At 72.8% G+C, this 183,404-nt stretch carries 165 protein-coding genes, 1 tRNA gene, 1 other RNA gene and 3 pseudogenes (1 of these 170 only partly in view); 83 read left to right on the top strand and 87 right to left on the bottom strand.

All coding sequences use genetic code 11. The features are described 5' to 3' along the window. Positions 1-149 precede the first annotated feature (149 nt). The 22 genes from ileS to AB0H71_RS18440 form a co-directional block, all read right to left on the bottom strand. The gene (ileS, locus tag AB0H71_RS18545) at positions 150-3,281 is read right to left on the bottom strand and encodes an isoleucine--tRNA ligase (protein WP_357021906.1); all 3,132 of its coding nucleotides are present in this window, start codon (positions 3,279-3,281) and stop codon (positions 150-152) included. Between the two features lie 240 nt (positions 3,282-3,521). Then, on the bottom strand, positions 3,522-3,728 hold the full coding sequence (locus AB0H71_RS18540; protein WP_357021904.1) for a hypothetical protein: 207 nt from the start codon (positions 3,726-3,728) through the stop codon (positions 3,522-3,524). A 69-nt stretch (positions 3,729-3,797) separates the two neighbouring features. Further along, positions 3,798-4,634, bottom strand: coding sequence for a DivIVA domain-containing protein (locus AB0H71_RS18535; protein WP_357021901.1), 837 nt, complete (start codon positions 4,632-4,634; stop codon positions 3,798-3,800). A gap of 67 nt (positions 4,635-4,701) precedes the next feature. Continuing rightward, positions 4,702-5,004 carry a YggT family protein gene (locus AB0H71_RS18530; RefSeq protein ID WP_067655253.1) on the bottom strand — a complete coding sequence of 101 codons (303 nt, stop codon included), beginning with the start codon at positions 5,002-5,004 and terminating at the stop codon, positions 4,702-4,704. Between the two features lie 90 nt (positions 5,005-5,094). Further along, positions 5,095-5,892, bottom strand: a complete 798-nt coding sequence (locus tag AB0H71_RS18525; protein WP_357021897.1) for a cell division protein SepF — start codon at positions 5,890-5,892, stop codon at positions 5,095-5,097. 109 nt (positions 5,893-6,001) lie between these two features. Then, positions 6,002-6,739: a YggS family pyridoxal phosphate-dependent enzyme gene (locus tag AB0H71_RS18520; RefSeq protein ID WP_357021894.1), complete on the bottom strand. Its 738-nt coding sequence runs from the start codon at positions 6,737-6,739 to the stop codon at positions 6,002-6,004. A gap of 112 nt (positions 6,740-6,851) precedes the next feature. Next, positions 6,852-7,580, bottom strand: a complete 729-nt coding sequence (pgeF, locus tag AB0H71_RS18515) for a peptidoglycan editing factor PgeF (RefSeq protein ID WP_357021891.1) — start codon at positions 7,578-7,580, stop codon at positions 6,852-6,854. A 94-nt stretch (positions 7,581-7,674) separates the two neighbouring features. Further along, positions 7,675-8,895 carry a cell division protein FtsZ gene (gene ftsZ / locus AB0H71_RS18510; RefSeq protein ID WP_357021888.1) on the bottom strand — a complete coding sequence of 407 codons (1,221 nt, stop codon included), beginning with the start codon at positions 8,893-8,895 and terminating at the stop codon, positions 7,675-7,677. 352 nt (positions 8,896-9,247) lie between these two features. Next, positions 9,248-9,940 (bottom strand): FtsQ-type POTRA domain-containing protein, encoded by a 693-nt coding sequence (locus AB0H71_RS18505; RefSeq protein WP_357021886.1) that lies wholly within the window; start codon positions 9,938-9,940, stop codon positions 9,248-9,250. A gap of 5 nt (positions 9,941-9,945) precedes the next feature. Further along, a complete protein-coding gene (gene murC / locus AB0H71_RS18500; protein ID WP_357022009.1) occupies positions 9,946-11,385 on the bottom strand; it encodes a UDP-N-acetylmuramate--L-alanine ligase in 1,440 nt (479 codons plus the stop codon). A gap of 113 nt (positions 11,386-11,498) precedes the next feature. Then, a complete protein-coding gene (gene murG, locus AB0H71_RS18495) occupies positions 11,499-12,605 on the bottom strand; it encodes an undecaprenyldiphospho-muramoylpentapeptide beta-N-acetylglucosaminyltransferase (protein ID WP_357022006.1) in 1,107 nt (368 codons plus the stop codon). Positions 12,606-12,610: 5 nt separating this feature from the next. Then, complete coding sequence (gene ftsW / locus AB0H71_RS18490; protein WP_357021883.1) at positions 12,611-14,077, bottom strand: putative lipid II flippase FtsW; 1,467 nt, start codon at positions 14,075-14,077, stop codon at positions 12,611-12,613. After that, the gene (gene murD / locus AB0H71_RS18485; protein ID WP_357022004.1) at positions 14,074-15,492 is read right to left on the bottom strand and encodes a UDP-N-acetylmuramoyl-L-alanine--D-glutamate ligase; all 1,419 of its coding nucleotides are present in this window, start codon (positions 15,490-15,492) and stop codon (positions 14,074-14,076) included. Before murD ends, ftsW begins: the two co-directional genes overlap by 4 nt. A 47-nt stretch (positions 15,493-15,539) precedes the next feature. Continuing rightward, positions 15,540-16,616, bottom strand: coding sequence for a phospho-N-acetylmuramoyl-pentapeptide-transferase (gene mraY, locus AB0H71_RS18480; RefSeq protein ID WP_357021881.1), 1,077 nt, complete (start codon positions 16,614-16,616; stop codon positions 15,540-15,542). Next, a complete protein-coding gene (gene murF, locus AB0H71_RS18475) occupies positions 16,613-18,133 on the bottom strand; it encodes a UDP-N-acetylmuramoyl-tripeptide--D-alanyl-D-alanine ligase (protein WP_357021878.1) in 1,521 nt (506 codons plus the stop codon). Before murF ends, mraY begins: the two co-directional genes overlap by 4 nt. Continuing rightward, positions 18,130-19,860: a UDP-N-acetylmuramoyl-L-alanyl-D-glutamate--2,6-diaminopimelate ligase gene (locus AB0H71_RS18470; protein ID WP_357021875.1), complete on the bottom strand. Its 1,731-nt coding sequence runs from the start codon at positions 19,858-19,860 to the stop codon at positions 18,130-18,132. Before AB0H71_RS18470 ends, murF begins: the two co-directional genes overlap by 4 nt. Before the next feature lie 207 nt (positions 19,861-20,067). Further along, the gene (locus AB0H71_RS18465) at positions 20,068-21,828 is read right to left on the bottom strand and encodes a penicillin-binding protein 2 (RefSeq protein WP_357022001.1); all 1,761 of its coding nucleotides are present in this window, start codon (positions 21,826-21,828) and stop codon (positions 20,068-20,070) included. Positions 21,829-22,025: 197 nt separating this feature from the next. After that, positions 22,026-23,036 (bottom strand): hypothetical protein, encoded by a 1,011-nt coding sequence (locus tag AB0H71_RS18460; protein ID WP_357021873.1) that lies wholly within the window; start codon positions 23,034-23,036, stop codon positions 22,026-22,028. A 145-nt stretch (positions 23,037-23,181) separates the two neighbouring features. Beyond that, a complete protein-coding gene (rsmH, locus tag AB0H71_RS18455; protein ID WP_357021870.1) occupies positions 23,182-24,159 on the bottom strand; it encodes a 16S rRNA (cytosine(1402)-N(4))-methyltransferase RsmH in 978 nt (325 codons plus the stop codon). Between the two features lie 145 nt (positions 24,160-24,304). Then, the gene (gene mraZ / locus AB0H71_RS18450; RefSeq protein ID WP_067655215.1) at positions 24,305-24,736 is read right to left on the bottom strand and encodes a division/cell wall cluster transcriptional repressor MraZ; all 432 of its coding nucleotides are present in this window, start codon (positions 24,734-24,736) and stop codon (positions 24,305-24,307) included. 437 nt (positions 24,737-25,173) lie between these two features. Next, positions 25,174-25,596 (bottom strand): DUF3040 domain-containing protein, encoded by a 423-nt coding sequence (locus AB0H71_RS18445; RefSeq protein WP_357021867.1) that lies wholly within the window; start codon positions 25,594-25,596, stop codon positions 25,174-25,176. Positions 25,597-25,766: 170 nt separating this feature from the next. Beyond that, positions 25,767-26,264 (bottom strand): SAV_6107 family HEPN domain-containing protein, encoded by a 498-nt coding sequence (locus AB0H71_RS18440; protein WP_357021865.1) that lies wholly within the window; start codon positions 26,262-26,264, stop codon positions 25,767-25,769. 199 nt (positions 26,265-26,463) lie between these two features. Here AB0H71_RS18440 and AB0H71_RS18435 point away from each other — a divergent pair, with 199 nt between their 5' ends. The 6 genes from AB0H71_RS18435 (at position 26,464) to AB0H71_RS18410 (ending at position 32,092) form a co-directional block, all read left to right on the top strand. Further along, complete coding sequence (locus AB0H71_RS18435; protein ID WP_357021862.1) at positions 26,464-27,075, top strand: N-acetyltransferase; 612 nt, start codon at positions 26,464-26,466, stop codon at positions 27,073-27,075. Then, the gene (locus tag AB0H71_RS18430) at positions 27,072-28,625 is read left to right on the top strand and encodes an NAD(P)/FAD-dependent oxidoreductase (protein ID WP_357021860.1); all 1,554 of its coding nucleotides are present in this window, start codon (positions 27,072-27,074) and stop codon (positions 28,623-28,625) included. The genes AB0H71_RS18435 and AB0H71_RS18430 overlap by 4 nt, the downstream gene beginning before the upstream one ends. A gap of 200 nt (positions 28,626-28,825) precedes the next feature. Further along, positions 28,826-29,629, top strand: coding sequence for a carotenoid biosynthesis protein (locus tag AB0H71_RS18425; protein ID WP_357021998.1), 804 nt, complete (start codon positions 28,826-28,828; stop codon positions 29,627-29,629). A 128-nt stretch (positions 29,630-29,757) separates the two neighbouring features. After that, entirely contained in the window at positions 29,758-30,450 is a 693-nt protein-coding gene (locus AB0H71_RS18420) for a DUF3153 domain-containing protein (protein WP_357021857.1), read from the top strand. Between the two features lie 5 nt (positions 30,451-30,455). Further along, positions 30,456-31,721: a glycosyltransferase family 2 protein gene (locus AB0H71_RS18415; protein WP_357021854.1), complete on the top strand. Its 1,266-nt coding sequence runs from the start codon at positions 30,456-30,458 to the stop codon at positions 31,719-31,721. Next, positions 31,718-32,092, top strand: coding sequence for a DUF6188 family protein (locus tag AB0H71_RS18410; RefSeq protein WP_357021851.1), 375 nt, complete (start codon positions 31,718-31,720; stop codon positions 32,090-32,092). The genes AB0H71_RS18415 and AB0H71_RS18410 overlap by 4 nt, the downstream gene beginning before the upstream one ends. A gap of 3 nt (positions 32,093-32,095) precedes the next feature. On the opposite strand, the gene AB0H71_RS18405 is transcribed toward AB0H71_RS18410, so the two are convergent. After that, positions 32,096-32,737 carry a hypothetical protein gene (locus tag AB0H71_RS18405; RefSeq protein WP_357021848.1) on the bottom strand — a complete coding sequence of 214 codons (642 nt, stop codon included), beginning with the start codon at positions 32,735-32,737 and terminating at the stop codon, positions 32,096-32,098. A 267-nt stretch (positions 32,738-33,004) separates the two neighbouring features. Here AB0H71_RS18405 and AB0H71_RS18400 point away from each other — a divergent pair, with 267 nt between their 5' ends. The 11 genes and pseudogenes from AB0H71_RS18400 to AB0H71_RS18350 all read left to right on the top strand — a co-directional run bounded on the left by AB0H71_RS18400 (position 33,005) and on the right by AB0H71_RS18350 (position 45,598). Beyond that, positions 33,005-33,958: an amino acid ABC transporter permease gene (locus tag AB0H71_RS18400; protein WP_357021845.1), complete on the top strand. Its 954-nt coding sequence runs from the start codon at positions 33,005-33,007 to the stop codon at positions 33,956-33,958. Beyond that, positions 33,955-34,716: pseudogene (locus AB0H71_RS18395) on the top strand (amino acid ABC transporter ATP-binding protein); the annotation flags it as partial. The gene AB0H71_RS18400 and the pseudogene AB0H71_RS18395, both read left to right, overlap by 4 nt. A gap of 65 nt (positions 34,717-34,781) precedes the next feature. Next, positions 34,782-35,738, top strand: coding sequence for an ABC transporter substrate-binding protein (locus tag AB0H71_RS18390; RefSeq protein WP_357021842.1), 957 nt, complete (start codon positions 34,782-34,784; stop codon positions 35,736-35,738). 86 nt (positions 35,739-35,824) lie between these two features. Further along, the gene (locus tag AB0H71_RS18385) at positions 35,825-37,387 is read left to right on the top strand and encodes an ABC transporter substrate-binding protein (RefSeq protein WP_357021995.1); all 1,563 of its coding nucleotides are present in this window, start codon (positions 35,825-35,827) and stop codon (positions 37,385-37,387) included. 2 nt (positions 37,388-37,389) lie between these two features. Then, entirely contained in the window at positions 37,390-38,376 is a 987-nt protein-coding gene (locus tag AB0H71_RS18380; RefSeq protein ID WP_357021840.1) for an ABC transporter permease, read from the top strand. 196 nt (positions 38,377-38,572) lie between these two features. Continuing rightward, positions 38,573-39,382, top strand: coding sequence for an ABC transporter permease (locus AB0H71_RS18375; RefSeq protein ID WP_357021837.1), 810 nt, complete (start codon positions 38,573-38,575; stop codon positions 39,380-39,382). A gap of 82 nt (positions 39,383-39,464) precedes the next feature. Further along, positions 39,465-41,147: an ABC transporter ATP-binding protein gene (locus AB0H71_RS18370; RefSeq protein WP_357021834.1), complete on the top strand. Its 1,683-nt coding sequence runs from the start codon at positions 39,465-39,467 to the stop codon at positions 41,145-41,147. Next, on the top strand, positions 41,144-42,253 hold the full coding sequence (locus AB0H71_RS18365) for an LLM class flavin-dependent oxidoreductase (protein ID WP_357021832.1): 1,110 nt from the start codon (positions 41,144-41,146) through the stop codon (positions 42,251-42,253). Before AB0H71_RS18370 ends, AB0H71_RS18365 begins: the two co-directional genes overlap by 4 nt. Further along, positions 42,250-43,641: an NtaA/DmoA family FMN-dependent monooxygenase gene (locus tag AB0H71_RS18360; RefSeq protein ID WP_357021829.1), complete on the top strand. Its 1,392-nt coding sequence runs from the start codon at positions 42,250-42,252 to the stop codon at positions 43,639-43,641. The genes AB0H71_RS18365 and AB0H71_RS18360 overlap by 4 nt, the downstream gene beginning before the upstream one ends. Next, positions 43,638-44,453 (top strand): DUF1684 domain-containing protein, encoded by an 816-nt coding sequence (locus AB0H71_RS18355; protein ID WP_357021826.1) that lies wholly within the window; start codon positions 43,638-43,640, stop codon positions 44,451-44,453. Before AB0H71_RS18360 ends, AB0H71_RS18355 begins: the two co-directional genes overlap by 4 nt. Further along, a complete protein-coding gene (locus AB0H71_RS18350; protein ID WP_357021824.1) occupies positions 44,450-45,598 on the top strand; it encodes an LLM class flavin-dependent oxidoreductase in 1,149 nt (382 codons plus the stop codon). The genes AB0H71_RS18355 and AB0H71_RS18350 overlap by 4 nt, the downstream gene beginning before the upstream one ends. A gap of 25 nt (positions 45,599-45,623) precedes the next feature. Here the strand turns inward: AB0H71_RS18350 and AB0H71_RS18345 are convergent, their stop codons facing one another. Continuing rightward, positions 45,624-46,544 carry a methylenetetrahydrofolate reductase gene (locus AB0H71_RS18345; RefSeq protein WP_357021992.1) on the bottom strand — a complete coding sequence of 307 codons (921 nt, stop codon included), beginning with the start codon at positions 46,542-46,544 and terminating at the stop codon, positions 45,624-45,626. 216 nt (positions 46,545-46,760) lie between these two features. On the opposite strand from AB0H71_RS18345, the gene AB0H71_RS18340 reads away from it, so the two are divergent. The 5 genes from AB0H71_RS18340 (at position 46,761) to AB0H71_RS18320 (ending at position 52,431) form a co-directional block, all read left to right on the top strand. Then, positions 46,761-47,996 (top strand): polyprenyl synthetase family protein, encoded by a 1,236-nt coding sequence (locus AB0H71_RS18340; protein WP_357021821.1) that lies wholly within the window; start codon positions 46,761-46,763, stop codon positions 47,994-47,996. Then, the gene (locus AB0H71_RS18335; RefSeq protein ID WP_357021818.1) at positions 47,993-48,637 is read left to right on the top strand and encodes a hypothetical protein; all 645 of its coding nucleotides are present in this window, start codon (positions 47,993-47,995) and stop codon (positions 48,635-48,637) included. Before AB0H71_RS18340 ends, AB0H71_RS18335 begins: the two co-directional genes overlap by 4 nt. Further along, a complete protein-coding gene (gene crtI / locus AB0H71_RS18330; RefSeq protein ID WP_357021816.1) occupies positions 48,634-50,214 on the top strand; it encodes a phytoene desaturase family protein in 1,581 nt (526 codons plus the stop codon). Before AB0H71_RS18335 ends, crtI begins: the two co-directional genes overlap by 4 nt. 201 nt (positions 50,215-50,415) lie before the next feature. Continuing rightward, entirely contained in the window at positions 50,416-51,963 is a 1,548-nt protein-coding gene (locus AB0H71_RS18325) for an alpha-(1->6)-mannopyranosyltransferase A (protein WP_357021989.1), read from the top strand. A 135-nt stretch (positions 51,964-52,098) separates the two neighbouring features. Continuing rightward, positions 52,099-52,431 (top strand): hypothetical protein, encoded by a 333-nt coding sequence (locus AB0H71_RS18320; protein ID WP_357021813.1) that lies wholly within the window; start codon positions 52,099-52,101, stop codon positions 52,429-52,431. A 180-nt stretch (positions 52,432-52,611) separates the two neighbouring features. On the opposite strand, the gene AB0H71_RS18315 is transcribed toward AB0H71_RS18320, so the two are convergent. Both AB0H71_RS18315 and AB0H71_RS18310 read right to left on the bottom strand, forming a co-directional pair. Then, positions 52,612-52,791, bottom strand: coding sequence for a hypothetical protein (locus AB0H71_RS18315; protein WP_357021810.1), 180 nt, complete (start codon positions 52,789-52,791; stop codon positions 52,612-52,614). A gap of 64 nt (positions 52,792-52,855) precedes the next feature. Continuing rightward, positions 52,856-53,071, bottom strand: coding sequence for a hypothetical protein (locus AB0H71_RS18310; RefSeq protein WP_357021807.1), 216 nt, complete (start codon positions 53,069-53,071; stop codon positions 52,856-52,858). Positions 53,072-53,592: 521 nt separating this feature from the next. Between AB0H71_RS18310 and AB0H71_RS18305 the strand changes: the two genes are divergently transcribed. Continuing rightward, positions 53,593-54,666 carry a hypothetical protein gene (locus AB0H71_RS18305; RefSeq protein WP_357021805.1) on the top strand — a complete coding sequence of 358 codons (1,074 nt, stop codon included), beginning with the start codon at positions 53,593-53,595 and terminating at the stop codon, positions 54,664-54,666. A gap of 7 nt (positions 54,667-54,673) precedes the next feature. Here AB0H71_RS18305 and AB0H71_RS18300 read toward each other — a convergent pair whose 3' ends face one another. Continuing rightward, positions 54,674-55,042, bottom strand: coding sequence for an Rv2175c family DNA-binding protein (locus AB0H71_RS18300; RefSeq protein ID WP_357021802.1), 369 nt, complete (start codon positions 55,040-55,042; stop codon positions 54,674-54,676). Positions 55,043-55,201: 159 nt separating this feature from the next. On the opposite strand from AB0H71_RS18300, the gene pknB reads away from it, so the two are divergent. Beyond that, positions 55,202-57,121, top strand: a complete 1,920-nt coding sequence (gene pknB / locus AB0H71_RS18295; protein ID WP_357021800.1) for a Stk1 family PASTA domain-containing Ser/Thr kinase — start codon at positions 55,202-55,204, stop codon at positions 57,119-57,121. On the opposite strand, the gene AB0H71_RS18290 is transcribed toward pknB, so the two are convergent. Next, positions 57,122-58,507, bottom strand: coding sequence for a class II 3-deoxy-7-phosphoheptulonate synthase (locus AB0H71_RS18290; RefSeq protein WP_357021798.1), 1,386 nt, complete (start codon positions 58,505-58,507; stop codon positions 57,122-57,124). It lies immediately after the preceding gene. 82 nt (positions 58,508-58,589) lie between these two features. Here AB0H71_RS18290 and AB0H71_RS18285 point away from each other — a divergent pair, with 82 nt between their 5' ends. After that, positions 58,590-59,084, top strand: coding sequence for a polyadenylate-specific 3'-exoribonuclease AS (locus AB0H71_RS18285; protein WP_357021986.1), 495 nt, complete (start codon positions 58,590-58,592; stop codon positions 59,082-59,084). 67 nt (positions 59,085-59,151) lie between these two features. Here AB0H71_RS18285 and AB0H71_RS18280 read toward each other — a convergent pair whose 3' ends face one another. The 4 genes from AB0H71_RS18280 to AB0H71_RS18265 are packed head-to-tail and all read right to left on the bottom strand — an operon-like array spanning position 59,152 to position 63,524. Continuing rightward, on the bottom strand, positions 59,152-60,804 hold the full coding sequence (locus AB0H71_RS18280) for a cytochrome bc complex cytochrome b subunit (RefSeq protein WP_357021795.1): 1,653 nt from the start codon (positions 60,802-60,804) through the stop codon (positions 59,152-59,154). After that, positions 60,801-62,000, bottom strand: coding sequence for a ubiquinol-cytochrome c reductase iron-sulfur subunit (locus AB0H71_RS18275; RefSeq protein WP_357021792.1), 1,200 nt, complete (start codon positions 61,998-62,000; stop codon positions 60,801-60,803). Before AB0H71_RS18275 ends, AB0H71_RS18280 begins: the two co-directional genes overlap by 4 nt. Then, positions 61,997-62,860, bottom strand: a complete 864-nt coding sequence (locus tag AB0H71_RS18270) for a cytochrome c (RefSeq protein WP_357021790.1) — start codon at positions 62,858-62,860, stop codon at positions 61,997-61,999. Before AB0H71_RS18270 ends, AB0H71_RS18275 begins: the two co-directional genes overlap by 4 nt. A gap of 52 nt (positions 62,861-62,912) precedes the next feature. After that, positions 62,913-63,524, bottom strand: a complete 612-nt coding sequence (locus AB0H71_RS18265; RefSeq protein ID WP_357021787.1) for a heme-copper oxidase subunit III — start codon at positions 63,522-63,524, stop codon at positions 62,913-62,915. Positions 63,525-63,620: 96 nt separating this feature from the next. On the opposite strand from AB0H71_RS18265, the gene AB0H71_RS18260 reads away from it, so the two are divergent. Further along, on the top strand, positions 63,621-64,016 hold the full coding sequence (locus tag AB0H71_RS18260) for a hypothetical protein (protein WP_357021784.1): 396 nt from the start codon (positions 63,621-63,623) through the stop codon (positions 64,014-64,016). A gap of 121 nt (positions 64,017-64,137) precedes the next feature. Continuing rightward, entirely contained in the window at positions 64,138-65,238 is a 1,101-nt protein-coding gene (trpD, locus tag AB0H71_RS18255; protein ID WP_357021983.1) for an anthranilate phosphoribosyltransferase, read from the top strand. A gap of 57 nt (positions 65,239-65,295) precedes the next feature. Here the strand turns inward: trpD and AB0H71_RS18250 are convergent, their stop codons facing one another. After that, on the bottom strand, positions 65,296-65,571 hold the full coding sequence (locus AB0H71_RS18250) for an Lrp/AsnC ligand binding domain-containing protein (protein WP_067655137.1): 276 nt from the start codon (positions 65,569-65,571) through the stop codon (positions 65,296-65,298). 17 nt (positions 65,572-65,588) lie between these two features. Then, complete coding sequence (locus AB0H71_RS18245; RefSeq protein WP_357021781.1) at positions 65,589-67,400, bottom strand: DEDD exonuclease domain-containing protein; 1,812 nt, start codon at positions 67,398-67,400, stop codon at positions 65,589-65,591. Between the two features lie 527 nt (positions 67,401-67,927). Between AB0H71_RS18245 and AB0H71_RS18240 the strand changes: the two genes are divergently transcribed. The 15 genes from AB0H71_RS18240 (at position 67,928) to AB0H71_RS18170 (ending at position 83,269) form a co-directional block, all read left to right on the top strand. Continuing rightward, positions 67,928-68,479 (top strand): C40 family peptidase, encoded by a 552-nt coding sequence (locus AB0H71_RS18240; RefSeq protein ID WP_357021778.1) that lies wholly within the window; start codon positions 67,928-67,930, stop codon positions 68,477-68,479. Between the two features lie 159 nt (positions 68,480-68,638). After that, the gene (locus AB0H71_RS18235) at positions 68,639-69,694 is read left to right on the top strand and encodes an NlpC/P60 family protein (protein WP_357021775.1); all 1,056 of its coding nucleotides are present in this window, start codon (positions 68,639-68,641) and stop codon (positions 69,692-69,694) included. 29 nt (positions 69,695-69,723) lie between these two features. Next, positions 69,724-70,647 carry a hypothetical protein gene (locus AB0H71_RS18230; RefSeq protein ID WP_357021772.1) on the top strand — a complete coding sequence of 308 codons (924 nt, stop codon included), beginning with the start codon at positions 69,724-69,726 and terminating at the stop codon, positions 70,645-70,647. A gap of 10 nt (positions 70,648-70,657) precedes the next feature. Further along, entirely contained in the window at positions 70,658-71,785 is a 1,128-nt protein-coding gene (locus AB0H71_RS18225) for a glycosyltransferase family 4 protein (protein ID WP_357021769.1), read from the top strand. Between the two features lie 52 nt (positions 71,786-71,837). Continuing rightward, a complete protein-coding gene (locus tag AB0H71_RS18220; protein WP_357021766.1) occupies positions 71,838-72,233 on the top strand; it encodes a polyketide cyclase / dehydrase and lipid transport in 396 nt (131 codons plus the stop codon). A 46-nt stretch (positions 72,234-72,279) separates the two neighbouring features. Continuing rightward, positions 72,280-72,717: an SRPBCC family protein gene (locus AB0H71_RS18215; protein WP_357021763.1), complete on the top strand. Its 438-nt coding sequence runs from the start codon at positions 72,280-72,282 to the stop codon at positions 72,715-72,717. Further along, complete coding sequence (locus tag AB0H71_RS18210) at positions 72,714-73,964, top strand: ArsA family ATPase (RefSeq protein WP_357021980.1); 1,251 nt, start codon at positions 72,714-72,716, stop codon at positions 73,962-73,964. The genes AB0H71_RS18215 and AB0H71_RS18210 overlap by 4 nt, the downstream gene beginning before the upstream one ends. Continuing rightward, positions 73,961-74,491, top strand: coding sequence for a hypothetical protein (locus AB0H71_RS18205; protein ID WP_357021761.1), 531 nt, complete (start codon positions 73,961-73,963; stop codon positions 74,489-74,491). The genes AB0H71_RS18210 and AB0H71_RS18205 overlap by 4 nt, the downstream gene beginning before the upstream one ends. Beyond that, positions 74,488-75,468, top strand: a complete 981-nt coding sequence (locus AB0H71_RS18200) for an ROK family glucokinase (RefSeq protein WP_357021759.1) — start codon at positions 74,488-74,490, stop codon at positions 75,466-75,468. Before AB0H71_RS18205 ends, AB0H71_RS18200 begins: the two co-directional genes overlap by 4 nt. Positions 75,469-75,595: 127 nt before the next feature. Continuing rightward, positions 75,596-76,330 carry a lysophospholipid acyltransferase family protein gene (locus tag AB0H71_RS18195; RefSeq protein WP_357021757.1) on the top strand — a complete coding sequence of 245 codons (735 nt, stop codon included), beginning with the start codon at positions 75,596-75,598 and terminating at the stop codon, positions 76,328-76,330. A 69-nt stretch (positions 76,331-76,399) separates the two neighbouring features. Further along, positions 76,400-77,167, top strand: coding sequence for a sporulation protein (locus AB0H71_RS18190; protein WP_357021755.1), 768 nt, complete (start codon positions 76,400-76,402; stop codon positions 77,165-77,167). A 127-nt stretch (positions 77,168-77,294) separates the two neighbouring features. Further along, entirely contained in the window at positions 77,295-77,690 is a 396-nt protein-coding gene (locus AB0H71_RS18185) for a hypothetical protein (RefSeq protein ID WP_067655108.1), read from the top strand. Positions 77,691-77,915: 225 nt separating this feature from the next. Beyond that, on the top strand, positions 77,916-80,474 hold the full coding sequence (gene lanKC, locus AB0H71_RS18180) for a class III lanthionine synthetase LanKC (RefSeq protein WP_357021752.1): 2,559 nt from the start codon (positions 77,916-77,918) through the stop codon (positions 80,472-80,474). Positions 80,475-80,646: 172 nt separating this feature from the next. Further along, the gene (locus AB0H71_RS18175; RefSeq protein WP_357021750.1) at positions 80,647-81,948 is read left to right on the top strand and encodes an MFS transporter; all 1,302 of its coding nucleotides are present in this window, start codon (positions 80,647-80,649) and stop codon (positions 81,946-81,948) included. A gap of 40 nt (positions 81,949-81,988) precedes the next feature. Next, positions 81,989-83,269 (top strand): FAD-binding oxidoreductase, encoded by a 1,281-nt coding sequence (locus AB0H71_RS18170; RefSeq protein ID WP_357021747.1) that lies wholly within the window; start codon positions 81,989-81,991, stop codon positions 83,267-83,269. A gap of 60 nt (positions 83,270-83,329) precedes the next feature. Here AB0H71_RS18170 and AB0H71_RS18165 read toward each other — a convergent pair whose 3' ends face one another. After that, positions 83,330-83,746: a cytochrome c oxidase subunit 4 gene (locus tag AB0H71_RS18165; protein ID WP_357021745.1), complete on the bottom strand. Its 417-nt coding sequence runs from the start codon at positions 83,744-83,746 to the stop codon at positions 83,330-83,332. A 13-nt stretch (positions 83,747-83,759) separates the two neighbouring features. Then, on the bottom strand, positions 83,760-84,761 hold the full coding sequence (locus AB0H71_RS18160) for a cytochrome c oxidase subunit II (RefSeq protein ID WP_357021742.1): 1,002 nt from the start codon (positions 84,759-84,761) through the stop codon (positions 83,760-83,762). Positions 84,762-85,107: 346 nt separating this feature from the next. Here AB0H71_RS18160 and asnB point away from each other — a divergent pair, with 346 nt between their 5' ends. Continuing rightward, positions 85,108-87,048 (top strand): asparagine synthase (glutamine-hydrolyzing), encoded by a 1,941-nt coding sequence (asnB, locus tag AB0H71_RS18155; RefSeq protein WP_357021739.1) that lies wholly within the window; start codon positions 85,108-85,110, stop codon positions 87,046-87,048. Positions 87,049-87,428: 380 nt separating this feature from the next. On the opposite strand, the gene AB0H71_RS18150 is transcribed toward asnB, so the two are convergent. Both AB0H71_RS18150 and AB0H71_RS18145 read right to left on the bottom strand, forming a co-directional pair. Next, positions 87,429-88,400 carry a carbohydrate kinase family protein gene (locus AB0H71_RS18150; protein ID WP_357021736.1) on the bottom strand — a complete coding sequence of 324 codons (972 nt, stop codon included), beginning with the start codon at positions 88,398-88,400 and terminating at the stop codon, positions 87,429-87,431. A gap of 98 nt (positions 88,401-88,498) precedes the next feature. Next, positions 88,499-88,855, bottom strand: a complete 357-nt coding sequence (locus AB0H71_RS18145) for an iron-sulfur cluster assembly accessory protein (RefSeq protein WP_067655095.1) — start codon at positions 88,853-88,855, stop codon at positions 88,499-88,501. A gap of 175 nt (positions 88,856-89,030) precedes the next feature. On the opposite strand from AB0H71_RS18145, the gene AB0H71_RS18140 reads away from it, so the two are divergent. Next, positions 89,031-89,690 (top strand): DUF3043 domain-containing protein, encoded by a 660-nt coding sequence (locus AB0H71_RS18140; RefSeq protein ID WP_357021733.1) that lies wholly within the window; start codon positions 89,031-89,033, stop codon positions 89,688-89,690. A gap of 63 nt (positions 89,691-89,753) precedes the next feature. Here AB0H71_RS18140 and AB0H71_RS18135 read toward each other — a convergent pair whose 3' ends face one another. Beyond that, positions 89,754-89,915, bottom strand: coding sequence for a hypothetical protein (locus AB0H71_RS18135; RefSeq protein WP_233016702.1), 162 nt, complete (start codon positions 89,913-89,915; stop codon positions 89,754-89,756). An 86-nt stretch (positions 89,916-90,001) separates the two neighbouring features. Here AB0H71_RS18135 and AB0H71_RS18130 point away from each other — a divergent pair, with 86 nt between their 5' ends. The 5 genes from AB0H71_RS18130 to AB0H71_RS18110 all read left to right on the top strand — a co-directional run bounded on the left by AB0H71_RS18130 (position 90,002) and on the right by AB0H71_RS18110 (position 94,568). Then, positions 90,002-90,970, top strand: coding sequence for a helix-turn-helix domain-containing protein (locus tag AB0H71_RS18130; protein ID WP_357021731.1), 969 nt, complete (start codon positions 90,002-90,004; stop codon positions 90,968-90,970). 10 nt (positions 90,971-90,980) lie between these two features. After that, the gene (locus AB0H71_RS18125) at positions 90,981-91,622 is read left to right on the top strand and encodes a bifunctional adenosylcobinamide kinase/adenosylcobinamide-phosphate guanylyltransferase (protein WP_357021728.1); all 642 of its coding nucleotides are present in this window, start codon (positions 90,981-90,983) and stop codon (positions 91,620-91,622) included. A 75-nt stretch (positions 91,623-91,697) separates the two neighbouring features. Beyond that, positions 91,698-92,777 carry a nicotinate-nucleotide--dimethylbenzimidazole phosphoribosyltransferase gene (gene cobT, locus AB0H71_RS18120; protein WP_357021725.1) on the top strand — a complete coding sequence of 360 codons (1,080 nt, stop codon included), beginning with the start codon at positions 91,698-91,700 and terminating at the stop codon, positions 92,775-92,777. A 91-nt stretch (positions 92,778-92,868) separates the two neighbouring features. Beyond that, entirely contained in the window at positions 92,869-93,612 is a 744-nt protein-coding gene (locus tag AB0H71_RS18115; protein WP_357021977.1) for an adenosylcobinamide-GDP ribazoletransferase, read from the top strand. Between the two features lie 242 nt (positions 93,613-93,854). Beyond that, positions 93,855-94,568, top strand: a complete 714-nt coding sequence (locus AB0H71_RS18110; RefSeq protein ID WP_357021723.1) for an MBL fold metallo-hydrolase — start codon at positions 93,855-93,857, stop codon at positions 94,566-94,568. Positions 94,569-94,629: 61 nt separating this feature from the next. Here AB0H71_RS18110 and AB0H71_RS18105 read toward each other — a convergent pair whose 3' ends face one another. Both AB0H71_RS18105 and gcvT read right to left on the bottom strand, forming a co-directional pair. Continuing rightward, positions 94,630-95,727 (bottom strand): branched-chain amino acid aminotransferase, encoded by a 1,098-nt coding sequence (locus AB0H71_RS18105; RefSeq protein WP_357021720.1) that lies wholly within the window; start codon positions 95,725-95,727, stop codon positions 94,630-94,632. A gap of 27 nt (positions 95,728-95,754) precedes the next feature. Then, positions 95,755-96,855: a glycine cleavage system aminomethyltransferase GcvT gene (gene gcvT, locus AB0H71_RS18100; RefSeq protein ID WP_357021717.1), complete on the bottom strand. Its 1,101-nt coding sequence runs from the start codon at positions 96,853-96,855 to the stop codon at positions 95,755-95,757. Between the two features lie 68 nt (positions 96,856-96,923). Between gcvT and AB0H71_RS18095 the strand changes: the two genes are divergently transcribed. Then, entirely contained in the window at positions 96,924-98,447 is a 1,524-nt protein-coding gene (locus tag AB0H71_RS18095) for a leucyl aminopeptidase (RefSeq protein ID WP_357021714.1), read from the top strand. Between the two features lie 33 nt (positions 98,448-98,480). Here the strand turns inward: AB0H71_RS18095 and AB0H71_RS18090 are convergent, their stop codons facing one another. Continuing rightward, the gene (locus AB0H71_RS18090; RefSeq protein ID WP_357021974.1) at positions 98,481-98,843 is read right to left on the bottom strand and encodes an oxidoreductase; all 363 of its coding nucleotides are present in this window, start codon (positions 98,841-98,843) and stop codon (positions 98,481-98,483) included. Positions 98,844-99,099: 256 nt separating this feature from the next. On the opposite strand from AB0H71_RS18090, the gene sucB reads away from it, so the two are divergent. From sucB to lipA, 5 genes are read left to right on the top strand one after another with little or no spacing between them, the layout of a single operon-like run. After that, on the top strand, positions 99,100-100,878 hold the full coding sequence (sucB, locus tag AB0H71_RS18085) for a 2-oxoglutarate dehydrogenase, E2 component, dihydrolipoamide succinyltransferase (protein ID WP_357021711.1): 1,779 nt from the start codon (positions 99,100-99,102) through the stop codon (positions 100,876-100,878). Between the two features lie 19 nt (positions 100,879-100,897). Then, complete coding sequence (locus AB0H71_RS18080) at positions 100,898-101,806, top strand: TIGR01777 family oxidoreductase (RefSeq protein ID WP_357021708.1); 909 nt, start codon at positions 100,898-100,900, stop codon at positions 101,804-101,806. Next, entirely contained in the window at positions 101,803-102,327 is a 525-nt protein-coding gene (locus AB0H71_RS18075) for an N-acetyltransferase family protein (protein WP_357021706.1), read from the top strand. The genes AB0H71_RS18080 and AB0H71_RS18075 overlap by 4 nt, the downstream gene beginning before the upstream one ends. 10 nt (positions 102,328-102,337) lie before the next feature. After that, positions 102,338-103,054 carry a lipoyl(octanoyl) transferase LipB gene (lipB, locus tag AB0H71_RS18070; protein ID WP_357021703.1) on the top strand — a complete coding sequence of 239 codons (717 nt, stop codon included), beginning with the start codon at positions 102,338-102,340 and terminating at the stop codon, positions 103,052-103,054. A 10-nt stretch (positions 103,055-103,064) separates the two neighbouring features. Then, entirely contained in the window at positions 103,065-104,123 is a 1,059-nt protein-coding gene (lipA, locus tag AB0H71_RS18065; RefSeq protein WP_357021701.1) for a lipoyl synthase, read from the top strand. Between the two features lie 48 nt (positions 104,124-104,171). On the opposite strand, the gene AB0H71_RS18060 is transcribed toward lipA, so the two are convergent. From AB0H71_RS18060 to glnA (AB0H71_RS18050), 3 genes are all read right to left on the bottom strand, one after another. Further along, positions 104,172-104,678 carry an MmpS family transport accessory protein gene (locus AB0H71_RS18060; RefSeq protein WP_357021699.1) on the bottom strand — a complete coding sequence of 169 codons (507 nt, stop codon included), beginning with the start codon at positions 104,676-104,678 and terminating at the stop codon, positions 104,172-104,174. A 213-nt stretch (positions 104,679-104,891) separates the two neighbouring features. Continuing rightward, a complete protein-coding gene (locus tag AB0H71_RS18055; protein ID WP_357021696.1) occupies positions 104,892-105,104 on the bottom strand; it encodes a hypothetical protein in 213 nt (70 codons plus the stop codon). Between the two features lie 137 nt (positions 105,105-105,241). Then, the gene (gene glnA, locus AB0H71_RS18050) at positions 105,242-106,678 is read right to left on the bottom strand and encodes a type I glutamate--ammonia ligase (protein ID WP_357021693.1); all 1,437 of its coding nucleotides are present in this window, start codon (positions 106,676-106,678) and stop codon (positions 105,242-105,244) included. A 457-nt stretch (positions 106,679-107,135) separates the two neighbouring features. Here glnA (AB0H71_RS18050) and AB0H71_RS18045 point away from each other — a divergent pair, with 457 nt between their 5' ends. Next, entirely contained in the window at positions 107,136-107,588 is a 453-nt protein-coding gene (locus AB0H71_RS18045) for an RDD family protein (RefSeq protein ID WP_357021691.1), read from the top strand. Here the strand turns inward: AB0H71_RS18045 and AB0H71_RS18040 are convergent, their stop codons facing one another. After that, on the bottom strand, positions 107,589-108,326 hold the full coding sequence (locus AB0H71_RS18040; RefSeq protein ID WP_357021689.1) for a DUF4191 domain-containing protein: 738 nt from the start codon (positions 108,324-108,326) through the stop codon (positions 107,589-107,591). 46 nt (positions 108,327-108,372) lie between these two features. Beyond that, on the bottom strand, positions 108,373-108,843 hold the full coding sequence (locus tag AB0H71_RS18035; RefSeq protein WP_357021688.1) for a hypothetical protein: 471 nt from the start codon (positions 108,841-108,843) through the stop codon (positions 108,373-108,375). 164 nt (positions 108,844-109,007) lie between these two features. Between AB0H71_RS18035 and AB0H71_RS18030 the strand changes: the two genes are divergently transcribed. Genes AB0H71_RS18030 through AB0H71_RS18020 form a run of 3 tightly spaced genes read left to right on the top strand, consistent with a single transcriptional unit; the run spans position 109,008 to position 112,910 of the window. Then, entirely contained in the window at positions 109,008-110,663 is a 1,656-nt protein-coding gene (locus AB0H71_RS18030; RefSeq protein ID WP_357021685.1) for a CocE/NonD family hydrolase, read from the top strand. Continuing rightward, positions 110,660-112,006: a M20/M25/M40 family metallo-hydrolase gene (locus AB0H71_RS18025; protein WP_357021682.1), complete on the top strand. Its 1,347-nt coding sequence runs from the start codon at positions 110,660-110,662 to the stop codon at positions 112,004-112,006. Before AB0H71_RS18030 ends, AB0H71_RS18025 begins: the two co-directional genes overlap by 4 nt. Before the next feature lie 28 nt (positions 112,007-112,034). Next, positions 112,035-112,910, top strand: a complete 876-nt coding sequence (locus tag AB0H71_RS18020; RefSeq protein WP_357021679.1) for a lysophospholipase — start codon at positions 112,035-112,037, stop codon at positions 112,908-112,910. Here the strand turns inward: AB0H71_RS18020 and AB0H71_RS18015 are convergent. The 5 genes from AB0H71_RS18015 to AB0H71_RS17995 all read right to left on the bottom strand — a co-directional run bounded on the left by AB0H71_RS18015 (position 112,907) and on the right by AB0H71_RS17995 (position 121,744). Beyond that, a complete protein-coding gene (locus AB0H71_RS18015; RefSeq protein ID WP_357021676.1) occupies positions 112,907-114,346 on the bottom strand; it encodes a metallopeptidase in 1,440 nt (479 codons plus the stop codon). The genes AB0H71_RS18020 and AB0H71_RS18015 overlap by 4 nt on opposite strands. A 72-nt stretch (positions 114,347-114,418) precedes the next feature. Beyond that, on the bottom strand, positions 114,419-115,342 hold the full coding sequence (locus AB0H71_RS18010) for an endonuclease/exonuclease/phosphatase family protein (protein WP_357021673.1): 924 nt from the start codon (positions 115,340-115,342) through the stop codon (positions 114,419-114,421). Between the two features lie 299 nt (positions 115,343-115,641). Next, positions 115,642-118,653 carry a bifunctional [glutamine synthetase] adenylyltransferase/[glutamine synthetase]-adenylyl-L-tyrosine phosphorylase gene (locus tag AB0H71_RS18005; protein ID WP_357021671.1) on the bottom strand — a complete coding sequence of 1,004 codons (3,012 nt, stop codon included), beginning with the start codon at positions 118,651-118,653 and terminating at the stop codon, positions 115,642-115,644. A 19-nt stretch (positions 118,654-118,672) separates the two neighbouring features. Beyond that, entirely contained in the window at positions 118,673-120,013 is a 1,341-nt protein-coding gene (glnA, locus tag AB0H71_RS18000) for a type I glutamate--ammonia ligase (protein WP_357021668.1), read from the bottom strand. Between the two features lie 111 nt (positions 120,014-120,124). Then, positions 120,125-121,744, bottom strand: a complete 1,620-nt coding sequence (locus AB0H71_RS17995) for an alpha/beta hydrolase (protein WP_357021665.1) — start codon at positions 121,742-121,744, stop codon at positions 120,125-120,127. 231 nt (positions 121,745-121,975) lie between these two features. Between AB0H71_RS17995 and panB the strand changes: the two genes are divergently transcribed. The 4 genes from panB to AB0H71_RS17975 all read left to right on the top strand — a co-directional run bounded on the left by panB (position 121,976) and on the right by AB0H71_RS17975 (position 125,273). After that, positions 121,976-122,830, top strand: coding sequence for a 3-methyl-2-oxobutanoate hydroxymethyltransferase (gene panB, locus AB0H71_RS17990; RefSeq protein ID WP_357021663.1), 855 nt, complete (start codon positions 121,976-121,978; stop codon positions 122,828-122,830). Positions 122,831-122,899: 69 nt separating this feature from the next. Then, a complete protein-coding gene (locus AB0H71_RS17985) occupies positions 122,900-123,352 on the top strand; it encodes a hypothetical protein (protein ID WP_357021660.1) in 453 nt (150 codons plus the stop codon). Next, entirely contained in the window at positions 123,352-124,311 is a 960-nt protein-coding gene (gene pip, locus AB0H71_RS17980) for a prolyl aminopeptidase (RefSeq protein ID WP_357021657.1), read from the top strand. Before AB0H71_RS17985 ends, pip begins: the two co-directional genes overlap by 1 nt. Positions 124,312-124,313: 2 nt before the next feature. Continuing rightward, positions 124,314-125,273 (top strand): CHAD domain-containing protein, encoded by a 960-nt coding sequence (locus AB0H71_RS17975; RefSeq protein ID WP_357021654.1) that lies wholly within the window; start codon positions 124,314-124,316, stop codon positions 125,271-125,273. Between the two features lie 125 nt (positions 125,274-125,398). Here the strand turns inward: AB0H71_RS17975 and AB0H71_RS17970 are convergent, their stop codons facing one another. Together AB0H71_RS17970 and AB0H71_RS17965 are read right to left on the bottom strand one after the other, a co-directional pair. Next, positions 125,399-126,838, bottom strand: a complete 1,440-nt coding sequence (locus AB0H71_RS17970) for an RNB domain-containing ribonuclease (RefSeq protein WP_357021651.1) — start codon at positions 126,836-126,838, stop codon at positions 125,399-125,401. Positions 126,839-126,849: 11 nt separating this feature from the next. Beyond that, positions 126,850-127,182 (bottom strand): hypothetical protein, encoded by a 333-nt coding sequence (locus AB0H71_RS17965; RefSeq protein ID WP_357021649.1) that lies wholly within the window; start codon positions 127,180-127,182, stop codon positions 126,850-126,852. A gap of 256 nt (positions 127,183-127,438) precedes the next feature. Between AB0H71_RS17965 and AB0H71_RS17960 the strand changes: the two genes are divergently transcribed. Next, positions 127,439-127,813, top strand: coding sequence for a hypothetical protein (locus AB0H71_RS17960; protein WP_357021646.1), 375 nt, complete (start codon positions 127,439-127,441; stop codon positions 127,811-127,813). A gap of 41 nt (positions 127,814-127,854) precedes the next feature. Here the strand turns inward: AB0H71_RS17960 and rnpB are convergent. Next, positions 127,855-128,270: RNase P RNA component class A (gene rnpB, locus AB0H71_RS17955), an RNA gene on the bottom strand. A 36-nt stretch (positions 128,271-128,306) separates the two neighbouring features. Here rnpB and AB0H71_RS17950 point away from each other — a divergent pair. Further along, a complete protein-coding gene (locus AB0H71_RS17950; RefSeq protein ID WP_357021642.1) occupies positions 128,307-129,194 on the top strand; it encodes an alpha/beta fold hydrolase in 888 nt (295 codons plus the stop codon). 1 nt (position 129,195) lies between these two features. Here the strand turns inward: AB0H71_RS17950 and AB0H71_RS17945 are convergent, their stop codons facing one another. The 9 genes and pseudogenes from AB0H71_RS17945 to cobC form a co-directional block, all read right to left on the bottom strand. Further along, the gene (locus AB0H71_RS17945; RefSeq protein ID WP_357021639.1) at positions 129,196-129,453 is read right to left on the bottom strand and encodes a hypothetical protein; all 258 of its coding nucleotides are present in this window, start codon (positions 129,451-129,453) and stop codon (positions 129,196-129,198) included. Continuing rightward, a complete protein-coding gene (locus AB0H71_RS17940) occupies positions 129,450-130,412 on the bottom strand; it encodes a YihY/virulence factor BrkB family protein (RefSeq protein ID WP_357021636.1) in 963 nt (320 codons plus the stop codon). The genes AB0H71_RS17945 and AB0H71_RS17940 overlap by 4 nt, the downstream gene beginning before the upstream one ends. A 106-nt stretch (positions 130,413-130,518) precedes the next feature. Then, positions 130,519-137,673: an amino acid adenylation domain-containing protein gene (locus tag AB0H71_RS17935; protein ID WP_357021633.1), complete on the bottom strand. Its 7,155-nt coding sequence runs from the start codon at positions 137,671-137,673 to the stop codon at positions 130,519-130,521. 215 nt (positions 137,674-137,888) lie between these two features. Further along, a complete protein-coding gene (locus AB0H71_RS17930; protein ID WP_357021631.1) occupies positions 137,889-140,348 on the bottom strand; it encodes an FAD-dependent monooxygenase in 2,460 nt (819 codons plus the stop codon). A 286-nt stretch (positions 140,349-140,634) separates the two neighbouring features. After that, a complete protein-coding gene (locus AB0H71_RS17925) occupies positions 140,635-141,834 on the bottom strand; it encodes a bifunctional RNase H/acid phosphatase (protein WP_357021627.1) in 1,200 nt (399 codons plus the stop codon). Beyond that, the gene (locus tag AB0H71_RS17920) at positions 141,831-142,568 is read right to left on the bottom strand and encodes a C4-type zinc ribbon domain-containing protein (RefSeq protein ID WP_357021624.1); all 738 of its coding nucleotides are present in this window, start codon (positions 142,566-142,568) and stop codon (positions 141,831-141,833) included. Before AB0H71_RS17920 ends, AB0H71_RS17925 begins: the two co-directional genes overlap by 4 nt. 73 nt (positions 142,569-142,641) lie before the next feature. Continuing rightward, positions 142,642-143,283: a hypothetical protein gene (locus AB0H71_RS17915; RefSeq protein ID WP_357021621.1), complete on the bottom strand. Its 642-nt coding sequence runs from the start codon at positions 143,281-143,283 to the stop codon at positions 142,642-142,644. A gap of 90 nt (positions 143,284-143,373) precedes the next feature. Next, positions 143,374-144,495, bottom strand: coding sequence for a Nif3-like dinuclear metal center hexameric protein (locus tag AB0H71_RS17910; protein ID WP_357021619.1), 1,122 nt, complete (start codon positions 144,493-144,495; stop codon positions 143,374-143,376). 242 nt (positions 144,496-144,737) lie between these two features. Then, positions 144,738-145,763, bottom strand: a pseudogene (gene cobC / locus AB0H71_RS17905) (Rv2231c family pyridoxal phosphate-dependent protein CobC); the annotation flags it as partial. Positions 145,764-145,815: 52 nt separating this feature from the next. Here cobC and AB0H71_RS17900 point away from each other — a divergent pair. Both AB0H71_RS17900 and AB0H71_RS17895 read left to right on the top strand, forming a co-directional pair. Next, positions 145,816-146,292 (top strand): low molecular weight protein-tyrosine-phosphatase, encoded by a 477-nt coding sequence (locus AB0H71_RS17900; protein ID WP_357021617.1) that lies wholly within the window; start codon positions 145,816-145,818, stop codon positions 146,290-146,292. Continuing rightward, the gene (locus AB0H71_RS17895; protein ID WP_357021615.1) at positions 146,292-147,149 is read left to right on the top strand and encodes an SURF1 family cytochrome oxidase biogenesis protein; all 858 of its coding nucleotides are present in this window, start codon (positions 146,292-146,294) and stop codon (positions 147,147-147,149) included. Before AB0H71_RS17900 ends, AB0H71_RS17895 begins: the two co-directional genes overlap by 1 nt. Here AB0H71_RS17895 and AB0H71_RS17890 read toward each other — a convergent pair. After that, positions 147,128-148,048, bottom strand: coding sequence for a cobalamin biosynthesis protein (locus AB0H71_RS17890; RefSeq protein ID WP_357021612.1), 921 nt, complete (start codon positions 148,046-148,048; stop codon positions 147,128-147,130). The two genes, AB0H71_RS17895 and AB0H71_RS17890, sit on opposite strands and share 22 nt — an antisense overlap. A 78-nt stretch (positions 148,049-148,126) precedes the next feature. Between AB0H71_RS17890 and sigJ the strand changes: the two genes are divergently transcribed. Beyond that, on the top strand, positions 148,127-149,050 hold the full coding sequence (gene sigJ / locus AB0H71_RS17885) for an RNA polymerase sigma factor SigJ (protein WP_357021610.1): 924 nt from the start codon (positions 148,127-148,129) through the stop codon (positions 149,048-149,050). On the opposite strand, the gene ald is transcribed toward sigJ, so the two are convergent. Together ald and AB0H71_RS17875 are read right to left on the bottom strand one after the other, a co-directional pair. Beyond that, positions 149,051-150,160, bottom strand: a complete 1,110-nt coding sequence (gene ald / locus AB0H71_RS17880; protein ID WP_357021607.1) for an alanine dehydrogenase — start codon at positions 150,158-150,160, stop codon at positions 149,051-149,053. Positions 150,161-150,245: 85 nt separating this feature from the next. Next, positions 150,246-151,016 (bottom strand): MBL fold metallo-hydrolase, encoded by a 771-nt coding sequence (locus tag AB0H71_RS17875; RefSeq protein ID WP_357021604.1) that lies wholly within the window; start codon positions 151,014-151,016, stop codon positions 150,246-150,248. A gap of 71 nt (positions 151,017-151,087) precedes the next feature. Between AB0H71_RS17875 and AB0H71_RS17870 the strand changes: the two genes are divergently transcribed. The 4 genes from AB0H71_RS17870 (at position 151,088) to AB0H71_RS17855 (ending at position 153,545) form a co-directional block, all read left to right on the top strand. Beyond that, positions 151,088-152,032, top strand: coding sequence for a helix-turn-helix domain-containing protein (locus AB0H71_RS17870; protein ID WP_357021601.1), 945 nt, complete (start codon positions 151,088-151,090; stop codon positions 152,030-152,032). A gap of 9 nt (positions 152,033-152,041) precedes the next feature. Continuing rightward, complete coding sequence (locus tag AB0H71_RS17865; protein ID WP_357021598.1) at positions 152,042-152,557, top strand: gamma carbonic anhydrase family protein; 516 nt, start codon at positions 152,042-152,044, stop codon at positions 152,555-152,557. 166 nt (positions 152,558-152,723) lie between these two features. Beyond that, on the top strand, positions 152,724-152,861 hold the full coding sequence (locus AB0H71_RS17860; RefSeq protein WP_233016653.1) for a hypothetical protein: 138 nt from the start codon (positions 152,724-152,726) through the stop codon (positions 152,859-152,861). 60 nt (positions 152,862-152,921) lie between these two features. Next, positions 152,922-153,545, top strand: coding sequence for a TetR/AcrR family transcriptional regulator (locus AB0H71_RS17855; protein WP_357021594.1), 624 nt, complete (start codon positions 152,922-152,924; stop codon positions 153,543-153,545). A 1,281-nt stretch (positions 153,546-154,826) separates the two neighbouring features. Here AB0H71_RS17855 and AB0H71_RS17850 read toward each other — a convergent pair. Continuing rightward, positions 154,827-155,345: pseudogene (locus AB0H71_RS17850) on the bottom strand (N-6 DNA methylase); the annotation flags it as partial. 132 nt (positions 155,346-155,477) lie between these two features. Between AB0H71_RS17850 and AB0H71_RS17845 the strand changes: the two are divergent. Beyond that, positions 155,478-156,167, top strand: a complete 690-nt coding sequence (locus tag AB0H71_RS17845) for a nitroreductase (RefSeq protein WP_357021593.1) — start codon at positions 155,478-155,480, stop codon at positions 156,165-156,167. A gap of 3 nt (positions 156,168-156,170) precedes the next feature. Here AB0H71_RS17845 and AB0H71_RS17840 read toward each other — a convergent pair whose 3' ends face one another. The 7 genes from AB0H71_RS17840 to aceE all read right to left on the bottom strand — a co-directional run bounded on the left by AB0H71_RS17840 (position 156,171) and on the right by aceE (position 165,027). Continuing rightward, on the bottom strand, positions 156,171-156,599 hold the full coding sequence (locus tag AB0H71_RS17840) for a helix-turn-helix domain-containing protein (RefSeq protein ID WP_357021590.1): 429 nt from the start codon (positions 156,597-156,599) through the stop codon (positions 156,171-156,173). Between the two features lie 28 nt (positions 156,600-156,627). Next, positions 156,628-158,061 carry a carboxyl transferase domain-containing protein gene (locus tag AB0H71_RS17835; protein ID WP_357021587.1) on the bottom strand — a complete coding sequence of 478 codons (1,434 nt, stop codon included), beginning with the start codon at positions 158,059-158,061 and terminating at the stop codon, positions 156,628-156,630. A 137-nt stretch (positions 158,062-158,198) separates the two neighbouring features. Continuing rightward, positions 158,199-159,449, bottom strand: coding sequence for a KasA/KasB family beta-ketoacyl-ACP synthase (locus AB0H71_RS17830; RefSeq protein ID WP_357021585.1), 1,251 nt, complete (start codon positions 159,447-159,449; stop codon positions 158,199-158,201). Between the two features lie 10 nt (positions 159,450-159,459). Further along, positions 159,460-159,762, bottom strand: a complete 303-nt coding sequence (gene acpM, locus AB0H71_RS17825) for a meromycolate extension acyl carrier protein AcpM (protein WP_327147748.1) — start codon at positions 159,760-159,762, stop codon at positions 159,460-159,462. Positions 159,763-159,886: 124 nt separating this feature from the next. After that, positions 159,887-160,801 carry an ACP S-malonyltransferase gene (locus tag AB0H71_RS17820; RefSeq protein ID WP_357021581.1) on the bottom strand — a complete coding sequence of 305 codons (915 nt, stop codon included), beginning with the start codon at positions 160,799-160,801 and terminating at the stop codon, positions 159,887-159,889. A gap of 128 nt (positions 160,802-160,929) precedes the next feature. Then, positions 160,930-162,231 (bottom strand): helix-turn-helix domain-containing protein, encoded by a 1,302-nt coding sequence (locus AB0H71_RS17815; protein WP_357021972.1) that lies wholly within the window; start codon positions 162,229-162,231, stop codon positions 160,930-160,932. Positions 162,232-162,291: 60 nt separating this feature from the next. Then, complete coding sequence (aceE, locus tag AB0H71_RS17810; protein WP_357021969.1) at positions 162,292-165,027, bottom strand: pyruvate dehydrogenase (acetyl-transferring), homodimeric type; 2,736 nt, start codon at positions 165,025-165,027, stop codon at positions 162,292-162,294. 375 nt (positions 165,028-165,402) lie between these two features. On the opposite strand from aceE, the gene AB0H71_RS17805 reads away from it, so the two are divergent. From AB0H71_RS17805 to AB0H71_RS17780, 6 genes are all read left to right on the top strand, one after another. Then, on the top strand, positions 165,403-165,915 hold the full coding sequence (locus tag AB0H71_RS17805) for a hypothetical protein (protein ID WP_357021578.1): 513 nt from the start codon (positions 165,403-165,405) through the stop codon (positions 165,913-165,915). 118 nt (positions 165,916-166,033) lie between these two features. After that, entirely contained in the window at positions 166,034-166,456 is a 423-nt protein-coding gene (locus AB0H71_RS17800) for a DUF3052 domain-containing protein (protein ID WP_357021576.1), read from the top strand. Positions 166,457-166,526: 70 nt separating this feature from the next. Further along, entirely contained in the window at positions 166,527-166,991 is a 465-nt protein-coding gene (locus AB0H71_RS17795) for a peroxiredoxin (protein ID WP_357021573.1), read from the top strand. Between the two features lie 37 nt (positions 166,992-167,028). Further along, positions 167,029-167,100 (top strand) — tRNA-Val (locus AB0H71_RS17790). Positions 167,101-167,146: 46 nt separating this feature from the next. Further along, positions 167,147-167,455 (top strand): hypothetical protein, encoded by a 309-nt coding sequence (locus AB0H71_RS17785; RefSeq protein WP_357021570.1) that lies wholly within the window; start codon positions 167,147-167,149, stop codon positions 167,453-167,455. A gap of 4 nt (positions 167,456-167,459) precedes the next feature. After that, positions 167,460-167,975, top strand: coding sequence for a type II toxin-antitoxin system mRNA interferase toxin, RelE/StbE family (locus AB0H71_RS17780; RefSeq protein ID WP_357021569.1), 516 nt, complete (start codon positions 167,460-167,462; stop codon positions 167,973-167,975). A gap of 4 nt (positions 167,976-167,979) precedes the next feature. On the opposite strand, the gene AB0H71_RS17775 is transcribed toward AB0H71_RS17780, so the two are convergent. Further along, entirely contained in the window at positions 167,980-168,402 is a 423-nt protein-coding gene (locus AB0H71_RS17775; RefSeq protein WP_357021566.1) for a MarR family transcriptional regulator, read from the bottom strand. On the opposite strand from AB0H71_RS17775, the gene AB0H71_RS17770 reads away from it, so the two are divergent. Further along, positions 168,289-168,981 (top strand): YbhB/YbcL family Raf kinase inhibitor-like protein, encoded by a 693-nt coding sequence (locus AB0H71_RS17770; protein WP_357021563.1) that lies wholly within the window; start codon positions 168,289-168,291, stop codon positions 168,979-168,981. The genes AB0H71_RS17775 and AB0H71_RS17770 overlap by 114 nt on opposite strands. Before the next feature lie 9 nt (positions 168,982-168,990). Here the strand turns inward: AB0H71_RS17770 and AB0H71_RS17765 are convergent, their stop codons facing one another. The 5 genes from AB0H71_RS17765 to AB0H71_RS17745 all read right to left on the bottom strand — a co-directional run bounded on the left by AB0H71_RS17765 (position 168,991) and on the right by AB0H71_RS17745 (position 174,629). Beyond that, the gene (locus tag AB0H71_RS17765) at positions 168,991-170,649 is read right to left on the bottom strand and encodes an amidase (protein ID WP_357021560.1); all 1,659 of its coding nucleotides are present in this window, start codon (positions 170,647-170,649) and stop codon (positions 168,991-168,993) included. 160 nt (positions 170,650-170,809) lie between these two features. Beyond that, a complete protein-coding gene (locus tag AB0H71_RS17760) occupies positions 170,810-171,340 on the bottom strand; it encodes a DUF3145 domain-containing protein (protein WP_357021557.1) in 531 nt (176 codons plus the stop codon). A gap of 96 nt (positions 171,341-171,436) precedes the next feature. Continuing rightward, positions 171,437-172,270, bottom strand: coding sequence for a serine hydrolase domain-containing protein (locus tag AB0H71_RS17755; protein ID WP_357021555.1), 834 nt, complete (start codon positions 172,268-172,270; stop codon positions 171,437-171,439). A gap of 42 nt (positions 172,271-172,312) precedes the next feature. Continuing rightward, a complete protein-coding gene (locus AB0H71_RS17750; protein ID WP_357021552.1) occupies positions 172,313-173,443 on the bottom strand; it encodes an NDMA-dependent alcohol dehydrogenase in 1,131 nt (376 codons plus the stop codon). Positions 173,444-173,576: 133 nt separating this feature from the next. Beyond that, a complete protein-coding gene (locus AB0H71_RS17745; protein ID WP_357021549.1) occupies positions 173,577-174,629 on the bottom strand; it encodes a phosphotransferase family protein in 1,053 nt (350 codons plus the stop codon). A gap of 88 nt (positions 174,630-174,717) precedes the next feature. Between AB0H71_RS17745 and pabB the strand changes: the two genes are divergently transcribed. Next, on the top strand, positions 174,718-177,057 hold the full coding sequence (pabB, locus tag AB0H71_RS17740) for an aminodeoxychorismate synthase component I (protein WP_357021546.1): 2,340 nt from the start codon (positions 174,718-174,720) through the stop codon (positions 177,055-177,057). Between the two features lie 154 nt (positions 177,058-177,211). Here pabB and AB0H71_RS17735 read toward each other — a convergent pair whose 3' ends face one another. Beyond that, a complete protein-coding gene (locus tag AB0H71_RS17735) occupies positions 177,212-177,448 on the bottom strand; it encodes a cold-shock protein (protein WP_357021967.1) in 237 nt (78 codons plus the stop codon). A 151-nt stretch (positions 177,449-177,599) separates the two neighbouring features. Between AB0H71_RS17735 and AB0H71_RS17730 the strand changes: the two genes are divergently transcribed. Then, entirely contained in the window at positions 177,600-179,243 is a 1,644-nt protein-coding gene (locus AB0H71_RS17730) for a TerD family protein (RefSeq protein WP_357021543.1), read from the top strand. 5 nt (positions 179,244-179,248) lie between these two features. Here AB0H71_RS17730 and AB0H71_RS17725 read toward each other — a convergent pair whose 3' ends face one another. Then, positions 179,249-179,542 carry a hypothetical protein gene (locus AB0H71_RS17725; protein ID WP_067654870.1) on the bottom strand — a complete coding sequence of 98 codons (294 nt, stop codon included), beginning with the start codon at positions 179,540-179,542 and terminating at the stop codon, positions 179,249-179,251. Between the two features lie 275 nt (positions 179,543-179,817). On the opposite strand from AB0H71_RS17725, the gene AB0H71_RS17720 reads away from it, so the two are divergent. After that, complete coding sequence (locus AB0H71_RS17720) at positions 179,818-180,111, top strand: hypothetical protein (protein WP_174552840.1); 294 nt, start codon at positions 179,818-179,820, stop codon at positions 180,109-180,111. 10 nt (positions 180,112-180,121) lie between these two features. Here AB0H71_RS17720 and AB0H71_RS17715 read toward each other — a convergent pair whose 3' ends face one another. From AB0H71_RS17715 to narH, 4 genes are all read right to left on the bottom strand, one after another. Next, on the bottom strand, positions 180,122-181,336 hold the full coding sequence (locus tag AB0H71_RS17715) for a VWA domain-containing protein (RefSeq protein ID WP_357021540.1): 1,215 nt from the start codon (positions 181,334-181,336) through the stop codon (positions 180,122-180,124). A gap of 130 nt (positions 181,337-181,466) precedes the next feature. Next, positions 181,467-182,195: a respiratory nitrate reductase subunit gamma gene (gene narI / locus AB0H71_RS17710; protein ID WP_357021537.1), complete on the bottom strand. Its 729-nt coding sequence runs from the start codon at positions 182,193-182,195 to the stop codon at positions 181,467-181,469. Next, positions 182,192-182,836, bottom strand: a complete 645-nt coding sequence (narJ, locus tag AB0H71_RS17705) for a nitrate reductase molybdenum cofactor assembly chaperone (protein ID WP_357021535.1) — start codon at positions 182,834-182,836, stop codon at positions 182,192-182,194. Before narJ ends, narI begins: the two co-directional genes overlap by 4 nt. After that, on the bottom strand, positions 182,833-183,404 hold the 3' portion of the coding sequence (gene narH, locus AB0H71_RS17700) for a nitrate reductase subunit beta (protein WP_357021533.1). 1,021 nt of this gene lie beyond the right edge of the window; 572 of the gene's 1,593 nt are visible here — the last part of the coding sequence; the start codon falls outside the window, past its right edge — the gene reads right to left on this strand; its stop codon occupies positions 182,833-182,835. The genes narJ and narH overlap by 4 nt, the downstream gene beginning before the upstream one ends.

The raw sequence follows: 183,404 nt of genomic DNA, 5'->3' as shown, positions 1-183,404 counted from the left end.
CCCTTCAACACCACCTCACACCACACCCTCTCCCCCCCCCCGCCCCTCGGCCGCGGGGGGGGCGCGGGGGGGGGGGGGGGCCCCCGCCCCCCCCCCCCCCCACCCCCGCACGGGGGGGGGGGGCCCTCCCCCCCCCCGGACCCCCTTTCCTACGCCTTGGCGACCGCCACTCGGACCCCGCCACAGACGACCGGCGCGTCATCTCCCACGGGACCGAAGTCGAGCGACGTCGCCAGGATCTCGCCGCCGATCAGCGCGGCGTGACGCTCGGCCCACTCCTTCTGCTCGGCGGGCACGTCCAGCGTCACGCTGATCCGATCCGCCACCTCCAACCCGAGCGATTTCCGCGTCTCCTGCAGGTCGCGGATGAGATCCCGGGCCCACCCCTCGGCCTCGAGCTCCTCGGTCACGGCGTCGTCGAGCACGACGAGCCCGACATTCCCGGGCAGCGCCGCCGTCGACTCCGGCGAGGCCGCGACCAGCCGACGGCTGTACTCCTCGGGCAGCAGCGCGACATCGGCCGCGCGCACCACCCCGTCCGCGTCCTCGGCCCAGTCCCCCGCCTTGACCGCCTTGATCACCGCCTGCACCTGCTTGCCGAGCCGCGGCCCCGCCACCCGCGCGTTCACGGTCAGCTCGAAGCGGCCGTGCACGTCGACATCGGTGGTGAGCGTGACCTTCTTGACGTTGACCTCGTCGGCGATCACGTCGGTGTACGGCCGCAGCCGCTCGGCGTCGGCCGCCGCGATGGTCACCTCGGAGAGCGGCAGCCGCACCCGCAGCTTCTTCGCCTTGCGCAGGCTCAGCACGGTGGAGCAGACCGTCCGCACCTCGTCCATGGTGGCGACCAGCTCGGCGTCGTGCGGCAGCTCGTCCGCGGCGGGCCAGTCGGCGAGGTGCACCGAGCGGCCGCCGGTGAGGCCGCGCCAGATCACCTCGGTGATCAGCGGAAGCAGCGGCGCGGCCAGCCTGGTCACCACCTCCAGCACGGTGTGCAGGGTGTCGACGGCGTCGCGGTCCTCGCTCCAGAACCGGTTCCGGCTCCGGCGCACGTACCAGTTGGTGAGCGCGTCGGCGAAGGTGCGCAGCTCGTCGCAGGCGCCCGCGATGTCGTACTCCTCCAGCGCCACCGTGACCACGTCGCGGGTCGCCGCGAGCTTGGCCAGGATGTACCGGTCCAGCACGTGCGGCGAATCGGTGCGCCAGGTGCCCGGCTCGGTGGCGTAGAGCTGCAGGAAGGTCCAGGCGTTCCAGAGCGGCCGGAGCGCGTGCGAGACCCCCTCGCGGATGCCGCGCTCGGTGACGATGAGGTTGCCGCCGCGCAGGATCGGCGAGCTCATCAGGAACCAGCGCATGGCATCCGAGCCGTCCCGCTCGAACACCTCCTTGACGTCCGGGTAGTTGCCCTTGGACTTGCTCATCTTGAGCCCGTCGTCGCCGAGCACGATGCCGTGCGCCGCCACGGTCTTGAACGCGGGGCTGTCGAAGAGCGCGGTGGCCAGCACGTGCAGCGTGTAGAACCAGCCGCGGGTCTGCCCGTTGTACTCGACGATGAAGTCACCGGGGAAGTGGCCGTCGAACCACTCCTTGTTCTCGAACGGGTAGTGCACCTGGGCGTACGGCATGGAGCCGGACTCGAACCAGCAGTCGAGCACCTCCGGCACCCGGCGCATGGTCGACTTCCCGGTCGGGTCGTCCGGGTTGGGCCGGGTCAGCTCGTCGATCATGGGCCGGTGCAGGTCGGTGGGGCGCACGCCGAAGTCGCGCTCCAGCTCGTCCAGCGAGCCGTACACGTCGAGCCGGGGGTAGGCCGGGTCGTCCGAGCTCCAGACCGGGATCGGGCTGCCCCAGTAGCGGTTCCGGCTGATGTTCCAGTCCCGCGCGCCCTCCAGCCACTTGCCGAACTGGCCGTCCCTGATGTGCTCCGGCACCCAGGTGATCTGCTTGTTCAGCTCCACCATCCGGTCGCGGAACTTGGTGACCGCGACGAACCAGGAGGGCACCGCCATGTAGATGAGCGGCTGCCCGGAGCGCCAGCTGTGCGGGTAGGAGTGCTCGATCGTCTCGTGCCGCAGCAGCTTTCCGGCCGCCCTGAGGTCCTTGATGATCACCGGGTTGGCGTCGAAGACCATCAGCCCCTCGTACGGCGGCACCATCGAGGTGAACTTGCCGCCCTGGTCCAGCGGCTGCACCAGCTCGATGCCGTTGGCCACGCAGACGTCCATGTCCTCCTCGCCGAACGCGGGCGCGAGGTGCACGACGCCGGTGCCGGAATCGGTGGTCACGTAGTCGGCGGCGAGCACCCGGTGCGCGTTCGGGTGGCCGGCGAAGAAGTCGAAGGCCGGGGTGTAGGCCAGGTCGACCAGCGCGGCGCCGACGTGCTCGGAGAGCACCTCGGGCTCCTCGCCCAGCTCGCGCGAGTAGTGCGAAACCCGCTCGGCGGCCAGCACATAGCGCTTGCCGTCGGCGCCGCGCAGGTGCACGTAGGTGAGGTCGGGGTGCACCGCGACGGCCAGGTTGGAGGGCAGCGTCCACGGCGTCGTGGTCCAGATGAGCGCGGCGGCGCCGTCCAGCTCGCGCAGCGGGTGGTCGTCCGGCACCCGGAGCACCATGTCCACGGTGACCGCCGGATCCTGGCGCATCTTGTAGGCGTCGTCGAGCCGGGTCTCCTGGTTCGACAGCGGCGTCTGCTCGTACCAGCTGTACGGCAGCACCCGGAAGCCCTGGTAGATCAGCCCCCGGTCGTGCAGGGTCTTGAACGCCCACATGACCGACTCCATGAAGTCGAGATCGAGCGTCTTGTAGTCGTTGTCGAAGTCCACCCAGCGGGCCTGGCGGGTGACGTAGTCGCGCCATTCCCCGGTATAGCGCAGCACCGAGGACTTGCACGCCGCATTGAATTCGGCGAGCCCCATGGCGTCGATCTGTGATTTGTCCGTGATACCGAGCTGCTTTTCCGCTTCGATTTCCGCGGGCAGCCCGTGACAGTCCCATCCGAAGCGCCGGTCGACGCGGTTTCCGCGCATCGTCCGGAAACGCGGAACGAGGTCTTTGACGTATCCGGTGAGCAAATGGCCGTAATGCGGCAGCCCATTGGCAAACGGCGGGCCGTCGTAGAAGACGAACTCCGGTGCCGCGGAACGGTTTTCGATACTGGCCCGGAAGGTGTCGTCGGCCGCCCACGCGTCGAGCACGCGGCGCTCCAGCTCCGGGAACGCCGAGCCCGCGCCCGCGGCGAGGTCGACGCGCGGGTACGCGCTGCGGGAAGTGTCGTCCGCCATGGCGGTGTGCAGTCTCCTCCGTGCCGCCGCGCCCATCGGCGCGGTTCGCTGGCACGGGGACGACGCAGGCGCGGATGCGCCGAGGCCGCGGTACCACCCCGCTTGCCCGGCCACGGCCGGACCTCTTCGTTGCGAGCTGTGACGGGCTCACCCGTTCGGTTCTACTGAGCGCGCGCCGGGCGCGCCGTTCTTCCGAAGGCTCCCCGGTGATGGCCGGATCGATGCCTGACAGGTTTCAGTCTAGCGGCGGCGGTCAACTCTTTTCGGAGCGGGCGCCTGCTCGCCGTCGTCGGGCCGCCCGACCGCGAGCGCGCTCGCCAGCAACAGCACCGCACCCAGGACGCACACCACGATGCAGCCCCACGCCCAGAGCACCGAACCGGTGGTCAGGGCCGTGACGAGCAGAGCGAAGCCGATCGCGGCGAGCACCAGCGTCAGTACCAGCATGGTGACCCCCAGGGGACTCGACAGGACGCGCTACCGCTCGGCAACTGCCGAGCGGACCCTGCTCCAAGTCTACTTGCCACCCTTGGCGAAGGAGGCGGGCGCGAGGCTGTTCGCACCGGTATCAAAGCCGCCGTCGTCCACCGGGACCGCCGAGCCGCGGTTCTCCAGCTCCTCCAGCTGCGACTCCAGGTAGGACTTCAGCCGCACCCGGTACTCCCGCTCGAAGGTCTTGAGCTGCTCGATCCGGCTCTCCAGCACGCTGCGCTGCTGGGTGATGGTGGCCATGATCTCGGTGTGCTTGCGCTCGGCGTCGGCCTGCAGCGCGTCGGCCTTCTCCTTGGCCTGGCGGAGCTGGTTGTCCGAACGGGTCTGCGCGTCGGAGAGCATGGCGTCGGACTTCTGCCGCGCGTCCGCGATCATCGAGTCGGAGCGGTTGCGGGCGTCGGCGACGAGTCGCTCGGAATTCGCTCGCGCGTTGGAGAGCAGGTTCTCCGCCTCGCTCTTGGCATCGCTGGTGAGCCGGTCGGCCATCTCCTGGGCCAGGCTCAGCACCTTGGCGGCCTGCAGGTTCGCGTCCACGCCCGGGCCCTCCGCAGCCGGTACCGCGGGCATCGGCGGCTGCGGGGCGGGGGGCACCGGTTGTTTGATCGGTTCTGGCGGCGGCGCCTGCTGGACCGGGGGTTTCACGATGCCGGGGCCGGGGCCGCGGTTCTTCTTGGCGTCCGTCAGCTCGGCGTCCAGCTCGGCGACCCGCTGCCGCAGGTCGGCGTTCTCCTCGATCAGCCGCGACAGCTCCTGCTCCACCAGATCCAGGAACGCGTCGACCTCGTCCTCGTTGTAGCCGCGCTTCCCGATCGGCGGTTTGCTGAACGCGACGTTGTGCACATCGGCTGGGGTCAGCGGCATCGAAGGATCCCTTCACGCGTCTTTTGGAGATCTGGCAGATCTGACATCTCGTTCCCCGCCCATTCTGTCACACGGGAGCTACGGGCTGCCCGAGCCTGCCCACGATCGACATCAGGATGAACACGATGAATAGCAGGACCATAATCGACAGATCGAGCCGAATTCCTCCCAGTGACACCGGTGGTATCAAGCGCCTCAGGAGTTTCACCGGCGGATCCGTGATCGTGAAGATCACCTCGAGCACGACCACCACGAACCCGGTCGGGCGCCAGTCACGGGCGAAGCTGCGGATGAACTCCACGATCACCCGGCTGATCAGCAGCAACCAGAAGATGAACAGGACGAAGTAGAGCACCGCGAAGACCACCACGACATCACTCTGCCCGAAAATCGGCGACGCGCAAAACTACCGCGCCGGTCCGGCTCGGCCGGACCGGCGCGGTGCCCGGGGGCAACCCCGCTACTTCTGGTTGTAGAACCCGGTTTCCGCGATCCGGCGACGCTCCTCCGCCGAGACGTCGACGTCCGCCGGTGAGAGCAGGAACACCTTGGTGGCCACCTTGTCGAACGAGCCACGCAGCGCGAACGCCAGCCCGGCGGCGAAGTCGACCAGCCGCTTGGCGTCGGCGTTGCTCAGGTCGACCAGGTCCATGATCACCGGGTTGCCCTCGCGGAAGCGCTCGCCGATGATGCGCGCCTCGCTGTAGTCCCGCGGGCGCAGCGTGGTGATCTTGGACAAGGGACCTCCGTCCTCGAAGATCCCCGGCCGCCGGGTGGCGACCGGCTCGGCGCGCATGCGCTCCTCCAGCCGGCGCTCCTCCGCCTCGGGGTCGACCGCGAGCGCGCCGCGGGTCGCCCCCCGCATCATCGGCGCGCCGCCGCCGGCGCGGAACCGCCCCGCGCCCGCCGAGTCGATCCGGGTGGGGCGGCGCGGTGGCGGCTCGTAGCGATCGTCGGAGTACCCCTCGTCGGCGTACTCCTCGCGCCGCGGCAGCGGCGGGTAGCCGCCGGAGTAGGGCGACTTGTAGGCCGGCTCGGGGTAGTCGGATTCGGCGGCGTAGTGCTCGTCGCCGTAGCCGTCGGAGGGGGAGCCGTAGCGGCTGTACGCGCCGTACTCCCGGTCGAATTCACGCGCGCGAGAGCGCCGGGGGCCGCGGTCGTCGATGCCGTGCGGGGCCCGGTCGTCGACATAGTCGTCCTCGTACTCGTCGAGTGGAACCATGCCGAAGTACGCCTTGAACTTGTGCAGCGTGCTCATCTGGTCGACCTTCCTTCGGCCCCGGTGGCGGCCGGGTGTTGAAGTCTTGCTCAGCACCCCTCGTCAGTCCCCAGCATATGTGTCGAATGTGACTGATGAGGTTTCTTTGCTAGCCCGAGGTTATCGGGCGTGTACCCAGGAGCGCGGTACCGACACGCACACAGGTGGAACCGTGTGCCACAGCTGATTCCAGATCGCCCGACATGCCCGCCGAGAGTTCGCTCGCGCCCGGGTGATCGGCGCGCAATCGAGTGTGCAAGGTCTCGAGCCGGTCGAAGGCGCTATCGGGCTCGGCGTCCAGCGGCGGAATCGCCATCAGGCCAGCGAGTTCCAGCGCCGGGGCGGCCGCGATCCGGTCGGCGAGCGCGGGCAGCTCGGCCGGGGCGACGCCGCCCCTCCCGGGGTCGGTGTCCAGGCTGACCTGCAGCAGCACCCGCAGCGGGGCGGTGCGCTCCCCCGCGTCCAGCGCGGCGCTCGCGGCGGTGTCCAGTGCGGCGGCGAGCCGTTCGCTGTCCACCGACTGCACGGTGTGCGCCCAGCGCGCCACCGCCCTCGCCTTGTTGCGCTGGAGCCGCCCGATCATGTGCCACGCCACCGGCTCGGCGAAACCCGATGTGAGCTCCGCGACCTTGGCGGTCGCCTCCTGTTCGCGGGATTCGCCGAAGGCGCGGCAGCCGAGGTCGTAGAGGATGGCGATATCGGTGGCCGGGTGGAACTTGGTCACCGGGAGCAGCCGCACCGCGCCGGGTTCGCGCCCGGCGGCGGCGCAGGCGGCCTCGATCCGCGCCGTGACGGCCGCGAGCCGGGTGGCGAGTTCGGCCACCCGCGCGGTGGTCCCCGCCGTCATGCGGCTGCCCGCTCGCGCCCGCGCGACGGCCGTCCGCAGCCGTGCTCCGCGCCCGGCCCGGCCGGGAACCCGCCCGCGACCCGCTTCCCGCCCGCGGCGGGGCCCGGCCCGCTCACGCGCCCGCCTGCATCCAGATCACCCCGGCGATCCGGCCGGTCGGGGCGCCCCTGCGGTGGCTGAAGAGCGTCCGGTCCTCGATGGTGCAGCGCGGGTCGACCGCGACCCCGCCGACCCCGGCGGCCTCCAGCTGCCTGCGGATACCGGCGCGCAGGTCGAGCGAAGGCGTGCCGCGCACGGTGGTGGCGGCGCTGCCGGGCAGGTGCGCCTCGACGTCGGCGCGCATGGCGGCGGGCACCTCGTACTGCCTGCCGGAGGCGGCGGGGCCGAGGAAGGCGCCGATCCGCTCGACCTTCGCGCCCACCGAGGTCATGGCCTCGAGCACCCGGGGCACGATGCCGATCCTGGCGCCGACCCGGCCCGCGTGCACGGCGGCGATCACCCCCGCCTCGTCGTCGGAGAGCAGCAGCGGGACGCAGTCCGCGGTGAGCACCACCAGCGCCAGGTTCGGCGCCCGCGTCACCAGCGCGTCGGTGGCGGGCACCGGCTCGGCGCGCGGGCCGTCCACGATCTCCACCGCGCGGCCGTGGATCTGCTCCATCCAGACCAGCCGCTCCGGGGCGAGCCCGATACCGGCGGCCAGCCGCTCCCGGTTCCGCCGCACCGCCGCCGGATCGTCGCCGACGTGGTCGCCGAGGTTGAAACTGTCGTAGGGCGCGGCCGAGAAGCCGCCCGCGCGCGTCGTGGTGACCCGGCGGACGGTGAGCGCGGGAGCGGAAGTCATGGCTCCGAGCTTAATCCGCGGTACCGACCGGCGACCGGGGCGCCGGACGGGCGCGGCCCCCGGCTCCGGGGTCGGAGGCGGGGGCCGCAGGCAGTCAGTGCCGCATGAAGTCGGGCACGTCGACGTCGTCGTCGTCCGGCGGGTCGATGCGGGTGCGCGGGGCGTCCCGCAGGGTGGGCTCGGCCGCCGGGCGTAGCCGGTCCGGCTCCCGGTAGTTCGGCACCGCGCCGCGGCCGCTGTCGTAGGACGGCGGGTCGACGCCGCGTGCGAGGTGATCGCTGCTGCTGCCGCGCTGGCCGATCTCGCCCGCCCGCGCGGAGCCGATGGTGCCGCGCACCGACCCCGGGTCGAAGACCCGCTTGGTCGGGCCGCCGCTGTCGAACCCCGCGGCGATCACCGTCACCCTCACCTCGTCGCCGAGCGAGTCGTCGATCACCGTGCCGAAGATGATGTTGGCCTCGATGTGCGCCGCCTCCTGCACCAGCGAGGCCGCCTCGTTGATCTCGAAGAGCCCGAGGTCCGAGCCGCCCGCGATCGAGAGCAGCACGCCGTGCGCGCCGTCCATCGACGCCTCCAGCAGCGGCGAGTTGATCGCCGACTCCGCCGCCTTCACCGACCGGCCCTCGCCGCGCGCCGAGCCGATGCCCATGAGCGCGCTGCCCGCGCCGGACATGACGCTCTTGACGTCCGCGAAGTCGACGTTGATCAGGCCGGGGGTGGTGATCAGGTCGGTGATGCCCTGGACACCGTTGAGCAGCACCTCGTCCGCCGAGCGGAAGGCGTCCATCAGGCTGACCGCCGCGTCGCCGAGCTGCAACAGCCGGTCGTTCGGGATGACGATCAGGGTGTCGCAGGACTCGCGCAGCGCGGCGATGCCGGTCTCGGCCTGGTTGCCGCGGCGCTTGCCCTCGAAGGAGAACGGCCGGGTGACGACGCCGATGGTCAGCGCGCCGAGCTTGCGCGCGATGCTCGCGACGACCGGCGCGCCGCCGGTGCCGGTGCCGCCGCCCTCGCCCGCGGTGACGAAGACCATGTCGGCGCCCTTGAGCACCTCTTCGATCTCGTCCTTGTGGTCCTCGGCGGCCTTCCGTCCGACCTCGGGATCGGCGCCCGCACCGAGCCCGCGGGTGAGCTCGCGGCCCACGTCGAGCTTCACGTCGGCGTCGCTCATCAGCAGCGCCTGCGCGTCGGTGTTGACCGCGATGAACTCGACTCCCTTGAGTCCCTGTTCGATCATTCGGTTGACGGCGTTCACGCCGCCGCCACCGATGCCGACGACCTTGATCACAGCAAGGTAGTTGTGCGGGGGCGTCATGAGCTCTCGCCTTCCTTCGATCTCGAGCCTGTCGTGTGCGGATCCCGGACCTCGGGCGGCGCCGTCCGGGAACCCGGCAAGCGGGCCGTCCCGGGGGACGGGCCGCCCCCCGGGCAAACCCTAAAGCTGAACCATAGGGTTAGCGTTCTGTCAAGTCTCCGACTGGAACGGAACGCTATTCGCCGTGCTCGCGATCCGCTCGCAGGCGCGCCGGTGCCGGGTCCGGTTTGTGTCGCGATCCCACCCGCCCCGGCGCACCCCACACCGTAGCCCGCGCCCCGACCTCGGCGCTCGGGCCCGGACGACGGCGCAGGTCCGGGACGCGGAGCAGGCTCCGCGCGGTGGACCCCCGTCATCGAACCGTCACCAGGTTCGGGCTGGAGACGTCGAAGATCGTGCCCTCCCTGGTGAGCAGCGGGCCGACCACCGCCGCCTTGCGGGCGGCGTCGTCGGCGCCGCCCCACAATACGGTACGGCCGTCCCGGAGTGTCAGCACGATGTCCGATGCCGAGCGCGCCTCCAGCTTCGCCACCTCGGGGCCGAGCGCGGGCGGCAGCGCGGTCAGTACCGTCACGGCGGCTCGACGCAGCGGAGGGGCGGCGGCCAGCTCCGGGACTCCGGGCGGCGCCGGCTCCACCGCGTACTCGACCGCCTCGGCGTCCACCAGGTGCGCCCCGCCCGGTCCGGTGAACCAGAGCACCGGGGTGCGCTCGCGCACGGTCACCCGGACGGTGCCGGGGAAGACCCGCTGCACCCTGGCGGTGCTGATCTTCGGGATGCTCGCCACCCGCGCCGCCATGGCGGTGGTGTCGATGCGCAGCATGGAGCGGCCCTCCGGCACGCCGAGCTCGGCCCGGATCTGCTCCTCCGGCACCGCGGCGGCGCCGTCCACCCGGACCGTGCGCACCGCGAAGACCGGCGTGAAGTACGCGACCGCGACAGCGGTGACCAGCACCGCGACCCCGAGCGCGACCCGGACCGGGACCCCGGGCAGCCCGCGGCGGCCGCGCGGGCGCGCCGAGCGCCTGCCCGGCCACGCGGGCACCCACCTCACCGTCCGGCGTGCGGGCGCGCCCGCAGCCCGTCGAGGATCTGCCCGCCCAGCATGGTGACGTCGCCCGCGCCCATGGTGATCACCACGTCGCCGGGGAGCGCCAGCGCCGCCACCTGCCTGCCGACCCGGGACATGTCCGGCTGGTAGTGCACCGGGACGGTGACCGACTGCGCCACCAGCGCGCCGTTCACCCCGGGCAGCGGCTTCTCCCGCGCGCCGTACACGTCGAGCACCACCACCTCGTCGGCCAGGCTGAGCGCGGCGCCGAACTCGGCGGCGAAGGCGGCGGTGCGGCTGTAGAGGTGCGGCTGGAAGACCACGATCACCCGGCCGGGCCGCGACCGCGCGCCGTCGGCGGCCTCCTGGTGCACCAGCTCGGCGGCGGCGCCGAGCACGGCGCGCACCTCGGTCGGGTGGTGCGCGTAGTCGTCGAAGACCCGGACGCCGTTCTCCCGCCCGGCGAACTGGAACCGGCGGTGCACCCCGCCGAACCCCTCCAGCCCCTGGATCAGCTCGTCCACGTCGGCGCCCGCCGCCCGGCCCGCCAGCAGCGCGGCCAGCGCGTTGGCCGCCATGTGCCTGCCGGGCACGGCGAGCCGCAGCGCGCGCGGCGCCTGCTCGTCGTCCAGCTGGAACTGCGCCAGCCCGCCGACGTCGCGCGGCTCCCAGCTCTGCAGCCTGGCCCCGACCGGGATCGGGGCGTCGGCGAGCTCGCCGGAGCCGTAGCCGAGCACCGCGATGCCGCGCTCGGCCAGCCGGGGGGCCACCCGCTCGGCCAGCGCGCGCGAGCCGGGGTCGTCCAGGCAGACCACGAGCAGCCCGCCGGGGGCGAGGCGGTCGGCGAAGTCGTCGAAGACCTGGGTGTAGGCCTCGGGGGTGCCGAAGAAGTCGAGGTGGTCGGATTCCACATTGGTGACCACGGCGACGTCCGGGTCGTACTGCAGCAGCGAGCCGTCGCTCTCGTCCGCCTCGGCCACGAAGATGCCGCCGGTGCCGTGGTGCGCGTTGGTGCCCGCCTCGTTCAGCTCGCCGCCGACCGCGAAGGACGGGTCGAAGCCGCAGTGCTGCAGCGCCACGATGAGCATGGAGGTGGTCGAGGTCTTGCCGTGCGTGCCGGAGACCAGCAGGGTGCGGTGCCCGCGCATGAGCGCGGCGAGCACGGCCGGGCGCAGCAGGACCGGGATCTCGCGGCGGTGCGCCTCGACCAGCTCGGGGTTGGTCTTGGGGATGGCGGCGAAGGTGGTGACGACGGCGGTCGGGCCGCCGGGCAGCAGGTCGAGCGCGTTCGCGTCGTGGCCGATCCGCACCTCGGCGCCGCGGGCCCGGAGCGCCAGCACGCCGCGGCTCTCCTTGGCGTCCGAGCCGGAGACGGCGCCGCCGCGCGAGAGCAGGATGCGCGCGATACCCGACATCCCGGCCCCGCCGATGCCCACCATGTGGACGCGCTCGAGTTCCGCGGGCAGCGCGGCATGCGCGGCGTCCGCCGGGGTGGACTCGGCCGAGGGGACGTGGCCCGCGGGTGCGGCGGTACCCTCCGCTTCCAGCTCGGTCATCGCCCCGCCACCTCGCGGACGATGCGGGCGACCTCGTCGGCGGCGTCGCGATGCCCGGCGCCGGCCGCGGCGCGGCCCATCGCGGTCAGGCGTGCGGGGTCCTGGAGCAGCGGAATCACCTCGTCGATCACGTACTTCGGCGTCAACTCCGAATCGGGGACAATTCTGCCACCACCGGCGGCCACCACGGGGCGCGCGTTCAGCTCCTGCTCCCCGTTGCCGTGCGGCAGCGGCACGTAGAAGGCGGGCAGCCCGACCGCGGAGACCTCGGCCACCGTCATGGCGCCGGAGCGGCAGACCACCGCGTCGGCGGCGGCGTAGGCCAGGTCCATCCGGCTCAGGTAGGGCACGGCCACGTAGCCGGGCTCGGCGACCTCGAGCGTGTTCTTCGGCCCGTGCGCGTGCAGCACCGCGATCCCGGCGGCGGCGAGCTGCGCGGCGGCGCCGGAGACGCCCTCGTTCAGCGTCCGCGCGCCCTGCGAGCCGCCGAAGACCAGCAGCACCGGCCCGTCGGCGGGCAGCCCGAAGTGCGCCCGCGCCTCGGCACGCAGCGCGGCCCGGTCCAGCGCCGTGATGGAGCCGCGCACCGGGATGCCGAGCACCTCGGCGTCCAGCCCGGAGCCGGGCACCGCGGCGAGCACCCTGGCCGCCCGGCGCGCGCCGACCTTGTTCGCGATCCCCGCCTTGGCATTGGCCTCGTGCACCACCACCGGCACCGCCCTGCGCCTGCCGAGTGCCCCGCGCCCGGCCGCCAGGTAGGCGGGCAGCGCCACGTACCCGCCGAACCCGACGATCACATCCGCCTCGACCGCGTCGATCACCGCGCGGGTGCGCGCCACCGACGCCCGCACCCGGCCGGGCAGCCGGAGCAGGTCAGCGCTGGGCTTGCGCGGCAGCGGCACCGGCGGGATCAGCTCGAGCGGGTAGCCGCGCTCCGGCACCAGCCGGGTCTCCAGGCCGCGCTCGGTGCCGAGTGCGGTGATCCGCACGGTCTCGTCCTGCCTGCGCAGCGCGTCGGCGACCGCGAGTGCCGGCTCGATGTGGCCGGCGGTGCCACCCCCCGCCACGATCACCGAAAGCCCGGATCGCTGCGCGGGTCGCACGTCACTCACCTGGATCTACCTCGTTCTCTCGCATGGGGCATGGGATAGCTCGGCTCCCAGGCCCTGGTCGCGCGGAGCGACCCGGTGCCACGGGATTCCCCGGAGCGCCTGCGCGGCGGCTCCGGAAGGTCGGCGGGGCGGCCGCGCCCCTTGCGCCCGCCCTCGGCGCCGCCGCGGCCGTTCGGCGGGCGGCCGGGGCCGCGGCGGTTCACCGAGCGGGCCCGCGCCTGCTCGGCCCGCACCGGCGAGTACACCTCGGGCTTGGGCAGCCGGAGCAGCCTGCTCACCCGGCCGTCCTGTCCGGCGTTCAGCGCGGAGACCGCCTCGGGTTCGTGCCTGGCGGCATTGGCGATGATGCCGAACATGAAGAGCGTGATGGCCAGCGACGAGCCGCCTGCCGAGACCAGCGGCAGCTGCAGCCCGGTGACCGGGAGCAGCCCGACCACGTAGCCGATATTGATCAGCGCCTGGCTGGTGATCCAGGTGGTGGCGGTGGCGATCAGGATCTTGAGGAAGGGGTCCACCGAGCGGGTCGCGATCCGCAGCCCGGTGTAGACGAAGAGCGCGAAGAGCCCGAGCACCAGCATGCAGCCGAGGAAGCCGAGCTCCTCGCCGATGATGGCGAAGATGAAGTCGTTGTGCGAGTTCGGCAGGTAGCTCCACTTGGCCCGGCTCTGGCCCAGCCCGCGGCCCCAGATGCCGCCGTCGGCCAGCGAGTACATGGCCTGACGGGCCTGGTAGCCGATGCCCTGCGGGTCGTCGCCGGGGTTGAAGAAGGCGCGCATGCGGTCCGAGCGGTACCCGGCGGAGAGCGCGAGCACCACCGCGGCCACCACGCCGGAGGCGGCGATGGTGACGAAGAGCCGGGCGGGCAGCCCGCCGAACCAGAGCAGCGCCATGAGCACGATGCCGAGCGCGATGGTGGTGGAGAGGTTGGGCTGCAGCACGACCAGCAGGCAGACCAGCAACCCCGCCGGTACCAGCGGGACCAGCAGCTCCTTGAGCGTGGCGCGCTCGGAGCGCCGCGAGGCGAGCAGGTGCGCGCCCCACACCACCAGGCTGACCTTGATCACCTCGGAGGGCTGGATGGAGATCGGCCCGAGCACCAGCCAGCGCCGCGCGCCCTGCACCTCGGAGCCGATGCCGGGCAGCAGCACCATGAGCAGCGCGAGCACCGAGAGCGCGAAGATCGGGAAGGACCACTGCCGCAGCCGGCGCAGCGGGATCCGCAGCGCCAGGTAGAAGAGGACGAGCCCGATCCCGGCGAACATGGCCTGCTGCACGAAGAGCGAGTAGGCCGAGCCGCCGTCGGCGTAGGCCTCGACGCTGGAGGCCGAGAGCACCATGACCAGCCCGAGCACGGTGAGCAGGGTGGCGATCGTGACGATCAGGTGGAACGACGCCAGCGGGCGCGCCAGCCAGGCGCCGAAGCGCGTCGCCGTGCTGTCCGCCCGCCGGGTCGCCGTGGTCACGAGCGCCGCCCGATATCGCTCTCCTGCAGTGCGTTGACCGCGTCGGCGAAGCTGCGGCCGCGGTGCGTGTAGTCGGTGAACATGTCCAGCGAGGCGGCGGCCGGGGCGAGCAGCACCGTGTCACCGCCCGCGCAGAGCCCGGCGGCGAGCCGCACCGCCTCGGCCATCACCGCGTCCGCCTTCATGGCTGCATCGTCTCGCGCCTGCACCTCGAGAACCGGGACTTCGGGGGCGTGTCGCGCCAGCGCGGCCGCCACGATCGGCGCATCCACCCCGATCAGCACCGCCCCGACGAGCCGCTCGGCGACCTCCTCGACCAGATCCTCGACCGAGGCGCCCTTGAGCTGCCCGCCCGCGATCCAGACCACCGAGGGGTGCGCCAGGATCGACGACCGCGCCGCGTGCGGGTTGGTGGCCTTGGAATCGTCGACGAACTCGACCCCGCCCAGCTCCCGGACCAGCGCCGCGCGATGCGGCCCGACCCGGTGCTCGACCAGCCCCTCGCGCACGAACTGCGGCGCCACGTCGATCGAGCGGGTGAGCGCCGCCGCGGCCAGCGCGTCCGCCACCCCGGACGGCCCCGGCGGGCTGATATCGCCAACCTCGGCCAGGATGGCGGCCTTGGTGAAGGCCCGGTCCAGCAGTTTGCCGTCGACCACGCCGAGCTCGCCGTCGGCCGGGACGCCGATCCGGAAGCCGACGGTGCGCCGCGCCTTGGACTTGCGGGCCAGCGAGGCCGCCACCGGATCGTCCAGCCCGACCACCCCGACCCGCCCGACCAGCGCGCGGGCCTTGGCGGCGGCGTAGGCGTCCAGCCCGCCGTGCCAGTCCAGGTGGTCCTCGGCGACGTTCAGCACCACGCCCGCCTCCGGCCGCACCGAGGGCGCCCAGTGCAGCTGGAACGAGGAGAGCTCCACCGCGAGCACCTGCGGGCCGGGGCTGCGGCGCAGCGCGTCCAGGATCGGCAGCCCGATATTGCCGCAGGCCACGCTGGCGATCCCGGCCGCGCGCAGGATGGCGTGCGTCATGTTCGTGGTGGTGGTCTTGCCGTTGGTGCCGGTGATCACCAGCCACTTGCGCACCGGCCCGTACAGCCGGGCCTGGTCCACCCACCAGGCGAACTCCACGTCGCCCCAGACGGGGATGCCCGCGGTGACGGCGTTGACCAGCACCGGCGAGTCCGGGCGCCAGCCCGGCGAGGTGATCACCAGGGCGTACCGGCCCAGGTCGGCGGTCTCCAGCTCCACGCTGGTCGCCACCTCCAGCCCGAGCCCGGCGGCCTCGGCCAGCGCGGCGGCCCCGGCGTCGGTGACCACGGGGTGCGCGCCGATATCGCGCAGCGGCTCGACCAGCGAGCGGCCGGAGACGCCCCAGCCGGCCACCAGGACGTCGCGGCCGCGCAGGAATTCCAGCATGGGGCCGGGTGAGCGCAGGGCGCGCGGAGAGTGCTCGACCATCCCGCTCAGCCGACCTGGGAGAGGTATTCGCTGTAGAACAGCCCGAGCCCGAAGGCCGATGCCATCGCGGCGAGCAGCCAGAATCGGATGATGACGGTGGTCTCCGCCCATTTGCTGAGCTCGAAGTGGTGATGGAAGGGCGCCATCTTGAACAGCCGGTTGCGGGTGGTCCGGAAGACCGCCACCTGCAGGATCACCGACATGGCCTCGGCGACGAAGAGCGCGCCGATGACGATCATGAGCAGCTCGGTGCGGGTGACGATGGAGAGCCCGGCGATCAGCCCGCCGAGCGCCAGCGAGCCGGTGTCACCCATGAAGATCTTCGCCGGCGCCGCGTTCCACCAGAGGAAGCCGACGCAGGCCGCGCCGCCCGCCGCGCAGACCAGGGCCAGGTCGAGCGGGTCGCGGACGTTGTAGCAGCCGGTCTCCGGCTTGGTCGAGCAGGCGTGGTAGTACTGCCAGAAGGTGATCACCACGTAGCCGCCGAGCACCAGGCTCATCGAGCCCGCGGCGAGCCCGTCCAGCCCGTCGGTCAGGTTGACCGCGTTGGACCAGGCCACCACCACCAGGCAGACGAAGACCAGGAAGACCACGACGCCCATCGAGACGGTGGTGATGTCGCGGACGTAGGAGAGGTGCCTGCTCGCCGGGGTCAGCCCGTTCGCGCCCTTGAACTGCAGCGCGAGGACGCCGAAGATCACCGCGGCGGAGATCTGCCCGATGTACTTGCCCGCGGCGGTGAGGCCGAGGTTGCGCTGCTTGCGCAGCTTGATCATGTCGTCCAGGAAGCCGACCAGGCCGAGCGCGGTCGCCAGCCCGAGGACGAGCAGCGCCGAGGCGGACGGGCCCTCGGCGTCGTAGCCGATGCCGACCAGGTGCGAGCCCAGGTAGCCGGCCCACATGCCGATCACGATGGCGACGCCGCCCATGGTCGGCGTTCCGCGCTTGGCCTGGTGGCTGGCCGGGCCGTCGACCCGGATCTCCTGGCCGAACCCCCGCTTCGCGAATATCGAGATGAGTAGCGGTGTGAGCAGGATCGATACGGTCAGCGCTATGGCCGCCGCAAAGAGGATCTGTCTCATCGGGCTGCCTCCGTGCTTCCCGCAGGTGCGTCCGGCGGCACTGCCGATCCCCCTGTCAAATGGTCGGCGACCTCCCAGAGGCCGACCGATTGCGACGCCTTCACCAGTACCACGTCACCCGCCTCGACCTCCGCGTCGAGCAGGGCGATCGCCGCACCGATATCGGGTACGAGGATCGATTCCTCGCCCCACGAGCCTTCCATCACCGCTCCCTGGTGCATGGCCCGGGGCGGCCTTCCGGTCCCGACCACGACGAGCCGGTCCACATCCAGCCGCACCGCGAGCCGTCCGATCGAATCGTGCTCCACCACCGACTCCGGGCCGAGCTCGCCCATCTCGCCGAGCACGGCCCAGCTGCGCCGCTGCCGGTCGCCGGTCCGCGCCATGGTGACCAGGGCCTTGAGCGCGGCCCGGACCGAGTCGGGGTTGGCGTTGTAGGAGTCGTTGACGACGGTGACGCCGGTCGCCGTCGTGCGCACGTCCATCCGGCGCGCGGAGGCGGCGGCGGCGCCGCCGAGCGCGGCGGCGACGGTCTCCAGGTCGGCGCCGCACTCCAGGGCGACGGCGGCGGCGGAGAGCGCATTGCCCACCTGGTGCTCGCCGTGCACCGCCAGCCGCACCGGCACCGAGCCCGCCGGGGTGTGCAGGGTGAAGGCGGCGCGCGCGTGCTCGTCCAGCCGGACCTCGGTGGCCCTGATCGTGGCGGTACTCGCCTGCCCGACGGTGACCACCCGGGCCGCGGTGCGCGGCGCCATGGCGGCGACCTGCGGGTCGTCGGCGTTCAGCACGGCGAGGCCGGTGGCGGGCAGCGCCTCCACCAGCTCGCCCTTGGTCTTGGCGATGGCCTCGCGGCTGCCGAACTCGCCGAGGTGCGCGGTGCCGACATTGAGCACCACGCCGATGGCGGGCGGGGCGATCTCGGCCAGCGCGGCGATGTGGCCGGGGCCGCGGGCGGAGAGCTCGAGCACGAGGAAGCGGGTGTCGGCGGTGGCGCGCAGCGCCGTCCAGGGGTGGCCGAGCTCGTTGTTGAACGAGCCGGGCGGGGCCACCACGGTGCCCAGCGGGCGCAGCACGGCGGCGAGCAGGTCCTTGGTGGAGGTCTTGCCGGAGGAGCCGGTCACGCCGACCACGGTGAGCGTGCCCGCGGCGGTCAGCTTCTGGACGACGGCCCTGGCCAGTGCGCCGAGCGCGGCCAGTACCGCGGCGCCGGAGCCGTCGGTGTCGTGCTCGACCACCATGGCGCCCGCCGAGACCTGGCCGTGGCGCGGCTCGACCACGATGGCGGGGACGCCGACCGGGCGTGCCGCGAGCACCGCGACCGCGCCGTCCGCGACGGCGCCCGCGGCGAAGTCGTGGCCGTCGGCCCTGGCTCCGGGCAGGGCGAGGAAGAGGTCGCCGGTGCCGATCTTGCGCGAGTCGAACTCGACCGCGCCGGTCACCGCCGCATCGGGGTCGGGGACGTCGTGCAGCGTGCCGCCGACGATCTCCGCGATCTCCCGCAGTGTCATCACGATCATGGAACCCTCGAGTCCTCCGTGGTCGCGCCGGTGGCCGCCGTCAGCGCGGCGGCGAGCACCTCGCGGTCGTCGAAGGGGTGCTTGACCCCGGCGATCTCCTGGCCGGTCTCGTGGCCCTTGCCCGCGATCAGCACCACGTCGCCCGCGCGGGCCCAGCGCACCGCGGCGGCGATGGCGGCGGCGCGGTCGCCGAGCTCGAGCACCTCGCCGCGCTCGGCGGCGGGCACGGCGAGCGCGCCCGCGCGCAGCGCGGCCCTGATGGTGGCGGGGTCCTCGCTGCGCGGGTTGTCGTCGGTGATCACGGTCAGGTCGGCGCCGCGCGCGGCGGCCGCGCCCATGAGCGGGCGTTTGCCCGCGTCCCGGTCGCCGCCCGCGCCCACCACGACGGCCACGCGGCCCGCGGTCTGGGCGCGCAGGGTCGCGAGTACCGACTCCACCGCGGCGGGCTTGTGCGCGTAGTCCACGACGGCCAGGAAGTCCTGCCCGCGCTCCACCCGCTGCATGCGGCCCGGAACGTCCACCGACGCCAGCGCCGCGGCGGCCCGTGCCGCGTCCACGCCCGCGGCGGCGCACACCGCGACCGCGAGCAGCCCGTTCGCCACGTTGTAGCGCCCGGGCAGCCGCAGCCGCACCGCGATCCGGCCCTCCGGCCCTTGCGCCGTGAACTCCTGCTCGCCGCCAGCGGTCGTGGTGACGTCGCCCGCGACCGTCCAGTCGGCCGCCACGGCGGCCAGATTTTCGGCGGGCCGGGCGGCGATCGTCGCGGCGGAGTCCGCGGCAGCGGAGCCAGCGGGCGCAGCCGGGACCGCAGGCGCGGTGGGGGCCGCGGGTTCGGCGGCGGGTTCGGCGGCCTGGGCGTCGTCGGCGGCGTCGGGCTCCGCGACCGCGGGCTCGGTGCGGACCGTGATGGGGGCGGGCAGCCCGGCTGCCAACCTCCTCCCCCACTCCTGGTCCACACAGACCACGGCGGTCCGCGCCGCGACCGGCGAGCCGGGCTCGAAGAGCCGGCGCTTGGCGGCGAAGTAATCCTCGAAGTCGGCGTGGAAGTCGAGGTGGTCCTGGGAGAGGTTGGTGAAGGCGCCGACATCGAAGCGCACCCCGTCCACCCGGCCCAGCGCGAGCGCGTGGCTGGACACCTCCATCACCACGGCATCCACCCCCTGCTCCACCATGGCCGCGAACATGGCGTGCAGCTGCGGCGCCTCCGGCGTGGTCAGCGCGCTCGGCACCCGCCGCCCGCCGATCCGCGTCTCGATGGTGCCGATCAGCCCGGTGGCGAGCCCGGCCGCCGCCAGCCCGGCCTCGACCAGGTACGAGGTGGTGGTCTTGCCGGAGGTGCCGGTGATCCCGACGATCCGCAGCCGCTCCGAGGGGTGGCCGTAGATCAGGGCGGAGAGCTCACCGAGCACCGCCCGTGGCTCATCCCGCACGAGCACCGGAACGCCGAGCTCAACGAGCTCCGCGGCACCGGCCGGGTCGGTGAAGATCGCGACCGCGCCGCGCCCCACCGCGTCCGCGGCGAACCGGGCGCCGTGCGCGCGCGCCCCGGGCAGCGCGGCGAACAGATCGCCCGCCCGCACCGCGTTCGAGCGCTGTTCGATACCGGTGACGGTCACCCCGTCGACGGGGGCCGTCGCGTGTGCTCCGGTGGCTTCCAGCAGGACGTGCAACGGCGTCGACGGCGGCTGAACCGGCCGGAGCGTCTGCGGGCTGGACTGCGCAGCCACCTTGCTCCTTCTCTCGGGGCGGACATGTCCGATCGAACATGCCGCGTACGAACACGACTGGGACGGGGAGTCAGGTTACCGACGCGCGCCCCGGCACGGACAACGCGCCTCGGGTTACCGCTCGGGCCCCGGCCCGCGCCCGCCGCGACCGGCCGCCGGCCGTCGCCGAACCCGCTGGTCGTCGCAGATCACAGCGGCCACCCGGCTTCAGGACGCCTGCAGGACGAAGGGCCCCGGCGACGCGGGCGACGGCGGGACGGCATCGCGCTGCAGCGCCCAGGAGGCGATGTTGTGGAAGAGCGGCGCCGCCGACTGCCCGCCGCCGCCGTCCGAGCTGCGCTGCGGATTGTCCAGCATGATGCCGACGACGTAGCGCGGGTCGTCGGCGGGCGCGATCCCGGCGAAGGTGATCCAATAGCTGGAGCTGGAGTAGCACTTGCACTGCTGGTCGATCTGCTGCGCGGTGCCGGTCTTGCCGGCGATCTGGTACCCGGCCACGGCGCCGGAGGCCCCGGTCCCCATCTGCACGCCGCGCGGATCGCGCTGCACCACCGACTGGAACATGGTGCGCAGCGTGGCCGCGGTCTGCGGGCTCACCACCCGCACCCCGTCCGGCTGCGGCTCGTCGGTGCGGGTGCCGTCCGGGCCGACGGTGGCCTTCACGATGCGCGGCGGAATCCGCACCCCGCCATTGGCGATCGCCTGGTACATGCCGGTCATCTGCAGCGTGGTCATCGAAAGGCCCTGGCCGATCGGCAGGTTGGCGAAGGTGCCGCCGGACCACTGGTCCCGCGCCGGCACCTGCCCCGCGCTCTCGCCGGGCAGCCCGACGCCGCTGCGCCTGCCCAGCCCGAACCGGCCGACCAGGTCGGCGAAGCGGTCCTCGCCGACCCGCTGCGCCAGCATGAGCGTGCCGACATTGGACGACTTCCCGAAGATCCCGGTGGTGGTGTACGGCGCGACGCCGTGCTCCCAGGCGTCGTTCACGGTGACGCCGGCCATCCGGATCTCGCCGGGCACCTGCAGCACCTCGTCCGGCGTGGTCAGCCCGTACTCGATGGCGGCCGCCGCGGTAATGATCTTGTTCACCGAGCCGGGCTCGAAGGGCTCGGTCACCGAGGGGTTGCTCATGTCCGCCTTCGACCAGAACTGCGGGCCGAGCGCGGGGTTGAAGGTGTTGTCGTTGGCCATGGCGAGCACCTGGCCGGTGCGCGCGTCCAGCACCACGGCGGAGGCGCCCTTCGCCCCGGAGAGCTCCTTGGCCTGCTGCACCTGCTGCTGCACGTAGTACTGCAGGTCCTGGTCCAGGGTCAGCTCGACGGTATTGCCGTTCACCGCGGGCTGCCGGTCGCGCCAGCTGCCCGGGATCACCGCGCCGTCCGAGCCGCGGTCGTAGGTGTGCGAGCCGTCGGTGCCGGCGAGCAGCGAGTCCATCGAGGACTCCAGCCCGATCTGGCCGTGGCCGTCCCACCCGGTGGCGCCGAGCAGGTTGGCGGCGAGCGCGCCGCCCGGGTACTCGCGCAGGTCCTGCCGCTCGGTGCCGACCTCGGGGAACTCGAGCTTGATCTCCGAGGCGATCCGCGGGTCGACGCCGCGCGCCAGGTAGACGAAGGTCTCGTCGCCGCGCAGCTTGGCCAGCAGTTCCTTCTCCGAGGGGCCGCCCGCGCCGAGCTTGGCATTGACGGTGTCGGCGATCTCGACCAGCCGCTTCTCCGGATCCGGGGCGGTGTCGTCCTTCTCCCGCGCGGCGGCGAGTTCCTGGCGCACCCGGACCGGCTGGAAGGTGAGCGCCTTCGCGGTCACGGTGAAGGCGAGCGGCTTGCCGTTGCGGTCCACGATCGGGCCGCGGGTGGCCGGCTCGATCTGCCGGGTGGTGCGCTGGCTCGCGGCCTGCGCCGAGAGGCCGGGCGCGGCGATGCTCTGCACCCAGAGCAGCTGCAGCGCGACCACGGCCAGCGCCACCAGCATGGCGATCCGGCCGGCGCCGAGCCGCAGCCGGGAGGAGCGGTCGGCGCCGAGCCGGGTGGCGCCGCTGGTGGCGTCGCGCGGGGCGCCGGTCGGGCGAGCGGCGGCGGAACCGGTCGGACGGGAGGCGGCGGAGCCGGAGCGGCGCTGCGGTCCGGACGGGGTCCGGGCCCGCTGGGGACGGCCGCCCCTGTTCTCCCTCACCGCTCGGCCGCCTCGGGGCGGGTGAGTTCGGTCGCGCCGGGGGCGGGGACCACGGTGCCGGGGGCGGCGATATCGCCGCCGCCCGGTGCGACCGGGTCGCCGCCGGGGTCGCCCACGCCGGGATCGGCGGGAACAGCCGGGCCGGGCGCGGCGGGAACAGCCGGGCCGGGCGCGGCGGCGTCGCCGGGCGCGGAAGGAGTACCCCCGCCGGGCGTGGCAGCACCGCCCGTCCCGGGCGCGGCAGCGCCACCTGCGCCGGGCGGCGAGTCCGGCACGGCGCCGGGCGCGGTGGCGCCGGGAGTGGTCGCGCCGGGCGCGGCGGCACCGGTTCCGGCGGCGCCCTGGGGAACCGGACCACCCGTCACCGGGTCGATCGGGACACCGAGCGTCCCCACCCCGGCACCGGGCACGGCACCCGGCTGCGCGGCGGCGGGCGCGGGCGCCGGGGCAGGCGCCGACCCGGGCAGCGGCAGCGCCGTCACCGGCACCACCCGCTCCCCGCGGTTGTTGTTCAGCGGCGGCACCGGCGCACCCTGCGCGGGCGCCGGCTCACCGACCACGGTGACCGTCCCGTCCGGCGCGAGCACCAGCCGCGCCGGATCGATGGCCGGGATCATGCCGAGTTCCCGTGCCCGATTGGCGAGTTCGGGCGCCGAATCCGCCGCCTCCACCTCGCGCTGCAGCGCGGCCCGCTCGTCGAGCAGCTTCTGGTTCGCCGCGCGCAGATCGCTCAGCTGGTAGCTGTCCTCGGCGGCGCGGGTGGTGAGCAGCAGGGTGAAGGCGAGCCCGCAGCCGAGCAGCACCAGGATGACGATCACGAACGGAATCCGCCCCGTCACCGCCGCCGTGCGCACGGCCGAGGCGGCGGGCAGCAGCCCGAGCTGCTCCGCCCGCAGCCGCCTGCGCGCGTACGCCCGCTGCGCCGCACCGGATTTCACCCGCTCGGCGGCCTGCACCCGGCGTGCCAGCCGCCCCGGCGCCTCCGCGGCCCGCGCCCGCACGCTCATCGGCGGTACCCCGTCCGCACGAGCGCGGGTCCACCGTGGCCACGCTTCGCCGCCGCGTTCAGGCCGGGCTCGCCCATACCGGCGCCCGGCGCGAGCGAGCGCTCTCCGTGGCTACGCCGCACTCCCGCGTCCGGACCCGACTCGCTCATGGGGTAACCCCCTCCTCGATCCGCTCGGCCGCGCGCAACCGCACCGGGGCGGCGCGCGGGTTCTCCTCGATCTCCGCGTCGGTGGCCTTCTCCGAACCGCGGGTGAGCAGCCGGAAGGTCGGGCCCATGCCGGGCAGCTCCATGGGCAGCCCGGCGGGGGTGCGGGACACCGTGTGCTTCGCCAATTCCTGTTTGACCACGCGGTCTTCCAGCGATTGGTAGGCGAGCACGACGAGCCGCCCGCCCACCCGGAGCGCGTCCAGCGCGGCGGGCAGCGCGGCCCGCAGCGAGTCGAGTTCGGCATTGACCTCCACCCGCAGCGCCTGGAAGGTGCGCTTGGCCGGGTGCCCGCCGGTGCGGCGGGTGGCGGCCGGGATGGTGGCGTAGAGCAGCTCGACGAGTTCGGCGCTGGTCGCGAAGGGCCGCTGCTGCCTGCGGCGCAGCACCGCGGAGGCGATCTTGCCCGCGAACCGCTCCTCGCCGTAGGTCTTCAGCACCCGGGCCAGGTCACCGTGGCTGTAGGTGTTGAGCACGTCGGCGGCGGTGGGGCCGGTGGTGGGGTCCATCCGCATGTCCAGCGGCGCGTCGACGGAGTAGGCGAAGCCGCGCTCGGCCAGATCCAGCTGCATGGACGACACGCCGAGGTCCATCAGGATTCCGGAGACGCCGCCGCTGCCGACCCCGGCGCGCTCCAGCGCGGCCGGGATGCCGTCGTAGCGGGTGTGCACCAGGGTGACCCGGTCGGCGTAGGGCGCGAGCCGGGCGCCGGCGAGTTCGAGCGCGGTGGTGTCGCGGTCCAGCCCGATCAGGCGGAGCCCGGGGTAGCTGCGCAGGAAGTGCTCGGCGTGGCCGCCGAGGCCGAGGGTGGCGTCCAGGTAGACGGCGCCGGGCGCGTCGAGCGCGGGGCCGAGGAGGGAATCGCACCGCCGGAGCAGCACCGGCACGTGCCGGGGGCCTGGCTGTGCGTGATCCACCTCGACCTCCTGGATTCCGGCTGAGAAGCGCTGTCGGCGGCGAATGCGCCGTGGTCTCTGACCGAGGCGCGGCACCTGGCGTCGGGGAAGTACGTCAGGGTCCACGTCCGGGCAGAGGCCGCGGCGCACTCGCCTGCTCCGGGGGCTAGAAGATCGTGCCCAGCGACTCGTTGCTCCCTTGCGCGTAGTCCTCCTCGTGATCGGCGAGGTAGGACTCCCACGCCTGCTTGTCCCAGATCTCCAGGAACTCGATCGACCCGTTCACCACGCAGTCCCTGGTCAGGTTGGCGTAGCGCCGGTGATCGACCGACAAGGTGATGCGACCCTGGGCATCCGGACGCTGCTCGTCGGTGCCCGCCGCGAGTGCGCGCACGAAGGCGCGCGCCTGCGGATCGGTACGGGACGCCGCCGCGGCGCGCTGCGCGAGTTCCGCGAACGCCTCACGGGGATAGACGGCGAGGCTGTGGTCCTGCCCCTTCGTGACCATCAACCCTCCCGCCAGATCGTCTCGAAATTTCGCAGGCAACGTGAGTCGCCCCTTGTCGTCCAGCCGCGGTGTGTAGGTACCGAAGAACACTTCGACACCTCCCTACCGAAGCAACCGGACGGCCTCCTGTAGTGCGCGCTCCACATTACCCCACTTTCCCCCACTTTCAATCGAAACCGGAGGTGATCTGGCTCCCCGGAAAACGGTTCGCGCAGGTCACTCCAGCTATCACTGGTGTGGGGGGCACAAAGGGCGTCCGACCCGGCTCGGCGATTCCTTTCCGCTATGGCCGGGAAACGCTCAGCAAACGCCCTGGTGCGAGGGTTGCGAAGATCGCCGGAGGGGCCGGTGGGGCACGGTGGGGCGGCCCGTGGGGCGGATTGGGAGACGGCGCGCGGCAGCGCGGAGTGCCGAGCCGGATCAGGCGGCAAATGTCGGCGCGTCGCGGACACGCGGACGACGGCGGCGCCGCACCCGGGGGTGCGGCGCCGCCGTCGTCGACCGCTGTGCGCGGTGGGGGCGGAGCGTCAGTCCTGCTCGAACCGCCTGCGGAAGCGGTCCTCCATGCGCTCGGAGAAGCCGCCGCCGGAGCGGCGCTGCTGCCGGCTGCCGCGGGGCTGGGCGCGGCCACCGGCGGCACCGGACTCCCGGTCCGCGGCGCGCGCGGCCGCCCGGGAGCCCCCGACCAGCAGCAGCACCCCGGCGCCGAACATGACGATGAACCCGACCAAACTGATGACGGGGAACCCGCCCGGCCGGACCGGAATGGCGATGCCCGCGATCAGCAGGACAAGGCCGAGCACGAAGAGCGCCGCGGCCTGCAGTCTCCGGCGACTCGTCGTCGTGCGGAGGCGCCCGCCGCGGACGGACGAGGCGAATTTCGGATCCTCAGCATAGAGCGCGCTCTCGATCTGTTCGAGCATGCGCTGCTCGTGCTCGGAGAGTGGCACGGTACCTCCCCCGGCACTAGGGCGTGGCGGTCATCCACCCCAAGCGGTTGGGTAGACGACAGATAGCCGACCTTGGCGGCTGTCCGCTTCCCATGATACGAGTTCGATCAGGGGCGTACCACCTACTCGGTCATAACACCCCGGTGTCGCGTGCAACTGCCCTCGGCGGGTCAGGCCGACATTCCCCCGGTCCACCCCGGAGCGGGGCGCAGCCGGGCCGCGCTGGCCAGCAGATCTTCCACGTCGTGCAGGAAGGCGCCGACCCGGGAGTGGAACTCGACCGCCTCCGGCCTGCCGATCTCCCGATCGAGGCCGGCCTCCAGCGCGGCCCGCAGCTCGGAGTGCGCGCTGAAGTAATCGGCCCACATGACGAATTCGGGCGCCGCGCGCTGCAGCAGCACCCAGGCATTGCGGGAACGGGCCCGCGGCGCGGTGTCGGCCCCGGTGAAGGCGAGCACCGCGCCCGCCCCGCGCAGCGCGGCGAGGTAGGCGGTGCGGAAGCACTCCCTCGGGTCCGGCTCCCCCGCGGCGGCCATGAGCAGGCCGTCGGCCTTCTTCAGCAGGCTGCCCGCCCGGCCGCGCCGCGCGGACGACTCCCCGGCGGGCGGCCCCATCCCGCCCCGGCCGTTCGCACCCGGGCCGGAGGAGGTTCGATTGCCGTCGGACATCAGCGGTCCCTCCACAGTCGCGCACCTGGACTATCGTGCTGACAGGGGCTGAGCAGCAGCCCGGACGGACAGCAGATCGAACAGGCATTCGAACGATTCCATTGACACCGACTATAGAGCGAGCCACCGACATGTCGACCGGATCGGCGATCCCGCAGGCAGGCGCATGTCCATCGGCCGCCCCCACCCGACGGAAGACATGAGCGCCGCCACCACCGATCACCTGCCAGCGCCCACCATCGTCGACCTCTCGGTCCCGGCCCTGCGCGCCCGGCTCCCCGACGCGCTCGGCGTCTACGTCGCGGCCATGGCGTATCCGCGCGGCACCGAGAACCACCGCGCCCCCATGTGGACCGAGCACACCACCAGGCCGGGCTGGCGCGCGGTCGCCGCGGTGCAGCCGGACGAGCACGGCCGGGTCGACCTCGGCTCCGCGCCGATCCTGGCGGTGGCCTACGGCTACCGCGGCGCGCCGCACCAGTGGTGGCATCAGCAGGTGCACGCCGGGATGCGGCGCTGTGGCTGGTCCGAGCCGGCCACCAGGGAGCTGCTCACCGACTACTTCGAGCTCACCGAGCTGCACGTGCACCCGGCGGCGCAGGGCCGCGGGCTCGGCTCGATGCTGCTCACCCGGCTGCTGCAGGACCGGCCGGAGCGCTCGGTGCTGCTCTCCACCCCCGAGGTCGCGGCCGAGGACAACCGGGCCTGGCGGCTCTACCGCCGCACCGGTTTCACCGACGTCATCCGGCACTTCGTCTTCGCCGGCGACAACCGGCCGTTCGCGGTGCTCGGCCGCTCGCTGCCGCTGTGAACGCCGACGTCGCCGTCATCGGCTCCGGCCACAATGCCCTGGTCGCCGCCTGCTACCTGGCCCGCGCCGGGGAGCGGGTGGTGGTGCTGGAGCGCGACGAGGTGATCGGCGGGGCCGTCTCCACGGTCGAGCGCTTCCCCGGGTACGCGGTGGATCGCGGCTCGTCGGCGCACCTCATGGTGCGGCACACCGGGATCGTCGAGGAGCTGGAGCTGGAGCGGTTCGGGCTGCGCTACGTCGACTGCGACCCGTGGGCCTTCGTGCCCGGCGAGCCGCCGCTGGTCTTCGCCCGCGACCTGGAGCGCACCTGCGCGAGCATCGAGGCGGCCTGCGGCGCCCGCGACGCCGACGCCTACCGCCGCTTCGTCGGGGTGTGGGGGCCGCGCAGCGCCAGGGTCATGCGGGCCTTCGGGGTGCCGCCGACCGGCGGCAAGCTGGCGCGCGCCTTCTGGGGGCTGAGCGCGCCGGACGGGGGCGGCGCGCTCTCCCGCGAGTTCCTGCAGTCCGGGGACGCGCTGCTGGACTCGACCTTCGAGAGCGAGCGGCTGCGGGCCGCGCTGGCCTGGTTCGGGGCGCAGTCCGGGCCGCCCATGTCGGAGCCGGGCACCGCGCCCATGATCGGCTTCGCGACGCTCATGCACACGCTGCCGCCGGGCCGCGCGGTCGGCGGCAGCGGGGCGCTCACCGCCGCACTCGCCGCCCGGCTCCGCGCCGACGGCGGTGAGCTGCGCACCGGCGACGCGGTCGCGGCGCTGCGCCGGGCCGGGGACGGGTGGGTGGTGCGCACCGAGTCGGGGGCGGTGCTGCACGCGCGGACCGTGGTCGCCGGGGCGCACGTGCTGGAGACGCTGGAGCTGCTCGGGGCGGGCGGGTTCGACGCCGCGCCGCTGGACGACTGGCGGCGCCGCATCCGGGTCGGGCCCGGGATCGGGATGGTGGTCCGGCTCGGCACCACCGCGCTGCCCCGCTACCCCGGTGCCGAGCAGGCGGATTCGGCGTCGGGGTTGCAGCTGCTGGTCCGCGACCGGCGCGCGCTCTGGGGCGCGCACGGAGCGGCGCTGGCCGGGGAGCTGCCGCCGAAGCCGGTGGTGCTCGCCATGAGCTTCAGCGCGCTCGACCCGACCATCGCGCCGCCGGAGCGGCATCAGCTCTCGCTCTGGGCGCAGTGGCATCCGTACCGGCTCGCCGACGGCGACTGGGATGCGCTCGGGGAGCGCGAGGCGGATCGGATCGTCGCCGAGCTGGAGGGGTTCGCGCCCGGGTTCGCCGGGACGATCGAGCACCGGCACACCCAGACCCCGCTCGACCTGGAACGGGAGCTGGGGTTGCGCGGCGGCAATGTCATGCACGTGGAGATGTCGCTGGACCAGATGATGATGTGGCGGCCGCTGCCCGAGCTGGCCAAGGGGACCGTGCCCGGTGCGCCCGGGCTGTACCTCACGGGCGCCTCCACGCACCCGGGCGGCGGGGTCTCCGGTGCCGCCGGGCGGCGGACCGCGCAGGCGGTGCTCGGCCGGGGCGGGCTCCTGCGCCGGTTGGCGCGGCGGTGACGTCGCCCCGGGACCCGGACAGCGACGGCACGGCAGGGCAGCGGACTCCGGACGGCGACCAGGCGGTGACCGGGCAGGAACCGGCCGCCGAGACCCCGATCGCGGAGGCACCGCCGACGCCCCGCCGCCCGCTCGCACACGGGCGGGGAGCGACCGAGCAACCGGAGACCGTCGACGGGCCGGGGCCTGCCCTGCGGCACCTGACCCAGGGTGCGCCGGTGGCGGCGCTGCTGGCGATCCTGCTGGTCGCAGCGCAGATCGCCTACCCACTCACCGATGGCACCGCACGCGACCGAGTCACCACTCTTGTGGTCGTCCTGCTCGCGGGCACCGCGCTCGCACACGCCGTGGCGGCGCTCGGCGCGGCGTACGCACTGCGCACGCTCGCCATCCTCTCCGGCATCGGCCTGCTCTCCGAGCTGATCGGCACCGCGACCGGCTACCCCTTCGGCTGCTACGCCTACGCCGTCGGCAAGCTCGAGCCCGCCCTGGCCGACGTCCCCCTCGCCGTCCCGCTGGCCTGGACCGGCGGCATCTACCCGGTCTGGGTGGTGGCCGGGCTCCTCTGCCGGACCGCGCGCGCCCGCATCCTGCTCAGCGCCGTCGGCGCCGTCGGCTGGGACCTCTTCCTCGACCCGCAGATGGTGACCGACGGCCAGTGGAGCTGGTGCGTCACCGACGCCGGGCTCCCCGGGCTGCCCGCCATCCCGCTCACCAACTACCTCGGCTGGTTCCTGGTGGCGCTGCTCATGGGCGCGCTCATGACCGCCTCCGAGCGCCGCGCCCGGCGCGGCCGGGAGACCGGGGGCGCCGGGCCCGCGGTGCCGGTGGCCGTGTTCCTCTGGACCTGGCTCGGCTCGGCCCTGGCGCACCTGGCATTCCTCGGGCTGCCGTGGTCCGCCGGGTACGGGTTGCTCGGTATGGGCGTGCTCGGTGTTCCGCTGCTGGTCCGCGGGGTGCGCGGAATCGGGCGGGATCGGGCCGCCCGTCGCTTGGCGTCCTGAGCGGCGCGCCTGGCACGATGTGAGCCGTGCAACCGAGTCCCCGCTCCGTCGTGCCCGTCGCTCCGGTTCGTCCGGAGCCTCCACGCGGGTTCCGCGCCGTCCTCCGCTCCCGAGTCACCCGGACCCGGGTGCTCGGCGCGCTGCTGCTGGCAACCCTGCTGGTCCCGGCGCTGGCCGGCTGCCTGCGCGCGCAGGTCTCGATGGGCGTCTCCTCCAACGACCGGGTCTCCGGGCGGATCGTGGCCGCCGTCGTCCCGGTCGAGCCGGGCGACAAGGGGCCGCAGCTGACGGTGCCGGAGACGCTGGCGGGCAAGCTCCGGGTGGAGGCGTACACCCAGGACGGCTACGTCGGCAGCCAGGTGTTCTTCGACGATCTCTCGTTCGGCGAGGTGCAGCAGCTCTCCGGGCTCTCCGAGCAGACCCAGGGCATGTTCCAGCTGCAGTTCACCCGGACCGGCGACCTGGTCAGCCTGCTCGGCCGGGTCGACCTCAAGACGCTGCCGCCGCACGGCTCCGACGTGCAGTTCACCGTGGCCTTCCCGGCCCGGGTGGCCAAGACCAACGGCAATCGCGAGGGCGACGACGTGGTCTCCTGGAAGCTGCCCGCCGGCGACGTCTCCACGCTGCGCGCCGAGGTGAGCTACGCCGACCCGAACACCCGCTCGTTCGCCGGCTGGGCCGGGATCATGGGCGGGATCACGCTGGCCGTCGCCGCCATGGTGGCCGCGGTGGCGTACCTCGATCGCAATCCGCCGGTTCCCGGGGCGCCGAAGGGGTTCACGCCGGGGCGCTGGTTGAGCTCGGTGCGCGGGAACCGCTGAGCCGCATGGTGTTTCGCGCTGCCGCGCGGGTATGGCGCGGCGCATCCGATGCCGCGCTCGGGCCGACGATTCGGCACGCCGCCGCGCTCGCGCTGCGTGCTGCGCCCGCGGGCCACCCGCCGCGGCGCAGCGCCGCGGCGACCGCGGTGCGGGCGGGCGCGGGGCTGGCCGGGCTGAGCGCGGTGCTCGCCGGGTACAACCTGCTCACGGTGCGCAGACTTCCGCCGCCGGGCGCGGCCGTACTCGAGCCGGTGACGGTCTGTATCCCGGCCCGCGACGAGGTCGCCCTGCTCCCCCGGCTCGTCACCGACCTGCGCGCGCAGACCGGGGTCCCGCGCCTGCGGGTGCTCATCCTGGACGACGCCTCCACCGACGGCACCGAGGAGGCAGCCCGCCGCGCGGCCGGGGGCGACCCGCGGATCACCGTGCTGCGCTCCGACCGCGAACCCCCGCCCGGCTGGACCGGCAAGGCCGCCGCCTGCGCCCGCCTCGCCGAACTCGCCGACACCCCCGTGCTGGTCTTCCTGGACGCCGACGTCCGCCTCGCCCCCGGCGCCGTCGCCGCCGCGGTGACCGCGCTCCGCGCCGACGGCCTCGGCCTGCTCTCCCCGTGGCCGCACCAGCTGGCCGGATCCTGCTACGAGGCGCTGCTGCAGCCGCTGCTGGTCTGGTCGTGGGCCGCCACGCTGCCGGTGCGGCTCGCCGAGCGCGGGCTGCGCACCTCCACCGCGCTCGGCTGCGGCCAGTTCCTGGTCATGGATGCCGCCGCATACCGGGCCGCCGGGGGTCACGAGGTGGTCGCCGCCAGCGCCACCGAGGACATCGACCTGGCCCGCGCCCTGCGCCGCGCCGGGCACCGCACCGCCGTCGCCGCCGCCGGCCCGCACGCCCGCACCCGCATGTACCGCGACGCCGCCGCGCTCGACGCCGGCTACACCCGCTGGCTCTGGTCCGCCTACGGCGGCTCCCCCGCCGCCGCGCTCGCCGTCGGCGCCCTCACCACCCTCACCTACACCCTCCCCCCGCTGGCAGCGCTCGTTGGCCGCGGCCGCACCCGCCGCATCGGCGCCGCCGGCTACGCCGCCGCCGTCACCGGCCGCCTCCTGGCCCGCACCCTCGACACCGGCGCCCGCCCCCACCCCACCGACCTCCTCTCCGCCCTCGCCCACCCCCTCGCCGTCACCGCCTACCTCCGCCTCACCCTCCGCTCCCACCGCGCCCGCGCCCGCGCCCAGCTGAGCTGGAAGAACAGAGCGACGCCATCCGGGTGAGGGAGCTGCCGATCACCGGACGGCAGATCACGGCCGCGGTGCACGATCACCTGGTCGCGCTCTCCACCGCCGACGGGTTCGAGCTGCAGATCGAAGGCGACTTCGACCTCGAGGCCGCGCACAGCGACCGTCGGGCGGTATCGCTCACAGACGACGGGGGCCCACGGACCGATCTGGCATCGGCGCTGCGCGGCACGATCACCGCCGCGACAGTGGATCCCGCAGGCGTTCTCACCGTCGACTTCGATTCCGCGACCCGGCTCGTGGTGCCGCCCGACGCCGACTACGAGGCATGGACCCTGGCCGGCCCGGACGGCTACCGAGTCGTCTGCCTGCCGGGCGGCGAACTGGCGGTGTGGCCGGGCGCCTGACGGTCAGGCGGAGATGATGCCCACCGTCGGGAGGAAGAAGCAGGTGGTGTCGCCGTTGCGGACGGAACCGAAGACGGCGGCGAGGACGGTGCCGCGGCCGGTGTCGACCGGGACGGCGCGGACCCCGCCCACCGGGATCGCCCTGGTCAGGAAATCGCGGACGGCCGCTTCGGCGATGGCGCGAACCTCGGGCGGGAGGCCGGAGGGGAGGAGGCCGGCGGCGACGTCGCCGAGCGAGCCCATGGCGGCGGCGCCGCTGCGGCCGGTGGCGATATTGAGCCAGAGCACCTGCATGCCGGACCCGTCGGTGATCCCTGCGGGCAGGAAGGTGAACATGACCTGGCCGGCGCGCACGGCGGCCTGGTCCAGCCCCGGAATGGGGAGCAGCGCGCCGGGCCACGGGCCCGGCACCGCGCCGGCGACCGCGGGAACGAGCCCGAGCGGCGCCCCGTCGGCGCAGAACGGCGCCGCGGTGGGGTACAGGAACGGCTGGACGCCGAGCGCGCCGAGCGTCTCGACGATCGAGCGGTAGGCGGCGAGCGGATCGGCGGGCGCGGCGGCGGCCAGCCCCGGCGTGCCCGCCAGCGCGAGCGTGAGCGCGGCGACAGCGGCACCGCGGGCGAGCGAACGGGTCGGCTGGCGCATGGCGGGCTCCTCGACATCGGTGAGCCCCGGACGGTACCCGGCAATGCCCGGGAACTGCGGTAACCGCGCCGAGCAAACAGTCAGCAATCGATAGGAGGACGCACGTCTCCCCCTCGGCCCCCACATTCTCCGCAGCCCCGAAGCAAAGTCCAAGGACTCCGTTCACGCTGATTTCTACCCTTGGCCGCCACCGCCACCGGCTCGCATGATGACTCGGCTCGAGCTACCGCAGGGACCGATGGAGGAACGACACATGAGGACCCCGCGATGAGTGCGTCCGTCGCCGCGGCGCCACCCACGCAGCAGGACGATCCGGCGCTGCCCGAGGTCGCCAGGCAGTACCACCCGTGGCGCTGGCTGGTCGCGATCGCCGCGCTGGTGGTGGTCGCGCAGTTCGCGCACGGCCTGGTCACCAACCCGGGCTGGGACTGGCCGACCTTCGCGCAGTACTTCACCGCCGATTCCGTGCTGGCGGCGCTGAAGCTCACCATCGAGCTCACGCTGTGGGGCACGGTGCTCGGCTTCCTGCTCGGCACCCTGGTCGCCATCGGCCGGCTCTCGAACAACCCGGTGCTGCAGGTGATCGCGTGGACCTACGTGTGGGCCTTCCGCTCCATCCCGCTGATCGTGCAGCTGCTCTTCTGGTTCAACATCGCGTACCTGTACAAGCACCTCTCGGTGGGCATCCCGTTCGGCCCGGCCTTCGTCGACTTCGAGGTCAACGGCGTGATCAGCGGCTTCACCGCCGCGGTGATCGGGCTGGCGCTGCACCAGGCCGCCTACGCCGCCGAGATCATCAGGGCGGGGTACCTCGCGGTCGACCCCGGCCAGCTGGAGGCCTCGGCCGCGCTCGGCATTCCGCGCGGGCGGCAGTTCTGGACGGTGATCGCGCCGCAGGCCATGCGCTCGATCCTGCCGAACGCCACCAATGAGGTGATCAGCCTCTTCAAGGGCACCTCGATCGTCTCGGTGATGGCCATCGCCGAGCTCTTCTACCAGGTCCAGGTGATCTTCGGGCGGAACGGCCGGGTGGTGCCGCTGCTCATGGTGGCCACGGTCTGGTACGTGGTGCTCACCACGGTGCTCTCGGTGGTGCAGTACTACCTGGAGCGGCATTACGCCAAGGGCGCCACCAGGGAGCTGCCGCCGACCCCGCTGCAGCGGGTGCGCGCCGTGCTGCGCGAGGCCACGACGAACGTCCCGCGCGGGGCCACCCGATGACCGCGGCGGTCGAGCTGCGCGGCGTGCGCAAGAGTTTCGGCGCCGCCCCGGTGCTGCGCGGCATCGATCTCACCGTGCGCCCCGGCGAGGTGGTCGCGGTGATCGGCCCCTCCGGCTCCGGCAAGTCGACGCTGCTGCGGGTGCTCAACCACCTGGAGCCGCTGGACGCGGGCACCGTGCACGTGGCGGGTGAGCTCATCGGCTACAAGCTGCGCGGCGGCAAGCTGCACGCGCTGCCCGACCGCGAGGTGCGCAAGCAGCGCTCCCGGATCGGCTTCGTCTTCCAGCAGTTCAACCTCTTCGGCCACCTCACGGTGCTGGACAACGTCACCCTCGCCCCGCGCGCCGCGCAGCACCGCCCGCGCGCCGAGGTGGAGGCCGAGGCGCGGAAGCTGCTGGAGCGGGTGGGGATCGGCGGCTTCGCCGACGCCTACCCGCGCCGGCTCTCCGGCGGCCAGCAGCAGCGGGTGGCGATCGCCCGCGCACTGGCGCTGCGGCCGCCGGTGATCCTCTTCGACGAGCCCACCTCCGCGCTCGACCCGGAGCTGGTCGGCGAGGTGCTCGCGGTGATCCGCGACCTCGCGCACAGCGGCACCGCGCTGGTGATCGTGACGCACGAGATCGCCTTCGCCCGCGAGATCGCCGACACCGTGGTCTTCCTCGACGACGGCGTGATCGTCGAGCAGGGCCCGCCCTCGGTGGTCCTGGACGCCCCCGAACACCCCCGCACCCGGGCCTTCCTGGCCCGGTTCCGTGCCGCCGACCGGCAACCCACGCCCGATGAGCGCTCCGATCAGGGCGCCCCGATCCGAACAGGTACCCGATGAAGCTCACCGCCCTCGCCGGCGTCGTCGCCGCCGTGACCCTGCTGGTCACCGGCTGCGGCAGCCCGGAGCAGGACGACCAGGTAAAGACCGCCGACGGCATCGTCTTCGACCTCTCGCCGGCCCAGGAGGGCCGGGTCCGGGTGCCGAAGGTGGACGCCATCGCGGCGCTGGTACCGCAGGCGATCCGCGACCGCGGCACGCTCGTGGTCACCGGCTCCTCGGGTACCGCGCCGCCGCTGCGCTTCTACGCCACCGACGACAAGACCGTGGTCGGCTCCGAGGTGGATTTCGCGCAGCTGGTCGCGGATGTGCTCGGGCTGAGACTCGATATCCAGGTCGCGGATTGGTCGAACAACTTCGTCCGGGTCGACTCCGGTGAGGTGGACGCCTTCATCAGCAATGTCACCGTCACCGAGGAGCGCAAGGAGAAGTACGACTTCGCCACCTACCGGCAGGACAATGTCGCGCTGGAGGTACCGGCCGAGGGCGGCCTGGAGTACAAGGACCGAACCAGCCTGGCGGGCAAGCGGATCGGCGTCGGCACCGGCACCAACCAGGAGCAGCTGCTGGTGAAGTGGAACGAGCAGAACCGCGCCGAGGGGCTGGCCCCCATCGATATCGCCTACTTCCAGCAGACCAGCGACTACTACCTGGCGCTCGCCTCCGGCCGGCTGGACGGCTTCATCGGCCCGAACCCCACCGCGATCTACCACTCCACCACCACCAGGGAGTCGAAGATCGTCGCCACCTTCTCCGGCGCCGGCGAGCAGCTGCAGGGCGAGATCGCCGTGCTCACCCGCAAGGACAACGGCCTGATCGGCCCGATCCACGCCGCGCTGCAACACGCCTTCGCGGACGGCAGCTACCGCCGGGTGATCGACCGCTGGTCGCTGCAGACCGAGGCGCTCTCCGATTCGCGGATCAACCCGCCCGGCCTGCCGAAGAAGAAATGAACCGTCGAGACCACCGGAGCAGCACCGTGATTCGTTACCGCCGTCCCCTCGCCGCGCTCGCCGCCACCGCCGCGGCCACCGCCGTGCTGGCCGGTTGCGGTGGCGATTCCGGCGGCTCCGGCGCGAACGCCGGTCCGCCGCAGCCGGGCGGCACCCTGCGCTACGGCCTCTCCCAGGCCCCGACCTGCGCCGATCCGGCCCAGGGCGGCAGCAACCAGACCATCTACGTGACCAGGCAGGTCGTCGACTCGCTGACCGACCAGGACCCGAAGACCGGCGAGCTGAAGCCGTGGCTGGCGCGCAGCTGGGAGATCTCCCCGGACGCCACCACCTTCACCTTCACCCTGGCCGAGAACGCGACCTTCAGCGACGGCAGCCCGGTGACCGCGGACTCGGTCAAGCGCACCTTCGACGCCGTCGGCAGGATCGGCGCGGCGAAGGCCCCGCTGGCCGGGAGCTACCTGACCGGCTACACCGGGACCACGGTGGTGGACCCGCGGACCGCGCGGGTCGCCTTCGACCGGCCCAATGCGCAGTTCCTGCAGGCCTCCTCGACCTCGCAGCTCGGCATCCTCTCCGACGCCACCAATGCCGCCACCGCCGAGGAGCGCTGCCAGGGCGAGAAGATCATCGGCAGCGGGCCCTTCACCTACGCCTCGTACACCCAGAACGTCTCCGCGACGCTGGTCAAGCGGGCCGGGTACGCCTGGGGCTCCGAGGTCTTCGGGCACGACGGCGAGGCCTACCTGGACCGGATCGAGTTCACCGTGGTCCCGGAGTCGGGGGTGCGCACCGGCAGCCTCTCCTCCGACCAGCTGGACGCGGTGAGCGACGCGCTGCCGCAGGACGCCCCGCAGATCGAGGCCACCGGCGGCACCGTGCTCACCACGGCCAACCCCGGCGTGGTCTTCGGCCTGCAGCCCAATGTGACCCGCGGCCCGCTGCGCGACCCGGCGGTGCGCACCGCGCTGCTGACCGCGATCGATCGGCAGGAGCTGATCGATACCGTGCTCGGCCCGCAGTTCGCCCCCGCGACCAGCGTGCTCGGCGCGAAAACCCCCGCCTATCAGGATCTCTCCGCGCGGCTGAAGTTCGACCAGACGGCCACCAAGGCGGCGCTGGACAAGGCGGGCTGGGTGCCCGGCTCGGATGGCATCCGGGCCAGGGACGGCGAGCGGCTCAGCTTCGGCGTCACCTTCAGCCAGGTCTTCGCCGGCAACCAGGCGATCCTGGAGCTGGTGCAGCAGCAGCTGCGCCAGGTCGGGGTGGAGCTGCGGCTGGAGCTGGTCTCGGCGGGCGAGTACACCGCGCGGCAGAACTCCGGCGACTTCGACTCGGTCTACTACAACTCGACCAGGGCCGACGGCGATATCCTGCGCGCCACCTTCGGGCTGGACGGCCGCAACCTGAACCGCCGCGCCGCGCTGCCCGCGCTGGACCAGACGCTCGACGCCCAGCTGCGCACCGTCGACACCGGCGCCCGCGCCGAACTCATCCGCACCGCGCAGGGGCAGGTGCTCGACGCCGGGCTGTGGCTCCCCACCATCGAGCTCTCGCAGGCGATCGGGGCCGGGCCGAAGACCAATGACCTGAAGTTCGAGGCGTCGGCGCGGCTGCAGTTCTTCGACGCCTGGCTGAGCGGGCGCTGACCGTGGCCCGCTATCTGGGAATGCGGCTGCTGCAGGCGGTGTGGGTGCTGTGGGCGACGTTCACGGTCTCCTTCGTCGTGCTCTACCTGCTGCCCGCCGACCCGGTGGCGATCGCGGCCGACGGTGGCGCGGGCAACTCCCCGGTCGACGCCGCCGCCATCGAGGAGCTGCGCGCCCGCTACGGGCTGGACAAGCCGCTCTGGGAGCAGTACCTGACCGCGCTCTGGAACGCGCTGCACGGCGACTTCGGCCGCTCGGTGGCGACCGGCCAGCCGGTCACGAAGGCCATCGTCGACGTCCTCCCCTCGACGCTGGCGCTCACCGCCTTCGCGCTGGTCCTGGCGCTGGTGGGCGGGGTCGCGGTAGCCGTGGCGGCGAGCTCGACCCGGCTGCCGCGGCTGCGCACCGCGCTGCTCGCGCTGCCGCCGATCGCGGTGGCGGTGCCGACCTTCTGGACCGGGCTGCTCCTGCTGCAGGTCTTCTCCTTCCGGCTGCACTGGGCCCCGGCCTTCGGCGGCGCCGGGCTGCGCGGCACGGTGCTGCCCGCGCTCACGCTGGCGCTGCCGATCGGCGCGGTGATCGCGCAGGTGCTCGCCGCCGGGTTCGCGAGCACCTGGAAGCAGCCGTTCACCGCGGTGGCGCTGGCCAAGGGCGCCTCCAGGAGCCGGGTGCAGTGGCGGCACGTCACCCGGCCCGCCGCGGTGCCCGCGCTCACCATCGCCGGGGTGCTGGTCGGCACCATGCTGGCCGGCTCGGTGGTGGTGGAGACGGTCTTCGCCCGGGCCGGGCTCGGGCGGCTCACCCAGACCTCGGTGCTGGCCCAGGACATTCCGGTGGTGCAGGGGATCGTGCTGGTCACCGCGCTGGTCTTCGTCGTCGTGAACCTGGTCGTCGACCTGCTGTACCCGCTGCTCGACCCGCGGATCGCGACGGTCGGCGGGCGGGAGCGGGCGGGCGACGCGCTCGAGGAGGTGGCGGCACGTGGTTGAGCTGCTCAAGCAGGGCAGGTCCGGCGGTTCCGGACCGCAGGTGGAAGGTGGTGCGGCCGCGGGCCGCGCGGGAGCGGCACCTGCGCCCGCCGCGGCGACCGGTGCCGACGCTGCGGCGACCGGCTCGGCCGTTTCGGCTCCGCCGAGCGGTGCCGCGGCCGGTCCCGCTGACGCCTCGCGCCACCGGGCGCGGCGGGTGGCTCGCGCGCTGCGCGGGCGGATTCCGCTGGTGCTGTCGGTACTGGTGCTGGTGATCGTCGTGGGCTGGGCGCTCGCCCCCTCGTTCTTCGCCGGTGGCGACCCGCTGATCGGCGTCCCGAAGGAGAAGTTCAGCGCGCCGAGCGCGGCGCACTGGTTCGGCACCGACAACCTGGGCCGCGACCTCTACACCCGGATGGTGCACGGCGCCGCCGCCTCGCTCTCCGCGACGCTGCTCGCGGTGGGGATCGCGCTGGTCGCGGGCACGCTGCTCGGGCTGATCGCGGGCGCCGCGGGCGGCATCGTGGACGCCGCCGTCATGCGCGTGGTCGACGTGCTGCTCTCCATCCCGCAGCTGCTGCTGGCGCTGGCGCTCGTCACCGCGCTCGGCTTCGGGACCAGGAATGTGGCGATCGCCGTCGGCATCTCGCTGGTCGCCAACTTCGCCAGGGTGATGCGCTCGGAGGTGCTGCGGGTGCGGCACGCCGACTACGTGGAGGCCGCGCACGCCTCCGGGGTGCGCTGGTACACCAACCTGGCCAGGCACGTGCTGCCGAACTCCTACCAGCCGGTGCTCGCGCTGGCCACGGTGGAGTTCGGGATGGCGGTGCTCGCCGTCTCGGCGCTGAGCTTCCTCGGCTACGGCGCCGAGCCGCCGGACCCGGAGTGGGGCTCGCTCATCTCCGAGGGCCGCAACTTCCTCGCCACCGCCTGGTGGATGACCACGCTGCCCGGGCTGGTGATCGTGGCGGTCGTGCTCGCCGCGCAGCAGGCCGGGCGCGCCCTGAGCCGGGAGAACACCCCATGAGATACCGCATGATCACATCGAGCCCGGACGTGGGGGCGCAGCGTGACCGCGGCGAGCCCGCGATGACGCGCGGAGGTACCGCATGACCGCCGTCATCGATCCGGTCCGCACCGCGCTGCTGCGCGTCACCGACCTGCGCGTCCGCTACCGCACCGGCGACGGGCCGGTGACCGCGCTGGACGGCGTCTCGCTGACGCTGCACCCCGGTGAGGTGGTGGCGCTGGTCGGCGAATCCGGCTCCGGCAAGTCCACGCTCGCGCAGGCGGTGATCGGGCTGCTTCCGGCGAGCGCCGAGATCGACGGCGGCGCCGTGGAGTTCGACGGCGAGCCGGTGGACCACCGCTCCGAGCGGGCGCTGCGCGAACTGCGCGGCGCGCGCATCGGTTTCGTGCCGCAGGACCCCGGGCTCTCGCTGAACCCGGTGCAGCGCATCGGCGGCCAGGTGGCCGAGGCGCTGCTGGTCCACGGCAGGGCCACCCGTCGCGATGCCGCCGAGCGCGCCGTCGAGCTGCTCGGAGAGGCCGGGCTCGACCGCCCGGCGGACCGCGCGAAGCAGTACCCGCACCAGCTCTCCGGCGGCCAGCGCCAGCGGGTGCTGATCGCGACCGCGCTGGCCTGCTCCCCCGACCTGGTGATCGCCGACGAGCCGACCAGCGCGCTCGACGCCACCGTCGCGCGCCGGGTGCTGGACCGGCTCACCGAGCGCACCGCCGCCCGCGGCGCCGCCGTCCTGCTCATCACCCACGACCTGGCCACCGCCGCCGAGCGCGCGGACCGCCTCGTCGTGCTGCGCGATGGCGCCGTGGTCGAGGAGGGGCCGACCGCGCGGCTGCTCAGCGCGCCGGAGCACCCCTACACCCGCGAGCTGCTCGACTCCTCCCCCGGCCTGGCCGCGTCGGGCCCCGGCCGCGCCGAGCGCGAGCGCGCGGACCAACCGCTGCTGCGGATCACCGGGCTGCGCAAGCGGTTCCGGCTCGGCGGCGCCGCGCTGACCGCGGTGGACGGTGTCTCCCTCGAGCTGGATCGCGGCGAGACGCTGGCGCTGGTCGGCGAGTCCGGCTCCGGCAAGTCGACCACCGCGCGGCTGGCGCTGCGGCTCGCCGACCCGGACGCGGGCACCGTCGAATTCGACGGGCAGCCGCTGACCGCGCTGCGCGGCCGGAAATTACGCGAGCTGCGCAGGCGTTTCCAGATCGTGTACCAGAATCCGTACGGCTCGCTGGACCCGCGGCAGCGGGTGGCCGACATCGTGGCCGAGCCGCTGCGCGCGTACCGCACCGGCGATCGGGCGGCGCGCACCGCGCGGGTCGGGGAGCTGCTGGAGCAGGTCGGGCTCGGCTCCGGCTTCGCCGGGCGGCGTCCGGCGGAGCTCTCCGGCGGGCAGCGGCAGCGGGTGGCCATCGCCCGCGCCCTCGCGCTGCACCCCGAGCTCCTGGTACTGGACGAGCCGGTCTCCGCGCTCGACGCCTCGGTGCAGGCGCAGATCCTGGCCCTGCTGGACGACCTGCAGCGGCGGCTCGGGCTCGCCTACCTCTTCATCTCGCACGACCTCGCGGTGGTGCGCCGGATCAGCGACCGGGTGGCGGTCATGCGGCACGGCCGGATCGTCGAGACCGGCCGAACCGCCGCCCTTTTCGCGACCCCGGAGCACGAGTACACCCGCGAACTGCTGGCCGCGGTCCCGCGGCCGCGAACGGAGCTCTCCGCCGCGCCGGGCCCGCGCCCGGCCGCGGGGCTCCCCGGCCCGGAAAAGGAGACACTGTGAGCGTTCCCTTCCTGCTCGGGATCGAGGCGGCGGGCACCGGCGTCCACCCCGCGTCCTGGCGCCGCCCCGACTCCCGCGCCGAGGAGCTCTTCACCGGCGGCTACTGGGCCGACGCCGCGGCCGCGCTGGAGGCGGCCGGCGCCGACCTGCTCTTCGTCCCCGACTCCTTCGCCCTGCAGCAGGGCGGCCCCGGCGTCACCAGGGGGCGGCTCGACGCGGTCGCCGTAACCGCGCGGGTCGCCGCCCGCACCCGCCGGATCGGGCTGGTGCCGCAGGGCGCGGTCACCCACACCGAGCCCTTCCACCTGTCGAAATCCATTCAGGCGCTGGATTTCGCGAGCCTGGGCCGGGCCGGCTGGGAGGTCACCGTCTCGCCCGGCGCCGAGCAGGCCGCCGCCTTCGGCCGCAAGCCGGAGCAGGGCCACCCCGCGCTCTGGCACGAGGCGGACGAGGCGATCGAGGTCACGGTGCGGCTCTGGGACAGCTGGGAGGACGACGCGGAGATCCGCGATATCCCCACCGGCCGCTTCATCGACCGGGAGAAGCTGCACTACATCGACTTCGCGGGCGACAACTTCTCCGTCAAGGGGCCTTCCATCACCCCGCGCTCGCCGCAGGGGCAGCCGATCGTCGCCGTCCGCGCGGGCGCCGCCGACGACCCGGCCACCGCCGTCGCCGTACAGCGCGCCGACCTGATCCGGGTGGGCACCGCCGAGCCGGAGGCGCTGGCCGCGCAGCGCGACCAGCTCCGAGCCGCGGTCACGGCGGCGGGCCGGGACCCGGAGACCGTGTTCGTGCTCGCCGACCTCGACATCCACCTCGCCGCCACGGTCGAACAGGCCGAGGCCGAGGTCGCCGAGCTGAACGGCTGGCACCCCGCCGAGACCGCCGCCGCGCACATCGGCACCACCGACACCCTGCGCGCCACCCTGGTCGCGCTCGCCGGCGCCGTCGACGGCGTTGTCCTGCGCCCGCTGGCGCTGGCCGCCGCGCTGCCCGCGCTCGGCAGGCTCGGCCACACCCCGCCGGAGTCCGGCGCCACCCTGCGCGACCGACTCGGGCTGGCCCGCCCGGCCAGCCGCTACGCACTCGGAGGAGCACGATGACCACCAGGAAGAAGCAGGTGCACCTGGCGGCGCACTTCCCCGGCGTCAACAACACCACGGTGTGGAGCACCCCGGAGTCCGGCAGCCAGGTCGACTTCGCCTCGTTCAAGCACCTGGCCGAGACCGCCGAGCGCGGCCTCTTCGACTTCTTCTTCCTGGCCGAGGGGCTGCGGCTGCGCGAGCACCTGGGCCGCATCCACGACCTGGACGTGGTCGGCCGCCCCGACACCTTCACCGTGCTGGACGCGCTGGCCGGCGTCACCGAGAAGCTCGGGCTCGCCGGCACCATCAACAGCACCTTCAACGAGCCGTTCGAGCTGGCCAAGCAGTTCGCCTCGCTGGACCACCTCTCCGGCGGCCGGGCCGCCTGGAACGTGGTGACCTCCTCCGACGCCTTCACCGGCGAGAACTTCCGGCGCGGCGGCTACCTCGACTACGAGCAGCGCTACCAGCGCGCCGCCGAGGTGGTGGATGCCGCCCGCGCGCTCTGGGACGCCTGGCCCGAGGACGCGCTCACCGTCGACCGGGCAGCGGGCATCTTCGCCCGCGACGTGCCGGAGACCGCCTTCCACGGCGAGCACATCGAATTCACCGGCCGCTTCGTGCTGCCGCGCAGCCCGCAGGGGCACCCGGTGCTGCTGCAGGCCGGCGACTCGGACGGCGGCCGCGAGTTCGGCGCCCGCTCCGCCGACGCCATCTTCACCGGCCACGGCACCCTGGAGGCGGGCCGGGCCTTCTACGCGAACGTCAAGGACCGGCTGGCCAAGTACGGCCGGGAGCGGGACGAGCTCAAGATCCTGCCCGCCGCCACCTTCGTGCTCGGCGACACCGACGCCGAGGCGCACGAGCGCGCCGCGCAGATCCGGTTGCAGCAGGTGAGCCCGCAGACCGCCATCTCCTTCCTGGAGCAGGTGTGGGGCCGCGACCTCTCCGGCTACGACCCGGACGGCCCGCTGCCCGAGGTCGAGCCCTCCGGCGACGTCACCATCACCCGGGGCCGGGTGCGGCACCGCAAGGACCCGCTCGCGGTCGCCGAGGAGTGGCGGGCCAAGGCCGAAGCGGAGAACCTCACGATCCGGCAGCTGGTCATCGAGGTCACCTCCCGGCAGCAGTTCGTCGGCACCCCGGCGGGCGTCGCCGAGCAGATCGACACCTACGTGCAGACCGACGCCTCGGACGGCTTCATCCTGGTGCCGCACCTGACCCCGCACGGCCTGGACGAATTCGTCGACCGGGTGGTGCCGGAGCTGCAGGAGCGCGGCAGTTTCCGCACCGAGTACACCGGCAGCACCCTGCGCGAGCACCTCGGGCTCGCGCACCCGGCCCAGCGGCAGCGCCGCCGTCCCCCGGTTTCCGAACACCGCAGCGAAGGAGTCCGCGCGTCATGACCGCCGTCACCACCGATTCGGCCACCCACTTCGCCCGCGAGTGGGAGCGCTGGCACCACGCCCGCGTCGACCGGCTGCGCGACCCGCTCGGCTTCCTCAGCCTCACCGCGCTGCACTGGCTCACCGACGCCCCCGAGCGCATCGACGGCCTCCCCGGCACCTGGTGGGTGACCGACGACAAGGTCTTCATCACCGCCCGCCCCGGCGACCGGCTGGACCACGAGGGCACCCGGATCGCCGGCGTGCACATCGTGCGGCCGCTGGAGGCCGCGCCCGGTATCACCGTGCGCCACGACGACCGGGTGCTGGAGATCATCCGGCGCACCGGGCAGTACGCGGTCCGGGTGCACGACCCGGCCTCGCCCGCGCTGGTCACCTTCCGGGACATCCCGTCCTACCCGCCCGCCGCCGAGTGGGTCGTCGCGGGCCGGTTCACCCGGTTCGCCGAGCCGGAGCAGGTGACCACCGGCGCTGTGGTGCCGGGGCTGGAGCACCACCACACCGCGGTCGGCACCGTCGAGTTCGAGCTGAACGGCGTCACCGAGCAGCTGGTCGCCTTCGGCGCAGGCGACGACCTGCGGGTGCTCTTCACCGACGCCACCAGCGGCATCACCAGCTACCCCGGCGCGCGGGCGCTGAGCATCGCGGCCCCGGCCGCGGACGGCACGGTCGTGCTCGACTTCAACCGGGCCACCAACCTGCCCTGCGCCTTCACCGCCTACGCGACCTGCCCGGTGGCCCCGGAGCGCAACCGGCTCCGGGTGGCGATCGAAGCGGGCGAGCAGGATCCGCGGACGGAGCAGAGCTCATGAGCATTCCGCTCTCCATCCTCGATCTGTCGCCGATCAGCGCGGGCAGCACCGCCGCGCAGGCGCTGCGCGACACCGTCGACCTCGCGCGGCAGGCGGAACGGTGGGGCTACCACCGGTACTGGCTGGCCGAGCACCACTTCGTGCGGGTGGCCAGCTCGTCCTCGGTGACGCTGCTCGGGCTGGTCGCCGCCGCCACCGAGCGGATCCGGGTCGGCACCGCCGCGGTGCAGGTCGGGCACCACACCTCGGCCTCGGTGGTGGAGGCGTTCGGCACCATCGACGCGCTGTACCCGGACCGGCTGGATCTCGGCATCGGGCGCTCCGGGCACCGGAAGGCGCAGTTCGGGTCGGAGGCGGGCAAACCGGCGGCGCCGCGCGGCACCGAGGTGCGCGACGGCGTCGTGGTGCCGCCGCCCTTCGACCCCGGGCGAATCACCGACCGCTCGCGCTTCGTCGCCGCTTTGCAGGCGCTGCAACTGCCGGGGGCGCAGCCGCTGGACTTCCCGGAGCAGGTCGAGCAGATCCGCGGGCTCCTCGACGGCAGCTTCGTCACCGGCGACGGGGTCGCGCTGCACGCGGTGCCCGGCGAGGGCGCGCAGGTCGCGCTGTGGATCTTCGGCAGCTCGGCCGGGGAGAGCGCGGAGCTGGCCGGGCGGCTCGGGTTGCCCTTCGCCGCCGCCTACCACGTCGCGCCGGGCAGCGCGCTGGACGCCATCGCCGCCTACCGGGCCGCCTTCCGCCCCTCGGCGGTGCTCGCCGAGCCCTACGCGGTGATCTCCGCCGACGTGCTCGTCGGGCCGGACGAGGAGACGGCGCGGTACCGGGCCCGCGGGTACGGGCACTGGGTGTACAGCATCCGCAGCGGTGCGGGCGCCGCCGACTACCTCGCGCCGGATTCGGTACCGCCGCTCACCGACGAGCAGGAGAAGCTTGTCGAGGATCGGATCGCCACCCGCTTCGTCGGCACCGCGCACGATGTCGCCGCCCGCCTGGCGGCGCTGCGCCGGGTCAGCAACGCCAACGAGGTCCTGGCCACGACCATCGCCTTCGACCACCAGCACCGCCTGGAGTCGCACCGCCTGCTCGCCGAGGCATGGGCCGCCCGCGGCGAACAACTCGACTCTCCCCAGTCCGGCGCGGCCTGACCGGGACCCGCGGCGCCGGAACCCCCTACGCCGAGACCGGCGCCGCCGTCACCCCGTACCCGAGGTTCGTCAGCACCTCGGTCGTAGCTTTCGCGAAGTTCAGCGTGATGAAGTGCAGGCAGGGCGCGCCCTCGTCGATCAACCGCTGCGCCATCTCGGTGGCGATCTCGATCCCGGCGGCCCGGACCGCGGCCCGATCCTCCTCGGGCCCGTCCCCGGCGGCCGCGGTGAGCCGGTCGACGACGGCGGCGGGCAGCGGCCGCCCGCACAGCTCCTCGGCCCGGCGCACGGTGCGCAGCGAGGTGATCGGCATGAGCTCGGGGATGATCGGCTTGGCGCCCTGCTCCGGGTCGAGCGCCACCAGCCGGTCGCGCAGCCGCAGGTAGTGCTCGACGTCGAAGAACATCTGGGTGATCGAGTACTCGGCGCCGGCCCGCAGCTTGGCGGCCAGGTGCCTGGTGTCGTGGTCCAGATCCGGCGACCGGTGGTGCCCCTGCGGGAAGGAGGCCACCCCGACGTGGAAATCGCCGAGGTCGCGCACGATCCGCACCAGCTCCTCGGCGTACTCGACGCCGTCCGGGTGCCGCACCCACTCGCCGAGCGGATCGCCGGGCGGGTCGCCGCGCAGTACCAGCACATTGCAGATCCCGGCGTCGGCGTACGACCCCACCAGCGCGCGCAGCTCGGCGACGCTGTGCGAGACCGCGGTCAGGTGCGCCACCGGAAGCAGTGTGGTCTCCCCCGCCAGCTGCCCGGTCACCCGCACCGTGCGATCCCGGGTGGAGCCGCCCGCGCCGTAGGTCATGGAGACGAAGGCCGGGTGCATGCGCTCGAACTCGCGCACCGCACGCCACAGCTTCGCCTCGGCCGCCGCGTCCCGCGGCGGATTGAACTCCACCGAGAACGGCACCAGCCGCTGCCCGTGCGTCCGCAGGCTCCGCACCACCGACGGTGTGCCCGACGCCCGCCGTCCCCCCAGATCGTCCACAGTCACCGGCCCAGTGTAGAGGCCGGGGCGCGCCCGGCCCCCGCCGCTGTGCGGGGCCGGAAACGGCGCCGCCGCGTATCCGACGGGCACCCGCCCTGCCCGCCGCTGTGCAGGGCTCGAGCGGGAGCGCGTATCCTACGGGCAGACGGCTGTGCATCGATCGTGCCTGCCGTCATGCCCCGAGCAGATCTGTGCGGGCACGTCGTCGTGCCCGCACCGGCCGTCGAGAACCGATCCCGGGAGGTTCCCCTGTCCGCCGGACCAGGCACCCCGTCGCCCGTCGCCACCGGGCGCGCCGCCGCGGCGACGGCAACCCTCGCGGCGCCCGACCCCCGGCCGGCGCTGCGCGCCTTCGTCACCGCCGTCGAGGGCGCACTGGTCGAGTTCTTCGAGAGCAGAACGGCACTGGTCGAGCCGCTCGGCCCGCCCTTCACCGAATCCGCCGACGTGCTGCGCGACTTCGTGCTGCGCGGCGGCAAGCGAACCAGGCCCTCGTTCGCGTGGACCGGCTGGCTCGGCGCGGGCGGCGACCCGGACGGCCCCGACGCCCCCGGCGTACTGCGCGCCTGCGCGGCGCTGGAGCTGGTGCAGGCCTGCGCGCTGATCCACGACGACATCATCGATTCGTCGCGGACCCGGCGCCGCTTCCCCACCGTGCACGTCGACTTCGAGCAGCGGCACCGGGAGCGGGCGCTGCTCGGCGACCCGGCGCACTTCGGCGTCTCGGTGGCGATCCTGGTCGGCGATCTCGCGCTGGCCTGGGCCGACGACATGGTGAACGGGGCGGGGCTTGACCCGGCCGCGTTCACCAGGTTCGCCCCGGTGTGGGCGCGCATGCGCACCGAGGTGCTCGGCGGGCAGCTGCTCGACATCCAGGGCGAGGCGGGCGGCGACGAGACGGTCGCGGCGGCGCTGCGCATCAACGAGTTCAAGACCGCGGCCTACACCATCGAACGTCCGCTGCACCTCGGTGCGGCGCTGGCCGACGCCGGCCCCGAGCTGGTCGCGGCGTACCGGACGTTCGGCACGGACATCGGCGTCGCCTTCCAGCTCCGCGACGACCTGCTCGGGGTGTTCGGCGACCCCGAGGTCACCGGCAAGCCGTCCGGTGACGATCTGCGCGAGGGCAAGCGCACCGTGTTGCTGGCCGAGGCGCTGCGCCGCGCCGACGCCACCGACCCGGCCGCCGCCCGACTGCTGCGCTCCCGGATCGGCACCGATCTCGGTGCCGACGAGGTGGCGCTGCTGCGGGAGCTGCTCGTCGACCTGGGTGCGGTCGACGACGTGGAGGCCCGCATCACCGACCTCACCGAGCGCGGTCTGGCCGCGCTCGAATCCAGCTCGGCCGAGCCCGTCGCGAAAGCGCAGTTGCGCGCGATGGCGCTGGCCGCCACCAGGAGAGCCCTATGAGAGCCTTCGTCGCCCCGCAGGACCGAGTGATCGTCGTCGGCAGCTGCCCGCCCGCACCGCGGGGCAGCCGCAGGCCCGGCCCCGCGCCCGGCGAACGCCGGGTCGTGCTCGGCGCCGGGCTGCCCGCGCCGCGCACCATCCCCACCGGCCGCCGCAGGCGCACGGTCGTCGTCCCCGCCGGGTTCCCCAGCGGGGAGTTCGAGCCGGAGACCGGGTTCGAGCCCGGCCCCGACCGGGATCGCACCGACGGCCGTGAGCCGGCCGCCGGCCGCGAGACCGGCGATGCCGCCGCGCACGACGAGAGCCGCGATGCCGACACCGCTCGCGTGGAGGGTGCGGCGCACGGCGCGCGCGAGCGCGGCGCCGGTCTCCACCAGGACGCCGCTGCGGAGACCGGCGCGAAGCACGCCGCCGCGGCTGCCGCCGGCGCCGCGACCGGCGCGGAGTACGACGCCGACGACCTGGTCCACACGGACGATGAACCGCGCCCGCTGATCGCCCGCCAGCGCCGCATCACCCAGCGCCGCCCGGAACCCGAGCCGGACGAGTTCGAGATCGAGTACCGCGCCCTGCAGATCGCCCGCGACCGCGAGGCCGAGGACCGCACTCTGGCGGGAATCGCCGAACTGCTCGACGCATGACCCGCGGGCCCGCGCCCGCCACCGTCCAAGGCCACCCCGAACGGGTGGTCGTGGTCGGCGCGGGCCTCGCCGGCCTCGCCGCCGCGCTCTACCTGACCGGCGCCGGGCACCGCGTCACCGTGCTGGAGCGCGCCGACCACCCCGGCGGCCGGGTCGGCCGCTACCGCGGCCCGGACTACGAGATCGACTCCGGCGCCACCGTCCTCACCCTCCCCGAACTGGTCACCGAGGCCCTGGCCGCGGTAGGCAGCACCCCCGAGCAGTGCGACCCCCCACTCCGGATGCGCCCGCTCACCCCCAGCTACCACGCCCGCTTCGCCGACGGCGCCGACCTGCGCGTCTACGCCGACCCGGACGCCATGGCCGCCGAGGTGGACCGCTTCGCCGGCCCCGAGGCGGCCCGCGGCTACCGCGCCCTGCGCGCCTGGCTGGCCCGGATCTACCGGGCCGAGTACGGCGAGTTCATGGACACCAACTTCGACTCCGCCCTGGACATGGTCCGCTACCCGGCCAAGCGCGCCGCGCTGCTCCGCCTGCTCCGATTGGGCGGCTTCGGCAGGCTCGGCCCCGCGGTGGCCCGCTTCGTCCGGGACCCGCGGATCGCCCGGGTCTTCACCTTCCAGGCGCTGTACGCGGGCACCGCCCCCGCGCAGGCGCTCGCCGTCTACGGCGCCATCCCGCACATGGACACCTCACTCGGCGTCTACTACCCCGAGGGCGGCATGCGCGCCATCGCCGCCTCGATGGCGGGCGCGCTCACCGCGGCGGGCGGCACGCTGCGGCTGAACACCGAGGCCGCGGGCGTGACCCGCCGCGGCCGCCGCGCAACCGCGGTCCGGCTCGCCGACGGCTCCGAGCTCCCCTGCGACGCCCTCGTGCTCACCGCCGACCTCGGCGAGCTCGGCCGCTTCGGGCTGCGCCGCAGACCGGGGCTGCGCGCCTCGCCGTCGGCGGTGGTCGCGCACGGCACCGTGCCCGCCGCGGTCGCCGCGCGCTGGCCGATCCAGGCGCACCACACCATCGACTTCGGCGCCGCCTGGGAGCGCACCTTCGCCGAGATCACCGCCGCCCGCGGCCGGGGCAGGCTGATGAACGACCCCTCACTGCTGCTCACCCGCCCCGCGCTCACCGACCCGGCGCTCCTCATCCAGCGCCCCGACGGTCCCGCCGAGCCCTTCTCCCTGCTCGCCCCCTGCCCGAACCTCACCGCGGCGCCCCTGGATTGGGACCGCCTCGGCCCCGCGTACCTGCGCGAGCTGCTCGCGCTGCTGGAGACCCGCGGCTACACCGGCATCTCCCGCCACTTCGCCGTCGACCACCTCGACACCCCGGCGACCTGGCTCGCCCGCGGCATGCTGGCGGGCAGCCCGTTCTCCGCGGCGCACCTCTTCCGGCAGACCGGGCCCTTCCGCCCGCGCAACCTGCCGCGCCGGTACGACAACGTCGTGCTGGCAGGCTGCGGCACCACGCCGGGGGTCGGGGTGCCCACCGCGCTGCTCTCCGGAAAGCTCGCGGCGCAACGGATCACCGGGGCCGCGGTGCCCGCCCGGCTCGATCCCCGCGCACCGGCGGGTTAGGGTCTCCAGGGCGGCTCGTAAACTGGGCAGCCGTACCGGCCCGGTGATGCCGGCGCAGACCTATTCGCTCCGCGGTTGCGACCGCCGACCACGACGGGGGGACCCGCTCCGGATGGCTTCCCCCGACACGTCCCGAGACCGATGACCGAAACCCTGTCCACCGTGACCCCCGCCGCAGGCGCCGCACACCCGCGCGGGCGGATGCGGGTGGCCGCCGACTTCCTGCGCAGCCCCGAGGGGCACGCCGCGCTGCTCGGGCTGGCCGGCGCGGTCATGATCACCTTCGGCGGGTTCGGCGCGGGCAGCGTGCGCAAGCGCGATCCGCTGCTGGAGGCCGCGCACCTCTCCTGGCTGCGCTTCGGGCACGGCTACGCGCTCTCCACCATCCTGATCTGGATCGGCGTGCTGCTCATGATCACCGGGTGGGTGCGGCTCGGCCGGCTCACCCTCGGCACCGGCGGCGTGCGCTCCTCGGTGACGCTGAACGAGCTGCGCGCCATCGTCGGGATCTGGATCTTCCCGCTGCTCTTCGCCGTGCCCATGTTCAGCCGCGACGCCTACTCCTACCTGGCCCAGGGCGCGCTGCTGCGCGACGGCTTCGACCCGTACCAGGTCGGCCCGGTCGCCAACCCCGGCGTGCTGCTGGACAACGTCAGCCCCGTCTGGACCACCACCACCGCCCCCTACGGCCCCATCTTCCTGCTCCTCGGCCGCGCCATCACCATGCTCACCGGGGACAACGTGGTCACCGGCACCATCGCGCTGCGCCTGGTCATGCTGCCCGGCCTCGCGCTCATGATGTGGGCGGTGCCGTACCTGACGAAGCACCTCGGCGGCAAACCGACCGTCGCGCTCTGGCTCGCGGTACTGAACCCGCTGGTGCTCATCCACCTGATCGGCGGCGTGCACAACGAGATGCTCATGGTCGGGCTGCTCTGCGCCGCCATCGCGCTGGTCCTGGAGCGGCACCACGTGGCCGGAATCGTGGTGGTCGCGATCGGCGTCGCCATCAAGGCCACCGCAGGCGTCGCACTGCCCTTCCTGGTCTGGATCTGGATGATCCACGAACGCGAGCGGCGCGCCGCCCAGCGAGCCGCAGGGGACGACTCCGAGAGCGCCGAGCTGCCGCACCCCACGCTCATGTTCGCCAAGATCGCCGGGCTCGGGCTCGGCGTCTTCGCCGTGGTCTTCGTCGCGGCCTCCGCGCTGGCCGGGGTCGGCATCGGCTGGCTCACCGCGCTCTCCGGCTCGAAGAAGATCATCAACTGGCTCTCGCTGCCGACCGTCATGGCGCACGCCCTCACCTGGATCTCCCCGCTGCAGATCGGGCAGGTGCTCGACATCACCCGGCTGCTCTGCATGCTCGCCCTGGTCGCCGTGCTGGCCTGGACGTGGTGGCGGTTCAAGGACAGCGAGCGCGAGGCGGTAGCCGGGATCATGATCGCCTTCGTCGCGATCGTCATCCTCTCCCCCGCCGCGCTGCCCTGGTACTACTCCTGGCCGCTCGCCCTCGCCGCCGGTTTCGCCCTTTCTTTGGGCACGCTGCAGGTGCTGGTGGGGTTGTGTACCTGGCTCATGCTGGTTTTTCAGCCGGATGGTTCTATCGGGTTGTACAACTTCTGGCACGTGGCGCTAGCCGTCTTCGCCGCTGTCGTCGCGGCGCTGTCGTTGCGTACGGTCGATCCACTGCGCCTGCGTTCGACGCGGTCCGCCGTGACCACGCCGACGGTCGTCCCGGCACACACCTAACCCTCTACAGTGGTCGTGCAGCCTCCCCCTGCGGGGTGCGAGGAAGTGAGGCCGGGATCCCCGCCGGACGACGGGACCCGGCCTTCGCGCTCTCTTGAGCCGCCGACTCGACGACTGCACCGCGAGGAGTAGCTGATGAGCGACGCCCGGATTGACGGAACTCGCTACAGCAAGCCCGCTGTAGTTCCCGACGACCTGCGCCTGCTCACCGGCCCAACCGCTGGCATCGTCCACCTTCCTGTGCACCTCGACTGGTCGGGATGCGCCATCTACGACCTCGATCGTCCCGGCAGGATCGTCGATCTGTATCGCGCGGTCATCAACGAAGCCGCCAGCCCTGCCGACCTGCACACATATCTCGATGCGTCGACGTTGAAGCGGCTGTGGTCTGATATCTGGCTTCCGGTAGGGATCCGGCGTGCCTGGGAGAGCCGTTTTCCCGAGCTCAGCTGCCTAGCCTCGGCTTGAACAGTTGAACCGCTCGCTGCTGAACTCCACTGCGGCGTGCGCGAGATCACCACGCGCGCGATCTACAAGCGGTGCGCACCGAAACTCGGAGCGGGCTGGTGGAAGTGAGCAAGGCCTACACCGCGAAGGTGACCCGCGACGAGGATGCCTGGTCGATTGAGGTGCCCGAGGTCGACCGCGTCACACAGGCGCCCAACCTGACGCCAGGTCGACGTGATGGCTCGCGACCTCACCGTCATCATGGACGGCATCGACCCGGCCGAGATCGAGCTGCGCATCGAGTGGACGACCGACATCACCGCCTCGCTGACCGAGGTCTATGCGGCGAAGAAGGCCGCCGGCGGTGACCAACGAAGCCACCAGCCCCACCGACCTGCACACCTACCTCGATGTGGTGCATTGAGCCACCTGTGGTTCCAGGTAACTACGGCTCCAGGTACAACCGCTCGTTCGGCAGTCGCGGCAGATCGGCGGTGCCGGAGGCGGCGACGCTGACCGCCTCGACGTAGTGCCGCTGCTCGTGCTCCTGGACGAAGAGCAGCGCGGCCGTTGTGCAGGCCGCGAAGTCGAACCAGGTCCCATGCAGCGATATCGACAGCCGGACGTCGGGCTCGTCCGGCAGTGGAGAGACTCGGCGCATCCTTCGCGATCCGAGGAGGGCGGTTTGGACGGGTGTATCGCCGCTCGACACCGGCCGCCGTGGCGCGTCCTCCGTCATGGCTCTTGCCCTTCCAGCGCCTGCACCGACAGAAGCGCACCCGGCACCGGGGGCGGAAGCCACCGACTCCGACACCGTTTGCGGGGCCGATGCGCCGATGTCGACAGCCACCTCGGCGACGCCCGGTACCGGGTGCGGAATCGACCGTAAACGGTCTGACCGGACGTGAACCGGCCGGAATCGGCGGTTGTACTGGGATATTAGAAACCGGTATACGGACGGGGCAGTGCCGAAATCCCCTGCCGGTCAGCGGTTCCCGGAGATCGCGGGGGCGTAGTCTTCGTGCAGGGGGTGAGCGGTATGCGTATGACCACCGGCGAGGTCATCCGACGAGTACGCCGATCCATCGGCATGACCCAGGCAGAGCTGGGTTCCGTGCTCGGGTACACCCAGCCCGCGATCCCCAGCTGGAGCACGACGGCTCCGCGATCCACGATGTCCGCGTGCTCCGTCGCGTAGCCCGCGCACTCCACATCCCCCTTGCCATACTGGTGACGGAGGACGAAGAGGAGGCGGACGTGCAGCGACGCGAATTCTTCAGAGCCGGAGCCATCGGCGCGGGCGCGGTGGCGGGTGTCGCAACCGCGCCGAGCGCCCTCGGAACATCCGGCACGCCACGTATCGGCGCCTCCGATATCGCCGCCCTCGCCGACAGCGTCGAGCAGCTCCACAGCCTGGACCTGGTACTCGGCGGTGACCGGCTGCGCGGCCTCGCAGCGGGCCAGGTGCGCTACGCCAGGCAGCTGCTCGGCGCAGGCAGCTACAGTGACGCGGTCGGCCAGGAGCTGGCTGGCACAACGGCCGAGCTGATGACCGCCGCCGGGTGGGTGGAGTACGACTCCGGACACCCCGGCAAAGCCGCCCGCTACTACACCGAAGCCGCCCAGACCGCCACGGCCGCTGATGACGGCATCGCCGCCGCGCACGCACTCGGCAATGCCAGTCACCTCATGGTCAACCGGCTCGGTTCCGAGACGAGCGGTGACCGGCTGGCGGTGCAGTACGCGCAGGCAGCCACCCGGGCTGCGGCGAAGCGCGGCGGACCAGGACTTCGCGCGCTGATGGCGCTGCGCGAGGCGGAGGCGAACGGCGCGCGCGGCGACCGGGTCGAGATGGCCAGGGCCGTCTCACGCGCGTTCCGCGCCTACGACTCCAGCCGCGGGTTCGATCCCGGCTGGGTGTACCTGCCCCAGGCGGAGATGAGCGGCGTATCCGGCAAGGCCCACATGCGCATCGGTGACCACGCCGCCGCCGTCGCGCACTTCAGGGACGCGATCGCCGGTTCCAGCGCCTGGCCGCGCGAGCGGGCCTCCTGGCAGCTGCATCTGACGCACAATCTGATCCGGAGCGGCGACGTCGCCGCCGCCTGCGGCCAGCTCACCGACACCTTCGCCACCATCACGGAGCTGGCATCGGCCCGATTGCAGCGACGTCTGGCCGACGTGATCGCCCTCGTGCGGCCGCACTCCGCGGTGCCCGAGGCGCGCGAACTCCTCGGCCTATGGGTAAGCCGCTGAGACCTGATCAGAACGGGTCTGCCGCGGCCCGGCGCACGACCTCCCGCGCCAAATCCCCGTGCAACGCATCCACCGGCTTCCCCGGCAACGTCGGATCGTCGGTGAACACCCACTCCAGAATCTCCTCGTCGGTGTACTTCCCGTCCCGCATGACGGTGATCAACCCGGGAAGCATCCGGACAACGGCCCCATCACGGTCGAAGAACCGCGCGGGCACCCCGGCGACCCCGTCCCGGCGGACGGCGAGCAACTGGTGATCGCGCAGCATCTGGTGCACCCGGGTGACCGGGATACCGAGCTGCTCGGCGACATCGGGCAGGTTCAGCAGCTCGACGTCGGCCGGAAGCACATCCTCGCTGCAGGGAAAGGAACTCACGGGCAACTACGGTAGACGGTCGGTTCCCGCACGTCGTGATCCACCCGCGACCGTCGCGCCGATACCATCGACACCGGCCGCACCGGGCGGCCGCATCGCCCGCCGCGCGGCACGCGAGGGGTGGACGTTCGGAATCCGGAGGAACACGTGATCGGCCAGATGCTCGAAGGGCGTTATCGCATCGATGCGCCGATCGCCCGGGGCGGGATGTCGACGGTCTTCCGCGGCGTCGACACCCGGCTGGACCGCCCGGTCGCGATCAAGGTGATGGATCCGCGCTTCGCCTCCGATCCGCAGTTTCTGGCCCGGTTCGAGTTCGAGGCGCGGTCGGTGGCCAAGCTCAAGCATCCGTCGCTGGTGGCGGTGTACGACCAGGGCGTGGACGGGGAGCACCCGTTCCTGATCATGGAGCTGGTGGAGGGCGGCACGCTGCGCGAGCTGCTGCGCGAGCGCGGGCCGATGCCGCCGCACGCGGTGCGCGCGGTGGCCGAGCCGGCGCTGGGCGCGGTGGGGGTCGCGCACCGGGCGGGGCTGGTGCACCGCGACATCAAGCCGGAGAACGTGCTCATCTCCGACGCGGGCGAGGTGAAGATCGCTGATTTCGGGCTGGTTCGCGCGGTCGCGGCGGCGACGACGACCTCGGCGAGCGTCATCCTCGGCACCGCCGCCTACCTCTCCCCCGAGCAGGTCACCAGCGGCACCGCGGACGCCCGCTCCGACGTCTACGCCTTCGGCATCCTGATCTTCGAGCTGCTCACCGGCCGGGCGCCGTTCACCGGCGACACCTCGCTGTCGATCGCCTACCAGCGCATCGAGAACGATGTGCCGCCGCCGAGCGCCTTCATCGAGGGCGTGCCCCCGGAATTCGACCGGCTGGTGGCCCGCGCCACCGCGCGCGAGCCGAGCCACCGTTTCGCCGACGCCGTGGAGATGGCCGCCGAGCTGCGCGGCATCGCGGCCGCGCTGGCGCTGCCCGCCTACCGGGTGCCCGCGCCCAGGGAGTCCGCCGAGCACACCAGCTCGAGCAGGCGCGTCGCCGAGATGCCACCGCCCCCGCAGCAGCAGCCGCAGCACACCCGGGTGCAGACGGCGGCCCGGCCGGTGGACCACGGCACCGCGATGCACCATGAGCCGGGGCTGCCGGAGCCGCGCCGCTACGACCCCTACGAGCAGCAGCAGTACCCGTACGCGGGCGACCCGCACCGGCAGAAGCGCACGGTCTGGCTCTGGGTGGCGCTGGTCGCGGTGCTGACGCTGGTGGTCGGGGTCGGCGGCTGGTGGTTCGGCGCGGGCCGCTACGAGGCGGTGCCCGCGATCGCCGGGATGCCGACCGAGCGTGCGGTGGCGGCGCTCACCGAGGCCGGGTTCGAGACCGAGATCCGGCAGAAGGCCTCGGACACCGTCCCGGTGGGCGGCGTGGTCGGCAGCGATCCCTCGGCGGGGTCCCGGGTGACCAAGGGCTCGACGATCGGCGTGCTGGTCTCCAGCGGCAGGCCCCGGGTGCCGGAGGCGAACGCGGGCGCCGATATCGGCGCGATCAACCGCGCCATCCGTGATGCCGGGCTCACCCCGGTCGACGCGGGTGAGACCGGGAGCAGCGCCCCGAAGGGCACGCTGGCCAGGGTCGAGCCGGCGCCGGGGACGGTGCTGCCGACCGGCGGGCAGGTCAAGGTCTTCAAGAGCCGCGGCTCGACACCGGTGAAGGTGCCCGATGTGAGCGGCCGCAGCACCGAGGAGGCGGCGAGCATCCTGCAGGCCGCGGGGCTGGAGATCGCGGAGACCAGGGAGCAGTACGACCGCGGCACCGAGGGCGGCAAGGCCATCGGCACCGACCCGCAGCCGGGCACCCAGCTGCAGTCCGGCGACACGGTGGTGCTGCTGGTCTCGAACGCGGTGAAGATCCCGCTGGTGGTCGGCAAGAGCGTCGGCAATGCCCGCGCCGAGCTCCAGCAGCTCGGGTTGCAGGTGCAGGTGCGGCAGCTGACCCCGTCGGACGGGTCCGTGGTGATCGGGCAGACGCCGGGCGTCGGCGCGAACGTGGAGGCGGGCTCCATGATCGCGCTGACCGCGCTGCCGTAGTTACCGCAGCATCTCGGCGACCAGGAAGGCCAGCTCCAGCGACTGCTGGGTATTGAGCCTCGGATCGCAGGCCGTCTCGTAGCGCCCGGAGAGGTCCAGGTCGGAGATCTCCTGGGCGCCGCCGAGGCACTCGGTGACGTCCTCGCCGGTGAGCTCGATGTGCAGCCCGCCGGGGTGCGTGCCGAGCCCGCGGTGCACCTCGAAGAAGCCCTGCACCTCGTCCACGATCCGGTCGAAGTGCCTGGTCTTGAAGCCGGTCGAGGCCTCGTGGGTATTGCCGTGCATGGGGTCGCACTGCCAGATCACCTGGTGCCCGGTGGCCTGCACCTTCTCCACGATGGGCGGCAGGATGTCGCGCACCCGGCTGTTGCCCATGCGGGAGACGATGGTGAGCCGGCCGGGCTCGTTGTTCGGGTCGAGCCGCTCGACGTACTCCACCGCCAGCTCCGGCGTGGTGGTCGGCCCGATCTTGATGCCGATCGGGTTGGCCAGCAGCTCGGCCAGCGCGATGTGCGCGCCGTCCAGCTGCCTGGTGCGCTCGCCGATCCAGAGGAAGTGCGCGGAGAGGTCGTAGAGCACCGGCTCGCCCGCGGCGTTCTCCGCGAGCCGCAGCATGGCGCGCTCGTAGTCGAGGACCAGCGCCTCGTGGCTGGCGTAGATCCTGGCCTGCTGCAGGCTGGGGTCGTTCACCCGGCAGGCGGTCATGAAGCGCAGCCCGCGGTCGATCTCCTCGGCCAGCGCCTCGTACCTGGCGCCGGCCGGCGACTGCGCGACGAAGTCGCGGTTCCAGTCGTGCACCCGGTGCAGGTCGGCCATGCCCGCGCCGGTGAGCGCCCGCACCAGGTTCATGGCGGCGCTGGCATTGGCGTAGGCGCGGACCAGCCGGGACGGGTCGTGCACGCGCAGCGCCGCGTCGGCGACCAGCGAGTTCACCATGTCGCCGCGGTACGACGTCAGCCCGAGCGCGTCGGTGTCCGAGGAGCGCGGCTTGGCGTACTGCCCGGCGATCCTGGCCACCTTCACCACCGGCAGGCTGGCGCCGTAGGTGAGCACGACGGCCATCTGCAGCAGGGTGCGGATATTGCCGCGGATGTGCGGCTCGGTGTTGTCGGCGAAGGTCTCCGCGCAGTCGCCGCCCTGCATGAGGAAGGCCTCGCCGCGGGCCACCTCGGCGAGCCGCTCGCGCAGCTCCTCCACCTCGGCGGGCACGCAGATGGGCGGCACGCTCTCCAGCACGGTGCGCATCTGGGCGGCCTGCTCCGGATCCCAGGACGGCTGCTGCAGCGCGGGTCGCGCCAGCGCCGCGTCCAGGCGCCTGCGCAGCTCCGAGGGGAGCGGCGGCAGTTCCGGCAAGCGGTCGATCGGTACGTCGACGGTCCAATTCACCAGTTCAGGATACGTACCGCGGCACCGCATAGGGTGAACGGGCGGTGCCGATCGACGGCGCCGCCCGAGCCGAGGAGCCACGCTGCGCTACTTCTACGACTGCGAGTTCATCGAGGACGGCGTCACCATCGACCTGGTCTCGATCGGCGTCGTCTGCGAGGACGGCCGCGAATACTACGCCGTCTCCACCGAATTCGACGAGACCAGGGCCGGGCCGTGGGTGCGCAGACACGTGCTGCCGCAGCTGCCGCCGCCGCACTCGCCGCTGCGCCGCTCCCGGGAGCGCATCCGGACCGATCTGGAGCGCTTCTTCCTGCCCCGCCCCACCGTGCAGCCGGAGCTCTGGGCCTGGGTCGCCGCCTACGACCACGTAGCGCTCTGCCAGCTCTGGGGCTCGATGGTGGAGCTCCCGACCGCGCTCCCGCGCTACACCAACGAGCTGCGCCAGCACTGGGACGCGCACGGCCGCCCCGAGCTGCCCCCGGTCCCCGCCGACGCGCACGACGCGCTCGCCGACGCCAGGCACAACCTGGCCAAGTTCGACGCCATCGAGGCTTTTCGGCGGCGCAGCCGCTGAGCGGCAACGGGACGGGCCCCGGATCCGCAAGGATCCGGGGCCCGTCCCGATCGGGAGAGCTGGGCGCTCAGTGGTGCCCGTTGCTCCCGTTGTGACCGTTGCGCTCGGCCTCCTCCTGCACCCGCTGCAGCACGGCGAGCTGCTTGCGCTCCTCCGCGTGCTCGTGCTCGAAGTTCTTCGCGCTCTCCTGCACCGGGTCGGCGCGCAGGAAGGAGCCGGTGCCGGGCTGGCCGGCCGAGCCGAGCTGGTTCATCCGCTTGGGCACGACCGCGCCCTGGTACTCCAGCGGAATCGGGTGGCCGTGCGAGTCCACCGGGCCGAGCGGCTGGTGCACCTCGATGTACTCGCCGTGCGGCAGCCGCTTGATCACGCCGGTCTCGATGCCGTGCTCGAGCACCGCCCGGTCGCTGCGCTGCAGCCCGATGCAGAACCGGTACGCCAGGAAGTAGGCGATCGGCGGGGCGACCAGCAGGCCGATCCGGCCGATCCAGGTGGTCGCGTTCAGCGAGATGTCGAACTTCAGCGCGATGATGTCGTTGACGCAGGAGAGCGTCAGCACCACGTAGAAGGTGATCGCCATGGCGCCGATCGCGGTCCGCACCGGCACGTCGCGCGGCCGCTGCAGCAGGTTGTGGTGCGCCTGGGTGTCGCCGGTGAGCCTGCGCTCGATCCACGGGTAGGCGACGAGCAGCGTGAAGACCAGGCCCATGATGAGCGCCACCCAGAAGGCGGCCGGCACGGTGTAGCGGCCCAGGTAGAGCTCCCAGGCCGGCATCAGCCGGGCCATGCCGTCGGTCCACATCATGTAGAAGTCGGGCTGCGAACCGGCGGAGACCTGCGACGGGTTGTACGGGCCGAGGTTCCAGATCGGGTTGATCTGCAGCACGCCGCCCATGATCGCCACGATGCCGAGGGTGAAGGCGAAGAACGCGCCCTGGTCGGCGGCGAACACCGGGATGATGCGGGCGCCGACCACGTTGTTCTCGGTGCGGCCGGGGCCGGGGAACTGGGTGTGCTTCTGGTACCAGACCAGCGCGACGTGCGCGGCGATCAGCGCCAGGATGATGCCGGGCAGCAGCAGCACGTGCGCGATGTAGAGCCGCGGGATGATGATGTCGCCGGGGAAGTCACCGCTGAAGATCAGCCAGTGCATCCAGGTGCCGATCACCGGGATCGAGATGGTGATGCCGGAGAAGGCGGCGCGCAGGCCGGTGCCGGAGAGCAGGTCGTCCGGGAGCGAGTAGCCGAAGAAGCCCTCGAACATCGCCAGGATCAGCAGCAGCGAGCCGATCACCCAGTTCGCCTCGCGCGGCTTGCGGAACGCGCCGGTGAAGAAGATGCGGAACAGGTGCACGATGATCGAGCCGGCGAAGAGCAGCGCCGCCCAGTGGTGCACCTGGCGCACGAACAGCCCGCCGCGCACCTCGAAGGAGATGTTCAGCGCGGTTTCGTAGGCCCGCGACATCCCGACGCCGCGCAGCGGCTGGTACGAGCCGTCGTAGACGACGTGCGTCATCGACGGGTCGAAGAACAGCGTGAGGTAGATACCGGAGAGCAGCAGGATGATGAACGCGTACAGCGCGATCTCACCGAGCAGGAACGACCAGTGGGTCGGGAAGACCTTGTTCACCGACCGTTTCACGAAGGCGGCGGCGCGGTAGCGCTCGTCCATCTCGTTCATCTGGGCGGCGGCGCGGCCGCCGGTTGCCTCTGCACTCATGATCGACGCTCCCAATAGGCGGGCCCGAGCGGCTCGATGAAGTCGCGGGCGGCGACGAGGTACCCCTCGGAATTGACGGTGATCGGCAGCTGCGGCAGGGCGCGGGCGGCCGGACCGAAAATCGGTTTGCCCCATTCGGTCGCGGAGAACTGCGACTGGTGGCAGGGGCACAGGATCCGGTTGGTCTGCTGCTCGAACAGCGAGGTCGGGCAGCCGAGGTGGGTGCAGATCTTCGAGTAGGCGAAGTAGTCGCCGTAGTTGAAGCTCTCCTGGCCCTTGCGCTTGATGGCGCTCTCCGCGTCCTCGGTGCGGAGCCGGATCAGCATCACGGCATTGCGGATGCCGCGCAGCGACTGCAGCGTCTCGTGCTCGTCACCGCGCCACTTCTCCTTCCACGGGAACACCGTCTCCATGGCGCCCGCGTCCAGGTCCTCGGGCCGCACCAGCACGACGTCCTGCGGACGTCCGGTGTCGCGGCGCAGGTAGATGGTCTCGCCGGTGTAGTCCGGGGTCCAGCCGGAGACCCAGAGCGGCGACTTGTCGCGCTTGGCCCACGGGTTCTTGATCAGGCCGCCGACGAAGACCAGCAGCGCGCCGACACCGAGCACGCCGACACCGGCGCCCGCGGTGCGGGTGATCATCTTGCGGCGGCCGAGCGTGGAGGTCTCCAGCGCGTCCGACATCTGGGCGGCGAGGGTACGCCGCTCGACCTCGTCGGAGGGGCCGTCGTGGCGGGTCTGGATGGAGAGCTCGTGCGGGATGAACCGCTTCCGGATCAGCACCACGGCGATGCCGATGACCAGCACCGAGATCCCGAAGGTGAGCCCGACCAGCGGGGTGAAGAGCGAGTACTCGGTGTGCCCCGCCTGGTTCGCGCCCTTGAACTCCCACGGCCAGAAGAGGAAGACCCCGACCAGCGCGGCCGCGGCGATCCCGGAGATCGCGAACCAGAAGGTGACCGCCCGCTCCGCGCGCTTCTCGGCGCGGGTGCCCGGCTCCGGGAACCGCTCGGCGCGGTAGGCGACATCGACGTCGTCGCGCGCGGTGCCGATGGCGACCAGCTCGTCCCGGGAGAGCCCGTCCAGCTGCTCCGCGGTGAAGGTGCCCTTGGGGTCGATCTTCCGCTCGGCGGTGTCGTGCCGCTCGTCGGACCCCTCGTCCGGCCGGACCATGTCGTTGCGCTCCTCTGCACTCATACCCGGGTTCCGATCCACATCGCGGCACCGACGACGGAGGTGATGCCGACCACCCAGAGGGCGAGCGCCTCGGTCGCGGGGCCGAAACCGCCGAGGTCGAAGCCGCCGGGCGCCTTTTCTTCCCTGACGTTCAGCACGTACGCCACGATGTCCCGCTTCTCCTCGTCGCTCAGCTGGCGATCGGAGAACTTCGGCATGTTCTGCGGGCCGGTGAGCATGGCGGCGTAGATCTGCTGCTCGCTGGCGGGGGCCAGCGGCGGGGCGTACTTGCCCGAGGAGAGCGCGCCGCCGCGGCCGGTGAAGTTGTGGCAGGAGGCGCAGTTCATCCGGAACAGCTCCGAGCCGCGGCCGAGGTCGTCACCGCGCAGCGACTCCTGGGCGATCTCACCGTTCGCGTCGCGGATCACGGTGGGGCCGCCGCCGTTGGCCGCCACGTAGGCGCCGAGCGCGTCGGTCTGCTGCGGGTCGAACTTCGGGGGCTTCCGCTCGGCCTGGGCCTCGTTGCGGGTCATCGGCATGCGGCCGGAGGAGACCTGGAAGTACACCGCCGCCTCGCCGACGCCGATCAGGCTCGGCCCGCGGTCCTCGACGCCCTGCAGGTTGGCACCGTGGCAGGTGATGCAGGAGGTGTCGTACAGCTGATTGCCCTCGCGGATGAGCGCGGAGGTGTCCTCGTTCGCCGTCGCCACCTGGGGCTCCGGGGTGAGGGCGGTCGCGAGGAAGCCGGCTCCGACCAGTCCCACCAGGAGCGCGAGGCCACCCGCGATCCGCCTGCGCAGCCTGCGCTGCCTGCGGATCGTGCTGGCCTCGCCCTTCCCGGGGCCGGCGGGCTTCGGCGCTGACGGGGGAGATGAACTCATCTGTGTCCCTTTGGAGTAGACGGAACCGACGTTACGTTTCGCCACGCCCGCGTCAGCGGACGAAGTAGATCGTGGCGAACAGCCCGATCCACACGATGTCGACGAAGTGCCAGTAGTAGGAGACGACGATCGCCGCGGTGGCCTGCGCGGGCGTGAACTTGCTCATCTTCGTGCGGGCCAACAGGAAGACGAACGCGATCAGCCCGCCGATCACGTGCAGGCCGTGGAAGCCGGTCGTGATGTAGAAGACCGAGCCGTACACGCTGCTGGAGATCGAGGTCCCCTCGTGCACCAGGTGGTAGTACTCGTAGCCCTGCCCGGCGACGAAGAACGCGCCCATGAACAGGGTGACGAGGTACCAGCGCCGCAGCCCGAACACATCGCCCCGCTCGGCGGCGAAGACGCCCATCTGGCAGGTGAAGGAGGACGCGACCAGGACCGCGGTGACCGGAACGGCGAGACCCAGGTTCAGCTCGGTCGGCTCCGGGGGCCAGTTCCCGTTCGCCTGCGCGCGCGCGACGAAATACATCGCGAACAGGCCGGCGAAGAACATCAGCTCGCTGGACAGCCAGATGATGGTACCGACGCTCACCATGTTGGGCCGGTTCAGCGAGTGCACACGCTGGGTAATGGCCGATCCTTGGGTCCCTACTGCGGTCGTCACGGGGTAAGTATGACTCGCCGTAGTACGACAGAGGTAGCCGGGTGCGAAAGTCGCGCTCGCCGTGTCGGGAACAACACAGCGCACAGGAGGCTGGAGATGGCGGAGCGACCCTGGTGGCGGCGGCTGTTCGGCGGAGCGAAGGGCACGGGGCTGGATCCGGCGCGCCCGGATCTGGTCGTGGTGGCGGCGAGTTTCGACGATGCCGAGGCGTGTTCGGCGGCGCTGGAGCGGGCCGAGCGGTTCGTTCCGGGCGACGAGGTGGTGCTGCGGCATCACCTCCGGGTGCCGGGCGAGCACGTCGCGCGGGTCTGCGCGCTGGCGGGGCAGGACGGGTACGCCGCGGCCGAGACGGATGAGCCGGGGCTGCTGCTGCTCCAGCGGGTGCAGGTGCTCGACGCCCTGCACTGCTCGCAGGAGCGCTCCCGCATGGCGGGGTTGGCCCAGCGCCACGACGGCGTTGCCGATGGCTGGGAGGCGTTGCAGCCCGGCTGACCCGCGCGGAACTCCGGGCGGGCAGCGCGGCAGGGCCGCGCGCCGCGGAATCGGGCGGCGCGGCGCCGCCCTCCCCTACTACTCTGCAACCCGACATCGTGACGAGGAAGAACGGGTGGAGATGAGCGTGCGCAGCTGGCCCCAGGTGCTCGGCGTACTCGCCGACGGCGGCGACCTGACGGCGGACGACACCACCTGGGTGATCGACGAGATCTTCTCGGACAACGCCACCTCGGCCCAGATCGCCGCCTTCGGCGTCGCCATGAAGATCAAGGGCCCCACCCCGGCCGAGCTGGGCGGCATGGCCGCCGGGATGCTCGGCCGCGCGAACCTGGTGCGGGTGGACGGCGACGCGGTCGACATCGTCGGCACCGGCGGCGACCGCTCCGGCTCGGTGAACATCTCCACCATGTCCTCGGTGGTGGTGGCGTCGGCGGGCGTCCCGGTGGTGAAGCACGGCAACCGGGCCGCGACCTCGAAGGCGGGCGGCGCCGACGTGCTGGAGGCGCTCGGGGTGCGGCTGGCGCTCGGCGCGGACGCGGTGGCGCGCTGCGTGCGCGAGGTCGGGGTCGGGTTCTGCTTCGCCCCGCTCTTCCACTCCGGGCTCCGCTTCGCCGGACCCGCGCGCAAGGAGATCGGCATCCCCACCGTCTTCAATGTGCTCGGCCCGCTCACCAACCCGGCGCAGCCGCGCGCGGGGCTGGTCGGCTGCGCCTTCCCCGACCTGCTTCCGGTGATCGCCGGGGTCTTCGCCGCGCGCGGGGCGAGCGCGCTGGTGGTGCGCGGCGCGGACGGGCTGGACGAGATCACCACCTCGGACACCACGGTGGCCTGGGTGGTCTCCGGCGGGGTGCGCCGCGAGACCGTGATCGACCCGGTGCGGCTCGGGATTCCCCGGGTGCACCTGGACGCGCTGCGCGGCGGCGACGCCGTGGTGAACGCCGCCGTCGCGCGGGACGTCTTCGCCGGAGCGAAGGGCCCGGTCCGGGACGCCGTGCTGCTGAACTCGGCCGCCGCGATCGTCGCCTACGACCTGGCGATCGGCGCGGAGACGGTGGGTGAGCTCGCCGCCGCGCTGGCCACGGACGATCCGGCGCTCGGCGACGCGCTGCACGCCGCGCTCGGCGCCGGGATCGAGCGCGCCGCCGCCGCGGTGGACGGCGGAAAGGCCGCCGAGCTGCTGGACCGCTGGGTCGCGCTCACCGCCGTGCTGGCGAGCTGAGCCCCGCCTCACTTTCGAGCCAGAACCCCGCCATCCCGGCGGCGCTGGGGTACGAGCTCACTCCCCGAGTGAGAACCCCGCCTCGACATCGGCGCTGGAGTACGACTTGAAGGCGATGTGCGTGGTGGTGCGCAGGACGCCGGGCACCTTGTCGATCCCGGCGGTGACGACCTCGGCGACCTGCTCGTGGTCGCGCACCCGCACGATGGCGATCAGGTCGACATCGCCCGCGCAGGAGTACACCTCGGTGACGCCCGCGGTGTCGGCGACCGCCTGCGCGGTCTCCGGGATGCGGGCGTTGTCGGCGTGGATCAGCACGATCGCGGTAATCATGGTGCCAGCGTAGGCGCTCAGCCTGCCCGTTCCCGGTACTCCCGTTCCGGATCGGGCGGGCGGGCCGCCGCCCGTGCCTTCTCCGCCCACGCCAGGTGCGCGGCCGCGCCCGCGAGCGGCTCGGCGTAGCCGATCTCGGTGCGCACGATGCGCACCCCCGGCCGGGTCAGCCAGCGCGCGACCAGCGCCACCTCCTCCGGTGAGGCACCGCGCAGCGGCGCGATGTCGTCCTCATCCGGGCCGAAGGCGCCGGACGCGGCGTGGCCGGGCGGCTCCCGGCGCACCCCGGCGGCACCGCCGGGCTCCGGCCGGGACGGTGGCGGCGGCACGACGGTCTCCGCCCCGGCGACGATGCTCTCGACCACCGGCATCGGCGGGGTGCCGCGCGGGGCGCATCCGGCCCCGGCCAGCCGCCCGTAGCGGATCACGGCGAACTCCCAGCCCCCGGAGCCGTCCGGCCCGGCGGCGATCAACTCGGGCAGCCGGGCCAGGGCTACCAGCCGCTGGGTGCGGGCCAGCGCGCGCACCACCTGCGCGGCGCGGTCCCGCAGCCGCGCCGCCGCCTCGTAGTGCTCGCGCGCGGAGCGCAGCTCGATCTCGGCGAGCATCGAGCGCAGCGGGGAATCACTGCGCCCGGCGAAGAGCGCGCGCACGGCGGCGGGCCGGTCCGCATACCCGGCGGCGTCCAGCCCGTCGGCGGTGGCGGCCGGACAGCCCCCGACCACCGCGGGCGGGCACTGATGCCGCGCCCCCTTGGGCAGCCGCCCCGCGCAGGTGCGCAGACCGCAGAACTCGGCCAGGCTCGCCGCCACATCCACCGCGTCCGCCCGCGATCGAAAGGGCCCGAGCGCCACTCGATCCGGCTCGCGCACCACGGTGAACCGCGGAAACGCCTCCGCGCTGAGCGCCACCCACCACCCCCGCTTGGGAAACTTGGAGCGCCGGTTGTACGGCGGCGCGTGCGCGACCAGCAGCCGCAGCTCGCGCACCCCCGCCTCCAGCCCGTGCGCGCACACCACGTGGTCCACCCGGGTGGCGAGCGCGACCATCTCCTTCATCCGCCCGCGCGTCTCCGAGCCGGTGAAGTAGCCGCGCACCCGGCGGCGCAGGTTCACCGCGGTGCCGATGTAGAGCACCTCGTCGCCGGGGCCGCGGAACAGGTACACGCCGGGCGCGGTGGGCAGCCCGGAGGCCAGCCCGCGCTTGGCGCGCTGCCCGGCGGAGACGTCGGGCAGGTAGTCGAGCAGCTCGGTCAGGCTGCGCACCCCCAGGTTGCCGACCCGACCGATCAGGGCGTGCAGCACGTCGACGGTGGCGCGGGCGTCGTCCAGCGCCCGGTGCGTCGGCTGCACGCTCGCGCCGAGCACCCTGGCCAGCACCCCCAGCCGCACCGAGGGCGCCTCGTCCCTTGCGAGCACCCGGCGCGCCAGCTTCACCGTGCAGACCACCTGCGGGTTGGGCCACGGGGTCGCGCTGCGCTCGGCCGCGGCCTTGAGAAAGGCGGTGTCGAAGCGGGCATTGTGCGCGACCAGCACCGCACCGGCGGCGAACTCCAGGAAGCCGGGCAGCACCGCCTCGATCCGCGGCGCCGCGCGCACCATGACGTCGGTGATGCCGGTGACGTGCACGATCGCCGGGGGAATGGCGCGGCCGGGGTCGATCAGCGTGGCGAACTCCCCGAGCACGACGCCGCCGCGCACCTTGACCGCGCCGATCTCGGTGATGGCGTCGGCCGCCGGGCTGCCGCCGGTGGTCTCCAGGTCGACGACGACGAAGGTGGTGTCGTAGAGCGGGGTGTCGAGCTCGTCGAACGCCAGTTGCGCGGACATGGCGGGCAGCGTAAACGGCCCCACCGACAGGGACGACAAGCGTGTAATTACCCGGCGGCGGCGGCCGAAATAGAAAGATGTGATCGGAGTCACCAATATTCCTGCACGCTATCGCAGCCGAACCCCATCTATACCGGGCGTACGGTATGCAAGCTTCGGTTCCGAACCACGCACACCCACCTCCGCCGGGCACTAACGGTTCTCCCGACCGAAACCGCTCCCAACTGGGCGATCACCACTCGGACGCACGCTGATCCGAATTCCGACACGCCCGGATTCGACCCCCATCATTAAGTGGCTTTTCCCCGAGTTACCGTTTCGTGATTGATGTGAGATCCAACTCAGATATGCATGGGCCCATCTCCGAAATGTCGGGAAGCTGCCGACCCCGGGCTTTACAACTACCCGTGATCTGTTCGTAACCTTTTCGAGACCTCACGGAGTTCACGCCGCCCACGAAGCGGGTGCCACGAAGTCGCCGCACCACGGAGGTGCGCCGTCGTGAGGCAGAGAGGAAGACCCGCATCATGGCGAAGACCGCCAAGCGCGCCCTGGCCGCAGGAGCCGTCGGAGCAGCCATCACCGGCGCGTTTCTCCTTCCCGCCGCACCCGCGTCGGCCCAGCCGGTGACCATCCCCGGTGTCGGCACCTTCGACGTCCCGGACACCATCCAGATCCCGCAGGGGCTGCCCGGTATCGAGCTGCCCGGCGCCCCGCCGTTCGTCGCCCCGCACAAGACCGCGGGCGAGCTGGCGCTGGACGCCGCGCTCTCCAAGGTCGGCTCGCCGTACGTCTACGGCGCCGCCGGGCCGAACGCCTTCGACTGCTCCGGCCTGGTCAAGTGGTCCTACGCCGAGGCGGGCGTCGAGCTGCCGCGCACCAGCGGCGCCCAGCTCTCGGCGGGCACCCCGGTCTCGATGGACGAGCTGCAGCCCGGCGACATGATCTCGTTCTACGGCGGCGGACACTCCGGGCTCTACGCCGGTGACGGCAACGTGGTGCACGCCTCCACCTCCGGCCAGCCGGTGAAGGTCGCCCCGATCTCCTCCATGCCGGTGACCGGCGCGCGCCGCTTCTGAGCGAACGCCCCCGGAGTTCCCGGCGCCGCGCCACGCGACCGCGCGGCGCCGGGAGCGCTAGGCCCCGCACCCGGGTGGACACGGTCCGCCACCGTTCCGTAACCTGATCGAGACCTTCGCGGGGTCCCACTTCATCGACAGGACGGGGCGCGACAGATCGTGGCAGCACACCGAAGCCAGACCCGTGCCGTTGCGAGCACGTTCGCGGCCGCACTGGTCGCGGTCACGCTGTACAGCAGCGGCCCGGCCGGCGCCGACCCCGTCGCGCTGCCCGCCACCCCAGGCGACGCCGTGCAGCAGATGATCGACCTCTCCCGGCAGTCCGAGCAGCTCAACCAGCAGGCGCTGGACGCGGAGGCCGACCTGGAGGCCAAGCTCGGCGCGCAGCACGACGCCGACGTCAAGCACGACGCCGCGCAAACCCAGCTGGACGCCGCCCGCGCCGAGGTGCGCCGGTACCAGCCCATGATCGACCGCACCGCCATCGCCGCCTACCAGGGCGCGCGCACCAACCGGCTGTTCGCGGTGCTGGTCAGCGACTCCCCGCAGCAGCTGCTCGACCAGATGTCCACGCTGGACGTGATGGCCGCGCAGACCCAGGAGCAGCTGGACAAGTTCCGGCACGTCACCGATATCGCCTCCGCCGCCGAGACCGAGGCCCGCGCCGCCGCCGACTCCGCCCGCACCGCCGCCGACAAGGCCGATGCCGTGCGCGCCGACCTGCGGCACAAGCAGGACGATCTGAGCGGCGCCGTCTCCCGGGTGATCGAGGCGTGGGGCAGGCTCTCCGCCACCGACCGGGCCGGGCTCGCCGGTTCACCCTTCCCGCCCGGTTTCGACCGCGACACCCTGCTGCAGGGGCTGGTCCCCGGCAGCGGCACCAGCGCGCTGGCCGCCGGGCTCACCCGGGTCGGCGACCCGTACGTCTGGGGCGCCACCGGCCCGAGCCAGTTCGACTGCTCCGGCCTGGTGCAGTGGGCCTTCAAGCAGGTCGGTAAGAACGTGCCCCGCACCAGCTCCGCCCAGGCGAGCTACGGCACCCCGGTGAAGAAGGAAGACCTGCAACCCGGCGACGTCGTCTTCTTCTACCCGGAGATCTCGCACGTCGGCATCTACGCGGGCAACGGGCTCATGCTGCACGCCTCCACCTTCGGCGTCCCGGTCGCGGTGGCGCCGATGAGCAGCACCCCGTACCACTCCGCGCGGCGCTACTGACCCCGGTGCGGCGCCCAGCGCTAATCGCGGTGGCCCTCGTGGTGCTGCTCGGCGCTGGTGTCGCACTGTTCACCCTGCGGTCGGGGCCGGGTGAACCGGGCGAGCCGGGGCTCTCCGCCGCCGCGGCGGCCCATCCCCGGCTCCCCGAGGTCCGCCGGACCATGGAGGGGTACGGCCCGCTGACCGCCGAGGTGGCGCGGACCGCGGGCGGCGAATCGCTGGTGGCCGGCCACCCGGAGCGCGCCGCCGATGTCGCGGTGCTCGCCGCCGCGCTCCCGGATGCCGTCGACGCCGTCACCGCCGTGTGGGGCCCGGAGTGGCCGCGCACCGCGCTGCTCGCCGTCGCGGACAGCCCCGCCGAGTTCGCCGGGCTCATCCGGGCCACCGGGCCGGTCTCGCCGGAGATGGCCGCCGCCACCGTCGCCGATCCCTTCCGCCCCGGCAGCACCCCGACCGGCCAGCGCGTGGTCTTCTCCCCCGACGCCGGGCGCAGGCTCGGCCCGGACGGCCTCGCCACGCTGCTGCGCCACGAACTCACCCACGTCGCCGCGCGCGCCGTCACCTCCGACGCCGCCCCGCAGTGGGTGCTGGAGGGCTTCGCCGACTACACCGCGCACCGTGCCCGCCCGGCCGCCTTCGCCGCCACCGCGCCCACCCTGACCGCCGCGCTGCGGGCCGGCGCCGGCCCCGCCGACCTGCCCGCCGACGCCGATTTCCGCGGCGGGGACGCCGTGCAGGCCTACGAGCGGGCCTGGTCGGTGCATGCCTACATCGCCGACGCCTTCGGCGAGCAGGCCGTGCCGCGGCTCTACCGGCGGCTGGCCGCGGGCCCGCTCGACCCGGCCGCCGAGGACGCCGCGCTGCGCGCCGAGCTCGGCGTCGGCCGGGACGAGCTGGTGGCGGGCTGGCTGGGCTGGATCGCCGAGCGGAGCGGCGTCACCGCGGCCCGGTAGGTTTGTCCGCATGGCTCGAACCCTGCTGGTCACCAATGATTTCCCGCCCCGGCCGGGCGGTATCCAGTCCTACCTGCAGGCACTCGCCGAACAGCTCCCGCCGGACGACCTCGTGGTCTACGCGCCGCGCTGGCGCGGGGACAGCCACGAGCGGTTCGACGCCGCGCAGAAGTACCGCGTGGTCCGGCACCCGACCACGCTCATGCTGCCCACCCCCGCGGTGCTGCGCCGGGCCCGTCGGCTGCTGCGCGAACACGGCTGCGATACCGTCTGGTTCGGCGCCGCCGCCCCGCTCGCGCTGCTCGCGCCGCCGCTGCGGCGGGCGGGCGCGGAGCGCATCCTGGCCAGCACGCACGGCCACGAGGTGGGCTGGTCCATGCTGCCCGCCGCCAGGCAGTCGCTGCGGGTGATCGGCGACCGCACCGATGTCGTCACCTACGTCAGCAAGTACACCCGCGGCCGGTTCGCCGCCGCCTTCGGCCCGAACGCCGCGCTGGAGTACCTGCCGCCCGGCGTCGACCCGGAGGTCTTCCGGCCGGACCCGGCGGCCCGCGCCGAGCTGCGCGCCCGCTACGGCCTCGGTGACCGGCCCACCATCCTCTGCCTCTCCCGGCTGGTCCCGCGCAAGGGGCAGGACGCGCTGATCGCGACGCTGCGCCCGGTGCGCGCGCAGATCGACGGCGCGGTGCTGGTGATCGCGGGCAGCGGGCCGGACGAGCAGCGGCTGCGCAGGCTGGCCGAGCGCGCCGGGGTCGCCGAGCACGTGGTCTTCACCGGGCGGGTGCCGTCGGGCGAGCTGGCCGCGCACCACACCATCGGCGACGTCTTCGCCATGCCGTGCCGCACCCGCGGCGCCGGGCTCGACGTCGAGGGGCTCGGCATCGTCTTCCTGGAGGCGTCGGCGAGCGGCGTTCCGGTGGTGGCGGGGAACTCCGGCGGCGCGCCGGAGACCGTGCGCGAGGGCGAGACCGGGTACGTGGTCGACGGCCGCTCGGTGCCGCGGCTGGCCCGCGCCCTGGTCGACGTGCTCGGCGACCCCGATCGCGCCGCCGCCATGGGCGCCGCCGGGCGCGAGTGGGTGCAGCGGGAGTGGCGCTGGGACAGCCACGGCGCCCGGCTCCGGCAGCTGCTGCGCTGATCGGCAGCACCGGAGGTCGGCTGGGTCACATCGGTCTATTACAGTCACCCGGGTGAGCAGCATCGTGGTCGCCGACCAGACCTTCGTCGCCGCGCCGGGGGCGGCCGTCGCGGAGGTGCTCGGCGCGCCGAACCACTGGCGTCGCTGGTGGCCCGACCTGGAGCTGGAGGTCCGCGAGGACCGGGGCGACAGGGGCATGCGCTGGATCGTGGGCGGGGCGGTGACCGGCTCCATGGAGGTGTGGCTGGAGCCCTCGCTGGACGGGGTGATCCTGCACTACTTCCTGCACGCCGACCCGGTGGGCGAGCCGCCAGCCGGGCGCCGCCTCGCCGCGCTGGTGCGGGAGCGCCGGATCGCGGGCAAGGAGATGTCGTTCGAGATCAAGTCCCGGCTGGAGGCGGACCGCCCGGCCGGCGTCACCCCCGGCCCGGACCTGCTCGTCTCCTGAGCCGGAGCCCGACCACCGCACCCGTCGAAAGGAACCGCCGCCAGCCATGGCCGACCGGACCCAGAGATCGATCGTCGTCGAGGCCCCCGCGGAGCAGGTGATGGCCGTCATCGCCGATCTCGGCCGGTACCCGGAGTGGGTCTCGGCGGCGAAATCCGTCGAGGTGCTCGAGGTCGGCCCCGACGGCCGCGCCGGCACCGCCCGCTTCGTGCTGGACGCCGGCGTCGTCAAGGACACCTACGTGCTGCGCTACACCTGGCGCGGGGACGGCCGCGCGGTGAGCTGGACGCTGCTCGACGGCGAGCTGCAGAAGGCGCAGGACGGCAGCTACGAACTCACCGACCAGCCCGGCGGCGGCACCAGGGTGGTGTACGAGCTCACCGTCGACCTGAACATCCCGATGATCGGCATGTTCAAACGCAAGGCCGAGAAGGTCATCACCGACACCGCGCTGAAGGAACTGAAGAAACGGGTCGAAGGCTGACCGGTCAGCGGACCCGCCTCGAACTGTTCGTCGGCAAGGGCGGCGTCGGCAAGACCACGCTCGCCGCGGCCACCGCGGCGGCCCGCGCGCGGGCCGGGCAGCGGGTGCTGATCGCCTCGCTGGACCAGGCGCACTCGCTCGGCGACGCCTTCGGCGTCCGCTTCCCGCACGACGCCGGCACCGTGGCCGGGATCGCGACCGTGGCACCGAATCTGGAGATCGTCGAGCTGGATTCGCTGGCGCTGCTGGAGGATCGCTTCGCCGACGTCGCCCGGATGCTGGCGGCCGACGCCAGGCACCGGCACGACGGGTTCGACCCCGGCGCGCTGGACCCCGCCGAGCTCACCGGGCTGCCCGGGGTGCAGGAGCTGCTGGTGCTGGTCGAGATCGCCCAGTACGTGGCCGAGGAGCAGTACGACGTGGTGGTGCTCGACTGCCCGCCTACCGCCGACATGCTGCGCATCGTCACCGCACCGGACACCCTGCTCGGCTACCTCAGCCGGATCTGGCCCGAGCACGACCGCGCGCTCAGCAAGGCCGGTACCGACCTGCGCCGCGCGGTGCTCGCCGCCACCGTGGACCGCATCGTCACCGCCGTCACCGAGGTGCGCGACCTGCTCGCCGACCGGAGCCGCACCGGCGCCCGGCTGGTGACGCTTGCCGAGCGGCTCTCCGCCGCGGAGTCCGCGCGGGTCCGCTCCGCGGCCGCGCTGCTCGGGCTGCGGCTGGACGCGGTGCTGGTCAACAAGGTCCTCCCGCCGGTGCCGGCGGTGCCCGACCTCGCCGCCGCGCACCCCTCGGTGCGCTGGTACCTGGGGCTGCGCGCCGAGCAGCTCGCCGTCCTCGACGAGCTGCGCCGCGCGATGCCCGAGGTTCCGGTGCTGGTCACCGAGCACCGGGGCGCCGAGCCGATCGGCGCCGACGCGCTGGCCGCGCTCTCGATACCGGTGGACACGGCTCCTATGCTGGGCGACAACCCCGCCGACGGGCCGGGGCCGGTGGTCAGCCGGGAATCGGGTAGTGGCCTCTCGTCGGTGTACACGCTGCGAATGCCGCTGCCCGTCGTCGATCCGGCGACGCTGCGACTTGGACGAGTGGAGGACGAGTTGATCGTGGGAGCGGACGGGGTCCGGCGGCGGGTGCCGCTGGCGCCGGTATTGCGGCGATGCACGGTCTCCGGCGCCGAGCTCGACGGCGGCGCGCTGGTGGTGCGGTTCCGCCCGGACCCGGAGGAGTGGCCGCGATGACCGAACGGCAGCCCGAGGACGAGCTCGCCGAATTCGCCGCGGAGCTCAAGCTGCTCGCCGAGGCGGTGCTGGAGCGGGTCGAGCCGGTGCTGCGGCGCAGCGCCGCCGTCGGCCGCACCGACTGGGAGAGCTGCAGCTGGTGCCCGGTCTGCGCGGCCGCCGCGCTGGTCCGCGGCGAGCGGCACGATGTGCTCGCCGCGCTCGCCGACCACGGCACCGCCATCGTCACCGTGCTGCGCGAGGCGCTCGCGGGGGTCCCGGTCGAGCCGGTGCGGTTCGACCCGGATACCGGGGTGCCGCACGAGCATTCGGCTGCCAACCCGGAACCCGCGCGGGCCGGGGATGATGCGCCGGGCGGCCCGGCCGACGCCGGTCACCCGGGCGCGGGCGAATCCGATGCCGCGGGGACCCCGCGCGGGCGCGAGCCGGGTGCGGCCGAACCCGCGCACGCCGACGCCGCGCGAAAGGGCCGGTTCCGGCGCGGCGGCAGCGGATACGTCGACATCCCCGTGACCGTCCGGCGATGACCGGCCGGATCACGGACGCCCCCCTCACCGTCGGCATCGATGTCGGCGGCACCAATATCCGCGCCTCCGTCGTCGACGCCGACGGCGAGGTGCTCGACACCGTCGCCGCCCCGACCCCGCACGCCGCCGCGGCGCTCGACGCCGCGCTCGTCCGCACCGTGCGCGAGCTGCGCCAGCGCCACGACATCGCCGCCGTCGGGCTCGCGGTCGCCGGGTTCGTCGACGCCGACCGCGCCCGCGTCCGGTTCGCTCCGCACCTGCCGTGGAAGGACGCCCCGGTGGCGCGCACGCTCACCGCGAAGCTCGACCTGCCGGTGGTGCTGGAGCACGACGCCAACGCCGCGGCCTGGGCCGAGTACCGCTTCGGCGCCGCCGCGGGCGGGCACAACGCGGTGCTGATCGCGATCGGCACCGGCATCGGCGCCGCGCTGCTGGTCGACGGCGAGCTGTACCGCGGCACGCACGGCATCGCGCCGGAGCTCGGGCACCTGCAGATGGTGCCGGACGGCCGCCCCTGCCCGTGCGGCAAGCGCGGCTGCTGGGAGCGGTACTGCAGCGGAACGGCGCTCGCCGACACCGCCATCGAGATGCTCGCCACCGATCCGGTCACCTCGACCGTGCTCGCCCGCGACGTGGTCCGCGACCCGGGTTCGCTCACCGGTCGCCGGGTCGCCGCCGCGGCCCAGGACGGCGACCCGCTCGCGGTCCGGGTACTGGCCGATTTCGCCCGCTGGCTCGGGCTCGGACTGGCCTTCGTGAGCGATATCTTCGACCCCGATCTGGTGGTCGTCGCGGGCGGCGTCAGCACCTCGGCCCCGCTCTTCCTGGACGAGGCCAGGGAGCACTACGCCCGCTCGGTCACCGGGGCCGGGCACCGCCCGCTGGCCCGCATCCGCACCACCCAGCTCGGCGAGGCGGCGGGCATGATCGGCGCCGCCGAACTGGCGCGCGCGGCGCTGGTCACCGCCGCCGGGTGACGGCGATGTTGCTGTGTGGTGAAACGCACCGCTCGGATTGGATGTGACGTATACCCGGCGGTAGAGTCGAAATCAGAGTCGTCGTGTCGGTCCCGCTCGTCATCACCCGGTCCGGGGGAAGGATGCCATGTTCTACTGGCTGCTGAAGTTCGTGCTGCTGGGACCGTTCCTGCACGTGTACAACCGGCCGAAGGTCGAGGGTGTCGAGCACATCCCGGCCGAGGGCCCGTGCATCATGGCGGGCAACCACCTCTCCATCGCGGACTGGATCTTCGCCCCGCTGCTCAGCCCGCGCCGGATCAACTACCTGGCCAAGGCGGAGTACTTCACCACCCCCGGCCTCAAGGGCAGGCTGAAGAAGATGTTCTTCAGCGGCACCGGCCAGTACCCGATCGACCGCAGCGGCGCCGACGCCGCCGAGGACGCGCTGAACGCGGCCCGCGCGCTGCTCGACCAGGGCAAGCTCGTCGGGCTCTACCCGGAGGGCACCCGCTCCCCCGACGGCAGGCTCTACAAGGGCAAGACCGGCATGGCGCGGCTCGCGCTGGAGACCGGCGTCCCGGTGATCCCGGTCGCGGTGATCGGCACCGACAAGATCAGCCCGCAGGGCGGTTTCCGCTGGCGGCGGCATCGGGTGACGGTCAAGTTCGGTGCGCCGATCGACTTCTCGCGGTACGAGGGGATGTCCGGCAACCGCTTCGTCGAGCGCGCCGTCACCGACGAGGTCATGTACGAGCTCATGCGGCTCAGCGGCCAGGAGTACGTCGACGTGTACGCCGCGAGCCTGAAGAAGGGCGTGCCCAACGGTTCCCGCCCCGCCGCCGCCGACGCCGCGCGCATCCCGGACACCGCCGCGAGCTGAAGAGCACGGTGGCGCCGGCCGTAAGCGCTTCGTAAGCCGTTCTCGAGCCGGAGCCCGCAGACTGTCGTCATGTTCAAGAAGTTGCTTGCGGCCGTCGGAGTCGGCGGCGCCGAGGTCGAGACCGAGCTGTTCACCCCCGGCACGCAGCCCGGCGGCGTGCTGGAGGGCGTGGTGCGGGTGCGCGGCGGCCAGGTGCCGCAGCGCATCGACCGGATCGCGGTCGAGCTGGTCACCCGGGTCGAGCACGAGTACGAGGACGGCGAGACGCACCGCGACACCGGCTTCGGCGCGCACGACATTTACGGCGGCTTCGACCTGGCGCCCGGCGCCGTCCACGAGTTCCGCTTCGGCGCGCGGGCGCACCTGGAGACCCCGATCACCTTCTTCGACGGCCAGGTGCTGCCCGGCACCTTCGTCGCGCTGCGCACCGTGCTCGCGGTGAGCGGCGCGGTGGACGCCACCGACAGCGACCCCATCGGCGTCGGCGCGCTGCCCGCCCAGCACGTCCTGCTGGACGCGGTGCGGCGCCACGGCTTCGGGCTGCGCAGCGCCGACGTCGAGCACGGGCGGCTGCACAACACCCCGCAGCAGCTGCCGTTCTTCCAGGAGATCGAGTTCGGCCCCTCGCACCACTTCCCGCGGCTGAACCAGCTGGAGGTGAGCTTCGTCCCCGCCGAGCACGGCATGAGCGTGGTCTTCGAGGCGGACAAGCGCGGCGGGCTCTTCACCGAGGGCCGCGACGTCTACGACAACCTCTGGGTCGAGTACGCCAACCTGCCGCACGTCGACTGGGTGGGCGAGGTCGGGCACCGGATCGGGCGCCTCGCGGGCCACTAGGTTTCCCGCGCCGACCCCCGCTGGCGCCAAATATCAACCGCCCCCAGCAGACCCCGAGCGCCACCGGTCCCGCACGGATCCCGCGCATGTGACATCATGTCGCGCGGATACGAACAGGGAAAGCGGTATGGATTTCGGCTGGTTGCAGATCGCCGTCGTCGCGGTGGCGGTCGCGGCTCGATTGCTGGCCGGTGGCCGGCTGCACGACGTGACGGTGACGACGTTCGGGGTACCGCTGATACTCCTGCTCGGCCCGCTGGCGCTGGCGGGCCAGCACGCCCCGGCGCTCGCGCACCCGGTGCTCATCGCCGCCGACGCCTGCGTCCTGGTGGCCGCCCTGCTCTTCCCCGATTTCGGCGAGTCGGGGCGCTACCAGATCCCGCTCCTCATGGTGCTCCGCGGCGAACCCGCCCTCGCCTCCGGCAACCGCATCGCCCCCGCCTTCCTCGCCGTCGGCGCCCTCGCCCTCACCGGTTACCTCATCCTGCTCGCCGCGCTCTGGATCGTGATCGCGCTCAGCTGACGCAAGTCCCCGCCGTTCGGTTCGCCGCAACGGCCGGAAAACATTGTGATTCAGGCCACCTTGCCTTCGGACTTCCCTGCGGGAGTACTATTCAGGGGCATCGCCGAAAGGCGCGGGGGATTCGAACATTTCATCCGGGGGAATGGTTCGCATCAGGCTCTCACAGTTTCGTGAGGGTGCCTTTCCGATGCATATCGCTACCGGATCGGCGTCCGAGGGGGGACAGTGGATTTCTTGTTCGAACAGATGACCTTCGGCATCGCACATTCCGATTACTATCTGCCGATCACGGCTTCACCGAAGGCCGCCGATCCGATAGCGCCCACCGCACGAATGCCGCACTGGTGTACCACGGTCGAGGACGTGTGGCGCGGCTGGCACATTCCCACGGATCCGCCGGTACCCGGCCCCGGGTGGAAGCTCCACATCAGTAGCACGTACGACGACATCCAGGAGACGCTCGACATCACCGCGGCCGCCTGCAGTGAGTTGCGCGTCCCGTTCAAACATCTCGCGGATCGCTTCTTCTTTCTCTGGCTGCACCACAAATATGCGAGCAGGGCGCAGAGCGGAAAGTTCATTACGCTGTACCCGGCAGACGTCGGCACGGCGGACACGCTCATGCGCGAACTCGACACGGCGCTGGGAGAACGGCCCGGCCCCTTCGTGCTGACCGATCGACGATATGGGCGATCGAAGGTCGTGCACTACCGGTACGGCGCCTTCCGGCGGATGATGCGCCGGGATCCGGTGACCGGAGCCGAGATCCCGCTGCTCGGTGCCGACGGCGAGCCGCGGGAGGATTCCCGGCAGCCGAGATTCGAGCTGCCACCCGGCGTCTCGGATCCGTTCGAGCGCGCCGATCGAGGTGCTGCCCGCGCTCCGGGCCCCGGCTTGGCCCGCTACCGCGTCACCGAGGCCATCCGGCACAGCAATGGCGGAGGCGTCTACCGCGCGGTCGACGGGCGCACCGGCCGCCCCGTGCTCGTCAAGGAGGCACGGGCGCACACCGGGCTCTCCTGGGACCGGCGCAGCGCCAAGGACCGGCTGCGCAACGAGCACCGGATCCTCTCCTTCGTAGCCACCCGCGCCCCCGGCCTGTGTCCCGAACCGCTGGACTACTTCACGGAGTGGGAGCACGAATATCTCGTCACGGAATGGATCGAAGGCGAGACACTGCACCGGTGGATCATGGACACCATGCCGCTGGTGCGATTCGCCCCGGCGCCCGCCGACAGTTCCGAGTACTTCGAACAGTGCCTCCGGTACCTCGCCGATCTCCGCACCGTCCTGGATCGCCTGCACGGCTTCGACGTGGAATTCGGTGACCTCAATCCGAAGAACGTCATCGTGGATCGGAGCGGTGCCGTCCGATTGGTGGATTTCGAAGCAGCCACGCTGCCCGGTGATGACAGGCTGGACATCGGAACTCCCGGATATCTACTGCCGCGGTCGGCAAACGGTTCCGTTCATCGCGATCACTACGCTCTTGCTGCCATTGCCCGCTGCATGATATTCTCGGTTCACACGCTGATGGAGCGGAGTTCCACATTCTGGCCCGCGGCAAAACGTGATGCCGCGCGCGTCGCCGATATCCCACCGCGCCTGTGGCGCGAAGCCGGGCGGTACCTCACCGAGAACGTGCTCGCACCGCCCGCCGATTTCTCCGCACGACGACTGCACAGCTGGATGGACGGGCTGCTTCACGGAATTCACGCCACTCGCGCCGAGACCGGCGCACCGTGGATTTTTCCGCCCTCATACCAGGGGCTGCGCTCGAATACCGCCTGCTTCGCCTACGGGACAGCGGGAGTCGTCTCGACGTTGCAGTTGGCGGAGGGCACCGTCCCCGACGATCTCGTGGCGGACTTCGCCCGCGAAGCGATGGGCACCGCTGCCGAACTCGGCGATGGCCTCTACTTCGGCACGGCCGGCGTGGCAACCGCCCTCGCCGGTGTCGGTCACGAGGAGCTCGCACTGGAGCTGGTGCAGACCGGGGCGGACCCGCTGCCCGGCTCGCTGGCCACCGGCGCGATCGGCCGGGCACTCGCGGGCATCGACCTTTTCTGCCGTACCGGTGACGAGGCGATGCTGCGCTACGCGGAGACGGTCGGCAGGCAGGCGGTCCGAGCCGGCCGTGATGGCACCGAGGTGCTGCACGACAGCGCGCGGGTCGGGCTCCTGCACGGCCACGCCGGTGTCGCGCTCGTCCTGCACTGCCTGACAGCGGTGACCGGCGACAGCGACTACTCGGCTGCCGGTTCCGTGTTGCTCGACCGCGACCTCGCCGCCCGGATGGCATTGCCGGATACCGCGATCTCGATGCCCGACCGCATCGGCGGCCGGCGCGCCATGCCCTACCTCGGCGAGGGCTCCGCCGGGGTAGGGGTCGTCACGGCCCTCTACGGGTTGGAGACACCCGCCGTGCTCTCCGGCTTAGCCCGCGACACCCACAAGCTCTTCACGCTCAACGCGGGGCTGTACAGCGGACTGGCCGGATTGCTCTTCTTCCACAACGAACTAGAGCACCGGCTCGGCGCGCCGCATCCCACGGAGCTCGCCACAGCACTCGACAAGTACCTCGTTCCGACCGATCGCGGGCTGCTGGTGCTCGGCGACGGCGGGTCGAAGTACTCCGCGGACGTCTGGAGCGGAGCGTCGGGCATCCTGCGTGCCCTCGACGCGCTGCGCCACGGACCGGGGGTTCCAGTACCTCCCGCTACTGCGGGGAGGCGCGCTGGACCTCTGGATGAAATCGGATTCTGCTTGGATGGGGGGAGGTGAATCGCATGGACTACATCCTGTCGCTTCAGGATCTGACCGCGCTGGACCGCGTGGATGAGGGGCCGGTCGCCTACAGCACCAACAGCTGGCAGACCTGCACGGACTAGCCGGACCTGCCGGGGCAGGGGGTGCGCCCCCTGCCCCGGTTGCACGCGACGAAGGGGGTTACGGCATGTCGTCGAGGACGACCGCCGACAGGGATTTCCGGCTGTTCACGTTGGGACAGGTGAGTACCGCGTTCGGTTCGGCACTGACGGCGATCGTCGTACCGATCCTCGCGGTCGAGGGCTTCGGGGCCACCGAGTGGCAGATCGGCCTGCTCCAGGCATCGACCGCGGCTCCCGTCGTCGCCCTCGGCTTCCTCGTCGGGGTGTGGTCGGATCGGCAGCGGCGCAAGCGGCGCCGGCTCATCACCCTCGACCTGGTCTCGATCGCCGTGCTGACGGCGCTCGCTCTGGGTGTCGCCTTCGATGTCGCCGGCTTCTACTGGCTGCTGCCGGTGATGGTCTTCTTCGGGATCAGCTCGCTCGCGGTCGAAGCGCTGTACTTCTCGCACCTGGACACCGTCATCGGGGAGCGCACCATCATGAGCGCGCGCTCCCGACTGATCGGGGGGGAGCGCCTCGGCTCGGCGACCGGCCGCGGTATCGCCGGTGCGCTGGTCTGGCTCGGCGGCTACGCGCTGCCGCTCTTCCTCGACGCCGCCTTGTACCTCGTCAACGCCGTCTGCCTGGCCTTCATCCGCAGCCCCGACGAGGTGCGGACGGCACCACCGCAATCCCGCAACCTGCGCCGTGAGGTGACCGCGGGCTTCCGCATCCTGGCCGAGATCAGAATCCTCCGCGGCTTCTCGACCGCGGGACTGCTGATCTCGGTGGCCGAGGCGATGCTGCTGGCGCTGCTCCCGATTCTGCTGCTGCGCACCCTCGGCCTCCCCGAAGCGCTCTACGGCGCGGTCTTCATCGCCGCCAGCCTGGCAGCGGCGGCGGGGGCACTGGCCTGCGCGCCGCTGGCGGAGCGGATGGGCGGCCCCGCGGTCTGCCGGATCGGGCTCGCCGGGATCGCAGCCGGATCGACGGTGCTCGCGACCGGCGCGACAATCGGCGGCCCGGTCGCGGGCGCCGTCGTGGTGGCGGTCGGGCTGGCACTGCTCGGACTCTTCGGCTCGGTCTGGAATGTCGGGCTGACCACCGCGGTGACCGCCCGCGCCGATGCCTCGGTGCTCGGCCGCGTGACGCTGAACGTCCGCACGCTGACGGCGCTCGCGGCGATGTCCGGTTCGGTGCTCGGCGGCGCGGCGGGCAGCCTCGTCGGCATTCGGGGTGCGGCGTGGATCGCGGTTGCCGTCGGCGCGATCGGGGCTGGACTGATGGCCGTGTTCGTCACCGAGGACCGCACCGGGGGCGAACGTGACCGTGATACAGCGGAATCGGGCATTCCGGTCGGCGGGAAAGGGGTGCGGAGCAGGCGGTAGGGGGCGCGCGAGCGGGCGCGCTGTGGTTGACTTTCGTGCCATGAGCACGTCGCACTTCGCCGCCGCCACCGAAGAATATCTGCCCCGCGATACCGCCGATGTGGTTCGCACCGTGCGGGATTCACGAGGTCGCGCGGAGCGGCTGGAGGTGCGCGGCGGGGAGCCGGTCGAGGACAGGCTGGAGCTGCCGGATCAGCGCGCCGTCGTCTCCATGCGGCGGATGAACCAGGTGCTCGACATCAACCTGGGCCGGCGCACGGTGCGGGTGCAGGCGGGGGCGAAGCTCTCCGACATCGACCGCAGGCTCGGAGCGCACGGGCTCGGGTTGCCGATCGTGGGCGACCACCGCGATATCACCGCGGGCGGCTTCGCCTCGGTGGGCGGGGTGAGCACCGCCTCGCACCGGCACGGGCTGTTCATCGACCAGATCACCGATCTGGAGTACGTGGACCCGGACGGCCGGATCGGCACCGCGGGCCGCGGCCACCACACCGAGCGGTTCCGCCGGATCCTCGGCGGCGGCGGCCGGGCGGGCATCATCACCGCGCTCACCCTGGACGTGGTCGAGGTGGACAAGGACCACACCTGGCTCACCACCGACGCCGACCGCTTCCTCGACTTCGACTCCTTCGTCGAGCACGCGCACGCGGAGATCAGCAGCCCGGGCGAGTCGGTGCTGCAGGTCGGCCGCTGGGTGGACACGGCGCGGCTCAAGGTCTCGCGCCCGGTCGGCACCGGTCACGTGCAGCTGGGCACGGTGCGCTTCGGCCAGTGGTCGAGCCTGCACCACACCACCCCGACCCGCTCGCTGCGCGCCCGGCGCGATCTCGGCACCCGCACCCGCAAGTCGCTCGGCGCCATCGCCTCCGCCGCCAGCGGCAAGGCGGGCGCCCCGGTGCGCAACGCGGCCGCGGGCGCGCTCATGTTCGCGCCCAAGGTGCTCACGCTGCGCGATGCCGAGTACCTGGCCGACACCGTGATCAGCTCGGCCGAGCGCGGCCCGGCCTACCGGGTCGGGATCTTCGCGCCGCTGGCCAACTACGCCTCGGTCTTCTACCGGCTGCACGACCTCTTCGCCGGGCTGCGCGAGGAGACCGGCTGCTTCACCGTCATCTCCGCCATGACGTACGGGGTCCGCTCCGGCTATCTGCGGGCCGAAACCGCGCGCCGGGACCTCCCGGGCACCGACCACGGCCTGATCGCCTTCACGGCCCGGCTGCGCCCCTCGGCGCTCCCCTCCGAGCAGCTGCGCGCCCTGGTGGCCGAGATCGACGAGATCTGCCGCTCGGAGAACGCGCTGCGCTACGAGTCCACGCAGTAGCCCCGGACAGAACAGAGCGCCCCACCGGACAAACCGGTGGGGCGCTCCGCGTTCGGCGGGTCAGTGCTTCTCGGGACCCATGTGGTACTCGAAGACCAGCCCGGCCGCGGCGGCCAGGATCAGCACCACGCCGGTGCCGATCAGCCAGAACTGGAAGAAGGCCAGCCCGAGCGCGGTCACCGCGCCCGCGCCGGCGAGCAGGATCGGCCACGGGCTGCTGGGCGAGAAGAAGCCCAGGTCGCCGGCGCCGTCCACGATCTCGGCATCGTCGTAGTCCTCGGGGCGCAGGTCGAGCCGGCGCGCCACGAAGCGGAAGTAGGTGCCGATGATCAGGGAGAGGCCGCCGGTCAGGACGATGGCGGTGAGGCCTGCCCACTCGATCCCGGTGCGGGACTGGGCGGTGAAGAAGCCGTAGACGGCGCCCACGATGATGAAGAACACCGTGAGCAGCTCGAAGATGCGCGCTTCGATCCTCATGTCAGATCAACCCTCACTTGCTCTCGGCCGCAACCGCGGTCTTCGTCGTGCGGTCGGTGTCGAACGGGCGGGTGGAGGTGGCCACCGGCGACTCGCCGATGGACTCGAGCGCCTCGGCATTGGTCCGGCCCTGCTGCCGCGCCTCGAGGTACCGGGTGAACTTCTCCGGCGAGACGGCGCGCACCTCGAAGTTCATCATGGAGTGGAAGGTGCCGCACATCTCCGCGCAGCGGCCGACGAAGGCGCCCTCCTTCTCGATCTCGGTGATCTGGAAGACGTTGTCGGAGTGGTTCTCCTTGGGGTTCGGCATGACGTCCCGCTTGAACAGGAACTCCGGAACCCAGAAGGCGTGGATGACGTCGGCGGCGGCGAGCTGGAACTCGATCACCTTGCCGGTCGGCAGCACCAGCACCGGCACCTCGGTGCTGGAGCCGACCGTCTCGACCTTGTCGTAGTGCAGGTAGGAGAGGATGTCGTTGGCCGGCTTGCCGTGCACCGGGCCGGGCTGCGGGTGGCCGTGCTCCTCGTCGACCCGCTCCTTGTACTCCTCGAGCTGCTCCTGCGCCTGGTCCTCGCGCACCGTGTCGATGCCGTCGAAGCGGAAGCCGTCCTTGAAGTCCACGTTCCGGTAGCCGAACTTCCAGTTCCACTGGAACGCGGTCACGTCGACCGTGACGTCCGGGTCCGGCACCTTCTCGTGCACGTAGTTCTGCACCACGACGGTGAAGTAGAAGAGCACCGCGATGATCACGAACGGGATCGCCGTGTAGGTGAGCTCCAGCGGCACGTTGTAACCGGTCTGCCGGGGGAACTCCGGGGAGTCCGGCTTCTTCCGGTGGAACACGACGGTCCAGAAGGTGAGCCCCCAGACCAGCACGCCCATCGCCAGCGCGGCGACGACCGACCAGGTCCACAGCTCGCGCATCCGCTCCGCCTGCGGGGTGACACCCGAGGGCCAGCCGAAGCGCAGCCAAACATTGTCGATCGAGCAGCCGGAGACGAGCAGGGCGGTCATCCCGAGGGACACCACCAGCCCGGCCCGGCGAAGGACGCGGCTCCGCCGACCCCCGGCGGGTCGCGCCCCGATCTCTTCGCTCGCCTTGTGCGCCACGCTCACGCCTTCCTGGTCGCCACACATCCCGACTGATTCAGGGCACCTGAAAATGTCCTGAGTACTACGCAGCGTAGACCAAACCGGCGCCCCGGTCGCCGCCGGGTCGGCTTCGACACGCGTGACCGGGAGGTTCCCCCGGGGCCGGTCCGCGCACCGCGCCGCCCCCGCGGGTGCGGCATACTCGGGCAGAACATTTCGACTTCCCCGGGCACCAGCCCCGGCCGACCGAATCGAGGGTGCCGACACCGTGTGTGGACTGCTCGGCTTTCTGACTTCCGACGTGGCGGCACCGGACACCGTGGAGCGGGTGTACGACGCCCTGCACTGCGTCCGCCATCGCGGGCCCGACGAGCGCGGCACCTGGCACGACGACCATGTCATCTTCGGCTTCAACCGGCTCTCGATCATCGATATCGAGCACTCGCACCAGCCGCTGCGCTGGGGTCCGGCGGAGAACCGCGAGCGCTACGCGCTGACCTTCAACGGCGAGATCTACAACTACCTGGAGCTGCGGGCGGAGCTGGCCGCCGCGCACGGCGCCGAGTTCGGTGCCGAGCCGATCTTCCGCACCGAGGGCGACAGCGAGGCCATCGCCGCGGCCTTCCACTACTGGGGCCCGGAGGCGGTGCGCAGGCTGCGCGGCATGTTCGCCTTCGCGATCTGGGACACCGAGACCGGCGAGCTCTTCCTGGCCCGCGACCCGTTCGGCATCAAGCCGCTCTTCCTGGCCACCGGCCCCGGCGGCACCGCCTTCGGCAGCGAGAAGAAGAGCCTGCTGGAGCTGCTGCCCGCGCTCGGCCTCAGCGACGAGCTCGACCCGCGCGCGCTGGAGCACTACACCGTGCTGCAGTACGTGCCGGAGCCGGAGACGCTGCACGCCGATATCCGGCGGCTGGAGTCCGGCAGCTACGCCACCGTGCGGCCGGGCGCGGCGCCGGAGATCACCCGCTACTTCGAGCCGCGCTTCCCGGTGCGGCCGTTCACCGGGAACCCGCAGGACCGGTACCGCGAGATCGCGGCGGCGCTGGAGGACTCGGTCGCCAAGCACATGCGCGCCGACGTGACCGTGGGGTCGTTCCTCTCCGGCGGAATCGACTCCACCGCGGTGGCGGCGCTGGCCATGCGGCACAACCCGAACCTGATCACCTTCACCACCGGGTTCGAGCGCGAGGGGTACTCCGAGGTCGACGTGGCCGCGGAGAGCGCGGCGGCGATCGGCGCGCGGCACATCGTCAAGGTGGTCTCGCCCGCCGAGTTCGCCGCCGCCATCCCGGAGATCGTCTGGTACCTGGACGACCCGGTGGCCGACCCGGCGCTGGTGCCGCTGTACTTCGTGGCCAAGGAGGCGCGCAAGCACGTCAAGGTGGTGCTCTCCGGCGAGGGCGCGGACGAGCTCTTCGGCGGGTACACCATCTACCGCGAGCCGCTCTCGCTGAAGCCGTTCGAGCGGCTGCCGCGCGGGCTGCGCCGGCTGGCCGGGCGGCTCTCCGAGCGCATCCCCGACGGCACCCGCGGCAAGAGCCTGCTGCACCGCGGCTCGCTCACCCTGGAGGAGCGGTACTACGGCAACGCGCGCAGCTTCAGCGACGCGCAGCTGCGCTCGGTGCTGCGCGAGTTCCGGCCGGAGTGGACGCACCGCGACGTCACCGCGCCCATCTATGAGCGCTCCAGCGGCTGGGACCCGGTCACCCGCATGCAGCACCTCGACCTCTTCACCTGGCTGCGCGGCGACATCCTGGTCAAGGCCGACAAGATGACCATGGCGAACTCGCTCGAGCTGCGCGTTCCCTTCCTCGACACCGAGGTGCTGAAGGCGGCCGAGGGGCTGCCCTACGAGCAGAAGATCAGCCCCGACACCACCAAGTTCGCGCTCCGGCAGGCGCTGGAGGGGATGGTCCCGCCGCACGTGCTGCACCGGGCCAAGCTCGGGTTCCCCGTTCCGCTGCGGCACTGGTTGCGCGGGACCGAGCTGCACGATTGGGCGCGGGCGCAGATCGCCGATTCGCAGACCGATCACCTGCTGGACAAGGGGGCTGTCGCGCGGATGCTCGCCGAGCATCGCGAGGGGCGGTCCGATCACAGCCGGCGGCTGTGGACTTTGCTGGTGTTCATGGTGTGGCACGGGGTGTTCGTGGAGCAGCGGATCAAGCCGGAGATTCAGGAGCCGAGCTACCCGGTCTCGCTCTAGGTTTTCGTCCGGGTGCGGAAACCTCCCGCTAGCGCGGGGGTTTCCGCAGTTCGCGGGACGTATGACGGGGGCTCCGCCCCCGCACCCCCAGGGGCGGTCACCCCACCCCGGGTGATCGTCCGCCCCCGGGCTCGCCTACACCCGAGCTCTCGCCAACCTCCGAGCTCTCGCCGACCCCGCGGCTCACGCCATCTCCCGGGCTGTCGTCCCACCGCTTACCTCTTGCACCGACTCAACAGCTCGCGCCGGATTCAGCGAGGCCCGACGCTTCGCCCCGGAGGGGCGGGGGTGTGGGGGTTCACCCCCACGTCACCTTCTCCCGGAAAGCAGGCGAAGGCGCCCCGCGCGAGCGGGAGCGCCTTCGCCGGACGGAGAAGAGTTCAGAGCACCCGCTCGATGTCGGCGGCGGCTTCGGGGCCATACGCCTTGGTGAGCCGCTCGACGGCATCGACCTTGTCCAGGGCCCACTCCTGGGTCCCCATGGTCTCCAGCACGAGGACCGCGACCAGCGACCCGAGCTGGGCGGAACGTTCGAGGCTGAGCCCGGCGGTGTGCCCGGTGAGGAACCCGGCACGGAACGCGTCACCGACGCCGGTCGGCTCCACCTTGGTGTTCTCGGGGACGACACCGACCTCGATGGTGGTCCCGTCGCGGTCGACGACGAGCACCCCGTCACCGCCGAGCGTGGTCACCCGGATGCCGACGCGCGCGGCGACCTCCTCCTCGGTGAGCCCGGTCTTCTGCAGCAGCAGCGCCCACTCGTACCGGTTGGTGAAGAGATAGTCGGCGCCGTCGATCAACTGCACCGCCTGGTCCCCGTCGAGCCGCGCGAGCTGCTGCGAAGGGTCGGCCGCGAATCGAATCCCCAGTTCGCGGCACTCGGTGGTGTGCCGCAGCATCGCCTCGGGATCGTTGGCCCCGACCAGCACCAGGTCGAACTCGTGCTTCTCGGCCAGCTCGCCGATGCCGATATCGCGGGATTCGCTCATGGCGCCGGGGTAGAAGGAGGCGATCTGCGCCATGTCGTCGTCGGTGGTGCAGACGAAGCGGGCGGTGTGCGCGGACTCGGAGATCCGGACGGCGGAGCAATCCACCCCGCCCGCCTCCAGCTTGCCCCGGTAGGACTCGGCGAAGTCGGCGCCGACCGCGCCGACCAGCAGCGGATTACCGCCGAGCTGGCCGATGGCGTAGGCGATGTTGCCCGCGACGCCGCCGCGCCGGATCTGCAGGTCGTCGACGAGGAAGCTGAGGGAGACGTGCTCGAGCTGATCGGCGAGGAGCGCGTCCGCGAACCGCCCGGGGAAACGCATGAGGTGGTCGGTCGCGATGGACGCGGAGACAGCGATGGTCACGAGGCGGAGTCCTTCGACGGTAGGCGGCCTGCGTGAGAGGCACGCAACGGCGTTGGGCCGGGACAGAACGTCCCGGCCCACACCGTATCAATCGATCGTCAGTTGAAGGAGTCGCCGCAGGCGCAGGAGCCGGTGGCGTTCGGGTTGTCGATGGTGAAGCCCTGCTTCTCGATGGTGTCGACGAAATCGATGGAGGCGCCTTCGACGTACGGCGCGCTCATCCGGTCCACCGCGAGGTTGACGCCGCCGAACTCGACGGTCAGGTCGCCGTCCAGGTTGCGGTCGTCGAAGAACAGCTGGTAGCGCAGGCCCGCGCAGCCACCCGGCTGCACCGCGATCCGCAGCGCGAGATCGTCGCGGCCCTCCTGGTCCAGCAGCGCCTTCGCCTTGGCGGCGGCAGCGTCGGTCAGCTTCACGCCGTGGGTGGCGGTTGCGGTCTCGTTCTGCACAGTCATGGACTCTCCTAGGGACAGCTGTGGTCGCCCGCGAGCGATGCACGCCGAATCGTGCCGGTCGGGCAGGTTCAACGCCACTCGTCGGGCCGCTATTCCATCTTGCCACCCGCGGGCTCCCCCGTGCCGCCCGGGACCGGAGTATCGCGTGATCCGTGTCATCGAATAGCCTGGTCGGGTGAAGTTGTTCCGTCGTGGCGAGTCCGATACCACCGACGCGACCGCCGTCACCACGGCGGACGCGAGCGCAGAGGCGGGCGCCGTGGCCACGGCCGCCACCGCGGGCAAGGGCCGCCCCACCCCCCGGCGCCGGGATGCCGAGGCCCGCAAGCGCGGCCCGGTCGCCCCCGCCCCGTTGACCTCGAAGGAAGCCAGGGCCCGCCGCAAGGCGACCCGCGGCAGCAAGGCCGACCGGAAGGTGGCCGCCGCCGAGCGCCGCGCCGCCGCCCAGGACCGCCGCGAGCGCATGCTGGCCGGCGAGGACAAGTACCTGCTGCCGCGCGACCGCGGCCCGGTGCGCGCGCACGTGCGCGACATCGTGGACGCCAGGCGCAACCTGGTCGGGCTGTTCATGCCGATGGCGCTGGTGCTGATCCTCTCCATGTTCGCCGCGCCGGGGCTGCAGACCATCGTCACGCTGGCCATGCTGGTGATGATGGCCTTCATGATCGTGGAGGGTGTCTTCCTCGGCCGGATCATCAACAACCGGGTGCGCGAGCGCTTCCCGGACACCACCGACACCGGCTTCAAACTCGGCTGGTACGCCTTCGTGCGCGCCTCGCAGATCCGCAAGATGCGCGCGCCCAAGCCCCGGCTCAGCCCGGGCGACCCGGTCTGAGCCCCCAGCTCACGAGAACGGCCCGCCGGTGTACCGGCGGGCCGTTCTGGTTCGGGGGCGGGGTCACCGGTGATGACCCACCCGGGTGGAGAGCGCCGCCAGGTCGGCGCGGAACCGTTCGGCGTCCCGATCCTGGACGGCGCCGGAGCCGGCCCGGGCGGGGCCGGCGGCGACGAGCGCTCCGAGCAGCAGGACGACGGCGAGGGCGAGCAGGAAACCAATCATGGCAGTAATTTTTCGCTCGTTGAGATCCCGCCGAAAGTGGCAGCTCTGACATTGTTCGTCAAGATCCGGCCAGCTACCCTGATGGCATGTTGCGCAAGGTCGCGGTCGTGCTGGAACAGAACATGGCCATGTTCGAGTTCGGCGTGGTCTGCGAGGTCTTCGGGCTGGACCGCACCGAGCAGGGGCTGCCCGGCTTCGACTTCCGGGTCTGCGGCGCCGACCCGGGGCGGCCGCTGCGCTCCTCCACGCCCGGCGTCACCGTCACCCCGGACTACGGCCTGGACCAGCTGGCCGGAGCCGATCTCGTCGCCGTCCCCGCCTTCCCGGTGACCGCGCTGGACGACGGCCTCGACCCGCGGCTGGTCGACGCGGTGCGCACCGCCGCCGACGCCGGCGCCATCGTGCTCACCGTCTGCTCCGGCGCCTTCCTCGCGGGCGAGGCCGGGCTGCTCGACGGCCGCAAGTGCACCACGCACTGGCGCTACGTCGACGATCTCGCCGCCCGCTACCCGGCCGCCACCGTCGACCCGGACGTGCTCTTCGTGGACGAGGGCAACCTGGTCACCAGCGCGGGCACCGCGGCCGGGATCGATGCCTGCCTGCACCTGGTGCGCCGGGAGATCGGCAGCGCCGCCGCGAACGGCATCGCCAGGCGCATGGTGGTGCCGCCGCAGCGCGACGGCGGGCAGCGGCAGTTCATCGAGCGCCCGATCGCCGAGTGCACCTCGGACAGCCTCGGCGCGACGCTGACCTGGATGAGCGAGCACCTGGAGCAGCAGCACACCGTCGAGGAGCTGGCCGCCCGCGCGCGCATGTCCACCCGGACCTTCGCCCGCCGGTTCGCCGCCGAGACCGGCACCACCCCGGTGAAATGGCTCACCACCCAGCGCGTGCTCTACGCCAAGCACCTGCTGGAGGACTCCGACGACGGGCTGGAGCGGATCGCCGGGCTGGCCGGGTTCGGCTCGGCGGCGCTGCTCCGGCACCACTTCCAGCGGCAGGTGGGGATCGCGCCCACCGAGTACCGGCGCCGGTTCGGCACCGAGCCCCGGTAACCTGCGCGGCATGGGTGACTCCCCAGCCGGGCCGCGCACGCTGGTGCTCGGCGGCGCGCGCTCCGGCAAGTCCGCGCACGCCGAGGAGCTGGTGGGCGCCGCGGGCCCGGTCCGCTACCTCGCCACCGCCGTGCCCGACCCCGCCGACCGCGATTTCGCCGCGCGCATCGCCGGGCACCGCGCGCGCAGGCCCGCGCACTGGGAAGTGCTGGAAGGCGCAGACCTGGCCGCGGTGCTCGCCGGACACCCCGGCGACCCGCACCCCGCCCTCGCCGGACAACTCGGCGACCCGGCCCCCGCCCGCACCGGAGACCCCGGCGCTCCCGCCCAGGCCAGGAACCTCGCGGACCCGGTCCCGGCGACGCTGGTCGATGACATCGGCACCTGGCTCACGGCCAGGATCGACGCGCTCGACGCCTGGGAGTCGCCCCGCGGCACCGTCGCGCCGGATACCCATGCCCTGGTCGCGGCGGTCACGGAGTACCGGCACCGGCTGGTGCTGGTGAGCCCGGAGGTCGGGTTCGGGGTGATTCCGGCGACCCGCTCCGGCCGCCTGTTCCGGGACGAGATCGGCGCCCTGAACCAGCGCCTGGCCCGGGTCTGCGACGAGGTGGTGCTGGTGGTGGCCGGGATTCCGATGCGGGTGAAGTAGCGGGCGGCCGCATCGGACACTATGGAGCGGCAGCGCGCGGCCACCGGCCCGCGCCGGAACGCGGAAAGGCTGACAGTGACACACGGATTCGAACCGGTCTCCGCTCCCGACGCCCTCGTGCGCGCGGCCGCCGTGGCGCGCCAGGCGCAGCTCACCAAGCCCGCGGGCGCGCTCGGCCGGCTCGAGGAGCTGGGGAACTGGGTCGCGGCCTGCCAGAGCGCCTGCCCGCCCGCGCAGTTCGAGCGGGCGCGGGTGGTGGTCTTCGCCGGGGATCACGGGGTCGCGCGGCACGGGGTCTCGGCGTACCCGAGCGAGGTGACCGCGCAGATGGTCGCCAATATCCTCGGCGGCGGCGCCGCGGTGAACGCGCTGGCCGCGGTCGCGGGCGCGACCGTCCGGGTGGTGGATATCGCGGTGGACGCCGACACCGAACCCGATATCTCCGCGCACAAGGTCCGCCGGGGCAGCGGCTCGGTGGACCGGGAGGACGCGCTCACCGAGGACGAGGTGCGCACCGCGCTGGCGGCGGGGGTGGCCATCGCGGACGAGGAGATCGACGCCGGCGCCGACCTGCTGATCGCGGGCGACATGGGGATCGGCAACACCACCCCCGCCACCGCGCTGATCGCCACGCTCACCGGCACCGAGCCGGTGGCCGCGATCGGCCGCGGCACCGGGGTCGACGACGCGGGCTGGAGCCGCAAGCTGGCCGCCATCCGGGACACCATGCGCCGCACCCGCCCGGTCGCCAAGCAGCAGCCGGTGGCGCTGCTCCGGGTCGGCGGCGGCGCCGATATCGCCGCCATCACCGGATTCCTGGCCCGCGCCGCCGCCAGGCGCACCCCGGTGATCCTGGACGGCACGGTGGTGACCGCCGCCGCGCTCATCGCCGAGGATCTGGCCGACGGCGCCAAGGCGTGGTGGGTGGCCGGGCACCGCTCCAGCGAGCCCGCGCACCGGCTGGCGCTGCGCCACCTGCAGCTGGAGCCGCTGCTCGACCTGGACATGCGGCTGGGCGAGGCCTCCGGCGCGCTCGCCGCGCTCCCGCTGCTCCGCGCCGCCGTCGCCACCCTCGGCGAGATGGCGACCTTCGGCGACGCGGGCGTCAGCACCAGGGGCGAAGCTACAGCTCCCGCCCCGAACCTGCGGAAGTGAACCGGGCGATCCCGGCCGCGGCTCCGCGCGCGGCGACCGGCGGAAGGCGACAGCTGCCCGCCCTCGACCGCCGCCGAGACGCGGTCCGGTGATCACCGGGCTCAGGTTGGCGTTCTCCTGGCTCACCGTGCTGCCGGTGCGCGGGCCGGCCGAGATCGACCGGAGGGCGGCGGGGCGTGCCATCGCGGCGGCGCCCGTCGCAGGAGTCCTGCTCGGCGCCTCTGCCACCGCGATCCTGTGGGCGCTCACGGCGGCCGGGACGCCGACGGCGCTCGCCGGACTACTCGCGGTCGGCGCCCTGGCTATGGGTACCCGCGGCATGCACCTGGACGGCCTGGCCGACACCGCCGACGGCCTCGGCTGCTACGGCCCACCCGAGCGCGCCCGCCGCATCATGAAGGAGGGCGGCATCGGGCCGTTCGGCACCGCCGCCCTTCTGTTCGCCGTGCTCACCCAGGCGCTCGCCTTCGCGGAGCTCGCGGCGGCCGGGCTCTGGGCGGGCGTGCTACTCGCGGTGGCCACCGGCCGGGTGGCCGCGGTGCTCGCCTGCGTGCGCGCCCCCGCCGCACCGGACACCGGCTTCGGCACCCTGGTCGCCGCCACCCAGCGCCCGCTGACCGCCGCGCTCTGGGTCGCCGCCACCCTCGCCGCCGCCGCCCTGCTGCCCGGCGCGGCCCCCTGGCACGGTCCGCTGGCGGTGGCGGCCGCGCTCGCCGGCGCAGCACTGCTGACGCAGCATTGCGTCCGCCGTTTCGAGGGGCTCTCCGGCGATGTGCTCGGCGCGGCAGTGGAATTCGCCACCGCCGCCACCGCCGTCCTGCTCGTCCTCGGCTGAGCCGGCGAAACCTGCCGAGAGCCTGATACCGTGCCGGGAATTCGGAGATTTACCCCGCGACCAGTGCAATTCAGCTATTACCCGGCACGCCCCCACGTTTGTTTCCGGCACCCGCCAGGCAATCAGCGCGCGTTATTCCAAACGGGCATCGGTCAAACGTGTCGACCACCACAGTCTGGGTCAGTGGACATTTTCCGGCCGACTCGCACGCATCGTCTGGGTCGCACAATAAGGTGGACGCCATGTCTTCCGAGCGCCTCTACTTCCGCCAGCTGCTGTCCGGCCGGGATTTCGCCGTCGGCGATCCGATCGCGACGCAGATGCGGAATTTCGCGTACCTCATCGGCGACCGGGAGACCGGGGAGTGCGTCGTCGTCGATCCCGCCTATGCCGCGGGCGATCTCGCGGACCTGGCGGAGGCCGACGGCCTGCGCCTCACCGGCGTGCTCGCCACCCACCACCACCCGGACCACGTGGGCGGCACCATGCTCGGCTTCACCCTGCGCGGCGTGCGCGAACTGCTGGAGAAGACCAGCGTCCCGGTCCACGTGAACAACGCGGAGCTGACCTGGGTCGCCAATGTCACCGGTATCGCGGAGAGCGAATTCACCGGGCACGAACACGGCGACAAGCTCCGCGTCGGGACTTTCGAGATCGAATTGTTACACACGCCCGGGCACACGCCGGGCAGTCAGTGCTTCCTGTTCGAGAATCGGCTCGTCGCGGGCGACACGCTGTTCGTCGACGGTTGCGGCCGCACCGATTTCCCGGGCGGCGATTCCGACGAGATGTTCCGCAGCCTGCGGCACCTCGCCGGGCTGCGCGGCGACCCGGTGGTCTATCCCGGGCACTGGTACTCGCAGGAGCCGAGCGCGCCGCTGACCGCGGTGCGCGAGAACAACTACGTGCTGCGCCCGCAGACGCTCGACGAATGGCACATGCTCATGCCGGGCTGAACCCAGCACACTCCCGGCAGCGCTGCCGTCCGTTCCGGACGGCAGCGCCGGGCCGCCCGGATCAGAAGCGGAAGAGCCAGTCGTGGGTGTCGGCGAAGGTGCCGCGCTGAATACCGGTCAGGGTGTCGCGCAACGCCAGGGTGACCTCGCCCGGCTCGCCACCGCTGATGGCGACTTCGCCTTCGGGCGAACGCACCCAGCCGACCGGGGTGATGACCGCCGCGGTGCCGCAGCCGAACACCTCGGTGATCGCGCCGGAGGCCGCGCCGTCCAGCCACTCCCGCACCGAGACCTTCCGCTCCTCCACCCGGTACCCGGCGTCGGCGGCGAGCGTGATGAGCGAGTCGCGGGTGATGCCGGGCAGCAGCGAGCCGGAGAGCTCCGGCGTCACCAGCGTGGCCTCCGACCCCGAGCCGAAGACGAAGAACAGGTTGTTGGTGCCCATCTCCTCGACGTAGGCACGCTCCACGGCGTCCAGCCAGACCACCTGGTCGCAGCCCCGCTCGGTGGCCTCGGCCTGGGCCAGCAGCGAGGAGGCGTAGTTCCCCGCCACCTTGGCCTCGCCGGTGCCGCCGGGCGCGGCGCGCACGTACTCGGTGGAGAGCCACACCTTCACCGGCTTCACGCCGCGCGGGAAGTAGGCGCCGGCCGGCGAGGCGAGCAGCAGGTACTTGTAGGCGGCGGCGGGCTTGACGCCGAGCCCGGCCTCGGTGGCGAACATGAAGGGCCGCAGGTAGAGCGAGTCCTCGCCGCCCGCGGCGGGCACCCAGCCGGCGTCGACCTCGAGCAGCGCGCGCACCGACTCGATGAAGAGCTCGTCCGGTAGCTCGGCCATGGCGAGCCGGCGCGCCGAGCGGCGGAAGCGCGCGGCATTGGCGTCGATCCGGAAGCAGGCGATGCCGCCGTCCGGCTGCCGGTACGCCTTGAGCCCCTCGAAGATGGCCTGGCCGTAGTGGAAGACCATGGTGGCCGGATCCATCTGCAGCGGCGCGTACGGCTCGACCCGCGCGTCGGTCCAGCCGCCGTCCCGGTAGTCGATGGAGACCATGTGGTCGGTGAAGAACCGGCCGAAGCCGGGGGCCGCCAGAATCTCCTGTACCCGCTCCCCCGGCGTGCGGGCGGGATGCGGAATACGGGCGAACTGTGCAGCAGCGGTCATGCCCCCGATCCTATCGGGGCGCGCTGATCAGGCGGGGCGCGCGTCCACGAACGGCGGGCGCACCACAGCGCAGCGCAGCCGCCTGCCGCGCACGTCGGCGGTGACCTCCGCGCCCGGCTCCAGCCCGGCCGCGGTGTCGAGCAGCGCGAGCGCGATGCCGCGCTCCAGGGTCGGCGAGAAGGTGCCGGAGGTGGTCTCCCCCACCACCTCGTCGCCGCGCAGCACGCGCTGGCCGCGGCGCAGCACCCCGCGATCGATGGCGCGCAGCCCGAGCAGGGTCTGCGCCGGCCCGGCGGCCTTCTCGCGCTCCAGCGCGGCCTTGCCCCAGAACCGCGGCTTGGCCCAGCCCACCGCCCAGCCGCAGCGCGCCCGCAGCGGGCTGATGTCGAGCCCGAGCTCGTGGCCGTGCAGCGGGTACCCCATCTCGGTGCGCAGCGTGTCGCGGGCGCCGAGCCCGGCGGGCTGGCCGCCCGCGGCGCGCACCGCATCCAGCAGCGCGCGGAACACCGGCTCGGCATCGTCCCAGCGCGGCAGCAGCTCGTAGCCGTGCTCGCCGGTGTAGCCGGTGCGGCAGACCCGGACCTCGCGGCCCCGCCACTCGGCGTCGGCAAAGGCCATGTAGCCGAGATCGGCGGGCAGGCCGAGACTTTCCAGCACCGCGGCCGAGCGCGGCCCCTGCACCGCGAAGACGGCGTAGGCCCGGTGGTCGTCCGTCACCGTGACGCCGCCGCTGCTCGCCGTGCGTAGCCGGGACACCACCGCGGCGGTATTGGCGGCATTGGGGACGAGGAAGATCTCGTCCGGCCCGACGAAGTAGGCGATCAGGTCGTCGACGACGCCGCCCTCCTCGGTGCAGCAGAGCGTGTACTGCGCCCGGCCGGGCCGGATGCGGTCCAGGTCGTTGGTGAAGGCGCCGTTCACGAACTCCGCCGCGCCGGGGCCGCGCACCGTCGCCTTGCCCAGGTGGCTCACGTCGAAGAGCCCGACCGTCTCGCGCACCGCCGTGTGCTCGCGCACCGTGCCCGCGTAGGAGACCGGCATCCGCCACCCGCCGAACGGCGCGAAGGTCGCCCCCAGCTCGGTGTGCACGGCGTCGATGGGGCCTCGAAGCAGCTCGGTGTCGGTCACCCGAGGCAGCCTAGCCGCTCGATTCGTCCAGCAGGCGGGCTCGCCGCCGCGCGCAGTAGCCTGTGCCCATGACCGCTGCTGCTGATCGCCCGCTGGGCCCGGAACTGGCTCGCACCACCGCTCTCGGCCCCGATACCGACGTGCTCGTCATCGGTGTGACCTCCTCCGAGAACGGCCCGGCGATCGTGCCCGACGACCTCTTCACCGACGTGCTGAGCGTCGAGCTGCGCGCCACCCTGCTCGACCAGCTCGGCGCGGTCGGTGCGAAGGGCAAGGCGGAGGAGCTCACCCGGGTACCGGCCCCGGCCGGGCTGGACGGCATCACCAGCGTGCTCGCGGTCGGCCTCGGCTCGGCGGAGAAGCTGGACGCCGAGCAGATCCGGCGCTCGGCCGGGGTCGCGGCGCGCGCGCTGAGCGGCACCGAGCAGATCTCGACCACGCTCTCCGGGCTCGACCTCGGCGCCGCCGCCGAGGGGTTCTACCTGGGCGCCTACACCTTCACGCCGTTCCGCTCGGCGAAGACGGCGCCGAAGCGGGACGAGCGCCCGCTGGCCAGGGTCGAGCTGCTGGTGCCCGAGCCCGATTTCGGCGAGGAGGCGCTGTTCCGCGCCCGGCTGGTGGCCGAGGCGGTCGCCACCGCGCGCGACTTCGTGAACACCCCGCCCAGCCACCTGTTCCCGGCCGAGTTCGCCGACCGCGCCGCGCTGCTCGCCGCGGGCGCCGGGCTCACCGTCGAGGTGCTGGACGAGAAGGCGCTGGAGGCGGGCGGGTACGGCGGCGTGCTCGGCGTCGGCAAGGGCTCCTCGCGGCCGCCGCGGCTGGTCCGGATCAGCTACGAGGGCGGGCCGCGCCGGGTCGCGCTGATCGGCAAGGGCATCACCTTCGACACCGGCGGCATCTCGATCAAGCCCGCCGCCGGCATGGACGCCATGACCTCGGACATGGGCGGCGCCGCGGCGGTCATCGCGACGACCCTGCTCGCGGCGCGGCTGAGCCTGCCGATCACGGTCACCGCGACGGTGCCGATGGCCGAGAACATGCCCTCCGCCACCGCGCAGCGCCCCGGCGACGTGCTGACCCAGTACGGCGGCACCACCGTCGAGGTGCTGAACACCGATGCCGAGGGCAGGCTCATCCTGGCCGACGCCATCGTGCGCGCGGGCGAGGACGACCCGGAGTTCCTGATCGACGTCGCCACGCTCACCGGCGCCCAGATGGTCGCGCTCGGCACCCGCACGCCCGGCGTCATGGGCACCGACGAGTTCCGCGACCGGGTGGCCCGGATCTCTCGCTCGGTCGGCGAGAACGGCTGGGCCATGCCGCTCCCGGCGGAGCTGCGCGCCGACCTGAACTCCAAGGTCGCCGACATCGCCAATGTCGCCGGGCATCGCTGGGGCGGCATGCTCTCCGCCGGGCTCTTCCTGAAGGAGTTCGTGCCGGAGGGGGCGCAGTGGGCGCACGTCGACATCGCGGGTCCGGCCTACAACCAGGGCGGCGCGTTCGGCTACGTCGGCAAGGGCGGCACCGGGGTTCCGGTGCGCACGCTGATCGCGGTGCTCGAGGACATCGCGGCGGAGCCGGTCACCGAGTAGCCGCCGCGGCCCGGCGGTGCGCCGCCGGGCCGGTCACAGCTCGTCGAGTTCGCGCTCCAGCTCGTGCCTGCGGCGGATGCGCTCGCGTTCGTCGTGGTCGCGCATGCGCTGCGGGTAGCCCGTGCGTGCCACGTCGTAGACCGGGATGCGGAGATCGCCGGCGAGGCTGCGGGCGCCGCGCTCGCCGACGACGCGGCGGGTCCACTCCCCATCGGCGGCGATCAGCACCACCGTGACATCGGTCACGGTGGTCTTCGGTTCCACATAACCCTCGACGCCGGTGTGCGTGCGCACCCACTCGGCCAGGTAGCGGGCGTCCTCCGCGCGCACCCCGCCCCGCCGCGCCGAGCGTCCGGCCCTGGCGGCGGCACCACGGAGGCGATCGAGCAGCCCCATCTCGGCAATCACCTCCTCGTCACCACACCGGCCGGGGTTCGCGCGCCGCGACCGGGTAGTTCCATAGTGCCCGAGCCCGGCAGTTGCCCGCCCTGTGCCACATGCCACGCGCGCGAGTGCAAGGATGGACCGCGGTACAAGAAACCACACAGATATCCGGTGCCGAGCGCGCGCGGACGTCGCCGCGACCCGCGGCGGTGCCCCACCGGGCAGCGAACTGTTGTAGACCCGTCGAGCAGTCAAGGAGTCAACGGACATGGCCTTCTCCGTCCAGATGCCGGCTCTTGGTGAGAGCGTCACCGAGGGAACGGTCACCAGGTGGCTGAAGCAGGAAGGAGACACGGTCGAGGTCGACGAGCCCCTGCTCGAGGTATCGACCGACAAGGTCGACACCGAGATCCCGTCTCCGGCCGCAGGTGTGCTGACGAAGATCGTCGCCCAGGAGGACGACGTGGTCGAGGTCGGCGGTGAGCTCGGTGTGATCGGCGATGCCGGCGAGCAGAGCGGCGGCGACGAGGCCCCGGCTCCGGCCGCCGAAGAGGCGCCGAGCGAGGAGGCCCCCGCCGCCGAGGAGGAGCCCGCCGAGGAGGAGCCCGCCGCCGAGCCCGAGCCCGAGCAGAGCGCGCCCGCCGCGTCGTCGGGGTCCGGTGAGGGCACCCCGGTGAAGATGCCGGAGCTGGGCGAATCGGTCACCGAGGGCACCGTCACCCGCTGGCTCAAGGCCATCGGCGACGAGGTCGCCGTCGACGAGCCGCTGCTCGAGGTCTCCACCGACAAGGTCGACACCGAGATTCCCTCCCCGGTCGCGGGCACGCTGCTCGAGATCACCGCGGAGGAGGACGACGTGGTCGCGGTCGGCGGCCAGCTCGGCGTGATCGGCAGCGGTTCGCCCGCGCCGAAGTCCGAGCCCGCGCCCGCCCCCGAGCCGAAGCAGGAGGCCGAGCCGGAGCCGGAACCCGAGCCCGAGCCCGAGCCGGAACCCGAGCCCGAGCAGGCCCCCGCGCCGAAGGAAGAAGAGAAGCCTTCGCAGCCCGCCCCGGCGAAGGCCGCGGCGCCGAAGAGCGAGCCCGCCGCCGGGTCCACCCCGTACGTCACCCCGCTGGTGCGCAGGCTGGCCGAGGAGCACGGCGTCGACCTCGGCGAGCTGAGCGGCTCCGGTGTCGGCGGCCGCATCCGCAAGCAGGACGTGCTGGCCGCGGCCGAGGCCAAGAAGGCGCCGGAGCCCGCCGCCGCCGCGCCGCAGCAGCCCGCCGCGGCCGCGACGCCCGCCGCGCCGAAGGCGAAGCCGCAGCCCGCCCCCGAGCTGGCGCACCTGCGCGGGACCACGCAGAAGGCCAACCGGATCCGGCAGATCACCGCGACCAAGACGCTGGAGTCGCTGCGCACCACCGCGCAGCTCACCCAGGTGCACGAGGTCGACGTCACCCGGATCGCGGCGCTGCGCGCCAAGGCCAAGGCGGCGTTCAAGGAGCGCGAGGGCGTGAACCTCACCTTCCTGCCGTTCTTCGCCAAGGCCGTGGTCGAGGCGCTCGGCGTGCACCCGAACGTCAATGCCAGCTACGACGACGACAGCAAGCAGATCACCTACCACGCCTCGGTGCACCTCGGCATCGCCGTCGACACCGAGCAGGGGCTACTCTCGCCGATCATCCACAATGCCAGCGACCTCTCGCTGGCCGGGCTGGCCAGGGCCATCGCCGATATCGCCGGCCGGGCGCGCACCGGCGGGCTGAAGCCGGACGAGCTCTCCGGCGGCACCTTCACCATCACCAATATCGGCAGCCAGGGCGCGCTGTTCGACACCCCGATCCTGGTTCCGCCGCAGGCGGCCATGCTCGGCACCGGCGCGATCGTCAAGCGCCCGGTGGTGGTGACCGACGAGGGTGGCAGCGAGTCCATCGGCGTCCGCTCGATGGCGTTCCTGCCGCTGACCTACGACCACCGCCTGATCGACGGCGCGGACGCGGGCCGCTTCCTCACCACCATCCGGCATCGGCTGGAGGAAGCCGCGTTCGAGGCCGATCTGGGGCTGTAAGCGGAGGGCTGCCGTCTCGATGAAGGTCGTTGTCGCCGGTTCGTCCGGCCTGATCGGGACGGCGCTCGTCGCGGCGCTGCGCCGGGACGGGCACGAGGTGGCCCGGCTGGTGCGGCGGCAACCCGCCGCACCGGACGAGTTCGCCTGGGACCCCGCGCGCGCCGAGCTGGACCAGCGGGCGCTGCGCGGGGCCGACGCCGCCGTCAACCTGTGCGGGCGCAATATCCACGCCCAGCGCTGGACCGGCCGGTTCAAGCAGGAGTTGCGGGACAGCCGCATCACCCCCACCGACGTGCTGGCCGGCGCGGTCGCGGCGGCCGGGGTTCCGGTGCTGGTCAACGCGGGCGGCGTGCACATCTACGGCGGCGCCACCGGGGATCGGGTGATCGACGAGAACGCCCGCCCCGGAACCGGTTTCCTCGCCACGCTGTGCCGGGACTGGGAGGCCGCCACCGCGCCCGCGGCCGCCGCCGGGGTGCGGACGGTGCTGCTGCGCGGCGGGCTGGTGCTCGCCCGCACCGGCGGGCTGCTCGGCGTGCTGCGCCCGCTCTTCGGGCTCGGTGTCGGTGGCCGCTTCGGCGACGGCAGGCAGTACACGCCGTGGATCTCGCTGGCCGACGAGGTCGGCGCCATCCGGCACGTGCTCGCCGATTCGTCGGTCGCGGGGCCGGTGAACGCGGTCGGCCCGGCCCCGGTCACCAATGCCGAGTTCACCAGGGCGCTCGGCCGCGCGCTGCGCAGGCCGACGCCGCTGGTGGTGCCCTCGTTCGTGCTGCGCGCCGCCATCGGCGAGTTCGCCGACGAGGCGGTGCTGCGCGGGCCGCGCGCCATTCCGACCGTCCTGGAGGAGAGCGAGTACGTGTTCCGCCACCCGACCCTCGGCATCGCGCTGACCGATCTCTTCGACCCCGCGGGGGACGGCGCGTGAAGGTTCGTGACGCGTTGGAGAGCGATCTACCGGCGATTCTGGCGATCCACAATGCCAATATCGCCGCCTCGACGGCGATCTGGGATGTCGACGAGGTCGGCATCGAGGAGCGGGAGGCGTGGTTCGCGGCGCGCGCCGCGGCCGGGCACCCGATCCTGGTGGCCGAGATCGACGGCGAGGTCGCGGGGTACGCCGGCTACGGACAGTGGCGGCCCAAGCTCGGCTACCTGCACAGCGTGGAGAACTCGGTCTACGTGGACGAGCGCTTCCAGCGCCGCGGGGTGGCCCGGGCGCTGCTCACGGCGCTGCTGGAGCGGGCCCGCGAGTCGGGGTCGGTGCACGCGATGATCGCCGCGATCGAATCCCGCAATACCGGCTCCATAGCACTGCACGAGCAGTTCGGCTTCCGCATCGTCGGCGAACTTCCCGAGGTGGGGAGAAAGTTCGGCCTGTGGATGGATCTCACGCTCATGCAGCTCACGCTCCCGGTCCCCGAGCCCGATCCCCGCCTCGGGGCGTAACGTCGCCGCTGTGACCACCACACCGTCCGCCCGCCTCGCCTCGACCCCGATCGTGGTCGAAGATCTGGGGCTGATCGATTACCACCGAGCCTGGGACCGGCAGCGCGCGCTCGCCGCCGAGCGCGCCGCCGGCCGCGGCGCCGATCGGCTGCTGCTGCTCGAGCACCCCTCCGTCTACACCGCGGGCCGCCGCACCGAGGCCGAGGATCTGCCGATCGACGGCAGCCCGGTGGTGCAGGTCGACCGCGGCGGCAAGATCACCTGGCACGGGCCGGGGCAGCTGGTCGGGTACCCGATCGTCCGGCTGGCCGAGCCGGTGGACGTGGTGAAGTACGTGCGCAGGCTGGAGGAGGCGCTGATCAGCGTCTGCACCGGCTTCGGCATCGAGTGCGGCCGGGTGGAGGGCCGCTCCGGGGTCTGGCTGCCCGCCGCCGGGCCACTGGCCGAGCGCAAGATCGCCGCCATCGGGGTCCGGGTGCAGCGCGGTGTGGCGCTGCACGGCATCTCGCTCAACGCCAACCCCGCCATGGACGGCTTCCAGGCCATCGTGCCGTGCGGCATCCGGGACGCCGGCGTCACCACGCTCACCAGGGAGCTGGGGTACGAGGTCACCGTCGCCGAGCTGAAGCCGCTGGTGGCCGCGGCCATCGGGCAGGCGCTGGACGGCGAGCTCCCCGTGCGCGATCACACGCTCGCCCGGCCGCAGGCCGTGGCGCCGACGGCGTAAGGTCGAGACAGTGACCACCGCTCACGAGACTCCCGCGCCCCGCTCCACCCCCGGCGAGGCCGCCCGCGCCCCCCAGGGCCGCAAGCTGCTCCGCATCGAGGCCCGCAACGCCGAGACCCCGATCGAGCGCAAACCCGGCTGGATCCGCACCCGCGCCACCATGGGTCCCGAGTACACCGAGCTCAAGGGGCTGGTGAAGCGCGAGGGGCTGCACACCGTGTGCGAGGAGGCGGGCTGCCCCAATATCTTCGAGTGCTGGGAAGACCGCGAAGCCACCTTCCTCATCGGCGGCGAGCAGTGCACCCGCCGCTGCGACTTCTGCCAGATCGACACCGGCAAGCCCGCCGCGCTCGACCGCGACGAGCCGCGCCGGGTGGCGGAGAGCGTGCAGGCCATGGGGCTGCGCTACAGCACCATCACCGGCGTCGCCCGTGACGACCTGGCCGACGGCGCCGCCTGGCTCTACGCCGAGACGGTGCGCGCCATCAAGGCGCTGAACCCGAACACCGGCGTCGAGCTGCTCATCCCGGATTTCAACGCCGTGCCCGAGCAGCTCGCCGAGGTCTTCTCCGCGCGCCCCGAGGTGCTCGCGCACAATCTGGAGACGGTGCCGCGCATCTTCAAGCGCATCCGCCCCGCCTTCCGCTACGAGCGCTCGCTGGCCGTGCTCACCGCCGCCCGCGAGGCCGGGCTGGTCACCAAGTCGAACCTGATCCTCGGCATGGGCGAGACCCCGGAGGAGGTCACCCAGGCCATGCGCGACCTGCACGAAGCCGGCTGCGACATCCTCACCATCACCCAGTACCTGCGCCCCTCCCCCCGGCACCACCCGGTGGACCGCTGGGTGAAGCCGGAGGAGTTCGTCGAGCACTCCCGGGTGGCCGAGGAGCTCGGCTTCGCCGGCGTCATGGCGGGCCCGCTGGTCCGCTCCTCCTATCGCGCCGGCCGGCTCTACGCCCAGGCCATGGCGCACCACGGCCGCGAGATCGCCCCCGCCATGGCGCATCTCGCGAACGAGGGCACCGCCTCGCAGGAGGCCAGCTCGGTGCTGGCGCGCTTCGGCGGCTGAGGTACTCCGATCCGGTCGGTGGGCACGTACCCCACCGACCGGGCTCGCTCACTCCCCGCCCGCGTCCCCGCTACAGCTGACCATGGAGAACGGGCCGTTCGAGGTCTGCTCGGAGATCACCCGGCCGTCGACCAGGATGCGGCAGGAGAGCTCCGCGCCGTCCTCACCGTTCTGTGCCGTCAGGCTCACGTACTTCCCCAGCCCGTCGATGGTGACCGTCTTGCGCCACGGCAGCGGCGCCTCCGTCTCCTGGGCGATGTCGAAGTCCCGCCCCGAATACGTCACCGACGCCGACCCCCCGCTCCCGTCGACCTCGTAGGTGACCGTCACCTCCCGCGCGGCCTCCTTGTCCACCTCGTTCACCGCCCCCGCGATCAGCGCCATGCACCCGCCGACACCGAGCAGGATCACCAGCGCGGTCCCCCCGAGGATCCACGGCCACTTCGCCTTCTTCCGCGGCGGCTGCGCATACCCCTGCGGCCCGTACCCCCCGGGGTACTGCCCCTGCGGCGGCGGCGCCGGATACTGCTGGGGCCGCCCGTACTGATCGGTCATGAACCCTCCCGCTCGATGATGTCCGCTCGCTATGAGTGCGAGTCGATTGCTCATCGAACCAGGTCGAGGGCCTTCACGGATCCGTTTCCGCGAACAGCTTTTCGCCGTTCACCGCACGGGTCCATGCCTCGCGCACGATGTCGAGCGCCGTCGCCGCCGCAGCTGTGAACCGGGTCCGACCTGCGACCCGTTCACCCTCTCGCAGGTCGGGCTCTACGAGGGCTCTCGCCTCTCGTACTCGGTACCGGCCGCGTCGTCGTAGAACTTCGGAGAAGCAGGCGTCCGCTCCTCCGACGGGATGCTGTCGCGCCGGGCCTGCGCCTGCGCCAGCATTCGCCGAGCCTTCGCGAGTTCGTCCTCACCCAGCGGGGCCGACCCCAACTCTTCCGGCGTCGAGAAGATTTTGCCTGCCACTTCTTTGCCCATCGGCCCCTCTCGGTCACGCCTGTCTACATACTGACGCGCAGCTCGTGCCATCGGTTCCCCTCCCCGTGACAGACCGAAGCCCCGGCATCCCCCATCGGAATGCCGGGGCTTCGGAGAACCCTCGAACGCGGGACGACCTACACGTCGAAGTACAGCTCGAACTCGTACGGGTGCGGCCGCAGGTTGACCGGCGCGATCTCACCCTCACGCTTGAGCGTGATCCAGGTCTCGATCAGGTCCTCGGTGAAGACATTGCCCTCGGTGAGGTACTCGTGGTCCTGCTCGAGCCGGTCGATGACCGAGGCGAGGCTGGTGGGGGCCTGGGGGATGCCCTTGGCCTCCTCCGGCGGGAGCTCGTAGAGGTCCTTGTCGACGGGGGCGAGCGGCTCGATCTTCTTCTTGATGCCGTCCAGGCCGGCCATCAGCATGGCGGCGAAGGCCAGGTACGGGTTGCCCGAGGAGTCCGGCGCGCGGAACTCGATGCGCTTGGCCTTCGGGTTGTTGCCGGTGACCGGGATGCGGACGGCGGCGGAGCGGTTGCGCTGCGAGTACACCAGGTTGATGGGGGCCTCGTAGCCGGGGACCAGGCGGTGGTAGGAGTTCACCGTCGGGTTGGTGAAGGCGAGCAGCGAGGGGGCGTGGTGCAGGATGCCGCCGATGTAGTGCCGCGCCAGGTCGGAGAGGCCGCCGTAGCCGGCCTCGTCGTGGAAGAGCGGCTTGCCGTCCTTCCACAGCGACTGGTGCGCGTGCATGCCGGAGCCGTTGTCGCCGAAGAGCGGCTTGGGCATGAAGGTGACGGTCTTGCCCTCGGCCCACGCGGTGTTCTTCACGATGTACTTGAAGAGCTGCAGGTCGTCGGCGGCGCCGAGCAGGGTGTTGAACTTGTAGTTGATCTCGGCCTGACCGGCGGTGCCGACCTCGTGGTGCCCGCGCTCCAGCTCGAAGCCGGCGTTCTGCAGGTTGGTGGCGATCTTGTCGCGCAGGTCGACGTAGTGGTCGTACGGCGCCACCGGGAAGTAGCCGCCCTTGTTGCGGACCTTGTAGCCCCGGTTCAGCCTGCCGTCCGGGTCGCGCTCGGAGCCGGTGTTCCAGGAACCCGAGACCGACTCGATCTCGTAGAAGGAGCCGTTGATGCCGGAGTCGTACCGGATCGAGTCGAAGATGTAGAACTCGGCCTCGGCGCCGAAGTACGCGGTGTCGGCGATGCCGGTGCTGCGCAGGTACTCCTCGGCCTTGCGGGCGATATTGCGCGGGTCGCGGGAGTAGGCCTCGCGGGTGAACGGGTCGTGCACGAAGAAGTTGATGTTCAGCGTCTTGGCGGCGCGGAACGGATCCAGCTGCGCGGTGCTGAAGTCGGGCAGCAGCAGCATGTCCGACTCGTCGATGGACTGGAAACCGCGGACGGAGGAGCCGTCGAAGGCGAGCCCGTCCTCGACGAGGTCGGTGGTGAAGGCCTTGCCCGGGATGGAGAAGTGCTGCTGCACACCGGGCAGGTCGCTGAAGCGGATGTCGACGTACTCGACCTCCTGCTCCGCGATGTACTTGATGACCTCGTCGGCCGTGCTGAACGTCACTTGTTCTCCTTACCGATCGGTTCCCAGCCCGTGGTGATTGCGTGGGTTCGTCGAAAGACGCTATGGACGCGGTGTTTCCCGGCAATCAAGGCTGTGTTTCGCGAGTGTTACACGTAGGGCGATTGGTGTGAGGTTGCCCGCCTCGCCCCGGACCACCGACGATCCTGCCATGCCCCGCCCTCGCGCACGACGTGGGCACGGGTTTGCGGGTCGCCGCGCGTGCCGGTTGCCACGGTATAGCCGCAGGTCCGAGCGAGGTGCGTCGGAGCGCGGCGCGCGACCCCAGCGAAGCTCCGGCAGCCCGGGCCGACCGGGCCCGCATGGCCTTGCTCACATGCCGCGCTCCGCCGGGCGGGACACACCGGCCGCGGCACCGCGGTCACCCCGCCATCGGTTAACTGCCGGTATGCGGTGGCACCGGGTGAAGCGCGGGCGAGCGACGACCTATCCTGGGCTCATGGCGCGTATCACCGGTTCCTGGCTCTCCGGACCCGCGGCGGAGCCGGGGGGTCCGGCCGCGTCGGGGTATCGGGGCGAGCAGTTCGGGCTTCCCGAGCACGGGGCGGGCTCGGTCTCGGGCACCGGCAGGCGGGTGGTCGCGGTCTTCCTGGACTGGATGATCGCGGTCGGCATCTCCGCGCTCATCGTGCGCGGGGTGAACGCCAACCTGCCGCTGCTGATCTGGTTCGTGATCGGCATCGCGGCGGTGACGCTCTTCGGCTTCACCCCCGGGCAGTACTTCGCCCGGCTGCGGGTGGCCAGGATCGAAGGGCCGATCCCGGTCGGCTTCGTCCGGGCGCTGGCCAGGCAGGCGCTGCTGGTGTTCGTGATCCCGGCGCTCTTCACCGACGCCGACGGCCGCGGCATGCACGACCGCGCCACCGGCACCGTGCTGGTGCGCTCGCGCTGATCAGCGCCGCCGGATGGTGCGCTGCATGCCGCGCATCTTGGCGTTGCCCGGCATCGGGCCCTTGGGCAGGGCCGGGCCGCTGCGCGAGCTGAGCGCCGAGAGCCTGCCCTCGATATTGTCCATCCGCTTGGCGTCGATATTGCGCGGCAGCTTGGTGAGGTAGCGCTGCAGCTCCTTGAGCGGCACCTGGCCCTCGTCGTTGCCGATCACGACGTCGTAGATGGGGGTGTCGCCGATCAGCCGGGCGGTGCGCTTCTTCTCCTGGGCGAGCAGCGAGCGCACCCGCTGCGGGTTGCCCTCGGCGACGAAGATGACGCCGGGCAGCCCGATCACCCGGTGCACCGCGTCCAGCTGGGTGGTGGCGGCGACGCCGTTCGACACCCGCCACTTGCCCTGCAGGTTCTCCAGCACCCAGGCGGCGGCGCCGGCTTGGCCCTCGGCGCGGGTGTAGACGGTGCGCTGCACCCGGCGGCCGAAGATGATGAAGGCGAGCAGCACGCCGAGCAGGATGCCGAGCGGCAGCAGGAACCACTGGATGCCGAAGATCAGCCCGATCAGGAAGAACAGCACGGTGCTGCCGAGCACCGAGCCGATCATCAGCGGGAGCAGCAGCTTGTCTTCCTTGCGCTGCATCTGGAACGCCTGCCACAGCTGCTGCCTGCGTTCCTTCGACTGCTGCTTGCGCGCCGCCTTCGCCGCGGCCTTCGCTTCCTTGGAAGCGGCCTTCCCTGCTGCCATGGTGCTCAGGATAGTGCCAGGCAGTTCGCGGCCGACGGCGGCGGGCTCAGCCGTGCGCGTGGCTGCGGTCCGGCGGCTCGCGCCGGTCGGCGACGCCGAGCACGGAGAGGTCGAGCGAGCCGGGATTCTCGGTCCAGCCGCTGGCCCGCAGGTCGGCGGGGGACTCGACACCCATGGCGTCGTGCAGCCCGATCGCCGCGCCCTCGGCCAGCCGCACCAGCGTGCGCTGGGAGATCGGCCAGAGCAGGGTGCGGCTCCAGTTCTCGACGTCGCGCGCCGCGTCGGGGGCGGTCCAGCCCAGCTCGCGCAGCCGCTGCGCGTTCGCCGGGGAGATCGGTTCGAGCAGGAAATCGTTGCCCGCCAATTCCGCGGAGAGCCGGATGTCGAATTGCACGAATTGCGCGTAGCGGTTTCCGGAGGCGGCGATGACCAGGGTCGCCCGGGACGGGAGTTCCGCCAGGCAGCGCGCCAGCGCGCGCACGAACCGCTCCCAGTCACCGGCTGTCGAATCGTTCATTCTCAATCCCCGAGCCATCGAATGCGCCGATCATACGCCCGGAGGCGCGCCGCTCTCGTCGTATTTCCGGCCGACACCGGCGTGTCCCCGGCGCCGCGCAATTCGCGCGGCGACCCCCGATCCGGGGTCTGGCGCGAGCCCGCGCGACGGTCGATAGTGCTCGGGTGACGATCGCGACGGTGCTGCGCGCGCTGACCGGGGCGCTGCTGATACTCGGGGTGCTCGCGCCGGTGACGGCGGCCGAGCCCGCGGCCGCGTTCCAGTGGCGGGAGGAGTTCCTGACCGCGCCGGACGGCACCCGGCTGCACGCCGACATCCTGCGCCCGCCGGGGCTCGCCGACGACGTGCGCACCCCGGTGATCATGACCGTGAGCCCCTACCGCAACCAGCTCGCGTACCTCACGGTGCCGCGCCCGCAGGGCGGCCCGGTCACCGACTACCTGCCGGTCACGCCGCTGCTGGCGGCCGGGTACACCTACGTGATCGTGGATCTGCGCGGCTTCGCGGGCTCGTCCGGCTGCCCGGACTACGGCGGCCCCGGCGAGCGCGGCGACGTGCGGACCGCGGTCGAGTGGGCGGCGGACGCGCCCTGGTCGACCGGGAAGGTGGGGCTGTACGGCCTCTCCTACGAGGGCTGGGCGGGGGTGATGGGGCTGGCCGAGCGGCCGCGCGGGCTCGCCGCGGTCGCCACCTTCGGCCCCGCCGTCGATCCCTACACCTATCTGTACATGCAGGGCATCTCGTGGCGATTCTCCGGTAAACCGGTGGTGGAGACCGGATTGCGCCCGGCCGACGGGGTCGGCCTCGAGCACCTGCTCTTCGCCTCCATTCCCGGACACTGGAATTCGTCACCGGAGTACCGGGCGAATGCCGCGCAGATTCCGCTCGACTGCTATCTCCCCTATCTCGCCGAGACGGCGAATCACGATCCGGAGACGCCGTTCTGGCGCGATCGGGAACTGGTGGAGAAGGTGCGCGGCAGCACCGTTCCGGTATTCCTCGGCCAGGGGCTGACCGACTACAACACCCGCCCGTACCGGGTCTTCGATTTCTGGGACGCGCTCGGCCCCGGCGAGCACCGCGCCTGGTTCGGGCAGTGGGGGCACCGGGATTGCCAGGACAAGTGCGCGGGCCCGGATTTCACCGCCGAGGTGCGCGCCTTCTTCGACCGGCACGTGGCGGGGCGGGAGGTCGAGGTGCCCGGCCCGCGGATCACGGTGAACGCGGCGGACGGCAGCTGGCGCGGGGAGCGGCAGTGGCCGCCCGCCGACGCCGCGCGGGTGCCGGTGCCGCTGCGCACCGGCACCTACACCCACCGCGGGCTGCTGCCCGGCCCGGACCGGGAGATCTGGACGATCTCCGAGCCGCTGCCGACGACCCAGCACCTCGCCGGTATCCCGACGGCGACGGTGCGGCTCGACGGTTCGCCCGCCGCGACGGTGGCGATGGAGCTCTACGACGTGGAGCCGAGCGGCCGCGCCACCGTGATCACCCGCGGCATCGCCCCGGTCACCGAGACCGCGCGGCTCCGCATGCTGGCCCAGGACTGGCCGATCGCGGCCGGGCACCGGCTCGGCATCCGGATCGTGGACATGGTGGACGACGTCTGGGCCAATGCCGGGGTGAACGCGCCGGTCACGGTGCTCGCCGCCGAGGTGGAGCTGCCGCTGCTCACGGCGCTGCGCACCGCCGACCTGCCGGGCGGCGCCGGAGCCGACCTGCTCAAGTGGAAGGCCGAGCGGGTGCTCACGCTCGCGCCGGGGGTGGTGGAGAATGCGAGTGTGGTCCTGAACCTCCCCGCCCCGGCCCCCGCGCCGTGACCGAACCGGTCCGCCCCGTCGACGACGCCGTCGCCGAGCGCCTTGCCGTGGCGCTGCGCTGCGTGACCATCTCCACCGAGCCGCCGACGGACACCGCCGACGGCGAGTTCGACCGGCTCGGCGCGCACCTGGAGGAGTCGTTCCCGCTGGTGCACCGGGAGCTCGAGTGTCTCCGGTTCGGGCACAGCAGGCTCTACCGGTGGGCCGGGCGGGAGCCGGAGCGGGTGGCCGCGCTGCTGCTCGCGCACCAGGACGTGGTGCCGGTGGACGACGAGAGCCGCTGGACGCACCCGCCGTTCGCGGGCGTGGTGGACGGGGAGTTCATCTGGGGCCGCGGCGCCATCGACGACAAGAGCCGGGTGCTCGCGCTGCTGGAGGCCACCGAGGCGGCGCTGGCCGCCGGGGTGCGGCCGCGGCGCACCATCTACCTGGCCTTCGGCCACGACGAGGAGACCTTCGGGGATTCCGGCGCGGTGCGGATGGCGGCGCACCTGCGGGCGGCCGGGGTGCGGGCCGAGCTGCTGCTGGACGAGGGCGGGGTGATCGCCGAGGATCTGGCCGACGGCGTCGCGGTGCCGGTCGCCACCGTCATGGTCGGCGAGAAGGGGTACGCCACCGTGCGGATCGCGGCCACCCAGGTCGGCGGCCACTCCTCCATGCCGGGGAAGCAGACCGCGGTCGGCCGGGTGGCCCGCGCCGTGGCCCGGATCCAGGACCACCCCATGCCGCTGCGGCTCACCCCGGTGACCGCGGACATGGTCGGCAGGCTGCGCCGGGCCATGCCGCGGGCGCGGCGAATCCTGCTGCGCGCGGCCCGGCTCGCCGCGCCGCTGGTCATCCGCATCCTGGCCGCCGGGCCGCAGACCGAGGCGCTGGTGCGCACCACCACCGCACCCACCGTCTTCCACGGCGGGGTGAAGGCCAATGTGCTGCCGCAGCGCGCCGAGGCGCTGGTGAACTTCCGCATCCTGCCCGGTGATTCGGTGCGGAGCGTGCTCGCGCACTGCCGCGCGGTGACCCGCGATCCCGGCCTCACCATCGAGCTGGTCGGGCCGGCCTCGGAGCCCTCCGACACCAGCGGCCCCGGCCCGGCCTTCGACCTGGTGGCGGAGCTGGCGCGCGCGGTGGTGCCCGGCATCGCGGTGACCACGGGGCTGGTCCCGGGCGCCACCGACTCCAGGCACTACGACGGCCTGGCGGGCACCAGGTGCAACTTCGCGCCCATCGTGCTGAGCCGCGCGGATCTGGAGCGCATCCACGGCACCGACGAGCGGATCTCCCGGCTCAACTACGCTCGCCTCATCGAATTCGACCGGCGCCTGCTCGACCGGCTCGCCGGCTGACCGCACCGAGGAACCGAGGAGCACAGCGATGGCCGGCTTCACCACCAACGGCTTTCCCGAGAGCGGCACCTTCGACGGCAGCGGCGGGCGGGTGGCCTGGTACACCAGGCAGCCCGGTGGCGCCCCGCGCGGGGTGGTGATCCTGGTGCACGGCGTCGCCGAGCACGCCGGGCGCTACGCCGAACTGGCCGAGCACCTCACCGGCAACGGCTTCGCCGTCTACACCTTCGACCACATCGGCCACGGCGGCTCGGCCGGGGCGGGCACCGCGAACATCGGCTCGATGGAGACCGCCGCCGACCACGTCGCCACCCTGCTGGACCGGGCCGCCGCCGCGCACCCGCGGGCGCCGCGCTTCCTGCTCGGCCACTCCATGGGCAGCCTGGTGGTGCTGCACCTGCTCACCAGGGACACCGCGCCGGAGCTGGCCGGGGTGGTGCTCTCCGCGCCGCCGCTGGACATCCCGCTCGGCAACCCGGTGCAGCGGCTGCTCGCCCCGCTGCTCACCCGCGCGCTGCCCGGGCTCGGCGTGCTGCAACTCGACTCCGCGGGCATCAGCCGCGACCCCGAGGTGGTGCGCCGCTACGACGAGGACCCGCTGGTCTTCCGGGGCAAGCTGCCCGCGCGCACGGCGGTGGAGATCATGGACACCGCCGACCGGCTCAAGGGGCGGCTCGGGCGGATCAACCAGCCGCTGCTGGTGCTGCACGGCACCGGCGACACCATCGCCGCCCCCTCCAGCGCCGACCTGCTCGACCAGCGGGTGACCTCGACGGACAAGTGCGTCCTCCGCTACGACGGCCTCTACCACGAGGTCTTCAACGAGCCGGAGCGCAAGGCCGTCTTCGCCGACCTGACCGGGTGGCTGCGGGCGCGCAGCGGGCCCGCGCGCCCCTCCGCTTAGCTCCAGCGGCTGTAGCAGGACTGCTCGCCCTCCAGCACCCCGAGCCGGAACGCCTCCAGCCGGGCGAAACCGCTCGGCACCACCGCACCGGCGACGTCGCTCGCCACGAAGCCGTCGGCGAGCAGCCCGGAGACCGCCTCGTCCAGGTCACCCGCGGAGAGCCGGGGATCGCTGCCCTCCCTGCTGAGCGCGGTGGTGACCGCGCCGGAGAGGCAGGCGGTGCGCAGCCCCGCGCTCTCCGCGCCGGTCAGCGTCAGGCCGCGGTCGCGCTGCACCGCGAGGGTGTAGCGGGAGACGAAGGCGACGAAGGCGTTGTAGTCGCCGGTGACGATGGCCGAGAGCGGCGCGTCCTCGCCCGCCTTCGGGCCGCCGCGCTTCGCCAGGTCGGCGACGTCCGAGCCGACCGTGTCGGTGTCCGGGCAGTAGCTCACCGGCTCGGTGGGCGACGCCCCGGCACAGCTGCGGCCGACGCCGGAGTAGTCGAACTTCGGCGCGGTGGCGAGCGGCATGATCCGGCCGAGCGCGGTGGCCATGCTCGCCAGCGACTCCCGATCGACCGGGAGCTGCCCCTCCTCCTCGCCGTACTCGAAGGTGACCGGGAGGCTGCCGCGGCGGGCCTGGATCTCGGCCTGGTCGATCCGGGTGCAGCCCGCGACGCCGTCGGTGTAGCCGACCTGGACCGCGGTGATCCGCTCGAAGGCGGTGCCGTGCACATTGTCCGGGTCGTCGGGGTCCCGGTCGCGCACCGCGACGGTCGCGCCGAGCACCGCGTTCAGCCCGTCGGTGGTGTTCAGCGTGAAGTGCGCGGAATCGCCCTCGGCGACGTGCCGCAGGAAGGCGCCGGCCAGGCAGTCGGCCTGCTGCTCCTGGACCAGGGTCGGGGTGGCGCGGTTCGACATCCTGGCCTGCCCCTGCACGGCGTGGCCGTACTCGTGCGCCAGCACCATGACAACGGCCATGTCGTCGAAGCTCTTCACCAGCTCGGGCAGCAGGATGCCGCGGTCCCAGCCGATGGAGTGGTCGCGGCCGCAGTAGGCGGCGTTCACGAACTGGTAGGTGTCCTCGCCGCAGAACTCGACGGCCTGGTTCTTCGGCGCGGTGGCGTCCCAGGAGACGATCCTGGCCACCGGGGCGAAGCTGCCCTGGAAGTGCTTCGGCCACTCGGCCTGCCAGAAGGTCTCGACATCGGCGAGCGCGTTCAGCGCGAGCGTGTCCATGGCGCCGCCGTCGCCGTTCTCGGCGGTCCTGGTGCTGTCCGGCGCGCCGTCGCGCGGGCCGCTCGGCCCGGTGCTGGAGGTGGAACCCGCGATCTGCCAGGGGTTCTCGGCCGCGGTGGCGGCGCGCGGCTTGTCATTGGTGAAGCCGCTGGCGCAGCCGGTGAGCAGCAGCCCGGTCGCCAGCAGGGCGGCGCAGAGCCGCGGCAGGGTCGTTCGCATTCGGTTGTCCTCCCCGGAAAGCACCGTCGAGCGTTCCCATGCTAATCGCGGGCGACGGCGCCGGCGTATCGCTCAGTCGTCCAGCCGGATCCGGGCCAGGACGGCGCGGTGGTCGGAGCCAGGGACGGTGAGGGTGCGCACCGATTCCGCGGTGCCGCCCGCGAGCAGGACGTGGTCGATGCCGATCAGCGGGCCCCAGGCGCGGTCGGCCGGGAAGGTGAGCTGGGGGCCGGCGCCCGCGAGTTCGGCGGCGTCGGCGAAGCGCTCACCGAGCAGCGCGCGGAAGGCGGTGTGGTCGCGGGTGGCGTTGAAGTCGGCGCCGACCACGACCGGGCCGGTGCTGGCGGCGAGAATCTCACCGGTGCGGGCCATTTCGCTGGTCCAGGCCCCGAAGTTGAGCGGGGGCGGCATGGGGTGGAAGGTGAGCACCTGGATCGGGCCGAGCTCGGGGTGCTCGACGGTGACACCGAGGTTCGCCATCTCGAAGCCGTCGAAGCGGCGTTCGTCGCGGATCGGGTAGCGGCTGTAGATGCCGCTGCCGCCGCCTCCGGTGCCCGCCTCCAGGTAGCGGTAGGGCAGGTCGGCGGCGAGGCCGGCGGCGTCGAGGCGGGCGACCGCCTCCAGGGTGAGTTCCTGTGCGGTGAGGACGTCCACCTTCTCGTCGTGCACCACCGCGCGGACCGCCTCGGCGTCGGCGGCGCCGAAGAGCAGGTTGGACTGCAGGACGGTGAGCGGCGGGCCGTTGCCCGCGTGGCCGTCGGCGACGAAGAGCGGGAGCTGGGTCCAGAACGCCCCCGCCAGCACCGCCAGTGCCAGTGCGCCGGAGCGGTAGCGGCGGGCGATCGCGAAGAAGAGCAGCGCGAGGACCGCGCCGAGCATGAGGTAGGGGGCGAAGGAGGCGAGGAGAACCGCCGAGAAGCGTTGCGAGATGCCGTAGTGCAGGGCGATGCCGAGCAGCGCGGCGGCGACGGCGAGCCAGCCGAGCACCGAACTCACGTGCTGCCACCAGCGCCGCGACGCACGCCGCCCACCGCGCCCACCTGCGCCGGCCCCGCCGGGCGGGGCTGCCTCGCCCACGGCTGGGCGGCCCGGTGCGGGCACGGATGGTGCTGACGACGGCGACCCCGGGACATGGCTCGGCTCGGCCCCCCGGGAATCGCGGCCCGTGACGGGTGCGCGTTCCATGCTGGCGAGCCTACCCGGACGGCCGACCGGCGCCGATCCGCTCGAGCCGGATCAGCCCGCGGCGACGAGCGCCGCCGCGGGGCCGGGCGCCGCCCGGGTCGCGGCGGCCCTCAGCCGCCGAAAACCCGCTCCACCACGGCCTTGGCCCGCCGGGTGACGCGCAGGTAGTTGTCGAGGAACGCGCCGCCGTCGTCGGTCGGCCACCCGGCCACCTTGGCGACGGCGGAGAGCAGCGGGCCCGGCCCCGGCAGCTGGTCGCTCGGCTTGCCGCGGACCAGCACCAGCGCATTGCGCGCGGCGGTGGCGGTGATCCAGGCATCGCGCAGCAGCCCGACATCGTCGGCGCCGAGCAGCCCGGTCTCCTCGATGACGTCCAGCGACTGCAGCGTGGAGGTGTTGTGCAGCCCGCGCACCTCGTGCGCGTGCCGCAGCTGCAGCAGCTGCACCGTCCACTCGATGTCGGCGAGCCCGCCGCGGCCGAGCTTGGTGTGCGTGGCCGGGTCGGCGCCGCGCGGCAGCCGCTCGGAGTCGACCCGCGCCTTGATCCGCCGGATCTCGCGCACCGCCTCCGCGGAGACCCCGCCCTTCGGGTACCGCACCTCGTCGACCACGTGCAGGAACCGCACGCCGAGCTCCTGGTCGCCGGCGACCTGGTGGGCGCGGAGCAGCGCCTGCATCTCCCAGGGCTGCGCCCACTGCCGGTAGTAGGCGGCGTAGGCGGTGAGGGTGCGCACCAGCGGCCCGTTCCGCCCCTCCGGGCGCAGCCCGGCGTCCACCTGCAGCGGCGGGTCGGTGCTGGGCGCGCCGAGCAGCTTCTGCAGCCGGTCGGCGACGCTGTTGGCCCACTTCACGGCCTTGGTCTCGTCGGCGCCGGGGCGCGGGTCGCAGACGAAGAGCACGTCGGCGTCGGAGCCGTACCCCAGCTCCATGCCGCCAAGCCTGCCCATGCCGATGACCGCGAAGTCGGCGGGCGCGCGCTCCCCCGACTCGCGCTCGTCGGAGCGGATCACCGCGCGCAGCGACGCCTCCAGCACCGCCACCCACACCGAGGAGAGCGCGCGGCACACCTGCGGGACGTCGAGCAGCCCGAGCAGGTCGGCCGAGGCCACCCGGGCCAGCTCGTGCCTGCGCAGCGAGCGGGCCGCGGCCACGGCGCGTTTCGCGTCGCCGTAGCGGTCGGCGGCGGTGAGGATGCCGCGCGCGACCTCGTCCGGCTGGGTGCGGCAGAGCAGCGGCCCCTGCGGGCCGTCGGCGTAGAGCCGGATCGTCTCCGGGGCATTGATCAGCAGGTCGGGCAGGTAGGCGGAGGAGCCGAGCACGATCATCAGCCGCTGCGCGACCGCGCCCTCGTCGCGCAGCTCGCGCAGGAACCAGGTCTGCTCGTCCAGCGCCTCGGAGACCCGGCGGTAGGCGAGCAGCCCGGCATCCGGGTTCGGGGTGTCGCCGAGCCACTCCAGCAGCGTCGGCAGCAGCAGCGTCTGGATCCGGCCCTTGCGCGCCACCCCGCCGGTGAGCGCGCGCAGGTGGCCGAGCGCGTGCTCCGGCTCGGCGTACCCGAGCGCGGCCAGCTGCCTGACCGCCGCCTCCGGGCTGAGCCGCAGCGCGTCCGAGTCCAGCCGCGCCACCGACTCCAGCAGCGGGCGGTAGAAGAGCTTGGCGTGCAGCCTGCGCACCCGCACGGTGTTGCGCCGGATCTCGGCGACCAGCACCCCGCCCGCGTCCTGCTTGCCGTCCGGGCGCACGTGCGCGGCGCGGGCCAGCCAGCGCAGCCCCTCCTCGTCGTCGCCCGCGGGCAGCGTGTGCGTGCGCTTGAGCCGCTGCAGCTGCAGCCGGTGCTCGAGCAGCCGCAGGAACTCGTAGGAGGCGGTGAGGTTGGCGGCGTCGTCGCGGCCGACGTAGCCGCGGTCGGCGAGCGCGGCCAGCGCCTCGGTGGTGTTCTGCACGTGCAGCGCCTCGTCCACCCGGCCGTGCACCAGCTGCAGCAGCTGCACCGCGAACTCGACGTCGCGCAGGCTGCCATGGCCCAGCTTGAGTTCGCGCTCGCGCAGGTCGGCGGGGACCAGGTCCTCCACCCGGCGGCGCATGGCGCGCACGTCGGTGACGAAGTCGGGGCGCTCGGAGGCGGTCCACACCATGGGCATCAGGGCGTCCCGGTAGTCCCGGCCGAGCTCCAGGTCGCCGGTGGCGGGGCGCATCTTGAGCAGCGCCTGGAACTCCCAGGTGCGGGCCCAGCGCTTGTAGTAGGCGAGGTGCGAGTCCAGGGTGCGCACCAGCGCGCCGGCCTTGCCCTCCGGCCGCAGCGCCGCGTCCACCTCGAAGAAGGCGGTGCCGCCGACGGTCATGAGCTCGGCGGCGAGCCGGGTGGCGGTGGCGTCGGCGGGCTCGGCGACGAAGAGCACGTCCACGTCGCTGACGTAGTTGAGCTCGCGGGCCCCGGTCTTGCCCATGGCGATCACCGCCAGCCGGACCTCGAGCGGCGCGTCCTTGCAGACCCGCGCGACGGCCACCGCGAGCGCCGCGGTGAGCGCGGCGTCGGCCATGTCGGCGAGCTGCCTGCCGACCACCGCGTAGGGCAGCACCGGCTCGTTCTCCACGGTGGCGGCGAGGTCCTGCGCGGCGAGCAGCATGAGCTGGTCGCGGTACCGCTTGCGCAGCAGCGGAACCACCTCGGGCCCGCTGCGCGCGGCGCGGAAGACCAGCGGCCCGGCGGCCGGCCCCTCCTCCGGCACCGCCTCGACCACGGCGAGCAGCTCGGCGCGCAGCTGCTCGGCGCTCGGCAGCTCCCTGCGGCGCAGCTCCGTCCAGGCCGCCGGGTCGGCGACGAGGTGGTCGCCGAGCGCGCTGGAGGAGCCGAGCAGCGCGAAGAGCCTGCCGCGCAGCGACTTGTCGGCGCGCAGCGCGGAATCCAGCTCGGCCCAGCCGGTTCCGAGCCCCTCGCGCAGCCGCATGAGGGTGCTCAGCGCCAGGTCGGCGTCGGGCGCGCGGGAGAGCGCCCAGAGCACCGGGATGCTCTCCACGTTGTCCCACGCCAGCTCGCGCAGGGCGGTGGCGGCGGTCGGTTCGAGCAAGCCGAGCCGTCCGACGCCGGGAACTGCGGAGCGCGCTGTCGGGGGCCGGGCCATACCGCCAAAACTACAGCGTCTAGAGCCCCAGGTACTCGCGCAGCTCCCAGGGCGTGACCTGGCTGCGGTAGCCCGCCCACTCCCGGCGCTTGTTGCGCAGGAAGAAGTCGAAGACGTGCTCGCCGAGCGCCTCGGCGACCAGCTCGGACTTCTCCATGGCGGCCAGCGCCTCGTCCAGCGTGCCGGGCAGCTCGCGGAAGCCCATGGCGCGCCGCTCGGCCGGGGTCAGCGACCAGACGTCGTCCTCGGCCTCCGGCGGCAGCGTGTACCCCTTCTCGACGCCGCGCAGCCCGGCCGCGAGCAGCACCGCGAAGGTCAGGTACGGGTTGCAGGCGCTGTCGGGGCTGCGGATCTCGACCCGGCGCGAGGAGGACTTGTTCGGCGTGTACATCGGCACCCGGACCAGCGCGGAGCGGTTCGACCGGCCCCAGGAGGCCGCGGTCGGCGCCTCGCCGCCGTGGATCAGCCGCTTGTAGGAGTTCACCCACTGGTTGGTGACGGCGCTGATCTCCGGCGCGTGCTCCAGGATGCCGGCGATGAAGGCGCGCGCGGTGGCGGAGAGGTTCTGCGGGTCGTCCGGGTCGTGGAAGGCATTGGCCTCGCCCTCGAACAGGCTCATGTGGGTGTGCATGGCCGAGCCCGGGTACTCGGAGAACGGCTTGGGCATGAAGGTCGCGCGCACGCCCTCGTCGATCGCCACCTCCTTGATGAGGTAGCGGAAGGTCATCACGTTGTCGGCCATGGAGAGCGCGTCGGCGTAGCGCAGGTCGATCTCCTGCTGGCCGGGGGCGCCCTCGTGGTGGCTGAACTCCACCGAGATGCCCATGGACTCCAGCGCGTCGATGGCGTGCCGCCGGAAGTTCGGCGCCGAGTCGTGCACCGCCTGGTCGAAGAAGCCGCCGGTGTCGGCGGGGATCGGGTCGCTGCCGTCCGCGGGGCCGTTCTTCAGCAGGAAGAACTCGATCTCCGGGTGCACGTAGCAGCTGAAGCCGACATCGCCCGCCTTGTTCAGCTGGCGGCGCAGCACGTGCCTCGGGTCGGCCCAGGAGGGCGAGCCGTCCGGCATGGTGATGTCGCAGAACATGCGCGCGGAGTGCTGGTGGCCCTTGCTGGAGGCCCAGGGCAGCACCTGGAAGGTGGAGGGATCGGGGCGGGCGACCATGTCGGCCTCGGAGACCCGGGCGAAGCCCTCGATAGCCGAGCCGTCGAAGCCGATACCCTCCTCGAAGGCGCCCTCGAGTTCGGCCGGGGCGATCGCCACGGATTTCAGGTAACCGAGCACGTCGGTGAACCAGAGCCGCACGAAGCGGATGTCACGTTCCTCGAGGGTCCGCAGCACGAATTCCTTCTGGCGATCCATGGTGGCGAGCGTAAGCACCCGGCGTTAAATCCGTGTTACATGCGGACACGACTTCGCTACGGCTTCATCCGTGACAGAGCGCACCGCCCGGCCGCGACCGCCGTGAGCTGCTCAGCAGGTGAGCCCGGGTGCCGGTTCGGTGCGGTCGACCAGGTACGCCACGACCGCCCGGTCCACGCACTGCACCCCCGCCACCAGCGCCACCGTGTGCCGGTTGCCGCGGTAGGTGATGAGCGCGGCGTCCAGCTGGGCGGCGAGCTCGACCCCGGCCTGGTACGGCGTCGCCGGGTCCTCGGTGGTGGAGACGACCACGGTCTTCGGCAGCCCGGGCACCGCCAGCCGGTGCGGGGTGCCGGAGTTCGGCACCGGCCAGGCCGCGCAGAGCTCCAGCGGGGCGGCGCCGGTGCCGCGGCCGTCGTCCAGGAACGGCGCCGCGACCCGGAACTCGGTGTCCTGCCTGCCCGCGATCGCGGGGTCGGTGATCCGCGGGTCGTCCACGCAGCGGATGGCGTTGAAGGCGTCCTGGGTGTTGTCGTAGCTGCCGTCCTCGCGCCTGCCGTCGTACATGTCGGCGAGCTGCAGCAGGGTGTCGCCGCGGCCGTCGCGCAGCTCGTCCAGGCCGAGGGTGAGCACCTGCCACAGGTCGTCGGTGTAGAGCGCCTGCTGCACGCCGGTGATGGCGTCGCCGTAGCTGAGCCCGCGGGTGTCGGTGGTGGCGGCCGGGCGCTCGGCGAGCGGGTCGACCAGCTCCCGGAAGCGGCGCACCGCGGCGGCGCGGTCGGTGCCGAGCGGGCAGGCCGGGTCCTCGGTGCACTGCGCGGCATAGCCGTCGAAGGCGAGCTGGAAGCCGGCGGCCTGGCGCAGCGACTCGGCCACCGGGTCGCTGGCCGGGTCGACCGCGGCGTCCAGGACCAGCGCGCGCACCCGGTCCGGGAACTTCTCCGCGTAGGCCGCGCCGATCCGGGTGCCGTAGGAGTAGCCGATGTAGGTGAGCGCGGGGTCGCCGAGCACGGCGCGCACCACGTCCATGTCCTGCACCACCTCGCGGGTGCCGACGTGCGCGAGGAAATCGGTGCCGGTGCGCTCGGCGCAGCGGCCGGCGTAGTCCCGGTTGTCGGCCTCGGCGGCGGCGATGCCTGCCGGGTCGTTGTCGGTGGGCGGCTCGGCGCGCTCGGCGTCGGCCTCCCGCGGCGTCAGGCAGGCGATCACCGGCTGCGACGCCCCGACCCCGCGCGGGTCGAAGCCGATCCGGTCGAACCGCTCGGCCAGCTCGGTGCCGGAGCCGACGCCGGTCATGCCGAGCCCGGAGACGCCGGGGCCGCCAGGGTTGAGCAGCAGCGAGCCGATCTTCTTCCCGCTCGCGGGCAGCCGGGAGAGCGCGATCTGCGCGGTCGGGCCGCCCGGGTCGGCGTAGTCGACCGGTACCTCGATCCGGGTGCACTCGGCGTTCGGCGCCATGCGCTCGTCCGGGCCGACGAAGCCGGCGCAGGACTGCCACGCCGGGCGCTGGTCGTAGAAGCGCTCCAGGCCGGTGGGGGCCGGTGGGAGCGCCACCGGCTCGGTGCGGTCGATGGTGCAGCCGGTCACGGCCGCCGCGATCAGCGCGAGGATGCCGAGCGCCCGCGCGGGGGCCGCACCCCGGCGCGCGCCGCCGCGCCTCCGGGGCGCGCCGAGCGCCCGCGCCGGCCGTCCGGCCGTCCCGCTGTCCCGCCACCCGCGCACCGATCGCATACCGACGATCCTGGCAGAGCCGGGCGGCCGGGTCGCTACCGCGCGCCGCGCGGGCGGGGAATCGCCGCCCTCCGGCCCGAGCGGAGTGCCGCACCGAGCGCCGCCCCGGCCCTGTGACCGATCGCACCGCCGATCGGGCCTGTGCCACCGCCCGGCCCGGTGGCACACTTGAACGGTCACCCAACCCGGGGACCCGTGACGGGCCTCGAGGAATCGACGAAAGGGACGACGATGTCCGTATCCGGTGCCGAAACCCCTGCCTACGGCGCTGCCCCCGAGGCCGCCCCCGCCCGCCGCAAGACCCGCGTCCAGCACCTCGCCCAGCTGAAGGCCGCGGGCGAGAAGTGGTCCATGCTGACCGCCTACGACTACTCGACGGCCCGGCTCTTCGAGGCGGCCGGGATCCCGGTGCTGCTGGTCGGCGACTCCGCGGCGAATGTCGTCTACGGCTACGACACCACCGTCCCGATCACCGCCGACGAGCTGCTCCCGCTGGTCCGCGGCGTGGTGCGGGGCGCGCCGAGCGCGCTGGTCGTGGCCGACCTGCCGTTCGGCAGCTATGAGTCGTCGGCGCAGCAGGCGCTGGCCACCGCCACCCGCTTCCTCAAGGAGGGGCAGGCGCACGCGGTCAAGCTGGAGGGCGGCGAGCGGGTCGCGGAGCAGATCGCGCACATCACCGCCGCCGGGATCCCGGTCATGGCGCACATCGGCTTCACCCCGCAGAGCGTGAACACGCTCGGCGGCTTCCGGGTGCAGGGCCGCGGCGACGGCGCCGAGCAGCTGATCGCCGATGCCATCGCGGTCCAGGAGGCGGGCGCCTTCGCCGTGGTGATGGAGATGGTCCCGGCCGAGCTGGCCGGGCAGGTCACCCGCAAGCTCACCATTCCCACCGTCGGCATCGGCGCCGGGGCCGAGTGCGATGCCCAGGTGCTGGTATGGCAGGACATGGCCGGGTACACCAGCGGGAAGACGGCGAAGTTCGTGAAGCGCTTCGGCGCCGTCGGCGACGCGCTGCGCGATGCCGCGGCGAGCTACGCCGACGAGGTGCGGCGCGGCACCTTCCCGGCACCGGAGCACACCTTCTGACCGGAGCCCGGCGCGCGGCAGTGGCAGACTCGGGGGAACCGAATCACCCGAACGACACAGAGGTTTGCGATGCCGCTCCCCCGTTGGATCTCCCGTAGCGCGCTGCTCGCCGCCGCCCTGTCCGGCGCGGTCGCGCTCACCGCCTGCGGCGGCGCGACCACCACGCCGACCGGCAGCGCGGGCAGCACCACCACCGCGCCGAGCAGCACCGGGAGCACCGGCCCGAAGGCGACGCCGGGCGCGGCCGCCCCGCTCACCGTGCCGGACGCGGCCGCGACCGACCTCTGCAACATGCTGCGCCCCGAGCTCTCCAACTTCCGGGTGCAGGGCCCGACGCTGGGCCGGATCGGGCTGAACGCCCTGGTGCACGAGTGGGCGCTGCGCAACGGCGGCATCAACGGGCAGGTGCTCGCGGACAAGGCGGTGGTCGACCGCACCCTGACCGCCGCCTGCGCGGACGTGCACCAGCAGGCCGTCGAGGCGCTCGGGCTGCCGAACCTGGCCGCGGGGATCGCCTTCTGATGCGTGCCCTCTACCCGCCGATCACCCCGCACGACAGCGGCATGCTCGCCGTCGGCGACGGCCAGTCGCTGTACTGGGAGGTGAGCGGGAACCCCGCGGGCAAACCGGTGGTGTTCCTGCACGGCGGGCCCGGTGGCGGCACGGCGCCGTTCCACCGGCGGTTCTTCGACCCGGCGGCGTACCGCATCGTGCTCTTCGACCAGCGCGGCTGCGGCCGCTCGGCCCCGCACATCGCGGACGGCGCCGATCTCGCGGTGAACACCACGCCGCACCTGATCGCCGATATCGAGGCGCTCCGCACCCGGCTCGGCATCGAGCGCTGGCAGGTCTTCGGCGGGTCGTGGGGCTCGACGCTGGCGCTCGCCTACGCGCAGGGGCACTGCGAGCGCGTCACCGAGCTGGTGCTGCGCGGCATCTTCCTGCTCCGGCGGAAGGAAATCGACTGGTATTACAACGGCGCGGCCGGGTACCTCTACCCCGAGGAGTGGGAACGGTTCCTGGCACCCGTGCCGGCATCGATGCGTGACGGCGATCTGGTCGAGGCCTACCACCGGCTGCTGCACTCCCCGGACGAGGGGCTGGCGCTGCGAGCCGCGGTTGCCTGGTCCACCTGGGAGGGCGCGACGAGTTCGCTGCTGCCGCAGCCGGACCGGGTCGCCGAGACCGCCGAACCGCGGTTCGCGCTGGCGTTCGCCCGGATCGAGAACCACTACTTCCGCCACGGCGGCTTCCTCGACGAGGGGCAGCTGCTGCGCGATATCGGCGCGCTGGCGGACGTTCCGGGCGTGATCGTCCAGGGCAGGCACGACGTCGTGTGCCCGGCGACCAGCGCCTGGGAGCTGCACCGAGCCTGGCCGGGCTCGGAGCTGCACGTGATCGACGACGCGGGCCACGCGGCCGCCGAACCGGGTATCAGCGATCGCCTGATCCGGGCGACCGACCACTTCGCAAAGGACTAGCCATGACCGCCACCGCGGGAGCCGCCGCCGTCACCGCGCTGGGCGAGGACACCGACCGCCTGCTGGCCGCCGAGCCGGAGGTGCGGGCGGACGCACCGGATTCGGTGCACCAGATGCGGGTCGCGACCCGCCGCCTCCGCAGCGTGCTCCGTTCCTACGGGACCCTCTTCGAGGCCGAGCCCGCCGCCGCGCTCGGCGCCGAGCTGAAGTGGCTGGCCGGGGTGCTCGGCGAGGCCCGCGACGCCGAGGTGCGCGCCGAGCGCTTCGCCGCGCTGGTGCAGGCGCACAGCAGCCACGGCACGGTGCGCAGGGACGCGCTCGGCACCCGGCTGGTGCGGGCCGAGCGCGACCGCTACGCCGCCGCGCACGCCGCCGTGCTCGACGCGCTGGACGGCGAGCGGTACGCCGCGCTGCACGCGGAGCTGGCGCGCTGGCGCAGCGGGCCGCCGCTGCTGCCGAACCGCTCGCAGCTGCCCGCGCCGCAGGTGTTCGCGGGAGTCCTGCGCGCCGACCGGAAGCGGCTCACCAAGAAGGCGGGGAGGCTGGACACCGTCTCCGGCGCCGAGCGGATCGAGCTGCTGCACGACATCCGCAAGTCCGCCAAGCGGCTGCGCTACTCGTGCGAGGCGGCGACCGAGACCATCGGGGATGCGGCGGCCGCGGCCGGGGATCGGGCCAAGAAGGTGCAGTCGGTGCTCGGTGATCACCGGGACGCGGTGGAGTCGCGGGACGCGATCCTGGAGCGGGCGCGCCAGGCCGAGGCCGAGGGTGGTTCGCGGCGGATCTACGCCGAGCTGGCCAAAGCGGAGAAGAAGGCGGCGAAGAAGGCGCTGAGCAGGTACCCGGAGGCGCTGGCGAAGCTGAAGGAGCACGGGCACGTGCGGGTGCCGGCGGCGGCTTTCGCGAAGGCCGGGGCGGCCGCCAGCAACGGCAACAGGCCCGCGGCGGCGGACGTGAGCTGAGTCCCGGGCGGCGAACGGCCGTGCGCGGCCAGGTCGCCAGGCGCACGGCGGCGCCACGCAACGGCCGCCCAGCGCATGATCGGCGCCGGGCGGCTCCCTGGGAACTCGCGCGGCGTCTCCGCGGATCATGCCGAATAGGAGAATGTCACTTTGCGGGCGGAGGGGTCGGCCTGGGTGAGGCGGGCGCGGATGCGGGAGCCCTCCGGGGGCTCGCCGGTGCACGCCGCCACCACCGGCGGGTCGGCGATGAAGATCTCGGCGGGCTTGGTTCCCGACGCCTCGCGCAGCACGATCGCGTCGAACTCGGCGCCGATGCGCGGCGCGAGCAGGCTCGCCTCGGTGCGGTCGACGCAGGCGCGGTCCACCCGGTTCGCCACGGTGTCGCTGCGCTTCATGGAATCGGCGGCGCCGGTCGCTCCGGTGCGCACCCACGCCGGGATCTCGGTGCCGGCGCAGCGGGCGAGGCAGATCTCGGTGGTGAAGCGGTCGGATAGCCGCCGCAGCGGGGCGGTGACGTGCGCGTACGGCGCGCCGAGGCCGCTGTGCGCGGGATCGGCGGGCGGGGGGGCGGGTGCGCCGTCGACGCCGAAGGGGCGGTAGGCGGCGCCGCGCAGCAGCGTCGTCGCCTCGGAGTTGAGGACCAGCCCGGCGGGGGTATTGGGGTCGAGCGCGGCCAGCATGCGGCCGACCGGCAGCTCGGCGGGCCAGGCGACGCCGAGCGCGGCGGCGGTGCGGCGCATCGCGGCGACCGCGGAGTCGGGCGGGGCGGGCATGGTGCGCAGCAGCCCGACGGGCGCGTCGGCATCCAGCATGATCCGCGCCGCGCACATTCCGACCAGCAGCGAGACCTGCTCGTTCCAGTCGTCGGCGGCGGTGCGCGGCTCCAGCACCAGCCGCCAGTGGCCGCTCGCGCCGTCGTCGGCGACGACGCTCTGCGCGGGCAGCCGCAGCGCGATGGCGCCGCGCGCCAGCCCGGCCTCGATGCGCAGGGCGCCGAACTCGGGCAGCGCCGCGATGGCGGCGGGCAGCGTGCCCGCGTCGGCGGCGGCCTGCACGCCGGCGTAGTCGAGCCGGGCCCTGGACCGGATCAGCGCGCGCTCGACGCGAAAGCTTCGCGGAGCGGCCTGAGAGTCCAGCTCGACGGTCCACAGCGCGACCGGCCGGTCCACGTCGGGCAGCAGGCTGGCGGCACCCTCGGAGAGCACCGGCGGGTGCAGCGGGATGCTGCCGTCGGGCAGGTAGTAGGTCTGGCCGCGGGAGCGGGTCTCCGCGGCCAGCGCGCCGTCCGGCCGGACCACCGCGGCCACGTCGGCGATGGCGTAGTGCAGGGTGAAGCCGGTGGCGCCGCGGGTGAGGTGCACGGCCTGGTCCAGGTCCATGGCACCGGGGGGATCGATGGTGACGAAGTCGAGGTCGGTCCGGTCGCGGCGAAGGCCCGCGAACGCGTCGATCGCGTCGCGGGCCTCCGTGACCGCTGCGGCCGGGTACTCCCCCGGGAGGTCGAATTCGGTGCGCACGGGGCCGAAGTCGACCGGTGCGGAGCGGATCCGCCGATGGAGTTCCACGGGGGCAGATGCTACTGCAGCGCCAGCATGGTGCCGCTGAGCTCGTTCAGCGGCCCGTAGACCGTGAACGTGACCCGGCCGTTCGGCACCTGCGCGGAGACGTCGGCCGCCGCGTCGAGCGCCTGGCCGAACGAGGCGGCCGACGGGTGCGGCAACCCGGCGATAGCACGACCGACATTGTTCTGCGCCACGAACGCGGTGTCGGCCGGGCTGAGGTCGACCTGCACCCCACCCGGCAGCGGGGTCACCGCGACGGCACCGGCCGAACCGGCCCCGAAAGCGGCGAAAACCGAAGCGGCACCGGCGATCAGGGCACCGGCGACCAAAGAACGAACTACCCGCATGAAGATGAGACCTGCTTCCCACGATCGGAGATGAATCGGCCCCGAGCTGCCCGGCGAACACCCGGTGCGGGGCCTTGCCAACGGCGAACACTCTATGACGCCGATCACGGCATCCGCCAGTCACGGAGAGGTCACCATCCGGCCACCGCCGCGGCACGGCGGCCGGTGTGAGACCGGTCTCACCACCCCTTTTCGTCGCCTCCCGTTCATTCCGCACGGGGGGCGTCGTCGTTCCCGGGCCGCTAGCATCCCGCCCGTGATCAGAACGAACGCCGCCCTCGCGGCCTGTGCCACTGCCCTCACCCTGGTTCTGGCCGGGTGCGGTGGCGACGACGCCGCCGCATCGTCCAGCTCCAGCTCCGCCGCGGCAACCTCCGCCCCGCAGATCGTCGACGCCGTCAAGGCGGGCACCTTCGTGGTCAGCTTCCGCAGCGCCTTCCCGGCCCTGGCGAGCGGCAAGGACGACGCCGCGCTGAGCAATACCCTCAACCAGACCTGCGGCGACATCAAGGCGGGCAAGGCCGAGCCCGACGTGCAGGCGGCGCTGGCGGACCGGGTGGCGGCGAACGGCAAGAAGGCGAGCCAGGAGGAGGCCGCGGCCATCTTCCAGATGATCAAGCTCATGTGCTGAGCCGGAGGCGGCCCGCCCCGGTGGGGGCGGGCCGTGCCGGGCGGGCGAGCCGGCCTGTAAGCCGGATCCTGTCCTCGGTTCGCACCGAGGGGCGGCCATCCATCTGGACACACCGTCGCCGGGTGCCTCGAGCGGTCCACCCGCAGGCTCGGGCGAGCAGCCCTCGAACACCTGCGCAGCCGCACCGCGAGCGGTGCGGCCTTCGACCTTGCTCCGGGCGGGGTTTACCGAGCCGCCCCGGTCACCCGGGGCGCTGGTGCGCTCTTACCGCACCGTTTCACCCTCACCACACGGCCCCGAGGGGCCATGGGCGGTCTGTTCTCTGTGGCACTGTCCCGCGGGTCACCCCGGGTTGCCGTTAGCAACCGCCCTGCTCTGCGGAGTCCGGACTTTCCTCGGCGCTGGGCAGCGGCACCGAGGTGCCCGTTCCCGTCGCCGCGGCCGCCCGGCCGACTCGCCCGCCGCTACAGCGTACTCGGTACCGTCATGTGCCATGGAACGTGTCGAGGTCAGTTTTCCGTCGGGGAGCGATCACTGTGCCGCCTGGCTCTACCGACCGGACGGGGCGCCCAAGCCGCGCCCGCTGGTGATCATGGGACACGGCCTCGGTGCCAATCGGGAGATGGGGCTCGATCGGTATGCCCGGCGCTTCGCCGCCGCCGGGATGGGGGTGCTGGTCTTCGACTACCGGCACTTCGGGGCGAGCGGGGGGACGCCGCGGCAGCTGCTGAGCATCGCCAGGCAGCGCGACGACTGGCGGGCGGCGATCGCCTTCGCGCGCACCATCCGCGGCTTCGACCGCACCCGGATCGCGCTGTGGGGCACCTCCTTCGGCGGCGGCCACGTGCTCACCGTCGCGCCGGAGGACAGCTACCTGGCCGCCGTGGTGGCGCAGGTGCCCTTCACCAGCGGGTTCGCCGCGGGGCTTCGCAAGGGGCCGATCAGCCTGACCAAGGTCACCGCGATCGCGCTCACCGATGTGCTCCTCGGGCCGGTGCGGCGCAAGCCGATCGGAATCCGGCTGGGCGGGCGCAAGCGGGCGGGTGCGCTGATGAGCGCGGCGGATGTGCCCGCCGGGTTCGGCAGGCTGGCCGAGGAGAGCGAGCGCTACCAGCCGAAAGTGGCGGCGCGGGTGGCTTTCCCGGTGCTCTTCGACGCGCCGGGCAAGCGGGCGAAGAAGCTGCACATGCCGGTGCTCTACACGGTGGCCGACAACGACTCGGTGGCGCCGGTGCAGCCCACGCTGCGGGCCGCCGAGCGCACCAAGCACGCGGTGGTGAAGCGGTACCCGGTGGGCCACTTCGACGTCTACTTCGACGATGTCTTCGAGCAGGTGGTGCGGGACCAGACGGATTTCCTGGTCTCGGTGCTCCGCCCCTGACCTACTGGTGCCTGCGGAAGATCCGCCAGGTCACCAGCCCGGCAACGGTGCCGAGGAGCACCTTCGGCACCCACGGGCGGCGGGTGGGGTCGAGCGCGGCGGTCTGGCCGCGCTGCACCAGCTCCTCGGCCTGGTCCCGGATCTCGTCCGCGCGGCCGGCCGCCACCCGCACCGACTCGCCGGGCTGGTCGGCGCCGCTCGCCCTGACGTCGGCGGCGATCTCGGCGATGCGCTCCTCGCCGGGCGTTGACTCGCTCATGGCTGCTTCTCCTTGTCGTGGTCGGGGATGTCGCGCAGCGGGAGGAAGGGCTCCTCGTCCGGCGGGAGCCCCTGCTCGATCCGCCTGCCGCGGGCGATCTCGGCATTAAACTCGGCGCCGAGCAGCACCGCGATATTGGTGATCCAGAGCCACACCAGGAAGATCACGGCGCCCGCCAGCGAGCCGTACACCTTGTTGTAGGAGCCGAAATTCGCCACGTACAGGGTGAATCCGGCGGAGGCGACGATCCACACCAGCACCGCGAGCACGCTGCCGGGGGTGATCCAGGTGAAGCCGGGCTGCTTGGCGTTCGGCGCGGCCCAGTAGAGCAGCGCGATGGCCAGGCTCATGAGAATCGCCAGCACCGGCCACTTGAGGATGTCCCAGGCGGTCACCGCCGCGGAGCCGATGCCGAGCCAGTGCCCCACCTTGTCTGCCACCGAGCCGGTCGCGACCACGCCGAGCGCGACGATGCCGAGCAGCGCGACCATGGCCGCGGTCAGCCCGAGCCGCACCGGGACGGTCTTCCAGATCGGGCGCCCCTCCTCGACCTCGTAGATGGCGTTGGCGGCGCGGATGAAGGCGCCGATGTAGCCGGAGGCGGTCCAGAGCGCGGTGGCGACGCCGATGATGGCGAGCGGGCCCGCCGCCGACTGGCTGCCCTGCAGCTCGTTCACCGCGTTCACCAGCAGGTCGGTGCCGCTGCCAGGGCCGAGTTCGCGGATGGTGTCGATCAGCTCGTCGGTGGCGGTGGGGCCGAGCGAGCCGAGCAGCGCGGTGAGCACGATGATGGCCGGGAAGACCGAGAGCACGCTGTAGTAGGTGAGCGCGGCCGCCCAGTCGGTGACATTGTCCCGCTGGAACTCGCCGACCACCCGCTTCAGCACGCCCCACCAGGTGCCCTTGCGCAGCACCCGGGGGCTGCCCGACCAATCGATCGGGCGGAACTTCGCTCGCATCGCCACATCCGGCATGGTTCACCTCCCGGTCTCCGGCCGGGTACCCGGGTGCCGGTCCAGCAAACGGTGGGTGGAAGGTGCTGCGCGGCAGCCCCTTCCGCCGCACTCAGTGCCGGTCGGCGCGGGCCAGTACCTCGTTCAGCCGGGCGGCGACCTGTTCGACGTGCGGCTCCACCATCATGTGCAGGTGGTCGCCGGGGACCGGGAGCACCTCGAAGGCACCGCCCGCGTACTGCGCCCAGCCGTTGTTGTCGCTGTCGAACATGCTGCCGACCATCCGGTGCGCGAAGTCCACGCCGGGCGGCAGCTCGCCCTCCGCGCGCAGCAGCGTGATGTCCCGGTCCAGCGGGGTCAGCTCGTACTCCAGCAGCGCCACGTAGTTGGCGTGGAACACGTCGTAGAGCCGCCGGATGGCCTGCGGTGAGCTCTCGGCCGGGAGGATGCCGGAGCCGATGGCCTCGGCCAGCATGACGTCGAAGAGCGCCTCGGCGCCGTGCACGTCCGGCTCGAACTCGGCGCGCACCGCCTGCTCGCCGCGGGCGTACCAGATGAGCTCCAGGAAGAACCAGCGGATCAGCTGCTCCTCGGCGATCGGCTCCCGCTGCTCGAGCTTGCGCAGCGCCATGGTGTCGAGCAGCGTCACCCCGGCGACCTCGTCGGCGGGCAGCAGCCGCGCCATCTCCAGCGCGACGGTGCCGCCGAACGACCACCCCGCCAGGTGGTACGGCCCGTGCGGGCGCACCCGGCGCACCGCCTCCAGGTAGGCGGCGGCCATGGCGGGGACGGTCTTCTCCGGGGTGCTGCCCGGGTCGGCGCCCGCCGCCTGGAGCGCGTAGACCGGCCGGTCCGGGTCGAGGTGCCTGGCCAGCGCCAGGTAGCAGAGCACATTGCCGCCGATCGGGTGCACCAGGAAGACCGGCGCCCGGCCCGGCCGCTCGGGCACGGTGATCGGCACCAGCGGGTCGAAGGTGCGCCGCACCGAGCCGGAGCGCAGCAGCGCCGCCAGCCCGGCCGCGGTGGGCGCGCCGACGAAGGCGTCCAGCGGCACCTCGGCGCCCCAGCGCCGGGAGAGCCCGAGCACCACCCGCATGGCGCCGATGGAGGTGCCGCCGGCCGCGAAGAAGTCGTCGTCCGGGCCGATCTCGCGCAGCCCGGCGAACTCGGCGAGCAGGTCGACCGCGCTGCGCTCGTACTCGTCGCTCGGCTCGCGCCGCGCGCCGGTGGATTCCGGCGCGGCGGCGGCGCGGGCGCGCAGCGCGGCGTCGTCGCGCTTGCCGCTCGGGGTGGTCGGCAGCTCCGCCACCCAGACGAAGCGGCTCGGCACCATGTGCGCGGGCAACACCGCGCGCAGCTGCTGGCGCAGCGCGCTCTGGTCGGTGACCGCGGCATCGCCGACCAGGAAGGCGATCAGCGCGCCGTCGATCCCGCCGTAGCCGCGCGCCACCACCGCCGCGTCGGTGATTCCGGGGAACCGGTCGACCAGGGCGTGGATGGCGATCTCCACCTCGGCGGGCTCCACCCGGAAGCCGCGGATCTTCACCTGGCTGTCGCTGCGGCCGAGGCAGACCACGTCGCCGGTGTGCAGCCGGAGCCCGAGGTCGCCGGTGCGGTACCGGACGCCGCCGCCCGGCCCGGCCACGAAGCGCTGCGCGGTGAGCGCGGGGCGGGCGTGGTAGCCGTGCGCGAGGGTGCGCCCGGCCAGGTAGAGCTCGCCGATCACGCCGTCCGGCACCGGGCGCAGCGCGAGGTCGAGCAGCTCCACCGCGGCGCCGGGGACCGCCCGGCCGATCGGGGGAAGCGCCGGGTACTCGGCGGCCGGGCCGCGCAGCGCGAAGGTGGTGGCGACGTGCGATTCGGTGGGGCCGTACTGGTTCTCCAGCAGCAACCCCGGCACCGCGGCGCAGAGCGCGCGGATCTCGTCGGTGATGCGCAGCTGCTCGCCCGAGGAGACCAGCACCCGCAGCGCGACCGGGAAGCGCTGCCGCGCCACCGCCGCCTCGGCGAAGGCCTGCAGCGCGACGTAGGGCAGGAAGAGCCGCTCGATGCCGTCCGCGATCACGGTGTCGAGCAGCTCCTCCACGTCGGCGCGCAGGTCGGCGGAGCTGACCCGGAGCGTGGAGCCGGCGGCCAGGGTGCTGAAGATCTCCTGGAAGGCGACGTCGAAGCTGAGCGGGGCGAGCTGCAGCGTGCTCGCCGGGCCGAGCCCGGACGCGGTGCGGTTCTGCCACTCCACCAGCGCGGTGAGGCCGCGGTGCGGCATGGCGACGCCCTTGGGCTCGCCGGTGGAGCCGGAGGTGAAGAGCACGTAGGCGATGGACTCCGAGCGCACCGGCGGCAGCGCCGCGGCCGCGGCGGAATCGAGTGTCGCGGCGGTGTCGAGGAGGGTGGCGGCGTCGAGGACGAGGGCGGGCTCGGCGACGATGGCGGCGTGCTCGGCGTCGGCGATCACCCGGTGCGGCTGCGCCCGGTCGATCATGAGGTTCAGCCGGACCGGCGGGTAGCCGACGTCGAGCGGCACGCCGCAGGCCCCGAGCCGGGCCAGCGCGAGCACCAGGAGCACCAGCTCCGGGCGGCGGTTCATCAGGATGCCGACCCGGTCGCCGGGGGCGATGCCCGCGCCCGTCAGCCCGCCGGTGAGCGCCTCGACCCGCTCGATCAGCTCGGCGTAGGTGAGCCCGCCGGAGTCGCCGGCCAGCGCGATGGCGTCCGGGTGCAGCGCGGCCGCCTCGAAGACCAGCGTGCCGACGTCGCGCGCGGTGGCGGGGCCGGCCGCCGCGTACGGGTCGGCGACGATCCCGGCCAGCATGCGCAGGTGGGTGAGCGCGACGGTCTCGCACTGGTCGCCGGTGAGCCCGGCGTCGCCGTCCACCCGCAGCCAGTGGCTGCCGTCGCGCGGGTCGGCGGCCACCGTGACGAGGAGCTGGAAGTTGGTGTCCTCGCGGGCGTCCAGCTCGCCGATGCGCACCGCGCCCTGCGCGAGCAGCGGCGTCAGCAGGTGGTAGTCGACGTAGTTGAAGGCGGTCTCGAAGACCGGCCCGCCCTCGGCCAGGATGGCGCGCAGCGGGTAGCGGCGGTGCGGGTAGGCGGCGCGCTCCCGCTCGGCGATCCGGAGCACCGCGTCCAGCCAGGTGGTCGCGCCCGCCTCCAGCCGCATCGGCAGCGTATTGAGGAAGAGCCCGGCGACCCGCTCGGCGCCGGCCCGGTCCGGGCGGCCGTGGCCGACCACGCCGGTGGTGACGTCGGGGCGGCCGGTGAGCACCCGCAGGCTCAGGCAGTGCGCGGTCAGGTAGACCGCCTTCACCGGCACCCGGTGCTCGGCGGCGAAGGCGGCGACCCGCTCGGCCAGCGCGCGCGGTACCAGCGCCCGCGCCCGCGGCGGGGCGGCGCCCGCGGGCTGATTGGCCCGCTGCGGGATCAGCGCGGTCGGCTCGGCGCCGGCCAGGCTCGCGCGCCAGAACTCGCGCGACGCCTCGTCCCCGGCGGCGATCGTCTCGGCCCTGGCGTACTCGGCGAGCACCGTCGCCGGGTGCGGCTCCCGGTCGGCCGGGGCGCCGCCCGCGCCGATCCGGTGCAGGTAGTCCTGGAGCAGCTCGAGCACCGCGGTGGCGACGCTCCAGCCGTCGAGCAGCGCGTGGTGGAAGCTCAGCACGAAGTCGAGAACAATCGACTCGGCGGCCGAGACATCGTGTCGCGAAGCGACGGTATCGCGCAGGAAGACCCGCGCCTCGTGCAGCGGGGCGACGGCGGGGTCGTAGTCGGCGTGCCTGCGCTGCCGCACGTACTCCTCGACCGCGGCGTCGGCGAGGTGCCGCTCGCTCGCGGTGAGGTCGACGACGTTCAGCCGGTACAGCGCCTCGGCGTGCACCACCTGCAGCGGCACCGAGTACCGGCTCAGCTCGAAGGACGAGCGCAGCGCGGGCTGCCTGCGCACCAGCCCCTCGAAGGCGGTGCGGAACTCGGCCTCCCGCCACGGCAGCTCCAGCCGGTACCGGAAGACGTCCTTGTAGGTGACCGAACCGGCCCGCTCGATGCTGTGGTAGAGCATGCCGAGCTGCAGCGCGGTGGCCGGGAAGGCGTCCTCGGCGCGGTGCAGCGCGGCCCGGTCGATGAGCGGCACCGTCTCCAGCGCGGCGGTCACCGGGGCAACCAGCGCGGCCGGCCCGGCGGCGACCACCTCGGCCAGCCCGGCGATGGTGGGCCGCTGGTAGAAGGCGTCGACCTCGAAGGGCAGCCCGGCGCGCTCGGCGGCGGTGCGCATGCTCAGCGCCAGGATGGAGTCGCCGCCGTGCGTGAAGAAGTTGTCGTGCACGCCGATCCGCTCGACGCCGAGCAGCCCGCACCACACCTCGGCCAGCGCCGCCTCGACCGGGGTGCGCGGCGCGACCGCGCTCTCCCCCGCGTCGGCGGCCTCAGCCGCCAGTGCCCTGCGGTCGAGCTTGCCGCTGGCGGTGAGCGGGATCCGGGCGACCCGGAGCAGCCTGCTCGGCACCATGTACCGCGGCAACCGCTCGGCCAGCCAGGATTCGATCCCGTCGGCGGTGGCCTCGCCGACGTAGTAGCCGAGCAGGTGCGCGGTGTGGCCGTCGCGCTCGTCCAGCACCGCGGCGGCACGCACGCCGGGGCAGCCGAGCAGCGCGCTGCGCACCTCGCCGAGCGTCACCCGGTTGCCGCGGATCTTCACCTGGTCGTCGAAGCGGCCCAGGTACTCCAGGGTGCCGTCGGCACGCCAGCGGGCCAGGTCGCCGGTGCGGTAGCGGCGCCTGCCCGGCACCGCGAGGTCGGCGACGAAGGCGGCGGCGGTGAGCTCGGGGCGGTTCCGGTACCCGCGCCCGACGCCGATGCCGGCGATGTTCAGCTCGCCCGCGATGCCGGGCGGCAGCCTGCGGCCGCGGTCGTCGAGGACCAGCAGGTCGATATTGTCGATGGGCCGCCCGATCGGCACCACCGGCACCGGATCCCGGCGCGGCACGTCGAACCAGGAGACGTCGACGGTGCCCTCGGTGGGGCCGTACAGGTTCACCAGCAGCGGCGGCTCCAGCCGGGCCGCGGCGTAGGCGGTGCGGAAGCGCCGCACCAGCGCCGGGGCCAGCTCCTCGCCGCTGCAGAACACCAGCCGCAGCGTGCGCAGCCGGTGCACCGCCTCCCGGTCGGCCTCCAGCTCGTCCAGGAAGGCGGCGAGCAGCGACGGGACGAAGTGCAGCACGGTGACGCCGTGCCGCTCGACCGTGGCCAGGATGCGGCGCGGATCGCGCTCGCCGCCCGGCTCCAGCAGCGCGACCGCGGCGCCGGCGCCGGCCCACCAGAACAGCTCCCACACCGAGACGTCGAAGGTCGCCGGGGTCTTCTGCAGCACGATGTCGGCGCCGGTCAGCGGGTAGCGGCGCTGCATCCAGCCGAGCCGGTTCACCACCGAGCGGTGCTCGATCTGCACGCCCTTGGGGGTGCCGGTGGAGCCCGAGGTGTAGATGACGTACGCGAGCCCGGCCGGGTGCGAGCGGTTCTCCACCCCGCGCGGCAGCGGCCGCACCTCGCCGGGGTCGATCCGGGTGACGCCGAGCCGCCGGTACACCCGGTCGTGCTCGGCGTCGGCCAGCACGAAGCGGGCGCCGCAATCGCGCAGCACGGTCTCGATCCGGCTCGCCGGGTACCCCGGGTCGAGCGGCACGTAGGCGCAGCCGGCCCGGACGATGCCGTGGATGGCGGTCAGCAGGCTGGTGGAGCGCGGCAGCACCACCGGGACGCAGTCGTCGCCGGTGGCGCCGAGATCGGCCAGCCGGGCGGCGATCCCGGCCGCGGCGGCGGCGAACTCGCCGTAGCTCAGCGGGGCGGCGCCGGGTTCGGCGGGCAGCACCGCGATCCGCTCCGGCCCGGCCTCGACCTGCTCCAGCAGCTGCCGGTCCAGCGTGGTGTACGGGAACTCCGCGCGCGGCCCGGCCTCCCAGGCCGCGATCCGCTCGGCGGTGCGGTAACCGATCAGCGGCAGCTCGCCCACCGGCGTCTCCGGGGCGGCGAGCGCGGCGGTGAGCAGCGCGCCGAACGAGCTCAGCGCGGCCTCGATGCGCAGGTGGTCGTCGAAGACGTCGGTGTCGTAGAGCAGTTGCAGCGTCACCGAGCCGTCGCTGCCGCTCTCCGCGACCACGATGCTCAGCGCCTCCTGGCCGGGGCCGGGGTTGAGCATGGCGCACTTGGCGAGCAGCTCCTGCACGTAGGCGGCGTCCGGCAGCTTGGTGAAGGAGTAGGAGACGTCGTAGAGCGGCGGCGCCGTCGGGTCCGGCGCGAGCGCCTTGGTGAGATCGCCGAAGGGGAAGCGCTGGTGCCGCTTTCCCGCCTTGATCTGCTGCGCGACCTGCGCGGCGAGCGCGGCGAGCGGCTGGTCGCGGTCGACGCGGATGCGCAGCGGGACGGCATTGGTGCGGTGCCCGAGGGTGCGGAAGGTCTCCGGGGTGGCCCGATTCAGCATGGGGACGCCGAGCACCACCTCGTCGGTGCGGTGCACCGCGGTGAGCCAGGCGGCCAGCGCGGCGGCGGTGTAGGCGTAGACGCTGAAGCCGGTGGCGCGCACCCGGTCCATGAACTCGCCGGGGATCATGGTGCCGTAGTGGCCGCGCACCACCAGCGGGCGGCCGGAGCGGCCGGGGAAGAGCGCGGGGCGCACCCCGTCCAGCGCCGCGAGCAGCGCCGCGCGGTCCTGCGCGTAGTCCTCGGAGGCCAGGTAGGCGGCATCGACGTCGGCGATGGCGCGGTAGGTGGCGGCGGAGCGGTCGGTGTACTCGTTCACCGGTTCGGGCCGGGCCAGCTCGGCCAGCGGCACCTCGGTCATGCGGTACGCCGAATCCAGCTGCGCGATCAGCAGGTTCAGGCCGTAGCCGTCCATCATGGCGTGGTGCACCGAGATGAAGAGGAAGAACCGGTCGGGGCGGTCCACCACCGCGGCCAGCCGGGCCGGGTGCTCGGGGGTGTCGGCGGCGCCGACCGACTGCCACATCCAGCGCTGCGCGGCCGCCTCCGGGTCCGGCTCGCCGGTGAGGTCGGCCACCCGCACCGGCGGGATGTCGTCGCTCACCCACTGCCGGAACTCGCCGTCGGCGAAGCCGAACCGCAGCCGCAGCGAATCGTCGCCGCGCAGCACCCGCTCCCAGCAGGCCTGCAGCCGCGGCAGCTCGAGCGGCGCGTCGATCCGGAAGCTCAGCACCGCCTGGGCGACCGGCTCCGGCGCCAGCCGGAAGGCCACGCCGAGCACATCCCGCTGATACGGGCTCACCGGCCAGGTTTCGGCCGAGTCCCCCTGCCCGCCTTGCTTTTCGGTTGTCAAAAGGTCACTCCTCGACGCAGTGCGAAATCACGAGCGGCACGGCCGCCGATCCCCTCTCCCCCGGGTCTCGACGGCCAGTTGGTCGGTGTGCACTCGGTGCCGAGCCGTGCCAGGACGCGGACCCCGCCATCGGTCGCGGTGGATCGTGGCGCGTGCGGATCGGGTCAGAGCGCGCCGAGCAGCGCCCGCACCGTCTCGTCGGCCAGCCGCTCCGCCCGCTCCGCGGAGACGGCGGGTTCGACGTAGCCGACGTTGAGGGACAGCTCGCCGTGCAGCACCGTCGCGGTCGCCGAGACGAAGCCGCAGACCGACATGCCCGCCACGAACTGCGCGCCGGAGAGCCGCCACGCGCCCAGCTTGTCCGGGAAGGCGGGGCGCTCCAGGTAGGTCAGGCACAGGTGGCCGGGGCCGTTCTTGTCCATCATCGTCACCGCCGACCCGGCCTTCGCCGCCGATTTCGGCGCGGTCAGCCGGAGCAGCTCGAGCGCGGCGAGATGATCCCGATCGGCGAGCCTGGTGCCGAGGCCGCCCTCCAGCTCGGCGGCGGCCGCCCACAGCGGCGTCCACGGCGCGTACTCCGCGGTGGAGCTGATCAGCCCCTGGTAGACCCCGACCTCGGCATCGGAGACCGGCAGCTGGTCGCGGAAGCCGAGCAGGCTGCCGATGGCGTAGGTGGCCGCGGTCTCGACCCCCGCGTCCCGTGCGGTGGCGCTGATCAGCGCCGCCGCCAGCGCCGCCCGCACCCCGACGCCGTGCTCGGCGCAGCGGGCGAGCAGCGTCTCCAGCCGGTCCCCGTCGATCCGGCGATGCACCACCCGGCTGCGCCGCAGCTTCGGCTCCGCCAGCTCGGCGGGCACCAGCCGCTTCGCCCGTTCGAAGCGGGCCCGCTGGTCGCGCAGCACCGAGCTCGCCAGGTGCTTCGCGCCGCCGACGCCGTCCGGGAAGAGCTGTTCGGCGCCGGGCCGTACCGGCGCCGCCGGGTACTCCCCGGCCTCGCCCGCCGCCACCCGCAGCACCTGCTCGGCCACGGTGAGCGCGCTCTGCCCGTCGCCGACGGCGTGGTGCAGGGTGATGAGCAGATCCGCCCCCGACCCGTCCGCGGCGTGCACCAGCACCGCGCGGGCGAGCGGGCCCGCGGCGGTGTCGAAGGGCTCGGCGAGCTCGGTGCCGTCGATCTCGGCGAGCCAGCCCTCCGGCTCGGCGGCGGTCACCTCGCGCAGCGGGATCTCCCGCTCGACCGCGACGAACTCGGGCTCGGTGCCGTCTGGCTGCGCGGCCACCGCCACCCGGAGCGCGGGGTGCCTGCGCTGCACCTCGTCCAGCGCCGCGCGCAGCGCCGCCGGTTCGACGGTGCCGTGCACCCTGGCCCGCGCCACCACGTGCAGCGGGGCCAGCTGGTCGGCGATCCAGTGCCAGCGCTCGGCCGGGGTGAGCGCGCGCGGCAGCTCGGCCACCGGGCCGTCCAGCGGCGGGAAGGTCATGGGCTTGCTCAGCTCGCGCAGGAAGAACTCGGTGGGCGCCAGCCGGAAGTAGGTATTGCGCAGCGCGACCAGCGTGCCGCCGGTGGTCTGCTCGATCCGGCTGAGCGCGCGCGAGCCGTCCACGAACATGGCCGAGCGCTCGATCCGGGCCCGCTCGTAGCGCCGCAGCCCGAGCGCCGGGTCGACCGCCGAGCGCAGCGCGGCGGCCAGCACCACGGCGTCCTCGATGGCGGCGTTGGCGCCCTGCGCGAGCGCGGGGAGCATGGGGTGCGCGGCGTCGCCGAGCAGCGTCACCCGGCCCCGGCCCCACGCGGTGAGCGGCGGGCGGTCCTGGGCGGGCACCGCGAGGATGGCGTCCTCGTCGGTCTGCTCGATGCAGGCGCGCACCTCGGGCGCCCAGCCGGCGTAGAGCCGGAGCAGCTCGGCCTTGCCGCCCTTCCAGTCGGCGGCCTCGGCGGCGGGCAGCGTCTTCGTGCCCCACCAGTACACCCGGCCGTCGCCGATGTCGTGCAGCCCGAACCGCATGCCGGTGCCCCAGTAGTGCGTGGAGGAGCCCGGTCGCACCGCCGCGTGCTCGAACGGGATGCAGGCCAGCCAGCAGACGAAGCCGCCGGGGCGCGGGTCGGCGCGGCCGTGCAGCTGGGCGCGGACCACCGAGCCGATGCCGTCGGCGCCGATGAGGGCATCGCCCTCGGCGACCCGGCCGTCGGCGAACTCGACCCGCACGTGGTCGGGGCCGTCCACGAAGCGGGTGGCGCGGGCGTCCAGGTGGATCGGGGTGTCGCCGGCCGCGGCGCGCAGCGCGGCGTGCAGGTCGGCGCGGTGGATGGCGATGCTGGGCGCGTCGAGCCTGGCCTCCTGCGTCCGCACCGGCAGCTCCCGCAGGGGTTTCCCGTCCGGGCGGCAGAAGCGGAAGCTCTCGACCCGCGCGCCGCGCGTCAGCAGCTCCCGCTCCAGCTCGGGGCCGAGGGTGCGGAGCGCGTGGATGGCGTTGGCCTGCACCGAGAGCGCCGAGCCCTGCGCGCGCAGCTCCGGCCCGGCCTCGTAGATCTCGACGCCGATTCCGGCGTGCCGGAGCGCGACCGCCGCGGTCAATCCGCCGATTCCGGCACCGAGAACAACGACCTTCGCCGGACCGACCATAGAACGTGCAACTCCCATCGAACATCCCCGGCACCCGGCCGGGGCGCACCGGCACCACCTCGTCGAGAATGCCCTGCTCACAACCGGTTTCACCGGGGGGAGGGAGGTGTCCGTGCTTGACCGCGTGAAAGCCTACCGGCGGCCGGGGGCCGAAACGATCCGGAGTGAGATTCACCGCAGGGTTCCCGGTTCACCGGGCGGAAACCGTTGTCATGCGGGATAATTCGCGGTCCTTCCGGGCGGTAGTAGCCCGCCCGGTGTGAAACCGCAGGTCAGTGCCGGTGCTTCAGAGGTACGAGGTGTCGTTCACCAGGCGGACCGAGGCGCCGCCGTCCGGGTAGAACTCGGCGATCGAGAGCGCGGCCAGGTCCAGATGGAGGCGGTAGAGGAGCGTCGGGCCGACGTCGAGCGCCAGTTGCAGCAGGGTCTTGATCGGGGTCACGTGGCTGACCACCAGGACCGTGCGCTCCGGGAAGCGGGCGAGGAGGTCGTCGCGGACGCGCTCGATCCTGGTGCGGACCGCGGCGAAGCTCTCGCCGCCGGGCGGCGGGAGGGCGGGGTCGCCGAGCCAGGCGGCGTGCGCCTCGGGGTCGCGGGTGGCGGCCTCGGTGAAGGTGAGCCCCTCCCAGGTGCCGAAATCCGTCTCGATCAGGTCGTCGACGATCTCGGCCCGGAGGCCGATGGCCTGCGCGGCGGCCGTCGCGGTGGCGTGGGCGCGGGCCAGGGGGGAGCAGACGACGGCGTCGATGCCGCCGCGGGTCGCGAGCATGGCGGCCGCGCGGGCTGCCTGCTCCCGGCCGACCTCGTCCAGGGGCGGGTTGCCGCGGCCGGAGTAGCGGCGTTCGACCGAGAGGGCGGTGCGGCCGTGGCGCAGCAGGAGCAGCCGCGTCGGCGCCCCCCGCGCGCCGGTCCAGCCCGGTGCCCGATCCCGCGCGGTCGCGACAACCGCGGTCGCCGAGGCATCGTCGGCCACCGTTCGCCCCGTGGGGGGCGCGTCGGCAGCGGCTTTCGCGGGCGCGGCCTGCGCAGCCGCGCTTCCCGCCGCGGCGAGCGGGGGGACTTCGGCGCCGGCGGCGGCGTCCATGGCCTCGTTGGCGAGGCGGTCGGCGTGGCTGTTGCGGGCGCGGGGGATCCAGGTGAAGGTGACGGAGTCGAACTTCGCGACCAGGCCGCGCGCCTCCTCGGCCAGCGGGATCATGGCCACGTGCTTGACCTTCCAGCGCCCGGAGAGCTGCTCGACCACGAGTTTCGAGTCCATGCGGACCTCGACCCGGGCCGCCCCGAGCTCGACCGCCGCCTCGAGACCGGCGATCAGCCCGCGGTACTCGGCGACATTGTTGGTCGCGATCCCGATGCTCGCGCGCCGCTCGGCGAGCACCTCGGCGCGCTCCGCGTCGAAGACCACCGCCCCGTACCCGGCCGGTCCGGGATTGCCGCGCGACCCTCCGTCCGCCTCGACGATCACCGTGTCCGGCCGGGCGCTCACAGCCCCGATTCCTTGGTGCGCACCAGGATCGCCCCGCACTCCGGACAGCGCAGCACCACGTCGGGCTCGGTCCTGGCGATCCGGGCGATCTCGCCGCGGTCCAGCTCGATCCGGCAGGCCCCGCAGCGCCTGGCCTGCAACAGCGCCGCCCCGACGCCGTGCGCCGCGCGCTGCTTGTCGTAGAGCGCGAGCAGCTCGCCGGGGAACTGCCCGACCAGCCCAGCCCGGTCGTTCTCGCAGCGATTCTGCGCCACGTCCAGATCGGCGACGGCCTCGTCGCGCAGCCGCTGCGCATCGGTCAGCTCCTGCTCGGCCCTGCTCAGCCGCGCGCCCGCGTGGTCGTGGTCGGCGGCCGACGCCTCGCGCCGCTCCATCACCTCGAGCAGGTCGTCCTCCAGCGCGCCGCGGCGCCGCTCCAGGCTGGCGAGCTCGTGCTCCAGGTCGGTGAGCTGCTTGGCGTGCACCGCGCCGGAGGTGAGCATGCCGCGGTCGCGCTCCTCGCGCTTGCGCACGGCGTCGACCTCGCCCTCCAGCTTGCGGATGTCGCGATCCAGGTCGTCGATCTCGATCTCGACCTTGACGGCGGCGTCCTTCTGGGTGTTGCGCTCCGCCTCCAGCCGGGCCACCTCCTGCTGCTCGGGCAGCACCGTCCGCCGATGCGCGATCCGCGTCAGCTCGGCATCGGCGGCCGCGAGCCGGAGCAGCGCGGCCTGGATCGATGGTTCGACATTCACTGCGGGCAGACTCCTGGGGTACGGGGGGTGGGGGGCATGAGCCGGTCCACCACCGTACCGCGCAGCGGGTGGCCTACTCGGCGGGCCTGGTCTTGATGGCGTCGCGCGAGATGAAGACGTCGAACTCGCCCGGCGTCGCGATCACCGCGTTGCCGTAGGCGGAGCGCACGAAGGGCTCCGTGTACCAGCGGCCCTCGTCCATGTCCTGGAAGAAGTCGCGGTCCTCGCCGTTCAGGAAGAGGTGGTTCTGCGCGGTGGCGACGCCGTCCAGCCGCTGCCCGTAGAGCCTGGTCACCTTGTACCCGGAGTGGAAGCCGAGCGCGTTCACCCAGGGCTCCAGCTCGACGATATTGGCCTGCAGCACCCAGAGGTCGCCCTCCACCTGGTAGGTCTCGGTGCGCTCCTCGTGCTGGTCGTCGCCGAAGAGCGTGACCCTGACCTCCATCCGATGCTCCTGCCCGGCAACGGGGGTGGCGACGACGTGCGCGGCCTTCACCTCGCCGGCCAGCCCGAGGTAGGTCTGCACCAGGGTGACCACCCAGAGCAGGAGCAGGGCGGCGACGAGCAGCACGACGCCGCTCGTGCCGCGGCCGAGTAGGGCACGCAGCCCGAAGCTGCGCATGCGGACCAACGCCGAAACCAGCAGTGCCACGCCGACGACGATCGCGATGATCAGCCCGACCTGCAGCACCCCGAAATCCACCGGGTAACTCATGCCGTGGTTATACCCCTGTGCGAGCGGGAATCTCGCGCGAATCGGGTACGGAACCGAGCCGTCACCTCCGCGTGACGCGCCGTTCGCCGGTCAGTGCCCGCAGCCGAGGGTCCACGGGTCGGTGCGCAGCGCGGAGACCTGCGTGATCAGCTCCGGCAGTTCCCGCCGGACCAGCGCCGCCGCCTGTGCGCACCAGGGGAATTCGGTGGCCCAGTGCGCGGCGTCGATCAGCGCGGGGCCGCCCGCGCGCAGGTGCTCGTCGGCGGGGTGGTGGCGCAGGTCGGCGGTGAGGTAGGCGTCCACCCCGCTGCGCGAGACCTTTCCGAGGAAGGAGTCGCCGGCGCCGCCGCAGACCGCGACCGTCTCGACGACGCGCTCCGGGTCGCCCGCGGCGCGCAGGCCCCAGGCGGTGGCGGGGAGCGCGGCGGCGGCGCGCGCGGTGAAGGTGCGCAGCGTCTCCGGGGCCGGGAGGGTGCCGATGCGGCCGAGGCCGGTGCCCGCGGGCAGTGCCGCGCGGGTGCTGATGTGGAAGGCGGGTTCCTCGTAGGGGTGCGCGGCGCGCAGGGCGGCGAGTACCGCTCGGCGGCGGTCCGGCGGGGCGATCACCTCGAGGCGGTCCTCGGGGACGCGGGTCAGCTCCCCCCGCGTGCCGATGGCCGGGTTCGCGTGCTCCATCGGCCGGAACTGGCCGGTGGACGGGGCGATGGAGGCGCAGTCGCGGTAGTCGCCGGTGCCGCCGGCGCCCGCGGCGAAGAGCGCGGCGGCGACGGCGTCGGTGTGCTCGCGGGGGACCTGGATGGTCCAGTTGTCCACCGGGGCCGCGTCCTGCGGGTCCAGCGGGCGGAGGCCGGTGAGGCCGAGGGTCTCCGCGAGCGCGTCCGAGACGCCGGGAGCCGCGGAGTCGGCATTGGTGTGCGCGGTGAAGAGGGCGCAGCCCGCGCGGATGAGGCGGTGGACGAGCGCGCCCTTCGGGGTGTCGGCGGCGACGGTGTCGACGCCGCGCAGCAGCAGGGGGTGGTGCGCGACCAGGGCCTCGGCGCCGGCCTCGATGGCCTCGGTGACCACGGCTTCGGTGGCGTCGACGGCGAAGTGCACGCGGCGCACCGGGTCGGCGGGGTCGCCGCAGACCAGGCCGACGGAGTCCCAGGATTCCGCCAGGGACGGGGGGTAGGCGGTGTCCAGCACCGCGATCAGCTCGGCCAGGGTGGTCATGGGCGGTGGCTCCGTCCTGTGGGGCTGGGGTGGGCGGGGGTGGCCCGGTCCCGGGCGGCGTCTGCGCGCGCCCCGGATTCGCGGTGGCCGGACGCGGGCTGCACAGCCACGCGGTCTCGCGCGGCGCTGTCCCGGGCGGCATCGGGACGTGCCCCGGCCTCGCGCAGGCCGGACGCGGGCTGCACGGCAGTGCGCTCTCGCGCGGCGCAGTCCGCGGTGGCGGCGGCCGCATGATTCAGGTATTCGCGGATGGCGGTGGTGAGGGCCGCGACGGCGGGGGCGTCGCGGACGGCGACGCGGAGGTGGCGGGGGCCGAGGCCGGGGAAGGTGTCGGCGCGGCGGACGGCGATGCCGCGGGTACCGAGGTGGTCGCGCAGGGCGGCGCCGTCCGGCGCCTCGAGCAGGAGGAAGGGGGCGGTGGCCGGGGTGTGGACGGTGAGGCCGGTGCCGCGCAGTTCGGCGATCATCGCCGCGCGCTCGGCGGCGATCGCGTGCGCTTCGCGCTCGGCCCACGCGACCGCGCCGGGCTCGGCGGTGGCGGTGATCGCCTCGAGCTGCAGGGTGCCGAGCGGCCAGTGCGGGCGGCCGTGCGCGAGCCGGGCGAGCAGCTCCGGGGCGCCGAGGAGATAGCCGCAGCGGAGCCCGGCGAGCGCCCAGGTCTTGGTGAGGCTGCGCAGGACGAGCAGGTCCGGCGCGGCGAGCCCGGCCAGTGATTCCGGTTCGCCGGGGACCGCGTCCAGGAACGCCTCGTCGACGACGAGCACCCGCCCCGGCCTGCGCAGGGCGTGGATCGCCGCGGCCGGGTGCAGCACCGAGGTCGGGTTGGTGGGGTTGCCGAGCACCACCAGGTCGGCGTCGTCCGGCACCGCGGCGGAGTCGAGCGCGTAGGGCGGCCGGAGCACGACCCGGCGCACCGGCACCCCGGCCTCGCGCAGCGCCAGCTCCGGCTCGGTGAAGGACGGGTGCAGCACCGCGGCCGCGCGCGCCCCCAGCTTCGGGAGCAGCGCGAACCCCTCGGCGGCGCCGCCGAGCAGCAGCACCTCCTCCGGGCTCCGCCCGTGCCTGGCGGCGACCGCCGCCCGCGCCCGCCGCTCGTCGGCGGCGGCCGGGTACCGCGCCAGGTCGCCGAGGCGCGCCGCGAGCCGCTCCCGCAACCACGGCGGCGGCGCGCTGCCGCGCACGTTCACCGCGAAATCGAGCATGCCGGGGACCGCCTCCACGTCGCCGTGGTGCCGCAGCGCGGCGTGGTCGATGGTGTCCTCGGGCACGTCCGCACACCCTACGTGGCCGGGCACCGGCGGCCGCGGGGACAATGGCGGTGTGGGTGAGCTGCACGTGTCCTTCGTCTGTACCGGCAATATCTGCCGATCGCCGATGGCGGCGCTGGTCTTCGCGGCGCACCTGGAACGGGCCGGGCTGGCCGAGCGGGTGCGGGTGACGAGCGCGGGCACCGGCGACTGGCACGTCGGCAACCCGGCCGACCCGCGCACCGCCGCGGTGCTGCGCCGCTCCGGCTACGCCGACGCGCACGTCGCCGCGCAGTTCGGGGCGGCGCACCGGGACGCCGACCTGATCGTCGCGCTCGACACCGGCCACGAGCGCGCGCTCGCCCGGCTCGGCGTGCCGGACGACCGCCGCCGCCTGCTGCGCAGCTTCGACCCGGCCGCCGACGGCCCGGACGTCCCCGACCCGTACTACGGCGCCGACGCCGGCTTCGAGCTGGTCCGCGCGCAGATCGAGGCCGCGGTGCCCGGGCTGCTCGACTGGGTGCGCGCCGAACTCGGGGAGCAGCGCTGATGCGCCGGCTCGGCTTCCTGCTCCGGCCCAGCTGGCTCATCCTGGCCGCGCTGGTGGCCGGCTTCGCCTACCTGTGCTTCACCGTGCTCGCGCCGTGGCAGCTGGGCAAGAACACCAGCACCGAGCACCGTAATCAGCTGATCGCCGATTCGGTGCGGGCCGAGCCGGTGGATATCGGCGAGCTGCTCGCCGCCGACTCCGGGGTGCGGCCGGACGAGGTCGAGTGGCGGCGGGTCACCGCCACCGGCGCGTACCTCCCGGACAGCACGGTGCTGGTGCGGCTGCGGCACCTGGACGGGGCACCCGCCTACACCGTGCTCGGGGCCTTCCGGCTGGACGACGGGCGGGTGCTGCTCGTCGATCGCGGGCTGGTCGAGGCGGTGGACGGGTCGCGGCCGCCCGCCGTTCCCGAGCCGCCCGCCGGGACGCAGCGGGTGCAGGCCCGGGTGCGGGACAGCGAGGGGGTCGCGCCGGATCGGGCGCCGTCGGTGCAGGACGGGTTCCGGCAGGTGTACTCCATCGACACCGGGCAGGGGGCCGAGGTGCTCGGGGTGCCGCTGACCAGCGTGCCCACCGGGGGGCGGGGCGGGTATCTGCAGGTGGAGGCGGGGCAGGCGGGGGTTTTCACGCCGAGTCCGCTGCCGCAGCTGGATTCCGGGCCGTACCTGTCCTACGGGTTGCAGTGGTTGGCGTTCGGGATCATGGCGCCGCTGGGGCTCGGGTACTTCGCGTATGCCGAGATCCGCGCTCGGCGGGCCGAGAAGTCGGTGAATGCCCCGGTCGCGGAGGTCTCCGAGCCGGAGCCGGTCTCGACCGAGCAGCGGCTCGCCGACCGCTACGGCCGCTCCCGCCGCTGACTTATTGTCGACAACGCCCCCACCACGACCACCGCCCCGAGCTGGACCAGCTCGGAGAGCACCACGGCCCGCCGGAGGTCGGCGACTTCGGGGGAACGCCCGTCGCCGAGGACCGGACGGAGTTCGGTGCCGTGCGCGTACCGGGTCGGCCCGCCCAGCCGGATGCCGAGCGCACCGGCGGCGGTGGCTTCGGCGACCCCCGCATTGGGGCTGGGGTGAGCACGGGCATCCCGGCGCCAGGCGGCGAGCGCGCCGGCGGCACTGCCGCCGAGCAGGGGGGCGAGCGCGACGGTGAGCGCTCCGGTGAGCCGGGCGGGCAGCAGGTTGGCGAGGTCGTCGACGCGCGCGGCGGCCCAGCCGAAGCGCCGGTGGCGCGCGTTCCGGTACCCGATCATGGCGTCCATGGTGTTCACCGCGCGGTACCCGAGCAGCCCGGGCACGCCCGCGACGGCGCCCCAGAAGAGCGGGGCGACGGTCGCGTCCGAGGTGTTCTCGGCGATGGATTCCAGCGCGGCCCGCGCCAGCCCGTCGGCATCGAGGTACGCCGGATCGCGCCCGCAGAGCGCGGGCAGCAGCGCCCGCGCGCCCTCGATATCCCCGGACTCCAGCGCATCCGCCATCCGCCGCCCGGTCCGCGCCAGGCTGGTGCCGCCGAGCACGGTCCAGGTCGCCAGCGCGACCGCGGGCCACCCACCGCGCCCGAGCCACCGGCCCAGCGCGAGCACCGACCCCACCGCGACCACCTCGTGCACCACCCCGGCCACCCGGCCGTCGCGGTACGTCACCCGCTCCAGCGCGGCCGCCCCGGTCCCGAACCCCGCCACCGGATGCCACCGCCGCGGATCACCGAGCGCCCGATCCAGGGCGAAACCGAGCGCGAGACCGAGCGGCGTTGACATCCGGCGAGATTATCCGGTGCTGTCACACTCGAGGCGGCCACATCGTCCACCCGGTGACGGCCCGACGAGGAACGGCGGATGGCGATGACCGAGCAGACCACCGCGCTGGCGCGCGAATTCGAGGAGCACCGGCCCTACCTGCGCCGGCTCGCCTACAGCACGCTCGGCAGCCTCGCCGACGCCGACGACGTGGTGCAGGAGGCGTGGCTCCGGCTGCAGCGGCACGCCGACTCCGGCGGTGCGCCGATCGACAACCTGCGCGCCTGGCTCAGCACCGTCACCGGCAGGCTCGCGCTCGACCACCTCGGCTCGGCCCGCGTGCGCCGCGAGCAGTACGTCGGCGAGTGGCTCCCGGAGCCGGAGGTGACCGTCTCCGCCGACCCCGCCGACCGCGTCACCCAGGACGAACGGGTCACGACGGCGCTGCTGGTCGTGCTGGAGTCGCTCTCCCCCGCCGAGCGCACCGCCTTCGTGCTGCAGGACGTCTTCGGCATGAGCGGCCCCGAGGTCGCGGACGTGGTCGGCCGCACCCCGGCCGCGGTCAGGCAGCTCGCCTCGCGCGCCCGCAAGCGGGTGGAGGACGGCACCCCGCGCTTCCCCGCCTCGCCGGACGAGCACGAGCGGGTGGTCTCCGCCTTCGCGCTGGCCTGGCGCTCCGGCGACCTCGCCGCGCTGCTCGGCGTGCTGGACGGGAAGGTCAGCCTGACCGCCGACGGCGGCGGCAAGGTACCCGCCATCCGCAGGCCGGTGGCCGGCGCCGAGCTGGTGGCGAAGCTGCTGGTCGGCTGGTACCACGCCCCGGCCGCCAAGCACGGCTGGGGCCGGGCGGTGCTGGTCAACGGCAGGCCGGGGCTGCTCGTCTTCGACGGCAACCACACCGGGGTCTTCGCCTTCACCGTCGACGCGGGGCGGATCTCCGCCATCCACGTGGTCCGCAACCCCGACAAGCTGCACGACCTGCCCGCGGCCGAGCCGGACTGGTACCTCACCGACCCGGAGTGATCAGCCCAGGTCCGGCGCGGCGACCGGGATGCCGTGCGCCGCGCCGACCTCCGGCGAGAAGAGCGTGCCGTTCGCCAGGGTGAGCCCGGCCACCAGCCCGCGGTCCGCCCGGCAGGCGGCCCGCACCCCGCGGTCCGCGATGGCGAGCACCGCGGGCAGCGTGGCATTGGTGAGCGCGACGGTGGCGGTGTGCGGCACCGCGCCGGGCATATTGGCGACGCAGTAGAAGAGCGCGTCCGCCACCGGGAAGGTCGGGGCGGCGTGCGTGGTCGGGTGCGAGTCGGCGAAGCAGCCGCCCTGGTCGATGGCGATATCCACCAGCACGGCGCCCGGCCGCATGCGCGCGACCAGCTCGGTGGAGACCAGCTTCGGTGCCCGTGCGCCGGGGACCAGCACCGAGCCGATCACCAGGTCGGCGCCGCGCACCGCCCGCTCGACCTCGGTGTCGTTGGACGCGACGGTGACGATCCGGCTGCCGAAGCGCACCTCCAGCTCACGCAGCCTGGCCTGGTTGGTGTCGAGCACCGTCACCTGCGCGCCCATTCCGGCGGCCACCTCGGCCGCGCAGGCGCCGGCCACCCCGCCGCCGAGCACAACCACCTCGCCGGGCCGCACCCCCGGAACCCCGCCGGGCAGCACCCCGGCCCCGCCCATCGGCGCCATCAGGTGGTACGCCCCGACCTGCGCCGCCAGCTTGCCCGCCACCTCGCTCATGGGGGCGAGCAGCGGCAGCGAGCCGTCCGGGGCGCGCACCGTCTCGTAGGCGAGCGCGGTGACGCCGGAGCGCAGCAGCGCCTCGGTGCAGGCGCGGGAGGCGGCCAGGTGCAGGAAGGTGAAGAGCACCTGCCCCTTCCGCAGCCGCGGATACTCCGCCGCGATCGGCTCCTTCACCTTCAGCACCAGCTCGGCCGCGCCCCAGAGCTCGTCCGCGCCGGCCACCGAGACCGCGCCCGACTCGGTGTAGTCCCGGTCCCCGAACCCCGACCCCACCCCCGCGCCCCGCTGCACCAGCACCTCGTGCCCGTGCCGGACCAGCTCCGCGGCGCCCGCCGGGGTCAGCGCCACCCGGAACTCCTGGTCCTTGATCTCCCGCGGTACTCCGATGCGCATGGGGTCATCGTGGCGCAAACTCGCCGCGCCCGCGCCCCGCCGCGCCGACCCCTCGGGGCAGGCACCCCGCGACCGCAGCCGACCTTCACACCGACGCGGGCGCCCCGACCTCGAACAGCACGCCGGGCACCGGAATCCGCAGCTGCTCCGCACGCCCGGCGTAGGCGAACCCGCGCCGCAGCTGCTCCAGCGTCTCGCTGAAGTGCGCCCACCCCTCCCCGTGCACCGGCACCACCACCGCCGCCCCCAGCAACTCCGCCGCCCGCACCGCGGTCCGCGCATTGAGCGTCACATCCGCGTCCCCGAACAGCCCGACATTCGCCGCCCCCACATTGAGCACCGCGATATCGATCGCCCCGACCCGCTCCACGATCCGCCCCACCACCTCGACCGAGGCATTGTCCCCGGACACATACACCACCGGCTCCCCGGCGGCGCGCAGCACGAACCCGGTCACCACCCCGGTCACCGGCTCGCACCCCTCCGGCCCGTGCAGCGCGGGCACCGCCGTCACCTCGACCGCGCCCACCGGCACCGTCTCCCACGCGGCCAGCCCGCGCACCCCCGGAATGCGCTCCCCCGCACCGGGCGTCGAGAGCACCAGCGGCACCTCCCCGAGCAGCTCCCGCCCGGACCGATCCAGATTGTCGGCGTGCTCGTCGTGCGAGAGCAGCACCACGTCGATCGGCCCGATCCCGGCCCGCGGCACCGCGGGCCCGTGCAGCTTGTGCAGCGCGACCGGGCCCGGGTACTCGCCCGGCTCGTCGAAGGTCGGATCGGTGAGCCAGGTGCGCCCGCCGTAGCGGAACCGCAGCGTCGGCCCCCCGATATGCAGTGCTTCGAAGGAAAAGGTCATGCCACCGATGCTCGGCCGGCGCCCGCCCCCGGACCAGTGGCCCGCAAGCCACGTACCGCTAAGATCAGGCCATGCACGAGGTGGCGATTCTCGCCTTCGACTCCATCAGCCCCTTCCACCTGGCGGTCCCGACCCTGGTCTTCGGCCGCGTCGGCGTCGACGGCCCCACCCCCTACGCCGTCCGGGTCTGCGCCGAACACCCAGGAAGACTCACCACCCCCGCCGGTTTCGCCCTGCACGTCGACCACGACCTCGCCACCCTGACCACCGCCGACACCATCGTGATCCCGAGCTGGCCACAGCACGCCACCCCCTCCCCCGCGCTGCTCACCGCCCTGCGCACGGCCCATGCCCGCGGCGCCCGGCTCGTCGGGCTCTGCCTCGGCGCCTGGGCCATCGCCGCGACCGGCCTGGCCGACGGCAGGGAACTCACCACCCACTGGGCCGCGGCCGAGGAGCTGGCCACCGCCTTCCCCGCGGTCCGGGTCCGCGCCGACACCCTCTGGTCCGATCTCGGCGACATCGTCACCTCGGCCGGCGTCGCCGCGGCGCTCGACTGCTGCCTGCACCTGGTCCGCGCCGACCACGGCACCCGCGCCGCCGCCGAACTGGCCTCCGCCCTGGTCACCGCCCCGCACCGGAGCGGCTCGCAGGCCCAGTACATCCCGGTCCCGGTCCCCGGCCCGGCCGACGACGACCCGGTCGAGCGCGCCATGGTCTGGGCCAGGGCCAACCTGGCCGATCCGATCGAGCTGGACGGCTGGGCCGCGGTCGCGCACATGTCCCGGCGCACCTTCACCCGCCGCTTCCGCGACCGCACCGGCGCCAGCCCGCAGCAGTGGCTGCTGCACCAGCGCGTCGACGCGGCCCGGCTACTGCTGGAGAGCACCGACGAGACGGTCGAGCGGATCGCGGGCCGGGCCGGCTTCGGCTCCGCGGTCAGCCTGCGCCACCACTTCCAGCGCAGGCTCGGGACCAGCCCGGCCGGGCACCGCGCCCAGTTCCGCCCCGGCTAGGTTCGAGGGATGAGAATCGAGATCGGCGGCCACGCCCCTGACATCGACGAGCGCGCCTGGGTCGCGCCCACCGCGACCGTCATCGGCCGGGTGACGCTCGCCGCGGAGGTGAGCATCTGGTACGGCGCCGTGCTGCGCGCCGATCTGGAGACCATCACCGTCGGCGCGGGCAGCAATATCCAGGACGGCTGCGTGCTGCACTCCGACCCCGGCTACCCGCTCACCGTCGGCAGCGGGGTCTCGGTGGGCCACAATGCCATCCTGCACGGCTGCACCGTCGAGGACGACGTGCTGGTCGGCATGGGCGCCACCGTCCTGAACGGCGCGGTGATCGGCACCGGCAGCCTGATCGCGGCCAATGCCCTGATCCCGGAGGGCGCCCGGATCCCGCCCGGATCCCTGGTCGCGGGCGTGCCGGGCAAGGTGCGGCGCGAACTCGGCGACGCCGAGCGCGACGGCATCAAGCTGAACGCCGCTGTGTACCTTCACAACACGACCCCCCACCGGGACGCCACCGCGCTGTGAGGGGCGACACACCCCCGAGCCCACCGCGGAACCGTTGATAACATGATCACAGCGCCCCGCCACGGCGCTGGATCTTCCGGCTTGCCGCGGGCGTTGCGTGTGGGCAGGAGGTATCACGGTGGCGTACGAGCGTTCGGGTATGCACCGGCCGGGGGGACGGATCAGTGTGGCCGACATCGCGGCCCAACCGGGGGGAATCGAGGCGCTGCAGCGCAGGGTCCACGAGTTACGGTGCCGCGGGGTGGATTTCGCGGCCAATGCGATCGAGCGGGAAATGGCGGATTTCGACCTGCCCCGCGGCTGATCGGCGAGCGCCGCGGGTGAAATAATCTCGTCGGATCACTGCACGTCGACGGGAGATTTGATGTCCGCGGTTCCGCCGATGCTCCAGCGCATCCTGGAGAAGCCCGTGGCCGACGGCGAGCGGTTGCTGGAGAGCGCCTTCTCCGCCTTCCTCGACTTCGGCATCAAGCGCACCAGCATGGGCGAGATCGCGCGCAGGGCGGGCATCAGCCCGGCCACCCTCTACCGCCGCTTCGAATCCAAGAACGACCTGGTGGAGGCGGTGACGGTGCGCGAGGCGCAGCGCTTCGTCGCCGAGATCGACGGCCGGGTGCGCACCGTCAGCGGCTCGGACGACCAGCTGGTGGAGATCTTCGTCGCCTTCATCACGGCGATCGCGGGCAACCAGCTGCTGCGCCGGCTGCTGCGCACCGAGCCGGAGCTGATCCTGCCCAAGCTCACCACCGACGCCGGCCCGGTCCTCGCCATCGGCCGCACCTACCTGGCGGAGAAGCTGCGCGAGCTAGGCGAGCCCGGCACCGCCGAGCAGGTCGATCCCGATCTGATCGCGGAGATCATGGCCCGGCTCGCGCTCTCCCTCGCGCTCACCCCGGACGGGCTCATCCCGATCGATGACGCCGAGGCGGGGCGCGATTTCGCCCGCCGCACCCTGCTCCCCATGATCGGCGTTCGCCCCCGGCCCTGAGCCCGCGCGCAGCCCGAAGGCCGCGGCGACCCGCTCGTCCAGCAGCGCGGCCGCGGTGTCGTCGAAGGGCAGGCCCGCCAGCAGCTCGCCCGCCAGCGCGATCACCGCGCGCGCGGCGGCGCCCTCCGGGTCGGGGAGCGGCATCCGGGAGACGTACTGGGTGATCCACCGGCGGCGACCGGAGTAGAGCCGGTTCCCGCACACCGCGTCGTACCAGCGCAGCCCGAGCGCCGAGTTGGCGACGCCCATGAACAGCGCGGCCAGCTCCTCGGCGGGTTCGCCCAGGTCGGCGAGCGAGAGCCAGTAGCAGTCGCCGTTCACCACCGCGCCGGAGCGGTCGAGCGCGAACCGCGGGACGGCGCTGATATCCGGGAACACCACCTTGGGCGCGCGCCACAGGTGCGGGCGCTGGGGCACCCAGATCTCGAACCACGCGCGCCCGCCCGCCGCCACGTAGTGCCTGGCGGCGAGCGTCTCCCGGTGCGCGGCCAGGTACGCCGCTGCTTCCGGGTAGCGGGCCAGGTCGACCGGGGTGCGCCGGGTGGCCGCGGTGTCGTACGGGTACAGCACCCGCACATCCCGCCCGCGCTCGATCCGCCACGGCGCCAGGTCGTCGTGGGTGAGCAGCGGGCGCAGCAGCTCCGGCTCCGGGCTCGGCCGCACCGCCGCCCACCGATCCGAGATGAACACCGGATCCGCCGTCGTCTTGATCCCCACCCGGATCCGCCCCAGCTCCCCCACCCGCCGCCACGTCGCGGCACCGATCGCGCCCAGCCACGCATCCAGCTCCGGATGCGAGAGCCGCCACGGAGCGGCACTCCCCGGCCCCGCCACCTTCCGCTCGGGCCCGCCGGCCACACCGCGGGTCGTGTCCCGCGCAGCCCGCGGCACGCCCCCGTCCGCGGCGCCGAAGACCGACCCGGAAACGTCAGCCGCCGTCCCGCGACCGGCCGCGGGCGGCTCGCCCGCCTCGGACTCACCGGTCACCAGCACCCCGACCTGCACCGCGAACTCCCGCTCCCCGAGCGCGATCCGCCGCCCCCGCGGCGCGAGCACCGCGTCGAACAGCTCCACCGGCTCCGCGGCCGGAACAGCACCACCCACCTGGTACACCGAGACGAACCGGCACGGCCCGGAGACCGCCCCCTTGACCGCGATCGTCACCGCGGGCAACACCGCCGCCCCGAACAGCTTCGTATCCCCGAGGTCGTAGAGCTCGACCGGCGCCAGCTCGCCGCGCAGCAACTCCCGCACATTGGCCCCCGCCCGCGTGGTCAGGTACCGATTCGCACAGAGCAACCCGAGCACCCCGCCGGGCGCGAGCAACCGCGCGGCCGACGCCACGAACGGATGCGTCAGATCGATCCGCCCGCGCAGCCCGTACCGCGCCCGCAGCTCCGTCGCGGCCGCCCCACCGAGCTGCTGCGTCCGCACATAGGGCGGATTGGTGATCACCGCGTGGAACTGCCCCGCGACCAGCCCGTCCGCCGCCGCCAGGAAATCCCCGGCCCGCCAGCGCACCTCGACCCCGGTCGCCGCCACCCGGCTCCGCGCCAGCCGCAGCCCCGCCGCGTGCAGATCGTGCCCGACCAGCTCCACCCTGGTCTCCGGCCGCGAGGAAGCCGCCTCCCGCGCCACCGCGAGCAGCAGCTCCCCGTCCCCGCAGGCGGGATCGAGCACCCGCAGCACCGGCCCCGGCGGCGCGTGCGCCAGCAGCCGCCGCGCCAGGAATCCGGCCAGCGCGGGCGGGGTGTAGTGCCGCCCGTGCCGCTTCCGATCCCGGTCGGCGGGCTCAGCCATGCGCCGATTGTGCCCCAGAATGTGGCGTACGCCACCGAACCCGGCGCACCGGGTCCACCTCCGGACACTTCTCGACAGCGAATCCCGCTGCTACTGTTCGGTCTCGAAAAGAGACCATGACGAGGGAGTCCGATGACAGCGATCGACATCGACCGGTACACCGCGCTGCGCCGCCTGCTGGACGAACGCTGGACCTGCCGTCAGTTCCGCCCCGAGCCGGTGCCGAGAGCCACCCTCGAACAGCTCCTCACCGCCGCCCAGCGCACGCCGTCCTGGTGCAATACCCAGCCCTGGCGGGTCGAGGTCACCGACAGTACCGGCACCGAGCGCTTCCGCACCGCGCTGCGCGAGCACCTCGCCGCACCGGACGGCGGCCCCGACTTCCCCTTCCCGCCCGGCTACTCCGGCGTCTACCAGGAGCGCCGCCGGGAGTGCGGCGGCCAGCTGTACGCCAGCGTCGGCATCGAGCGCGGCGACAGGGCGGCGGCCTTCCGGCAGACCATGCGCAACTTCGACTTCTTCGACGCGCCGCACGTCGCGATCGTGAGCACCCCCGCCGACCTGGGCGTCTACGCCGCCGTCGACTGCGGCCTCTACCTGAACAGCTTCCTGCTCGCCGCGCAGAGCCTCGGCCTCGGCGCCGCCCCGCAGGCCGCGCTGGCGACCTACGCCCCCTTCGTCCGCCGCCACTTCGGCATCCCCGACGACCACCGCGTGGTCGCGGGCATCTCCTTCGGCTACCCCGACGCCGAGCACCCGGTCAACGGCTTCCGCACCACCCGCGCCGACCTGGCCGACACCGTGCACTTCCACAGCGCCTGACGGCTACCCCGGACCGACCGGCTCGGGCACCACATCCCGAGCCGTCATCTCCGCCCCGCAGTGATCACACCCCAGCCGCACATGCGCCTCCCCGGCGCAGTCCCGGTGCGTGTACCGCACCGGCGGCCCGTCCGGCGCCATGTGCGCGTCCCCCCAGTCCCGGATCGCGAGCAGCACCGGATAGATGTCGTGCCCCTTCGGCGTGAGCCGATACTCCCCCGACTCCACCTTCACCAGAATCCCGTGCTCGATCAGCCGATCCAGCCGATCCAGCAACCGGCTGCGCGAGATCCCGAGCGCGCTCTGGAACCCGTTGAACCGCCGGATCCCGCTGAAGCAGCACTTGAGGATGAGCAGCGTCCACCGGTCCCCGAACACGACGAGCGGCCGGGTGATCGAGCACGACACGTCGGCGAGATCCTGGTAGCGCATCCGGCGATGCTACCGCCGGAACACCCTGCTACAGCGGGATGTTCTTGTGATGGCTCGCGACCGCGGGCACCGCGGCCAGCGCCGCCGCCAGCGTGCTCCTGGTGCGGGCCGGGTCGATGACCTCGTCCACCACCCCGATGGCGACGGCCCGCTCCACCCCGCCCGCGATCTGCTCGTGCTCGGCGGTGAGCCGCTCGTGCAGCGCCTCGCGCTCGGCCTCGGGAGCGGCGGCGAGTGCCTTCTTGTGCAGGATGCCGACGGCGGCCTTGGCGCCCATGACCGCGACCTCGGAGCCGGGCCAGGCGTAGACCGCGGTGGCGCCGAGCGCGCGGGCGTTCATGGCGATGTAGGCGCCGCCGTAGATCTTGCGGGTCACCAGCGTCACCCGCGGCACCCTGGCCTCGGCGAAGGCGTGCAGCAGCTTGGCGCCGCGGCGGACGACGCCCTCCCACTCCTGGCTCACGCCGGGCAGGTAGCCGGGGACGTCGGTGAGCACGACCAGCGGGATGCCGAAGGCGTCGCAGAGCCGCACGAAGCGGGCGGCCTTCTCGGCGCTCTCGGAGTTCAGGCAGCCGCCGAGCCGCAGCGGGTTGTTGGCGAGCACGCCGACGGTGCGCCCGCCGAGCCGGCCCAGCCCGGTGACCATGCTGCGCGCGTACCCGCCCTGCAGCTCCTCGAAGGTGGACTCGCCGTCGACATTGTCCAGCAGCTCGTGCACCACCGGCTTGACGTCGTAGGCCCGGCGCGGCGACTCCGGCAGCAGCGCCTTGAGGTCGACGTCGCCGCGCGCCGCCGCGGCGAGGTCGAACTCGCCCTGCTCGGCGACCATGGAGACCAGCCGGCGGGCCCGGTGCACCGCGTCGGCCTCGTCGTTCGCGACGATGTGCGTGACGCCGGACTTCTTGCCGTGCGTCTCCGGCCCGCCGAGCGTGGCCATGTCGACCTGCTCGCCGGTGACGCTGCGCACCACGTCCGGGCCGGTCACGAAGACCCGCCCCTCGGGCGCCATGATCACGATGTCGGTGAGCGCGGGGCCGTAGGCGGCGCCGCCGGCCGCGAAGCCGAGCACCACGGAGATCTGCGGGATCCGCCCGGACGCCCGGACCATGGCCTCGAAGACCAGCCCGACGGCGTGCAGCGCCTCGACGCCCTCGGCCAGCCGGGCGCCGCCGGAGTGCCAGAGCCCGACCACCGGCGCGCCGGAGTCCAGCGCGGTGTCGATGGCGGAGACGATGTGCTTGCAGCCGTCCACGCCCATGGCGCCGCCCATGACGGTGGCGTCCGAGCAGTAGGCGACGGTGCGCACGCCGTCCACCTCGCCGATCGCGGCGAGCACGCCGGAGCGGTCGCGCGGGTGCAGCGGCAGGAGCGTGCCCGGGTCGAAGAAGCGCTGCAGCCGGCCGAGCGGGTCGCGCGGATCGGTGGCGGTGTCCGGTTGGAACGCGGGAGCCATGATCGTCATCGCGCTCACCTCCTGTTCGAGGGCATAGTCGACCGACGGGCGGCGCTGCGCCCGGTGAAAGCTGTGCAGGGACGGACGGGGGCCCGGCGCGAAGCCGGACCCCCGTTCGATGTTCCGTTGTGCGGCCGGGCTACCTGTCAGGCCCGGCCGAAGGCGAGCGCCACATTGTGCCCGCCGAAACCGAAGGAGTTGTTGACCGCGTACTCGATCTCCTGGCGCCGGGCCTCCCCGTGCACCACATCGAGATCGATCTCCGGATCCTGGTTCTCCAGGTTCAGCGTCGGCGGGACGATGCCGTCCCGGATGCTGAGCACGGTGAGCACCGACTCCAGTGCGCCCACCGCGCCGATCGAGTGCCCGAGGGCCGACTTCGGCGCGTAGACCGAAGCGTGGTTCCCCACCGACTTGGCGATCGCCCTCGCCTCGGCGGTGTCGCCGATCGGGGTGGCGGTCGCGTGCGCGTTGATGTGGGTGATGTCGCTCTTCTCCAGCCCGGCGGTCTGCAGCGCGCGGGTGATGGCGCGCGCGGCGCCACTGCCCTCGGGGTCCGGGGCCACCAGGTGGAAGCCGTCGGAGGTGATCCCCGCGCCGAGCAGCCGGGCGTGGATGGTGGCGCCGCGGGCCTTGGCGTGCTCCTCGGTCTCGATGACCATGAGGGCGCCCGCCTCGCCGAACACGAAGCCGTCACGATCCTTGTCGAAGGGGCGCGAGGCGCCCTTCGGATCGTCGTTGCGGGTGCTCATCGCGCGCATCATGGAGAACGCCGCGATCGGCACCGCGTCGATGAAGCCCTCGACACCGCCGGTGACGACGATGTCGGCATCGCCCATGACGATCATCCGCCATGCGTTGGCGATGGCCTCGGAGCCGGACGAGCACGCCGAGACCGGAGTGACCACTCCCGCCCGCGCCTTCAATTCGAGGCCGACGACCGCGGAGGGGCCGTTCGGCATGACCATCTGCACGGCCAGCGGCGAAACCTTGCGGAAGCCGCCGTTCTTCAGCTTGTCGACCGAGTCGATGAGGGCGTCGCCGCCGCCGAGGCCGGTGCCGATCGCGACGCCGAGGCGTTCGGGATCGACCTCCGGGCTGCCGGCATTGCGCCAGACCTCACGACCGAGCACGGTCGAGAGCTGCTCCACGTAGGACATGCGCCGGGCCTCGACCCTGGTCAGCAGGGTCTCCGGGTTCACCTTCAGGTGGCCACCGATGCGGACCGGCAGGTCGTATTCCTCGATGAAGTCATCCTCGAGAACGTCGATGCCGCTCTCGCCATTGAGGAGGCCCTTCCACGTCGCATCGACGTCACCCGCGATCGACGTGGTCGCCGCCAGGCTCGTAACGACGACGTTGGGAAAGTTCCCGTTCTTGGTGGAAGGAGTGGTCACTGGTTCAGCCCTACTCGGCGTTGTCGAACTTGGCCTTGAGCTCGGCGGCGGCGTCGGAGTTCTCGGCCTCGAGCTTCTGGATGTAATTGACGGCGTCGCCGACCGTCTTCAGGCTGGCGAGATCCTCGTCCGGGATCTTGACGCCGTACTTGTCCTCGGTCTGCACAGCGATCTCGACCATGGACAGCGAGTCGATGTCCAGGTCATCGACGAAGGACTTCTCGACGGTCACCTCGGACGGCTCGATGCCGGTCACTTCCTCGATGATCTTGCCGAGTTCCTCGACGATTTGTTCCTGGGTCAGAGCGGCCACTGGGTGGCTCCCTTCTTGTTTCTGCTGAGTAGGGCTCTACTGGTTTTTCGATCCGAACCGGACTTTGGTTACCGTCCGGGCCGGTCACGGTCGCGTGTCGATTGCCGCGCGACCGTGGGGAAAGCTAGCCGGAGCTCGTGAGCGCGGCCAACGCGGGGAGGTCTTCGGGGGTTTTCAACGCCAGCGTCGGCGTCCCCTTCAGCTCCCGCTTCGCGATGCCGACGAGGGTTCCGGCCGGTGGCAGCTCCGCCACCGCCGACACCCCGGCCTGCCTGCTGGTCTCGGTGCACAGATCCCACCGCACGGGGCGGGTGACCTGGGCCGCCAGCTTGTCGATCGCGTCCTGCCCGGAGGTCACCGGCTGCCCGTCGAAATTGGACAGCAGCGTCCGGACCGGCTCGCCCGGTGTGATCTTGGCTACCGCCGCGGTCACGGCGTCCTGCGCGGGCGCCATGTACGCGGTGTGGAACGCGCCCGCCACCGGGAGGGCGCGAATCCGGGCCTTCTCCGGCGGGTTGGCGGCGAGTTCCGCGAGCGCCTCCACCGCACCGGCGGCCACGATCTGCCCGGCCGCGTTGCGGTTGGCCGGAACCAGGTCCAGCTCCGCGAGCCGGGCCAGCACGGCGGCTTCGTCGCCGCCGAGCACCGCGGACATCCCGGTCGGCTCCAGCGCGCACGCCTTCGCCATCTCCCCGCCGCGGATCGCGGCCAGGGTGACCGCCTCGTCCGGCGTGATCACGCCGGCCACCGCGGCGGCCGCGAGCTCGCCGACCGAGTGCCCGGCCACGATGGTATCCGCCGGCAGCGAATCCGGGTCGATCTCCGCGAACGCGAGCAGCGCCGCGGCGACCACGAGCGGCTGGGTCACCGCGGTGTCGGTGATCTCCTCCGCGGTGGCGGTGGTGCCGAGGCGGACCAGATCCAGCCCCGACGCCTTGCTCCAGAGCGCGAGGCGATCGGCGGCGCCGGGCACCTCGAGCCAGGGCACGAGCATGCCGGGTGTCTGGGACCCCTGTCCGGGTGCGAGCAACGCGATCACGTCTCTAAGAAAACACTGTGAGGCACCTACTACGAGATGTCGGCACCGATGAAGGTTTCCGACTCGTTTTGTGGGGGTCCCACAAACGCCCTCGTGGAGCGGCCCGATCGACGGGAGCGGGTTGGCCGTTACAGTCCGGCGGAACCCGCCGGGGCGGAAGTGTCTTCTGATGATGTTGATGACGATTCGTTACGAGTTCGTGTCAAACGACCCACTGTGGCGGCAATCCGGAGCACGTAGGCGTCGCGCGAATTCATCGGATCCCGGCCGGTGACTTCCGCGATGCGCTTCAGGCGATAGCGCACCGTATTTGGATGGATGTACAGCTGACGGGCGCAAGTCTCGACCGCGCCCCCGCAATCGAGGTAGGCATCCAGGGTGTCCGCCAGGGCCGAACCGGCCGCTGCCAACGGAAGCACAACGTAGTCGACCAACGCCCCGACCGCAGCACGGTCCCCCAACAAGGCGCGTTCCGGTAACAACTCCGCGGCGTGCACCGGCCGCGGCGCGCCGCGCCAGCCGACCACCGCCTCCATCCCGGCCAGCGCCTCCACCGCGCTGGCGTGCGCGGCGCCGAGCGTGCGGGTGGTCGGCCCGATCACCACCGGGCCGTCGGAGAAGACCTCGGCCAGCAGGTCGCTGAGGAACGCGGATTCCTGCCCCGGCTCGCCGAGCGGCCCGCTGACCACCATCACCAGCCTCGTACCCTGCACCACCGCGAGCGCGGCCCTGCCGTGCCGCGCCGCGATGGTGTGCACCGCGCCCACCGCCGAGACGCCCTGCTCGCGCGGCGGGATGCCGACGAGCACGGTGGCGGGCGCGGTGGCGTCCCAGTTCAGCGTGGCGGCCCTGGAGAGCATGTCCGGGCCGGTGTCGCCGCGCACGACGGCATCCACCACCAGCGCCTCCAGCCGGGTGTCCCACGCGCCCCTCGACTCCGCCGCGCTGGCGTACACCGAGGCGGCCGCGAAGCCGAGCTCGCGGCCGTACCGCAGCACCGCCTCGGTGAGCGCGACCAGCTGCCGGTCGTTGCGGGCCAGCGCGGGCAGCCACTGCTCGAAGAACTCCATGGCCACCCGGACCATGTCGACGGTCTGGCGCAGCGTCAGCCGCCGCGCCAGATCCTGCGGGAACACCTGGAAGGCGTCCAGGCTGAACCGGATGTCGCTCTCCGGGTCCTGCAGCCACTCCAGGAAGTTCACCACCGCGGTCTGCACCAGCATCTGCACGCCGGCGCGCTGCGCGGCGTCCAGATCGGCGAAGAACGGCAGCCGGTCCTGCATCGACCCCACCGCCTCGGTGGAGAGCCGGCCGGAGAACTGCTTGACCCGCTTCAGCAGCGTGTCCGGCAGCGGGTCCCGGTTCTGCCGGTTCGGCGAGAGCGCGCCGGTCGGCAGGTAGACCTCGTGCTCCGACGAGGTGTCCGAGATCCGCCTCGGCCGCGGTGGTTTACGTTCCACGATCCCTTCCGTTTTCGCCGCTACCGGTGGCTACTCGTCGTCGACGTCGGCCTCCGGCGCTGCCGTGACGTCGTCGATGCGGTACTTGGCGGCCGCCTCGGCGGCCTTGCCCGCGTCGATCTTCCCGGCCTTCGCCAGCCCGGCCAGCACCGCGACCGCGATCGACTCGGCATCCACATTGAACACCCGGCGCGCGGCCGGGCGGGTGTCGGAGAAGCCGAAACCGTCGGTGCCGAGCGTGATGTAGTCGCCCGGCACCCACTTGCGGATCTGATCCTGCACCGCCCGCATCCAGTCCGAGGCCGCCACCACGGGGCCCTCGGCCTCGGCCAGCACCTCGGTGATGTACGGGACGCCCGGGTCCTCGCCGGGGTGCCGCAGCGCCGCGATCTCCTTGGCCAGCCCGTCCCGGCGCAGCTCGCCCCACGACGTCACCGACCAGACATCGGCCCGCACGTTCCACTCCTTCGCGAGCAGCTCCTGCGCGCGCAGCCCGGCGGGCACCGTGACGCCGGAGACCAGGATCTGCGCGGGCAGCTCGCCCTCGCTCCCGGCCCGGTAGCGGTAGATGCCCTTGAGCAGCCCGGCCACATCCACGTGGTCCGGCTCGGCCGGCTGCGGGTACGGCTCGTTGTAGAGGGTGATGTAGTAGAAGATGTTCTCCCCGCCGAAGCCGTCCACGCCCGGTGTGCCGCCGTACATCCGGCGCAGCCCGTCCCGCACGATGTGCGCGATCTCGAAGGCGTAGGCCGGGTCGTAGGAGATGACCGCGGGGTTGGTCGAGGCGAGCAGCAGCGAGTGGCCGTCGTTGTGCTGCAGCCCCTCGCCGGTCAGCGTGGTGCGCCCGGCGGTGGCGCCGAGCACGAAGCCGCGGGCCAGCTGGTCGGCGGCGGCCCAGAGCCCGTCGCCGGTGCGCTGGAAGCCGAACATCGAGTAGAAGATGTAGAGCGGGATCATCGGCTCGCCGTGCGTGGCGTACGAGGTGCCCGCCGCGGTGAAGGAGGCCGTCGAGCCCGCCTCGTTGATTCCCTCGTGCAGGATCTGCCCGGCGCTGCTCTCCTTGTACGCCAGCATGAGCTCGGCGTCGACCGAGGTGTAGAGCTGCCCGTTGCGGTTGTAGATCTTCAGCGACGGGAACCACGAGTCCATGCCGAAGGTGCGCGCCTCGTCCGGGATGATCGGCACGATCCGCTTGCCGATCTCCTTGTCCCGCAGCAGCTCCTTCATGAGCCGGACCAGCGCCATGGTGGTGGCCACGTTCTGCTTGCCCGAGCCCTTGCGGATCGAGCGGTACGCCTCGTCACCGGGGAGCTTCAGCGGCTGCGGCGCGGTGCGCCGCTCCGGCAGGAACCCGCCGAGCGCCTTGCGCCGGTCCAGCATGTACTGCACCTCGCGGGAGTCCATGCCCGGGTGGTAGTACGGCGGCAGGTACGGATCCTTCTCCAGCTCGGCGTCGCTGATCGGGATGCGCTGCAGATCGCGGAAGTCCTTGAGGTCCTGCAGCGTGAGCTTCTTCATCTGGTGCGTGGCGTTGCGGCCCTCGAAGTGCTTGCCGAGGGTGTAGCCCTTGATGGTCTTGGCCAGGATCACCGTCGGCTGGCCCTTGTGCGCCATCGCCGCCGCGTAGGCCGCGTAGACCTTGCGGTAGTCGTGGCCGCCGCGCTTGAGGTTCCAGATCTCCGGGTCGGAGAGGTCCTGCACCAGCGCCTTGGTGCGCGGGTCGCGGCCGAAGAAGTGGTCGCGCACGTAGGCGCCGTCGTTCGCCTTGTAGGTCTGGTAGTCGCCGTCCGGCGTGGTGTTCATCAGGTTCACCAGCGCGCCGTCGCGGTCGGCGCCGAGCAGCGCGTCCCACTCCCGGCCCCAGATCACCTTGATGACGTTCCAGCCCGCGCCGCGGAAGAACGACTCCAGCTCCTGGATGATCTTGCCGTTGCCGCGCACCGGGCCGTCCAGCCGCTGCAGGTTGCAGTTCACCACGAAGGTCAGGTTGTCCAGCCCCTCCATGGCCGCCACGTGCGCCAGGCCGCGCGATTCCGGCTCGTCCATCTCGCCGTCGCCGAGGAAGGCCCAGACGTGCTGGTCCGAGGTGTCCTTGATGCCGCGGTCGTGCAGGTAGTGGTTGAACCGCGCCTGGTAGATGGCGTTCATCGGGCCCAGCCCCATGGAGACCGTCGGGAACTCCCAGAAGGTGTCGAGCAGCCGCGGGTGCGGGTAGGAGGGCAGGCCGTGGCCGGGGCCGCCGTGGCTGTACTCCTGCCGGAAGCCGTCCAGCTTGTCCGTGGAGAGCCTGCCCTCCAGGAACGCGCGGGCGTAGATGCCGGGCGAGGCGTGGCCCTGGATGAAGATCGAGTCGCCGCCGCCCGGGTGGTCCTTGCCGCGGAAGAAGTGGTTGAAGCCCACCTCGTAGAGCGCCGCCGAGGAGGCGTAGGTGGAGATGTGCCCGCCGACGCCGATGCCGGGGCGCTGCGCCCGGTGCACCATGATCGCGGCGTTCCACCGGATCCAGGCGCGGAAGCGGCGCTCCACCTCCTCGTCGCCGGGGAACCACGGCTCGTTCTCGGTCGGGATGGTGTTCACGTAGTCGGTGGAGGTCAGCGACGGGATCGCGACGCGGCGCTCACCGGCCCGCTCCAGCAGGCGGAGCATGAGGTAGCGCGCGCGGCCCGGGCCCTCCCGGTCCAGCATCTGGTCGAAGGACTCCAGCCATTCGCTGGTTTCCTCCGGATCGATGTCGGGTAGGTAGGAGGCCACGCCTTCGCGAATCACCCGCACCCGGCCGGACTGCGGAACGGACCCGGTGGGGTCGGTGCCCGCGGCGGCGGCCGGTTCCCCGGTGCGGTCGTCTCCGGCGGGTCGCGCCGGTGCGGAAGAGTGGATCAGGTCGGTCAAATCGGCTCCTCGTACAGGGGTGGACATGCTGATGGCGTCTGGTTCCCCGGGCGAGCACGCTGGTCGGCGCCCCGCCCGATACGAAAGGTTCGGGCGCACCAACCATCCTCGCCGATGGTGCGTCCCAGGTCATCATTCCAGCCGGGAATCCAGTACGTTCGAGAGGGAACGACGGTGTTGCCGCCAGAGTGCTCGACAGCGGGGAGGACGATGATGCGGAACCCACGCGGGTTCGGACTGATGTGCGCGGCCGTGGCCGTCTCGACCGGGCTCCTCGTCGCGGGCTGCGGGAACCGGGTCGACGGCACCGCGGCGCCGAACGTGGCCGAGGTCTCCGCCTACAAGACCGAGGCCGCCGCCTCCTCCGCCGCCGCGACCTCGTCCCGCAAGGCCGCCGCCGAGGCCAAGGCCATCGCCGACAACTGCAACCAGTTCCCCGGCATCACCGGCGTCGGCGTGTCGAAGTACAACGAGTTCGTCGACGCGCACGACTCCAACGCCCCCGACTACGTGGCCAAGCGGGACGCGGCCGCCGGGGTGCTCGAGGATGCCGCGAACAAGGTCGAGACCGGGGTCAACCAGGCAGCCGGGGCGTTGCCGGGCGATCTCGCCGGCAAGTTCACCGAGTACGTGAACGCCGCCCGCGCGCTCGCCGGGGCGACCAGGGCGATGAACTACACCGCCCCGGTCGGCGGGCTCAACGACGCCAGCAAACGGGTCAACGATGCCCGCAACGCGGTCCGGGACAGCTGCCCCGCGCGCTGACATCGGCGGTCACCGCGTACGACATTCCGATGGCTTTTCGGCCGATCGGCTTGCGCTGCGGGCCGGAACCATGTTCGCTTGCAGCTATCTGTAGTCGGGAGTTGAGGAGGACACCACCGTGGTTGCCGCGGCGGACGCGCAGAACTTCGCAGAGAAGCTTGGCATTACCCACGGCTTGGTTGTCCAGGAGTTGGGCTGGGACGAGGACGCCGACGACGATCTCCGCGCCGACGTCGAAGAGGTCAGCGGCAGCGAGATGGTCGACGAGAACTCCGACGAGGTCGTCGACGCCGTGCTGCTCTGGTGGCGCGACGGCGACGGTGACCTCGCCGACGAGCTGATGGACATCATCAGCCCGCTCGCCGACGACGGCTTCATCTGGGTGCTCACCCCCAAGACCGGCCAGCCCGGCCACGTCGATCCCAGCGAGATCGCCGAGGCCGCGCCCACCTCCGGCCTCACCCAGACCTCCGTGATCAGCCTCGGTGCCTGGGTCGGCAGCCGGCTGGTGCAGCCGAAGGCGCCCTCCAAGCAGCGCTGACCGCTTCGCTAAGGTTTTTCCAGGGGCAGGCGTGTGTCCGCGCCCACCGGACCTCAGGAAGGATTCGCGCATGCCGCTCGAGGTGGGCTCACCCGCGCCGGACTTCACGCTGAAGGACCAGAACAACCAGAACGTCTCGCTCGCCGACTACCGCGGCCGCAAGAACGTGCTGATCGTGTTCTACCCGCTGGCGTTCACCGGCATCTGCCAGGGCGAGCTCTGCAAGGTGCGGGACGAGCTGCCCAAGTTCCAGAACGACGACGCCGAGATCCTCGCCATCTCCGTCGGCCCGCCGCCCACCCACAAGATCTGGGCCGCCGAACAGGGCTACACCTTCCCCCTGCTCTCCGACTTCTGGCCGCACGGCGCCGTGGCCTCCGCCTACGGCGTCTTCAACGAGAAGTCCGGGATTCCGAACCGGGGCACGTTCGTCGTCGACCGCTCCGGGATCGTCCGGTTCGCCGAGATGAACGGGCCCGGAGAGCCCCGTGACCAGGCGGCTTGGGAGAAAGCGCTGGCCGCGCTAGATTCATAGACCGCCGCGCCGGATGTTTCTCGTCCGGCCGGACCAGGGGCGTATAGCTCAGCGGTAGAGCACTGGTTTTACACACCAGCGGTCGGGGGTTCGATCCCCTCTGCGCCCACTCCCTTCGGATCGAAAAACTAGCTAGATTTCTGTACAGTTGCGGCATGTCCATCTTGCACAACTCCCGCGAGCTGAGCGTCTCCGACGCCGCCCGGCGAGGTGTTGCCGGATTGGTCGCAGACGCCGAGGGGGGCGCCGATCTGGTTGTCACCCGCCATCACCGTCCGGTTGCCGCGGTGGTCGGGATGGATCGGCTCGCCGAGCTGGATCGCGCGGAATCCGATCTGCGCGACCTCGCGCTGGTGCTCGCACGGGCCGCGACCGACAGCGGTAACCGCACGTCGCTCGATGATGTACTCGGCGCCTTCGGGCACACGCGGCAGTCGCTCGCCGAACTCGAGGACACCGAGTAGACCGGTGGTCGAAGTCCTCTTCACCGATGCGGCGATCGACGATCTCCGGAAGCTCGGTCCCGATGCCGTGCCCAAGGTTCTCAAAAAGATCCTCTTGCTGCTGGATTCGCCGCAGGCCGGATATCCACTCGGTGGTGAACTGACCGGGTTCCGCAAGCTTGTGGTCGGTCGCAATACCTGGCGGGTGGTGTACCGGGTCGTCGATCGGCAGACCATCGAGATCTGCGAGGTCTGGGCGATCGGGGCGCGCGCCGACTCCGAGGTCTACGCGGAAGCGACCGCCCGCATCGTCGCGGCCGCCGGCCGGTTGCCGGAGTTCAGCAGGCTCGGGGCGGTGGTCGAGCGGCTGGGGCGGAATATCGAATCTTTCGGCGGTGCGCCGGAACCGCCGCGTGAACCCGTCCCCGAGTGGCTCGCGCGGCGGTTGATCCACACGGTCGGAATGGCTCCAGCCGAGGTTGCGGCGCTCGATCTCGAGCAGGCCGTTGATCGCTGGGCCGATTACACCTCGCGACCGTAGAACGTCAGTTGTCGTCCGCGATGAGCTTTTCGAGAACCGCGGGGAAGCGCCTCAGCACCGCCCGCTCCTGAGCGGTCAGCTGCGCCTGCACGGCTTGCGCGATCCAATCCGCACGGTTCGCCTGCTCGTCGTCCAGGCGAGCGCTTCCGGCCGCCGAGAGCGTGACGACGACGCGTCGCCGGTCGACGGGATCGGGGCCGACCTCAACCAACCCCTGGTCCGTCAGCAACTTCACCGTCCGTGCCATGGTCTGGTGGCGAACGCCTTCCCGCTCCGCCAGCGCCACGATCGCCAGCGGCCCGTCCCGGCGCAGATGGCCGAGGACCGCGGCCTGGCCGGCGGGCATGGTGTCGGCGCTGCGGACGCGGCGCACGAAGCGCCCGACGGCGAGGCGGAGCTGCTCGGCATCGGCGAGGGAGTAGTCCACTGGACAAACTATACAGCTTCGCTGTACGTTCCAGATGTACAGCAAGGCTGTATAAATCGACTCGATCCGAGGAGGATCCCACGTGAGCTACAACCCCTACGCCCTCGCCTTCCCCGCCGCCGAATTCGTGCTGAAGAGCGAGGATTTCGAGAACGGCGGCCCGCTGCCCGCGGCTTGCATAGCACCGAGAACCGGGCGCCCGCGCTGGCGTGGTCGGGGTTGCCCGCGGGGGCCCGCAGCGTGATTATCACCGCGTTCGACGCCGATGCGCCGATTCCGGGCGGGCTCTGGCACTGGGTGGTCAAGGATGTGCCCGCCGAGGTGGGGAGCATCGCGGCGGGGGGCGAGCTGCCGGGCGGCGCCGTCGCGCTGACCAACGACCTGGGGCAGGCGGGCTACTCGGGCGTGCAGCCCCCGCCGGGCACCGGGATCCACCGGCTGTTCGTCTGCGCGACGGCGCTCTCGGTGGAGCGCCTCGAGGTTCCCGAGGGCGCGAGCCTCGCGCTGCTCAATATCCTGATGATCCCGCACACGGTCGGCCGCGCGGTCATCGTCGGGACCAGCGACGCCGGCGCCTGACGGCGCTGCTCAGAGCGAGGTCGCGTCCGCGGTGGGGAGGAAGCTGAGGGCGGGGGCACCGGCATCGGTATTGGTGGGGTCGGGGCCGTGCCCCGGTGCCACGAACGAAATCTCGGGAATGCGCAGCGGACTGCGCGCCAGCGGCGGCGCCTCGCGCCAGTGCGGCGCGGCGGCTTCCAGCGCGAGCCCGATCTCGAGCAGCTCCACCTCGGTCCACGGCACCCCGCCGAGCTGCACCCCGAATGGCATCCCGGTCGCCGCCGACCGCCCGGCGGGCAGTGCGATCACCGGTGCACCGGAGAAGTTCGCCCAGGTCACCGGGACCTTGTCGGCGCCGAGGATGGAGGCGGCGGAGGCGGCTACGCGCGGCATGCCGTCGGTGGCGGCGCCGGGCAGGACGATGGCGGTGAGATCGTTCTCGGTGAAGACCCGGTTGTAGGCGCGCTGGTAGACGGCGCGGTCCCGGGCGAACTGCAGATACTGCGTGGAGGGGATGCTGAGCGCGGCCAGCCCCATCTCCACGACGGCGGCGCTGAAGGGGCTGAGCCGGGTGACCTGGTCGGCCCACTGCCGGTGGTACATGCCGAGCTCGACGGCATTGCCGTCGAAGAGCCCGCCGGGCTCGGCGGGCAGCCGGACATCGCGCAGCTCACCGCCGAGCTCGACAATGAGGTCGAGGAAGCCGGTGAAGAGCGCGCCGAGCGCGGCGGGGAGCGCCGCAGCCGCCATGGGCACGCCGAAGACCCGTCCGCGCAGCGGTTTCGCGCCGTCGGCGGCGGTCGTCGGCAGGCCGGCGGCGGGGAAGGCGGGGGCCAGCTGGGTCACCGGGTCGTGCAGGTCGGGGCCGGCAATGGCGTCGAAGAGCAGGGTGGCGTCGGCGAGCGAGCGGCCCATGGGGGCGGGGTGGTCGCGGCTCCACATGACCGGGATGACGCCGTACCGGCTGCACCGGCCGAAGGTCGGCTTGATCGCGCTGACCCCGCAGCGCGAGGCGGGCAGCCGGGCGGAGCCGCCGGTGTCGGTGCCGAGCGCGAGCGGGGCGAAGCGGGCGGCCAGCACCGCGGCGCTGCCGCCGGAGGAGCCGCCGACGCTCTCGTCCAGCTTCCACGGATTGCCGACCTGCGGGGTCGCGGTCATGATGGCGAATTCGTCGGTGTGCGTGTGGCCGATGAGCACGGCGCCGCTGTCGCGCAGCCGGGTCCAGACGGTGGAGTCGCCCGCGGCGATATTGCTCTCCAGGATCTGGCTGGAGGCGGTCAGCGGCAGCCCGCCGACGGCGAAGAGATCCTTGACCGCGATCGGCACCCCGCAGAGCAGCGGGGCATCGCCCTGCGCCAGCCGCCGCGCCGCCGCCTCGGCCTGCTCGTAGGCGGGCTCGGGGTAGCTGCGGATCCAGGCATTGGTGCCGCCGCCGTAGTCGGCGCTGCGCCGCAGGCAGGCGTCGAGCAGCTCGGCGGGGTGCAGCTGCCCGGCGCGCAGCAGGCTCACCGCCTCCAGCGCGGAGAGCTGGGCCGGGTCGGTCGCGCCCACCGCGGCCGGGTCGGGCAGCTGCGGGGTGCGCCGCCGGGGCAGCGGGACCGCGCCCGCGGCACCGGGGAGCACGGTGGCGCCTACCGCACCCGCGCTCGCACCGCGCAGGAACGACCGGCGCGAGACGCGCTGTAACACAGAGGATCACCCAGCTCTCGTCACCCGACGAACAACCGGCCGCGTGCCGATTGCGCCGAAAGTTACCAGGTCGAGATCCACCAAACACCATTAGGGAGCCGAACGATCCCCGAGTCTCGGGCCCACCACCGAAGGCCGCGACCGGTCGGTTCTCCGGCGCTCAACCCACATCCCGGCGCAGCCAGGTGACCTCGGCACCGGCCTCGTATCCACCGCGGAACGCCTCGAGCTCCTCGTCCCACGCGGTGCCGAGCGCGCGCTCGATCTCGGCGGAGAGGTCGTAGTACCGCCCGATCTCGCGGGCGGCGTCGAGCATCGAGCGCAGCCGCATCTCCCCGACCTGCACATCGCCATTGGCGCTGGTGCTGCCGTGCCAGAGCCCGAGCCCCGGCACGAAGCTGTACCGCTCGCCGTCGACGCCGTCGCTCGGATCCTCGGTCACCTCGAAGCGCAGCACCGGCCAGTCGCGCAGCGACCGCGCGATCCGGGCGGCGGTGCCGACCGGGCCGACCCAGTCACTGGTGGCGCGGAGCTGGCCCGCCGCGGCGGGCTGGCCGGTCCAGGTGAGCTTGGCGGGGGCGCCGAGCGCCGAGGTCAGAGCCCACTCGACGTGCGGGCACAGCGCGGCTGGCGAGGAGTGGATGTACACCACTCCCGCCGTCGCATCAGAGAACTGACTCGATGCGCGCACCATTGACACCTCCAGCTTCGACGAGGGACGTCTTCCCCAACGGCCCGACGGAGCTGGCGTTGCCCGAGTGTACTGGAGTGCTCGGAGTTACAAGTGTTACTCGGCCCCCGTGTTGACCCCGAGTGACTTCTCGGCGATCACCGCGTCGCTGAACGCGGGCCACGCCCCCCGTGCCCAGTCCCCGAAATTCTCGTCGCTCAGCGCGACGCACGCCACCCGGATTTCCGGGTCCACCCACAGAAAGGTCCCCGACTGGCCGAAATGGCCGTACGAGCGGCCGGAATTGGTGCTCCCGGTCCAGTGCGGGGACTTCCCGTCGCGGATTTCGAAACCGAGTCCCCAGTCGTTCGGGCGCTGCCTGCCATAGCCGGGGAGGATGCCGTCGAGGCCGGGGAACTGCACGCCGGTCGCCTCCCGGTGCGTCTCCGTGGAGATCAGCGCGGGTTCCAGCAACTCGGCAGCGAACCGGGTCAGGTCGGTCACCGAGGAGGTGGCGCCGTGCCCGGCCGGGCCGTCCAGCGCCGAGTGAATCATACCGAGCGGTTCGAAAACCGCCTCCCGCAGGTACTCCGGGAAGGCGATGCCGCTCTCCGCCTCGACCAGCTCGGCCAGCAGCTCGAACCCGGCGCTGGAGTAGATCCGCTTGGCGCCCGGCTCGGCGACCACCTCGCGGGTGTCGAAGGCGAGGCCGGAGGTGTGCGCGAGCAGGTGCCTGACGGTCGCGCCCGGCGGCCCGGCGGGCTGCTCGAGCTCGATCGCGCCCTCCTCGACCGCGACCAGAACCGCGTACGCGACCAGGGGTTTCGTCACGGAGGCGAGGCGGAAGACGTGATCCGCGTCACCGGTGGTCGCTACCGCGCCGTCGGCGGTGACGACCCCCGCCGCCGCGTTCCCGACCGGCCAGTTCCGTAGTTGCTCGAAGGCGCGCACGCCGCCGAGCCTACAAAAGCGCCGCCGGCCGGGGCGCGGCGATCAGCGATCGGCGTCCGAGTACTTGATGATGCCCCGGATGTTCTTGCCGTCCAGCATGTCCTGGTAGCCCTGGTTGATGTCCTCCAGCCGGTAGCTGCGGGTCACCATGTCGTCCAGGTTGAGCTGGCCGGACTTGTAGAGCCGGAGCAGCGCGGGGATGTCCTGGCGGGCGTTGCCGCCGCCGAAGATGCAGCCCTTGACGGTCTTCTGCAGCATGGAGAGCAGGAAGCTGTTCAGCTTGACGTCGGAGGCGTCCATCCGGCCCATCGAGGTGACCACGACGGTGCCCGCCTTGCTGGTGAGGATGAGCCCCTCCTCGATGTAGTCGCCGTGCATCTCGCCCATGGTGAGCACGACCTTCTCCGCCATCCGGCCCTCGGTGGCCTCCATGAGCGGGACGATGGCCTCGGCCATGCTGGCGTAGGCGTGCGTGGCCCCGAACTTCTGCGCCTGCTCGCGCTTCCACGGGTTCGGGTCGATGGCCACCACCTTGGAGGCGCCGGAGAGCACCGCACCCTGCAGCGCGCTCATCCCGACGCCGCCGATGCCGGCGATCACCACCGTCTCACCCGGCTGCACCTGCGCCACGTGCGTGGACGAGCCGAAGCCGGTGGGCACGCCGCAGCCGACCAGGCAGGCGACCTCGAACGGGACGGTCGGGTCGATCTTCACCACCGAGGTGTGGTGCACCGTCATGTACGGCGAGAAGGTGCCGAGCAGGCACATGGGGATGACGTTCTGCCCGCGCGCCTGGATGCGGTAGGTGCCGTCGCTGATGGCCTGGCCCATGAGCAGCCCCATGCCGAGGTCGCAGAGCGCCATATTGCCGCTCACACAGGCCGGACAGCGGCCGCAGGCGGGGATGAACGAGAGCACCACGTGGTCGCCGACGGCCAGGTCGCCGGGGACGTTCGGGCCGACCTTGGTGATCACTCCGGCGCCCTCGTGGCCGCCCATCACCGGGAAGGACGGCATCGGCGTCGCGCCGGTCACGATGTGGTGGTCGGAGTGGCACATCCCCGCTGTCTCCAGCTGGATCTGCACCTCGCCTGCGACCGGGTCACCGACCTCGATCTCCTCCACCGACCACGGCTCGTCGATCCCCCACAGGATCGCGCCCTTCGTCTTCATTTCGCGTCGACCTCTCGCATGCGCATGGCTGACTGTGACAGCCCTTACACTACGAGAAGATTGAAACACGTTCTAGTGTTGTCGCGAAATTCGCCTGCCGAAGATCAGTCGGTTGGCTGAACACGTTGCAGATTCACATCAAGCGTTGCGCCCGCTCGAAGAGCTCCAGGGTGATGGCGTGCAGGAAGTCGCCGACCTGCTTGGGCGCCTTGCCCGCGAAGGCGCGGGCGTGCGTGCCCTCCAGCACGATGCCGAGCTTGAAGCAGGCGAGCACGGTGTACCAGTCGACGGCGCGCAGGTCGCGGCTGGAGAAGCGGCCGTAGTGCTCGACCATCTCGGCGGGGGTCGGCAGCCCGCCCGCCGCGCCGAGCAGCCCGACGAGCGCGGCACCGGTGGTGCCCGGCTCCGGGCGGGTGGCGAGCTGCCAGCCCAGGTCCAGCAGCGGGTCGCCGATGGTGGACATCTCCCAGTCGACCAGCGCGGCGACCTCGGGGCCGTCGTAGGAGAACATGATGTTGGCGAGGTGGCAGTCGCCGTGCAGGATGCCGGGCGTCCACTCGGCCGGGCGGTTGCGGTCGAGCCAGTCGCCGACCGCCTCGACGCCGGGGATCCGCGGGCCCGGGTACCCCTCGTTCTGCGTGTACGACTCCAGCTCGCCGAGCCAGCGCGGCACCTGGCGCTCCAGGAAGCCGTCCGGGCGGCCGTAGTCCGCCAGCCCGAGCTCGCGGTAGTCGAGCGCGCCGAGCCGGGCGATGGCCTCGACCGCGGAGAGCCCCATGCTCCTCCTGAGCTCGGGGTCGCTCGCGTGCGGCTCGGGGAGCTCGGTCTGCGGGTTGAAACCGGTGATCGGCTCCATGAGGTAGAAGACGGCGCCGATCAGGGTCTCGTCCGGGTTGGCGGCGATCACCCGTGGCGCGCGCACGTCGGTGCCGTTCAGCGCGCCGAGCAGCCTGGCCTCGCGGCGGATCACCTCGTTGGACTTGGACCGCAGGTGCTCGGGGCCGCGGCGCAGCACGTACTCGCGGCCGCCGCGGCGGAATTTCAGCATGATGTTCTGGGTGCCGCCGCCGAGCGCGACCACGTCCTCGAACGGTCCGCCGGGCAGCCCCTGCTCTTCCATCCAGTCGCCGACGACCGCGAAGTCGACGACATCTCGTTTCACGTCGGCCGGTTGCGCTACAGACATGCCGACATTCTGCCCTAGCTCGGCCGCGCAACTGAAGGCGTGCGGCAGCAGTTGCTCCGGTGCTGCTCGGCGTAGGGTTCGGAGCACGATGCGCACGCTCCTGATCGACAACTACGACTCGTTCACCTACAACCTGCACCAGTTGCTCGGCGCGGTGAACGGCGTGCCGCCGGTCGTGGTCCGCAACGACGCGGTGACCGATATCGCGGAGCTCGAGCTGGAGCGGTTCGACAACATCGTGATCTCGCCCGGGCCGGGGCGGCCGGATGTGCCGCGGGACGTCGGGATCTCGGCGGCGGTGATCCGGGAGGCCGGGTTGCCGCTGCTCGGGGTCTGCCTCGGGCATCAGGGGATCGTGGTGGACGCGGGCGGGGTGGTCGCGGCGGCGCCGCTGCCGCGGCACGGGTATCCGGATCGGCTCGCGCACGACGGGGACGGGCTCTTCGCCGGGCTGCCCGCGGATTTCACCGTGATCCGGTATCACTCGCTGGCCGCGCTGGAGCCGCTGCCCGGGTCGCTCGCGGTGACGGCGCGGAGCTCCGACGGGGTGGTCATGGGGGTGCGGCGGCTGGATCGGCCGCAGTGGGGGGTGCAGTTCCACCCGGAGTCGGTGTCGAGTGAGTTCGGGGCGGCGTTATTGCGCAATTTCGCGGAATTGACGCGGCGGGAGAGTGTTTCCGCACGTCGCGGAGGTGAGGTGCGGGGTCCCCTGGCTGCCGCGCTTCGGCCCGCGGCCCCGGCTTCGCGCACGGAGCGGCTCGATGACGGCGCCGCGCGGCGGGCGGGCTCGCGTGCCCGGCCCGCGCAGCGCGGGACCTCGGGCGAGGGCGGAGGGCCGACGCCCGCGGCCGACGGGCAGGCTTCCTCCGGCCATCGGCACGCGCCCTCGGGCGATCATCTCGCGCTCCCTGTGCATCGCCCGGCGACCGACGCCGCAGCACGATCGCCCGCACCGGACGCCGAGCACTTTGCGCCGAGCGCGGCGACCGCCGGCCCGCGGCGCCCGCGATACACCCTGCGGCACATCGCGATCCCCCGCGCCATCGACACCGAGGCCATCTTCCTGCGGCTCTACGCCGACTCCTCCACCGCCTTCTGGCTGGACAGCGAACACGTCGAGCCGGGCCTCGACCGCTTCTCCTTCCTCGGCGACGCGAGCGGCCCGCTGGCCGAAGTCGTGCGGTACCGGGTGGGGGCGGGCGCGGTGCGGGTGGAGTCGGCGGCGGGGGTGCGGTCCGTGCCGGGCAGCGTGCTGGAGTACCTGGCGGGTGAGGTGCGCCGCCGGTCGGAGGTGGAGCGGCCGCCGCTGCCCTTCGATTTCGCCTGCGGCTACGTCGGCTACCTGGGCTACGAGATGAAGGCGGAGTGCGGGGGGAACGCGGTGCACACCGCCGAGACCCCGGACGCCCAGTGGATCTTCGCCGACCGCATGGTGGTGGTCGACCACGTGGCCGCCCGCACCCACCTGCTCGCGCTGGACGACGGCGGCGGCGCGAGCACCGCCTGGCTGGCCGCCACCGAGGCCGCGCTGGCCGCGCTGCCCACCTGGAGCAACCCGGCCCCGCTGAGCGTCCCGGCCGACCCCGCCGCCATCGCCCCGCTGCTCGGCCGCGGCCGCGAGCGGTACCTCGCCGATATCGCGGTGTGCCGGGAGCGGCTGCACGCGGGCGAGTCCTACGAGATCTGCCTGACCGACGCCGCGCGGGTGCCGGACGACCGCGACGGGCTCGCGCTCTACCGCACGCTCCGCCGCTGCAACCCGGCGCCGTACGCCGCCTACCTGCGCTTCGGCGAGCTCGAGATCGCCTGCTCCTCGCCGGAGCGCTTCCTGCGCATCGACCGCACCGGGACGGTGGAGAGCAAGCCGATCAAGGGCACCGCGCCGCGCGGCGCCACCCAGGCCGAGGACGACCTGCTGCGCCGCGAGCTGGCGGGCGACCCGAAGACCAGGGCCGAGAACTTGATGATCGTCGACCTGCTCCGCAACGACCTGGGGCGGGTCTGCGAGATCGGCAGCGTGCACGTTCCCGAGCTGATGGCGGTGGAGTCGTATTCCACGCTGCACCAGCTGGTCTCCACGGTGCGCGGCACGCTGCGGCCGGACGCGGGGCCGGTGGACGTGCTGCGCGCCTGCTTCCCCGGCGGGTCGATGACCGGGGCGCCGAAGCTGCGCACCATGGAGATCATCGACGAGCTGGAGACCGAGGCGCGCGGCGTCTACTCCGGCACCATCGGCTACCTGGACGTCTCCGGGACAGCGGATCTGAACATCGTCATCCGCACCGCGGTGCGCACCGCGGGCGGGTGGCGGATCGGCGCGGGCGGCGCCATCGTGCTCGGCTCCGACCCGGCGGCGGAGTACCTGGAGATGGTGCTCAAGGCCGCGGCGACGTACCGCGCGCTCGCCCCCGCGCCGGTCCGCGGGTAGCCCGCGCCCCCGAGGCTCGGTGCGGCGACCGAGCAGCGCAGCCGGTGAGCGCGGTCGGCACGCGGCTCGAACAGCCGCTGTGGTTCGCGGTCAGCCCGGCTCCCGGCTGCCTGCGCGCGGTCGGCACGCGGCACGAGCAGCCGCCGGTTCGCGGTCAGACCGCCGCGCGCACCGCCCCCGCTTCGGGACCGCGCGGCCCGACGGTGCGCACGAAGGTGACCGGCTGCCCGGCATGCAGCGTGCGATACCCGGGCCCCTCGATACCGGTGTACTCCACGAAGACCGGCGCCGGATCGTCATCGGCGGCCAGGAAACCGAACCCCTTCGCGGCATCGAACCAGCTCACCACCCCGCTGCACCGATCTGCCGGGACGACGGGCGCGGGCGACAGGGCGGGGCTGGCCACGATGCTGATCTCCTGAACCTCGGCGAATCCGCAGCCACCGTACTCCGGCCCGCGCCGGACGGCACGGCCGAACCGCACGGCGCCCGGCTCCGGCGGTCCGGGCGTGTCGGTGCCCCGTGGCATAGTTCCCTTCACCATGGAACGATCGACCACACCGGAGCTGAGCCGGGGCGCGCACACCGAGGTGCCGGGTTCGCTGCTGGCCGTGGTGATTTCGTGGCGCTCCGAGCACGCGATGGACGCGGTCGCGCTGCTGCTCGACGCGAACGACCGGGTCCGCACGGACCGGGATCTGGTGTTCTTCAACGCGCCGAGGCACCTCTCCCAGGCCGTCACGCTGGATCAGCAGCCGGAGCCGCACACCGCGCGGCTCAGCGTCTCGCTGCCGCGCACCGAGGCGGCGGTGCGGCGCATCGTGATCGGCGGCGCGCTGGAGGCGGGCACCTTCGCCGAGATGGCCGGGCTGACGCTGGAGGTGCTCGACGCGAGCGGCCCGGTCGCGCGGTTCGCCGCCACCGGCGCGGAGCCGGTGCGGGCGCTCATGTTCGGCGAGTTCTACCGGCGCGACGGCGGCTGGCGGTTCCGCGCGGTCGGCCAGGGCTGGGCGAGCGGGCTGGCCGGGCTGGTCACCGAATTCGGCGTCACCGTCGCCGAATCCGAGCGCCGCGGGCCGGAGCTCACCCGGCCGCAGCGGGTGCTCCCGCCACCGCCGCCGCCCGCCCCCGAGCGCGCGGACTGGCACCCCGACCCCGACGACCGCACCCGGCTGCGCTGGTGGGACGGCACCGGCTGGACCGCCGAGAGCGCCGTGCACGTGCCGGCCGGCTCCCGGCGCTGCCCGCGCTGCGGCGCCGAGCTGCGCCGGAAGATGCTCGGCGGCCTCGCGCCGTGCCGCGGCTGCGAGCAGCGGGTCGCGGAGTACCTCACCCAGTGGCAGGCGCGGGCCCGCAGGCTGCTGGCCACCGAGGGCCTGGACGGCACCGGCTGGGACGACCTGCTTGCCGCGCTCCGCTACCAGCGGATCGAAGAGCACAAAGGCCGGGAGTTGCTGCGGGAGAGCGGGATCGCGCACGTGGAGCGGCTGGTCACCTTCGCCTTCGCCGACGGCGAGGTGCTCGACGACGAACTCGCCGCCTTCGAGCACGCCGTCACCGAGCTCCGGCTCGGCGGGCCGCTCGTCGACGACCTGCGCCGCCGCATGCAGCGCGGCCACACCCTGAGCAGGCTGCGCGGCGGCGAGCTTCCCCAGGTGCGCACCCAGGGGCTGCACCTCGACCCCGAGGAGGCGGTGCACCTGGACCTGCCAGCCGTGCACCTGCGCATGCTGGCCCGCGGCCCGCGCCGCACCGAGGGCAGGCTGATCGCCAGCAACAAGAAGCTCCGCTTCACCGGCCACGGCATCGGCACCGAGTTGCCCTGGGCGCGGGTGGTCTCGGTGCGGGTGCAGGGCGGCGACGTGGTGGTCGCGGCGACCTCGGCGCGCGGCGGCGCCACCTTCACCGTGGCCGACCCGGAGTACGTGGCGGCCGTGCTCGAGGGCGCGCTGCGGGTGGCGAAGCGGCTGGTGCTCAGCCCGGGGCAGCGCGATTCGCGCAGCGTCCCGCAGGAGGTCAAGGCCGCGGTGTGGCAGCGCGACGGCGGGCGCTGCGTGGAGTGCGGCGACGGCCACTACCTGGAGTTCGACCACATCATCCCGATCAGCAGGGGCGGCGCGACCAGCGCCGCCAACCTGCAGATCCTGTGCCGGGCCTGCAACCGGGCCAAGGGCGCCCGGATCTGACCGGCTCAGATATTGAGCACGGCGTTCATGATGGTGCCCGCGCTGGTGGCGACGACGCCGCCGATCATGGCGCCGGCGATCTGCTTCGGCGACTGCAGCCCGCTGCCGCTCCACTTCTCCCAGGCGAAGCGGCCACCGGCGTAGATGATCGCGATGATGCCGGAGAGCAGCGCGAACCAGGTGATGTACCGGACGAACTGCATGATCTTGTCCGACAGCGGCGGTGCCTCCGGCGTCGGGTTCCCCACCTGGGCCAGCGTCGTGAAAGCGTCCCCCACCGACGCCAGGATGATGCTCACCGCTGCACTCCCCTCTCCAGGACACGTTCTGCCGACGGGCAATTCGCTCCCTCGAGGATACGGCCCCGGCCCGGCACCGCGCTGCCGCCGGCGCCCGAGCGCTGCCCCGCCTGCCCCAGCGCTGCCCCCTCCCCGCCGCAGCCGCGCGGCAACGACCTGGGCGGACTCCCGCGACGCGCGCCGACTCGAGCCGGACGTGGCACATCCACCCCGGCGACCGGATACGATTCCAGGAGTGTTCCCCGCCCTGACCCACGATCCGGAGTGAGCAGACCATGATCATGGCCTCCGCCCTCGACAGCCTGGCGTTCTACGACACGCTGGCGCAGATCGGTAACCCCAGCCCGGAAGCGCCGCCGATCTCCGACAAGTTCCTGCAGCTCGTCCGCTACTTCACCTGGTTCGTGCTGCTCGCGGGCATCGTCGCGATCATCTTCGCGGGCGGCAAGTTCGCCTGGGAGAAGTGGACCGGCGGCGGGCTGGAGTCGCCGAAGATGGTGGCGGGCGCGATGATCGGTGGCGTGGTCGCCACCAGCGCGGGCACCATCATGAACGCCGTCATCGGCTGAGCCACCCGGCTCAGCGCGTGATGCCGGCCGCCCGCGCGGCCCGGAGCCACTCCGGGAACTCGCCGAGCAGCCGGGCGTAGAGCTCGGCGTCGTCCACCTTGTCGATATCGTCCAGCGCGAAGAACCCGGCATTGTCGACGACCCGGCCGTCCATCTCGTCGAGCGAGCGCAGCAGCCCGTAGTTCGCCTTGCCGAGCCCGACGAACTGCCAGAACGCGGGGAGCTGCGCCGCCGTGCGCATGAGCTCGGCGATCTCGCGCTTCTTCGCGAAGCCGCCGTCGGTGAAGAAGAGCACCAGGGTGGGCGGGCCGCCGGGGCGCAGGGTGGAGACGATGTCGCCGATGATCGGCAGCTCCTCGTTGCGGGCGCCGAGCGCGCCGTAGTCGATGCCGCCGTGCACGCCGTTGAGGTGCAGGAATGTCTCGCACCACTGCTCGGCGTGCTCGACCGTGATCTCTGGCAGCCTGGTGTGTTTCAGCGCGTAGAGGTACGGCTCCAGGGTGCCGTCGTCGTCCAGCTGGATGGCGATCGGCACCATGCGCTCGACCACCCGGTGCACCACCTTCCGGTGGTACTGCTTGGCCATGCTGCCGGTCTTGTCGATCACCAGCACCACGCGGGCGCGGACATCACCGGCCTGTTTCGCGTGCAGCACCGTCGAGACCTCGCGCTTGCGCAGGTCCAGCTTCTGCCGCTTCTCCAGCGAGAGCTTCGCCTCGCCGGGCACCGAACGAACGGCGGGTGGCGCGGGCTCGTCGGAGTCGACCGAGACGCCGTGGTCGGTGACCAGGTCGGCGAAGCCGCCGGCGTACCCCTGGCCGACCGCGCGCACCTTCCAGTCGGCGCCGCGCCGGTAGAGCTCCAGCGCGATCACCACCGATTCGGTGCTCAGCCCGTCGACCACGTACTCGTAGCCGGTCACGCTCGCCACCGGGGCCGGGTGGTCGCCGAAGCGGCCGGCCGGGTCGTCCAGGGTGAGGACCACCCGCACCTGGGCGATCGCCGCGGGTACCAGCGCCGGATCGATGGTCAGCGCGCCGTCGCGCAGGGAAACACCCGGCGCCTGCGGTTGATTGAAGAAGACGAAGTCGGCGTCGGACCGGACCTTCCCGTCCACGGTCACCAGCAGCGCGGCGACGTCGGCCGCGACGGCGGAGCGGATGGTCACCGTCACCGGCCCGGCGGCCAGCGCCCCGTTCTGCCCCTTCACCAGTGCCGTCGTCATACCGCCGCCTCCCGATCATCACCGAAATCGGGTTCAGACTAGAGCGCGGGCAACACCTCCGCGATCTGTTCGGCGGTCCGCGGGGCCCGCGGGGCGGTCCGGCTGGGAGTGCGGCGGGGCCGACGAGCCGTCACACCCGGTCGATCGGCTCCCACCCGCGCCGCGGCCTGCGCTCCCCCAGCACCCGCGGATCCCGCGTGCGGTACACGATGTACGGCCGGAAGAGGTACCGCACCGGCGCGCTGAACATGTGCACCAGCCGGGTGAACGGCACCAGCGCGATGAGCGCCATCCCCGCGACGGCATGGATCTGATACGTCACCGGCACCCCCTCCATGAGCGCCGGATCGGGCCGCAGCGTGAGGATCCCACGCGACCACGGCGCGATGGTCTGCCGGTAGTCGTACCCCGAGGAGATCCGGGACTCGCTGAGCTTGGCCCACATGCCGAGCAGGATGGCCGAGACCAGCATGAGGTACATGACCTTGTCGTTGCCGGTGGTGGCGCGCAGCACCGGGTCGCGGGTGCGGCGGCGGTAGATCAGGATCGCGATCCCGGCCACCGCGAGCACCCCGGCCGCGGTGCCGCCGAAGAGCGAGAGCAGATGGTAGGGGTACTCGGTGAGGCCAACGGCGTCGGTCCAGCTCGCCGGGATGAGCAACCCCATGACGTGCCCGACGAAGACGAAGAGGATGCCGTAGTGGAAGAGCGGCGAGGCGATGTTCAGCAGCCGCGATTCGTAGGGCTGCGAGGAGCGGGTGGTCCAGCCGTAGCGGTCGTACCGGTAGCGCCAGATGAGCCCCGCGACCAGCGAGACGAGGGCGATGTAGGGCAGCCCGGCCCAGAGGAAGGTGCTCACGGCCGCCCCCCGAGCAGGTCACCCGCGTGCGGCGCGCGGCCGGGTGCCTGCGCCGCGGGCCCGACCGGTGTCAGCGGCAGCAGCTCCGGGTGCCCGTACGGTACCAGCCCCACCTCCTCGCCGCGCGGCCCGGCCGCCGCCAGCGCCCGCGCCGCGGCCCGGTCCCGCGGCGACGGCCCGGGCAGCGCCGCGCACAGCGCCTCCAGCACGGTCGAGTACGCCGTCCCGGCCTCGGCCAGCGCGAAGCGCAGCAGCTCCAGCGCGGGCCGGTGCTCGAGCAGCGGGGCACGGTCCCCGGTCGCGGCGACGTACTCCAGCACCAGCGGCAGGTAGTCCGGCAGCTCGGAGCCGACGAGCTCCAGCCCGGCCGCCCGGTACACCCCCTTCAGCCGCAGCAGCGATTCCCCGCGCCGCCTGGTGTCGCCGTCCAGCCACCAGGTGAGGTGCAGGCAGTGCCGATTGTGGAAGTCGAAGACCCGCACGTACTCCTCGGCCAGCGCCCCGAGCGGCACCGACGCCGCGTGCCCGAGGAACGGCCGGAGCGCGGGCGCGCACTCGGCGAGCAGCGGAATCCGCTCGTAGAAGAGCAGATCCGGGTAGTCGAGGCAGTGCGCCACCGCCTGGTGGAACGCGGGCCTCATCCCTGCGCCTCGTCCCCGGTCTGCCTGGCCCGCAGCACGTGGAAGCTCTCCACCGTGGCCAGCGGCACGAAGCTCCGCCCGGATTCGTCGCCGAAGGGTCCCGGCTCGGCCATGCCGGGCCCGCCGTCGTAGTCCAGGCTGCACCCGTCCGGCAGCACCGACTCCTCCAGCGCCTCGGCATCGCCCGCGGCGGCGGTCGGGATCACGTACCGCTCCTCGTACTTCGCGATGGCGAGCAGCTCGTGCATCTCGTACAGCTCCGCCCCCGACATCCCCACCGCGGTAGCGATGCTCTCGTCCGGCATCTCCTCGAGGTTGATATCGCGCAGGTAGGAGCGCATGGCGGCGAGCCGGGCGAGGCTGTCCCGCACCGGCTTCGGGTCGCCGGCGGTGAAGAGCTCGGCCAGGTACTCGAGCGGAATGCGCAGGCTGTCGATGGCGCCGAACAGGTTGTGCGCGTCCTCGCCGTCGAAGCCGGTGGCGGTGAGCGCGTCGACCACCGGGGAGAGCGGCGGGATGTACCAGACCATCGGCATGGTGCGGAACTCCGGGTGCAGCGGGAGCGCCA

This window comes from Nocardia sp. NPDC050697, assembly GCF_040654395.1.
In the GTDB taxonomy this organism is placed as follows: domain Bacteria; phylum Actinomycetota; class Actinomycetes; order Mycobacteriales; family Mycobacteriaceae; genus Nocardia.
Note: the sequence above shows the minus strand (reverse complement) of the source record. Positions and strands in the feature narration are given on the sequence as shown.

Excerpts from the sequence above, each read along its gene's own strand:
- ileS (WP_357021906.1), bottom strand. The coding sequence starts at position 3,281 with ATGGCGGACGACACTTCCCGCAGCGCGTACCCGCGCGTCGACCTCGCC.
- AB0H71_RS18540 (WP_357021904.1), bottom strand. The coding sequence starts at position 3,728 with ATGCTGGTACTGACGCTGGTGCTCGCCGCGATCGGCTTCGCTCTGCTC.
- AB0H71_RS18535 (WP_357021901.1), bottom strand. The coding sequence starts at position 4,634 with ATGCCGCTGACCCCAGCCGATGTGCACAACGTCGCGTTCAGCAAACCG.
- AB0H71_RS18525 (WP_357021897.1), bottom strand. The coding sequence starts at position 5,892 with ATGAGCACGCTGCACAAGTTCAAGGCGTACTTCGGCATGGTTCCACTC.
- AB0H71_RS18520 (WP_357021894.1), bottom strand. The coding sequence starts at position 6,739 with ATGACGGCGGGGACCACCGCGCGGGTGGCCGAACTCGCCACCCGGCTC.
- pgeF (WP_357021891.1), bottom strand. The coding sequence starts at position 7,580 with ATGACTTCCGCTCCCGCGCTCACCGTCCGCCGGGTCACCACGACGCGC.
- ftsZ (WP_357021888.1), bottom strand. The coding sequence starts at position 8,895 with ATGACGCCCCCGCACAACTACCTTGCTGTGATCAAGGTCGTCGGCATC.
- murC (WP_357022009.1), bottom strand. The coding sequence starts at position 11,385 with ATGGTGGGCATCGGCGGGGCCGGGATGTCGGGTATCGCGCGCATCCTG.
- murD (WP_357022004.1), bottom strand. The coding sequence starts at position 15,492 with ATGCTGGAATTCCTGCGCGGCCGCGACGTCCTGGTGGCCGGCTGGGGC.
- mraY (WP_357021881.1), bottom strand. The coding sequence starts at position 16,616 with ATGAGACAGATCCTCTTTGCGGCGGCCATAGCGCTGACCGTATCGATC.
- murF (WP_357021878.1), bottom strand. The coding sequence starts at position 18,133 with ATGATCGTGATGACACTGCGGGAGATCGCGGAGATCGTCGGCGGCACG.
- AB0H71_RS18465 (WP_357022001.1), bottom strand. The coding sequence starts at position 21,828 with ATGCTGGTGGCGCTGGCCGTGGTCGCGCTGCAGCTGCTCTGGGTGCAG.
- AB0H71_RS18460 (WP_357021873.1), bottom strand. The coding sequence starts at position 23,036 with ATGAGCGTGCGGGCGCGGGCCGCGGAGGCGCCGGGGCGGCTGGCACGC.
- AB0H71_RS18440 (WP_357021865.1), bottom strand. The coding sequence starts at position 26,264 with ATGTCCGACGGCAATCGAACCTCCTCCGGCCCGGGTGCGAACGGCCGG.
- AB0H71_RS18435 (WP_357021862.1), top strand. The coding sequence starts at position 26,464 with ATGAGCGCCGCCACCACCGATCACCTGCCAGCGCCCACCATCGTCGAC.
- AB0H71_RS18415 (WP_357021854.1), top strand. The coding sequence starts at position 30,456 with ATGGTGTTTCGCGCTGCCGCGCGGGTATGGCGCGGCGCATCCGATGCC.
- AB0H71_RS18405 (WP_357021848.1), bottom strand. The coding sequence starts at position 32,737 with ATGCGCCAGCCGACCCGTTCGCTCGCCCGCGGTGCCGCTGTCGCCGCG.
- AB0H71_RS18400 (WP_357021845.1), top strand. The coding sequence starts at position 33,005 with ATGAGTGCGTCCGTCGCCGCGGCGCCACCCACGCAGCAGGACGATCCG.
- AB0H71_RS18390 (WP_357021842.1), top strand. The coding sequence starts at position 34,782 with ATGAAGCTCACCGCCCTCGCCGGCGTCGTCGCCGCCGTGACCCTGCTG.
- AB0H71_RS18370 (WP_357021834.1), top strand. The coding sequence starts at position 39,465 with ATGACCGCCGTCATCGATCCGGTCCGCACCGCGCTGCTGCGCGTCACC.
- AB0H71_RS18360 (WP_357021829.1), top strand. The coding sequence starts at position 42,250 with ATGACCACCAGGAAGAAGCAGGTGCACCTGGCGGCGCACTTCCCCGGC.
- AB0H71_RS18355 (WP_357021826.1), top strand. The coding sequence starts at position 43,638 with ATGACCGCCGTCACCACCGATTCGGCCACCCACTTCGCCCGCGAGTGG.
- AB0H71_RS18350 (WP_357021824.1), top strand. The coding sequence starts at position 44,450 with ATGAGCATTCCGCTCTCCATCCTCGATCTGTCGCCGATCAGCGCGGGC.
- AB0H71_RS18340 (WP_357021821.1), top strand. The coding sequence starts at position 46,761 with ATGCCCCGAGCAGATCTGTGCGGGCACGTCGTCGTGCCCGCACCGGCC.
- AB0H71_RS18335 (WP_357021818.1), top strand. The coding sequence starts at position 47,993 with ATGAGAGCCTTCGTCGCCCCGCAGGACCGAGTGATCGTCGTCGGCAGC.
- crtI (WP_357021816.1), top strand. The coding sequence starts at position 48,634 with ATGACCCGCGGGCCCGCGCCCGCCACCGTCCAAGGCCACCCCGAACGG.
- AB0H71_RS18325 (WP_357021989.1), top strand. The coding sequence starts at position 50,416 with ATGCGGGTGGCCGCCGACTTCCTGCGCAGCCCCGAGGGGCACGCCGCG.
- AB0H71_RS18320 (WP_357021813.1), top strand. The coding sequence starts at position 52,099 with ATGAGCGACGCCCGGATTGACGGAACTCGCTACAGCAAGCCCGCTGTA.
- AB0H71_RS18310 (WP_357021807.1), bottom strand. The coding sequence starts at position 53,071 with ATGCGCCGAGTCTCTCCACTGCCGGACGAGCCCGACGTCCGGCTGTCG.
- pknB (WP_357021800.1), top strand. The coding sequence starts at position 55,202 with ATGCTCGAAGGGCGTTATCGCATCGATGCGCCGATCGCCCGGGGCGGG.
- AB0H71_RS18280 (WP_357021795.1), bottom strand. The coding sequence starts at position 60,804 with ATGAGTGCAGAGGCAACCGGCGGCCGCGCCGCCGCCCAGATGAACGAG.
- AB0H71_RS18275 (WP_357021792.1), bottom strand. The coding sequence starts at position 62,000 with ATGAGTGCAGAGGAGCGCAACGACATGGTCCGGCCGGACGAGGGGTCC.
- AB0H71_RS18270 (WP_357021790.1), bottom strand. The coding sequence starts at position 62,860 with ATGAGTTCATCTCCCCCGTCAGCGCCGAAGCCCGCCGGCCCCGGGAAG.
- AB0H71_RS18260 (WP_357021784.1), top strand. The coding sequence starts at position 63,621 with ATGGCGGAGCGACCCTGGTGGCGGCGGCTGTTCGGCGGAGCGAAGGGC.
- trpD (WP_357021983.1), top strand. The coding sequence starts at position 64,138 with ATGAGCGTGCGCAGCTGGCCCCAGGTGCTCGGCGTACTCGCCGACGGC.
- AB0H71_RS18250 (WP_067655137.1), bottom strand. The coding sequence starts at position 65,571 with ATGATTACCGCGATCGTGCTGATCCACGCCGACAACGCCCGCATCCCG.
- AB0H71_RS18245 (WP_357021781.1), bottom strand. The coding sequence starts at position 67,400 with ATGTCCGCGCAACTGGCGTTCGACGAGCTCGACACCCCGCTCTACGAC.
- AB0H71_RS18240 (WP_357021778.1), top strand. The coding sequence starts at position 67,928 with ATGGCGAAGACCGCCAAGCGCGCCCTGGCCGCAGGAGCCGTCGGAGCA.
- AB0H71_RS18225 (WP_357021769.1), top strand. The coding sequence starts at position 70,658 with ATGGCTCGAACCCTGCTGGTCACCAATGATTTCCCGCCCCGGCCGGGC.
- AB0H71_RS18215 (WP_357021763.1), top strand. The coding sequence starts at position 72,280 with ATGGCCGACCGGACCCAGAGATCGATCGTCGTCGAGGCCCCCGCGGAG.
- AB0H71_RS18205 (WP_357021761.1), top strand. The coding sequence starts at position 73,961 with ATGACCGAACGGCAGCCCGAGGACGAGCTCGCCGAATTCGCCGCGGAG.
- AB0H71_RS18200 (WP_357021759.1), top strand. The coding sequence starts at position 74,488 with ATGACCGGCCGGATCACGGACGCCCCCCTCACCGTCGGCATCGATGTC.
- AB0H71_RS18195 (WP_357021757.1), top strand. The coding sequence starts at position 75,596 with ATGTTCTACTGGCTGCTGAAGTTCGTGCTGCTGGGACCGTTCCTGCAC.
- AB0H71_RS18190 (WP_357021755.1), top strand. The coding sequence starts at position 76,400 with ATGTTCAAGAAGTTGCTTGCGGCCGTCGGAGTCGGCGGCGCCGAGGTC.
- AB0H71_RS18185 (WP_067655108.1), top strand. The coding sequence starts at position 77,295 with ATGGATTTCGGCTGGTTGCAGATCGCCGTCGTCGCGGTGGCGGTCGCG.
- AB0H71_RS18175 (WP_357021750.1), top strand. The coding sequence starts at position 80,647 with ATGTCGTCGAGGACGACCGCCGACAGGGATTTCCGGCTGTTCACGTTG.
- AB0H71_RS18170 (WP_357021747.1), top strand. The coding sequence starts at position 81,989 with ATGAGCACGTCGCACTTCGCCGCCGCCACCGAAGAATATCTGCCCCGC.
- AB0H71_RS18165 (WP_357021745.1), bottom strand. The coding sequence starts at position 83,746 with ATGAGGATCGAAGCGCGCATCTTCGAGCTGCTCACGGTGTTCTTCATC.
- AB0H71_RS18160 (WP_357021742.1), bottom strand. The coding sequence starts at position 84,761 with ATGACCGCCCTGCTCGTCTCCGGCTGCTCGATCGACAATGTTTGGCTG.
- AB0H71_RS18145 (WP_067655095.1), bottom strand. The coding sequence starts at position 88,855 with ATGACTGTGCAGAACGAGACCGCAACCGCCACCCACGGCGTGAAGCTG.
- AB0H71_RS18135 (WP_233016702.1), bottom strand. The coding sequence starts at position 89,915 with ATGATTGGTTTCCTGCTCGCCCTCGCCGTCGTCCTGCTGCTCGGAGCG.
- AB0H71_RS18130 (WP_357021731.1), top strand. The coding sequence starts at position 90,002 with ATGTTGCGCAAGGTCGCGGTCGTGCTGGAACAGAACATGGCCATGTTC.
- AB0H71_RS18125 (WP_357021728.1), top strand. The coding sequence starts at position 90,981 with ATGGGTGACTCCCCAGCCGGGCCGCGCACGCTGGTGCTCGGCGGCGCG.
- AB0H71_RS18110 (WP_357021723.1), top strand. The coding sequence starts at position 93,855 with ATGTCTTCCGAGCGCCTCTACTTCCGCCAGCTGCTGTCCGGCCGGGAT.
- AB0H71_RS18105 (WP_357021720.1), bottom strand. The coding sequence starts at position 95,727 with ATGACCGCTGCTGCACAGTTCGCCCGTATTCCGCATCCCGCCCGCACG.
- AB0H71_RS18095 (WP_357021714.1), top strand. The coding sequence starts at position 96,924 with ATGACCGCTGCTGCTGATCGCCCGCTGGGCCCGGAACTGGCTCGCACC.
- AB0H71_RS18090 (WP_357021974.1), bottom strand. The coding sequence starts at position 98,843 with ATGGGGCTGCTCGATCGCCTCCGTGGTGCCGCCGCCAGGGCCGGACGC.
- sucB (WP_357021711.1), top strand. The coding sequence starts at position 99,100 with ATGGCCTTCTCCGTCCAGATGCCGGCTCTTGGTGAGAGCGTCACCGAG.
- AB0H71_RS18080 (WP_357021708.1), top strand. The coding sequence starts at position 100,898 with ATGAAGGTCGTTGTCGCCGGTTCGTCCGGCCTGATCGGGACGGCGCTC.
- AB0H71_RS18060 (WP_357021699.1), bottom strand. The coding sequence starts at position 104,678 with ATGACCGATCAGTACGGGCGGCCCCAGCAGTATCCGGCGCCGCCGCCG.
- AB0H71_RS18055 (WP_357021696.1), bottom strand. The coding sequence starts at position 105,104 with ATGGGCAAAGAAGTGGCAGGCAAAATCTTCTCGACGCCGGAAGAGTTG.
- AB0H71_RS18045 (WP_357021691.1), top strand. The coding sequence starts at position 107,136 with ATGGCGCGTATCACCGGTTCCTGGCTCTCCGGACCCGCGGCGGAGCCG.
- AB0H71_RS18040 (WP_357021689.1), bottom strand. The coding sequence starts at position 108,326 with ATGGCAGCAGGGAAGGCCGCTTCCAAGGAAGCGAAGGCCGCGGCGAAG.
- AB0H71_RS18035 (WP_357021688.1), bottom strand. The coding sequence starts at position 108,843 with ATGAACGATTCGACAGCCGGTGACTGGGAGCGGTTCGTGCGCGCGCTG.
- AB0H71_RS18020 (WP_357021679.1), top strand. The coding sequence starts at position 112,035 with ATGGCCGGCTTCACCACCAACGGCTTTCCCGAGAGCGGCACCTTCGAC.
- AB0H71_RS18015 (WP_357021676.1), bottom strand. The coding sequence starts at position 114,346 with ATGCGAACGACCCTGCCGCGGCTCTGCGCCGCCCTGCTGGCGACCGGG.
- AB0H71_RS18005 (WP_357021671.1), bottom strand. The coding sequence starts at position 118,653 with ATGGCCCGGCCCCCGACAGCGCGCTCCGCAGTTCCCGGCGTCGGACGG.
- glnA (WP_357021668.1), bottom strand. The coding sequence starts at position 120,013 with ATGGATCGCCAGAAGGAATTCGTGCTGCGGACCCTCGAGGAACGTGAC.
- AB0H71_RS17995 (WP_357021665.1), bottom strand. The coding sequence starts at position 121,744 with ATGCGATCGGTGCGCGGGTGGCGGGACAGCGGGACGGCCGGACGGCCG.
- panB (WP_357021663.1), top strand. The coding sequence starts at position 121,976 with ATGTCCGTATCCGGTGCCGAAACCCCTGCCTACGGCGCTGCCCCCGAG.
- AB0H71_RS17985 (WP_357021660.1), top strand. The coding sequence starts at position 122,900 with ATGCCGCTCCCCCGTTGGATCTCCCGTAGCGCGCTGCTCGCCGCCGCC.
- pip (WP_357021657.1), top strand. The coding sequence starts at position 123,352 with ATGCGTGCCCTCTACCCGCCGATCACCCCGCACGACAGCGGCATGCTC.
- AB0H71_RS17975 (WP_357021654.1), top strand. The coding sequence starts at position 124,314 with ATGACCGCCACCGCGGGAGCCGCCGCCGTCACCGCGCTGGGCGAGGAC.
- AB0H71_RS17965 (WP_357021649.1), bottom strand. The coding sequence starts at position 127,182 with ATGCGGGTAGTTCGTTCTTTGGTCGCCGGTGCCCTGATCGCCGGTGCC.
- AB0H71_RS17950 (WP_357021642.1), top strand. The coding sequence starts at position 128,307 with ATGGAACGTGTCGAGGTCAGTTTTCCGTCGGGGAGCGATCACTGTGCC.
- AB0H71_RS17945 (WP_357021639.1), bottom strand. The coding sequence starts at position 129,453 with ATGAGCGAGTCAACGCCCGGCGAGGAGCGCATCGCCGAGATCGCCGCC.
- AB0H71_RS17940 (WP_357021636.1), bottom strand. The coding sequence starts at position 130,412 with ATGCGAGCGAAGTTCCGCCCGATCGATTGGTCGGGCAGCCCCCGGGTG.
- AB0H71_RS17930 (WP_357021631.1), bottom strand. The coding sequence starts at position 140,348 with ATGGTCGGTCCGGCGAAGGTCGTTGTTCTCGGTGCCGGAATCGGCGGA.
- AB0H71_RS17915 (WP_357021621.1), bottom strand. The coding sequence starts at position 143,283 with ATGAGTTACCCGGTGGATTTCGGGGTGCTGCAGGTCGGGCTGATCATC.
- AB0H71_RS17910 (WP_357021619.1), bottom strand. The coding sequence starts at position 144,495 with ATGACCACCCTGGCCGAGCTGATCGCGGTGCTGGACACCGCCTACCCC.
- AB0H71_RS17895 (WP_357021615.1), top strand. The coding sequence starts at position 146,292 with ATGCGCCGGCTCGGCTTCCTGCTCCGGCCCAGCTGGCTCATCCTGGCC.
- AB0H71_RS17890 (WP_357021612.1), bottom strand. The coding sequence starts at position 148,048 with ATGTCAACGCCGCTCGGTCTCGCGCTCGGTTTCGCCCTGGATCGGGCG.
- sigJ (WP_357021610.1), top strand. The coding sequence starts at position 148,127 with ATGGCGATGACCGAGCAGACCACCGCGCTGGCGCGCGAATTCGAGGAG.
- ald (WP_357021607.1), bottom strand. The coding sequence starts at position 150,160 with ATGCGCATCGGAGTACCGCGGGAGATCAAGGACCAGGAGTTCCGGGTG.
- AB0H71_RS17875 (WP_357021604.1), bottom strand. The coding sequence starts at position 151,016 with ATGACCTTTTCCTTCGAAGCACTGCATATCGGGGGGCCGACGCTGCGG.
- AB0H71_RS17870 (WP_357021601.1), top strand. The coding sequence starts at position 151,088 with ATGCACGAGGTGGCGATTCTCGCCTTCGACTCCATCAGCCCCTTCCAC.
- AB0H71_RS17865 (WP_357021598.1), top strand. The coding sequence starts at position 152,042 with ATGAGAATCGAGATCGGCGGCCACGCCCCTGACATCGACGAGCGCGCC.
- AB0H71_RS17855 (WP_357021594.1), top strand. The coding sequence starts at position 152,922 with ATGTCCGCGGTTCCGCCGATGCTCCAGCGCATCCTGGAGAAGCCCGTG.
- AB0H71_RS17845 (WP_357021593.1), top strand. The coding sequence starts at position 155,478 with ATGACAGCGATCGACATCGACCGGTACACCGCGCTGCGCCGCCTGCTG.
- AB0H71_RS17840 (WP_357021590.1), bottom strand. The coding sequence starts at position 156,599 with ATGCGCTACCAGGATCTCGCCGACGTGTCGTGCTCGATCACCCGGCCG.
- AB0H71_RS17835 (WP_357021587.1), bottom strand. The coding sequence starts at position 158,061 with ATGACGATCATGGCTCCCGCGTTCCAACCGGACACCGCCACCGATCCG.
- AB0H71_RS17795 (WP_357021573.1), top strand. The coding sequence starts at position 166,527 with ATGCCGCTCGAGGTGGGCTCACCCGCGCCGGACTTCACGCTGAAGGAC.
- AB0H71_RS17785 (WP_357021570.1), top strand. The coding sequence starts at position 167,147 with ATGTCCATCTTGCACAACTCCCGCGAGCTGAGCGTCTCCGACGCCGCC.
- AB0H71_RS17770 (WP_357021563.1), top strand. The coding sequence starts at position 168,289 with ATGGCCGAGGACCGCGGCCTGGCCGGCGGGCATGGTGTCGGCGCTGCG.
- AB0H71_RS17750 (WP_357021552.1), bottom strand. The coding sequence starts at position 173,443 with ATGAAGACGAAGGGCGCGATCCTGTGGGGGATCGACGAGCCGTGGTCG.
- AB0H71_RS17745 (WP_357021549.1), bottom strand. The coding sequence starts at position 174,629 with ATGTCTGTAGCGCAACCGGCCGACGTGAAACGAGATGTCGTCGACTTC.
- pabB (WP_357021546.1), top strand. The coding sequence starts at position 174,718 with ATGCGCACGCTCCTGATCGACAACTACGACTCGTTCACCTACAACCTG.
- AB0H71_RS17730 (WP_357021543.1), top strand. The coding sequence starts at position 177,600 with ATGGAACGATCGACCACACCGGAGCTGAGCCGGGGCGCGCACACCGAG.
- AB0H71_RS17720 (WP_174552840.1), top strand. The coding sequence starts at position 179,818 with ATGATCATGGCCTCCGCCCTCGACAGCCTGGCGTTCTACGACACGCTG.
- AB0H71_RS17715 (WP_357021540.1), bottom strand. The coding sequence starts at position 181,336 with ATGACGACGGCACTGGTGAAGGGGCAGAACGGGGCGCTGGCCGCCGGG.
- narJ (WP_357021535.1), bottom strand. The coding sequence starts at position 182,836 with ATGAGGCCCGCGTTCCACCAGGCGGTGGCGCACTGCCTCGACTACCCG.